Source organism: Lysobacter sp. Root604 (assembly GCF_001427505.1).
Lineage (GTDB): Bacteria > Pseudomonadota > Gammaproteobacteria > Xanthomonadales > Xanthomonadaceae > Lysobacter.
In genome coordinates this window covers 338365-508370 of sequence record NZ_LMGS01000010.1, presented here as the reverse complement: position 1 = coordinate 508370, position 170006 = coordinate 338365, and the positions used below count along the sequence as shown (strand labels likewise).

At 67.4% G+C, this 170006-nt stretch carries 159 protein-coding genes, 1 rRNA gene and 2 pseudogenes (1 of these 162 running past the window's edge); 91 read left to right on the top strand and 71 right to left on the bottom strand.

What is annotated here, in order from left to right:
* Nucleotides 1–109: ribosomal RNA gene (gene rrf / locus ASD69_RS17430) — 5S ribosomal RNA — on the top strand; the annotation flags it as partial.
* Between the two features lie 766 nt (nt 110–875).
* Here the strand turns inward: rrf and ASD69_RS17425 are convergent.
* Complete coding sequence (locus ASD69_RS17425; RefSeq protein ID WP_056181222.1) at nt 876–1622, bottom strand: 2OG-Fe dioxygenase family protein; 747 nt, start codon at nt 1620–1622, stop codon at nt 876–878.
* Nucleotides 1623–1714: 92 nt separating this feature from the next.
* The gene (locus tag ASD69_RS17420; protein WP_056181220.1) at nt 1715–2125 is read right to left on the bottom strand and encodes an MAPEG family protein; all 411 of its coding nucleotides are present in this window, start codon (nt 2123–2125) and stop codon (nt 1715–1717) included.
* A gap of 544 nt (nt 2126–2669) precedes the next feature.
* Between ASD69_RS17420 and ASD69_RS17415 the strand changes: the two genes are divergently transcribed.
* The 4 genes from ASD69_RS17415 to ASD69_RS17400 all read left to right on the top strand — a co-directional run bounded on the left by ASD69_RS17415 (nt 2670) and on the right by ASD69_RS17400 (nt 5838).
* Nucleotides 2670–3248: a sigma-70 family RNA polymerase sigma factor gene (locus tag ASD69_RS17415; RefSeq protein ID WP_056181217.1), complete on the top strand. Its 579-nt coding sequence runs from the start codon at nt 2670–2672 to the stop codon at nt 3246–3248.
* Nucleotides 3245–3994 carry a hypothetical protein gene (locus tag ASD69_RS17410; RefSeq protein ID WP_056181214.1) on the top strand — a complete coding sequence of 250 codons (750 nt, stop codon included), beginning with the start codon at nt 3245–3247 and terminating at the stop codon, nt 3992–3994. Before ASD69_RS17415 ends, ASD69_RS17410 begins: the two co-directional genes overlap by 4 nt.
* Complete coding sequence (locus ASD69_RS17405; protein WP_082576587.1) at nt 3991–5331, top strand: S8 family serine peptidase; 1341 nt, start codon at nt 3991–3993, stop codon at nt 5329–5331. Before ASD69_RS17410 ends, ASD69_RS17405 begins: the two co-directional genes overlap by 4 nt.
* Nucleotides 5332–5403: 72 nt before the next feature.
* Nucleotides 5404–5838: a hypothetical protein gene (locus ASD69_RS17400; protein ID WP_056181207.1), complete on the top strand. Its 435-nt coding sequence runs from the start codon at nt 5404–5406 to the stop codon at nt 5836–5838.
* 656 nt (nt 5839–6494) lie between these two features.
* Here the strand turns inward: ASD69_RS17400 and ASD69_RS17395 are convergent.
* Both ASD69_RS17395 and ASD69_RS17390 read right to left on the bottom strand, forming a co-directional pair.
* On the bottom strand, nt 6495–8267 hold the full coding sequence (locus tag ASD69_RS17395; protein WP_056181204.1) for a M28 family metallopeptidase: 1773 nt from the start codon (nt 8265–8267) through the stop codon (nt 6495–6497).
* Between the two features lie 117 nt (nt 8268–8384).
* On the bottom strand, nt 8385–9056 hold the full coding sequence (locus ASD69_RS17390) for a hypothetical protein (RefSeq protein ID WP_056181201.1): 672 nt from the start codon (nt 9054–9056) through the stop codon (nt 8385–8387).
* 184 nt (nt 9057–9240) lie between these two features.
* Between ASD69_RS17390 and gpmI the strand changes: the two genes are divergently transcribed.
* The 3 genes from gpmI (at nt 9241) to ASD69_RS17375 (ending at nt 13688) form a co-directional block, all read left to right on the top strand.
* The gene (gene gpmI / locus ASD69_RS17385; RefSeq protein WP_056181199.1) at nt 9241–10809 is read left to right on the top strand and encodes a 2,3-bisphosphoglycerate-independent phosphoglycerate mutase; all 1569 of its coding nucleotides are present in this window, start codon (nt 9241–9243) and stop codon (nt 10807–10809) included.
* A complete protein-coding gene (locus ASD69_RS17380) occupies nt 10809–12059 on the top strand; it encodes a peptidoglycan DD-metalloendopeptidase family protein (protein WP_056181196.1) in 1251 nt (416 codons plus the stop codon). The genes gpmI and ASD69_RS17380 overlap by 1 nt, the downstream gene beginning before the upstream one ends.
* 270 nt (nt 12060–12329) lie before the next feature.
* Nucleotides 12330–13688 carry a S41 family peptidase gene (locus ASD69_RS17375; protein ID WP_056181195.1) on the top strand — a complete coding sequence of 453 codons (1359 nt, stop codon included), beginning with the start codon at nt 12330–12332 and terminating at the stop codon, nt 13686–13688.
* 121 nt (nt 13689–13809) lie between these two features.
* On the opposite strand, the gene ASD69_RS17370 is transcribed toward ASD69_RS17375, so the two are convergent.
* The 3 genes from ASD69_RS17370 to ASD69_RS17360 all read right to left on the bottom strand — a co-directional run bounded on the left by ASD69_RS17370 (nt 13810) and on the right by ASD69_RS17360 (nt 15830).
* Nucleotides 13810–14457 (bottom strand): hypothetical protein, encoded by a 648-nt coding sequence (locus tag ASD69_RS17370; RefSeq protein WP_056181192.1) that lies wholly within the window; start codon nt 14455–14457, stop codon nt 13810–13812.
* Nucleotides 14458–14667: 210 nt separating this feature from the next.
* Nucleotides 14668–14988, bottom strand: coding sequence for a DUF1820 family protein (locus ASD69_RS17365; protein WP_055901988.1), 321 nt, complete (start codon nt 14986–14988; stop codon nt 14668–14670).
* Nucleotides 14989–15137: 149 nt separating this feature from the next.
* Complete coding sequence (locus tag ASD69_RS17360; protein WP_056181188.1) at nt 15138–15830, bottom strand: rhomboid family intramembrane serine protease; 693 nt, start codon at nt 15828–15830, stop codon at nt 15138–15140.
* 243 nt (nt 15831–16073) lie between these two features.
* Between ASD69_RS17360 and ASD69_RS17355 the strand changes: the two genes are divergently transcribed.
* From ASD69_RS17355 to ASD69_RS17335, 6 genes are all read left to right on the top strand, one after another.
* A complete protein-coding gene (locus tag ASD69_RS17355; RefSeq protein ID WP_056181185.1) occupies nt 16074–17435 on the top strand; it encodes a porin in 1362 nt (453 codons plus the stop codon).
* A gap of 267 nt (nt 17436–17702) precedes the next feature.
* Entirely contained in the window at nt 17703–19454 is a 1752-nt protein-coding gene (locus tag ASD69_RS17350; protein ID WP_200944025.1) for a SprB repeat-containing protein, read from the top strand.
* A gap of 3 nt (nt 19455–19457) precedes the next feature.
* A complete protein-coding gene (locus ASD69_RS17345; RefSeq protein ID WP_056181180.1) occupies nt 19458–19751 on the top strand; it encodes a hypothetical protein in 294 nt (97 codons plus the stop codon).
* 78 nt (nt 19752–19829) lie between these two features.
* Complete coding sequence (locus tag ASD69_RS17340) at nt 19830–20135, top strand: hypothetical protein (RefSeq protein WP_056181177.1); 306 nt, start codon at nt 19830–19832, stop codon at nt 20133–20135.
* A gap of 164 nt (nt 20136–20299) precedes the next feature.
* On the top strand, nt 20300–20785 hold the full coding sequence (locus ASD69_RS22055; RefSeq protein ID WP_157499277.1) for a hypothetical protein: 486 nt from the start codon (nt 20300–20302) through the stop codon (nt 20783–20785).
* 432 nt (nt 20786–21217) lie between these two features.
* Nucleotides 21218–21631, top strand: a complete 414-nt coding sequence (locus ASD69_RS17335; RefSeq protein ID WP_157499275.1) for a hypothetical protein — start codon at nt 21218–21220, stop codon at nt 21629–21631.
* A 168-nt stretch (nt 21632–21799) separates the two neighbouring features.
* Here the strand turns inward: ASD69_RS17335 and putA are convergent, their stop codons facing one another.
* A complete protein-coding gene (gene putA / locus ASD69_RS17330) occupies nt 21800–25009 on the bottom strand; it encodes a bifunctional proline dehydrogenase/L-glutamate gamma-semialdehyde dehydrogenase PutA (protein WP_056181172.1) in 3210 nt (1069 codons plus the stop codon).
* A 455-nt stretch (nt 25010–25464) separates the two neighbouring features.
* Between putA and coxB the strand changes: the two genes are divergently transcribed.
* From coxB to ASD69_RS17310, 5 genes are all read left to right on the top strand, one after another.
* Entirely contained in the window at nt 25465–26394 is a 930-nt protein-coding gene (gene coxB, locus ASD69_RS17325) for a cytochrome c oxidase subunit II (protein WP_056181169.1), read from the top strand.
* 27 nt (nt 26395–26421) lie between these two features.
* Nucleotides 26422–28041 carry a cytochrome c oxidase subunit I gene (gene ctaD / locus ASD69_RS17320; RefSeq protein WP_056181166.1) on the top strand — a complete coding sequence of 540 codons (1620 nt, stop codon included), beginning with the start codon at nt 26422–26424 and terminating at the stop codon, nt 28039–28041.
* A 150-nt stretch (nt 28042–28191) separates the two neighbouring features.
* Complete coding sequence (locus tag ASD69_RS22510) at nt 28192–28338, top strand: hypothetical protein (RefSeq protein ID WP_200944024.1); 147 nt, start codon at nt 28192–28194, stop codon at nt 28336–28338.
* Complete coding sequence (locus tag ASD69_RS17315) at nt 28335–28940, top strand: cytochrome c oxidase assembly protein (protein ID WP_056181163.1); 606 nt, start codon at nt 28335–28337, stop codon at nt 28938–28940. Before ASD69_RS22510 ends, ASD69_RS17315 begins: the two co-directional genes overlap by 4 nt.
* 56 nt (nt 28941–28996) lie before the next feature.
* On the top strand, nt 28997–29875 hold the full coding sequence (locus ASD69_RS17310; protein WP_056181161.1) for a cytochrome c oxidase subunit 3: 879 nt from the start codon (nt 28997–28999) through the stop codon (nt 29873–29875).
* Nucleotides 29876–30002: 127 nt separating this feature from the next.
* Here ASD69_RS17310 and ASD69_RS17305 read toward each other — a convergent pair whose 3' ends face one another.
* Nucleotides 30003–30227 carry a twin transmembrane helix small protein gene (locus ASD69_RS17305; protein ID WP_056181157.1) on the bottom strand — a complete coding sequence of 75 codons (225 nt, stop codon included), beginning with the start codon at nt 30225–30227 and terminating at the stop codon, nt 30003–30005.
* A gap of 66 nt (nt 30228–30293) precedes the next feature.
* Here ASD69_RS17305 and ASD69_RS17300 point away from each other — a divergent pair, with 66 nt between their 5' ends.
* The 4 genes from ASD69_RS17300 (at nt 30294) to cyoE (ending at nt 33721) form a co-directional block, all read left to right on the top strand.
* The gene (locus tag ASD69_RS17300) at nt 30294–31013 is read left to right on the top strand and encodes an SURF1 family protein (RefSeq protein WP_056181154.1); all 720 of its coding nucleotides are present in this window, start codon (nt 30294–30296) and stop codon (nt 31011–31013) included.
* Complete coding sequence (locus tag ASD69_RS17295) at nt 31010–31579, top strand: hypothetical protein (RefSeq protein ID WP_056181151.1); 570 nt, start codon at nt 31010–31012, stop codon at nt 31577–31579. The genes ASD69_RS17300 and ASD69_RS17295 overlap by 4 nt, the downstream gene beginning before the upstream one ends.
* A gap of 64 nt (nt 31580–31643) precedes the next feature.
* Nucleotides 31644–32792 (top strand): COX15/CtaA family protein, encoded by a 1149-nt coding sequence (locus ASD69_RS17290; protein ID WP_056181148.1) that lies wholly within the window; start codon nt 31644–31646, stop codon nt 32790–32792.
* A 2-nt stretch (nt 32793–32794) separates the two neighbouring features.
* Nucleotides 32795–33721 carry a heme o synthase gene (gene cyoE / locus ASD69_RS17285; protein WP_056181146.1) on the top strand — a complete coding sequence of 309 codons (927 nt, stop codon included), beginning with the start codon at nt 32795–32797 and terminating at the stop codon, nt 33719–33721.
* A gap of 22 nt (nt 33722–33743) precedes the next feature.
* On the opposite strand, the gene ASD69_RS17280 is transcribed toward cyoE, so the two are convergent.
* Nucleotides 33744–34634, bottom strand: coding sequence for a PD40 domain-containing protein (locus ASD69_RS17280; RefSeq protein WP_056181143.1), 891 nt, complete (start codon nt 34632–34634; stop codon nt 33744–33746).
* A 115-nt stretch (nt 34635–34749) separates the two neighbouring features.
* Here ASD69_RS17280 and ASD69_RS17275 point away from each other — a divergent pair, with 115 nt between their 5' ends.
* From ASD69_RS17275 to ASD69_RS17265, 3 genes are all read left to right on the top strand, one after another.
* A complete protein-coding gene (locus ASD69_RS17275) occupies nt 34750–35196 on the top strand; it encodes a RidA family protein (protein WP_200944023.1) in 447 nt (148 codons plus the stop codon).
* A gap of 130 nt (nt 35197–35326) precedes the next feature.
* A complete protein-coding gene (locus tag ASD69_RS17270; RefSeq protein WP_056181139.1) occupies nt 35327–36463 on the top strand; it encodes a membrane dipeptidase in 1137 nt (378 codons plus the stop codon).
* 44 nt (nt 36464–36507) lie between these two features.
* The gene (locus ASD69_RS17265; RefSeq protein WP_056181136.1) at nt 36508–37641 is read left to right on the top strand and encodes a membrane dipeptidase; all 1134 of its coding nucleotides are present in this window, start codon (nt 36508–36510) and stop codon (nt 37639–37641) included.
* Between the two features lie 326 nt (nt 37642–37967).
* Here ASD69_RS17265 and ASD69_RS22915 read toward each other — a convergent pair whose 3' ends face one another.
* The 5 genes and pseudogenes from ASD69_RS22915 to rpsU form a co-directional block, all read right to left on the bottom strand.
* Nucleotides 37968–38522, bottom strand: coding sequence for a hypothetical protein (locus ASD69_RS22915; protein ID WP_255357238.1), 555 nt, complete (start codon nt 38520–38522; stop codon nt 37968–37970).
* Nucleotides 38499–39737, bottom strand: a pseudogene (gene dnaG, locus ASD69_RS17260) (DNA primase); the annotation flags it as partial. The pseudogene dnaG and the gene ASD69_RS22915, both read right to left, overlap by 24 nt.
* A 29-nt stretch (nt 39738–39766) precedes the next feature.
* Entirely contained in the window at nt 39767–40159 is a 393-nt protein-coding gene (locus ASD69_RS17255) for a hypothetical protein (RefSeq protein ID WP_056181130.1), read from the bottom strand.
* Nucleotides 40160–40165: 6 nt separating this feature from the next.
* Nucleotides 40166–40612 (bottom strand): GatB/YqeY domain-containing protein, encoded by a 447-nt coding sequence (locus tag ASD69_RS17250; protein WP_056181127.1) that lies wholly within the window; start codon nt 40610–40612, stop codon nt 40166–40168.
* Between the two features lie 213 nt (nt 40613–40825).
* A complete protein-coding gene (rpsU, locus tag ASD69_RS17245) occupies nt 40826–41041 on the bottom strand; it encodes a 30S ribosomal protein S21 (protein ID WP_056181125.1) in 216 nt (71 codons plus the stop codon).
* A gap of 125 nt (nt 41042–41166) precedes the next feature.
* On the opposite strand from rpsU, the gene tsaD reads away from it, so the two are divergent.
* The 4 genes from tsaD (at nt 41167) to ASD69_RS17225 (ending at nt 44318) form a co-directional block, all read left to right on the top strand.
* Nucleotides 41167–42189 (top strand): tRNA (adenosine(37)-N6)-threonylcarbamoyltransferase complex transferase subunit TsaD, encoded by a 1023-nt coding sequence (gene tsaD / locus ASD69_RS17240; RefSeq protein ID WP_056181122.1) that lies wholly within the window; start codon nt 41167–41169, stop codon nt 42187–42189.
* 231 nt (nt 42190–42420) lie between these two features.
* Nucleotides 42421–42780 carry a dihydroneopterin aldolase gene (gene folB / locus ASD69_RS17235; protein WP_056181119.1) on the top strand — a complete coding sequence of 120 codons (360 nt, stop codon included), beginning with the start codon at nt 42421–42423 and terminating at the stop codon, nt 42778–42780.
* Between the two features lie 58 nt (nt 42781–42838).
* Entirely contained in the window at nt 42839–43327 is a 489-nt protein-coding gene (gene folK / locus ASD69_RS17230) for a 2-amino-4-hydroxy-6-hydroxymethyldihydropteridine diphosphokinase (protein ID WP_056181115.1), read from the top strand.
* Nucleotides 43328–43487: 160 nt separating this feature from the next.
* Nucleotides 43488–44318 (top strand): DUF6159 family protein, encoded by an 831-nt coding sequence (locus ASD69_RS17225; RefSeq protein WP_056181112.1) that lies wholly within the window; start codon nt 43488–43490, stop codon nt 44316–44318.
* 197 nt (nt 44319–44515) lie between these two features.
* On the opposite strand, the gene ASD69_RS17220 is transcribed toward ASD69_RS17225, so the two are convergent.
* Nucleotides 44516–45268 carry a pteridine reductase gene (locus ASD69_RS17220; RefSeq protein ID WP_056181109.1) on the bottom strand — a complete coding sequence of 251 codons (753 nt, stop codon included), beginning with the start codon at nt 45266–45268 and terminating at the stop codon, nt 44516–44518.
* A gap of 131 nt (nt 45269–45399) precedes the next feature.
* Between ASD69_RS17220 and ASD69_RS17215 the strand changes: the two genes are divergently transcribed.
* The 3 genes from ASD69_RS17215 to ASD69_RS17205 all read left to right on the top strand — a co-directional run bounded on the left by ASD69_RS17215 (nt 45400) and on the right by ASD69_RS17205 (nt 49695).
* Entirely contained in the window at nt 45400–46614 is a 1215-nt protein-coding gene (locus ASD69_RS17215; protein WP_056181106.1) for an SAM-dependent methyltransferase, read from the top strand.
* The gene (locus tag ASD69_RS17210; RefSeq protein WP_056181104.1) at nt 46611–47051 is read left to right on the top strand and encodes a hypothetical protein; all 441 of its coding nucleotides are present in this window, start codon (nt 46611–46613) and stop codon (nt 47049–47051) included. The genes ASD69_RS17215 and ASD69_RS17210 overlap by 4 nt, the downstream gene beginning before the upstream one ends.
* Nucleotides 47052–47181: 130 nt before the next feature.
* A complete protein-coding gene (locus ASD69_RS17205) occupies nt 47182–49695 on the top strand; it encodes a TonB-dependent receptor (protein WP_082576584.1) in 2514 nt (837 codons plus the stop codon).
* A gap of 581 nt (nt 49696–50276) precedes the next feature.
* On the opposite strand, the gene ASD69_RS17200 is transcribed toward ASD69_RS17205, so the two are convergent.
* From ASD69_RS17200 to ASD69_RS17185, 4 genes are all read right to left on the bottom strand, one after another.
* Nucleotides 50277–51497: a multifunctional CCA addition/repair protein gene (locus tag ASD69_RS17200; RefSeq protein WP_056181102.1), complete on the bottom strand. Its 1221-nt coding sequence runs from the start codon at nt 51495–51497 to the stop codon at nt 50277–50279.
* Nucleotides 51498–51521: 24 nt separating this feature from the next.
* Nucleotides 51522–51899 (bottom strand): PH domain-containing protein, encoded by a 378-nt coding sequence (locus tag ASD69_RS17195; protein WP_056181099.1) that lies wholly within the window; start codon nt 51897–51899, stop codon nt 51522–51524.
* Nucleotides 51900–52399: 500 nt separating this feature from the next.
* Nucleotides 52400–53320, bottom strand: coding sequence for a complex I NDUFA9 subunit family protein (locus ASD69_RS22260; RefSeq protein ID WP_056181331.1), 921 nt, complete (start codon nt 53318–53320; stop codon nt 52400–52402).
* Complete coding sequence (locus ASD69_RS17185) at nt 53317–55338, bottom strand: lytic transglycosylase domain-containing protein (protein WP_082576583.1); 2022 nt, start codon at nt 55336–55338, stop codon at nt 53317–53319. The genes ASD69_RS22260 and ASD69_RS17185 overlap by 4 nt, the downstream gene beginning before the upstream one ends.
* Nucleotides 55339–55514: 176 nt before the next feature.
* On the opposite strand from ASD69_RS17185, the gene ASD69_RS17180 reads away from it, so the two are divergent.
* Nucleotides 55515–56315: a sulfite exporter TauE/SafE family protein gene (locus ASD69_RS17180; protein WP_235567251.1), complete on the top strand. Its 801-nt coding sequence runs from the start codon at nt 55515–55517 to the stop codon at nt 56313–56315.
* 332 nt (nt 56316–56647) lie between these two features.
* Nucleotides 56648–59545 (top strand): TonB-dependent receptor, encoded by a 2898-nt coding sequence (locus ASD69_RS17175; protein WP_056181093.1) that lies wholly within the window; start codon nt 56648–56650, stop codon nt 59543–59545.
* Nucleotides 59546–59916: 371 nt separating this feature from the next.
* Here ASD69_RS17175 and ASD69_RS17170 read toward each other — a convergent pair whose 3' ends face one another.
* The 8 genes from ASD69_RS17170 to ASD69_RS17135 form a co-directional block, all read right to left on the bottom strand.
* On the bottom strand, nt 59917–60372 hold the full coding sequence (locus ASD69_RS17170) for a cupin domain-containing protein (RefSeq protein ID WP_082576582.1): 456 nt from the start codon (nt 60370–60372) through the stop codon (nt 59917–59919).
* Nucleotides 60373–60393: 21 nt separating this feature from the next.
* Complete coding sequence (kduD, locus tag ASD69_RS17165; protein WP_056181088.1) at nt 60394–61152, bottom strand: 2-dehydro-3-deoxy-D-gluconate 5-dehydrogenase KduD; 759 nt, start codon at nt 61150–61152, stop codon at nt 60394–60396.
* A 10-nt stretch (nt 61153–61162) separates the two neighbouring features.
* Entirely contained in the window at nt 61163–62008 is an 846-nt protein-coding gene (kduI, locus tag ASD69_RS17160) for a 5-dehydro-4-deoxy-D-glucuronate isomerase (RefSeq protein WP_056181085.1), read from the bottom strand.
* 177 nt (nt 62009–62185) lie between these two features.
* A complete protein-coding gene (locus ASD69_RS17155) occupies nt 62186–63214 on the bottom strand; it encodes a LacI family DNA-binding transcriptional regulator (protein ID WP_056181325.1) in 1029 nt (342 codons plus the stop codon).
* A 187-nt stretch (nt 63215–63401) separates the two neighbouring features.
* The gene (locus ASD69_RS17150; protein WP_056181083.1) at nt 63402–64682 is read right to left on the bottom strand and encodes a TRAP transporter large permease; all 1281 of its coding nucleotides are present in this window, start codon (nt 64680–64682) and stop codon (nt 63402–63404) included.
* Nucleotides 64682–65197, bottom strand: coding sequence for a TRAP transporter small permease (locus ASD69_RS17145; protein WP_056181322.1), 516 nt, complete (start codon nt 65195–65197; stop codon nt 64682–64684). The genes ASD69_RS17150 and ASD69_RS17145 overlap by 1 nt, the downstream gene beginning before the upstream one ends.
* 43 nt (nt 65198–65240) lie before the next feature.
* Nucleotides 65241–66233 (bottom strand): TRAP transporter substrate-binding protein, encoded by a 993-nt coding sequence (locus ASD69_RS17140; protein ID WP_056181078.1) that lies wholly within the window; start codon nt 66231–66233, stop codon nt 65241–65243.
* Complete coding sequence (locus ASD69_RS17135; protein WP_056181076.1) at nt 66230–67057, bottom strand: fumarylacetoacetate hydrolase family protein; 828 nt, start codon at nt 67055–67057, stop codon at nt 66230–66232. The genes ASD69_RS17140 and ASD69_RS17135 overlap by 4 nt, the downstream gene beginning before the upstream one ends.
* Nucleotides 67058–67211: 154 nt before the next feature.
* Here ASD69_RS17135 and ASD69_RS17130 point away from each other — a divergent pair, with 154 nt between their 5' ends.
* Nucleotides 67212–68549 carry a hypothetical protein gene (locus tag ASD69_RS17130; protein ID WP_200944022.1) on the top strand — a complete coding sequence of 446 codons (1338 nt, stop codon included), beginning with the start codon at nt 67212–67214 and terminating at the stop codon, nt 68547–68549.
* Between the two features lie 10 nt (nt 68550–68559).
* Here ASD69_RS17130 and ASD69_RS17125 read toward each other — a convergent pair whose 3' ends face one another.
* The 3 genes from ASD69_RS17125 to ASD69_RS17115 all read right to left on the bottom strand — a co-directional run bounded on the left by ASD69_RS17125 (nt 68560) and on the right by ASD69_RS17115 (nt 73369).
* On the bottom strand, nt 68560–69339 hold the full coding sequence (locus tag ASD69_RS17125; RefSeq protein WP_082576581.1) for a rhamnogalacturonan acetylesterase: 780 nt from the start codon (nt 69337–69339) through the stop codon (nt 68560–68562).
* Between the two features lie 8 nt (nt 69340–69347).
* Nucleotides 69348–70451, bottom strand: coding sequence for a pectinesterase family protein (locus tag ASD69_RS17120; protein WP_056181072.1), 1104 nt, complete (start codon nt 70449–70451; stop codon nt 69348–69350).
* Nucleotides 70452–70552: 101 nt separating this feature from the next.
* Nucleotides 70553–73369, bottom strand: a complete 2817-nt coding sequence (locus ASD69_RS17115) for a TonB-dependent receptor (protein ID WP_056181069.1) — start codon at nt 73367–73369, stop codon at nt 70553–70555.
* A 190-nt stretch (nt 73370–73559) separates the two neighbouring features.
* On the opposite strand from ASD69_RS17115, the gene ASD69_RS17110 reads away from it, so the two are divergent.
* A complete protein-coding gene (locus tag ASD69_RS17110; RefSeq protein ID WP_056181066.1) occupies nt 73560–74579 on the top strand; it encodes a sugar kinase in 1020 nt (339 codons plus the stop codon).
* Nucleotides 74580–74594: 15 nt separating this feature from the next.
* Here ASD69_RS17110 and ASD69_RS17105 read toward each other — a convergent pair whose 3' ends face one another.
* From ASD69_RS17105 to ASD69_RS17085, 5 genes are all read right to left on the bottom strand, one after another.
* On the bottom strand, nt 74595–75371 hold the full coding sequence (locus ASD69_RS17105) for an endonuclease/exonuclease/phosphatase family protein (RefSeq protein WP_082576580.1): 777 nt from the start codon (nt 75369–75371) through the stop codon (nt 74595–74597).
* Between the two features lie 7 nt (nt 75372–75378).
* Nucleotides 75379–76248: a thiol:disulfide interchange protein DsbA/DsbL gene (locus ASD69_RS17100; protein WP_082576579.1), complete on the bottom strand. Its 870-nt coding sequence runs from the start codon at nt 76246–76248 to the stop codon at nt 75379–75381.
* Between the two features lie 148 nt (nt 76249–76396).
* Complete coding sequence (locus ASD69_RS17095; RefSeq protein WP_056181060.1) at nt 76397–77083, bottom strand: thiol:disulfide interchange protein DsbA/DsbL; 687 nt, start codon at nt 77081–77083, stop codon at nt 76397–76399.
* A gap of 158 nt (nt 77084–77241) precedes the next feature.
* Nucleotides 77242–78048 carry a thiol:disulfide interchange protein DsbA/DsbL gene (locus tag ASD69_RS17090; protein WP_056181056.1) on the bottom strand — a complete coding sequence of 269 codons (807 nt, stop codon included), beginning with the start codon at nt 78046–78048 and terminating at the stop codon, nt 77242–77244.
* 160 nt (nt 78049–78208) lie between these two features.
* Nucleotides 78209–79081, bottom strand: a complete 873-nt coding sequence (locus ASD69_RS17085; RefSeq protein ID WP_056181054.1) for a c-type cytochrome — start codon at nt 79079–79081, stop codon at nt 78209–78211.
* 186 nt (nt 79082–79267) lie between these two features.
* Between ASD69_RS17085 and yihA the strand changes: the two genes are divergently transcribed.
* Nucleotides 79268–79891: a ribosome biogenesis GTP-binding protein YihA/YsxC gene (yihA, locus tag ASD69_RS17080; RefSeq protein WP_056181050.1), complete on the top strand. Its 624-nt coding sequence runs from the start codon at nt 79268–79270 to the stop codon at nt 79889–79891.
* 637 nt (nt 79892–80528) lie between these two features.
* Here the strand turns inward: yihA and ASD69_RS22795 are convergent.
* From ASD69_RS22795 to ASD69_RS17065, 3 genes and pseudogenes are all read right to left on the bottom strand, one after another.
* Nucleotides 80529–80723: pseudogene (locus tag ASD69_RS22795) on the bottom strand (DUF2007 domain-containing protein); the annotation flags it as partial.
* A 57-nt stretch (nt 80724–80780) separates the two neighbouring features.
* Nucleotides 80781–81698, bottom strand: coding sequence for an ABC transporter permease subunit (locus ASD69_RS17070; protein ID WP_056181047.1), 918 nt, complete (start codon nt 81696–81698; stop codon nt 80781–80783).
* Nucleotides 81695–83287 (bottom strand): peptide ABC transporter substrate-binding protein, encoded by a 1593-nt coding sequence (locus tag ASD69_RS17065; RefSeq protein WP_157499271.1) that lies wholly within the window; start codon nt 83285–83287, stop codon nt 81695–81697. Before ASD69_RS17065 ends, ASD69_RS17070 begins: the two co-directional genes overlap by 4 nt.
* A gap of 212 nt (nt 83288–83499) precedes the next feature.
* On the opposite strand from ASD69_RS17065, the gene ASD69_RS17060 reads away from it, so the two are divergent.
* Nucleotides 83500–84837 (top strand): glutamate--cysteine ligase, encoded by a 1338-nt coding sequence (locus tag ASD69_RS17060; protein WP_157499293.1) that lies wholly within the window; start codon nt 83500–83502, stop codon nt 84835–84837.
* Nucleotides 84838–85145: 308 nt separating this feature from the next.
* Here the strand turns inward: ASD69_RS17060 and ASD69_RS17055 are convergent, their stop codons facing one another.
* Nucleotides 85146–85910 carry a tetratricopeptide repeat protein gene (locus tag ASD69_RS17055; protein ID WP_056181041.1) on the bottom strand — a complete coding sequence of 255 codons (765 nt, stop codon included), beginning with the start codon at nt 85908–85910 and terminating at the stop codon, nt 85146–85148.
* Between the two features lie 174 nt (nt 85911–86084).
* Here ASD69_RS17055 and ppc point away from each other — a divergent pair, with 174 nt between their 5' ends.
* The 4 genes from ppc to fghA all read left to right on the top strand — a co-directional run bounded on the left by ppc (nt 86085) and on the right by fghA (nt 91333).
* Nucleotides 86085–88823: a phosphoenolpyruvate carboxylase gene (ppc, locus tag ASD69_RS17050; RefSeq protein WP_056181308.1), complete on the top strand. Its 2739-nt coding sequence runs from the start codon at nt 86085–86087 to the stop codon at nt 88821–88823.
* A 213-nt stretch (nt 88824–89036) separates the two neighbouring features.
* Nucleotides 89037–89312, top strand: coding sequence for a formaldehyde-responsive transcriptional repressor FrmR (gene frmR / locus ASD69_RS17045; RefSeq protein ID WP_056181038.1), 276 nt, complete (start codon nt 89037–89039; stop codon nt 89310–89312).
* Nucleotides 89313–89391: 79 nt separating this feature from the next.
* A complete protein-coding gene (locus ASD69_RS17040) occupies nt 89392–90501 on the top strand; it encodes an S-(hydroxymethyl)glutathione dehydrogenase/class III alcohol dehydrogenase (protein WP_056181306.1) in 1110 nt (369 codons plus the stop codon).
* Between the two features lies 1 nt (nt 90502).
* Complete coding sequence (gene fghA, locus ASD69_RS17035; RefSeq protein ID WP_056181035.1) at nt 90503–91333, top strand: S-formylglutathione hydrolase; 831 nt, start codon at nt 90503–90505, stop codon at nt 91331–91333.
* A 337-nt stretch (nt 91334–91670) separates the two neighbouring features.
* On the opposite strand, the gene ASD69_RS17030 is transcribed toward fghA, so the two are convergent.
* Both ASD69_RS17030 and ASD69_RS17025 read right to left on the bottom strand, forming a co-directional pair.
* The gene (locus tag ASD69_RS17030; RefSeq protein ID WP_056181303.1) at nt 91671–92015 is read right to left on the bottom strand and encodes a hypothetical protein; all 345 of its coding nucleotides are present in this window, start codon (nt 92013–92015) and stop codon (nt 91671–91673) included.
* A 237-nt stretch (nt 92016–92252) separates the two neighbouring features.
* Nucleotides 92253–95711 (bottom strand): amidohydrolase family protein, encoded by a 3459-nt coding sequence (locus tag ASD69_RS17025; protein WP_082576577.1) that lies wholly within the window; start codon nt 95709–95711, stop codon nt 92253–92255.
* 661 nt (nt 95712–96372) lie between these two features.
* Between ASD69_RS17025 and ASD69_RS17020 the strand changes: the two genes are divergently transcribed.
* Nucleotides 96373–97824, top strand: a complete 1452-nt coding sequence (locus ASD69_RS17020; RefSeq protein ID WP_056181032.1) for an Hsp70 family protein — start codon at nt 96373–96375, stop codon at nt 97822–97824.
* A 225-nt stretch (nt 97825–98049) separates the two neighbouring features.
* On the opposite strand, the gene ASD69_RS17015 is transcribed toward ASD69_RS17020, so the two are convergent.
* The 4 genes from ASD69_RS17015 to ASD69_RS17000 all read right to left on the bottom strand — a co-directional run bounded on the left by ASD69_RS17015 (nt 98050) and on the right by ASD69_RS17000 (nt 100893).
* Entirely contained in the window at nt 98050–98997 is a 948-nt protein-coding gene (locus tag ASD69_RS17015; protein WP_056181030.1) for a DegV family protein, read from the bottom strand.
* Nucleotides 98998–99106: 109 nt separating this feature from the next.
* Nucleotides 99107–99736 carry a 2-hydroxychromene-2-carboxylate isomerase gene (locus tag ASD69_RS17010; RefSeq protein WP_056181028.1) on the bottom strand — a complete coding sequence of 210 codons (630 nt, stop codon included), beginning with the start codon at nt 99734–99736 and terminating at the stop codon, nt 99107–99109.
* Nucleotides 99737–99747: 11 nt separating this feature from the next.
* Nucleotides 99748–100152 (bottom strand): DUF1761 domain-containing protein, encoded by a 405-nt coding sequence (locus tag ASD69_RS17005; RefSeq protein WP_056181025.1) that lies wholly within the window; start codon nt 100150–100152, stop codon nt 99748–99750.
* Between the two features lie 33 nt (nt 100153–100185).
* Nucleotides 100186–100893: a hypothetical protein gene (locus tag ASD69_RS17000; RefSeq protein WP_157499269.1), complete on the bottom strand. Its 708-nt coding sequence runs from the start codon at nt 100891–100893 to the stop codon at nt 100186–100188.
* Between the two features lie 102 nt (nt 100894–100995).
* On the opposite strand from ASD69_RS17000, the gene ASD69_RS16995 reads away from it, so the two are divergent.
* The 7 genes from ASD69_RS16995 to ASD69_RS16965 all read left to right on the top strand — a co-directional run bounded on the left by ASD69_RS16995 (nt 100996) and on the right by ASD69_RS16965 (nt 105366).
* Nucleotides 100996–102645: a diguanylate cyclase gene (locus ASD69_RS16995; RefSeq protein ID WP_082576576.1), complete on the top strand. Its 1650-nt coding sequence runs from the start codon at nt 100996–100998 to the stop codon at nt 102643–102645.
* Nucleotides 102646–102654: 9 nt separating this feature from the next.
* Entirely contained in the window at nt 102655–103029 is a 375-nt protein-coding gene (locus ASD69_RS16990) for a hypothetical protein (protein WP_056181017.1), read from the top strand.
* Between the two features lie 23 nt (nt 103030–103052).
* Nucleotides 103053–103445, top strand: coding sequence for a DUF4279 domain-containing protein (locus ASD69_RS16985; RefSeq protein ID WP_343123762.1), 393 nt, complete (start codon nt 103053–103055; stop codon nt 103443–103445).
* Nucleotides 103446–103579: 134 nt separating this feature from the next.
* Nucleotides 103580–103885: a hypothetical protein gene (locus tag ASD69_RS16980; protein WP_056181010.1), complete on the top strand. Its 306-nt coding sequence runs from the start codon at nt 103580–103582 to the stop codon at nt 103883–103885.
* A gap of 11 nt (nt 103886–103896) precedes the next feature.
* Nucleotides 103897–104274 carry a hypothetical protein gene (locus ASD69_RS16975; RefSeq protein ID WP_056181007.1) on the top strand — a complete coding sequence of 126 codons (378 nt, stop codon included), beginning with the start codon at nt 103897–103899 and terminating at the stop codon, nt 104272–104274.
* A gap of 89 nt (nt 104275–104363) precedes the next feature.
* Nucleotides 104364–104807, top strand: coding sequence for a hypothetical protein (locus tag ASD69_RS16970; RefSeq protein ID WP_056181004.1), 444 nt, complete (start codon nt 104364–104366; stop codon nt 104805–104807).
* 40 nt (nt 104808–104847) lie between these two features.
* Nucleotides 104848–105366 (top strand): hypothetical protein, encoded by a 519-nt coding sequence (locus ASD69_RS16965; protein ID WP_056181001.1) that lies wholly within the window; start codon nt 104848–104850, stop codon nt 105364–105366.
* A gap of 69 nt (nt 105367–105435) precedes the next feature.
* Here the strand turns inward: ASD69_RS16965 and ASD69_RS16960 are convergent, their stop codons facing one another.
* Nucleotides 105436–106884, bottom strand: a complete 1449-nt coding sequence (locus ASD69_RS16960; protein ID WP_056180998.1) for a serine hydrolase domain-containing protein — start codon at nt 106882–106884, stop codon at nt 105436–105438.
* Between the two features lie 1266 nt (nt 106885–108150).
* Between ASD69_RS16960 and ASD69_RS16955 the strand changes: the two genes are divergently transcribed.
* Both ASD69_RS16955 and ASD69_RS16950 read left to right on the top strand, forming a co-directional pair.
* Nucleotides 108151–108714, top strand: a complete 564-nt coding sequence (locus ASD69_RS16955) for a hypothetical protein (protein ID WP_056180995.1) — start codon at nt 108151–108153, stop codon at nt 108712–108714.
* Between the two features lie 99 nt (nt 108715–108813).
* The gene (locus tag ASD69_RS16950) at nt 108814–109251 is read left to right on the top strand and encodes an Hsp70 family protein (RefSeq protein WP_162250668.1); all 438 of its coding nucleotides are present in this window, start codon (nt 108814–108816) and stop codon (nt 109249–109251) included.
* Nucleotides 109252–109257: 6 nt separating this feature from the next.
* On the opposite strand, the gene ASD69_RS16945 is transcribed toward ASD69_RS16950, so the two are convergent.
* The gene (locus ASD69_RS16945; protein ID WP_157499267.1) at nt 109258–109839 is read right to left on the bottom strand and encodes a hypothetical protein; all 582 of its coding nucleotides are present in this window, start codon (nt 109837–109839) and stop codon (nt 109258–109260) included.
* A gap of 278 nt (nt 109840–110117) precedes the next feature.
* On the opposite strand from ASD69_RS16945, the gene ASD69_RS16940 reads away from it, so the two are divergent.
* The 3 genes from ASD69_RS16940 (at nt 110118) to ASD69_RS16930 (ending at nt 111317) form a co-directional block, all read left to right on the top strand.
* Nucleotides 110118–110462, top strand: a complete 345-nt coding sequence (locus ASD69_RS16940) for an antibiotic biosynthesis monooxygenase (protein ID WP_056180986.1) — start codon at nt 110118–110120, stop codon at nt 110460–110462.
* Between the two features lie 63 nt (nt 110463–110525).
* A complete protein-coding gene (locus ASD69_RS16935) occupies nt 110526–111095 on the top strand; it encodes a hypothetical protein (protein WP_056180984.1) in 570 nt (189 codons plus the stop codon).
* Nucleotides 111096–111116: 21 nt separating this feature from the next.
* Nucleotides 111117–111317: a hypothetical protein gene (locus ASD69_RS16930; protein ID WP_056180980.1), complete on the top strand. Its 201-nt coding sequence runs from the start codon at nt 111117–111119 to the stop codon at nt 111315–111317.
* A gap of 72 nt (nt 111318–111389) precedes the next feature.
* Here the strand turns inward: ASD69_RS16930 and ASD69_RS16925 are convergent, their stop codons facing one another.
* Entirely contained in the window at nt 111390–111686 is a 297-nt protein-coding gene (locus ASD69_RS16925) for a hypothetical protein (protein ID WP_056180977.1), read from the bottom strand.
* A gap of 303 nt (nt 111687–111989) precedes the next feature.
* On the opposite strand from ASD69_RS16925, the gene ASD69_RS16920 reads away from it, so the two are divergent.
* The 6 genes from ASD69_RS16920 (at nt 111990) to ASD69_RS16895 (ending at nt 115052) form a co-directional block, all read left to right on the top strand.
* Nucleotides 111990–112445 (top strand): hypothetical protein, encoded by a 456-nt coding sequence (locus ASD69_RS16920; protein ID WP_056180974.1) that lies wholly within the window; start codon nt 111990–111992, stop codon nt 112443–112445.
* 73 nt (nt 112446–112518) lie between these two features.
* Nucleotides 112519–113103, top strand: a complete 585-nt coding sequence (locus ASD69_RS16915) for a hypothetical protein (protein WP_056180970.1) — start codon at nt 112519–112521, stop codon at nt 113101–113103.
* Between the two features lie 118 nt (nt 113104–113221).
* A complete protein-coding gene (locus tag ASD69_RS16910; RefSeq protein ID WP_157499265.1) occupies nt 113222–113602 on the top strand; it encodes a VOC family protein in 381 nt (126 codons plus the stop codon).
* Nucleotides 113603–113624: 22 nt separating this feature from the next.
* Entirely contained in the window at nt 113625–114038 is a 414-nt protein-coding gene (locus tag ASD69_RS16905; RefSeq protein ID WP_343123761.1) for a VOC family protein, read from the top strand.
* Nucleotides 114039–114173: 135 nt separating this feature from the next.
* On the top strand, nt 114174–114605 hold the full coding sequence (locus ASD69_RS16900; protein ID WP_056180961.1) for a hypothetical protein: 432 nt from the start codon (nt 114174–114176) through the stop codon (nt 114603–114605).
* A 96-nt stretch (nt 114606–114701) separates the two neighbouring features.
* Nucleotides 114702–115052: a hypothetical protein gene (locus tag ASD69_RS16895; RefSeq protein ID WP_157499263.1), complete on the top strand. Its 351-nt coding sequence runs from the start codon at nt 114702–114704 to the stop codon at nt 115050–115052.
* A gap of 60 nt (nt 115053–115112) precedes the next feature.
* Here the strand turns inward: ASD69_RS16895 and ASD69_RS16890 are convergent, their stop codons facing one another.
* Both ASD69_RS16890 and ASD69_RS16885 read right to left on the bottom strand, forming a co-directional pair.
* Nucleotides 115113–116402: an amidohydrolase family protein gene (locus ASD69_RS16890; RefSeq protein ID WP_235567257.1), complete on the bottom strand. Its 1290-nt coding sequence runs from the start codon at nt 116400–116402 to the stop codon at nt 115113–115115.
* A 29-nt stretch (nt 116403–116431) separates the two neighbouring features.
* Nucleotides 116432–117889, bottom strand: a complete 1458-nt coding sequence (locus tag ASD69_RS16885; RefSeq protein WP_056180955.1) for an amidohydrolase — start codon at nt 117887–117889, stop codon at nt 116432–116434.
* A gap of 132 nt (nt 117890–118021) precedes the next feature.
* On the opposite strand from ASD69_RS16885, the gene ASD69_RS16880 reads away from it, so the two are divergent.
* From ASD69_RS16880 to ASD69_RS16870, 3 genes are all read left to right on the top strand, one after another.
* Nucleotides 118022–118798, top strand: a complete 777-nt coding sequence (locus ASD69_RS16880; RefSeq protein WP_056180952.1) for an AMP nucleosidase — start codon at nt 118022–118024, stop codon at nt 118796–118798.
* Nucleotides 118799–119309: 511 nt separating this feature from the next.
* Entirely contained in the window at nt 119310–119876 is a 567-nt protein-coding gene (locus tag ASD69_RS16875) for a lysozyme inhibitor LprI family protein (RefSeq protein ID WP_056180948.1), read from the top strand.
* 87 nt (nt 119877–119963) lie between these two features.
* The gene (locus ASD69_RS16870; protein WP_056180946.1) at nt 119964–120524 is read left to right on the top strand and encodes a DUF924 family protein; all 561 of its coding nucleotides are present in this window, start codon (nt 119964–119966) and stop codon (nt 120522–120524) included.
* 501 nt (nt 120525–121025) lie between these two features.
* On the opposite strand, the gene grxD is transcribed toward ASD69_RS16870, so the two are convergent.
* Nucleotides 121026–121952: a Grx4 family monothiol glutaredoxin gene (gene grxD, locus ASD69_RS16865; RefSeq protein WP_056180943.1), complete on the bottom strand. Its 927-nt coding sequence runs from the start codon at nt 121950–121952 to the stop codon at nt 121026–121028.
* 95 nt (nt 121953–122047) lie between these two features.
* Between grxD and ASD69_RS16860 the strand changes: the two genes are divergently transcribed.
* On the top strand, nt 122048–122821 hold the full coding sequence (locus ASD69_RS16860) for a polysaccharide deacetylase family protein (RefSeq protein WP_056181297.1): 774 nt from the start codon (nt 122048–122050) through the stop codon (nt 122819–122821).
* 265 nt (nt 122822–123086) lie between these two features.
* On the opposite strand, the gene ASD69_RS16855 is transcribed toward ASD69_RS16860, so the two are convergent.
* The 3 genes from ASD69_RS16855 to ASD69_RS16845 form a co-directional block, all read right to left on the bottom strand.
* Entirely contained in the window at nt 123087–123761 is a 675-nt protein-coding gene (locus ASD69_RS16855; protein WP_056180939.1) for a methyltransferase domain-containing protein, read from the bottom strand.
* 109 nt (nt 123762–123870) lie between these two features.
* Nucleotides 123871–124506 (bottom strand): SGNH/GDSL hydrolase family protein, encoded by a 636-nt coding sequence (locus ASD69_RS16850; protein WP_235567250.1) that lies wholly within the window; start codon nt 124504–124506, stop codon nt 123871–123873.
* 8 nt (nt 124507–124514) lie between these two features.
* On the bottom strand, nt 124515–125768 hold the full coding sequence (locus ASD69_RS16845; RefSeq protein ID WP_056180937.1) for an aminotransferase class I/II-fold pyridoxal phosphate-dependent enzyme: 1254 nt from the start codon (nt 125766–125768) through the stop codon (nt 124515–124517).
* 195 nt (nt 125769–125963) lie between these two features.
* Between ASD69_RS16845 and rsgA the strand changes: the two genes are divergently transcribed.
* Together rsgA and ASD69_RS16835 are read left to right on the top strand one after the other, a co-directional pair.
* Complete coding sequence (rsgA, locus tag ASD69_RS16840; protein WP_056180933.1) at nt 125964–127085, top strand: ribosome small subunit-dependent GTPase A; 1122 nt, start codon at nt 125964–125966, stop codon at nt 127083–127085.
* A gap of 164 nt (nt 127086–127249) precedes the next feature.
* A complete protein-coding gene (locus ASD69_RS16835; protein WP_056180930.1) occupies nt 127250–128524 on the top strand; it encodes a flavohemoglobin expression-modulating QEGLA motif protein in 1275 nt (424 codons plus the stop codon).
* Between the two features lie 694 nt (nt 128525–129218).
* Here ASD69_RS16835 and ASD69_RS16830 read toward each other — a convergent pair.
* Nucleotides 129219–130565: a hypothetical protein gene (locus tag ASD69_RS16830; protein WP_056180928.1), complete on the bottom strand. Its 1347-nt coding sequence runs from the start codon at nt 130563–130565 to the stop codon at nt 129219–129221.
* Nucleotides 130566–130775: 210 nt separating this feature from the next.
* On the opposite strand from ASD69_RS16830, the gene ASD69_RS16825 reads away from it, so the two are divergent.
* Complete coding sequence (locus ASD69_RS16825; RefSeq protein ID WP_056180925.1) at nt 130776–133061, top strand: NADP-dependent malic enzyme; 2286 nt, start codon at nt 130776–130778, stop codon at nt 133059–133061.
* Nucleotides 133062–133073: 12 nt separating this feature from the next.
* Nucleotides 133074–134087 (top strand): glycosyltransferase, encoded by a 1014-nt coding sequence (locus ASD69_RS16820; RefSeq protein ID WP_082576574.1) that lies wholly within the window; start codon nt 133074–133076, stop codon nt 134085–134087.
* Between the two features lie 214 nt (nt 134088–134301).
* On the opposite strand, the gene ASD69_RS16815 is transcribed toward ASD69_RS16820, so the two are convergent.
* Complete coding sequence (locus ASD69_RS16815; protein ID WP_056180919.1) at nt 134302–135168, bottom strand: LysR family transcriptional regulator; 867 nt, start codon at nt 135166–135168, stop codon at nt 134302–134304.
* A gap of 94 nt (nt 135169–135262) precedes the next feature.
* Between ASD69_RS16815 and ASD69_RS16810 the strand changes: the two genes are divergently transcribed.
* The 5 genes from ASD69_RS16810 (at nt 135263) to ASD69_RS21365 (ending at nt 141097) form a co-directional block, all read left to right on the top strand.
* Nucleotides 135263–135886: a glutathione binding-like protein gene (locus ASD69_RS16810; protein WP_056180916.1), complete on the top strand. Its 624-nt coding sequence runs from the start codon at nt 135263–135265 to the stop codon at nt 135884–135886.
* Between the two features lie 151 nt (nt 135887–136037).
* Nucleotides 136038–136367, top strand: a complete 330-nt coding sequence (locus ASD69_RS16805; protein ID WP_056180913.1) for a multidrug efflux SMR transporter — start codon at nt 136038–136040, stop codon at nt 136365–136367.
* Nucleotides 136368–136635: 268 nt separating this feature from the next.
* Nucleotides 136636–139341, top strand: coding sequence for a pyruvate dehydrogenase (acetyl-transferring), homodimeric type (gene aceE / locus ASD69_RS16800; RefSeq protein ID WP_056180911.1), 2706 nt, complete (start codon nt 136636–136638; stop codon nt 139339–139341).
* 51 nt (nt 139342–139392) lie between these two features.
* Nucleotides 139393–140199 carry a hypothetical protein gene (locus tag ASD69_RS22045; protein ID WP_157499261.1) on the top strand — a complete coding sequence of 269 codons (807 nt, stop codon included), beginning with the start codon at nt 139393–139395 and terminating at the stop codon, nt 140197–140199.
* Nucleotides 140200–140221: 22 nt separating this feature from the next.
* Nucleotides 140222–141097, top strand: a complete 876-nt coding sequence (locus ASD69_RS21365; protein WP_082576572.1) for a thymidylate synthase — start codon at nt 140222–140224, stop codon at nt 141095–141097.
* Between the two features lie 408 nt (nt 141098–141505).
* Here ASD69_RS21365 and ASD69_RS21360 read toward each other — a convergent pair whose 3' ends face one another.
* From ASD69_RS21360 to ASD69_RS22040, 3 genes are all read right to left on the bottom strand, one after another.
* A complete protein-coding gene (locus tag ASD69_RS21360) occupies nt 141506–141976 on the bottom strand; it encodes a very short patch repair endonuclease (protein WP_082576571.1) in 471 nt (156 codons plus the stop codon).
* A gap of 91 nt (nt 141977–142067) precedes the next feature.
* A complete protein-coding gene (locus ASD69_RS21355; RefSeq protein ID WP_082576570.1) occupies nt 142068–143561 on the bottom strand; it encodes a DNA cytosine methyltransferase in 1494 nt (497 codons plus the stop codon).
* Entirely contained in the window at nt 143554–143775 is a 222-nt protein-coding gene (locus tag ASD69_RS22040) for a CopG family transcriptional regulator (protein WP_200944021.1), read from the bottom strand. The genes ASD69_RS21355 and ASD69_RS22040 overlap by 8 nt, the downstream gene beginning before the upstream one ends.
* Before the next feature lie 112 nt (nt 143776–143887).
* On the opposite strand from ASD69_RS22040, the gene ASD69_RS21350 reads away from it, so the two are divergent.
* From ASD69_RS21350 to ASD69_RS16760, 8 genes are all read left to right on the top strand, one after another.
* Nucleotides 143888–145000: a DUF3883 domain-containing protein gene (locus ASD69_RS21350; RefSeq protein ID WP_082576569.1), complete on the top strand. Its 1113-nt coding sequence runs from the start codon at nt 143888–143890 to the stop codon at nt 144998–145000.
* A 157-nt stretch (nt 145001–145157) separates the two neighbouring features.
* Nucleotides 145158–145418 carry a hypothetical protein gene (locus ASD69_RS22035; protein WP_157499259.1) on the top strand — a complete coding sequence of 87 codons (261 nt, stop codon included), beginning with the start codon at nt 145158–145160 and terminating at the stop codon, nt 145416–145418.
* 469 nt (nt 145419–145887) lie between these two features.
* Nucleotides 145888–147045: a LamG domain-containing protein gene (locus ASD69_RS16785; RefSeq protein WP_082576568.1), complete on the top strand. Its 1158-nt coding sequence runs from the start codon at nt 145888–145890 to the stop codon at nt 147043–147045.
* A gap of 32 nt (nt 147046–147077) precedes the next feature.
* Nucleotides 147078–147560 (top strand): hypothetical protein, encoded by a 483-nt coding sequence (locus ASD69_RS16780; RefSeq protein WP_056180901.1) that lies wholly within the window; start codon nt 147078–147080, stop codon nt 147558–147560.
* A gap of 243 nt (nt 147561–147803) precedes the next feature.
* Complete coding sequence (locus tag ASD69_RS16775; protein ID WP_157499257.1) at nt 147804–148211, top strand: hypothetical protein; 408 nt, start codon at nt 147804–147806, stop codon at nt 148209–148211.
* A gap of 43 nt (nt 148212–148254) precedes the next feature.
* Entirely contained in the window at nt 148255–149625 is a 1371-nt protein-coding gene (locus ASD69_RS22030; protein ID WP_157499255.1) for a peptidoglycan-binding domain-containing protein, read from the top strand.
* Between the two features lie 88 nt (nt 149626–149713).
* Nucleotides 149714–150124 carry a hypothetical protein gene (locus tag ASD69_RS16765; protein WP_157499253.1) on the top strand — a complete coding sequence of 137 codons (411 nt, stop codon included), beginning with the start codon at nt 149714–149716 and terminating at the stop codon, nt 150122–150124.
* Between the two features lie 50 nt (nt 150125–150174).
* Entirely contained in the window at nt 150175–151560 is a 1386-nt protein-coding gene (locus tag ASD69_RS16760) for an XVIPCD domain-containing protein (protein WP_157499251.1), read from the top strand.
* 3 nt (nt 151561–151563) lie between these two features.
* On the opposite strand, the gene ASD69_RS16755 is transcribed toward ASD69_RS16760, so the two are convergent.
* Nucleotides 151564–152457 (bottom strand): AraC family transcriptional regulator, encoded by an 894-nt coding sequence (locus tag ASD69_RS16755; protein WP_056180890.1) that lies wholly within the window; start codon nt 152455–152457, stop codon nt 151564–151566.
* Nucleotides 152458–152595: 138 nt separating this feature from the next.
* Here ASD69_RS16755 and ASD69_RS16750 point away from each other — a divergent pair, with 138 nt between their 5' ends.
* Entirely contained in the window at nt 152596–153573 is a 978-nt protein-coding gene (locus tag ASD69_RS16750; protein WP_056180887.1) for an alpha/beta hydrolase, read from the top strand.
* Nucleotides 153574–153854: 281 nt separating this feature from the next.
* Here ASD69_RS16750 and ASD69_RS16745 read toward each other — a convergent pair whose 3' ends face one another.
* The 5 genes from ASD69_RS16745 to ASD69_RS16730 all read right to left on the bottom strand — a co-directional run bounded on the left by ASD69_RS16745 (nt 153855) and on the right by ASD69_RS16730 (nt 159132).
* Entirely contained in the window at nt 153855–154331 is a 477-nt protein-coding gene (locus ASD69_RS16745) for a hypothetical protein (protein ID WP_056180884.1), read from the bottom strand.
* Nucleotides 154332–154388: 57 nt separating this feature from the next.
* Nucleotides 154389–155021 (bottom strand): hypothetical protein, encoded by a 633-nt coding sequence (locus tag ASD69_RS22025; RefSeq protein ID WP_157499249.1) that lies wholly within the window; start codon nt 155019–155021, stop codon nt 154389–154391.
* A gap of 75 nt (nt 155022–155096) precedes the next feature.
* Nucleotides 155097–155558 (bottom strand): hypothetical protein, encoded by a 462-nt coding sequence (locus tag ASD69_RS16740; RefSeq protein WP_157499247.1) that lies wholly within the window; start codon nt 155556–155558, stop codon nt 155097–155099.
* 94 nt (nt 155559–155652) lie between these two features.
* On the bottom strand, nt 155653–158121 hold the full coding sequence (locus ASD69_RS16735; RefSeq protein ID WP_157499245.1) for a hypothetical protein: 2469 nt from the start codon (nt 158119–158121) through the stop codon (nt 155653–155655).
* A 216-nt stretch (nt 158122–158337) separates the two neighbouring features.
* Nucleotides 158338–159132, bottom strand: a complete 795-nt coding sequence (locus tag ASD69_RS16730) for an alpha/beta fold hydrolase (RefSeq protein ID WP_056180876.1) — start codon at nt 159130–159132, stop codon at nt 158338–158340.
* 146 nt (nt 159133–159278) lie between these two features.
* Here ASD69_RS16730 and ASD69_RS16725 point away from each other — a divergent pair, with 146 nt between their 5' ends.
* The 5 genes from ASD69_RS16725 (at nt 159279) to ASD69_RS16705 (ending at nt 163073) form a co-directional block, all read left to right on the top strand.
* A complete protein-coding gene (locus ASD69_RS16725; protein WP_056180874.1) occupies nt 159279–160238 on the top strand; it encodes a LysR family transcriptional regulator in 960 nt (319 codons plus the stop codon).
* A 202-nt stretch (nt 160239–160440) separates the two neighbouring features.
* Entirely contained in the window at nt 160441–160761 is a 321-nt protein-coding gene (locus tag ASD69_RS16720) for a hypothetical protein (protein ID WP_056180869.1), read from the top strand.
* A gap of 59 nt (nt 160762–160820) precedes the next feature.
* Complete coding sequence (locus tag ASD69_RS16715; RefSeq protein WP_056180866.1) at nt 160821–161333, top strand: DUF1697 domain-containing protein; 513 nt, start codon at nt 160821–160823, stop codon at nt 161331–161333.
* A gap of 97 nt (nt 161334–161430) precedes the next feature.
* Nucleotides 161431–162264 carry an arylamine N-acetyltransferase gene (locus ASD69_RS16710; protein ID WP_056180863.1) on the top strand — a complete coding sequence of 278 codons (834 nt, stop codon included), beginning with the start codon at nt 161431–161433 and terminating at the stop codon, nt 162262–162264.
* Nucleotides 162265–162494: 230 nt separating this feature from the next.
* The gene (locus tag ASD69_RS16705; protein ID WP_056180860.1) at nt 162495–163073 is read left to right on the top strand and encodes a dihydrofolate reductase family protein; all 579 of its coding nucleotides are present in this window, start codon (nt 162495–162497) and stop codon (nt 163071–163073) included.
* A 25-nt stretch (nt 163074–163098) separates the two neighbouring features.
* Here the strand turns inward: ASD69_RS16705 and ASD69_RS16700 are convergent, their stop codons facing one another.
* The 4 genes from ASD69_RS16700 to ASD69_RS16685 form a co-directional block, all read right to left on the bottom strand.
* Nucleotides 163099–163983 carry a hypothetical protein gene (locus ASD69_RS16700; RefSeq protein WP_056180858.1) on the bottom strand — a complete coding sequence of 295 codons (885 nt, stop codon included), beginning with the start codon at nt 163981–163983 and terminating at the stop codon, nt 163099–163101.
* 187 nt (nt 163984–164170) lie between these two features.
* Entirely contained in the window at nt 164171–165160 is a 990-nt protein-coding gene (locus ASD69_RS16695; protein ID WP_056180855.1) for a zinc ribbon domain-containing protein, read from the bottom strand.
* A 204-nt stretch (nt 165161–165364) separates the two neighbouring features.
* On the bottom strand, nt 165365–165823 hold the full coding sequence (locus tag ASD69_RS16690; protein WP_056180851.1) for an RcnB family protein: 459 nt from the start codon (nt 165821–165823) through the stop codon (nt 165365–165367).
* Nucleotides 165824–166033: 210 nt separating this feature from the next.
* Entirely contained in the window at nt 166034–166795 is a 762-nt protein-coding gene (locus ASD69_RS16685; RefSeq protein ID WP_056180847.1) for an SDR family oxidoreductase, read from the bottom strand.
* 121 nt (nt 166796–166916) lie between these two features.
* Between ASD69_RS16685 and ASD69_RS16680 the strand changes: the two genes are divergently transcribed.
* Together ASD69_RS16680 and ASD69_RS16675 are read left to right on the top strand one after the other, a co-directional pair.
* Nucleotides 166917–167825, top strand: a complete 909-nt coding sequence (locus ASD69_RS16680) for a LysR family transcriptional regulator (RefSeq protein WP_056180843.1) — start codon at nt 166917–166919, stop codon at nt 167823–167825.
* 130 nt (nt 167826–167955) lie between these two features.
* Nucleotides 167956–168372, top strand: coding sequence for a VOC family protein (locus ASD69_RS16675; protein WP_056180839.1), 417 nt, complete (start codon nt 167956–167958; stop codon nt 168370–168372).
* Nucleotides 168373–168435: 63 nt separating this feature from the next.
* Here ASD69_RS16675 and ASD69_RS16670 read toward each other — a convergent pair whose 3' ends face one another.
* On the bottom strand, nt 168436–170006 hold the 3' portion of the coding sequence (locus ASD69_RS16670) for a beta-propeller domain-containing protein (protein WP_056180836.1). 364 nt of this gene lie beyond the right edge of the window; 1571 of the gene's 1935 nt are visible here — the last part of the coding sequence; its start codon lies off the right edge, out of view; its stop codon occupies nt 168436–168438.

The window sequence follows — 170006 nt, the reverse complement described above, 5'->3', positions numbered from 1 at the left end:
GATAATAGCTGTGTGGAACCACCCGATCCCATCCCGAACTCGGAAGTGAAACGCATATGCGCCGATGGTAGTGTGGCCTAAGCCATGCAAGAGTAGGTCATCGCCAGGGGCTTCATCCGAAGGCCGGTTCCCGCAAGGGGGCCGGCCTTCTTCTTTGCGCGAAACAAAGTTAATGCGCTGGCACGGCGAGTTAATGCGGTCCGAATCCGCGGCGCCGACGAGTTAATCCCGATGCGTTCGTTCGAACACCGGGAGTTAATCCAGCTGCCGTCGACCCGCCCCGCAATCCCAACCGCCCCCTGTAGGAGCGGCGCAAGCCGCGACCGCGGAGCAGGGAGGCTGCGGAGCCACGAGCCGCACGCATCCCACCCTGTGGGAGCGACGTCAGCCGCGATCGCGGCACACCGAACTACGGCGCTGCTCCACTGACATCGCGGCTCACGCCGCTCCCACAGGAGGCTGGCCCCGAACCGACGATGTCGTTCGGAGAGGCAGGCCCCCGAACCGGCGACGTCGCTCGGACTGGCGCGGTCGCGGCTCACGCCGCTCCTACCCCAAAGCCGGGCGAGCGCCGACGCAACTAACCCACCTAAAGCCGCGACCGTGGAGCAGGGAGGCTGCGGAGGCCACGAGCCGCACGCATCCCACCCTGTGGGAGCGGCGTCAGCCGCGATCGCGGCACATCGAACGACGGCGCTGCTCCACTGACATCGCGGCTTACGCCGCTCCCACAGGAGGCTGGCCCCGAAGCGGCGACGTCGCTCGGAGCGAAGCGGTCGTGGCTTGCGCTGCTCCTACCCGAAGGGCCTAGCGCCGTGACAAAAATGCCGGCTTGCGCCGGCATTTTTCGTTTGGAGGCCAGCGACACCAGGCGATCAACGCGCCGCAGAATCCTTGGCGCGCAAGGTCACCACCAGCACGTCGCGGTGCGAGGGCAGGCTGGGGTCCTGGGCGGTCACGGCGGTGACGCCGTGGAATACCCGGCTGTCATCGACCAGGGCCGCATCCAAGGGCGCGGTCAGGGTGAAGCTGCCGAGTTCGCGACCGTCGCCGGCATGGATCGAGGTGGTCCCGCTGAGGATGTTCTGGCGATCGACCAGCAGAACCAGCACATAGTCGACGCCGTCGCGATGCACGCCTTCCGGGGTGGGCTCGCCGGACTGGTCGACACGGGCTTCGATGCGGAACTGATGCACTTCGATATGCCAACCGCTGACCGCCGGTGCCAGCGCGCCGTAGAAGTCGCGGCAGAAGCCGAGGATGCGCAGCAGGCTGTCGCTGTCGCCGACCTCGGGCAGGATCGGTTCGAACCAGCGTTCGATATCGCCCTGCAGGACGTTGTAGTCCAGGCTCTGGTAATGCGGTTGGTGCTTCTCGCGACGCAGCCCGCCCTCCGCGTCGGCGGAGTAGACCGCGTAACGGCGTTTGCGGTCGCGGCCGTGGCGGGCGAGGTAGGTGTCGGGGCCGAGGTCGTTCCAACTGCCGGCGAAGGCGGGCCAGTCGGCGAGCGGGCGGTCGCGCTCGAGCAGGCCGCGCATGGTGTCGGCTTCGAGGAAGCGGAAGCCGTCGTGCTGCAGTCCGGATTCGAGGTCGCGGACGGTATCGGTGACGCCGGAAGTCATTGCCTTGGCCTTGACGAAGCTAGCGTAGCGCTCGGCCGGGTCGTTCGACCCGGTCGAGATGGAAGGCGGCGGATCGGTACCGCCGCAAGAAATTAGATCGGGGCGATCGAGGCTGCCTTCAACGCCGCCATGACCAGCAGCGCGATCGCACAGACGTAGCCCACCAGCCAGACCAGGCTGCGCAGGGTGTGCTTGTCGGCCAGGTAGAGCAGGCCGTGCAGCACGCGCGCGATCACGAACACCAACGCCAGCGCGGCGATCTGCGCGTGCGCGACGCCGGTGAGCTGCGCCATCACCACGCCGGCCGCGAACGGCGCGAAGGCCTCGAAGGCGTTGAGCTGGGCGGCGTTGGCGCGGATCGAACGCGGATTGTCCTGACGCGCCTGCCAACCGCGCGGGTCGCGGTTGTTGTAGCGCTGGCCGCTGGCCTTGGCGATGTACACCCACAGATAGGGCAGCAGCGCAGCGAACAACACGCACCAGTAAGCGAGGGCCAGGGTCATGACGGGTTTCCACGGCGAAGGATGTTGCAGAGCCTAGCGGAAAAGCGGTGGCGGCATGGGGGCCGGGCGCGACGGGCTGGACGCTGGGATTGCAGATGCGTCGCCGTCAGTGGCCAGGACGTACCGGAGCGACCGGCCCGCGCCGGATGCACGCTGGATAGCGATGTCGCCCCAATACCCGAGAGCCAGCCACGGACTCGTGTCGAGTGCTGGGACGGGAACGCAAAGCAAAGCAAAGCTCCCCCCGCCCCCCCCACTTTCTGGGGAGCCTATGGGTTCCCTTCGGAATGAGCCACGTGAACGCGCCAGACCAACCGACAGATTCGGCCCGTTCGTTGCTCTACGCGCGTTCGACAGCCGGCCCTCTCAACCGAGGGCTGTCGAGCCGACGGGCGGCTGATCGGTCTGCGCGGATCGATTCCCCAGCCACACGCCGCATGGTCACATTGAATAAACCGTGGGCGCTCGTCGATTCTGGAGGCGTCCCCGCAATGCTAGTCTTAATCGCGTCGTACCCGGTGCCGCCATTCAAGAGAGACATTGCATGGGGAGTTTGGAGGAGGCCAACGCGCCGGAAGACGGTAGCGATCTCGCGGCGTTGATCGGCGAGATCGCAGGGGGCAGCCAAACTGCTTTCGCCGCTTTGTACACCTTGTTGCAGCCGACGATGGTGCGCTATGCCGCCAGCTTGCTGGCCGCCGACCGCGAAACCGCGGCCGACGCGGTGGACGAGGCATTCTTCGATGTCTGGCGCTCGGCCTCAAACTTTCAGGGGCAAGGCAGCGCCGAGGGGTGGTTGCGACGGATCGTGCGCAACAAAGCTATCGATCTGATTCGCAAGAATCGCGAACGCCTTGCCGTCAGCGATAAGGAAGCGCAATCCTTCGAAGAGCTGCCCGACGAAGCCGACACTCCAGACCGTCTGGCCGAGAAACTATCGGACATCGATGAACTTTGGCGCCGCTTGCAACGACTGAGTCACGAGCACCGGGAAGCCGTCTGGTTGTGTTATTACGAGGAGAAGTCGCTGGCAGAGATCGCCGAGATCGTCGGATGCCCCGAAAACACCGTCAAGACGCGCCTGTTCCATGCGCGGAAATTGCTCCGGGAGCAAGCATCATGAATCACACCGACGATATCCACGAACTTGCCGGGCTATTGCCGTTTTACGCCAACGGCCGTTTGGACGCCGAGCAACGTGCGCGCATCGACGAAGCGCTCGCTACGATGCCCGAGTTACGCGCTGAACTCGCTGAAGTGCAGGAGTTCCAAGCGCAGATCCAGGCATCCGGCCAACGCTCGCTCGGAGCCGAGCCCGCATCGCCGGCCGATCGACTGCGCAAACTGCAGGCGCGAATCGCCGCGGAGACGGCGGACTCGAACCGTCCGGTCCCGCTATTCGACGCCTCGACAGCATCCGCACCGGCGGCCCAAGCAACGGCGCAACCGGCGCGGATCGAAGTCGGCGCGCCGGCAGCGCAGACGTCGTTCGGCTCGCGCCGGCCGCGCTACCGGCCCTGGTTGAGCAAGGCGTTGGCTGCGGGATTGGCCCTCGTTTGCATGGTTCAAGCCGTGATGCTGTATCGACTGCGGAGCTACGGCGAGAGCGCGGAATACGCTTCGCTGTCCGGGCCCACGGATCGCGCGGCCGCGGCCGGCGTGCGCTTTTCCCTGCGCTTGCGCGCGGACGCGCCTTGGTCCGATGTTCAAGCGCTGTGTGAGCAGCTGAATCTGCGCATCGTCGACGGACCGGAAGACGGGATGATCGATGTGGCGCCTACCGACGGACTAGACGCAGCTCAGATTGAAGCGGTCGAAGCCGCACTCAAACGATCGCCGTCGGTAGCGTTCGTGGGACGGCAGGGATGAACTCGTTCGCCATGCCCCCGTCGCGATGGACGCCCGTGAAACGGCCTCGTTTGGCGTCGATCCTCGCGATGCTATTCGCGATACCGTCGCTGTCCATGTGGGCGCCGGCGTATGCGCAAACCGTCGTTGTCGGGCCGAACGGCGTGCCCATAGCGGGCCCTCCCTCCGCTGCACCCAAACGCGGCATTTCTCTGCATGGCTTTTCCATACCGCTCGGTCTACTGAAAAATACCGAGTCGCTGCGCGATCGTGATGTGACTGAGACCTTGCCGGACCAGGTGCTCTTCACCACCGATGCGGACCCGGCCGCAATCGCGGCCCAAGCGGGGCTCGATCTGATCGAAGCCATTCCGTTGCAAAGCCTGGGTACCACGCTAGTCGTCGCGGGCCTGCGCAAGAGGGATTCGCTCGAAGCCGCCCTGCAACGGCTGACGCAATCGGCGGACGTGCACGGCCCACAGCCGAATTTCGTATTCCAAACGATGAGCGACGCCGAGCCGGCTCCCAAGCGCTTTGCGATTCATGGGTTGGGCGCGCCTACGCAGGTGAACGCGAATACGAGTGCGACCGCCCGCACGATCGCGATGATAGACACCTCGGTGGCGCTCGACCACGAGGCGCTGCGCGGCGCGCGTTTGGAGCAGCGCTTGTTCATCGCGGACGCGACACCCAAAGCGCACGGTACCGCCGTCGCAAGCCTGATCGCCGGCTCCGGTTCCGAGGTGCCCGGAGTCGCTCGCGGCGCCAGATTGTTGAGTTTTGCGGCGTTTACCGAACGCAAGGACGGCATCGCGGTCGCCACCACCACGAACTTGGCGAAAGCGCTCGATGCGGCCGCCATCGCGAGGCCCGACGTGCTCAATCTCGCGTTCGGCGGCCGAGAGGATCCGCTACTCGGCCTGATGGTGGATGAAATCGATCGGCGTGGCGTTTGCGTCGTGGCCGCTTCGGGCAACGGCGGCGCGCGGCGACGCGTGCCGTTTCCGGCCAGCCACCCGGCGGTGTTGGCGGTGACTGCGATCGACAACGCGCTCAAGCCTTATGAGCACGCCAGTCGCGGCGACCGCATCGATGTCGCCGCAGTCGGCGTGGATGTGTTCGTTGCCGTTCCCGACGGCACGCGCAGTGCCTACCGCAGGATGTCGGGTACGTCGATGGCCTCCGCGCTGGTCGCGGGCGCCTTGTTGCGGGCGACCGAATGCGAGGGCGCACGCGCGCCCACCGCGATACGCCCGACCGCCCGCGCTGCGGCGCGCGATCTCGGCTCGCCGGGCCACGATCCGATCTTCGGCGCCGGCCTGTTCCTGCTACCGCAAGAAAAGTCGCGATCGCATTGAACCTTCCTCGCGCTCGGCGCGACTGGTGGACGTCCATCGCATTCCGCGACGGAAACGCCAGGAGATACACATATGCTTCGCTCCACCAGAAGCCAGATCATTTGCATCGCGCTCACTTTTTTCACCTTGGTCGGCGGCCATGCCTGGGCGCAAAGCCGGGAAGCGGTGCAGGCCAAGGACGATCCCCGTACGGACATGCCCAGCCTCGCCGAGGCCGCTGTCGTTCTCGAATTCGCTAATGCGCAACCCGAGTTTCACGAGGCGTTGAAGGCGAAGAACACCGAAAAAGTCAGTGACATCCTCCTCAGCTACGGCCTGTCGGAGAAGGTGAAGGTTTACGACGGCCCGATGGAAACCGTCGTCCCCGGCGGCCCGTACTGGGGCTGCTATACCTCGCTGATGCCTGTCTACGCTCCCGCCCCGTTTAGCTGGCCCAACCACCCGCGCATAGTCGTTGTCCTAATCTGCAACAACAGCGCATACGGGCAAACCGGTACCTGGGATTAAGGCCGCAGACCCGACCGGCGAGGCAAACCCTAGGCGGCCTTGCGGTTGAGGGAACGAATCCCTGTGGGGCGAACCGCTCGACGCTCCGCGACGCATCGCGCGGACTGCGCATAGAGTGGGCGAGAAAATCCGCCTTCGCGGATGGATTCCATGCGACGCATGCGATGAAGGCCACGAAACGCCGGCCGCGACAGCGCGGCCGGCGTCTCCAAAGGATGCATGACCGCTCAAGGTTCGAGGAAAATCGACGACTTGAACGCCCCGTCTATCGGAGCGGCGTGAGCCGCGATCGCCATGCGGCGAACTGCGCCATCGCTTCGTTGCTGCGGCGTGGCTTGCTTCGTTCCCACATGGAGGGGGCGCCGTACGCGGGCGCAGCCGAGCTGGCCTGGTCGCGGAGACTGGAGTAGCGGCGCCGTTTCATTGCGGCGGTCGCGGCTCGCGCCGCTCCTGCATCGGGCGGATACGGGATTCGTGGCTCACGATTCGCGGCGGGGAGGGCGACGTTGCGAGGAGGGGGCCGTCGCGGCCTACGCCGCTCCCACAGAAGGCGCGGTCGCTGCAGAGCGCAACGCCCCCGCTCTATTCGATAGCCAAGGCGACCTCTCCCGCTCGCGGCAGCCTAGGCATGCGCGAGCGGGAGAGGCGCCGGGTCGTCACTTGCCGGCCGGCTGCATCAGCTTGTCGTGCGCGGCGCGGAAGGCATTGCCTTCGTACCAGTTCGGCCACTGCTCGTTGCCGGCCAGGGTCTTGCCGACCGCGTACAGCGCGTCGAGGTCCTGCACCACGCCGTCTATCTTCCAGCCCGGATCGAACTGGTCGGCGGGCTTGTGGTAACGATGGTCGCGGTAATCGGTGTTGGCCTTCTGTCCGGCCGCAGTGCCGCCGTCGATCAGGTCGTCGCCGCCCTTGGCGTACAACGCCGGCACGCCGGCCTTGGCGAAGTTGAAGTGATCGGAGCGGAAGTAGAAGCCGTCTTCCGGCGTGGCCTCGGCGTGCAGGGTGCGGCCCTGAGCGCCGGCGACGGTCTTGAGGATGTCCTCGAGCTCCGAGCTGCCGTAGCCGATCACCGTCATATCGCGCGCCTTGCCGATCACCGGCATCGCGTCGAGGTTGATCACCGCGACGGTCTTGTTGAGCGGCACGGTCGGATGGGCGACGTAGTACTTGGAACCGAGCAGGCCGGATTCCTCCAGGGTCACCGCCACGAACAGCAGCGAGCGATCCGGCGGCGGGGTCTGCTTGGTGAAGGCTTCGGCGATCTCGAGAATGCCGGCCACGCCGGTGGCGTTGTCGATCGCGCCGTTGTAGATCGTGTCGGCGGCGGCGGCGGATGCGTCGGCGCCGTGGCCCTCGTGGCCGCCCTTGTCGGCGTGGTCGCCCAGGTGATCCCAATGCGCCATGTAGACGATGGCCTCGTCCGGACGCTTGGCGCCGTCCAGGCGCGCGATCACGTTGCGCGAGGACTTCTCGCTGATCTGGCTCTTGAGATCGATCGAGGCCTTGGCCTGTAGCGGAATCGCCTTGAAGCCGGGCTTGCCCGCGGCCTTGTACAACGCGTCCAGGTCCTGGCCCAGGTCGGCCAGCAGCTTGCGTGCGGCGTCGCCGGTGATCCAGCCCTGCACCGGCAGGCGCGGTTCCGGATCGTCCTTGGCCGGCAGGTCGAACTGCGCGCCCGACCACGAGTTCTTGACCACGTCCCAACCGTAGGACGCGCCCTCGCTATCGTGGATGATCAGCGCCGCCGCGGCGCCCTGGCGCGCGGCTTCCTCGAACTTGTAGGTCCAGCGGCCGTAGTAGGTCATCCGCTTGCCTTCGAACAGCTTGGCGTCCTGGCCGTGGAAGCCCGGGTCGTTGACGAACATGACCACGGTCTTGCCCTTCACGTCGACGCCGGCGTAGTCGTTCCAGTTCTGCTCGGGCGCGTTGACGCCGTAGCCGACGAACACCAGGTCGCTGGCGTCGACCTTCACTTCCGACTTGCCGGTGCGCGTGCCCACCACCATGTCGCTGCCGAACTTGAGCTCGCGCGCCTGTCCCTTGACGTCGAGCTTGAGCGAAGTGGTTTCGTCGGCCGTGGTTTCGACCATCGGCACGGTCTGGAAATAGCTGTCGCCGTTGCCCGGCTTCAGGCCCAGGCGCTTGAACTGCGCTTCCAGGTACTGGACGGTCTTTTCCTCGCCGGCGCTGCCGGGCGCGCGTCCGCCGAACTCGTCGGAGGCCAGGATTTTGACGTGCTCGGCGAAATCGGCGGCGTTGATCGCCGCGTCGAAGGCATGGTTGGAGGCGGCGGCAGGCGCGGCGGCCTGCGGAGCTGCGGCCGTCGGCGCTTCGGCAGGCGGCTTGCTGCAGGCGGTCGCGGCGAGCGCGGCGGCCAGCACCGAGGTGGCGCTCAACCAATGAGTGGGGTGGGACGGTGTGCGGGACATGGCGACTCCGGGACGGCCAACATCGGCGGAATCCCATTCTATGTCCCGAACCGGCCCGCGGACCTGACCGCTATCGTGAATACGCGGTCGGGTCCGGGCCGTTCAGCGTCGCCGCGCTTACTTGCTGGGCGGGGTATCGCTGGAATAGCGCACGGCGGTGGCGCCGGTGACCGGGCCGATCTTCGCGCTGGAGTGCACGTACAGGTCCACTTCGCGCTTGAACACCAGGGCGCCGTCGACCTGCGCGTTCGGTCCGATGATCACGCGCGGATTGCGGCGATTGCTGGAGAACAGCTGGAAATTGGGCTTGTCGTAGGTGATGCCGCCCTTGACGTGCGAGCCGGCGCCGACGGTGAGGTCGCCGTTGACGGTCTTGATGCTCTGCGACACATCGGTGTCGACCAGGCCGATCGAGCCGTTCACGGTCTCGACGCCGCCGCGGATGTTGCCGCCGCGATCGACGAAGATGCTGCCGTTGACGGTCTCCAGGCCATCGTTCATCTGCACGTGGTTGGCGACGCGGATGCTGCCGTTGACGGTCTCCAGGCCGCCGGCCTGGACCTTTTCGGCGACGTTGATGCTGCCGTTGACGGTTTCGGCGTTCTTGACCCGGGCGCCGGCACCGATGCGGATGCTGCCGTTGACGGTTTCGAGGTTGCCGTAGGTCTGCCCGGCTTCGACGTTGATACTGCCGTTGACCTTGTCGATGTTCTGATCGGCGGCGAATACGGGCGCGGCCGCTACGGACAGGGCCAGCGAGAGAGCGAGAGCGAAGCGGTTGCGGGTCATGGGCGGGGTCCTTGGGCGTTCCCGTTGGGTGGGTTCGTAAGATCTGATGCGCTGGGCATGGCACAGGTTTAAGGCATCGACACCGATTTCGGCGCGTGTCCTTCGTAATGCCGTCGCGGCCGGCTCCGCTACAATCCCGGGCAACCGCAACGCCGGCTCCGGCCCCCTCACTAGGAAACGCGACGTGCCATCCCCCTCCGCGCGCCCCCACCCCGTGGTTCTGCTGATTCTGGATGGCTGGGGCCATCGCGAGGAGACGGCCGACAACGCCCTGGCCCAGGCCGAGCTGCCGCAGTGGCACGCGCTGCTGGCCAGCCAGCCGCACACCCTGATCCATACCGAGGGCCGCCACGTCGGCCTGCCGGACGGCCAGATGGGCAATTCCGAGGTCGGCCACATGAACCTCGGCGCCGGCCGCATCGTGTACCAGGATCTGACCCGGGTCGACGCCGCGATCGAGGACGGCAGCTTCTACGCCAACGACGAGCTGCGCGCGGCCTGCGCCGCGGCCAAGGCTTCCGGCGGGCGCCTGCACGTGATGGGCCTGCTCTCGCCCGGCGGCGTGCACAGCCACGAGCAGCACATCTTCGCGATGCTGGAACTGGCGCGTCGCGAAGGCGTGGCCGAGGTCGCCGTGCACGCCTTCCTCGACGGCCGCGACATGCCGCCCAAGTCGGCCGCGCCCAGCCTGGCGCGCCTGCAGGAGGTCTGCGACCGGGTCGGCAATGCCCGCATCGCCTCGGTCAGCGGCCGCTACTACGCCATGGACCGCGACCAGCGCTGGGACCGCCAGCGCCGGGCCTGGGACGCGATCGTCGAAGCCGCCAGCGATCACCACGCCGGCGACGCCCAGACCGCACTGGCGCAGGCTTACGAACGCGGCGAGACCGACGAGTTCGTCGCGCCGACCGTGATCGACGGCGCGCGTCCGATCCAGGACGGCGACGCGGTGGTGTTCATGAACTTCCGCGCCGACCGTGCGCGCCAGCTCACCGCGGCGTTCGTGGATCCGAATTTCTCCGGTTACGAGCTGCGTCAGCCGCGTCTGTCGCGCTTCGTCTGCCTGACCGAGTACGACGCCAAACTGCCGGCACCGGTCGCGTTCGCGCCCGACGACCTGCGCCACACCCTCGGCGAGCTGCTGGCCGAGCACGGCCTCACGCAGCTGCGCATCGCCGAGACCGAGAAGTACGCGCACGTGACCTTTTTCTTCAGCGGCGGCCGCGAGGATCCTTACCCGGGCGAGACCCGCATCCTCGTGCCCAGCCCCAAGGTCGCCACCTACGACCTGCAGCCGGAGATGAGCTGCCCGGAAGTCACCGCCAAGCTGGTCGAAGCGATCCGCTCCGGCGCGATCGACGTCGCCATCTGCAACATCGCCAACCCCGACATGGTCGGCCATACCGGCGACCTGGGCGCCGCGATCCAGGCCGCGCAGGCGGTGGACGTGGCGATCGGCGCGATCGCCCAGGCCGTGCGCGACAGCGGCGGCGCGCTGCTGATCACCGCCGACCACGGCAACCTCGAAATGATGCGCGACCCATCCACCGGCCAGCCGCACACCGCCCATACCGTCGGCCCGGTGCCGCTGGTCTACCTGGGCCCGCGCCGCGCCAGCCTGCGCAGCGGAGGCGCCTTGCGCGATGTCGCGCCGACCATCCTCGACCTGCTCGGCCTGCCGCAGCCGGACGAGATGACCGGCAAGAGCCTGTTGGTTTCGGACGGCGCGATCGAAGGCGGGTCGGTCGCCTGATGCCGGCCTTGCGCGCGTTCGCCGTGGCGCTGCTGCTGTCGCTGCTGGCCTGCGCGCCGGCGGCGGCGCAGAACAGCAGCCGCGATGCCGAACGCAAGCTCGAACGCATCAAGAGCGAACTCAAATCGGTCGCCGACGAGCGCCGCAAACTCGAAGGCCAGCGCGGCGCCGCCTCGCGCGAACTGCGCGAGGTCGACGAAAAGGTCGGGCAATCCAACCGCAGCCTGCGCGAGACCGAGCAGCGCCTGGCGCGCGAGCAATCCTCGTTGGCGCAGCTGCAGCAGCGGCGCGAAACCTTATTGGGGACTCTGGGCGCCAAGCGCGAGGAGCTCGCGCAGCTGCTGCGCGCCGCCTACGCCCAAGGCGGCGATGCGCCGCTGAAGGTGATGCTGGCCCAGGACAAGGTCGCCGACGCCAATCGCATGCTCGCCTACCACGGCTACGTGCAGCGCGACCGCGCGCGCCGGATCGAACAACTGCGCGGCGAACTGGCCGAACTCGACGCGGTCGAGCGCGACATCGCGACGCGCCGGTCCGAACTCGATAGCGCGCGCAAGCAGCAGCGCGCGCAGCTGGGCCAGCTGCAGAACGACCGCCAAAGCCGCGCGGTCGTGGTCGAGCAGATCAACCGCAAATACCAGGACCGCAGCAGCCGCGAACGCGCGCTAGGCCGCGACGCCAAGGGGCTGGAGGATCTGCTGAAGAAACTGCGCCAGGCCGCCGCGCGCGCCGAGGCCCAGCGCAAGGCCGCCGCCGTGGCCAAGGCCGCGCGCGAGGCCCGCGAAGCGCGCGCCGCCCAGAACAGCGGCAAGCCCGCGGGCAGCACGCCCACGCGCAAGCCGGTGGTGGTCGCCAGCGCGGCGCCGCTGCAGGTCGGCGGGCTGGGCTGGCCGGTCTCGGGCGCGCTGCTGGCCGGCTACGGCGGCACCATGCCCGACGGGCGCGGCAGCGAAGGCCTGCTGATCGGCGCCAGCGCCGGCGCCACGGTCAAGGCGGTCGGCGACGGCCAGGTGGTCTACGCCGAATGGATGACCGGCTACGGCCTGCTGCTGATCGTCGACCACGGCAACGGCTACATGAGCCTGTACGCCCACAACGACGCCCTGCTGCGCAACGTCGGCGACCGCGTCAAACGCGGCGACCCGGTCGCCACCGTCGGCAGCTCCGGCGGCAACGGCCGCCCGGCGCTGTACTTCGAGTTGCGCCGCAACGGCCAGCCGGTGAATCCGGCGACCTGGCTGCGGCGCTGAGGGGAAAGGCAAATCCCCCTTAATCCCTCTTTTGAAAAGGGGGAAGACCGGCCGGGCGGCCCTGCTTTCTCCCCCTTTGGAAAAGGGGGATTAAGGGGGATTTGCTTCACCCGTCACCCGCCCCGCCACATGGCGCCTGAATGCGTCCGCCGGGCGTTAACGAAAGCTTCCCGCCGCCCTGCCTAACGTGTTCCTATTCGAACCACACGCCGCGACCGAACCTCGATCGCGCCGCGCGGTCCAACCGGTATCCGTTACGGAGTTCCATGCATGCGCCTGCGTCATCCGCTGTCCTCCCGTCCTGGCCTGACGCGAGCCCTGCTGCTGGGGCTGGCGCTGGCCGGCGCGGCCCTGCCCGCCGCGGCGCAGGAAGCGCCCGCGCCCGCCGAGGCCAAACCGGCCAAGGCAGAGGCCAAGGACGACAAGTCCGAGTCCAAGGTGCCGCTGGACGAGATCCGCCGCTACGTCGCGGTCTACAACGCGGTCAAGCAGGCCTATGTCGAACCGGTCGACGACCGCAAGCTGATGCACTCGGCGATACGCGGCCTGTTGTTCGATCTCGACCCGCACAGCGTCTACCTCGATAAGGTCGCCGCCGACGATTTCGACGAGCAGGCGCGCGGCGCCTACGACGGCATCGGCGTCGAACTGCAGCGCCAGCCCGACGGCACGCTGCGGGTGATTTCGCCGATCGACGACACCCCGGCCGCGCGCGCCGGCATCAAGGCCGGCGACCTGATCATCGCCATCGACGGCAAGCCGTTCAAGGCCGACGAAGGCGACAGCTCCGGGCCGCTGCGCGGCGCGCCCGGCAGCAAGGTCGTGCTGAGCATCGTGCGCGCCGGACGCGACAAGCCCTTCGACGTGACCGTGGCGCGCGAGACCATCCGCGTCGCCAGCGTGCGCAGCCGCATGCTCGAGCCCGGTTACGGCTACGCGCGCATCAGCGCCTTCCAGGCCGACACCGCCGCCGATTTCGAAACCCAGATCGAGAAGCTCAAGACCCAGGCCGGCGGCAAGCTCAGCGGTCTGGTGATCGACCTGCGCAGCAACCCCGGCGGCCTGCTGACCTCGGCGGTGCAGATCGCCGACGACTTGCTGGAGAAGGGCAAAATCGTCAGCACGCGCGGCCGCATCGCGATCAGCGACGCCGAGTTCGGCGCCACCCCGGGCGACCGCATCGACGGCGCGCCGGTGGTGGTGCTGGTGGACGCCGGTTCGGCCAGCGCCTCGGAAGTGCTGGCCGGCGCGCTGCGCGACAACGGCCGCGCGCGCGTGGTCGGCAGCCGCACTTTCGGCAAGGGCTCGGTGCAGACCGTGCTGCCCTTGGACAACGGCGATTCGGTCAAGCTGACCACCGCGCGCTACTACACGCCCAGCGGCAAATCGATCCAGGCCCTGGGCATCGTGCCCGACGTCGCCCTGCATCCGGCCAAGGAAGCGGCCAACGGCGGCCGCACCAGCTACAGCGAAGCCAGCCTGCCGGGCCATCTGCGCGGCGACGTCGACGACGCGCCGGGCACCAACGCCGGCGAAGTGCTGGAAGGCGACGCGCCTATCGCGGCCGCGCTGGCGGAGCTGAAAAAGCCGGTGGTGGCCAAGGCCGACGACGGCGCTACCAAGCGCTGAGCGCGGCGCGCCGGGCTCAGCGATCCGGCGCCAACCCGTCCGCACCAAACCCGACGACGCCCGGCCGCAAGCCGGGCGTCTTCGCATCCGGTCGCATCGTTTCGCGACGCACGCGCGGGTTTCAACCCAGCGGATCGAAGAACACGCGCATCAGCCGGTAGTGCTGGTCGCCGGGATCGTCGCGAAAACGTTTGTGTTCGCGATAGCGCAAGTGCTCGCCGGACAGTCCGCGTCGCGCCATGACCGCGCGGGCGGCGCCTTCGTAGTCGTCGCCGTCGTCGCGATGCCAGTAGCGCACCTCCTGATGCGCGAACGCAATCTCCAGGTCGATCTCGAACGGCATGTCCTCGCCATAGCGTTCGTCCCAGTTGGCCTCGGCCAGGCCGCGCCAGTGCAGGGCGAAGCGCGCGCCGCGGCGCGCACCCAGGCGCAGTTCGCTGCGCGGCAGGCTCAGATGCGAACACAGATACAGGCTAGGCAGGCTGTCGCCTACCGCGTCGTCGCGCTCCAGTTCGAAGCTGTAGGCGAAACCCTCTAGCTGGCGCCAATCGTCGATCCGCGCCGGCATGATCTCGTCGTAGAAATGCGGCTGCAGATCCTGCTGCACCTCGCCTTGGCCGAAGCGCTGCGCACTGCCGTGCACATCGATCGACCAGCGGGCCTCGCCGCTGGCGTCGTCGTACAGCCAGCCGGCGATTTGCGCGCGCTCGACGGCGAAGCTCAGATCCTTGAGCCGTATCGTGCTGCTGGCTGGTTCGTCGTGGCTCATCGTCGCGCGCTGCGTAGGGCCCGGAAAGCAGCCTAGCATCGCAGCGGCGTGTGCCGCCGCGCATCAGCGGCGCCGCGGATGGATAGACGGCGCACTCATGAATGAGTGGATTTCATACGCAGTTGAAGCGCGAAATTGGCATTAAAACGGTGGGCCATGCCGCGCGCCAACGATGTGCGCACGCGCTTACGCTGCGCGTAGGCGCCTGCGTCAGCGCGGTTTCGCCGGCAGCGGGAACGGCGTTACCACCTTCTCGCCGGTCGCCGCGTCGCGGATCGCCGACTGGCCTTTGCGCTCCACTTCCTCGATGCGCACGATGCTGTGCATCGGCAGGTGCAGCATGCGGGTGTTGCCGAACTCGTCGCGCAGGCGCTCCTCGGTCGGATCCACCACCAGGCCTTCGTGCACGTCGAACACCAGTTCGCCGACTTCGGTGAAGCCCCACAGCGCGCCCGAGGCCACGTGCCGCGCGTACAGCTCGTAGACCTTGCCGGCGTTGAGGAAGGTGACTTTGTAGAGCGTCTTGGCCATGGGGCAGGGATTCGGGATTGGGGATTCGGGATTCGCAAAAGCGTGAGCGAGCGCCTGCTTCTAAGCTTGGGGAGCGAGTACCGAAACTCAACTGCGCAGTACCGAACTGCTGTGTCGAATCCCTAATCCCTAATCCCCAATCTCGGCCTTCAGAAGCCGCGGCGGCGCCTCATCCGTCGCGCGATGCCCGCGCGCGCGATCAGCGCGAACGCGCCGCCGAAGGCGAAGCCGGCCAGATGCGCCGACCACGCGACCGCGCCGAAGGCCGGGCCGATGAAGGTGAAGACCACCTGCAGCAGCGCCCAGACGCCGATCAGCAGCGGCGCCGGCACCTTCACGAACTGCAGGAACAGCCCCAGCGGCACCACCACCCCGAGCTTGGCGCCCGGAAATAGCGCCAGGTAGGCGCCGATCAGGGCCGAGACCGCGCCGCTGGCGCCGATGATCAACCGGTCCGGCGTGCCGATCGCGATCACCGCGGCCAGGTTGGCGACCGCGCCGCCGCACAGGAACAGGGCCAGGAACCGCCACGGCCCCATCGTCCGCTCCGCCGGCAGGCCGAAGATCAGCAGGAACACCAGGTTACCCAGCAGGTGGGCCCAGTCGGCGTGCAGGAACAAGGCGCTGAACAGGCGCAGGCCGCTGCCGTCGCGGATCGCGTGCCACCAGGCCTCGGGGGTGGCCAGGCCGCCCGACAGTGCGCCCCATTCCAGCATCAGGCGGCGTTCGTCGGTGTCCGGCAGCAGGGCCGAGCCGATGAAGCACAGCCACAGCACCGCGAACAGCAGGGGGGTGGCCCAGCGCAGGGGTGCCTTTTCGCGGGAGGGGATGGCGATGAACATCGGTTTGGGGCGTCGCGGATTCAGGTCCGGCCGGTACGAACAGGGGGGAACCGGCACGGCATGAGGCCAAAAACGGTAGCGGTGGAACTGGGACCTATTGTTAGCTTTCAGTTAACGGCCGCGCTATAGTGCATACGGCGTCGTACGTCGGGAGGGGCTTTCCGGCGGTGCGAGCTCCAGCCAGATCGGAGCCGCTCGGACGGCCGAGGAATACCAAAAAATACTCCAATGGAGACTACACGCATGCAACACGCACACCGCTATACGCGCCTGACCGCCCTCGCGCTGGGCATCACCGGCGCCCTGGCTTTGGGCCAGGTCCACGCTTCGGGCTTCCAGCTCAAGGAAAACAGCGTCAAGGCCATGGGTCGCGCGTTCGCCGGTTCCGGCGTGGCCGCTGGCGACTCCTCCGTCGTCGCCAACAACCCGGCAGCGATGACCCAGTTCGAAGGCACCACCTTCCAGGCCGACGTCACCGTCATCGACCTCAACGCCAAGTTCAGCGGCGGCGGTTACGACCTGCTCGGCCGTCCGCTCACCGGCGGCGACGGCGGCGAAGCCGGCGACGTCACCCCGGTTCCGGCGATGTCGATCATCCACAAGTTCGATAACGGCCTGGCCGTGGGCGCCATGGTCAGCGCGCCGTTCGGTCTGAAGACCGAGTACAAGCCCGGCTGGGTCGGCCGCTACTACGCCGCCAAGTCCGAGCTCAAGACCGTCGACCTGACCCTGTCGGCCGCGTTCGACCTGGTGCCTGACCACCTGTCGGTCGGCGGCGGCATCATCTGGGAGAAGGCCGAGGCTGAGCTGTCGAAGTCGGTCGATTTCGGCACGATCCTGTTCGGCCAGCTGCCGCCGGCGGCTCGTCCGACCGCGCCGGCGTTCGCGCGTCCGCAGGGCTCGGATGGCTTCGCCAAGGTCGAAGGCGACGACACCGGCCTGGGCTGGGTCATCGGCGTCAACTTCCGCCCGAACGACAAGCTGGCGATCGGCCTGTCGCACCGTTCGGAAATCGATCACGAGCTGAGCGGCACCGTCGACTGGACCGTTCCGGCCGCCGTGGCCGGTGGCCCGCTCGGTGCCACGCCGCTGTTCAAGGACGGCAAGGCCCTGGCCAAGCTGACCACCCCGTCGGTCACCACCGTCAGCGTCGAGTACAAGTTCAACGACCAGTTCTCGCTGCTGGCCGACTACTCCGAGACCGATTGGTCGTCGCTGCAGGAAATCCGCATCGACTTCGCCAACCCGGACGCGGATTCGGTCGAGCACTTCGGCTGGGATACCACGCGCTTCATGTCGCTGGGCGGCGAGTACAAGCTCAACGACGCCTGGACCCTGCGCGCCGGTTACGCCTACGACGAAACCCCGACCACCTACGCCACGCGCACCCCGCGCCTGCCGGATGAAGACCGTCGCTGGTACTCCATCGGCGCCACCTGGAACTTCAGCGAGAACCTCGAGCTGAACTTCTCCTACGTGCGCATCGAGCCGGACACCCCGCAGATCGGCATCGTCACCCCGCCGGCCCAGGGCGGCCAGCGCCTGTTCGGTTCCTACAGCAGCAACGTGAACCTGTTCGGCGTTTCGGCGCAGTACCACTTCTGATCCACGGTACGACGCGTTATTCGAAAAGCCCCGCTTCGGCGGGGCTTTTTTTATGCCTTTTGTGTGCCATTTCGGTGAGGCCGCAGACAGCGCTTCGCGAAACCGATTGACAGCGGGGCACGCGAGTGGACAGATGGACGCGATGCGCGCGACGGCACATAAAGCCCGTCGCGGGGCGCAGGGCCTGCGCGGACCGATGCAGGCAGCCCTTCCGCATCATGAACTCGCCTGCCCCGGCAGGTGCCTTGATGGATTAAGGAGACACCGATGCACCCTGTGAACCGTTCCGCGCCGTCCGCTGCCAAAGCGGGCGGCGCCCTCTCGCCGCGCCTGTCCTTGCGCTGGTGTTCGATCCTGTTGTTGTTCCTTGCCGCCGTGCTCGCCAGCGGCGTCGCGTCCGCGCAGGCCTGGTTGCTGACGCCGGCCGAACGCAAGACCTATCTGCAGCACTACGCGCCGGTGATCATGCAGCGCGCCGAGGAAAGCAGCAGCAAGAAGGGTCGCGACTGGATTTCGAACTACGACTTCGATCGCGACGGCAATTTCGCCAACAACCGCTACACCTGGCCCAACCTGCTGTCGCAGTACATCGCCGCCTCGGCCGCGGGCACCGGCGCCTATTCGAACTGGCGCATCCGCCCGACTCTGTATTCGTCGGTGATCGAGTACATGGACGGCAACAGCAAGGCCCTGGTGCTGCTGTACCACGTCTATCACCCGGTCGATAAGAAGGCCAACGAGATCCACGACTGGGAACGCATCGAAGTCGTGGTGCGCGGCGTGACCGGCACACCGGGCGCGGGCGGCGAGTACGTGGGCCACGTCACCATCACCAGTCACAAAGACCATGTGATGCGCAGCTACGGCAGCTCCGACCTGAATTTCATGCAGGTCGCCGGCGGCAAGCACGTGATGATCTGGCAGGCCGACGAGGACAACACCGAACTCGGCACGCACGGTCACGAACTGCATTTCGTGCAGGACGCCTACAGCACCATCGCCGCGCGTCGCACCGCCAACAACAAGGCCGAAGTCGAAGTCACCAACGACGACGACAAGTCGGTGCACTACGTGTGGGTGCCGGAGACCTCCAACGCCGCGGTCACCGCCTGGGGCGCCAGCAGCATCAACTACGGCAACGCCAACGCGCTGGCCGCCGGCCGCGACGACACGGTGTCGTGGTCGCTGGTGAAGCGGATCACCTACGAACTGCAGGACCTGGCCGACGTGTTCGGCGGGCAGTGGTCGGGGGCCAACTGGTCGATCAACTGGAATTCGGGCCAGACCGCCGACATCCTGCTCGACACGCCGATCACCGACGAGCTGGGCCAGGTCGAAGTGCCGGTCGGTCTGCAACGTTTCTACGTGCTGTCGCGCGACACCTCCAGCTCCAGCCTGACCGACGGCCGCGACGGCGTGCTCGGCAAGGATTGGCTGTGGGGCGCGTACTCGGCCGAGACCAATGCCGACACCATCTCCGGTTCCGACAAGCTCGGCGGCTACAGCGGCGCCGGCCGCGACAGCTACAACCGCAATCGCGCCGACGCCAGCGGCGACTACGCGTCCTTGAACGCCTATTGGCGCCAGCACGATCTGCTGGTGCACTCCGGCGGCATCGACACGCGCGAGAACTACGAAGCCGGCCAGTGGCTGCTCAACGGTTGGGAGCTGCCGCAGAACGGCGGTTATGACGGCCGCTGGGCGCAGCTGTACGACGATCGCGTGGCCTATGAGCCGCTGGGTCCGCTGATCGTGATCATGCCGGCCTCGGCGCGCGGTTGCGGCGACTCGTGGAGCGTCACCGCCACCGTCAACGGCGGCCTGCCGCCGTATACCTACAGCTGGAGCAACGTGATCTGGTACTCGCCCGACGGACGCACCGCCGAAGTCGGCAGCGGCCAGAGCGCGACCCTGGTGGTCGGCAGCGCGGACGGTCAGAGCGCCACGCGCAGCTTCTTCAACATGGCCAGCTGCCCGGGCGGTGGTGGCGGCGGCGGCGGTGGGAATCCGATTCCCTAAGTCTTGCCGCCGCAATGGATCGCGGTGATCGATCACTGCGATTTCACGAGCCCCGCTGACGCGGGGCTCTTTAGTAGATTCGCGCGCGGGTCCCAAGGCATCGGAAGTGAAAGCGCCAGGCTGCGCACCATTTCTCAGACCGTGTTCCTGGCTTGCGTGGCGGCGTTCTCGATCGGCGCGCTGGGCACCCTCCCTTTCGCGAAGCGCCGGCTGGCATCAGGCCGGATCGAGTTGGCGTCGCTTGGCCCGCGGACCGGCATGGGCGCGAACATGCCATTGATGCATCGGTCGGTATGACGCGCACTACCGAAGGCTTTCCGCGCGGAGTACAAAGCAAGCGAGCGGCCTCACTCACTCTATCGCGGGGACGAATCTATGCGTGGCGTTGGATCTGCCCTGGGTGCTTTGCTTATTGGCGCGGTAGTGGGGGCCTATGTGGCGACCGAGCGTGGCAGTTCGCAGGAAGCCATTCTCATGGGGGCCGGCGTAGGAGGAGCCTGTGGCTTGGTGTTCTTCGGCTGTGGCGGAATCCTCGGGTGTGCGCTTTCGGCAATCAAAGTGTTGCGAAAAGACGCATCCATCGACCAGCTGAGGATGTGGCTTGAAGGCTATCTGGCGATGGGGATATCGCTCGCGCTTGGCGTCGTCGCCCTTGCCGCCGTATTCTTTTTCTGGGTGTGAGCACGCTGCTTCGCAGTTCAGGGCTGCGGGTACCGGCAGGCGTTGAGGCCGCCCAGGCTCCTGGTGTACCGGCCGCAGTTCCGGAGGGGCGAATGGCTGAAGATGTCTCGGGACGTATGCGTGGCGCCGTTGCAGGAACTTGATGCCCTCAGGAATGAGTTTCCATGAAGACCTTCATTGTTCTGGTCGTTCTTGCGGGTCTAGGTATGGCGGGTGGGTGCTCAAGAATCTTCGGTTACGAAGAAGTGCTTTCGGAGACGTACGCCACATACTCCGAGGCAGCAACGAAGCGAGCCTTCGAGTCGGGTTGGCTTCCAAAGGAAATGCCGCGGTCTGCCCGGAGCATCGTTGAGGTGCACAATGTCGACACCGGGGAGCTGTGGTTGCGATTCCGATATGGCAGTGGAGATATCGCGGGGCTGCTCGCGAATTGCGCGGCGCGACCGGCGCCGGATCTTCCGGATCGCAGAAGGACACAGCGGAGCACGCCATGGTGGCCGGAGTACTTGGCGAAGGACTCGCAGGGGCCGTCGCCTATGCCGCTCGGCCTCTACTCGTGCCCGAAAATGAGCCATGCGGGCTCCACCTATCCGGCAGGAATAGCGGTCGACCGCGAGACGGAAACCGTTTGGTACTGGATTACCAGGTAATCCTGCCCAGCTGCGTTGCCGTACAGAGGTCTGCGGCGAAGTAGGCCCGGTTGTTTTGACGGGAGATCGAACGATGGCGTGCAAAGCCCGATAGCGGCTTGTTAGCCCCTACAAGAGCAGCCCCGCATTCGCGGGATACGCTGGAGGGGCATGGAGCAACCAAATCTGACTAGGTGGCGAACCCATTGGTCTGCGCCGGGGCGGTCAGCTCTATTTTGTCCATAACGATCATTTGGGGCGGCTGGAGTGGGGCGCCGATGCGGCGCAGGGGTGCCGAGGGCCTTGTTTTCGCGTTCCTCCGTTACCGGTGGCCCCAAGTTGCTCACTATTCCGAAGGCGGGTTGTCTCTCTCCTTCGACGCGAGTAAGTCTGTAGATGCGATGATTTGCGGCGACTTGGATCTCGTCTGGCGGTTTGGGGGGGGGGAAGGCCATGAAACTTGCAGTCTGCGTGTTGGCGTTCTTGCTGGGCACGTGGTTCTCGGCGAGCTTCCTTGGAGCCGAGCACGTCGACATCCGCCTCCCGGCCGAAAGGCTCTGGGTTCTTTGCGGCTACGCATTGGCGACCGCAATGGCCTTCGCGACGCTTGAGGAATTCATCAGGAAGGTAGCGCCAGGCGTTCGTTACGGCTGGCTCACGGCGGTCATTGTTCTTCTGGCTTTCTTCTTTCTTGGGGCGTCGGTTGCTCGGCTGACTTATCTCACCGTTCAAAGCCAGGCTGCCTCCATTGATGCCGTAGCGGTTGGCTTCTTTCTGGGGTCTTTTTTATTGGCCATTGGCGTCGCTCTGCCAAAGATCGTGATGGCGGTGTTTAAGATCCGCAGGGCGCGCAAGAAGGGGGCGTAAGCAATCGGACTGGGTATCCCGCGGATGCATACTGCGAGCGACAACGAGGTGCGAGCGCGCTCGATAGAGGCTGCGATTCACGGAGCGCTCTGCCCCGCGTTGGCTTAACCCCAAAACCGACAGCCCCGCATTCGCGGGGCTGTCGGTTCTGCGGGATGCCGTACGCGATCAGTCGCCCAGCGTCAGCAACGACGCGTTGCCGCCGGCCGCCGTGGTGTTGACGGTGATCGTCTTCTCGGTGGTGAAGCGCGGCAGGTAGTGCGGGCCGCCGGCTTTGGGGCCGGTGCCGGACAGGTTCTGGCCGCCGAAGGGTTGCACGCCGACCACCGCGCCGATCTGGTTGCGGTTGACGTAGCAGTTGCCGACCTTGACCCGTGCGGCGATGCGTTCGATGGTCTCGTCGATGCGCGAGTGGATGCCCAGGGTCAGGCCGTAGCCGGTGGCGTTGATCGCGTCGATCACCGCGTCGAGCTGGTCGCCCTTCCAGCGGATCACGTGCAGGACCGGGCCGAAGACTTCCTTGTGCAGCTGGTCCAGCGACTTCAGCGCGTAGGCGCGCGGGGCGAAGTAGCTGCCGTGGGCGCTGTCGGCGTCGAGCGCGACTTCGGCGATCTTGGTCGCTTCCTGGTCCATGCGCGCGGCATGGTCGTTGAGCATCTTCAGCGCGTCTTCGTCGATCACCGGGCCGACGTCGGTGGAGAGCAGGCCGGGGTCGCCGACCTTCAGCTCGGCCATCGCGCCGGCCAGCATCGAGGTCACCTTGTCGGCGATGTCTTCCTGCACGAACAGCACGCGCGCGGCGGAGCAGCGCTGGCCGGCCGAGGTGAAGGCCGAGCCGATCGCGTCCTTGACCAGCTGTTCCGGCAGCGAGGAGGAGTCGGCGATCAGCGCGTTCTGGCCGCCGGTCTCGGCGATCAGCACGCCGATCGCGGCGTCGCGCGCGGCCAAGGCGCGGTTGATCGCGCGCGCGGTGTCGGTGGAGCCGGTGAAGGCCACGCCGGCCACGCGCGGGTCGCGGGTGAGCGCGGCGCCGACGGTGGCGCCGTCGCCGGGCAGGAACTGCAGCACCGCTTCCGGCACGCCGGCTTCGTGCAGCAGCTTCACCGCGTAGTAGCCGATCAGGTTGGTCTGCTCGGCCGGCTTGGCGATCACGCTGTTGCCGGCGGCCAGCGCGGCCGCGATCTGGCCGGCGAAGATCGCCAGCGGGAAGTTCCAGGGGCTGATGCAGACGAACACGCCGCGGCCGGACAGGTGCAGGGTGTTGGACTCGCCGGTCGGGCCCGGCAGCGCCTCGGGCGCGAACAGCTTGCGCGCCTGCTGGCCGTAGTAGCGCAGGAAATCGACCGCCTCGCGCACCTCGGCGACGCCGTCGGGGATGGTCTTGCCGGCTTCCTTGGTGCACAGCGCGATGTAAGCGGGCATGCGCTGTTCAAGCAGGTCGGCGGCGTGTTCGAGGATCGCGGCGCGGCTGGCGGCCGGCGTCGTATCCCAGGCTTCTTGCGCGGCGACCGCGTTCTTCAGCGCCAGCTCGACGGTGGCGGCATCGGCGGCGCGCCACTGGCCCACGGTCTCGCGACGGTCGGCCGGGTTGGTCACGGCGATGTCGGGGCCGGCGGCGTTGGCGCCCGGCACCAGCGGCGCGGCGCGCCAGTCGCCCACGGCGGCATTGACCTGCTCGGCCAGGGACTGCAGTTGCTGATCGTTGGCGAGGTTGACGCCCATGGAATTGGTCCTCTCGAAACCGTAGCTGCGGTACAGGTCGACCGGCAGCGGAATGCGCGGGTGGGGGATGCTGGCGAACGCGGACACGGTTTCGACCGGGTCGCGGATCAGTTCGTCGATCGCGATGTCTTCGTCGGTGATGCGGTTGACGAAGCTGGAGTTGGCGCCGTTCTCGAGCAGGCGCCGCACCAGGTAGGGCAGCAGGTCCTCGTGCGAGCCGACCGGCGCGTACACGCGGCAGGGCACGTCCAGGCGGTCGGCGGGCACGACTTCGGCGTAGAGGTCGTCGCCCATGCCGTGCAGCTTCTGGAACTCGAACGCGCGCCCGGCGGCCATGCGGTGCACGGTGGCGATGGTCTGGGCGTTGTGGGTGGCGAACATCGGATAGATCGCGTCGCTGGCTTCGAGCATGCGGCGCGCGTTGGCCAGGTAGGACACGTCGGTGTTGGGCTTGCGCGTGAACACCGGATAGCCGAGCTGGCCGTCGACCTGGGCGCGCTTGACCTCGCTGTCCCAGTAGGCGCCCTTGACCAGGCGCACTGGGATGCGGCGGCCGGTGCGGCGGGCCAGGTCGGCCAGGAAGTCGATCACCTCCGGCGCGCGCTTCTGGTAGGCCTGCACGGCCAGGCCGTAGCCCTGCCAGCCGTCCAGCGACTTGTCGGCGTAGGCCGCGGCGATCACGTCCAGCGACATTTCCAGGCGGTCGGCTTCCTCGGCGTCGATGGTGAAGCCGATGCCGTAGCGCTTGGCCAGCTGCGCCAGTTCCAGCACGCGCGGGGTGAGTTCGGCGAACACGCGCTCGCGCTTGGCGTGCTCGTAGCGCGGGTGCAGCGCCGACAGCTTGACCGAGATGCTGGGCGCGGCGAACACGTCGTGCTGCAGGTAGTGGCCGCCGGGCCCGCTCTTGCCGATCGCGTGGATCGCCTGGCGGTAGGCCTCCAGGTAGCGCAGCGCGTCCTTGGTGGTCAGGGCGCCTTCGCCCAGCATGTCGAAGGAATAGCGGTAACTGGCGTTGTCGCCCTTCTTGGAGCGCGACAGCGCCTCGTCGATGGTGCGGCCCATCACGAACTGGTGGCCCATGATGCGCATGGCCTGGCGCACGGCCAGGCGGATCACCGGCTCGCCGACGCGGCCGATCAGGCGCTTGAAGGCGTTATGGACGTCGCGCTTGGTGTGGTCGGCCAGATCGACCAGGTGGCCGGTCAGCATCAGGCCCCAGGTCGAGGCGTTGACCAGGACCGAGTCGGACTGGCCCAGGTGGCGCTTCCAGTCGGCCTCGCCGAGCTTGTCGCGGATCAGCTTGTCGGCGGTGTCCTGGTCCGGGATGCGCAGCAGCGCCTCGGCCACGCACATCAACAGCACGCCCTCCTCGCTGCCCAGGTCGTACTGGCGCATGAAGGCTTCGATCGCGCCCTGGTCCTGGGCGCGGGTGCGGACCCGCGCGACCAGGTCGGCGGCGGTGGCCTGCGCGGCCTGGCGGTCGCTCTCGGGCAGGCGGGCCTGTTCGAGCAGGCGTCCCACGTGTTGGGCCTCGTCGCGGACCCAGGCGGCGGTGATCGCCGCGCGCGGGCCGGCCGGGACCGGGGGGAGTTCGGGGCTGATCAGCGCGCGCGGCGGCGGGCCGTCGGCGGCGTCGGAGGAGGAGTCGATGGTCATTCGGACCGCAGCGCAGCGGAGGGGAGTCGCTTAGTTTAGAGCTTTCGGTCCAATCCGGACTGTCGTAAGCCGGCGTCCGGCGTTGCGGCCCGCGCATCGGAGCGCCGGGCGGCCCCGAATCGGGCCGAATGGAGCCGGTCGCCGCGCTGTCGGCGTCGGCCGGAGCGGCGGTCGGCAGGGCCCGCACAGCCCCCGGCGACGGTCGCTCCGGGCCGTTCGCGCAAGGCCCGCAGCGCGTGCGTGAACGCCTCGCGGGTTGCCGCAGAGCGGGTCGGAGGCTACCATTTCGCGGATTATCCGTAGCGCCGTCACCGGCGTGATGGGCCCTGGACGGGGCTCGCCAGCCACCTCCTTCCGGACGGTCCCCCGCGCCAGCATCTGGCCGGGCCGGTGCCGGGAGGGGCAGCCCGCGGAGCAGACAACGCAACCTTCTACGATTTTCGGGGCTCGAACTGATGAAAGCCGGTCGTTTCAAGCAGTGGGCAGTGGGTGTCGCCGCGATGGCGGTGCCGGTCCTTGCATTTGCTCAGGCGGCCGATCCCAAGCCGTGGCAGTTGAACATGGGCCGTGGCGTCACCGCGCAGTCGGTCAACGCCTACGAAGCGCACATGATGGCGCTGTGGATCTGCGTGGCGATCGGCATCCTGGTGTTCGGCGCGATGGCCGTGGCGATGTTCAAGTTCCGCCACTCCAAGGGCGCGGTGCCGGATAAGGACTTCACCCACAGCACCAAGCTGGAAATCATCTGGACCGTGGTCCCGGTGGTGCTGCTGGTGGCGATGGCGTTCCCGGCGACCAGCAAGCTCATCAAGATGTACGACACCCGCGAGTCGAAGATGACCATCAAGGTCACCGGCTACCAGTGGATGTGGAAGTACGACTACCTGGGCGAGAACGTCTCGTTCACCAGCCGCCTGGACCGCAAGAGCGACGCGCTGCGCCAGAGCAAGAAGACCGTCACCCAGGCCGACCACGAGCATTACCTGCTCGACGTCGACAACGTCCTGGTGCTGCCGACCGATACCAAGATCCGCTTCGTGATCACCGCCGACGACGTCATCCACGCGTGGTGGGTGCCGGCGCTGGGCTGGAAGCAGGACGCGATCCCGGGCATCGTCAACGAAGCCTGGACCGAGATCAAAGAGCCGGGCGTGTACCGCGGCCAGTGCGCCGAACTGTGCGGCAAGGACCACGGCTTCATGCCGATCGTCGTGCGCGCCGTGCCCAAGGCCGAGTACCAGCAGTGGCTCGCCGAGCAGAAGGCCAAGAACGCTCCGGCCGCGGCGCCCGCCGCCCCGGCTGCGCCGGCCGAAGCCGCTCCGGCGCCCGCGACGGCCGGCACCCCGAACTCCGACGCCACGACCGCTCCCGCGGTCGCCGGTTGATCGTCAAAGCATTCCTAGAGGTAGGCCATGGCAGCCACGCACCCCGTCGCCGATCATCACGATGATCATCACGCCCACCAGCAGGGCTTCATCGAACGTTGGTTCTTCTCGACCAACCACAAAGACATCGGCACGCTGTACCTGATCTTCAGCTTCGTGATGTTCATCATCGGCGCGGGCATGTCGGTGATCATCCGCGCCGAACTGGCGACCCCGGGCCTGCAGCTGGTCAGGCCCGAGTTCTTCAACCAGATGACCACCATGCACGCGCTGGTGATGATCTTCGGCGGCGTGATGCCGGCCTTCGTCGGCCTGGCCAACTGGATGATCCCGCTGCAGATCGGCGCGCCGGACATGGCGCTGCCGCGCATGAACAACTGGTCGTTCTGGATCCTGCCGTTCGCCTTCAGCCTGCTGCTGATGACGCTGTTCCTGCCGGGCGGCGCACCGGCCGGCGGCTGGACCCTGTACCCGCCGCTGTCGCTGCAGGGCGGCAACAACGTCGCCTTCACGATCTTCGCCATCCACATGATGGGCATCAGCTCGATCATGGGCGCGATCAACGTGATCGCGACCGTGCTCAACATGCGCGCGCCGGGCATCGACCTGCTGAAGATGCCGATCTTCTGCTGGACCTGGCTGATCACCGCCTTCCTGCTGATCGCGGTGATGCCGGTGCTCGCCGGCGCCGTGACCATGCTGCTGACCGACAAGTTCTTCGCCACCTCGTTCTTCAACGCGGCCGGCGGCGGCGACCCGGTGATGTTCCAGCACATCTTCTGGTTCTTCGGTCACCCCGAGGTCTACATCATGATCCTGCCGGCGTTCGGCGTGGTCTCGGAGATCATCCCGACCTTCAGCCGCAAGCCGCTGTTCGGCTACCAGGCGATGGTGTACGCGACCGCCTCGATCGCCTTCCTCTCGTTCATCGTGTGGGCCCACCACATGTTCACCGTCGGCATGCCGCTGGGTGGCGAGATCTACTTCATGTTCGCGACCATGCTGATCGCGGTGCCGACCGGCGTGAAGGTGTTCAACTGGGTCACCACCATGTGGCGCGGTTCGATCAGCTTCGAATCGCCGATGCTGTGGGCGATCGCGTTCGTGATCCTGTTCACCATCGGCGGCTTCTCGGGCCTGATGCTCGCGATCGTGCCGGCCGACTTCCAGTACCACGACACCTACTTCGTGGTCGCGCACTTCCACTACGTGCTGGTGACCGGCGCGCTGTTCTCGATCATCGCCGCGGTCTACTACTGGTGGCCGAAGTGGACCGGCCGCATGTACAACGAGACCGCCGCCAAGTTCCATTTCTGGTGGACGATCGTGTTCGTCAACCTGCTGTTCTTCCCGCAGCACTTCCTGGGCCTGGCCGGCATGCCGCGCCGCATCCCGGACTACAACGTGGTGTTCGCGGACTGGAACCTGATCAGCTCGATCGGCGCCTTCGGCATGTTCCTGACCCCGTTCATGATGCTGGGCATCCTGTGGCACTCGAAGAAGTACGGCGCCAAGGCCGAAGCGCGTTCGTGGGAAGGCGCCAAGGGCCTGGAGTGGACCCTGTCGAGCCCGCCGCCGCACCACAGCTTCAGCACGCCGCCGGTGATTCGCGATGGCGACCTGGCGCATGGCGACATCACTCATTGAGGCTTACGCCGCAGTAAGAAGCTCGGAGAACATTGCTTCGGATTGATACGGATTGCACGCCACATCCCCGCCTACTCCGCTGCGCGGAGCAGGCCGCCCCCTTTACTAAAGGGGGCTCCAAGGGCTGGCTTTCCGGAGCATAGGAAACGTATGAACAAGACGCCTGACAACTCGGATATCGCAGCGCGCCGCAAGAGCGCGCGGCGCACCGCGTTGTGGGCGGCGGCGATCGCGGTGACGGTGTACGTGTTGTTCATCCTTAGCGGCGTGATGTCGAGCGGTGTGGTCTCGAAATGAGCGCCGGCAGCGACGACCGCGGCAAGAAGAACACCGCCGGGCTGGTGAAGCTGGTGCTGGTGGCGCTGGCCGCGTTCGCCTTCACCTTCACCCTGGTGCCGCTGTACCGCATCGCCTGCGAGAAGGTGTTCGGCATCCGCCTGGAGCGCACCGCCGCCGAAGACGTGGGCCAGGCCCAGGACCAGGCCAAGGGTGCGCGCACCGTCACCGTGCAGTTCGACGGCGGCGTCAATTCCAAGCTGCCGTGGTCGTTCCATCCCAACCAGGTCACCATGCAGGTGCGCCCGGGCGAGCAGTACGAAACCACCTACTACGCGCATAACGACAGCGACCGCACCATCGTCGGCAGCGCCGTGCCCTCGGTCGCGCCCGCGCGCGCCTCGGGCTATTTCAGCAAGACCGAATGCTTCTGCTTCACCGCGCAGACCCTGGCGGCGGGCGAGAAGCGCGACATGCCGGTGCGTTTCATCGTCGACCCCAATCTGCCGGCCGACGTCAACACGATCACGCTGTCGTATACCTTCTTCAAGAACGATGTGCTCACTGCGCGACAGCAGGGCTCGACGGCCAAGACGCCGGCGTCGCCGCTGTCGGCGCCGTGATCCCGGTTTCGCCGCGCACGCCCCTTCATCAGTACCGAACCTAACGGAACGCCGCCATGGCCCAAGCACACACGCCAGACGCCAACACCTACTTCGTGCCGCACAGCAGCCGCTGGCCGTTCCTCGGTTCGATCGCCCTGTTCACCACGATGATCGGCATCGCCAGCTGGCTCAACGAAGTCAGCTGGGGCAAGCCCACCTTCTTCGTCGGCCTGGCCCTGATGTGCGGCGTGCTGTTCGGCTGGTTCGGCGACGTGATCCGCGAATCGGTGCGTGGCCACTACAACCGCCAGGTCGATATCTCGTTCCGCATGGGGATGATGTGGTTCATCTTCTCCGAAGTGATGTTCTTCGCGGCCTTCTTCGGCGCGCTGTTCTACGCCCGCCAGTTCGCGTTGCCGTGGCTCAGCGGCGTCGGCGACGGCGTGATGACCAACAGCCTGCTGTGGAGCGGTTACGCCGCCGGTTGGCCGACCAACGGCCCGGGCGCCGTCGGTGGCGTGTTCGAGACCATCCCGGCCTGGGGCCTGCCGCTGCTCAACACCATGATCCTGCTGACCTCGGGCATCACCGTGACCATCGCGCACCACGCGCTGAAGGCCGGTCACCGCAAGCAGCTGCTGGTGTTCCTGGGCCTGACCGTGGCCCTGGGCTGCCTGTTCCTGTTCTACCAGGCCGAGGAATACATCCACGCCTACAAGGAGCTGAACCTGACCCTGGGTTCGGGCATCTACGGTTCGACCTTCTTCATGCTCACCGGCTTCCACGGCGCGCACGTGACGCTGGGCACCCTGATGCTGGCGATCATCTGGTTCCGCTGCCTGAAGGGCCATTTCGACAAGGACAACCACTTCGCGTTCGAGGCGGTGGCCTGGTACTGGCACTTCGTCGACGTGGTCTGGCTGGGCCTGTTCCTGTTCGTCTACGTGCTTTAACAGCCGGGATTCGGGAGTAGGGATTCGGGATTCGCAAGGGCGAAGCTCGAATTCCTAGGCCAAAGCAAAAAGCGACGGGCCTGCCGTCGCTTTTGCTTTTAGCGAATCCCGAATCCCAAATCTCGAATCACGGATTTCGGCCGACACCGTGCGGCTGGATCCAGCCCATCTTGATCGACAGGATGATGATCAGGATCAGCGCGACGGACAGCGCGATGCGGCGGGTCAGCGCGTTCACCGTGCGCTTGCTCTGCCCCTTGTCCACGAGCATGTAATAGAGGCCGGCGCCCAGGTTCCAGAGAATGACGACCAGGAACGCAATGATCAGCAGGGTCTTGAGCGAGTCGTTCATGGCGGCCTCCGGCGGCGCGCGCGATACCGCGAAAGCCGGATTATCGCAGTCCGGCCGGAGGATGTCGTGAGCCGTCGGCGCAACCTGATCGTGGGCTGGACGCTGGCGCTGCTGACCATCGCGGCGTTCGTCAACCTGGGCCTGTGGCAGTCGCGGCGCGCGGTCGAGAAGCAGGCCATGCTTGACGCCTCGGCGCGCGTGGTGGGCGAACGCCGGCCGGGTTCGTTGGCGCTGGCTGCCGATCCGGCGCGGCGCCGCGACTACGACTGGGCCGCCGGCCGCGGCGCGTTCGACGCGCGCGGCGCCCTGCTGCTGGACAACCAGCAGCGCAACGGCCGCGCCGGCGTGCGCGTCTATCGCGTGTTCGTGCCCGAGCAGGGCGCGCCGCTGCTGGTCGACCTGGGTTGGCTGGCGCTGGACGGCCAGCGCCGTTTCCCCAGCATCCCGCGCCCCGAGGGCGGTCTGGAGCTGCGCGGCCTGCTCGCGCCGCCGCCCTCGACCGGCATCGCGCTGGGGCCGGCGCTGGGCCGCCAAGGCGAGGGCTGGCTGCTGACCCGCGTCGATACCGACGCGATCGGCGCCGGCATCGGCCTGTCGGTGCCGCTGGCGCCGCGCGTGCTGCGCCTGGATCCGGCCTTGAAGCTGGGCTACGAGCGCGACCTGGAATTGCTCGCCAACACCCTGCCGCCGGAACAGCACCGTGGCTATGCGCTGCAGTGGTTCGCGCTGGCCGCGGCGGTGCTGGCCACCGCCTTGATACTCACTTTCCGGAAATCCCGTCGATGAACGTTCCTCCCACCGACGCCAAGCGCAATCGCAATCGCGTGATGCTGCTGGCGATCTTCGCGCTGTTCTTCGGCAGCATGCTGGTCGCCGGCGCCCTGCGTTTCTCCGGTTGGCGCCCGCACGGCATGAAGAACCACGGCGAGCTGCTGCAGCCGCCGGGCGACCTGCGCCAGGTCGTGCCGCGCCTGGCCGACGGCAAGCCCTACCAGTGGCGTCCGGCCGAGCGCCTGTGGCGCATCGCGCTGGCGCCGCCGGCCGAGTGCACCGCCGCTTGCGTCAAGCTCGCGCGCGACCTCGACACCGTCTGGCAGCTGTTCGGCAAGGATGCGGATCAGGTCCACATACTGTGGATCGGCCAGCCGCCCGCGGGCGCTGCGCATCCGGCCGCGTTGCGCATCGTGCAACCCTCGCCGCAACTGCGCACCGGCTTGCCGCGCCTGGACGATCCCAAGGGCGTGCCGGTCTATGTGATCGACCCGAACGGCTTCGTGATTCTGCGCTACGCTCCCGGCTTCGATCCGGCCGACCTGCGCGAAGACCTGTCCCGGCTGCTGAAACTGATGTGACCCGGCCGCGGGTCGCTACAGCGCCCGCGCCCTGTCGCCACCGAGTCAACCGCAAGAGTTCCGCATGAACGTGACGTTCAAACCGACCTGGTACCGCAACTTCCACCGCATCGCCTGGCTGGCGGTCGCGCTCGCGCTGTGCGTGATCGTGTTCGGCGCGTTCGTGCGCCTGTCCAACGCCGGTCTGAGCTGCCCCGATTGGCCGACCTGCTACGGGCGCGCCGCGTGGCCGACGGCCGCGCACGAGGCCAGCGATCATGTCGCCACCGCGATCCGTCCGGTCGAGGTGCACAAGGCCTGGCGCGAACAGTTCCACCGCATGATCGCCGGCCTGCTCGGCGTGCTGACCCTGACCCTGGCGCTGCTGGCCGCGCGCCGGCGTCGTTACGGCGTGGCTCAGGTGATCGTGGCCGCTGTGCTGGTTGCGGTCTCGATTCCGCTGTACATGAAGGGCCAGCACGTCGCCGCGTCGGTGCTGGCCGCATTGGGCGAAGCGATCCTGCTGATCGCCGCGCTGCGCTGGAACAACAGCGACTTGTCGCGCGTGGCCGCGCTGACCCTGGCGGTGATCGTGTTCCAGGCCCTGCTGGGCATGTGGACCGTGACCTGGCTGCTCAAGCCCATCGTGGTCATGGGCCATCTGCTCGGCGGCTTGCTGACTTTCTCGCTGCTGCTGTGGATGGCCTGGCGCGCGACCGATCTGCCGATCCGTCTGGCCGAGGCGGTCACGGTGCGCAAGCTGGTGATCCTGGGCATCGTCCTGCTCGGCGTGCAGATCGCGCTGGGCGGCTGGACCAGCGCCAACTACGCCGCGCTGGCCTGCGGCAACGATTTCCCGACCTGCGTCGGCCAGTGGTGGCCCAAGCACGACGTGCGCGAGGCCTTCGTGCTGTGGCGCGGCATCGGCGTGGACTACGAAGGCGGCATCCTCGACGGCGAGGCGCGCATCGCGATCCAACTCGCCCACCGCGCGATGGCGATGCTGGTGTTCGTGTACCTGCTGGGCCTGGCGGTGAAGCTGCTGCGCACGCCGGGCATGCTCGGCTGGGGCACGCTGCTCGCGCTGCTGACCCTGGCCCAGGTCGGTCTGGGCATCGCCAACGTCAAGCTCGGCCTGCCGCTGACGGTCGCGGTGCTGCACAACGCCGGCGCGGTGCTGTTGCTGTTCGTGCTGGTGTCCCTGCTGGCGCGCCTGCGCGCGCCGGAGCACTGAGCATGGCCGCCGCCCACGCCAGCCTGCGCCAGTACTGGTCGTTGACCAAGCCGCGCGTGGTCGCGCTGATCGTCTTCACCGCCCTGGTCGGGATGCTGCTCGCGGTCGACGGCGTGCCCACCGGCGCGGAGACCTTGCGCGGGCTGCTCGGCTTCCTCGGCATCTGGTTGGCCGCGTCCAGCGCGGCGGCGATCAACCAATTGCTGGACTCGCGCATCGACGCCAAGATGGCGCGCACCTCGTGGCGTCCCATCGTCGCCGGCCAGATCACCCCGAGCCAGGCGCTGGTGTTCGCGCTGATCCTGGCCGCGCTGTCGATGGCGATCCTGATCCTGTGGGTGAACACGCTGACGGCGGTGCTCACCTTCGCTTCGCTGATCGGTTACGCGGTGATCTACACCGTCTTCCTCAAACGCGCGACCCCGCAGAACATCGTGATCGGCGGCATCGCCGGCGCGGCGCCGCCGGCGCTGGGCTGGGCCTCGATCACCGGCACCCTCGACCCGCACGCACTGCTGCTGGTGCTGATCATCTTCGTGTGGACGCCGCCGCACTTCTGGGCGCTGGCGATCTTCCGTCGCGAGGACTACGCGCGCGCGATGGTGCCGATGCTGCCGGTCACCCACGGCGTGCAGTACACGCGCTGGCAGATCCTGTTCTACACCGTGCTGCTGGTGGCGGTGACCGTGCTGCCCTGGGCGACCGGCATGAGCGGTCTGTTCTATCTCGGCGGCGCGCTGGTGCTGGGTGCGGTGTTCCTGGGCTACGCCTGGAAGCTGATGGACCCGCCGGACGAGCTGTACGCGATGAAGGTGTTCAACTACTCCATCGTCTACCTGATGGCGCTGTTCGCGTTCTTGCTGGTCGACCATTGGCTGCTGCCGCTGATGCAGCCGGGGCCGTTGTTCGAATTGCAGCCGGTGGCTTAAAGCCGGCGCGTATAGATCGGCCTCAGCCGCCGCAGCGCGGCGGCCAATTCGTGTCCAGGGTCGGCTGCAGGTCGACCAGGAACAGTTCTCCGGAATCGCGCTCGTTGGCGACCTGGCCGAACAGCACCCGATCGCCCTTGGGCGAGAACAAGGGCCCGACCTGGAACACGTCCTCGCGCGCGGGCACGCGTCCGCGCGCGACCCAGCCTTTGCCTGTGCGCGCGAACCGGTACAGGTGCGAACGCCCGTCGCCGCGCTGCCCGACCAGGATCAACTGGTCCTCGTCGCGCGATACCTCGACTTCGTACTCCTGTTCGGCGGTGCTGATCGGCGGGCCGACCAGGCTCACGTCCCAGCCGCCGTCGTTGCGCAGCCGGCCCTCGTAGATGTCGGTCAGGCCCGGCCCGCCGGGGCGCGAGGACCCGAAGTACAACCGGCCGCTCGCGGTCTCGCGTGGCAGCAGTTCCGATTCGGGCGAGTTCACCGGCGCCGGCAGGCGCTGCGGCGCCGACCACGCGCCGCTGGCATCGCGCCGCACCATCCAGATATCCAAGTCGTCGGCGTTCGCACCCTGGCGCGAGGACACGTAGTACAGGCGCTGGCCGTCGTGGCTGACAAAGGGGTCGGCCTCCTGCGCGTCCGGCGGGCCGGCGAAGGGCGGCGGCAGCGGCGCGCTCCAGCCACCGGGCTCGCAGCGCGACATCAGCAGGCGGTAGCGGCCGAAGGCGCGGTCGCTGCGCATGAAGTAGAGCTCGCGGCCGTCGGGGGTGAACGTGGGCGAGGATTCGTACTGGTCGCTCGCGATCGCGGCGGGCGTCCACGGCCGCGCCTGCGGGTGTGGCTCGCCGGCATGGCAGGACAGCGGGAGCAGAGGAAGCAGGCACCAGCCCAGGCGCGGGAACGCTCGTCGCATCGCGGCATGCTCGGGCGGTTCGGCTGCGCCCCGGTAATCCCAGGCTAGCGCGCCTCTACCGGTAAAACAAGTTTTAACGGTTATGATCGCGACCTATCCGAAACGAGGGCGGGCGATGGACAGGAGAGGCTTCTGCGCGATCGGTCTGGCGCTGCCGCTGACGACGACGCCGGCCGCAGACGGCAAAATGGAGCGGCGCAGCTACGCCGTCGCCGACGGCACCTACGCCCAGGCCGCGGAGATACGCGAGCCGAGGCGGCTGCTGTTCGTGAGCGGGCAGGTGCCGGCCGACGCCGAGGGCGAGGTGCCGGCGGGATTCCGCGATCAATGCGCGCTGGCCTGGCGCAACGTCGGCGCCCAGCTCGAGGCCGCGGGCATGGCCTACGAACACCTGGTCAAGGTCACGGTCTATCTGGCCAGGCGCGAGGATCGCGAGCTCGCGCGCGAGGTCCGTCAGCAGGTGCTGGGCCGTCTAGCGCATCCGCCTGCCTTGACCGTGGTCGTGGTTGAGATCTACGACGGCGCCTGGCTGCTGGAGATCGAGGCGATCGCGGCGGCGTGATCGGCGGTCGCGCCCGGGCAGGCGCCGCCCCGGCGCGGTTCCGTCTCCCGAGCGGACGATGCGTTGAATCGGTCAATCGCGGAGCCGTGGACTGGGCTAGAGTCTGCGCGACGCACCACGGAGGGCAGGCATGATCGATCGACGCACGTTCATCGGCGCCGCGGGACTGGCCGCATTGGCCGCCGCCAGCAATCCCGTATTCGCCGCCGCGGCCGCGCCGCCGCGCTGGAAGCCGTATCGCGACACCCTCGCGATCGACGCGCTAGGCGGCAGCGAGCTGTTCTACATCAAACCCGACGACCCGGCCGTGCCCAATGCCGTGCAGGCGCTGCGCGAATGCGGGCTCAGCGGCATCATGGCCAGCGTCGCGCCGCAGGGCCGCTTCTGGTACACCGACCAGGCTTACGCCGAAACCAAACAGCGCGTCGAGGACTGGAAGGCGGTGATCGCACGCCATCCCGACGTGATGATGCTGGTGCGCGATGCCGCCGATCTCAAGCGCGCCCAGCGCGAGCGCCGGATCGGCATCATCTTCACCTTCCAGGGCACCGAGCCGCTGGGCGAGGACGTCGACCGTATCGCCCAGTTCCGCGAACAGGGCCTGCGCGTGCTGCAACTCACCCACAACCGTCGCAACCTGGTCGGCGACGGCTGCATGGAGCCGGGCAACGCCGGGCTGAGCAATTTCGGCCATCAGGTGGTCGAGCGGCTCAACGCCGAAAAGATCGTGGTCGATCTGGCCCATGGCGCGCCACGTACCATCCGCGAAGGCATCCAGGCCTCGAAGGCGCCGGTGTTGATCGGACACACTGGTTGCCGGGCCCTGTCCGACGTGCCGCGCATGGTCTACGACGCCGAGCTCAAGCTGCTGGCCGACCGCGGCGGCGTCGCCGGCATCATGTTCTGGCCCTACCTGCGCGCGCAGGGCCAGCAGACCTCGGCCGACATCATCCGCCACATCGAGCACGCGCTGAAGGTCTGCGGCGAGGACCATGTCGGCATCGGCACCGATCTCAACCTGACCGCGGTCGACATCACGCCCGAGTACGTGAAAGACAACACCGAGATGATCAAGGGCATGATCGGCGACGGCATCTTCGAAAAGGGACGCGATCCCAACCTGTTCCTGTTCGCGCCCGACCTCAACACCGCCGACCGCTTCGAGACTTTGGCCGGCATGCTGTCGGCGCGCGGGCATTCCGACGCGCGCATCGCCAAGATCCTGGGCGGAAACTTCGCGCGGGTGATGACCGAAGTCTGGGGCTGATCGATCGCGGCGATCGCCGCGATCCCACCAATGGAGAGCACTGCATGGCAAATAGACGCGAGTTCCTGATCGGCGCCGGCGCCCTGGCGTTGGCGAGTTGGGCCAAGGGCGCGCATGCGCTGACGCCGCCGGCGCCGCTGCCGACCTGGGCGCCCTACGCCAGGACCTTCGCGCTGGACGCCTGCGGCACGATCGGGCGCCAGGACCATCAGCCCGACGCCATGCTCAGCGCCGAGGAGCTGGCCGACCTGCGCGAATCCGGACTGAGCGCTCTGCAGATCACGGTGGCGCCGGTGGGCCACTATCTCAACGCCTTCGAAGAGACCATGGGCCAGATCGCGTTCTGGGACGCGGAGCTGGCCGCGCACCCCGAGCAACTGCTGTCGTTGCGCGACGCGGCCGACCTGCAGCGCGCACGCGATGAGAACAAGACCGGCCTGATCTACAACTTCCAGGACACCACGCCCTTCGGCGAGGATCTCGATCGCGTGGGCGTGTTCTATCAGCTTGGCGTGCGCTCGGTGCAGCTGACCTACAACCTGCGCAACCTGGTCGGCGACGGCTGCCTGGAGCCGGCCAATGCCGGCTTGAGCAAGTTCGGTCGTCAGCTGATCGAAGCGCTCAATCAGAAGAAGATGGTGGTCGACCTCGCCCACAGCGGCCAGCGCACCGCGCTGGAGGCGATCGCGGCCTCGAAGTCGCCGGCGGTCATCAGCCACACCGGCTGCGCCGCGTTGGCCGCGTTGCCGCGCAACAAGACCGACGCCGAACTGCGCGCGGTCGCCGAGCGCGGCGGCGTGGTCGGGATCTACTTGATGCCGTTCCTGCGCACCCAGGGCCAGCCGATGGCGGCCGACCTGATCGCGCATCTGGAGCACGCGGTGAACGTCTGCGGCGAGGACCATGTCGGCATCGGCACCGACGGCACCGTGTCGGCGACCCAGCTGACCGCGCAGTACAAGGCCGAGCACCGCAAGTTCATCGCCGAGCGCCGCGCCAAGGGCATCTCGGCGCCGGGCGAGGCGGATGACGTGTATCTGATCCTGCCCGACCTCAACCATCCGCGCCGCTTCGAAACCCTGGGCGCGATGCTGTCGGCGCGCGGGCACTCGGACGCGCGCATCGGCAAGATCCTGGGCGGCAACTTCAAGCGGGTGATGAGCGAAGTCTGGGGTTGAGCCCTGGGCTGCGGCCGAGGACGTCGACGCGATCGAGAGCGTCGACGTAGGGTGCGGTGAGCGCTATCGAACCGCACCGTCGCGCGGGTGCGTGGCATGGCGATGGTGCGGTTGCCACCGCACCCTACGGAGCCGTTGCCGTCATTCCCGCGAAGGCGGACTCCCCCTTACTTCGGCGGGGCGGAACAACCAGTAGGGTGTGGTGAGCGCTAGCGAACCGCACCGTCGCGCGAGTACGAGGCATGGCGATGGTGCGGTTGTCACCGCACCCTACGGATGCTGTGGGCGCATCACGCGCATCATGCGATGCGCCGCACCCGCTCCACTCAGAGCGCCGGCCCCGAATACCCCGCGATCTGCGCGCGCAGCGCGCGCGCGTCCTGCAGCAGGCGCGCGGTTTCGGCGCGCTCGTCCATGCTCAACGCCGAGGGGCCGAGTTCGCGCAACTTGTCGGCGATCTCGGCCTGGCGCTGTTCCACCGCCTGCAACTCGAGCTGGCTCATGGTGCCGAGGAAATAGCGATTGATGACCTGCTCGTCGCCGACGAAGCTGCTGGCGGCGAGCTTCTGCAGCGCCTTGGCTTCCTCGCGTTCGGCGAAGTGTTCGATCAGCGCGCCGGTGTTGATGTCCGGGCGCGCGGCGATCAGTTCGACGATCTCGGTCAGCAGCTCCACGCCATTCTGGCGCAGCGCGGAGAAGCGGTAGGGCGACTGCAGTTCCAGCGCCAGCGCGGGCTGCTGCAACAGCAGTTCTATCGCCGCGCGCACCAGCGAGCGCTTCTGCGTCGGCGCGCCGGCGCGCGCGCGCTGCGCGGGTACGTGGGTCTCGGGCGCGCTCGCGCGCGCGCCGACGCCGGTGAGTTCGGTCAGGCGCTGGCGCATCAGGTCGCCGAAGGCGCCGTCGGGAATCTGCGCCAGCAGCGGCTTGGCGCGCTCGGCCAGGCGGCCCTTGCCTTCCAGCGTGCCCAGGTTGACGTCGGCGGCCAACGAGTCGAACAGGAACTGCGACAGCGGCGTGGCCTCGCGCAGACGCCGGTCGAAGCCCTCCGCGCCTTCCTTGCGCACCAGCGAATCCGGGTCCTCGCCCTCGGGCAGGAACAGGAAGAAGGCCTGGCGGCCGTCCTTCATGCGCGGCAGCACCGATTCCACCGCCTTCCAGGCCGCGCCGCGGCCGGCGCGGTCGCCGTCGAAACAGAAATACACGTCGGCCGCGTTGCGGAACAGCAGCTCGGCGTGGTCGGGCGTGGTCGCGGTACCCAGGGTGGCCACCGCGGTGTCGACGCCGTGTTGGAACAGCGCGACCACGTCCATGTAACCCTCGACCACGATCAGGCGCGGGATCTTGTTGTGGGCCTGGCGGACCTGCCACAGGCCGTAGAGTTCGCGACCCTTGTGGAACAGCTGGGTCTCGGGCGAGTTGAGGTACTTGGGCCCGTCTTCCTTGTCCAGCACGCGCCCGCCGAAGGCGATGGTGCGGCCGCGGCGGTCGTGGATCGGGAACATCACCCGGTCGCGGAACTTGTCGTAGACGCGGCCGCTGTCGTTCTTGGAGAACAGGCCGGCGCGCTCCAGCAGCTTCATGCGGCGCTCGTCGGTGCCCAGCGCGTCGCGCAGTGCGTTGAAGCCGTCGGGCGCATAGCCGATGCCGAAGCGTTCGCGGATGTCGGCGCTGACGCCGCGGCTGTCGAGATAGCCCTGGGCCTTGCCGCTGATGCCGTACTGCTTCTGGAAGAAACGCGAGGCCGCTTCGACCGCGGCGTAGAGATCGCGGCTGTCGGAATCCTCGTTGCGCTGCTGGGTGTCGCGCGGCACTTCCACGCCGACGCGCTTGGCCAGCTCCTCGACCGCGTCGAGGAACTCGAGGCGGTCGTAGTTCATCAGGAAGCTGATCGCGGTGCCGTGCGCGCCGCAGCCGAAGCAGTGATAGAACTGCTTGGTCGGCGAGACCGTGAACGAGGGCGAGCGCTCGTCGTGGAACGGGCACCGTGCCGAGTATTCCTTGCCTTGGCGCTTCAACGGGATGCGCGCGCCTATCAGCTCGACGATGTCGGAGCGGGCGAGGAGGTCGTCGATGAAGGCGTCGGGGATGCGGGCCATCGGAGGGCTAGGATGCCATGAGCCGGGGGCTAGGCGGGCTCGCCGTGGAATGGCTCGGCGACGATCTGTTGCAGGTCTTCGTACACGATGTAGCCGGGGCGATCGGCCATGACCATCTCGACCGAATGGCCCCGCTCCCAGAGCAGCGTCGCGACGGCCCGCATGCGGTCGACGGCCGGCGTGGCTTCGGCTTTCAGCCAGGAAACGCCATGGGTGTTCTTGTGGGACACGTTACGTTTCCGCGCGAAACGATCCGGTACCGGAAGATTCAACTCCAGCCAACGCAGATGTTCGCCGAGCTGCGCATGTTCCCATTCTGTGAGCTCGCCGGAACGGAGTTGCTCGTAGGCGAGCGTCAGCAGGCCAGTCGCTTGCCCGGTGCGCCAGTCGCGCGCCGGGATGACGAACCGCAGGAAAGGCATCGCACCTCAGCCGGCCAAGCGCTTCTTAACCAGCGCCGACACCTGGCCCATATCGGCCTGGCCGGCGAGCTTGGCCTTGAGCGGGCCCATCAGCTTGCCCATGTCGGCCGGGCCGGTGGCGCCGGTCTCGGCGATGGCGGCTTCGATCGCGGCCAGGATCTCGGCCTCGCCCAGCTTGGCCGGCACGTAGCGCTCGATCACCACGATCTCGTCGCGTTCGACCGCGGCCAGGTCCTCGCGCGCGGCGGCTTCGTACTGGCTGACCGAGTCGCGGCGCTGCTTGACCATCTTGTCGAGCACGGCGATCACGGCGGTGTCGTCCAGCTCGATGCGCTCGTCGACTTCCTTTTGCTTGATCGCGGCGTTGATCAGGCGGATCACGCCCAGGCTCTGCTTGTCGCCGCTCTTCATCGCGGCCTTCATGTCGTCGGTGAGTCGTTGCTTGAGGCTCATAAGGGCAGGGATTCGAGATTGGGGATTCGGGATTGGCAAAAGCGCGGATCGAAGGTGCGCAGGGTGGCTTCAGGGGGCTTTTACGAATCCCGAATCCCGAATATCCAATCCCGGCTGCAAACGCAAAAAGCCGGCGGCGCAGGGCGCGGCCGGCTCCTTGGTCATCCTTCGCTGGCCCCGTCCGCGGACGGTGGGGCTGCGCGGGATGCGCGATCAGTACAAGCGCTTGCGCTTGGTGACGTCGCGGCCGACGCGGCGCGCCTGACGCTTCACCGCGGCAGCGGCCTTGCGCTTACGCTCCTGGGTGGGCTTCTCGTAGAACTCGCGCTTGCGGGTTTCGGCCAGAACACCGGCCTTCTCGCAGGTGCGCTTGAAGCGGCGCAGGGCAAACTCAAAGGGCTCGTTTTCGCGGACTTTGACGCTGGGCATACGTAATCTCGGATTCGGGGACCGGCCCGTACAGACCGGGCGAGCCGTGCATTATAGCGGCGGCCCTACGGAAGGTGCAACATAGCCCCCATGAAGGCGAAAGACCCCCAACAGCAGGCCCGCCGATGAAGGTTCTGGGCATCGAAACCAGCTGCGACGAGACCGGTGTGGCGGTGTACGACACCGAAACCGGCCTGCGCGCGCACGCTCTATATAGCCAGATCGCGCTGCATGCGGAGTATGGCGGCGTGGTCCCCGAACTGGCCAGCCGCGACCACGTGCGCAAGCTGCTGCCGCTGATCCGCCAGACCCTGGATGAATCCGGGCTGCAGGTCGCGGACCTGGACGGGGTGGCCTACACCGCCGGCCCCGGCCTGGTCGGGGCCCTGCTGGTCGGGGCCGGGGTGGCGCGCTCGCTGGCCTGGGCCCTGGACCTGCCCGCGGTCGCGGTCCACCACATGGAGGGCCACCTGCTGGCGCCGCTGATGGAGGACGACCCGCTCGGGCGCCCACAGCCGCCGTTCGTGGCCCTGCTGGTGTCCGGCGGCCATACCCAACTGGTCGCGGTCGAGGCCATCGGCCGCTACCGCCTGCTCGGCGAGACTCTGGACGACGCCGCCGGCGAGGCCTTCGACAAGACCGCCAAGCTCATGGGCCTGCCCTACCCGGGCGGGCCGCAGCTGGCCGCTCTGGCCGAGCGCGGCCGGCCCGGCCAGTACAAGTTCTCGCGGCCGATGACCGACCGGCCCGGCCTGGACTTCAGTTTCAGCGGCCTCAAGACCCAGGTCCTGCTGACCTGGCGCGACAGCGACCAGAGCGAGCAGACCATGGCCGACATCGCGCGCGGTTTCGAGGACGCGGTGGTCGAGACCCTGGCGATCAAATGCGAGCGCGCGCTGGACGCGGCCGGCTGCGACACCCTGGTGGTCGCCGGCGGCGTCGGCGCCAACAAGCGCCTGCGCGCGCGGCTGGCGCAGATGGCCGAGCGCCGCGGCGGCCGGGTCGCGTTCCCGCGTCCGGCGTTCTGCACCGACAACGGCGCGATGATCGCCTACGCCGGCGCGTTGCGGCTGATGGCCGGGCAGCGCGAGGATGCCTCGGTGATGGTGACGCCGCGCTGGGATATGGCGCAGTTGCCGGCGGTTTGAGAGCCGGGAATCGGGAATGGAGAATCGGGAGTGGTTAAGGGCGGGTCGCTTGCCTTGTCGGTTCGCCACCATCGGCGCTTGCGCTAAAGTCACTGGATTCCCGTCCGGCCGAAGGCCGACCTGTCCTGAGCTAGCCGTTGGGCGGGGATGACGGTACTGGAGCGGCGAGGCGGTTCATGCTGCGGCGCTCCTCAACGATTCCCTATTTCCTATTCCCTATTCCCGGCGCTTATGGACCATGTCTTCATCGAAGGCCTCGAGATCGAGGCGCTGATCGGCATCTACGACTGGGAGCGGCGCATCCGCCAGCCGCTGGTGTTCGACCTGGAAATGTCGTTCGACAACCGCATCCCGGCCGCGAGCGACGCGATCGAGGACACCTTGAACTACAAGGCGGTCAGCAAACGCATCATCGAGTACGTGTCGCAGTCCGACTTCGGCCTGGTCGAAACCCTGGCCGAGCGTGTGGCGGCCATCGTGATCGAGGAGTTCGGCGTGCGCCGGGTCAGGCTCAAGCTCAGCAAGCCCGGCGCGGTGCGCGGCGCGCGCGCGGTCGGTGTGTCGATCGTGCGCGAGCGCGCCGGCGGCTGAGCCGCGGCGCCACTTCCTCTTTCCGCCCCGCCGCCGGCCGGGCGTACCGGATACAGCGATGGGTAAGGCTTACCTCAGTCTCGGCAGCAACCTCGATGCCGCGACCCACCTGCGCGGCGCGATCGCCGCATTGCGCGAGCGCTTCGGCGAGGTGGTGCTGTCGCCGGTCTACCGCACGCGCGCGGTCGGCTTCGACGGCGCCGATTTTTACAACAGCGCCGCCATCGTCGACAGCGAGCTCGAACCACAAGATCTCAACGACTGGCTGCACGCCCTGGAAGACCGCCACGGCCGCGACCGCAGCGGGCCGCGCTACAGCGACCGCACCCTGGACATCGACCTGGTGCTCTACGACCAGCGCGTGCTCGAAGGCCCGGGCAACCTGCGCATCCCGCGCCCGGAACTCAAGCACGCCTTCGTGCTGCGCCCGCTGGCGGACATCGCGCCGGAGGTAGTGGTGCCGGGCGTCGGCCGCAGCCTGGGCGAGCTGTGGCGCGAGCATCCGGATTACGCGCAGCCGGCGGTGGTGGCCGACATCGGCGACTGAGCGGCGCGCCGAAGCGCGCTCGCCGGCGGTCACATTCTTCGCCTCGCCCGGGTCTGTATCGGGGAGCGAGCGCGCCGCCGGTCGGCGCAGGCTCGCCAGCGCTTGCGATGCGCCGGGTTTGGCCTGAGCATGCGTCCATTCATCCAAGGGGGATCGCACGATGTTCGAAAAGTTTTCGCGTAGCTGGGGCCTGGTCAAGGCGAGCGCGGGCGTGTTGCGCTCGGACAAGGAACTGATGCTGTTCCCGGTCCTGTCCGGCGCGGCCACGCTGTTGGTGCTGGCGACCTTCCTGGTGCCGATGTTCGCGCTGCGCCTGTTCGAGAACGGCGTTGGCGTGGGCGGGATCGTGTTCGGTTTCCTGTTCTATTTTTGCCAATACAGCGTGATCATCTTCTTCAACTGCGCCCTGGTCGGCGCGGCCATGATCCGCCTCGACGGCGGCGACCCGACCCTGCGCGACGGCTTCGACGCGGCCAAGTCGCGCCTGCCCTCGATCCTGGGCTACGCCGCGATCGCCGCGACGGTGGGCCTGATCCTGCAGTCGCTGAAGGACCGCGACAATAACTTCATCGTGCGCATGATCGGCTCCGGCCTGGGCGCGGCCTGGACCCTGGCCACCTTCATGGTGGTGCCGGTGCTGGTGAGCCAGAACGTGGGCCCGATCGACGCGCTCAAGCGCAGCATCGGCCTGCTCAAGCAGACCTGGGGCGAGAACGCGATCGGCAACGTCGGCATCGGCGCGGCGTTCGGCCTGATCACCTTCGCGGTGATCGCGGTGGGCGCGCTGCTGGCCTTCGCGGCGGCGCAGGTCTCGGTCGCTCTGGCGATCGCGGTGGGCGCGGTGTTCCTGATCGCGGTGCTGCTGCTGGGCGTGTACCAGGCCGCGCTGAGCGGCATCTACTCGGCGGCGCTGTACCGCTATGCGACCGAGGGCGAAGCGCCGGAGGCGTTCCGCGCGCTGGAGCTGCAGTCGGCGTTTCAGGCCAAGTAATGAGCCTATAGCCTCTCTCCTGCTGGCGGGAGAGGGGTTGGGGTGAGGGCCGCCGCGGGCGTATAGCTCCAACTCAGTCGCTGCCCTCATCCGCCCTTCGGGCACCTTCTCAGCCTCGCACTCCCTTCGGTCGCCGCAAGCGGGAGAAGGGACTGCGAAGAAGGGCGTGAAGAATGGAGGGTCGAAGGCTTTGCGCCTCACTCCCCCAGCAAGCGCCCGCCATCCACCCGCAGTACCTGCCCGGTGGTATAGCGCGCCTCGCGCAACAGCCAGCGCACCGCTTCGGCGATTTCCTCGGCGCTGCCGGTGCGGCCCAGCGGCGTGCGCGCCAGCATCGCCGCCTTGGCTGCCTCGTCCTTGGCGCCCTCGGCTTCCGGCCACAGGATCGCGCCTGGCGCGACCGCGTTCACTCGCACCTCCGGCGCCAGCTCCAGCGCGAGCGCGCGTGTGGCCATGACCAGTGCGGCCTTGGCCATGCAATACAAGCTGTGATCGCGCAGCGGGCGCTCGGCGTAGATGTCGGCCAGGTTCACGATCGCGCCGCGCGCGGCCTTCAGGTGCGGCGCCGCGGCCTGCGCCAGGAAGAACGGCGCGCGTGCGTTGCTGGCGAACATCGCGTCCCATTGCGCGGGCGTGGCGCTGCCGATCGGCGTGGGCGCGAAGCCCGAGGCGTTGTTGACCAGGGCGTCGAGCCGGCCGTAACGGCCGACGGTGCGCGCGATCAGTTCCGGCAGGCGGTCGAATTCGGCCAGGTCGGCCTGCAGCGTCAGCGTGCTGCCCGGCCGCGCGCCTTCGAGCTCGGCCGCGAGCGCGGCCATGGCCTCGCCCGAGCCGCGGTAGTGCAGGGCCAGGTCGTAGCCGTCGGCATGCAGCGCGCGCGCGATCGCGGCGCCGATGCGCTTGGCGCTGCCGGTGATCAGGGCGACGGGTGCGGCGGGAGTGGCGGGCATGGCGTGTCTAGGGCCTCAGTAACGAGTGCAGAGTAACGAGTAACTGGTGAATAGCGGTGGCTCCACTCGTTACTCGTTACTCTGCACTCGTTCCTTATACTGCAGGCCGCCCGCCGCGCCCCCAGACCGCCATGTCCGACCCCACCCCGAACGATCTCCGCCGCGAAGCCGCGACGCTGCCCGCGCCGGGGCAGGAGGCGCTGGAGCACAGCGCGCGCCTGGAGGCCTTGATCCGCGAGCAGATCGGGGTCAACGAGGGCGCGATCCCGTTTTCGCGTTACATGGAGCTGGCCCTGTACGCGCCTGGCCTGGGCTATTACAGCGCCGGCGCGCGCAAGTTCGGCGACGACGGCGATTTCGTGACCGCGCCCGAGATCGGGCCGGTGTTCGCCGCCTGCGTGGCCGAGGCGGTCGCGCCGGTGCTGCGCCAGATCGGGCCGAGCGCGCGCATGCTCGAGCTGGGCGGCGGTACCGGCGCCTTCGCCGAGGTCGCGCTCAAGCGCCTGCTCGAACTCGACGCGCTGCCTGATCGCTACGCCATCCTCGAACCCAGCGCCGAGCTGCGCCATCGCCAGCGCGAACGCCTGCAGCAACGGCTGACGCCACCGCTGTTCGAGCTGGTCGAGTGGCTGGACGGACCGTTCCCGGAAGACTGGGACGGCGTGCTGTTCGCCAACGAGGTCATCGACGCCCTACCGACGCCGCGCTTCGCGATCCGCAACGGCGAGGTCTATGAGGAAAACATCGTGATCGACGGCGATGGTTTCGCGCGCGAACTGCGCGAGGCCGACGCCTTCCTCGGTAACGCCGTGCGCCAGGTCGAACGCCGGCTAGGGCGCGAGTTCGAAGAGGGCTACCGCTCCGAGCTGCTGCCGCAGCTGCCGTACTGGATCCAGGCGGTGTCCGGCGGCATGCGCGCGGGCGCGATGCTGTTCGTCGATTACGGCTACGCGCGCGCCGAGTACTACGCGCCCGAGCGCAGCGATGGCACCCTGCGCGCGTTCTACCGCCATCGCATGCATCACGATCCGCTGCTGTGGCCGGGCCTGCAGGACATCACCGCCTCGGTGGACTTCACCGCTCTGGCCGAGGCCGGGGTCGCCGCCGGTTTCGACTTCGCCGGCTACTGCTCGCAGGCCAGCTTCCTGCTCGGCAACGGCCTGGCCGGCGTGCTCGAACGCATCGACGCGATCGCCGACGACGCCGAGCGCCAACGTCGCCACAACGAGATCAAGCGCCTGACCCTGCCCAGCGAAATGGGCGAACGTTTCCAGGTCATGGGCTTCGAGAAGGACGTCGAATTCGGCGTGGCGTTCCTGGCCGGCGATCTGAGCCACCGCCTGTGAGGCCGCGCGCGGGCGACGCAGCCAAGGGGCCGTGGCTGCGTCCGTTCCATACCCCGCGGCGCTGGCTGGCCCTGGGCGCGGCGGGCGTGCTGGCGGTGATCGCGGTGTCCTTGCTGCCGGCGGGCGATCTGCCGCCGTCGCCGTTCGCCGGCTCCGACAAGGTCGGTCATTTCCTCACCTACGCCGCGCTGTCGGCCTACGCCGGCATGCTGTTCGCGCGCATGCGCCCGCAGGCATTGAGTGCGGCCGCCCTGATCGTGCTCGGAGTGGCCCTGGAATACGCCCAAGCCGTGCTCACCGACAGCCGCATGGGCGACAGCCGCGATGCCCTCGCCAACGCCCTGGGCGCCTTGGCCGGATTGGCCTCGGCTTCGACCCCGCTTGCGCATGTTTTGCAGCGCATGGACGCACGCCTCGCCAATATTCGTTCGTCATAATGTGACAAGTGCCGCAAAGCCAAAGTCGGCACAGTCACGCGACGTATTGCGCAAAGGTTAAGAACTTGTGAATCTCGGGCCGGACTTCCGGGAAGTCCGTCCCCCGAACCTTATTCGCAAGGAAACGACCATGTCCGCAGTGCACCGCAACCGATTGGCGCTGGCCGTGGCCGCCGCCATGGCCGCCAGCGCCATCGCCCCCGTCTACGCCCAAACCGCAGCGCCGGCTCCCGCTGAGGACACCGCCACCACGCTGGACACCGTCCAGGTCACCGGCTCGCGCGTGCGCGGCCGTACCGCCGAGGACACCGCCGCGCCGGTCGACGTGATCGGCCGCGAAGAAATCAACGCCACCGGCGCGCTCGAGGTCGGCCAGATCCTGCAGATGCTGGAGCCCTCGTTCAACTTCTCGCGCACCTTCGTCAGCGACGGCACCGACATCCTGCGCCCGGCCACGCTGCGCGCGCTGGGTCCGGACCAGGTGCTGGTGCTGGTCAACGGCAAGCGCCGTCATCAGCAGGCGCTGGTCAACGTGCAGCAGACCATCGGCCGCGGCTCGGCCGGTACCGACATCAACGCGATCCCGGTCTCGGCGATCGAGCGCATCGAAGTGCTGCGCGACGGCGCCGCCGCCCAGTACGGTTCGGATGCGATCGCGGGCGTGATCAACATCATCCTCAAGCGCCAGACCGACCACACCGAGCTGTCGATCGAGGGCTCGCAGTACTACGCCGGCGACGGCGAGATGCTGCACGGTTCGGTCAACACCGGCTTCAAGCTCGGCGCCGACGGCTTCATCAACCTCTCGGCCGAAGCGCGCAACCGCAACGAGACCAACCGCGCCGGCCCCGACAGCCTGCGCACCAATCCGCCGCGCGTGACCCAGCGCCTGGGCGACGCCGACGCCAAGGACTACTACCTGTGGCTCAACGCCGGCCTGCCGGTGGGCAAGGGCGAGCTGTACTGGTTCGGCGGCATCTCGCGGCGCGAAGGCGATTCCTCCGGCTTCTTCCGTAGCGCCGGCGACAACCGCACGGTGCCGGCGCTGTATCCCAACGGCTTCCTGCCCAACATCCTGACCACGGTCGACGACGCCTCGCTGGCGGTGGGCTACAAGGCGCCGATCGGCGAGAACTGGGATTGGGATGTCTCGATCAACCACGGCCGCAGCAAGTTCGGCTTCGAAGAGGCCAACTCGGTCAACGTGAGCTGGTGGTACGAACCGCGCGATCCGGCCAATCCGGCCGCCGGCATCTACGCCGCCTCGCCGACCACCGCCAAGACCGGCACGCTCAAGTACGACCAGACCACGTTCAACCTGGATTTCCGCGGCAGCGTCGACGGCTTCAACGACAACCGCCTGTACCTGGCCACCGGTTTCGAATGGCGCCAGGACAACTACGCGATCGAAGCCGGCGACCCGGTCTCGTACATGTACGGCCGCACCAACAACCCGGCCATCGTCATTCGCGGCCAGACCGGCGACATCGCGGCGGGCGGCATCCAGGGCTTCCCCGGCTTCACCCCTGGCACCGAGGTCGACGAAGGCCGCCACAGCATGGCGCTGTACTTCGACGCCGAGACCAACCTGAGCGAGCGCTTCCTGCTTGGCGGCGCGGTGCGCTTCGAGGATTACTCCGACTTCGGCAACACCACCACCGGCAAGCTGTCGGCGCGCTTCAACGCGACCGAAACCTTCGCCGTGCGCGGCACCCTGTCCACCGGCTTCCGCGCGCCGGGCGTGCAGCAGCAGTACTACAACCAGGTCTCGACCAACCTCAACCCCGACGGCACCCTCACCGACACCCTGACCGCGCGTCAGGACAGCGCGGTCACCCGCGCGCTGGGCGTGGCGCCGCTGAAGGAAGAAACCTCGCGCAGCGGCTCGGTGGGCATGGTGTTCAAGCCCAACGAACGCTTCTCGCTGAGCGCCGACCTGTTCCGCATCGACATCGACGACCGCATCATCTTCTCCGGCGTGATCGCGCCCGAGTCGGTCGGCACCGATGGCCAGCCCTGCACGGCCAACAACAGCAACTGCCCGATCGCCGGCGCGCTGGCGCCGTTCCGGGTCGGTCAGGCGCAGTTCTTCACCAACGCCATCGACACCCGCACCACCGGCCTGGACATCGTCGCCAACCACAACACCGAGTTCGCCAGCGGCAGCAACCTGACCCTGACCGCGCTGGTGCACTTCAACAAGACCGAGGTGCGCGAGATCCATTCGAACTCGCCGATCCTGGCCCCGGGCCAGCTGTTCGACGCCGCCCAGATCACCCTGGTCGAGCGCGGCCAGCCGCGCGCGCACCACGTGTTGCAGAGCGTGTACGAAACCGGCCCGTGGACGATCACCGGCCGCGCCAACTACTACGGTTCGGTCACCGGCGAGTTCTTCGCGCCGGAACAGACCTGGGGCGGCAAGACCCTGTTCGACCTGGCGGTGCGCTACTCGTTCACCGACGACCTGCACCTGACCGTCGGCGGCAACAACATCTTCGACCAGTACCCGGACAAGTGGTCGGTCGGCGCCGACAACCCGGGCGTGAACCCGTTCCCGTCGCTGGGCTTCAAGTACGGCTGGGAAACCATGCCGTTCGGCATGAACGGCGGCAGCTACTACGTGCGCCTGGACTATCGCTTCTGATTCGCGACACCGATGGAGTGGTAGGAACGCCGGGCGGCCGCGAGGCCGCCCGGCGTTTCGTTTTTTGGGGCTGGGCTGGCATGGCCGCTCCCGTGGAAAGCGGAGTCGGCAGGGCGCGGTGGAAACGGCGCGAGCCGCGACTCGGTGTTCGGCGTGCGTCGTTGGTTTCGTCGTTGGTGCGGCTGCATCGCGGCTTACGCCGCTCCCACAGAAAACAGAAAGCAGAGTTGGTAGGGGCGGGTAGGAGCGGCGTGAGCCGCGACTCGGGATTCGGCGTGCGTCGTTGGTTTCGTCGTGGGTGCGATTTCGCGGTCGCGGCTTGCGCCGCTCCTACAGGTAGTGATCGGAAGAGACGTGGGTAGGGGCGAGCGATGTTCGGTGTGCGATGCGCCTGCGCTGTGGGAGCGGCGTAAGCCGCGATTGGGCTGCGGCGATGACGCGAGTTGCGCGACGAGTGCGGAGCCTTCATCGCGGCTTACGCCGCTCCCACAGAAAGCAGAAAAGCGGACTCGGCAGGGCCGGGTAGGAGCGGCGGGGGCGGCGTTACCGAGCGGGAGCGCCAGGGCAGGCGGCGAGCCGGCCTACTTGCCGTTTACGGTGGCGATCGCGGCGATACGCGCGCGGCGCAGGGCTTCGCCGACTTCGGGGCCGCTGCGGCCGGCGGCGATGTCGGAGGCGCGCACCGCGAGCGCGGCGTCCAGGGCGTCGCGCAGGCGCTGCCCTTGCGGGTATGCGACCTCGGACAGGCCGGTGCGGCCGCGCTTGTCGGCTTCGCAGACCAGGCTCAAGCGGCGCACGCGCTCGGGTTGGCGGAAGCCGTCGCAGCGCGCGATCAGCTCGTACACCGTGGCCGCGCGCAGTTCGTCGTAGCGATGCACGTTGAGATGCTCGCGGCAGGCGGCTTCGGCGAGCTGGCGATATTCGGTCGGCACCTTCAGGCGCTCGTTGAGCGCGCGCAAGGGCTCCAGCCCCGCACGCTCGTGACCGTGATGCTTGGGCAGCGCCTCGCTCGGCGTCAGCGCCTTGCCCAGATCGTGGGTGAGCGCGGCATAGCCGATCAGATCGTCGCCCGGCGCCAGCCGCGCGGCCATGTCGCAGACCAGCTCGGTATGCAGGCCGCTGTCGACCTCGGGGTGGTACTGCGCGGGCTGCGGCACGCCGTACAACGCGTCCACTTCCGGCAGCACCGCGCCCAGCGCGCCGGCCTCGCGCAGGGTGCGCAGGAAGGCCGAGGGCCGTTCGCTGGCGAGCGCGCGCCGCAGTTCCTGCCACACGCGTTCGGGCACCAGTTCGGCGAGCTCGCCGGACTCGGCCATGTGCCGCATCAGGGCGGTGGTTTCGGGCGCGACACTGAAGCCCAGGGCGGCGAAGCGCGCCATGAAGCGCGCCGCGCGCAGCACCCGCAGCGGATCCTCGACGAAGGCCGGGCCGACGTGGCGCAGCACGCGCGCTTCCAGATCGCGCGCGCCGCCGTAGGGGTCGACCAGCGCGCCGTCCTCGTCCTGGGCGATGGCGTTGATGGTGAAGTCGCGCCGGCCCAGGTCTTCCTCCAGCGACACCGACGGGTCGGCGTCCACGACGAAGCCGCGATAGCCGCGCCCGGATTTGCGTTCGGTGCGCGCGAGTGCGTATTCCTCGCCGGTGTCCGGATGCAGGAACACCGGGAAGTCGCGCCCGACCGGCTTGTAGCCGGCTTCGAGCATCGCCTGCGCAGTGGCGCCGACCACCACGTAGTCGCGATCGCCCGGCGTCCGTCCGAGCAGGCGATCGCGGACCGCGCCGCCGACCAGATAGGTCTTCATCTCATCGCCGCCGAACGCGCGCGTTCAGCGCGGCGAGTTCTGCGCCAGCAGCGCGATGATGTCCTCGGCGCCGCTGCTGCGGCCGAGGTGGCGCACGATCGGCGCCGGCTGGCCCGAGACCCAGACCCGCAGTTCGGATTCGAGATCGAAATGGCCGGCGGTTTCCAGCGAGAACATCACGATGCTGCGATAGGGCAGGCTGAGGAACTCGGTCTTGCGGCCGGTCACGCCCTGCTTGTCGACCAGGATCAGGCGCCGGTCGGTGAACACGATCAGGTCGCGGATCTCGCCGAACGCGCGCTGCACGGTCTCGCCGGGCGCGAGCAGGGGCATGAAGTCTTCGGCGATCTTGTCGACCGGCTTGTCGCCGGCGTGGCCGAGCAGGGTGTCGAGCAGGCCCATGGCGGCGTTCCTGTGTGGGGTGAACACCGATGCTAAGGCTTGTTGGGCGATGGGGCGAGTGGTGCGACGTGGCGGAGGCCATGGTGGCCTTCTCTTTTGCTCGTCATTTCCGCCTGCGCGGGAATGACGAGCAAAGGCGCAGGCGTCGCCGGCCGTAGGATGCGGTAAGCCGCAGGCGCACCGCATCGAACGTCGCTACGGCTACCGCGTCGATGCGGTTGTCACCGCATCCTACAAAGCCCGGACATTCGCTGCGTACCGCGCTTCAGGCCGCGGGATGCGGTAAGCCACGGGTGCACCGCATCGAACGTCGCTACAGCTACCGTGTCGATGCGGTTGTCACCGCATCCTGCAAAGCCCGGACATTCGCTGCGCGCCGCGCTTCAGGGCGCGGGATGCGGTAAGCCGCAGGCGCACCGCATCGAACGTCGCTACAGCTACCGCGTCGATGCGATTGTCACCGCGTCCTGCAGTCCGGCTGTTCGCTGCACAACGCGGCCTCAGTCGGCCGCCGGCTCCAAGCCGAGGATCTCGCGCAGACGCGGTGCCACCGGCGTCGCGGCGATGCCGAGCTTGGGCAGGCCGTTGTCGGCGCTGACCGAGTCGGTCTGCAGCGAACGCCAGTTGTCGCGGCTGATCGGCTTGCCCGGCAGGTGTTCGCCGATGCCGGCCTGCAGGCGGCCCAAGGCCTGCGGCAACGGGATCACCGCGCGCAGGCGGCCGCGCGCGCGCGCGGTCAGGCGCACCAGCTCGGCCAGGGTGTAGACGTCGGGGCCGACCAGGTCGTAGCTGTGGCCGATGCTGCCGCCGTCGGCGAGCGCGCGTGCATAGGCCTGGACCACGTCGCCCACCCAGACCGGTTGGAAGCGCGCCTCGGCGCGGCCGATCGGCAGCGCCGGCGCGAAACGCAGCAACTGGTCGAAGCGGCAGAACAGGCCGTCGCCGGGACCGGCGATGACCGAGGGCCGGAACAGGGTCCAGTCCAGGCCGGACGCGCGCACGCGCTGCTCAGCGCGGCCGCGCGCCTGCAGGTAATGGCTGTCACCGCTGCCGGCACCGAGCGCGCTCATCTGCAGCAGGCGGCGCACGCCCATCTCGCGCATGGCTTCGATCAGGGACTCGAGCTGACCCACGTACACGCGTTCGAAGCCGCTGCCGTCGTCGCCGCGTTCGTTGAGGATGCCGATCAGGTTGACCACGGCGTCGGCGTCGTCGAGCACCGCGCGCAGGAAACCCGCGTCGTGCACGTCGCCTTCGATCAGGCTGGAATCGCGCGGCAGCAGCGCGCGCTTGGCCGGATCGCCGCCGCGGCTGAGCACGGTCAGGCGATGCCCGTCGCGCAACAGGCGCGCGACCAGGCGCCTGCCGACGAAGCCGGTGCCGCCGAGCACGACGACGTGGCGCCGCGCCGCGGTGTTCACGGCGACTTGGCCGCCGGCGCGGCGGCCAGCGGACACACGAAACGCTTGCGCGGCGCGTCGATGCGGCCGCGCATGCGGTCGGTCATGTTCATCGCGTCGCCGTTGAGGCGCCAGTCGTAGATCACGCTGAAGGCCAGCACGCGCGCCACGTACTCGCGCGTTTCCTTGTAGCTGATGGTCTCGATCCAGAAGTCCGCGTCCATGCCCGGGCGCTGCGACTGCCAGCGCGCCAGCGGCGCCGGACCGGCGTTGTAGCCGGCCATGGCGAAGTAGGGCTGGCCGCCGTACTTGTCCAGCAGCTCGCGCAGGTAGGCGGTGCCCAGGATGATGTTGGTGTCGGAGTCGTACAGCGTGGCCGCGCCGCCCCAGGGCAGGCCCAGGCGCTTGGACACGTTGGCGCCGGTGGCCGGCACCACCTGCATCAGGCCCATAGCGTTGGCGCCGGAGCGGGCGTTGGGATCGAACACGCTTTCGGCGCGGATCTCGGCGGCGACCCAGGCCGGGTCGAGGTTGTTCTTGGCCGACTCGCGCCGGATCGTGGCGTCGTGGTGCAGCGGGAAGCGCAGGTTGTACAGGCGCAGCTCTTCGGGATTGCCCTTGCCCAGTGAGAACACCGCGCGGTCGAACCAGCCGTGGCTCTGCGCGACCTCGACCGCGATGCGGCGCTGGTCGTTGTCGAAGCGCGACAGCGCGTCGTCCCACTCGCGCACCGCCCAGGATTTGCGCTCGATCTTGTACAAGCCCATCGCGCGCAGCACCGCCGGATCGCGCGCGATCGTCGCCTTGGCGGCGGCGCTGTCGTTGGGGATCAGCGGGCACAGCGCGTAGGGCTGGCCGATGCGGTCGGCGGCGAGGAAGCCGTGGAACTCGGGCTTGCGCGCGGCCTCGCGGTACAGGCGGTCGGCACCGGCCTTGTCGCCGGCGCGTTCGGTCAGGCGCGCCTCGAAATACTGCCAACGCGAGTCGCCGCGCTGCTTGGCGCCCATCTTGCGGATCGCGGCCAGCGCGCCGGCCCAATCCGAGCGCGCCATCGCCTCGCGCGCGCGCCACTCGTGCAGGCGTTCGTCGTAGGACACGGCAGGCACGGCATTGAGGCGCTGGGCGGACTCGGGCCCGTACGAGGCCACCGTCCACAGCGCGGTCTGGTACAGCACGCGGCCGCGGTCTTCGTCGCTGAAGCCCAGCGCGCTGGCGTACTTGGGCAGTTGCGCTTCGGCCGCGGCCGGTGCCGACTTGCCCAGGCGCGCCAGGCCGTAGGAGGCCATGCGTCGGCTGCGTTCGGTCTTTGGCCAGCTCAGCGCGCGCTCGTTGACGCCATCGATGAAGGCGGCGTAATCGTTGGTCTGGGCCTGTTGATCGGCGGGCAGGCCGCGCGCGGCGCTGCGCATCACCGCCGTCAGCCCTTCCGCGGCGGCGGCGTCGATGCGCTGCCAGCGCAGGGTATCGTCGAGCCCGCCCTGGGCCGCGAGCAGCGCCATCGGCGCGTCGCATTCGTTGGGCAGGGCCTTGCCGCTGGCGCTCCATACCGCCTGCGCGTCGCGCGTCCATTGCGCGTCGGCGCGGCGCAGGGCCTGGCGCGCGCTGAGTTCGGCGCAGCGCAGCGCGGTGTTCTTGACCAGTTCGGGCTTCCAGGCCGCAAGGAAGGCCGGCCAGTCCTCGCGGCGTGCGCTGGCGGCCAGCCAGATCTCGCGGAAGGCGCCGCCGGCGGCCTGGTCGCCGTAGCGGGCGAGGAAGTTTTGCGCCTGCGCGTTCGACAGCGAATCGATATTGCGGCGCAGGCCAGCGTATTCGATCCAGCCGTACAGCGGATGGCGGGCGAGATCGGCGTATTGGGCGGCATCGAAGCTGCCGTTTTCGGCGGCTTCGAGCGCAGCGCGCACGCGCGGCAGCAGCGGATCGGCGATGGGCGCGGGCACGCTGGCGACGGCCGGCGGCGCGGCCGTGGTCTGCGCGCAGGCGGCGGTGGCGAGGGTGGCCGCGAGCGCGGCGAACAACAGGGGGAGAGGGCGTGGGAGCATGAGCCGGACTATAGCCCAGCGACGATGAATCTCCGGCGTGAAGGCGACCCGTCGGGCAGGCGCGCGTCGTAGGATGTGACGAGCGCAACGCGAATCGCGACGCGCATCGCTCGCCTCGCGACGATGCGGTTCGCCGGCGGCTGCCGCATCCTACTCAAGCAACGCAAGGAGACGCCGTGACGATCGCTTGGCTGGTATTTCTGCTACTCGGAGCGGTCGCCGGCGTGCTCGCCGGATTGCTCGGCGTCGGCGGCGGTCTGGTGCTGGTCGCGGCGCTGTCGTGGCTGGCGCCCTGGGTCGGCGTGCCGCAGGAAGCGGCGATGCACACCGCGCTGGCCAGTTCGCTGGCCAGCATCGTATTGACCGCGGCAGCGTCGGCGCGCGCGCATGCCAAGCGCGGCAGCGTGCTTTGGCCGACCGTGGCCTGGATGGTGCCGGGCCTGCTGATCGGCGGCTGGTTCGGCAGCATGGTCGCGGTGCGCATCGACGACGATCTGCTGCGCTACATCGTCGCCGGCTACTGCCTGATCGCCGCCGCGCAGCTGCTGTTCGGCAAGAACCGCGCGGCCGTGGCCGACCACGAGCCGCCGCCGCGCGGGGTGGCCATGAGCGCGGCCGGGGTCGGCATCGGCGCGGTTTCGGCGGTGGTCGGGATCGGTGGCGGCAGCATGACCGTGCCCCTGCTGGTCTGGCGCGGGATCGCGCCGGTGCGCGCGGTCGGCACCTCCTCGGCCTGCGGGGTCGCGATCGGCCTGGCCTCGGCGGTGGGCTACGCCCTGCACGCCCCGCCCGGGGCCCTGCCGCACCACGCGATCGGCTACGTCTACCTGCCGGCCGCGATCGGCGTGGCCATCGCCTCGGTGCTGGCCGCGCCCTATGGCACACGATTGGCACACCGATTGAGCGGCGCGACCCTGAAGCGGGTGTTCGCGGCCTTCCTGGTGGTGGTGGCGGTAAGCCTGCTGCTGGGCGGCTGAGCCGCGATTCGCGGGCCGGGCGGTGGGTGGGCGCGGGGGCCGGCGCCCGTCGGAATAGGCAGGGCCGCGCCCGATGCGGTGGGCCGTGGGAGCGGCCGTGGCGCTCGTCTGATCGCCAGCTGAATATGTAACTAATTGATTTTTATTAAATCGACTGCCTGAACGGGCGGCCTAGCGGTGTCCTGCGTCGCGAAATCGGCAATTCGCGGCGACACAGGGTACTTTGCCGCTTGTGGCGGATTCACGAATTGTTTACAACCTCGTGACGCCAGGGAACAGGGGCCCGGCGCCCAAAACAAAACACAGCCACGTCTTAACTTAGGGAGAGAGAGATGAAGCCGTTGCGCCGCCAGTCCTTGGCGAAAGCCATCCAGTTGTCGTTGCTGATCAGCCTGCCCGGCCTCGCCGCCGCACAGGACGCCGCCCCCGCCCCCTCGGCCACTACCTTGGACACGGTGACGGTCACGGGCACCCGCATCAAACAGACCAACGCGGTCACCGCCCAGCCGGTGTTCGTGCTGGATCGCCAGAAGCTCGAGAAGACCGGCGTGCAGACCGTCGGCGAAGTGCTGCAGCAGCTCACCGCCGGCGGCAAGGCGCTCAACGCCAAGTTCAACTCCTCGGGCAACTTCGGCTATCCGCCGGACGGCGGCGGCATCGGCGCCGGCTCGGCCCAGGTCGACCTGCGCAACCTCGGTTCGCAGCGCGTGCTGGTGCTGGTCGACGGCATCCGCTGGGTCAACGAATCCTCCGCATCGGGCGTCAGCGGCAGCGCCGACGTCAACACCATCCCGCTGGCGATCGTCGAGCGCATCGAAGTGCTGGAAGACGGCGCCTCGGCGATCTACGGCTCCGACGCCATCGCGGGCGTGGTCAACATCATCACCCGTCGCAAGCTGGACGGCGCCGAAGTCCACGCCTATTTCGGCCAGTGGGGCGACGGCGGCGACACCACCGAAGCCAGCATGACCCTGGGCGGCGCCGGCGAGCGCTGGTCGGCCGTGTTCGGCGCCAGCTACTTCGAACAGAAGGCGATCAGCTCCGGCAGCTGGAAGCAGTCGTCCGAGCCGGTACCCGGCGGCGGTCTGGCCGCGGGCAGCTCGGGCATTCCGCAGGGCCGCTTCACCTTCTGCGATCCCAGCCGTCCGGTCACCGGCGTCGGCGGTTGCGACGCGGCGGGCGACAACTGGTACGACATCACCCTCAATAACGGCACCACCGTGCCGGTGTTCGATCCGAACAACCCCAACGGCGGCACCTACCACGGCTTCAGCGGCGCCGACCGCTTCAACTTCGCGCCGTTCAACCTGCTGCTGACCCCGAGCAAGCGCAAGGCGCTGTTCACCAGCCTCAACTACGACCTGACCGAAAACACCCGGTTGCACGTGAAGGCGCTGTACAACAACCGCACCTCGACCAACCAGGCCGCGCCGGAACCGATCTTCGTCGGTCCCTTCGCCGGCACCGGCGGCATCGCCGACACGGTGATCGTGCACGCCAACAATCCGTACAACCCGTTCGGCATCACCCTGGACCCGGCCACCAACTTCGGTTGGGTGACCAAGCGTCCGATCGAAGTCGGCCCGCGCATCTTCGAGCAGGACGTCGATACCACCTACTTCAACATCGGCCTGGACGGCGTGTTCGATATCGGCGAGCGCGGCTTCGGCTGGGACGCCAACTACGTGCACTCGGAGAACAAGGCCGAGCAGACCTTCCGCAACGGCTACAACGTCGCCAAGATCAAGCTCGCCCTGGGCGATCCGGCGGTGTGCGCGGCGGTGCCGGGCTGCGTGCCGCTGGACCTGTTCGGCGGTCAGGCGCGTCCGATGACGCAGGCCATGATCGACTGGATCCGCACCAAGCAGATCGACTCGAGCAAGCAGGTGCTGGACCTGTTCTCGGCCAACATCACCGGCGATCTGTTCGACATCGGCGATCGCGCCGCCGGCTTCGCGGCCGGCGTCGAGCACCGCCGTTACCGCGGCGAGTTCAACCCCGATCCGCTGCGTCAGACCGGCGAATCGCAGGACTCGTTCGCCGCGCCGGTCAACGCCAACTACGACGTCAGCGAAATCTATACCGAGTTCAACTTCCCGGTGTTGTCGACCTTGGACATCACCGCCGCGATCCGCTACTCGGATTACTCGACCTTCGGTGGCGCCACCACCGGCAAGGCCGGTTTCCGCTGGCAGCCGATCGAGGACCTGGTGATCCGCGGTACCTACTCGCAGGGCTTCCGCGCCCCCAACCTGGGCGAGCTGTACGGCCTGACCCAGTTCGGCGCCAGCCTGGTCGACCCCTGCGGTCCGACCGGCGGCGGCGGCCCGGCCCCGCAGTACGTGGCCGGCTGTAACGCGCAGGGCGTGCCGCCCGGCTTCGAGCAGGCCAACACCCAGATCACCACCTTCACCGGCGGTAATCCGAACCTGGATCCGGAAGAGTCCGACAGCTACACCGTCGGCCTGGTCTACAGCCCGAGCTGGGCCGAAGGCCTGTCGTGGTCGAGCAAGCTCGACCTCGAGCTGAACTACTACCACCACAAGATCGACGGCGCGATCCAGGCGCGCGATCTGCAGGCGTTGCTCAACGCGTGCTTGGCCAGCGGCGGTACCACCCCGTCGGTGTGCTCGCCGTTCTCGCGCGCGGCCAGCGGCAACCTCAACCCGCCCAACAACTTCCTCAGCAACCTGGGTAGCGTCAAGACCGACGGCGTCGACATCAAGGTCAACTGGGCCAGCCCGGATTGGAGCTGGGGCCGTCTGACCGCGGGTCTGCAGTCGACCTTCGTCAACGACTACAAGGCGGTGGACATCGACGGCAACGTCTCCCAGCGCAAGGTCGGCGTGGAAGTGGCCGACAGCGCGATTCCCGAGTGGCAGACCAACCTGCAGTTGGGCTGGAACAAGGGCGACTTCGACGCCAGCTGGAACGTGCGCTATATCGCCTCGGTCGACGAAGACTGCGGCAACTCGGTCTACGCCGGTCCCAAGCCGGGCTGCTTGAACCCGCAGAACGTCAACACCCTGGGTTCGGTGACCTATCACGACATCCAGTTCGGCTGGAAGAACGCGTTCACGCTGGAAGGCCTGAAGCTGTCGGCCGGCGCCAACAACGTGTTCGGCAAGGACCCGCCGGTGTGCGTGACCTGCTCGCTCAACGGTTACGACGCGGGCACCTACGACCTGCCGGGCACCTTCTGGTACGTCAGCGCCGATTACCGTTTCTGATTCGCGCTTAGGTGTTTGACGCGACGGCCGGCGATGCGAATCGCCGGCCGTTTCGTTTGTGGGGAGCGCCTCGTACACGTAGTCCCAAGGCTTGCGGGGCTGGGATGCCGGCGCTCTATCGCTGTGGGAGCGGCGTAAGCCGCGATAAGCGCACGGCCATGACGATGCTTACGCCGCGAGCGCGCGGCCGCATCGCGGCTTACGCCGCTCCCACAGAAAGCGGGAGGCCGCCTGCTCCCTGTAGGAGCGGCACACGCCGCGACCCGGAATTCGGCGTGCGCCGTTGGTTTCGTCGTAGTTGCGGCTTCGCGGTCGCGGCGTGTGCCGCTCCTACAGGGACGCGGGGCCAGCTACTTCACGGCATGGGGCGATCAGCACTCGGCGGGTTGGACGCGGCGGTAGACCACCACGATCACCAGATCCTGCTCGCCTAGCTGTTTCAGGCCGTGCGTGCTGCCCTTGCGGGTCAGGATGGCGTCGCCGGGGCCGACTTCGCGGCGGGCTTCGTCCAGCATCAGTTCGCCGCGGCCGCTGAGCACGTAATAGATCTCGTCCTTGTCGTTGCGGTGCTCGCCGATGCTGGCGCCGCGATGCAGCGCGCGCTGGCGGAATACCAGGTCGAAATCCGCTGCCTGCTCGAAGAAGGGATAGGCGGTGGTGCGGCCCTGGCCTTCATGCGGGCCGGGCTGGTCCACGGCCAGATCGCGCGCCTGTTCGACATAGGAGCCGCTGCGTGGCGCGCAGGCCGGCGCTGCGGCCTGCGCGACGCCGGCGCACAAGGCGAGCGCGAGCAGGCAAACGAGTCGCGACCAGCGTTGCTTCCTCATGCCGACACCCTCCACTAACCCTCAGCGCGCGAGCCAGCCGCCGTCCACGGGCAGGATCGCGCCGTGCACGTAGTCGGCCGCGCGACTGGCCAGAAACACCGCGGCGCCGCCGAGATCGGAGGGGTCGCCCCAACGCCCGGCCGGAATGCGCGCCAGGATCTCGCGGTTGCGGCCCTCGTCGGCGCGCAACTGGGCGGTGTTGTCGGTGGCCATGTAGCCCGGCGCGATCGCATTGACGTTGACGCCCTTGCCGGCCCATTCGTTGGCGAGCAGGCGGGTGATGCCGGCCAGGCCGGATTTGCTGGCGGTATACGAGGGCACGCGGATGCCGCCCTGGAACGACAGCATCGAGGCGATGTTGATGATCTTGCCGCCGCCGGCCGCGATCATGCGCCGGCCCACCGCCTGGGCCAGGAAGAACGCGCTCTTGAGATTGACGTCGATCACCGCATCCCAATCGGCCTCGCTGAAATCGACCGCGTCGGCACGCCGGATCAGACCGGCGTTGTTGACCAGGATGTCGACCGAACCGAGTTGCGCGACCGATTCCTCGACGATGCCCGCGATCGGCGCCAGCGTCGACAGATCGGCTTCGATCGCGTGGAAGCGCCGGCCCAGCGCGCGCACGTGCCGGCCGGTGTCGGTGGCCGCGCCGGTGCTGACCGCGACGATGTCGGCGCCGGCCGCGGCCAGCGCCAGGGCCAGCCCTTGGCCGAGGCCGCGATTGCCGCCGGTGACCAGGGCGACGCGACCGCTGAGATCGAACGGCGAAACGCTCATGCGCGCGGCCTCACTTGAGTTGGCACAGATCGAGTTGGTGCATGTCGGTGTAGTCCAGGTTCTCGCCGCCCATCGCCCAGATGAAGCAGTAGTTGCGCGTGCCCGAGCCCATGTGGATCGACCACGGCGGCGACACCACGGCCTCGTCGTTGCGGATCACCAGGTGGCGCATGTCGGCCGGTTCGCCCATGAAGTGCATCACGCTCTGGTCGCCGAGATCGAAATAGAAATAGACCTCGGAGCGACGGTCGTGCAGATGCGGCGGCATGGTGTTCCAGACGCTGCCGGTCTTGAGCACGGTCAGGCCCAGCAGCAGCTGGCAGGACTGGCAGGTGGCCGGCACGATGTACTGGTAGATGGTGCGTTCGTTCGAGGTCTCCAGCGCGCCGCGTTCCAGCGGTACCGCCTTGTCGATCGAGATGTGCACGGTCTCGTAGCGCGCGTGCGCGGGCGTGGAGGCCAGGTAGAACTTGGCCGGCTGGGCGGCGTCGTCGGAGGCGAACTCGACCTGGGCGCTGCCCATCGGCACGTACAGGCCGTCCTTGGGTTGCAGCGCATAGGCCTGGCCGTCGACGGTGACCGTGCCGGCGCCCGCGCCGACGTTGACCACGCCCAGCTCGCGCCGGGCCAGGAAGGGCTGGCCGGCGGCCGAGGCCGGTTCGGCCTGCGCCGGCAGCGCCACCGGCGCGGCCACGGGCGCGGCGCCGCCGATCACGAAGCGCTCGTTGTGCGAGTAGTTGAGACGGACTTCGCCGGGCGCGAACAGCTCGCCGATCAGGTAGCGGTCGCGCAATTGCTCGTTGCTGGCACCGGCCATCATGTCGGGATGGGTGGCGTGGTAGGTCTTGCGGAACATCGGGCCTCCGGAAAGCGCATGCCTGCGTTGCCGCCCGCGGCGGCTGATCCGGGGATCATAACGGGGTTTTGGTAACCGGTGTCAAAATGCCGTGCACGAAGCCGCGGGCATGCGCGGGCGGCCGCGTCGTAGCGCGATTCGGAAGCTGGATTCGGGCTGCCCGCCGGCGGCGGGGGCTCAGGCCGGCGGGCGCTGGCTGGAGTCGCGCACCACCAGGTGCGGGGTGACCGAGACCGGCTCGGCGGGGGCGTCGCCGTCCTCGGGTTCCGGCGCCAACAGCATCTGCGCGGCCTGGCGGCCGAGGTCGCGGATCGGCGAGTGGATGGTGCTCAGGGCCGGCCACAGCTGGGTCGCCAGCGGGCTGTCGTCGTAGCCCACCACCGACAGATCGGCCGGAATCGACAGGCCGCGTCGCATCGCGGCCTTGTACACGCCGGCGGCCATCTCGTCGTTGCAGGCGAAGATGGCGGTGGGGCGCGGCGACTTCGCCAGCAAGTACTCGGCGCCGGCCACGCCGGACTCGAAGGTGTAGCCGCCCTCGAACACATAGTCCTCGGCCAGCTCGATACCGCGCTGGGCCAGGCCGTGGCGGAACCCGCCGCCGCGTTCGATCGAGGAGCGGTAGCGGCGCGGGCCGGTGATCAGGCCGAGCTGCCGATGGCCCAGCGACTGCAGGTAGTTGGCGGCTTCGACGCCGGCCAGGCGGTCCTGGGTGTGCAGCATGTTGGCCGGCTCGTCCAGCGGGATCGAGGCGATGCGCACGTAGCGCACGTCGATTTCGCGCAGGGCCGCGGCCAGCTGGTCGTCCTCGGACACGCGCGGAATCAGGATCACGCCGTGCAGCTTCTGCTGCAGCGCGAAGCGGCGGATGCCGTCGATGTAGTCCTCGCGATGGCTGTCGCAGGGGTGCACGACCAGCTCGTAGCCGGAATCGCGCAGGGCGTCGAGCGCGCCGTACTGCATGTTGACGATGTACTGCGCGGTCGGGTTGTCGTAGACCAGCCCGATCAGGAACGAGCGCCGAAACGCCAGCCCGCGCGCCTGCGGATCGGGCGCGTAGCCCAGCTGTTTCATCAGCGACTGGATCTTCTCGCGCGTGTCCGGGCGCACCAGCGGCGAGTTGTTGATCACCCGCGACACCGTCTTCTTCGACACCGCCGCCAGGCGCGCGATGTCGTTGATGGTGGCCTTGCCCGGTGCCGGCATCCGCGGCGACGCGGCCTCGCCTGCGGCCGCATCGGCGGAACGGGCGCTGCGCGGTCCGCGGCGCGAGCCGCGCGGGGGGGCAGGATTCATGGCGGCTCGGCGAAGGAGAAACGAGCCGGTGCGGGCACCGGGGCTGAGCCGATTCTAGCCGCCTGCGCCGGCGATGTCCCCGGTGGACATCGCGTGCCTACTTCAACAGCGCCGGCAGCCACAGCGACAGCTGCGGCACGAAGGTCACCACCAGCAGCACCGCCAGCGCGGCCAGCCAGAACGGCCAGATCGTGCGCAGGGTCTCGCCTATGCTGATCTTGCCGATCGCCGTGCCCACGAACAGCACCGAGCCCAGCGGCGGCGAGATCAGGCTGATGCCGCCCTTCAGAATCAGGATCACGCCGAAGTGCACCGGGTCGACGCCGATCGCCTTGGCCAGCGGCAGGAAGATCGGCGTGCAGATGATGATCATCGGCGCCAGGTCCATGAAGGTGCCCAGCACCAGCAGGATCAGGATCATCAGCAACAGCAGCAGGTTCTTGTCGGTGGTCAGCGAGGTCAAGGCCTCGACCGCGGCGGTGGGCACCTGCAGATAGGCCAGCAGCCAGCCGAACGAGGCCGCCGAGGCGATCACGAACAGGATCATGCCGGTGGTGCGCGCGGCGCCGGTGACGGTCTCCAGGAAATCGCGCCAGCGCAGATTGCGATAGACCAGCGCGGTCACCAGCAGCGCGTAGACCACGGCGATGGCCGCGCTCTCGACCGCGGTGAAGATGCCGGCGCGGATGCCGACGAAGATCAGGGCCACCAGCAACAAGCCCGGCAGCGCGGCGACGAAACGGCGCAGCACGATGCCGAAGCCGGGGAAGGGCTCGACCGCGTAGCCACGCCGGCGCGCGATCACCCAGCAGGTCGCCATCAGGGTGACCGTCATCAGTAGCGCCGGAACGATACCGGCCGCGAACAGGTCGGCGATGGAGATGCTGCCGCCGGCCGAGGCCGAGTACAAAATCAGGTTATGCGAGGGCGGCACCAGCAGCGCGACCATGGATGCGGTCATGGTCACGTTGACGGCGAAGTCGCGGTCGAAACCGCGCTTGACCATCTGCGGGATCATCGCGCCGCCGATCGCCGAGACGTCGGCGATGGCCGAGCCCGACACGCCGCCGAAGAACAGCGAGGACAGCACGCTGACCTGGCCCAGGCCGCCGCGCAGATGCCCGACCAGGGCCGAGGCCAGGCCGATCAGGCGTTCGGAGATGCCGCCGCGCAGCATGATTTCGCCGGCGAAGATGAAAAGCGGAATCGCGATCAGGGAGGCCGAGCCGGCGCCGGCCGCGGTCTGCTGCACCACCACGATCGGCGGCAGGCCGATGCAGATCAGGGTTGCCAGCGCGGCCGAGGACAGGGCGTAGGCCACCGGCACGCCGACGATCAGCAGCACGGCGAACACGCCAAAAAGTATCGCGACTTCCATCAGGCGCTCCGGTGGGGGTCGGTGAGCGGCGCGGTCAGGGCCGCGACCATGCGTTGCAACGCGAACACCGCCATCAGCGCGCCGCCCAGCGCCATCGGCGCGTACACCGCGCTCTGCGGCAGCGGTGCGCCGGCCATGGGGATATCCAGTCCGTCCAGCAGCAGTTCTCCGCCCCACACCGCCAGTACCGCGCCGATGCTGGCGATCACCAGGTTGGAGAACGCGAGCAGCCAGCGCCGCACGGCCGGGCGCGAGCGGTGGACCAGGATGAAGAAGCCGAAGTGCGAGCCGCGGTGCACGCCGGCGGCGGCGCCGAAACTCATGGCGGTGTTCAGCAGCAGCAGCGCGACCGGCTCGGTCCAGCCCGGCGAATCGTTGAGCACGTAGCGCGCGAACACCTGCAGGGCCTGCACCGCGACCATGCCGACCAGGGCGGCGCCGGCGATGGCGACCGCGATGCCGGCCAGCCGATCCAGCGCGCCGCGCGGCGCGGTCCGGTCCTGCTGGTGTTCGATGTCCGCGTTCGCGGCGAGGGGAGCGTCTGCCACGGAATCTGCCTCAGGCCAGGGAACGGATGCGGCGGTACAGGGATTCGATCGCCGGGTCGCGGTGGTACTCGTCCAGCAGCGGCTGCACCGCGGCGCGGAACGCGGGCAGGTCGCAGTCGTTGATGCGCACGCCGCCAGCGACCACCGCCGCGCGCGCCACCGCTTCGGATTCGTCCCACAAGCTGCGCATCACCGCCACCGAGCGGCGCGCGATGTCCAGCAGCAGGGCGCGGTCGTCGGCGCGCAGCGAATCGAAACTGCGTCGCGACATCAGCAGCACGTCCGGCGCGTAGGAATGCTGGGTCTGCGACCAGTAGCGCGCGGCCTCGAACTGGCGGCTGGAGTGGTAGCTGCGCAGATTGTTTTCGGCGCCGTCGATCAGATGCGTCTGCAGCGCCGAGAACACTTCGCCGTAGGCCAGCGGGGTCGGATTGCCGCCGAGCAGGCGGATCATGCGCATGAAGATGTCCGAGGCCGGCACGCGGAACTTCAGGCCGTGCATGTCGGCCGGGGTGCGGATCGGGCGGCGCACGTTGTAGAAGCAGCGCGCGCCGCAGTCGTAGATCGCCAGGCCGACCAGCTCGCGGCGGTCGAAGTCGCGCAGCACCGCCGCGCCGACTTCGCCGTCCAGCGCGCGGCGCAGGTGCGCGACCGAGTCGAACACGTAGGGCAGCGACAGCGCCTGGGTCAGCGGGAAGGCGTTGTTGAGCGCGCCGCTGTAGACGCGGGTGATGTCGATCGCGCCGAAGCGCGCCATGTCGATCGCCTCGGACTCGCGACCGAGCTGGCCGGAGTGGTACAGACGCAGGCGCAGGCGGCCGTCGGTGGCGCGCTCGAGCTCGCGCCCGATCCATTGCACGGCGGCCACGGTGGGGTAGTCCTTGACGTGCACGTCGGTAGCGGTGAGCAAGCGGCTGCCGTCGCCCGCGCGCAATCCGGCCGAGGTCGCGGCCAGGGCGCAGGCCGCGCCGAGTCCGCCCAAGACTTGGCGACGAGTGGTCATGCCGGCTCCCCGCTGGCGCGCACCGCCTCGCAGTGCAACTGGCCCCAGCGCCCGAACGAGATCATCGCGCTTTGTCCGGCCAGGATGTCGTGGATGCCGGTGGCCGCGCCGGTGGTGACCAGCATGCCGGCCTTGAGCGGATAGCCGCGGCGCGCGCAACGCGACAAGGCGAACGCCAGCGCGGCGAGCAGGCCGCCGGCGATCGAACCCGCGCCGCCGCGTCCGACCGAGGTGTCGTCGATAAAGGTTTCGCAGCGCAGGTCGGCGTCGGCCAGTGCGCGCCAATCCGGAATCTCCGGGCCGACGACCAGGCCTGCGTTGTTGCCGAAGTCCGAGACCACGATAGGCGGGCCCAGGGTGTTGATGTCGGGCAGCGGACTGCCGGCCAGCTCGATCCCGATCAGCAGGGCCTCGACCAGATCCGCGGCCTGCTCGTGGTCGAACTCGGTGCGGCCTGCGGGCGCGTCGCGGCCGAGCCGGAACACGAACTCGGCCTCGACCGCGGCGAAGCCGCCCTCGATCACCTCGAAGCGCGCCGTTTGTCCACCGGTGGCGGTCTGAACCGCGTTGGCGAAGATCGGGCCGACCAGGCGCTCCTCGCCCAGCCGGGTTTCCCAGGCCGGCGGGATGCGCCCGACCTTCCAGCCCGCGATCGGCTGCGGCCACTGGCCGATGGCCCGGTCCTGGATCGCATAGCCCTGATCCAGCGTGGCCGGCAGCGGACCGGGATAGTCGGGCAGCGCACGCGCGCCGCGGCGTGCCGCGACCAGCCGGTGGGCGATCGCGGCGCCTGCGCTGCCGTCGTCGATGGTCGGTGTCTGCATGCCGGATCGGGTCCCCTGCGGCGTTTCCTGTCCGGAACTGTTGTATAGGAAACCGGTGTCATTGACAATCCAAGCTAGACTCCAGGCAGCGGAAGGGGACCGATCGATGATCCAGCGGGCAGGGTGGGACGGCGCGGCGAAGACGGCGCGGAACGTGGGGGGACGCGGGCTGCGCTGGCTGGCCGTCGGCCTGTTCGGCCTGGCCTGCGCCGGCGTGCCGGCCGCCGAAAAGCCGGCCGCCGATGGCGGCGCGCTCGCCTTCCCGGGCGCGCAGGGCTGGGCCGCGCACACGCCCGGCGGCCGTGGCGGCCGCATCATCCGGGTCACCACCCTGGCCGCGAACGGGCCGGGCTCCTTCGCCGAAGCGGTGGCCGCGAGCGGGCCGCGCATCGTGGTGTTCGAGGTCGGCGGCGTGATCGACCTGCAGCGCCAGGAACTGCGCATCGCCGAACCCTATCTCACCGTCGCCGGACAGACCGCGCCGCAACCGGGCGTCACCTTCATCCGCGGCGGTTTGATCATCGCCACCCACGACGTGGTCGTGCGGCATATCCGGGTGCGCCCGGGCGAAGCCGGCGCGGCCAAGATGGCCGGTCCGGATTTCGACGCCATCACCACCGTGCGCGGTGCGCGCGACGTGATCGTCGACCATTGCTCGCTGACCTGGGCCACCGACGAGAATCTGTCGGCCTCCAGCACCCGCTTTCACGGCGAAAGCGAGAAGGACTGGATGGAGAACGCCTCGCGCCGCATCACCTTCAGCAACAACCTGCTCGCCGAGGGCTTGTCCAACGCTACTCACATCAAGGGCGAGCACTCCAAGGGCTCGCTGATCCACGATCACGTCAACGAGGTGCTGATCGTCGGCAACCTCTACGCGCACAACTACGAGCGCAATCCGCTGTTCAAGGGTGGCGCGCGCGGCCAGGTCATCAACAACCTGATCTACGACCCGGGCCAGCGCGCGCTGCACTACAACCTGATCGCCGAGGAATGGCTGGGCCACCCCTATTCGACCGGGCAGATGGTCGCGCGCGGCAACGTGATGCGCGCCGGCCCTTCGACCGAGGAGCTCGCGTTCTTCATGGTCGGCGGCTCCGGCGATGTCGAGTACTACGCCGAGGACAACCTCGCCGTCGACCGCCTCGGCCGTCCCTTGCCCCAGCAGGGGCGCTACACCACCACGCCGCTGCGCGTGATCCAGCCCGCCCAGGCGCCGCCGCTGCCGTTCGGCGTGCGCCTGCTGCCGTCGGCGCAGGTGCAGGACGCGGTGATCGCGCAGGCCGGCGCGCGCCCCTGGGACCGCGACGACATCGACCGGCGCATCCTGGCCGACACCATCGAAGGGCGCGGCAAGATCATCGACAGCGAAAGTCAGGTCGGCGGCTATCCGCGGCACGCGCCGACGCATCAGGCCTTCGTGCCCGAAGACTGGGACCTGGCGACGATGGAGCCGCTCAAACCGCTGCCGCGGCGCGCGCCCTTGAAGTGAGGCGCGCCGCTTACGGCGCCGCGTCGTCGTCCTTGCGTAAGCGCGAGGCCAGCGCCAGGTCGGTTGCGCGCAGCGCGGCGGCGAACTCGAACGCGATGCGGCGCGCGCCCAGCGGCGAGAAGTGGGTGTTGTCCTCGACGCCCTGCGGATAGTTGCGATGGGCGCCGGGCGCGAGCTGCAGGAACAGCCGTCGCGAGCCCTCCACGCCCGCCTCCTGCAGCACGGCCTGACTGCGCCGCTCCATATCGATCAGGGCCACGTGCTCGCGCGCGGCCAGCGCGCGCACCCGGCCCGGGTACTCGCCGTGGCTGTCCTGCACGCGGCCTTCGCTGTCGTAGCGACGGCGCGCCACCGGCGTCAGCAGGATCGGGGTGGCGCCGCGCGCGCGGACCTCGGCGACGAAGCGCGCGAGGTTGCGCTCATAGTCGGGCAAGGGCGTGTAGCGGTCGGGCTTGTCGACCGACTCGTCGTTGTGGCCGAACTGGATCAGCACCCAATCGCCCGCACGCAGGCCGTCCAGTAGCGCCTGCCAACGGCCCTCTTCGATGAAGGTGCGTGTGCTGCGGCCGTTCTTCGCATGATTGACCACGCGCACGCTGCCCGCGCGGAAGCGCGCGGCCAGTGGCTCGCCCCAACCGGTTTCCGGACGCTTCTCCGGCAGTTTCTCGGCCAGGGTCGAGTCGCCGGCGAGGTGGATCGTGGGCACCGGCGAGGATGCAGCCGGCGCGCTCATGGACAGCGCCAGAGCCCAGCCGCACAAGCCCAGCAGCAAGCCAAGGCGCACGCGCATCGGCGCCCTCACAGCGACGGCTCCCAGCCGGCCAGCACGAGCTCGCGACGATGGCGCGCGAGCGCGGTGCGATCGAGCTGGCGCCGGCCCGGCGAGCGCGCCGCGCCCGGGCCGCGGCTGTCGTACTCGTACAAGCGCGCCGCTTCCGGCGCCAGCACCGTGCGCGCGCCATCGCGTGCGGTGTAGCCCATCGCATCCCATCCGCGCGGATCGATGTGTGCATCCATCCAGCACGACAGGTAGACGGCGGCGCCGACCGCGTCGGGGTCGCCGTACTTGCCGTCGGGAAAATTGCGACCCGGACGCCACGCCCGCCCCAGCGCGACGCTGGCGTCGGCCACTTCGGCATCGCGGCTCAGCCGGCAGCGCAGAAAGCTCAGTCCATAAGCCTGCGCGCTGGGCGTGCAGGGCACCGCGACATAGCCCTGGCGCTCCTTGCCGGGCCGGAAGCGCGAATGCAGTACGCAGTCCTCGAACCAGGCGTTGCCGCCGCCGAACACGAAGTCGACGCTGCCGGCGATGCGGCAACGGCGGAACAGGCTGCGCCCGGCATCGACGAACAAGGTGTCCTGGTGCCCATGCAGATCGACCTCGTGCAGCACGCTGCGTTCGGCGCCCGCGTCCAACATCAAGGCCACCGCCTGCGCGCCGTTGGGGCCGATCGGTTCGAACTTCGGCGCGCTCAGATTGCCCACGTAGTCGAAATCGTTGCGGATGCTCAGGCGCTCGGCGCGGAAGTCCGGCGCGCGCACGATCACGCTGGCGCAGCCCCAGGTGCCCCAGGGCTCGCCGTCTGGACGCGCCATGCCGGCGGCGGCGTCGTAGCTCAGCACGCAACCGGCGCGATCCTCGCCGATCAGGTGGATGTTCGGTTTGTCGATCACCAGTTTCTCGCGCCACAGACCGCGATCGATGCGGATGCGGAACGGCCGGCGCCCGTGCGCGGGCGCGGCGGCCACTGCGGCGCCGACACTGGGGTAGACCGGCACGCCGGCGTCCGCGCCCGGCGCGCGCGACACGCGCGCGTCCCAGCCCTCGCCCGCGCGCGCGGGTCCGGCGAGCAAGGCGCCGCCGGCGAGCAGCGAACCGGCAAGGAAGTCGCGACGGTGCATGCGATGCGCTCCAAAAAAAAGCGCCGCGAGGTGCGGAACCGTCGAGGGCGGCGGCTCCGCACCCGCGCGGCGCGGGTGCAACTAGTGCGGCGCTGCGGACCTCACAGCTTGTAGCGGATGCCCAGGAAGTACTGGCGGCCGGTGTGGTGGTAGACCGAGGCGCGGTCGCCGACCGAATCCACCCACTGGTCGTTGTACTCGTCGGTGAGATTCAGGCCTTCAAGCGTCAGCTCGATGCGGTCGTTGAGCTTCCACGACGCCGACATGTCGAGGGTGGTGGTGGCCTTGGTGCCTTCGACGTCGTTGTTGTTGCGGCCCGGCACCGTGGTCAGGTAGTCGTCGCGATAGGACGCCGACACGCGCGCGCCGAAACGCTCGCCTTCGTAGTAGAGCGTGGCGTTGTAGGCGTTCTTGGACAGGCCAACCAGGTCGGTCTTCAGCGACGACGCGCCGGTCGAGGTCACGTACTGGATCTTGGAATCGACGTAGGTGTAGTTGAGCTGCACGCCGAAGTCCTGCCAAAACCCTTCCGGCAGGAAGGTGAAGGGCTGCTGGTAGCTCAGCTCGAAGCCCTGCAGCGTGCCGCCGGGGGTGTTGACCGGGATGTTGAACTGGAAATCGTCGGTGGGCTGCGCGCCGGTGCCCGCGAGCAGGCTGTCGGGCAGGCCCGAGGTGTTGTACGGACGGGTTTCGCGCGAGGTCTGCACGAAGGTGTCGATGTCCTTGTAGAACAGGCCCAGGCCCAGCAGCGCCTCGTCGGCGAAGTACCACTCGAAGCTCAGGTCGTAGGTCTTGGCGCGGAACGGTTCCAGCAGCGGATTGCCGCCGTTGACCGTGCGCGCGCCGCCGCTGACGTTGACGGTGACGCCCGGGGTGAGATTGCCCAGGCCCGGACGCGACATCACCTTGGCCGCGCCGAAGCGGACCAGGAAATCCGGGGTGAGGTCGGCGACCAGATTCAAGGACGGCAGGGTGTCGTCGTAGCTGCGCTGCACCGTGGTCTGCACCGGCACGCCGCCGACGATGGCGTAGCCGGTCGAGGTCTGCTTGGTGTCGACCTGGCGCACGCCGATGTTGCCGCTGATCGGGATCGAGCCGATCTGGGTATTGAAGTCGCCTTGCAGGTAGAAACCCTGGTCGCGCTCGGTGACGCTGCGGTTGTTGCCCAGTACCGCGGCGACCTTGTCGCTGACGCTGAAGATGCCGGTGTTGCTGTACAGGCCGAACACGCGGTTGAAGGCGTCGATGTCCGGGATCAGCCAGACCGAATCGTTGCCCGAGCCGACCCGGGTGTTTTCCAGGCCGATCAGCGAGGTCAGATCGGCCAGGGTGGTGCCGGCCGGCAGCGCCGGCGTGACCAGCTCCGAGGCGCGGCGGAACTCCCGGCTTTGGAAGGTGTACTCCTTGAACTGCGCGCCGCCCTTGAGCTTGAACGAGGGCGCGAGGTTCCAGGCGAAGTCGAGCTGGGCGGTGTCGTAGGTGTTGCTGGCGAACTGCGGACGCAGACGGACCTCGGAAATGCCGTTGACGAACGTCCACTGGCTGGGATCGGTGACGTCGAAACCGTTGTCGATCACCGGCAGGCGATCGTTGCCGCGGTAGTCGTAGCTGTAACCCTGCACGTTCTGGCGATCCAGGGTGATCGTGGTCTGGATCGGGTTGTCGAACTCGGACTTGGCGCGGCCGACTTGGGCGTGCAGTTTGACGTCGTCGGTGAGCTCGTGGTCGGCGTAGAAACTGAACTGGGTGAACTTGGTGCTGAGCTCGTCGTAACGCGCTTCCGAACGCACGTCGACGTTGTTGAAGCGGCCGTAGACCAGGTTGCCGTTGGCGTCGACTTGACCGTCCAGCACCACGGTCTGCGGCTTGCCGGTGCCGGTGCGGCTGAACGACACCGCTTCGATGAAGTTCTCGGTGCGGGTGGCGTCGAACTTGGCGTACAGCAGGTCCAGGCCGACATCGGTGCGGTCGCTGACCTTCCATTGCAGCGCGCCGGTCACGCCCAGGCGCTGCTGGTCGTGTTCGAGCACGCCGTAGCGCGGAATGCGCGGATGGAACACGCCGGCGCCGCGCGCGGCCGCGAACGGCGAGGCCGCGCTGAAGCCGCCGCTGCTGGGGCCGTTGTCCCAGCGCACCGTGCTGTGGCCTTCCTCGACCAGGCGGCGGTCGGTGTAGGCCACCGACAACAGCGCGCCGAAGCGGCCGTCGCCCCAGGTGTTGCTGATCAGCGCCGAAGCGCGCGGATCGGTGTCGCCGGACAGGTCGTTGTAGCCGACCTGGCCGCCGGCGACGAAGGTGAAACCGTCGTAGTCGAACGGGCGCGCGGTCTGCAGATCGACGGTCGCGCCCAGCGAGCCTTCTTCCACTTCGGCCGACGCGGTCTTGCGCACCTTGAGGCTGTTGAACAGCTCCGAGGCGAACACGTTGAAGTCGAAGCCGCGGCCGCGATTGGCGCCGCCGGAACTGTCGGTGCCGCCGGTGGTGGTCAGCGCCTCCATGCCGTTGATGCGCACGCGGGTGAAGTCGGGGCCCAGGCCGCGCACCGAGATCTGCCGGCCTTCGCCGGCGTCGCGCGCGATCGACACGCCCGGAATGCGCTGCAGCGATTCGGCCAGGTTCAGATCGGGAAAGTCGGCGATGTCCTCGGCGACGATGGCGTCGACCACGCCGACTTCGCCGCGCTTGATGTCCAAGGCCCGCTCCAGGCTGCCGCGGAAGCCGGTGACGGTGACCCCTTCCAGGTCCTTGGCCTCGTCGCTGGCGGCTGCGGCGGTGCTGCTGTCTTGCGGCGGCGTGGCCGCGGACGGCGCCGCGGCCTGTTGCGCGAACCCGACCGCCGGCGCCATCTGCAGCGCCAGGGCGATGGCGCCTGCCAGAACGGTAACCGGTGTCTTTTTTGCCGCGCGTTGCGATTGCATCAGGATCCCCTCCCAAAGTGGTCCGACGGCTGTAAAGCGCTTATTGACTAGCTTGTAGCGCTTGCTATGGTGTCCCGGACGGCAAAATGACACCGCTGGTCAAAACCCTAGCAAAAGCTCGGGCCAACATCATGCTGCGGTGCGCAAAAGGCCATACAAGGGGCGGATCGGCCCGGGGCTGGGAGGCGGAATGAGTCAACGCATAGTGTGTTTCGGCGAAGTGCTGCTGCGCCTGGGGGCGCCCGGCCACGAGCGTCTGCTGCAGTCGCCGGGGCTGCAAGTCCACGTCGGCGGCGCGGAAGCCAACGTGGCCGTGGCCCTGGCCCGCTACGGCCACGAGGCGGCGGTGGTCGGCCGGATCGCCGACAACGCCCTGGGCGCCGCGGCCGTCGCCGAGCTGCGCCGCCACGGCGTCGACACCCGCGCGCTGCAAGCCGGGCCCGGACGCATGGGCCTGTACTTCCTGGAAACCGGCGCCGGTCACCGGCCCAGCAGCGTGCTCTACGACCGCGTCGATTCGGCGTTCGCGCGCGCGGATGCGCAGGCCTACGACTGGCCGGCGCTGTTGCAAGGCGCGCACTGGCTGCACCTGTCCGGCGTGACCCCGGCCCTGGGCCAGGCCTGCGCCGATACCGCGATCGCGGCCGCGCGAGCGGCGCGCCGCGCCGGCGTGCGCGTGAGCTTCGACGGCAACTTCCGCGGCAAGTTGTGGCAGGCCTGGAACGGCGACGCCGCCACCCTCCTGCGTGAACTGATGGCGCAGGCCGACTGGATCTTCGCCGACCACCGCGACATCGCCATCGCTTTGGGCGTCGAGCCCGCGAGCGACGATGCCGAGGCGCGCTTCGCCGCCGCCGCGCGCGCGGCCTTCGCCGCCTTCCCGCAACTGCAGCGCGTGGCCAGCACCGTGCGCGTGCAACACAGCGTCGACCGCCAATCGCTGTCGGCCCGGTCGCTGGATCGCGACGGCACCGCCGCGCGCACGCCGGTGTGCGAACTCAGCGCGATCGTCGACCGCATCGGCACCGGCGACGCCTTCGCCGCCGGCGTACTGCATGGCGCGCTGGCCGGCCTGGATGCGCAGGACAGTTTGCTGTTCGGTTGGGGCGCGGCCTGCCTCAAACACTCGGTGCCGGGCGACTTCGCCCTGTTCGACGCCCAGGACGTGCGGGCCTTCGTCGCCCAGGACGGCTACCACGTGCGACGTTGAGGCCGGCGCCGCGCCTCAGCGCAGCGCGTGATCCGGTACTTCCAGTTCCAGCGACAGCGCCAGATGATCGGACTGCGCGGCCGGCACGGCGCGCGCCGACGAACAGCTCAGGCCGTCGCCGATCAGGATGTGGTCGATCGCGCGTTGCGGGCGCCAGCTGGGGAAGGTCGGCAGCGCCGCTTCCGGCGGCTGCAGGCGCGTGCGCTGGAACAGCGTGCGCATTTCCGGCTGGTCGATCGAGCAATTGAAATCGCCCATCAGCACCGCGTGCGGGTGGTCGTGCAGCAGTTCGGCGATGAAGGCCAGCTGCGAGGCGCGCGAGCCCGCGCCCAGCGACAGGTGCGCGACCGCGACGGTGAGCGCGTCGTCGTGATCGCCGAAGTGCGCCATCAGCACGCCGCGGCCCTTGACCCGGCCGGGCAGCGGATGGTCGATGACTTCGCGCGGTTCCAACTTGCTGAGCAGGCCGTTGGCGCTTGAGGCGACGCTGCCGACCCGGCGATTGGGCTGGTGGCTCCAATAGTCGAAGCCGGCGCGCTGGGCCAGGTAGTGGGTCTGGTTGGTGAAGCCCGAACGCAGGCTGCCCGGGTCGCTTTCGTTGAGGCCGACGATGTCGTGCTCGCCGGCCAACTGGGCGATGGTGTCGAGGCTGCCGCGCTTGTTGCCGGCGGGCAGCACGTGCGACCAGCTGCGGGTCGCGTAATCGCTGTAGCGGCGCGTGCTGGACCCGGCCTGGATATTGGCGCTAAGCAGGCGCAGTCGTCGGCGCGTATCCATACCGGCCGGGTCCATGAACGAATTACTGCGCGGCAGCCGCGGCCGGGCCGGTGGTGGCCGGAGCGTTGCCTTCGGCGGCCGGAGCGGCGCCGCCGCCGGCGCGCTTGGCGCGTTCCTGCGCGACCAGGTGGTCGGTGATGCGCAGCATGTCCTCGAAATTCTTGCCGATCACGCGGTACTTGCCGTCGACCACGATGTTGGGCGTGGACTCGACGCCGCTGCGGGTCAGGAAGGTTTCGGCGCGCTTGAGCTTGGCGTCGATCGCGAAGCTGGCGTAGGTGCTTTCGAACTGCTGCTTGTTGGCGCCGAACTTGGCGTAGAACTCGGCGAAGTCGACCGGCTTGACGCCGTTGACCGGCAGGCTGCGATCCAGGTGCACGGCGCGGAACATGGCTTCGTGGCTGCGGCCGACCAGACCCATCGACTCGGCGGTGTAGAAGGCCTTGGCGTAGGGCACCCAGTAGCCGCCGAACGGTGCGGCGACCGGGACAAAGTTGACGTCGGCGGTCTGCTTGCCGCGCCAGGACACGACCAGCGGTTCGAACTCGGCGCAATGCGGGCAGGTGTAACCGAACACTTCGACCACTTCGATCTTGCCGGCGCTGGGCGCGTACGGCGTGCCGCCCGGGATCTCGACGTAGTCGGTGCCCGCGACCGGCGCGGGGCCGCTGGGCGGCGTGGCGACCGCGGCCGGTGCGATCTCGGCGGCGGCCGGCGCGGCTTCGGCGGTCGGCGTCGGCACCGCGTTGGCCGGGGTGGCGGCGGCGCTGGGCGCGGCGGCGGTGTCGGCGGCGGGAGCGGCGGCCTCCTGCTGCTGCGTGCAGGCGGCCAGCGCGAACAGCGCGGCGAACAGGATGGGGTAGCGGTGCGACGGGGCCAGGCGCGGGGTCATGGATCGAATCTCCACAAAACGGTCGGATCGGATTGGCGGCGCGCGCGGCGGAACCGTCGCGACACCGGGGGATGCGTCGGCCGTCAGGATAACGGCCGGCGCGCTGAACGCGGAGTGTAGGCGAGGCGGCGCGGACGGCCGTCGCGCATCAACGCTTGCTCTTGCCGCGGCTGCGTTCCTGCGCGACCAACTGGTCGGTGATGCGCAGCACGTCCTCGAGGCCGTTGCCGCCGGTCACGCGGTACTTGCCGGCGACGATGAAGGTCGGCGTCCCTTCGACGCCGCTGCGGGTCAGGAAGTCGCGCGTGGCCTCGAGCTTGGCCTCGATCGGCTTGCTGTCCATGGTCGCGGCGAACTTGTCGGCGTCGGCGCCGTAGCGCGCATAGAAGCTCGCGATCTCCTGCGAGGACGCATTGCTGATCGGCAGGCTGCGCTCTTCGTGCAGGGCCTTGAACACGGCCTCGTGGGTCTTGGCGACCAGGCCCATGGACTGGGCGGTGTAATAGGCCTTGGCGTAGGGCTGCCAATAGCCGCCGAACGGCGCGGCCACCGGTACGAAGCTCACGTCCTTGGGCAGCTTGGCCTTCCAGGCGTCGATCGCCGGCTGCGCGTGCGCGCAATGCGGGCAGGTGTAGCCGAACACCTCGACCACCTCGATCTTGCCGGGCACCGGCGCGTAGGGGCGGCCGCCTTCGATCAGCTCGTAATCGCGGCCCGCTTCCAGCGCCGGCGCGGCGCTCTTGCCGGCGGCCGACGCGGCCAGCGGCAGCAGCGCGCTCAGGGCCAGGGTGGCGAGGGTCGTGAACAGTCGGGACGGCGTAGTGCGTGGGGTCATCGCAGGGTCTCGCGGCGATCGGGCGGGGGTGGGCCGCGTCAGCGGCGGCGTCCGGACAAAAAAAGACGCCGGCGTTAAGCATAACGGCCGGCGTCTCGAACCAGGAGTATCGGGTGTGACCGGCGTCGCGGGCGGAAGTTCCGGCGCCGTGGCGGGGGTCAACGCGGGCGCGCGGCGCGCTCCTGCGCAACTAAAGTGTCGGTAATGCGCAGCATGTCCTCGAAACTGGTGCCGATCACCCGGTATTTTCCGTTAACGATCAAGGTCGGGGTCTGGCTGACGCCGCTGCGCATCATGAATTGCTTGCCACGGTTGACCTTGGCGATGGTGGCGAAGCTGTTCATGGCCGCCACGAATTGCTGCGGATTGGCGCCGTAGCGGCCGTAAAAGCGGCCGATCGCGGCATCGTCGGGCTTGTCGCCTTCGCCGGGCATGCTCTGCTCGAGGTGGATGGCGCGGATCAGGGCGTCGTGGCTGCGTGCGACCAGGCCCATCGAATCGGCGACGTAGTAGGCGCGGGCGTAAGGGTCCCACTCCGGGCCGAACGGCGCCGGCACATAGGTCAGGTGCACGTCCGCGCCCTGCTTGGCCTTCCAGGCGTTGACCAGGGGCTGGAACTGCGCGCAGGCGGGGCAGACGTAGCCGAACACCTCGACCACTTCGATCTTGCCGGGCACCGGCGCGAACGGCTGGCCGCCCTCGATCAGTTCGTAGTCGGTGCCTTTGACCAAACCGCTCTCGGCGGGCACGGGCGGCGACGGGCTTGCCGGGGTCGGAGTCGCGGCGGCATCGGTGGGCGCAGCGGCCGCGGCTTCGGCCGACACCGCCGGTTCGCCTTCGACCGCGGGTTCGGCGGCGGTTGCGGCGGCCGGCGTCGCGGCGGACTGCGCGGGCGCGGCCTCGGGCTTGCAGGCGCCCAGGCTCAGCAGCGCGATCAGGAGCAGGGCAAGGCGGGTCTGGGGCATGGGTCGGCTCCGGGCCGGATCGTGGCCGGCCCGGGTGGGCCGCATCGGCGCCCACGATAAAAGAAATCGCGGCGGCCGTATGCGGTCGCGCACAAACGAAAACGCCGGCCAGGGGCCGGCGTTTAGGGGCGGGACGCGGCGGCTGCCGCGTGCCCTGGGCTCAGGCGCCAGCGGCCGGCTTGGCCGCGTCGTCCTTGGCCGGCGCCGCCGGAGCGGGCGCGGCCGGCGCCGGTGCTGCGGCGGGCGCCGCGGCGGCCGGAGCGGCCGGCGCATCGGCCGCGGCGAAGTCCTCGGCGCGGTCGTGCAGGCCCTGCAGGTAGCTGGACAGCGCGCCGATTTCCTCGTCGCTGAGGTTCTTGGCCACGCCCGCCATCACGTTGAACAGGTGCGGATCGCGCTGGGTGGTGGTGCCGGCGCGGTACTCCTCCAGACGACGCTGCGAGTACGCGGCCTGCTGACCGGCGATGTGCGGGTAGGCCGGGCCCGGGTTGCCGGCGCCGCCGGGACCGTGGCAGGCCATGCACGCCGGGATGCCGCGCGCCTTGTCGCCGGCCAGGAACAGCTGCTGGCCGACTTCGAAGAACTTCTTGTCCTTGTTCGGACCCGTCGCGATCACGGTGTCGTCGGCCACGCCGGCGCCGGACTTCTGGGTCGCGAAGTAGGCGCCCAGGTCGCGTGCGTCCTGCGCGGTCAGCGCATCGGCGTAGGGCTTCATCGCCGCGGCCATGCCGGTGTTGCGCTCGCCGCTCTTGAACAGCGCGATCTGGTGGGCGATGTAGCGCTCGCTCTGGCCGGCCAGGCGCGGGTACTGCGGATCGGTCGGATTGCCGTCGAGGCCGTGGCAGGCCGCGCAGGTGCCCGCCTTGGTGGCGCCCGCCTTGACGTCGCCCCACGAGGCCGGCTTCTCGACCAGCGGCGCGGCCTGGACCGGCTCCTTGTCGGGGATCGGCGTGATCGTGGGCTGGGCGTAGGCGACGGCGACGGCCGCCAGAACGGTCAGACCGACGATGCCTAGGACGCGGGCTTGGCTCATGTAGCTGGGCTCCGAAACACTGGGATGGCGGGCCGCGATGCGGTCGCCGGAACCTCGGAATTATCGTCGCGGGGGCAGGGCGGGTCAACGCGAATCGGTGCCCGCGAGCCGTTCGGCACGGCCTTTCGGGCCGAAAACACGGCCCGCGACGGGCGTTGGGCACCGTTGCCGTGCGATCCTAGCGGCATGGTCAATCCCCTCGCCCGCGCCCGCTACCTGTTGGCGGCGCACACGCCCAAGCAGCTACCGCCCGACGGCGGCTTCGAAGTCGCCTTCGCCGGCCGCTCCAACGCCGGCAAGTCCAGCGCCCTCAACGCCATGTGCCAGCAGAACGCGCTGGCGCGGGTGTCCAAGACGCCCGGACGCACCCAGCAGCTGGTCTTTTTCGATATTCCGCCCAGCTCCGACCGCTACCTGGTCGACCTGCCCGGCTACGGCTACGCCAAGGTCCCGCAGGACCTGCAGGCGCACTGGCAGGCCTTCATCGACCAGTACTTCCAGACCCGCCAGGCCCTGCGCGGGCTGGTGGTGGTGATGGACATCCGCCATCCGCTCAAGGACTACGACCGTCAGATGCTGGGTTACGCGGTGTCGCGCGGCCTGCCCGCGCACGCGTTGCTGACCAAGGCCGACAAGTTCGGTCGCGGCCAGCAAACCCAGGCCCTGCTGGCGGTGCGCAAGGACCTGTTCTCGTCCTATGGCAATTCGGTCAGCGTGCAGACCTTCTCCGGCGAGTCCAAGCAGGGCGTGGACGAAGCGCGCGCGGTGGTCGGCGGCTGGCTGGGACTGACCGCGCCCGCCACCGCCTGAGTCGGCGTCAGGGCGCGATCGGCGCCGCGCTCACGATTTCCCCGCGCGCGTCGTAGCGGCGCGCGGTATCGAGCTTGCCGTCGCCGTCGCTGTCGAATTCGCCGCGGCTCGGCACGAGGCGTTCGTAGACCACGCGCTTGATCACATCGCCGCGGGCGTTGAGCCATTCTTCGCGCGCGAGCACGGTGTGTTCGGCCTGCACGCGGTAGTCCGGCTTGCCGTCGCCGTCCGTGTCGATGGTCGTGCCGAGCCAACCCCGCGCATCGTAGAGCTGGTTGGTTTCCATGTAGCCATCGAAGTTGTCGTCCAGCTCAAGCCCCGAGAGACGGCCGTTCTTTCCGTAACTGGCGATCTCGTCGTCTTGCCCGTCGTGATTGCGGTCGTTCTCGGTGCGCGCGAGCTGGCCGTCCTCGTAGATCGAACGCTGGTCGGTCGCTCCGTCGCGATTGACATCGTCGGCCAGGACGTCGACGCGGGTACGCATCGCGTTCCAGGTCAGGGCGGCGCCGAACGCGGCGCCGAGCAGGGCCGCGACCAGCACCGGCGCCCAGCTACGCCTTTGCGGCGTGGCCGCGGCGACCTCGGCGGGCGCGTCGCCCTCGTCCTCGTCGTCCGGCGGCACCGGCATGCTTTCCCATTCGCGCACCACTTCCCGCGCCCGCGCTTCGTGTTCGTCGGCCACCGACACCGTCACCAGTCCGCTCATCGGCAACTCGCCGGCGCCGCCTTCCAGCAGGCCGCCGTTGACGAAGGCGGTCATGCCTTCGTGCTCCAGCAGCTGGCGCACCAGGTGGGCGTCGGTGGAATGCGCGGCGCGGTAGACGATTTTCATGAGGATCCTTTGGGCGATACGAGGGCTGCAGGTCGCGGAGCGAGTCTTACGGCGAGGCTAGTTCGTTTCCGCCAAACGCGGGTCCATGGCCGCGCGCAAGGCATCGACCAGGGCGTTGATCGCCACGATCAGCGCGCCCACCACCAGCACCACGCCCAGCACCAGGGTGTAGTCGCGGTTGAGCGCGCCCTGGACGAAGTAGCGGCCCATGCCGGGGATGCCGAACACCTGCTCGACCACGGCCGAGCCGGTGACCACGTTGATCAGCGCCGGCGACAGCCAGGCCGCCACCGGCAGCAGGGCGGGCTTCATCGCATGCGCCAACAGCAGACGGGTTTCGGACAAGCCGCGCGCACGCGCGGCCTTTAGGTAGTCGGCCGACAAGGTCTCCAGCAGCGAGGCGCGGGTGAGGCGCGCGCAGTAGGCGATGTTGGGCAAGGCCAGCGCGATCACCGGCAACACCACGTGGCTCCAGCCGCCCCAGCCGCCGGCCGGCAGCCAGTGCAGGCTTACCGCGAACAGCAGCACCAGCAGCGGCGCGGCGACGAACTTGGGAATCGCCAGCCCAAGGCCGGCTGCGAACATCAGCACGCGGTCGGTCCAGCGCCCGGCACGCAAGGCGGCCCAGGTGCCCAGCGGTATGCCCAGGATCAAGGCGAGCAATAGCGCGAGACCGCCGTTGAGCATCGACACCGGCAGCGCGCTGGCGATCAGTTGGGTCACGCGGTAGTCGGGGTATTGGAACGAAGGCCCGAGGTCGCCGCGTACCACATCGCCCAGCCAGGCCGCGTACTGCGCGGGCAGGGGCCGATCGAGCCGGTACTGCGCCGCGAGCGCGGCCTGCACCTCCGGCGGCGCCGCCTTCTCGGTGTCGAAGGGGCCGCCGGGCGCGGCGCGCAGCAACACGAAGCACAGCGTCGCCAGCAGCCACAGCGTGAGCACGGCTTCGAACAAGCGCGAGGCCCAGCGCTTCATGGCGTCGCCTCCAGGCTCAGCCAACGACTCGCGTGCCGGTCCAACGCATTGGATTCGTAGCCGCGCACGCGCTCGCCGACCAGATGCTTGGACGTGTAGTAGTACAGCGGGATCACCGCGTCGGCGTTCAGCAGCCGGGTCTCGGCCGCGTGCAGCCAGGCATTGCGCGCAGCCTCGCTCTTGGCCGCATCGGCGCGCGCGAGGCGTTCGCGGAAGCCGGCGTCGTCGTAGCCGCTCCAGTTCAGGGGCCCGTCGCTGCCGAACGCGGCCAGGAAGTTGCGCGCATCGGGCACGTCGCCGATCCAGCCGCCGCGAAACACCTGGGTGATCGCGCGCTGGCGGCGGTTCTGCACGAACACCTTCCATTCCTCGTTGCGCAGGCGCACCTGCACGCCCAGGGTCTGGCGCCACATCGCCGCCACCGCCAACGCCAGCCGACGGTGCGGGGTGGAGGTGTTGTAGCGCAGCTCGATCACCAGCGGTTGAGCATCCGAATAGCCGGCCGCGCGGTACAGCGCGCGCGCCTGGGCTTCGCGCTGGGCCTGGCTCAAGCTGGCCCAGGGCGCCGACGCCGGCGTGTAACCCGCGATGCCCGGCGGCACGATGCCGTAGGCCGGCGTCTCGCCCAGGCCGGTGATGTGGCGGGTGAGCTTGTCGCGATCGATCGCCATCGCCAACGCCTGGCGCAATTGCGGGGCGTCGCGCAGCGGCGGCCGGGTCAGGTTCATGCCCAACCAGAACGCGCCCAGGTAGGGCGACAGGCGCAGGCGTTCGCCGAAGCGCGCGCGCAGCGCGGCCAGCGGCTGCGGCGGCACCACCTCGGTGATGTCCAGGTCGCCGGCGGCGAAGCGCTGCAGTTCCGCGGCCGCGTCCTCGGTCACGTGGTAGCGCACCTGCGCGATCGCGACCCGGGCCGCGTCGTGGAAGCGCGGATTGCGCTGCACCAGCAGGTTCGCCTGCGGCGTCCACGCCACGAGCGTGTAGGCGCCGTTCGACACCAGGCGCCCGGGCCGGGTGTGCTGCGCACCGTGGCGTTCGACCGCGGGCAGGTAGACCGGGAACGCGATCGGCAGGGTCAGCAGCGCGGGCAACGACGCGCTGCGCTGCAGGCGGAACACCACCGTGCGCGCGTCCGGCGCCGACACGCCCAGCGCGCTGGGCGGCAGCCGCCCGGCCTGCACCGCCTGCGCGTTCTCCAGGGCGTCGAACAATTCGCCGAACGGCGCCGCGGTCGCCGGTTCGAACGCGCGCCGGAAGCTGGCGACGATCTGCGGCGCGTCCAGGATCTCGCCGTTGCTCCAGCGCAGGTCGGGGCGCAGCGCGAAGGTCCAGGTGCGGCCGTCGGCCGACACCGTCCAGCGCTGCGCCATGCCCGGCACCAGACGGCCGTGCGCATCTTCGGTGACCAGGCCCTCGTAGAGGTCGCGCAGCACGTTGCCGCAGGCCACCTCCTGACAGCGGTGCGCATCCAGCGTGCTCGGCTCGGGGCCGTTGCCGCGCTCCAGGGTCTGGGCAGGCACGGTCAGCGGCATCAGCGCCAGTAGCAGGGCCGAACCATAGCGTTGCAGGACGGACGTTGTTCGGCGCAAGGCGAGGGCTACACTGCCAGGGTCTGGTGATTGTAGGTCAGTGGCCGCATATCCCCGGAAACGGTACGGGCCGGAGCGTCGCAGGACGCCAGGGCCTTCCGCGCGTCGCAACGGCGGCGCGCGAGCAAGGCATCCCGCCTTGCAGCGGGGTGTCGACGAACGAGGTGCGCGTGTCCGGTCCCAGCCAGGTCAAGGATGTCCCGATTCCGCCGATGGCCAGCGGCGGTCGCACCGCGCTGATCGAGTATCTCGCGTCCGGCGTGCGCCACGACGACGACTGGAAGATCGGCACCGAGCACGAGAAGTTCGGTTACCGCACCGACGACCTGCGCCCGCCCACTTTCGACGGCGAGCGCGGCATCGAAGCCCTGCTCAAGGGTCTGACCCAGTTCGGTTGGGCGCCGGTGGAAGAGCATGGCCGGGTGATCGCGCTGACCCGCGACGAAGCCTCGGTATCGCTGGAACCGGCCGGACAGCTGGAGCTGTCCGGCGCGCCGTTGGCGACCCTGCACGACACCTGCTGCGAGGCTGCCCAGCACCTGCGCGAAGTGCGCGCGGTGGCCGAGCCGATGGGCCTGGGCTTCCTCGGCATGGGCTTCCAGCCCAAGTGGCGCCGCGACGAAATGCCGTGGATGCCCAAGGGCCGTTACAAGATCATGCGCGAGTACATGCCCAAGGTCGGCAGCCTGGGCCTGGACATGATGACCCGCACCAGCACGGTGCAGGTCAACCTGGACGTGCGCGACGAAGCCGACATGGTGAAGAAGTTCCGCGTGTCGCTGGCCTTGCAGCCGATCGCGACCGCGCTGTTCGCCGATTCGCCGTTCACCGAGGGCAAGCCCAACGGCTATCTGTCCTACCGCTCGCACATCTGGACCGACACCGACCGCGACCGCACCGGCCTGCTCGATTTCGTGTTCGAGGACGGTTTCGGTTACGAGCGCTACGTCGATTATCTGCTCGACGTGCCGATGTACTTCGTCTACCGCGACGGCCGCTACATCGATGCCGCCGGCCAGTCGTTCCGCGACTACATGGACGCCAAGCTGCCGGCCTATCCCGACCAGCGACCGACCCTGAAGGACTGGGCCGACCACACCACCACCGCTTTCCCGGAAGTGCGTCTGAAGAAGTACCTGGAGATGCGCGGCGCCGACTCCGGCCCCTGGAACCGCATCTGCGCCTTGTCGGCGTTCTGGGTCGGCCTGTTGTACGACGCCAGCGCGCTGGACGCGGCCTGGGACCTGGTGCTGGACTTCACCCCCGAGGAACGCCACGCCCTGCGCGACGGCGTGCCCAAGCACGCGCTGCAGCTGCCGTTCCGCGACGGCAAGGTGCTGGACCTGGCCCGCCGCGCGCTGGAGATTTCCGCGCACGGCCTGCGCCGACGCGGCAAGCTCAACGGCAACGGCGCCGACGAATCGATCTACCTGGACCCGCTGCTGGAGTTCGTCGAACGCGGCCAGACCCCGGCAGAGCGCAAGCTCGAGCTGTTCCATGGCGCCTGGGGCGGCAGCGTGGATCCGGTGTTCAGCGAGTTCGCTTACTGAGTTTGGACTCGATTGCGGTGCGCCTTCGGCTTACCGCATCCTACTTAGGCTGAGGGAGCCGCTCTTTCTAGTCATTGCCGCGCCGTCGTTGCAATGTCTTGGCCGTCTGCTTTGGCTCGTCATTCCCGCGAAGGCGGGAATCCAGTGACTTGATTGAGTTCCGGCGTATCGCGTCGTTGAATCGAAGCCGATTCCTGCATTGGACCTTTGCACAGCGGCGAACCACCGCGCTGAAGGCGCTGGATTCCCGCTTTCGCGGGAATGACGGCAAAGGCAGCAACAGCAACAGCAACAGCAGGCGGCGCGCCTCAGCCCGCCGGCCCGGTCATCAGCTGCTTAGACAACTGCTTAAGCTGATCCAGCGCCGGCTTGTTGATACGCCGCGCGTAAACCGGCAAACGCTTCGCCTTGGCCAACGCACGCTCGCACAGCGCACGCGCGGATTCCTGCTCGCCCCAGCCGACCAGGGCCTGCGCGTAGTAGGCATGTGCGTCGAAACCGCTGCTGTAGCCGACCAGCGCTTCGAACTCCTCGCGCGCCTTGGCGCGATCGCCTTCGGCCGCGACCGCGCGCGCATAGGTGAGGTGACCGTCCAGCGAGCGGAACTCCGGCCGGCGCCTGATCAACTCGTCCAGCATCTCGCGCGCGCGCCGCGCGTGGCCGCATTCCAGCAGCGCCCGCGCCAGCCGTACCTGGATGTCCGGATCGTCGGCATGGATGCCTTTGAGCGCGGACTCGTAATGCGTGGCCGCTTCCGAGGCGCGGCCGCTGGCGAGCAGGGCGTCGGCCAGGCGCAGGCGGCGGTCGGTGGTGGGCGAATCCTCGAACGCGTCCTGGGCCTCGCGCAATTCGCGGGTCGGATCCAGCGCGCGCTTGACCCCGCCGACCAGGGCGCGGCCATGGCGGCTGTAGCGCATCTCCGGCAGCCAGATCGTCAGCGCGTAGATCACGCTGCCCAGCAGCGGAAACATGAAAAGGATGCCCAGCCAATAACGCTCCTGCCCACTGCGCACCGCGTGTACGGCGAAGAACAGCGCCACCAGCACGTGGACGCCCAAACCCAGGAACGGCATACGGTCTCCCCCGACCGGTAATAGAAGAATAGTGTCGGGCGCCGCCGGGCTTCTGGCTAGCGCGGCGCCTGGCGCGAAATGTGTGCCGCAGATCGTTACGAATGCAACCAAATCGATCGCATCGAAATTGCTGCAACGCACAAGTTGCTGATATAGCCTAGCCGCATGAATGTCATGACCGACACCAGCGACGAACCCCTGCGCGCGGTCGATTTCGCGCCCACCGATGCCCTGCTGCGCGAAGACGTCAAAATTCTCGGCGCCCTGGTCGGCGAGATCCTGGCCGAGCAGCGCGGCCCCGGCTTTCTCGACGCGGTCGAGCGCCTGCGCCGCGCCGCGATCCGGCGCCGCGAGTCCGACCGCCCGATCGCCGCGTTGGCCGATGCGCTGGCCGACATCGACCTGGAGCAGGCCTCCGACCTGGTGCGCGCCTTCGCCACCTATTTCCAGGCCGTCAACCTGGCCGAGCGGGTGCACCGCATCCGCCGCCGCCGCGACTACGAGCGCAGCGGCGCGGCCGCGCAGCCCGGCGGCTTGCGCGACGTGCTGCTGGCGCTGTCGCACGAAGGCGTCGGCGCCGCCGAGCTGGCCGAACTGCTGCCGCGCCTGCGCATCGAGCCGGTGTTCACCGCCCACCCCACCGAAGCGGTGCGGCGCGCGCTGCTGGAAAAGGAGCGCCAGATCGTCGGCTGCCTGGTCGCCGACATCGACCGCGGCCGCACCCCGCCGGAGCGCCGCGCCGACCGCGAGCGCATCCGCCTGGCCCTGACCGCCAGCTGGCAGACCGCCGAAGCGCCCGCGGCCAAGCCCAGCGTGGCCGACGAGTTCGAGCACGTCGGCTTCTACCTGTCCGACGTGCTCTATCGGGTGCTGCCGGTCTTCTACGAAATGTTCGAGGAAGCGCTGCGCGAAGCCTATGGCGACACGCCGGCGCTGCCCGACGTGCTCGGCTTCGGCACCTGGGTCGGCGGCGATATGGACGGCAACCCCAACGTCGGCGCCGACACCGTCGCCGCGACCCTGGCCGGGCAGCGCGCGCTGGTGCTGCGCGCGTATCGGCGCGATCTGGATGCGCTGGGCGAACTGCTGAGCCAGTCGGTGACGCGGGTGAAGGTCGACGAAGCCGTGCTCGCGCGGGTCGAGGATTACAGCTACCTGCTGCCCAAGGCCGCCGCCGCGCTCAAGCCGCGCCACGCCGACATGCCGTACCGCAACCTGCTCAGTCTGATGTCGGCGCGCCTGCAGGCCACCGCCGACGAGAGCGTGCACGGCTATCCCGACGTGGGCGCCTTCCTGGCCGACATCGCCGCCATCGAGGACAGTCTCAACGCCAATCAGGGCGGCCACGCCGGCGGCTTCGCGGTGCGCCGTCTGCGCCGCCGCGCCGAATGCTTCGGCTTCCATCTGGCCAGCCTGGATCTGCGTCAGGACTCGGCCACCCACGACGCCGCGCTGGCCGCGCTGCTCGGCGATGCGGACTGGGAAACGCGCGCGCCGGCCGAGCGCGCGCAGCGCCTGCATGCCCTGCTCGACGGCAGCGCGCCGCCGCGCAGCGACGGCAACGGCGCCGCGCGCGCCAGCCTGGACGTGTTCCGCGCGGTCGCGCGTCTGCGCCCACGCTACGGCGAGCGCGCGTTCGGGCCCTACATCGTCAGCATGAGCCGCAGCGCCGCCGACGCCCTGGCCGTACTCGCGCTGGCGCGCACCGCCGGTTGCGTGGACGCGGCCGGACGCGTGCCGCTGGACGTGGCGCCGCTGTTCGAAACCGTCGACGATCTGGACGCCGCCGCCGACACCCTGCGCGCGCTGTTCGCCGACCCGGTCTACCGCGCCCATCTGGATGCGCGCGGCGGCCGCCAGGTGGTGATGCTGGGCTATTCCGACAGCGCCAAGGACGGCGGCATGCTGGCCTCGCGCTGGGCGCTGCAACAGACCCAGGTCGCGCTGACCGCGCTGGCGCACGACAGCGGCGTGCGCATCGCCTTCTTCCATGGCCGCGGCGGCTCGATCAGCCGCGGCGGCGGCAAAACCGAGCGCGCGGTGATCGCCGCGCCGCGCGGTTCGGTCGACGGCTTCCTGCGCCTGACCGAACAGGGCGAGGTGATCCACCGCAAGTACGGCATCCGCGCGATCGCGCTGCGCAATCTGGAACAGACCACCGGCGCGGTGCTGCGCGCGACCCTGCGCCCGCGCCCGCCCGAACCGCGCGAAGCGGGTTGGCGCGCGATCGCCTCCGAGCTGGCCCTGGCCGCGCGTGCGCACTACCGCGCGTTGGTGCACGAAGACGCGTTGTTCCCGGCCTACTTCCGTGCCGCTACGCCGATCGATGTGATCGAACGCCTGCGCATCGGGTCGCGCCCGGCCAAGCGCGCGGGCGCTGGCGATATCGGCTCGCTGCGTGCGATCCCCTGGGTGTTCGCCTGGTCGCAGAACCGCGCCGGCCTGACCGCCTGGTACGGCGTCGGCACCGCGCTGGAGCAGGCGCTCGCGCGCCACGGCCGCGAGACCCTGGCCGAGATGGCGCGCGACTGGCCGTTCTTCACCACCCTGATCGACGATTTGGAAATGGTGCTGGCCAAGTCCGACCCGGCGATCTTCGAGCGCTACTCCCTGCTGGCCGCGGCCCTGCCGGAGGGCGATCTGCATGCGCGCTTTCATCCGGGTATCGCCGCCGAGTTCCAGCGCACGCGCGAGGCGGTGCTGGCGATCAAGGGCAGTCGCGAGCTGCTGGTGGGCGATCACCGCCTGCGCCAGTCGATCCGCCTGCGCAATCCCTACGTCGATCCGATCAGCCTGCTCCAGGTCGATCTGCTGGCGCGCTGGCGCGCTGCCGGTCGCCCCGATGACGCCCTGCAGCAGGCGTTGGTGGCGACCGTCAACGGCATCGCGGCCGGCGTGCAGAACACCGGCTGAGCGCGCCAGTAGCTGCGCGCGCTCTAAAAGCAAATCCCCCCTAGCCCCCCTTTTTCAAAGGGGGGAATCGTGGTGTGTCCGGCGCTAATCGGCGCCCCCTTTGAGAAGGGGGCGAGCGCCCGGCAGAACTTCAGCGCGGGGATCCGTGCCCTTCTGCGCGCGGCCTTTGATACTATCCCCCAGTATCCAGTGCTCGTCGTCCGAGGTCATGCCATGCCCCATTCTCCGGCAGAGAAAAAGCGCGTCCTTACCCGCGTGCGTCGCATCAAGGGCCAGACCGAGGCTCTGGAGCGCGCGCTGGAGCAGGGCAGCGAATGCGCGGCCGTGCTGCAGCAGATCGCCGCGATCCGCGGCGCGATCAACGGCCTGATGTCGGAAGTGCTGGAAAGCCATATCCGCGAGGAGCTCGGCCAGGCCGTGTCCTCGCAAAAAAACCGCAGCGCCAGCATCGACGAAGTCGCCGCGCTGGTGCGCTCGTATCTGAAATGAGTCCGTTCCCACGCAACCCGCGGCGCCGCATCGCGTCGCCGCCCGCAAACGCAGGAGTGTCATCCCCATGAGCCGGGTCATCAAAAGTCGCGCCGCCGTCGCCTTCGCCGCCGGACAGCCCTTGCAGGTCGTCGAGATCGACGTCGAGCCGCCGCGCAAGGGCGAGGTGCTGGTGCGCATCGTCGCCACCGGCGTCTGCCACACCGATGCCTTTACCCTCAGCGGCGACGATCCCGAAGGCCTGTTTCCGGCCGTGCTCGGCCACGAGGGCGGCGGCGTGGTGGTCGAAGTCGGCGAAGGCGTCACCAGCGTCAAGCCCGGCGACCACGTGATCCCGCTGTACACGGCCGAATGCCGGCAGTGCAAATTCTGCCTGTCGGGCAAGACCAATCTTTGCCAGGCCGTGCGCGCCACCCAGGGCCGCGGCGTGATGCCCGACGGCACCTCGCGTTTCAGCTACAACGGCCAGCCCATCCATCACTACATGGGCTGCAGCACCTTCAGCGAATACACCGTGGTGGCGGAGATCTCGCTGGCGGTGGTGAACCCCGAGGCCGCGCTGGAGAAGGTCTGCCTGCTCGGCTGCGGCGTGACCACCGGCATCGGCGCGGTCCACAACACCGCCAAGGTCCAGCCCGGCGACACCGTCGCGGTGTTCGGCCTGGGCGGCATCGGCCTGGCGGTGATCCAGGGCGCGGTGCAGGCCAAGGCCGGCCGCATCATCGGCATCGACACCAATCCCGGCAAGTTCGCGCTGGCCAAGCAGATGGGCGCGACCGATTGCGTGGACCCGACCGAACATGCGCGCCCGATCCAGGAGGTGCTGGTGGAGATGACCGACGGCGGCGTGGATTACAGTTTCGAATGCATCGGCAACGTCCACGTGATGCGTTCGGCGCTGGAGTGCTGCCACAAGGGCTGGGGCGAGTCGGTGATCATCGGCGTCGCCGGCGCGGGCCAGGAAATCAGCACGCGTCCGTTCCAACTGGTGACCGGCCGGGTCTGGCGCGGCTCGGCCTTCGGCGGCGTCAAGGGACGCACGCAGTTGCCGGGCATGGTCGAGCAGGCCATGAAGGGCGAGATCGACCTGGATCCCTTCATCACCCACACCCTGCCGCTGGAACGCATCAACGAAGCCTTCGACCTGATGCACGAGGGCAAGTCGATCCGCACCGTGATCCACTACTGACATGCAGCGCAGCGAAGCCCACGCCAGCCATGGCGGCCGCCAGGAAGTCTGGCAGCACGATTCCAGCGCGCTCGGTTGCAGCATGCGCTATGCGGTCTACCTGCCGCCGCAGGCGCAGCACCAAGCCTGCCCGGTGCTGTACTGGCTGTCGGGCCTGACCTGCAGCGAGCAGAACTTCATCACCAAGGCCGGCGCGCAGCGTTACGCCGCCGAGCATGGTCTGATCCTGGTCGTGCCCGACACCAGCCCGCGCGGCGCCGACGTCGCCGATGCCGACGGCTACGACCTCGGCCAGGGCGCCGGCTTCTACCTCAACGCCACCCGCGAGCCCTGGGCCAAGCACTACCGCATGTACGACTACGTGGTCGAGGAATTGCCGGCGCTGGTCGATGCGCACTTCCCGACCACCAGCGCGCGAGGCATCAGCGGGCATTCGATGGGCGGGCACGGCGCGCTCACCATCGCCCTCAAGAACCCCGGCCGCTATCGCAGCGTGTCGGCGTTCTCGCCGATCGTTGCGCCCTCGCAGGTGCCTTGGGGCGAGAAGGCCTTCGCGGCCTACCTGGGCGAAGACCGCGAAGCCTGGCGCGAATGGGACGCGACCGAGCTGATCGCGCAGGCACGCGAGCGCCTGCCGCTGCTGGTCGATCAGGGCGAGGCCGACGAGTTCCTGGCCACGCAACTGAAACCCGAACGGCTACGCGCGGCCTGCGAGAAGGCGGGCCATCCGTTGCAACTGCGCCTGCGGCCGGGCTACGACCATAGCTACTACTTCATCGCCAGCTTCATCGGCGAGCACATCGCGCATCACGCGGCGGCATTGCGGGGGTAGCGAAGCTGGTAGCGGGGGCGGGATTTGAACCTGCGACGTCCGCGAAGCAAATCCCCCTCAATCCCCCTTTTTCAAAGGGGGAAGACAAGCGGCGGCGCGGTTCGCTCCCGTCAAGGTGCAGTTCCCCTTTCGAGGCGCTGTTCCCCCTTCGATGTGCAGTTCCCCTTTCGAGGCGCTGCTCCCCCTTCGATGTGCAGTTCCCCTTTCGAGGCGCTGCTCCCCCTTCGATGTGCAGTTCCCCTTTCGAGGCGCTGTTTCCCCTTCGATGTACAGTTCCCCCCTTTGAAAAAGGGGGGCTAGGGGGGATTTGCTTTTGAGCCTGCCAAGCCCCAGCCCCTCAAGCCGCCGTCACATCCCGCAGCTCCCACCCCGTGCCCGCCAGCAAACGCATGCGGTGCTTTAGCACAGTGCCGGGAATGGTCGAGGTCAACACCAGATCGATGTGCAGATCGTCCTGTTGGCCGTCGACGGTGGCGCCGGGATCGGTGGCGCCGAGGCTGGCGTCGACCTCGTCCGGATCGGGCTGCAGCGCGCGCCAGCGTTCGAACAGGCGATCGTTCCGCAAGGCATCCTGCAATTGCTCGGCGAAGCCCTCGGCGCTGACCGCGGAGAACGACAACGAGGGCTCGCTGCCGCGTGCGCGCTCGGCGTCGGGAAGGCTGAGGTAATAACGGGTGGCCATCATGGCGTCTCGTGCGGGAACTGGCCCTAGCCTAGGACGGCGAACATGCGTGGTTTGTGAACGGCATGCGTCGAATCCGCGGCGTTGCGACGGCGGTCCGCCTGGGGCGGGTTTAGGCCCGCACCGGCGCCCGCGCGCGGCGGGCCCGGACGATCCCGCCCCGGGGCTCCGGCGCAAGCCTGTTCCCGGCGCGGCGGCCCGACGCCACGGGCGCCGCGCCGCCGCACGGGTCCCGCCTCAGTCCTCGTGCACGTGCGCGCCATGCCCCTTCGGGCAATGGCAGACCGCGGTCGGGCCGAACTCGACGCCGAAGGTCTGGCCGTCGCGATGGCGCTGCCAATAGAAGTTCGGCGCCTTCTCCGCGCGGTTGCCGATCTCGGCCATGTCGGCGTCTACGTCGAACAGGCGGCCGTCGACCATCACATAGCGGGTGTCGGCGGTGGCGCGGATGTTCTGCAGCGGGTTGTCGTTCAGCACCACCAGATCGGCCTGCTTGCCGGTTTCCAGCGAGCCCAGCTGCTTGGACAGGCCGAGCAGATCGGCACCGTCGATGGTCGCCGCGCGCAGCGCCTCGAAGTTGCTGAAGCCGCCCTGGGTCAGCGACCAGATTTCCCAGTTCGGCGACAGGCCCTGCAACTGGCCGTGGCCGCCGATCTGGATCTTGATGCCGGCGTCGCGCATCTTCTTGGCCGACTTGGCGACCTCGATATGCCAGTAGTCCCAGTCCGGCGCGATCTCGCGCCGGATCGAGCGCGCGTCCAGGGTCTCGCGCGGGAAGAAGCGGTTGAGCTTCTTGTCTTCCCAGACGTTATCGCGCGCGTACCACCAGTACTCGCCCGAGGTGCCGCCGTAGCTCACCACCAGGGTCGGGGTGTTGCGCACGTCGGTCTGGCGCCACAGCTCGATCACGTCCTTGTACAGCGGCGCCACCGGCAGGTTGTGTTCGACGCTGGTCACGCCGTCCAGCACCATGGTCATGTTGTGGTGGAAGGTGGAGCCGCCTTCCTCGACCACCAGCATGCCCAGTTCGCGCGCGGCCTGGTCGATCTGCTGGCGCTGCTCGCGGCGCGGCTGGTTGTAGCTCTTGACCGAGAACGCGCCGTTGGCCTTCATCCGGCGCAGGTGGCTGCGCGCGTCCTCCAGCGAATTGACCACGGCTTTGAAGTCGCCGTCGGCGCCGTACAGGATGGTGCCGGTGGAGAACACGCGTGGGCCGACCATGCGCCCGGTCTTGACCAGCTCGGCTTCGGAGAACACGAACTCGGTGGTGGCCGAGGGATCGTGCATGGTGGTCACGCCGAAGGCGAGGTTGGTGTAGTAGGCCCAGTTCTGCTGCGGTACCACGCCCTGGCCGAAGTGCGCGGCGTGCGCGTGCACGTCGACGTAGCCCGGCACGATGGTCTTGCCGCTGGCGTCGATGCTGCGCGCGCCGGCGGGGATGCTCACCGAGGCTGAGGGCCCGACCGCGACGATGATGTCGCCACGGACCACCACGGTGCCGTCCTCGATCACTTCCTGGGTCTTCTCGGCATCGCGCATGGTGACGATGCGTGCATGGGTGAAGGCGACCGTGTCCTTGGGCGCGTCCACGGCCACGCTCAGGCCGACCGCGATGCCGCCCTCATTGCTGGGCTTGGGCAGTTCCTTGGGCGCGCCGGGCAGGAAGGCGAAGCTCTGGCGAAGATCGCGCGAGTAGTAGCGGTCGCCGACCATCCAATGCAGCGATTCGGAATCCGCGCTCCAGTGCAGGTAGCTGCCGACGTCGGCGCTGACCTGGGTGACCGGCATGGCCTTGCTGTCCTTGGACAGCTCCACCGCGGTGCCGGTGGCGACCAGCGGTGCGACGTAGGCGTTGAACAGCTCGGTGAAGGCGATCCAGTTGCCGTCCGGGCTGATGCTGACCGAGTCGACGTACTTCAGGCTGTAGACCTCGCGCGCGTCCTCGCCGTGCAACCCGACCGACATCAGCTTCTTCTTCAGGCCGCCGCCGGTGAGGTAGTACACGCGCGTGCCGTCGGCGCTGAACTGCGGGGACTCGCCGCTCTCGGCCACGCGCACCGCCGCGCCGCCGTCGGCCGCCATCACGTAGACGCCCTGATCGCGCGACCACAGGCTGCCGGTGAGCCCGCCGCCGCCGCTCTTGCTGTAGACGATGCGGCGGCCGTCGGGCGAGAAGCGCGGGCTGTAGTAGAAGCCCGGTTCGCGGCTGAGCTTGCGCGCGCCGCCGCCGCTGGCGTCGGCCACGTAGATCGCGGTCAGGTCCTGATCGGACCAGGTGGTGTACAGCAGCTTGCGGCCGTCGGCGCTGAAGCTGGGCTGGTACTCGTAATGGCTGTCGTCGCGGGTCAGGCGCTCGGGCGTGCCGTCGGGCAGGCGCTTGCGCCACAGATGACCGACGGCGTGGAAGATCAGGGTCTTGCCGTCGGCGCTGGTGGCGACGTCGCGGATCATCTTGGGCGAGAAGCGGCCTTCGTCCAGGGTCTGCTCGAAGCGCAATGGCGCGGTCACGGTCTGATCGACCTGGGCGGTGAAAGGGACGTTGCTGGCCTTGCCGCTGGCCATGTCCACGCGCCACAGCTTGCCCTGGCCCCAGATCACCACCGCGCGCGAGTCCGGCGTCCAGTCGAAGTTCGCGTAGGGGCCGAAGATCGCCCAGGCCTCCTGCTGATCGTGCGAGAGACCGTCCCAGACCGGACGCACTTCGCCGCTGGTCAGGTCCATCACGTGCAGCACGGATTTGTCGCGCACGCGCTTCACGAACGCCAGCGACTTGCCGTCGGGCGAGGGCTGCGGCCGCACCGCGCCGCCGGCGGTGGAGATCAGGGTTTCGCTCTTGCCGGTCTGGCGGTCCAGACGCTTGATCGCGTAGATCGTGTCGTGGACGTTCTTGTTGTACTGGAACGAAGGACCGCCGGTGACGTCCTCGGAGTAATAGACGTAGCGGCCGTCCGGCGAGACCGCCGGTTCGCCCAGGTCCTGCTGGTCGTTCTTCTGCTTGGTCAGCTGCAGGCCGCCGCCGCCGGAGGCGTGGTACAGCCACAGCTCGCCGGCGCCCAGCGAGCGTTCGCCGGTGAAGTGCTTGCGCCCGATCAGATAGCGCCCGTCGGGCGTCCAGGCCGGGTTGTTGAGCAGGCGGAAGTCTTCCTTGCTTACCTGGACCGGATTGCTGCCGTCGGTACGGATGCGCCACAGGTTGTTGCCGCCGCCGCGGTCGGAGGTGAAAGCCAGCTCGCGGCCATCGGGCGAATAGCGCGGCTGCACGTCCCAGGCCGGGCCGCTGGTCACGCGCTGGGCGGCGCCGCCGCCGATCGGCAGGCGATACAGATCGCCCAGCAGCGAGAACGCGAGCTCGCGCCCGTCCGGCGAGACGTCCACGTCCATCCAGGTGCCCTCGTCGGTCTCGAAGCGCACGCTCTTGGTTGGGCCGTGCGCGGCCGACACGTCCCACTTCTTCTCGTCCTTGGCTTCGCCGGGCTTGCTCGCGCCCTTGGCGGTCTGGGCCGATGCGCGCGCCGGATCGTTGCCGGCCGGGTCCAGGGCATCCTGCTCCAATTGATCGCGCGGCTTGTCGGCCTTGTCCTTGTCCTGCGGCGCGGGTTGCGGCGCCGGCTGCGGCGACGGCGGGTTCTGGGCGAGCGCCGGTGTGGCGGCGAGGGCGCTGGCGAGCGCGAGGACGAGCAGGCGGTGGCTGGGCATCGGGTCGGGTTCGGTTGGACGAGGTCCGAGCCTAACCCGCGCGGCGGCGCCGGCCCTGGGTCGAAAGTCGTGTGCGGGGCGTTGCGGGCCGCAAAAGCAAATCCCCCTCGATCCCCCTTTTGCAAAGGGGGAGGCTTAAAGCAAAGGTTCGAAGCCCGCGTCGTTACGAATCGGAAGGCGCACCACTCCCCTTTCAGAGTCGCACCGCTCCCCTTTCAGAAGGCGCACTGCTCCCCCTTAGAGGGCGCACCGTACCCCCTTCAGACGCGCCGCTCCCCCTTCAGAAGGCGCACTGTTCCCCCTTCAGAAGGCGCACTGTTCCCCCTTCAGAAGGCGCACTGTTCCCCCTTTAGAAAGCGCACAGTTCCCCCCTTTGAAAAAGGGGGGCTAGGGGGGATTTGCTTTTCGAACACGCCAGGCTGCATCGCCACGTGATGCCGGCATGACGCGACGCTTTCATCGCCTCACGACCCACCAGGCCGGGCCCAGGGCGCAGCGAGAGGTCCTCCGACACGCGATTTACGCCATCCGACGCCCGCTTGCGCCGCGCAGGCGCCGCGGACGGCGCGGCTCCGCCTAGCGAATCGAGACCCGCGCGATTCAGGCCACGACCGCGCGCAGCGAGTATCCTTGCGCGCCGCAAACCAGTCCCCGTGGCGTTATGAAGATCGGCATCGATTTCGGCACCAGCTACTCCGCCGCCGCGGTGGTGATCGACGGCGCGGTGCGCACCGTCCGCTTCGGCGACGAGCAGCAGTTCCGCACCACGGTGTATTTCCCCGAGGCCGTGCCCGACGCGAATCAGTTCGAGCTGACCGACGCGCTCGAAGGCGAGGTCGATGCCCTGGTGCGCAGCGCCCGCGCGCAGCAGACCCGCGCCGCGAGCGAGGCCGTGGCCGCGCGCCGCGAGCAGGTCGCGCGCTTGCCCGTCGATCAGCGCGAGGCGGCGCTGGCGCTGATTTCCGCGCCCGTGCAGCGCAGCGACACCGACCTGCGCCGCGATGCGATCCGCGCGGTGCGCCGGCACTGGCTGGAACAACAGGTACGCGAAGCGCGCGCCTCGGCGGCATCCTTGCAGAACGCGGTGTACGGCGAAGAGGCGGTCGAGGCCTATCTAGCCGAAGGCTTCGGCAATCTGGTGCAGTCGCCCAAATCGATGCTGGGCTATCAGCTGGCGCCGAATGTGCGTCAGACCATCGTCGGCATCGCCGCCTACATCCTCGAACACATCCGCCTAAGCGCCAGCCAACAGCTAGGCGCCAATGTGCGCTCGGCCGTGCTCGGCCGGCCGGTGCAGTTCCGCAGTTCGATGGGGGCGGCCGGCGGCGACCAGGCGCTGGCGATCCTGACCGAAGCCGCGGCGGGCGCCGGATTCGACGAGGTCAGTTTTCTCGAAGAACCGGTCGCCGCGGCGCTGGGCTACCACGCGCAAAGCGCGCACCGGCATCGCACCCTGGTGGTCGATATCGGCGGCGGCACCACCGACATCACCCTGGCCGAGGTCGGTGGCGCCGAGGAGCCGCTGGTGCTGGGGTCCTGGGGCATCGCGCGCGGGGGCGTCGACGTGGATCTGTCGCTCAGTCTGTCGCGCTTCATGCCGCTGTTCGGCAGAGGCGCCACGCGAGTGCCGGCGCATCACTTCGTCGAAGCCGCGACCGTGCACGACGTGGTGCGCCAACGCGATTTCCAGCGCCGCGACAGCTACCGCGAAGTCGCGGCGCCGTTCGGCCCGCGCCTGATCGCCCTGCAGCAAGGCGGCAACACCACGCGCCTGAGCCGGGCGGTGGAGTCGGCCAAGATCGTCTTGAGCGCGCGCGACGATCACCGCGCCGAACTAGACTACATCGAGCCCGCGCTGGCGCTCGCGACCGGCGCGCAACATCTCGCTCAAGCGGCGGAGCCGTTCCTGGGCTTCTTGTCCGAATTGCTGCGCGAGGTCGGGGAAGAAATCGGCGAGCCGCCCGCGGCGGTGTTCCTGACCGGCGGCATGTCGCGCGCACCGTATGTGCGCGAGGCGGTGCAGCGCTGTTTCCCCAGCGCGCGCCTGGTCGCGGGCGATCCTTCCCTGGGCGTGGTATCGGGCTTGGCGTTCGCGGCGGCTCGGGCGGCTTGATCGGCCAGCCACGACGGTCGCGCGGCGATAGCGGGCGCGGCGTTGTGGGCCGCAAGAAGCAAATCCCCCTCGATCCCCCTTTTCCAAAGGGGGGAGGCTCACAGCAAACGTTCGAAGGCAGCGTCGTTTCGAATCTGACGACCTGCCTTTCCCCCCTTTGAAAAAGGGGGCTAGGGGGGATTTGCTTTTAGCGCAGACAGGCGTCGACGCCCGAGACACCGCGCCTCAATCCTCGAACTTGCTCCCACCCTCGGCCGCAAAACCCGCCGCCACACCGCCCTTGCCGATGTTGACCATGCTGGTCAGGCTCATCACCGCCTCGAACAGCTCGACGTTGTGATCGCGGCAGGTGTCGCGCAGGCGCTCGTAGCCGGGCAGGGTGCGCATCTCCTCGAGCTCGCCGCCATAGCTCAGACACATGGTCGGCGTCATCAGCCCGTCGCGCACGCGCTTGCCGCAGTAGTCGAACAACTTCTGCGTCGCGGCTTCGAAGCCCTTGATCTTGGCCACCGGCCCGGTCTCGCCGCGGTTGCAGTGCAGCACCGGCTTGATGTCCAGCATGGTGCCCAGGGTGGCGCTGAGCAGGCTTACGCTGCGGTCGCCGCGCACCCGGGTACGCGCGCGGATGTAGTTCAAATCGCGCGGAATCAGATAGCCCTGGGTGTGCAGGGCCAGGTTCTCCAGGCGCGCGCGGATCTTCGGCGCGCCCTCGCCGGCGTCGCGCAGGCGCACCGCCTCGACCGGCAGGATGCCCTGGGCGGCGAACAGGTTTTGCGAATCGATCACCCGCAGCGCGAACGGCGTGTTGTTACCGGCGGCCATGCGCACCGGCTTGTAATCGTTGAGGATGGCGAAGCTGGCCTGGTTGGCGTTGTCGTAGATCGGGCTGCGCGTCTTCGTGATCGTCATGCAGAACACGTAGTCGTAGTCGATCGCCAACTGGCTCACGAACAAGTCGCGCACCTGCTGCACCGTGAACGGGGTGGTCTCGGCCTCGAAGCCGCGTTCGGCCAGGTGCGTCTGCAGGAAGTGCAGGGTGGCTTCGGGGTTGCGATGGTCGGTCAGTACCGCCTCGCCGATCCGCACCGTGACCGGCAGCAGATGGATATCGTGCTGCTGCAGGTACTCCAACGGCAGATCGCAAGCCGAATCGACGACGAGTCCGATGCGCATAGTCCCCCCCCGGGTGTTGGGCGCCAAGACATTTCGAATTGTGACCGGCAGCATACCCGGCATGCGACAAGGCCGTGTCTACGGCCCTGAACGGAGGTCCCGGGGTCGTTCAGGCTTGGCGCCGCACCGCCACAGGCAAGGTGCCCACGCGCTGCATTTCGGGGTCGGCGAGCACCGCCGGGTCGCGCAGCGCGGCCAGGGCGAAGTCGTGGGCATCGTTGCCCCAGAACATGCCGCCGTCGAACGCCAGGGTGGGCACGCCGTACACCCCGGCCGCGATCGCGGCCTCGGTGTTGGCGCGCAGCGCGGCCTTGGTGGCCTCGCTGCCGATATCGTCCGGCGCCACACCCAGCGCGGCCGCCAGCGGCGCCAGCGCTTCGACGCTGTCGCCGGCATGGCCTTCGCGCCACAGCCAGTCGAACACCGCGTCGACCGCCTCCGGCGTGCTGCCGGCGGCCACGCACAGGCGCAGCGCGGGCAGCGGATTGAACGGATGCGCGGGCGGAAAACGCAGCGGCACGCCTTCCTGGCGCGACTGCCACAGCACGTGGCGGTAGGTGAACTCGCGTTTGCCCGGAATCTCGGCCGGGCCCTTCTGGCCGCACGCGGCCAGCACCGCGCCGAACACCACCGGCACCGGCCGCAATTTCGCGGTCGCCGGCGGCAGCGCTTTCACCTTCTGCCAGGCCAGATAGGAGAACGGGGAAATGAAATCGAAGTACCAGTCGATGACGGTCATGGGCCTGCTCCTCAGCGCCATGCGCCCAGGATCACCCCGTACAGGATGAACTGGAGGATGTGGTAGCCGCTGTCGATCATCCACAGCTTGAGGCTGCGCTGGGCGAAGGCGTAGTTGATGCCGAAGCTCATCGCCACGAAGAACAAGCCGACCACGAAGCCCACCCCGAAGCCGTCCGCCGCGCCGGCGCCGGTGGGCAGCAGCACGGTGAAGATCAGCGCCGACAGCAGGCTGCACACGAAGGCGATCGCGAAGATCCGCGCCGGGTGCCGCGGCGCCGAATCGGGATCGATCCCGGCCTCGCGGCACCAGGCTTTCTTGAACAAGGGCCCATACCAGATCCCGCCTAGCAGGAATGCGGAAGCGGCCGCGGCGATCACCGCCAGCCAGTTGAAATCGATGGTCGGGAGGGTCATGCCTGGGAACTCCGGAGCAGGGACGAGACGGCTTCAGCAGCCGACGGATTCGTAGGTGGATACCGCGTGCAGCAGCTCGCCGTCCCTGGCGCGCGACGACAGGAACAGCGTCGGTCGCGAAACGTTGTAATGGTCGGTGGTATCGAAGATCAGGTCGAGCTTGCCGTCGCGGTCGAGGTCGCCGGCGAACAGCAGCTGCGGCGTGGCGTCGTCGCCGAGCAGGACGATGTCGACCTCGCGCCGGGCGTCCACCCGCATCAGCGCCTGTTCGACGCCGCCGGCCCCGACCAGCAGCACCGCGCAGCGGGCGACCGGCGGATCGCCGCGCATGGGCGGGCATTGCGTGCGGATGCGATAGTCCCGGCCGGCGAACTCGAGCCGGTAGCTCGGCAGTGCGCCGTCCTGGCTGCGTTCGGGGATGCGCGCCGGGGTCACCTTGCCCGCGGCCAGGCCGTTGCCGCGCAGGTAGGCCAGGACCTGGGCGCCCTCGGCGTCCGGGTCCGGTTCCAGCGCCGACGACACGCGCCGGCCGCTGGTCTGGCCGGGCTCGTCCAGGATGGGGTCTTCGACCGCCCGCACCCGCAGCCGGGTCGAGGTCAGCGAAGCCGCGTCCGTGGAGGCGCGCAGGGCCAGCCAGGTTTCGCCGTCGCGCGCGACCGGCTCGTCGCCATGGAACTGTCCGGGCGGTTGCAGCGCGATCGCGGCGGCCAGCAGCAGCGGCGGCAATGACAACGATGGCATCTGGGGCGTCCTGCGGTCCGGTCGAACGCCGCCAGCATACGTCGCGCGGGGGCTTGTGGCGCGCGGCGACCGGGCCGACACTGGCGCGGACGCGGGGAGCCGATGAAACGAGTCTGGATCGCGGCCTGTCTGGTGCTGTGCAGTGTCTGCGTGCAGGCGTGGGCCGCCGGCATCGTGCGCGTCGAACGCCTGACCCAGCCCCCGCCGGCCTCGTTCGAGGCCCTGCGCGCGCTGCCCGACACGGCCTATGCCGCGCAGTCCGGCCCGCCCCAGCTCACCGGCGCTCAGGACGGCCGCGGCTGGTGGCGCCTGCGCCCGGAGTCCTCGGAAGAGCCGCGCGTACTGCTGGTCTATCACCCCTTCAGCGCCCGCATCACCGTGCTGGCGCCGCCCGACTACCGCGCGCGCAGCGCCACCATCTTCGATCCCGGCACCCAGGTCAGCCATTCGCGGCGCGCGCTGGCGTTTCCGCTGAGCGCGGCCGGCCCGGTCTACGTGCGCGTCGAGGGCGCGCGCTATCCCCTGCAGATCGCGGTGCGTTCCAGCGAGGACTACGCGGTCGAGGACCACCGCCACGTGCGCGTGCTCTGGCTCAGCATGGGCATCCTGGTCGGCGTGTCGCTGGTGGTGCTGCTGTTCTGGACCCAACTGCGCGAGCGCGTGTACCTGCTGTTCTCGGCCAGCATGATGCTGCAGCTGCTGTACGTGCTGTGCGCCTACGGCGACGCCTACACGCTGCCGGTGCTGGCCTGGCTGGGCCGCTTCGGCGTGGCCGGCATCTGGTTCGTCGCCACCTCCTCCACCATCGTCACCGTGCTGTTCCTGATCGAGTTCGCCGACCTGCGCCCGCGCGCGCCGTGGCTGACGCGCGCGCTGCTGGTCGTGGGCGCGTGGCTGCCGCTGGCGCTGCTGATCGGCCTGGTCTCGCCGTGGCCGGTCAGCAAGGCCTGGTTCCCGCCGCTGGGTAACGGCCTGCTCATGCTGGCCAACGTGCTGGCGGTGGTCGCCCTGGCCACGGTCTGGCTGCGCGGCGGCCGCCACGCCGGCTTCGTGCTGATCGCATGGGTCCCCCTGGTCACCGTATCGACCGCGCGCGCGATGCAGCTCAGCGCCGGCGTGCCGCTGACATCGTTGCTGGAATACGGCCTGCCGGTGATGCAGGCCTTCGCTGCCGTGGTCCTGGTATTGGGCCTGGCCGATCGCATGCTCACCTTCCGCCGCGAACGCGACGTCGCCCAGCTGCACGCCGAACACGACGCCCTGACCGGCGTGCTCAACCGCGCCGGCATCATCACCCGCCTCAACCGCGCGGTGGTCGAGGCGCGGCGCAAGCGCCAGCCGCTGTCGGTGCTGTTCCTGGACCTGGACCACTTCAAGGCCATCAACGACACCTACGGCCACCCCATCGGCGACGCCTGCCTGTGCGCGGTCACCGAGAGCATCCATTCCGAAACCATGCCGCTCTACCAGCTAGGCCGCATCGGCGGCGAAGAATTCCTGCTGCTGCTGCCCGGCGTAGGCGACGCGGTCGCGCGCGACACCGCCGAACAGATCCGCCGCAAGGTCGAGCGCCGCTGCCGCGAGGTCAAGGGCGTCCCGGTCGCGCTCACCCTCAGCATCGGCGTGGTCGAGTGCGGCCCGGAAGACAGCGCCGCCACCTTGATCCAGCGCGCCGACGCGGCGATGTACCGCGCCAAGCACGAGGGGCGCAACCGGGTGGTGTTGTTGGATGCGCAGACCAACGCGGTGTAGGGTGCCGCGATGCCCGGATCCGACACCCTCTATCTGCTGTTCGTCCTGCTGGTCCTGCCCGCGGCCTTGCTCGCCCGTCTGGGCTACCGCTACGGCTACGCCCAGCGCGTCACCGCCTACGGCCTGCTCTGGCGCACCGTGCTGTACTGCGCCGCCCTGAGCTGGTCGCTGACCGGCGGCACCTCCCACGACGTGGGCTGGGGCTTGCTGCTGCCCTCGCTGCTGGTCTGGCCGCTGCTCGGCGTCGACGCCGACGCTATGCCGCCGCTGTGGGCCACGCCAGCGCTGCAGATTTTCGTCTACCTGGTCGCCGTGTTCTGGGGCTACCGACGCCGGCAGGCGACCTACATGCCGCTCCCGTCGGTCGATGGCGGGGCCGGCTGAGGATGGGAGCACTCGAACGGTCGGTGGCGACCCTGCGTGTCTCCGGCGAAGACTTGCGACCGGAGGAGATCACGGCCTTGTTGGGCGCGTCGCCTACCTATTCGCACACCAAGGGCGACCTTCGGGTCTCCGCATCCGGCAACGAGCGGAGACTCAAGTTCGGGATATGGAACCTGTCCGCCACGGTCACTGAGCCCGAAGATCTAAACGCCCAAGTCGATGAGTTATTGGCGCAGCTGACGTCCGACCTAGCTGTCTGGCGCGAGCTCTCCGAGCGTTACAGCATCGACTTGTTCTGCGGCTGGTTCATGGCCAATAGCAACGATGGTGTATCGATCGCACCTGGGATCCTTCTGGCACTGGGTGCGCGGGGCATCGAGCTCGACCTGGACATCTATTCGCCCACGGACGACTGAGTACTATTCGTTGGCCAGGAAAGAAAACTCGAATCGGATTTCTGCAACTCGCTCAAGCGGCATAAACCCCTGTGGGAGGCGCTTATGAGCGTGGCCCGGGAAAAAATAGAGCGGTGCAAATAGGGACAGAACGTATGGGATGGGCCACGGGACATATCGCAAAGCTAAAGGGCGGGGAAACGGTGATCTTCCGTCCTCGCGGCGGCTCGATGACGGGAAAGATCGAATCGGGGCAGCTGTGCACCGTCGAGCCGATCGCGGACCTCTCGGCCTTGAACGTGGGAGACATCGTGCTGTGCAAGGTGAACGGAAACGAATACCTCCACCTCGTCAAAGCCATCCAGGGACAGAGGTTTCAGATCGGCAACAACCGTGGCTTCATTAATGGCTGGATCGGGCCCAGCGCGATCTACGGCATTTGCACGAGAGTCGAGGCCTGAGCCCGGCCGCTATGACAGCGCCCGATGAAAGCTCCAACATCTACGCGGCGCCCTCCGCGCGTCCCCTCGAGGACCCGGGAAAGCCGTTCCGATATCGCTTCTGGTTGACGAGCTTGCTTTCCAGCGTGGCGATGCCTGTTGTCTGGTACGTCTTTCTGACATCGTCGCCTTCTGTCTGGGGAGCCGCCCTTCTGCTCCTGGGGTGCTGGCTGATTCCGGTGTTCTGGATCCTGCTCCCGCAGATCCGACAGCCGGACGGATTTGCAGGGATCACCTCCGGGCGATTCATCGGCGTGTCCGCTGCCTATCTGGCGGTCGCGTTCGTCGCAAGCTGCGTGCTACTGATCGGCCTCATGTACCTCGGGGCCCTCCTGTTCGGAGTGGATTAAGCCCGCCCGCAGTCGCCCGCTTCGCTTGTGTTTGTCGTGTGTGAGGACCGACACTGTGGATGCCTTGGACAGGTTTGGGGGTGGGCTGCATGAAGAAGCTCTTGCTGCTCATGACGTTCGCCGCATCCGCGACCGTCGCTCAGGCGCAAGACGCACGACCTGCCGCGACGGCCGAGTATCAGGCATGTCTCGAAGAGTCCGAGCAGGCTCGAAAGGAATGCTCCTTCGGCGGTTGCGGCAACATCCTGGGCGCCTGCTACGAACGGCAGATCGCCGTACTCGAGCAGGACAGCGCACGGGTTGCCGAGCGCGTCCAAGGTGCGGCATGCGCCGAATCCGCCGAAAAAGTTGTCGCGGAGTTCAGTGGGCTTGAGGCTAGCTTGACCAAGCTTCGGCAGTTCGACGGCACCTGGCCGGGGTTCGAGCTTCGCGTCGAACTGGCGGAGGCAAAGAACCAATCGCTGAAACTTCTGGCTTCCGAATGCACAGAGCCTAAGCAGCCCAGCGCGCCGGTACGCGAAGAGGAAAGATGAGTCGTATATCGATGGGGATGGGATGAAGCGATACTGGTCAATGCTGATGCTGCTATGCACGCTCCTGTCGGTGGGCTGCTCGTCGGCGCAAGACGGCTTTGTCCCCAGGGCGCCGCTACGTCACCTTGCGCTGACGTTCGACAAGAGCCAATGGACGACGGCCATCGAAGGCGCCGGTGCGGAAGACTCCACTCGGTTGATGATCCTGGACCGAGCGCGCGGTGTGGTCGTGGGCGTTACCGAGTTCGAAAGCTTCAAACCCACTCGGATGCAATCGGTGCTTGCGCGGCAACTGAGCGATGGGTTGCGCATCGAGTTCAATAGCGTCGTGCCGGCCGATCCTGATTTGCCGGCGCAGGCGCTGGCGCTCCCTGCCGACTGGACCTGCGACCATCACGTCGTCACCAAGCGTCCCGGCTCTGAAACGCGCGCTTACACCAGCTGTGCGCGCTCGACCATGACCTGGTTCGCCAACCTGATCGTCATCACGCCGGTGGATGCCACGGAGGCCGAGATCGAGGCGGCGAATGCAGTGCTGAAGAGCATACGCACGGACTAGTTTCTAGTATCGGATGTTGCGCCGATAGGGGGCGACACCGCTACGTCTTTCCGCGCCCCGGGCGTAGCGCTATCGCGCTTCGCCTGCCTTTGCCCGCCCGGCGAGTCGATGCGCCTTCTCGTACAGCGCCTTCGCCTTGTCCTGGTCGCCCTTGGCGGCATGCGCTTCGGCCAAGCTGTCCCAGGTGTTGGGCGAGTCCGGAAAGAGCACGGTGTTCAGTTCGAACACGCGCAGCGCGGGATCGATACCCAAGTTCTCCCGAACGGAATAGCCCGCTGTGTTGATGGCGCGCTCCAGCTCAGCATCGTTCAGTAGATGCTGGGCGCGGATCGATCCAGCCTGTGCCTGCGCATCGTCTTTGACCGGCGCTTGCAAGGCATAGCGTACCAGCGCCTCCGACAAGGTCTCCGCCGGAAACTGCTTCGGCGCCACCACCGCCATCGCGCTGCCCACCAGCACGCGCGACCAGACGTTGCGCACGCTGCCGTTGGTCAGGTAGGCGAATACGTAAACATCGCCGTCCAGCGACCCCTGAAACAGCACGCGCACCCGCACGCGCGTGCCGCCGTCGTGTCCGACCTGTCGATAGGCGCCGCTCTCGCCGTACTCCCACCCGGCCGCGAACCCGCCGCGTCGCCCGTTGGCCAGCGTGCGCGGCTGCCAGAGCCGGCGCAGCGTGGCTTTGCCCACCAGTTCGCCCGAGGTCACCGCTTTCAAGAACCGGCCAAGATCGTCCAACGTGAGGTACAGCCCGGCGTGGCCGTGGGCATAGTCCGGCCAGTCGATATCCTGCTCCGGTACCAGGCGCCCGTCTTTGCCGACGTAGCTGCGCACCACGCCTTGCTTGGGTAGCGCAGCCGGGCCCAGCCAGGTATGCCCCAGCTGCAGCTTGCGCATGATGCGCTCATCGGCGATCTGCGCGTACGGCTTACCGTAATGGGCCTCCAGCAGCGCGGTCAGCACCAGAAAGTTGCTCTGCGTGTAGCGCGTGTCGGTGCCGGTGGCGAACTGCAGGGGCGTATCGGCCAGCGAGGCGAACACCGCCGGCAAATCTTTGGGAAACGCCATGGCAGTTGAGGCCGCCCCGTCCTGCCGTTGAGCGAAGTACTCCGGTACGCCAGAGGTGTGGTCCAGAAACTCGCGCACGCGAATGGCCTGCCAAGCTTTCGGAAGGCCGGGCACATAGGCGCTGGCGGGTGCGTCCAGATCCACCTGCCCCTGCTCGACCAACTGCATGATCAGGACGCTGGCGAACAACTTGCTCAACGAGTAGGCGGCGAACACGTGATCGGCCGTGACCCGCTCATGGCGCTCCACGTCGGCCTCGCCATCCGCGCCGCAGAACAACACCTCCCCATTGTGCGCGACCAGCAGGGCCTGCCCGGCGATGCCGTAGCGCTGTCGATTGACCTCCATCTGCCGGGTCAGCGCGGCGGACAGCGCCTCGTCCGCGAAGGCCGCGCCCGGTAACAGCAGCGCCAGCGCGAGCAGCATTGTCATGGTGCGTTTAAGGATCATCCTGTCTCCCATGGTGGGCAAGTCTCGGCAGGCGCCTTTGTGCATAGTGAAAGGAGCGTGGCGCAATCGTGTCCATTAGCTTGCCCGATCCCGGGACAGTTTCCTGCCGCTTCGTCGCTTCATACCTAACGGTTTGGCGCATGATCTGCCAGCGAGGCATCATTCGCTTGCCCCGTTGCAAAGAGGCATCCGACAATCGTTCGAATGTCTGACCGAAGCGGCGGGAGCACAATGCGGCAGGGGCGTTCCCTGGACATGTAAAAAAACAGCCCTGGCTGGGCTTCTCAGTTTCGCTGTTCAGTCTCACAGGAGGGCTTGCCGATGAGACATTTGCCGTCGATTTCATTGGTGTTTCTGCTAGGTGTTCTCCTTGCTTGGGACTCTCATGCCCTCTCATTGGACACATTGAGTACGGAAGAAATTTACTCTCAGTCCGAAATGGTCGTCGAGGCAACCGTAGTGGGTGAAGTCCGGCCGCGAGTCGATGGCTCAGAGTGCGAGTCGCTGAGCCGCCTAAGAATCGACCGTCGCTACAAGGGAGGCCTGAAGGTCGGCACAGTCATTACCGCATGGGGAGACTTCAAGAGCGCGCCATCCCAGCGCGTCATCGCTTTCATGCATAAAGGCAGTCCGAAGTACTGGCCAACGCATCCACTGAGCTCACCGGAGTCCCAGTCAGCGGAACCTCGAATGATCGCTTGGAGGCGGTGCAGCGATGCCGTTCCTTACTCCGTGGCCTTCTATGGCATCGCTGTCTTGGCGATGAAACAAACGGAGGATCTTGATGGCGAAGTCGGAGTCCTGTTTCCGGAAAGTTTCATCGTTCCCCCGTCAACGCTGCCTAGGCATCCAAGTTCCGAGCACCGACCGATGCCGGCGACAGGCTACTTTTGGGTTTCATACAAGTTGATCTCGCAGCATCTAAGTGGTCTGGCGCATGAAAGCGATAGGCCCAAGTCCTCAAGCCAGGTATGGTCAAACCACCGTTCTACTGCGGGCAGTGCTGCACGAAACTCTGACGAAGTGGAACAATTCGCAGTCGCCGCGGATCGTTGCGATCAGCAGGACACATGCGTTCTTGCATGCCGTCGTAGCAAGTGCTTCGAAGGCGCCGCGCGAGGTTGTGCCCAATCCTGCTTTCGTAGGCTGTCGACGGATCCGATTGAGCGGGCGGAGTTATGGGCTTCGGGCGCGACCTGTCGACTCCCATCCAATAGACAATCCGGTACGGGGCCTGCTCGCTCCTCACCCCAAACGAGCTGATCGGTGGCCAAGCTCATCGAGTATGCCTTGTCTCTTGCGTGCTTGTCCAGCATCGCAGCCTTCGCGGCCCGGCCGACCGCGTTGAAACAACTACTGGCCATGGGCGCCTTCCTTGCGGCCGGTCTTCTGTTCTTGATCTGTCTGGGATGGGCACTGACGCGCGAGAAGGGTCGACGCCTGAGGGCAGCCATCGTTCCGGCGGCGGTGCTGGCGGTTGTACCGATCGGCATCGAACTCGGGCATGCGATCCGCGACTGGCAGTTCCAGCGCGACCTGCCGCGCTACCAGGCTGCGGCCGCCTGGGCCTCGACTTTGGCGGTGCCTGGCGAGACGGTGACCGTGCTGCCTCCCCCAGCAGCGTATGCGGACCTGACCTACGGGGTGCACATTACTCAGAACGAGACCTGCGGCTTAGTGGTGGACTTCTTCTGGGGCGGCGGCTTTCCGGTCAAACACACGGTCCGTCGCTACATTGCCGACCCTACGTCGATGGAGCGTAAGCCGTGCAGGGAGGGGTGGAGGCGGGGTCGGCAGCGGGCGGAAGGGTGGTTCGAGCTTGCGGATTGATCCGATGCCTAGTGCAATCAGTAAATCCGATCCGTCTAACCGGTCATTCGAGTCGATGCAGCTTCGCGCCTCGGTCAATTCATGTTCCAGGAGGCGATAGTGAAGTACGCGATCGGTCTGCTGGCTTTGTGCCTTTCCGGGTGTCTCCACACCGAGAGTGCGTCGATTCTCGTGGAGCCGGCCTCGGCTATGTTGGTGGAGGGCAAGATCCTCCGAGAGTCCGTGGGCGTCGAGACGCTCGGCGGAGTATTTACGCCGTTGCTGACCAAGGGCTGCGAGATTCCCTGCTCGCGATCCGAAACCTTCAGCACGGCGGAGGATGGCCAGAGCCAGATCCTCGTGCGCCTCTATCGTGGCAATACCCGTATGGTCAAAACAGCTCGATCTTTGGGGGAATTTCAGATTACGGGCTTTGCACCAGCGCGACGTGGAGAGCCTGCAATCGCCGTGAAGTTCGAGGTCGATGCCGCCGGGTTCACGCTCTCGGCAACGGATATCAAGGATAGCTCCCGGTTGTCCATTACTCAGATCGAGTAGGGTCAATCAGTCGTCGAACCCCTTGGGCAGCGCCAACCCCGAGGATCCGGCCACCACCTTGCGCAGGCTGGACACGGCCGCCGACGACAACGAGCGTTCCGCCAGCATCGCCGGGACCTTGCCGCCGAAGTCAGTCAGCGACACGTAAGTCAGGCGCGTCCCCGCGCCCGTGGGCGTCATGACCCACTCGCCATGCGAGCGCAACGCGATGCAGTCGGCCGATGGCTTCTTGCCTACGTAGTCCAGGGATACGAACTTAACCCGGATCTCGCCATTGCCCGGCGCGTGCCGTTCGAAGCGCATGGAGTAGCAGCGCTCGCTGGTGACCGGCGTGCTCAGCACGTCCGACCACACGGTCACGTCCCGCCCACGCTGGACGAAGCTGCGGCGGATGTTCTTGTTCTTCTCATCCAAGTATTTCCCGAACAGGTAGTCCGCGATGGCCTCCGGCGACGCCTTCAACAAGGTGCTGATACGCAGCTCTTCGTAGCGTGCCCCCGGAATACGCCGGCTCTCTATGCGGATGCCATCCTTCTCCTTGCTCAGCTGCCACTGCTGTGCCCGCGCCTCGCCGGCCAACCAGCTCACGGCGGGCAGCAATAGCAGGCACGCAAGGCTCCGGGCCATTCCACGAGGCGCTTTCGGTGCCCGTCGCGCTATTCGAGTGCGGAATGAATCCATGGCGGTCTCGCAGCGCTTGAGCGGTTCCGGCGATTCGATGCCAATCCCATGACAGGGGCAAGACAGTCGATGGCTCCCGCCCGGGCGCGGAGGACAATGACGCCGCCCCCCGTTCCGGCTACCTTTCGCTCATAGGCTTTGGGCAGGCATCCCCTGCCACCGATCAACCGTCGTGGAATCAACCCATGAGCAACGACAACCCCGCCTTCTGCGCCATCTACCGTTGGCGCCTGCACCCCGGGACCGAGCAGACCTTCGTCGAGGCCTGGTCGCGGGTGACCGATTTGCTGTTGCGCGAGCGCGGCTCGCTGGGATCGCGTCTGCACCGCGGGCCGGACGAACTCTGGTACAGCTACACGCAGTGGCCGTCGGCGACGGCCAGGGCCGAGGGGCTCGCGCTTCCGTCTGTGGATGCCGAGGCCTGGGACCGAATGCGCGCGTGCATAGCCGAGGGTCTGCCTGAATTGATCCTGGAGCCGGTGGCGGATTTTCTTGCCCCGCTTCGTCAGGGCGGAGAGCCTGGGAAATGATGCTGATGCTGTTTCATTGTCCAGGACACACAAATCCTTCAAGCCGCGAGAGCTGCCCGAGCGATGAACGACATCGAAGCCGTTAAGGATCGGGCCGAGGAGGCGCTCGCCCTAGGCAGGTACGAAGAGGCTGTTGCTGCTGCTTCTGCGCTCATCGAGGCTGGGGAGCCGTGGTTGCTCGACGGGCTCGTGAGGCGGGCGATGGCGCTCGAGCACTGGACGGACGGGCCGTCCGGCGGGTTGATCAACGCAGCAGACGATTGGCGGGCAATGATTGACATCGCACCAACTGCTGTTTCTTACCAGGGGCTTGCGCGCGTTCTACTCAAACTTGGGGATCGCGACGCCGCGTATAGCAGTTTGTTGAAGGCCGAAAGCAGGGGCGTAACGCCTGGAATTCTTCTCGGATACGCGCAGTACCATCGAACCTCTACTCCCCCGAACCTCGAAATGGCAAAGGCGTATTTCATGCGCGCGGCACTGCGAGGGCGCACCCGCGGGATGCGAGGCTACGCGGAGGTCGCCCAAGAACTTGACCAGCCATACTCCGCCGCGGCCATGGCTCTAATCGGATTGGTCGCCACACCCTGTCTTGCCTTGGTGCTCGGGGAGCGTCGGCACGCAGACTTCTGAGTGGGAAGTCGGAATGCGAGGTTGCAGCTGTCTGCCGACAGCCAGCGCCGTTTTCTGGAGCGCGCGGACGACGAGCTGGCCGCGGCGCTGCGTTGGGGCACCTTGGCGGCCAATGCGCGCTTTTGCCGGGAGCAGCCGGAGTTGGCGCGGCAGTTGGGTGGCGCCGCGGCGGACGGGGCGCGCTCGGGTCGCACGGGCAAACGCCAGCGGGGCGCGGCATAGGGTGCGGCGCGCCGAGGCGATTCCGCCGTCGCTGTTTCGCGACGGCGGAGTGTCGCTAACGAGGGCTTGTGATCAGAGCTCCGGTTCCGGGTCGCCGCCCCAGAACGGACAGCGGATGATCTCGACCGTCACATGGGCCGAGGTCACGCCCCGGTCCAGAAACGGCGGGGATCCGGGCGGGCAGTTTTCGTAAGCCCTGAGGCCCACCACTTCGGTCTTGGCCGCGGTCGAGTAGTAGGTGGCCAACGTGGTGTAGCCGTAGGCCGGGTAGGGCACGGCCCACGCCGCCACCGAGACCAACATACCCAACGTCGCTGCGGCGCCGAGCATCCATAGCCGGCGGTGGCCGGTTCGCTTCTGCGTCTTCATGCGCTCTCTTCTCCTTGAGATGTACGGCTTGGGGAGCCGGCCGTACTTCGGCCGTGCGTGCCTGCCGGGTTCCGGCGCGATCCGCGCTTGGCCAGTATCGGCCGCTTCCGATCCGCTATTCAATTTGCTGCAATGCCTCAGACGAGTGTTGCCTTGCGACCGAAGATAAATAGCGGCGATGCCGTGTGCGAAACGTTAGAGTTGCAGTTGCTGGCCGATGACCTCGGTTGCTGTCACTACTACGGCTGTATCCGGGCACCGCAATGGGCGCTTGACCGGATACCGGCTGCTGGAGTTCAAGGAATGAATGAGCTGATCGCCACGCTAGGGTCGAAGCCGGAGGCACCCGAGACGGCGTTTACCTTGGCGCCCTATTCATTGGCGGCGCATACGCAGGCGCCGTTGGAAGCAGGCATGGCGGCGGTTCGCTATCTGAGCGCGATAGCGCACGGCATTCAGCTGCAGCTGGATGCGCGCGGCACGATTCAAACCATCTTTCTGCACGGTGCCGGCAAGGACGATTTCAGTCAGTACGGCGGCGCGCTCGGGCACGGCCTTTCGTTCGCGTCGTCGCGTGCTGAAGTGGAAGCGGTGCTGGGCGCGCCGGATCGCGGGGCTTCGCCGGGGCGGACTTTGCTGGGCGCGCACGGCGGTTGGTTGCGCTACGACCACCCGACGCATTCCGTACACTTCAGTTTCGATGCGGCGGGTGGGCTGGCGTTGGTGACGATCCTGACGGCGGAGGCGCGGCCGAAATGACGCCGGAGAAGAAAGTTCATCCGTCCAGACGGGTGCAGATGCAAACGCGGTCGGGCTTGGGTGTTCGGCGCTCATGACGACATCTCGTGAGATCGAGTGCAGAGAGTTCGACTGGTTCGCGTTCGATCGCGACGGAAGTTTCGCGCTGTTCGCCACCGCGGGCTGCGGCGTGGTGCCGGATTCGGTGCGCGCCTCGGTGGGATCGCACGATGCGATCAGCGAGGCCGTGGAGGTGACGGGCTGGGGAAGCTCGGCGGTCTGGCAGAGCTATGCCCGGGTCGGCTTGTACGCCTACGACTGGTCGGATGCGGAAGGGCGCTATGTCCGAGTAGCGGAGCCGACCGCGCCGCTGTCTCCGGCGTTGGCGACGCGCCTGGCGGCCTGCCCGGACTTGCTTGAATTGGATTTGCGTTTTGTGCAAGCAGCCGGCATAGAGTGGGTAGAGGGCGGATCGCCCATTGCTCTGGCCGAACTGCCTGCGCCGCGTGTGGGGGGCGAGGGCCATAAGTCGGTCGCGGGCGCGGAGGCGTCCATGAGTCGCCTTACGATCTGGTTCTCGATTGCCCTGGTGGTGCTGGCCGCTGCGCTGGTATACGTGCAGTCGTGGCCCGTCGATCCGATGGGTCTGGTGGGGGCGGCTGGACCGGGGCGCTGCTGATGAGCAACATCCGGTTCCGGCACGCCTTCCTCGGCGTACCGCCTTCTTGGAGCCGTTGCTTGGGTCTGGTTCGTTCTCAACGCCAAGGAAACACGTCCAGGTCTCCGCGAGGCGATCGATGACTCAGCTATCGGCAGCCGCGGTGATGTTCGTGGACAACGTCGACAGGATCTCCGCGTTCTACAGAGGCGTTGCGGCCATGACGGTCGTGCATGCGGACGATGAACACGTGGTCTTGGAGGCGGCGGGCTTCCAGCTGATCGTCCACGCCATTCGGTATTCCGATGCCGGCGAGACGACCACTTATCCGCTCCGCGAAGACGGCTGCATCAAGCTGTGCTTGCCGGTTTCCGACATCGATACCGCACGTTCGGTGGCCGTGGGGCTGGGGGGCGAGCTGTGGCCGCCAGAACGCGAATGGCAGGCGCGCGGCGTGCGGGTGTGCGACGGGCGGGACCCCGAGGGCAATGTGTTCCAGCTGCGGCAGAGCGTGTCCTAGCGTTTCGCTTAAGCACCATCCCATGCGCGGCTCGGTCGCGCCCGAACTAAGGCCGGTCCCAATGCTGCATCACCTATCCATCGCCGTTTCCGACCTGCGTAAGGCTGGCACCTTCTACGACGCCGCACTCGGCGCCTTACGCTATCGGCGCGTGTTCGAGGACGACACCGCCATCGGCTACGGGCTGGTGGATGGCGAGGATCAGCTGTGCCTGAAGCTGCGGCCCGGTTCGGCGGCGCCGGGTCCCGGGTTTCATGTGGCGTTCGCGGCGCCGTCGCGTGCAGCGGTGGATCGGTTTCATGCGCAGGCCTTGGCGGTCGCGGGTACCGATAACGGCAAGCCCGGTCTGCGCCCGGACTATGGGCCTCACTACTACGCGGCGTTTCTGATCGATCCGGACGGGCACGCTATCGAGGCGGTCATCAACCACGCGTAATCGGCACCGATACGCTACCGCGTGAGCCCTGGAAAGCTGCATGAGCGATGCTCATCGCCGCAGAAGACTGGCATGATGGCTGAAACTAGCGCGTGCGCCGTCTAGTGGCGTGCCTTAGCACCTGTAGTCGGTGACATGGTCAATCTCACGACGAACCAGCGCAAGAACTTGGTCATTGCCGCTGCCACTGTGCTGGTTATTGGATTCAGCACCTGGATCAGCTTGGACCCAAAACAGTACTTCTTCTACGGCGATGAAGACAGGGCGCAATGGGAGCATCCGACGGGCCATTTCCTGATCTTTTGCGGCTTCTATTTGCTGGAAGCCCTTTTCTTGGCGAAGGTCATAAAGCTTGGGGCCCGCCTGTGGCCTCGTATCTTGCTCGCGGCGGTGCTGTTCTTGCCTTGGGCTGCGTTCTCGTCGTTTTTCGCCCTACACGCGCCGGGGTACATGATGGTCCATATCCTGTGGACATGGCTGATTTCGGCAGTGCTGGTGCTTATCTTTGTCGGGTCGGCGGTGCGGCACTTGTTCAATAGCTTTCGAGGCAGCCAGGGCGGCGTTTAGCGAAGATGTCCTAGCTAGGTTCTGGTCGAGACTTCTTCAGTACTACAGGGGATCGCAATGCTTGTCAGAGGCTGCTTGCTCGTGGTGCTAGTGGGGATGAACGCTCCATCGGCGATCGCCCGCGGGAAGGCTTTCCCTGCCCTCGACCCTGCCAGTTGGGAAGGGGGTCTCTCCCGCTTTGTCCAGCCCACGCCGGAGTGCAAGGGCGGTACGGTCGAGCAACTCGGAAAGCGTATGGATGTCTCTGAGCCGTACCTGGCGGAGGCGTTCGAAAAGGCGCACGCCACGACGATCCCTTTCAAACGCGAACTCGCGCCTGTGGATCGGATTCATTCCTTCAGTTTTCGATCCGAACAAGCCGGGGCGCCCTATTGGGGCTTCGACGGCTATCTGGTGGCACGTGGCAGATGTGTTATCCACGCCGAGATCACGAACTACGACAACTAAGGTGGAAGCACCTTGGCGCAAGCGCAGCGAGCCGCATCGCGGCCCGCTGCGCCCTATCGCTTATCGCCCCGACGGCGCCGGATACGCACGCGGCAAACCGTTCTCCGGACGCAGGTAGCGGTCGCGCAGTTCGGTCTGGCGGCTGCGCATTTCGATGGCGCGGCCGTTCATCCATACCTGCAGGGCGACGCTGCTGACTTCCAGCGGGTCGCCGCTCCACAGCACCAGGTCGGCGCGGTGGCCGGGGGCGATGCTGCCGAGTTCGGCGGACACGCCCAGGGCTTCGGCCGGTACGCGGGTGAGGCCGGCCAGGCCGTCGGCCCAGGGCAGGCCGGCGGCGACGGCGTTACCGGCGAGTTGGCGGACCTTGCGGGCGTTGTGCGAGGCGTCGCCGCTTTGGCTGAAGCCGACGGCGACACCCGCGGCGCGCAGGCGCGCGGCGTTTTCCATGCTCGCGCCGATCTGGTCGAAGTCGCCGGGCAGATTGGCCAGCGGGTCGACGAACACCGGCACCTTGGCTGCGGCCAGTTGCGGTGCGAGCTTCCACGCCTCGGCGCCGCCAGCGATGGCGATGCGCACGCCGTGGCGCGAGGACCAGCGCAGCAGCTGGCGGATGTCGGCGGCGCGGTCCACGCCCACCATCACCCGGCCGCCGCCGTCGAGGTAGCGCGCCAGGGTGGCGCGCCCGGCCGGCGTGAGCAGGGCGGCGTTGGCGTCGGGACCGATGCGGCCGCGCGCTTCGGCGATCAACTGGTCGAGGATCATCCATTGCGCCGCGCGCGAGTTGCCGCTGAGGCCGGAGGCGTCGCCGCCCAGCTTCACGAACAGCACGCGTGCGCCGGTCGGGTCGGGGCCGCCGTCCAGGCGCATCACGCCGCCTTGGCCGGCCACGATCGAGCCGCCGGTGGCGGTGCCCGCGCCCAGCAGGGTCCAGCCGATGCCTTCGATGCGGGTGACCGGGATCAGCACCGACTCCGGGTTGTAGGCCAGGGTCACGTCGAACTCCGGACGCACCGTCATCTGCTTGGTGTCGGCGCCCAGGGCCAGGGTTTCGTCGACGGTGGATTTCTCGCCGGAGACTTCCTCCAGGCCGATCTCGGTGATGCCGCCGAACAGCGTGGGCGTGAGCGGGCGGCCCTCGGCCTCGATCACCTGCGCGCCGGCCGGCGCCTTCAGGCCCTTGCCGATCGCGCGCACCTGGCCGTTGCCGATCAGCACGTCGGCGCCTTGCAGGCTGCCCTGCGCGGTGGCGGTGTGGACGGTGGCGTTGCGGATCAATACGTCTTGCGCGAACGCGGCGCCGTGCAGGGCGAAGCCGCAGGCGAGGAACAGCGTGGCGCAGCGGCGCAGCAGGCCACGGCGCGGGGAGGTAGCGCGGCTCACGGCGCACCTCCGGCGGCGCGTGCGCCCTGGCCGAGCAGGAAGTCCGAGGTCGGCTGGCGGTTGCGGTCGTTGCGGTCGTAGATGCGCGCGCCGTCCACGTAGACCTGTTCGGCCTTGGCGTAGACGCTGAAGGGGTTGCCGTTCCACACCACCACGTCGGCCATCTTGCCGGTCTCCAGGGTGCCGGTCTTGTCGAGCACGCCCAGCGACTTGGCGGCGTTCTGGGTCAGCCAGCGGATCGCGCGCTCGGGCGGGATGTCGATGCCGGCCAGCTTGGCGTGCGCCATCACCTTGGCCGCTTCCTGGTTCAAGCGCTGGATGCCTTCCTGCGAATCCGAATGCACGATCGCGCAACTGTTCTGCGGGCGGTCGACCAGGGCGATGTTCTCCTGGATGCCGTCGAAGGCTTCCATCTTGAAGCCCCACCAGTCGGCCCAGAGCGCGCCGCACACGCCTTCGGCGGCCAGGCGGTCGGCGATCTTGTAAGCCTCCACGCCATGGTGGAAGGCGCTGACCTTGAAGCCGAACTCCTTGGCCAGGTCCAACATGGTCGCCATCTCGTCGGCGCGGTAGCAATGGATGTGGACCAGGATGTCGCCCTTGATCGCGCCGGCCAGGGTGTCGAGCTTGAGGTCGCGCTTGCCGCCGGCGTCCTTGTCGCTGTCGGCGGCGGCGCCGTTGCCGTTGGACGAGCTCTGCCACCAGCTGCGCTTCTTCTTGGGCTGCTCGGCCTTGGGGGTGTTCTTGCGCACGTACTCGCTGGCGTCGATGAAGGCGGCGCGGTAGCCGGCGACGTTGCCCATGCGCGTGCCCGGCGAGGTGTTGCGGCCGCCGTAGACGCGCTTGGGGTTCTCGCCGCAGGCCATCTTCAGGCCCCAGGGCGCGCCCGGGAATTTCATCGCCTGGTAGGTCGTGGCGGGCACGTTCTTGAGGGTCACGCCGCGGCCGCCGATCAGATTGGCCGAGCCGGGCAGCACCTGCAGGGTGGTGATGCCGCCGGCCATGGCGGCGGCGAAGCCCGGGTCCTGCGGCCAGACCGAGTGCTCGGCCCAGACGTTGGGGGTGACCGGGCTGGTCATCTCGTTGCCGTCGCTGTGGGCGCTGACGCCGGGGCTGGAGTACACGCCCAGGTGCGAGTGCACGTCGATCAGGCCGGGGGTGATCCACTTGCCGGTGGCGTCGACGCGGGTGGCGTCGGCCGGCGCGTCCAGGCCGGTGCCGACCGCGACCACTTTGCCGTCCCGCATCAGCACGTCGGCGTCGTCCAGGCGCTGGCCGGTGCCGGTCAATACGGTCGCATGCTGCAGCAGGACCGGGCCGGAGGCGACCGGGCGGTAGGTGCTGGGATACGGGTCCTGGGTGAAGCGCGAGCCGGCGGCGGGCGCGGGCGGGGCCGCGTGCGCGGCGCCGACCAGCAGGGCCAGGCCGCAGCCTGCCAGCAAAGGTCGAAGCATGGTGGTTTCCCCAAAGTGACGGCAAGGTCAGCCCCGAACCGTAGCGGCCGCCTTGGGCGCCGCCAACCCTGACGATAGTCATGGGCGGTGCGACAATGGGGGTACAACAACTAGAAAAAGAGGCGGGCGACCGTGAAAGACAAAGAACAAATCGTCGAAAACTGGCTGCCGCGCTACACCGGCGTGCCCCTGGATCAGTTCGGCCAGCACGTGCTGCTGACCAACTTCGGCGGCTACCTGCACACCTTCGCCCGCCTGACCGGCGCCGAAGTGGTCGGCCTGGACCGGCCGATGCCCAGCGCCACGGCGGACGGCATCACCATGATCAACTTCGGCATGGGCAGCCCGAACGCGGCGACCATGATGGATCTGCTGTCGGCGATCATGCCGCAGGCGGTGTTGTTCCTGGGCAAGTGCGGCGGCCTCAAGCGCAAGAACGAACTCGGTGATCTGGTGCTGCCGATCGCGGCGATCCGCGGCGAGGGCACGTCCAACGACTACCTGCTGCCGGAGGTGCCGGCGCTGCCGGCGTTCGCGCTGCAGCGCGCGGTCTCGACCATGATTCGCGACCTCGGCCACGACTACTGGACCGGCACGGTCTACACCACCAACCGCCGGGTCTGGGAACACGACCAAGCCTTCAAGGAGCGCCTGCGCGCGATGCGCTGCATGGCGATCGACATGGAAACCGCGACCATCTTCGCTGCCGGCTTCGCCAACCGCATTCCCTGCGGCGCGCTGCTGCTGGTGTCGGACCAGCCGATGATTCCGGAGGGCGTGAAGACCGAGGCCTCGGACGCGAAGGTCAGCGCGGAGTATGTGGACAATCACATCAACGTTGGTATCGAGGCGTTGAAGCTGATCCGTCGCCACGGCAAGTCGGTGCGGCATCTGCGCTTCGACGAGTAGTCGCTAAGCCGACGTCCTCGCGACGCCGCAGGGTGCGGTGAGCTGTAGGCGAACCGCACTGTTGCGATGTGGCGGGCGCTTGCGGGAAAGCAAATCCCCCTCAATCCCCCTTTTTCAAAGGGGGAGGCCGGAGATGTGCGGATGCGGTGGCGGCTGTAGGGTGCGGTGAGCTGTAGGCGAACCGCACCGTTGCGATGTAACGGGCGCTTGCGGGAAAAGCAAATCCCCTCAATCCCCCTTTTTCAAAGGGGGAGGTAAGTGCGTTTGGGGCAGAGGCTTGCGGCTGTGCTCCCTCCTTTAACAAAGGAGGGTTGGGGAGGATTTGCTTTGGCTCGCACGCTCCGGCCATGCCTCCGCGATCCGCCCGCCCGGCCCCAGGGTTTTTCCGCGGCACCACCGCCACCCCTGAGAAATCAGCGTTCAGCAACCTGATCTGCGACCGCAAGCACGCGACATCGCACCCCCTGAGACCCCTGTCGCGCACACTGGCGTCCAGCATCGGGACACCACCATGGAACAGGTCATTTACCTACTTATCGGCGCCGTACTCACCTGGTCGTTTTATTTCGTCCAGCGTCGGGTCGAGCGCCGCAACACCGTCGACGCGATCGAGCGCGGGCAGAAGCTGCTGGCGCTGAAGCAGGGGCTGGACGGTAGCAACACCAGCCTCGACGATCTGCGTCGTTTCGAAACGCGCCTGATCGGCAAGGCCGAGACCGCCGCGCGCCTGGCCGACAACTATTTCAGCAAGGCCGAGGAAGTCGCGCGCCAAAGCGACGACGACGGCGTCAGCCAGGACGACATGAACCGCCAGGCGATCGTCGAGTTCGAGCAGGTCGATGCGCGCCTGCGCGGGCTGGTCGAGCACCTGCGTCGCCAGCTCGATGGCGACGGCCGCGCCACCTTCGAGGAGGCGCATCGCGCCTGGCTGTCGTTTCGCGAGCGCTACGCGCGCTTCATTTCGCAGTCCTACTCGACCGGGCCGATCCGGCCGCTGATCCACGCGGTCACGCTAGAGAGCATCACCACGGCCTGGATCACCGAGCTGGAAACCCAGCTGGGCGACGACAGCCTGTAGGCGCGGAACGCTGCGTTGTGGGGTTTCGTGCGCGGCGTACGCGGGGGCTGCTAACGTGCGCAGCCTGACCTTAATGCGAGATCTTCCGTGACCGAACCCACCGCTCAGGACGTCGTCGATTTCTGGCGTCAAGCCGGCTATCAGCGCTGGTTCGATCGCAGCGATCATTTCGACGCGCAGTGCCGCGCGGGCTTCCTCGAAGCGCATTTCCGCGCCGCCAGCCGCCGGCACGACGATTGGATGCAGCAGGGCGAAGTCGGCGCGCTGGCGCTACTGATCCTGCTCGACCAGATTCCGCGCAACGTGTTCCGCGGCAGCGCGCATGCCTACGCGACCGATCCGCTGGCGCGCATGTACGCGAGCCAGGCAGTGGCGCGCGGCGACGACCGGCGCATCGAGGCCGGACTGCGTGCGTTCTTCTATCTGCCGTTCGAGCATTCCGAGGCTATGGACGATCAGCGGCGCTCGGTCGAGCTGCACTGCGGGCTGCCGGTGACCGAGGACATGCCGGATCCCAGCCAATGGGCGGTGCAGCATCTGCAGATCATCGAGCGCTTCGGCCGCTTCCCGCATCGCAATCAGGCCTTGGGGCGGGAGAGCACGGTGGAAGAGCTGGCCTATCTTGATAACGGCGGGTTCAAAGGCTGAGCGTCGCTGCCGCAGCGATGCCAATCGCCAGCGCTGTCTGTGGCAGCGGCACAAGCCGCGATTTCGTCCTAGTCGGAGCGACGCGATCGCGGCTTACGCCGCTCCCACAGAGAGCAGATCGCGTTTAGTCGAGCCTGGCTTTGGGGTAGGAGCGGCGTAAGCCGCGACCGCAACCTTCGGCCGCCTGCGCAGGTCGCGGCTTGCGCCGCTCCTACCCCAAGGCAGGGCCCCAAGCCTTTTGTGGGAGCGGCGTAAGCCGCGATTGCGTCACTTCGGCCGCCTGCGCAGGTCGCGGCTCACGCCGCTCCTACCCCAAGGCAGGGCCTCAAGCCTTCTGTGGGAGCGGCGTAAGCCGCGATTGCGTCGCTTCGGCCGCCTACGTTGGTCGCGGCTTGCGCTACTCCTGCAAGGCGTCGTGCGCGTTTAGCCTGATCGGGTCGAGCGGCGCAAACGAAAACGGCCGCGGAATCCGCGGCCGTTTTCGTATTCATGCGATACCGATCAGTAACGCGGAATCGTCGCGTCCACGTCGGCCCAGGCCTCGATGCCGCCTTCGACGTTATAGATCTCGCGGAAACCGCGCTGACGGAAATGCTCCGCCGCTTGCGCGCTGCGGCCGCCGTGGTGGCACAGGAACGCCAGCGGCGCATCCTTGGGCAGGCCTTCCAGCGCTTCCACGCCGGCATCGAAACTGTCGTAGGCCACGTTGACCGAGGCCAGCGCGCGCTCGTCGGCCGGGCGCACGTCGATCAGGCGCAGCGCGCCGTCGCGCACGCGCGCCTGAGCGTCGGCGGGCGAGATCGCGCGCACGGTCGGCGGCGCGTTCGGGTTGGTGATCACCAGGCCGCGGCCGCGTTCGTCGTCGGCCCAGTCGATGCTGACGCCGTCGGCGCGACGGGCGTTGACCCAGTCGGTCTGCACGCGCACGCCGTCGGTTTCCACCGCGACCGCGTTGCTGTCGATCGGCGCCAGCTGCAGGCGCACGTTGTGGCGCGCGTCCACTTCCAGCTGCACCGCGTAGCCGTCGCCGGCGTTGGCGACCGCGTCGCGCAGCATCTGCGCGGCGGCCGGGCTGATGCTCAGCTTCGGCGGGCTGCGGTCCGGCGCGGGCAGGCCGAGCACGCCGTGCAGCTCGCCGCTGCCGGCCATCTGCTCGATGATGTCGCTGCCGCCGACCAGCTGGCCGTCGATGTACAGCTGCGGGATCGTCGGCCACTCGCCGTACTGCTTGATGCCTTCGCGGATCTCCGGATCGGACAGCACGTCGACGTGGGTATAGCCCTGCGGCAGCAGCGCGTTGAGCGCGCCGGAGGCCTTGGCCGAGAAGCCGCATTGCGGCGCGTTCGGGGCGCCCTTCATGAACAGCACGACGCGATTGGACTGGAGCAGGGTTTCGATGCGCGTACGCAGCGCGGGGTCGAGGGACATGATGGGACGCCGGACGTGAGGTTCCGGCGACATGGGGGCGGGCGGTCCGTGCCGCAAGGCCCGGGCGGCGCTCCGCTAAGATGCCGCTCATGAGCATGACCGCCCCCCACCGAATCCCGCGCCGGCCCTGGGCCGCGGTCTGGGCGTTCGGCGCGTCGCAGCTGGCGGTGATTGGCGTGTGGTGGGTCTGGGGTTGGCAGGCGGGGTTGGCGGCGATGCTACTCAGCCACGGCCTGATGTTCTGGGCCACGCTGCGCCCGCAGTCGCGCCTGTTCAGCCCGGTGCTGTCGCGGCTGGAGACGGATCGCCGCGAAGTCTGGCTGACCATCGACGACGGCCCTTCGGCCGAGACGCCGGCGATGCTGGATCTGCTGGACGCGCACGGGGCCAAGGCGACGTTTTTCCTGGTCGGACAGCGCGCGCAGGCGCGGCCGGAGTTGGTGGCCGAGATCGCGCGACGCGGGCACGGTATCGGCAATCACAGCCATTCGCATCCGTCTGCCTGGTTCTGGGCGCTGCCGCCACGGCGGATGGCGGCCGAGATCGCCGAGGCGCAGGCCAGTCTGAGCGCGCTGTCGGGGCACCCGCCGCGCTGGTTCCGCGCGGTGGTCGGCATGGCCAATCCCTTCGTCGCTGCGGCCTTGCGCCGTCACGGTCTGGCACGCGTGGCCTGGTCGGCGCGCGGTTTCGATGCGGTGGCCGCGGACCCGCACAGCGTGCTGGCGCGGATCGAACGCGATCTGGCGCCGGGCGCGATCGTGCTGATGCACGAGGGCGCGGGGCACGGGCGCAATATCGAGACCATGCGTCTGTTGCTGGAGCGGCTGCGCGAATTGGACTATCGCTGCACGCTGCCCGAGCCGGTCTAAGGCCTCGCGCTAGCCCTTGTAGGAGCGGCGTGAGCCGCGACCGCGCAGGTGGCCGAGAGACGCGGTTGCGATTTGCGTCGCTCCTGCCCCAAGGCGGTGCGTTTGCTCCTACCCAAGACCATGCGCTGGATTTCTGTGGGAGCGGTGCGAGCCGCGATTTCGATGTGGTCGAAGTTGCGCGATCGCGGCTTACGCCGCTCCCACAGGAAGCCCTGGAAGCCCTGGAAGCGTAGGAAGTACTGGGGCGAACCTAGCCGCCGCCAAGCTACTCCGGCTTCGCCGCCACGATCCGCCAGTTGTTGAACGGTGTCTTGCCGAACAGCGGCGTGAACTCCACCGCCAGGCCGGCGTCGCGCAAGCGCGCGCGCAGCTCGTCGCCGTTGGGGTAATAGCGCGGCATCGCGTTCATCCAGCCGACCACGCGCGAGAACACGTCGGTGATGCGGGTGACGCGGGCGCGGCCGGTGCCGTCGTCCAGGCCGGTGCGGATCACCAGGCGTGCGCCGGGGGTCAGCATCGCGATCATGGCGTCGATCGCGCGCGCTTGCGCGGCGGGCGGGATGAACTGCAGCACGTCCAGCATCACCACGCTGCCGCGATGCTCGGGCACTTCGCGCGCCAGGTCGACGGTGTCGAAGCGCGCCTCGTGCAGGCCCGCGCGCGCGGCGGCGCGGGTGGCGCGACGGATCTTGCCGGCGTCGCTGTCGACGCCGCGGTAGGGCAGCTGGATGCCGTCGGCATACAAGGTGTGGGCGAGCAGTCCGAGCCCGCAGCCCAGGTCCAGCAAGGGCGCGCGGCTGCCGCGCAGGGCCGCGCTCACACCGGGGTAGAGCGGGTCGCTGCCCAGCTTGGCGCGGCTGTAGTAGTAGTCCCAACGGTTGCCGAGCGGATGCTCGGGCAGGAAGGCGCGCGCGATCCGCAGCGCCTGTCCATTGGCCATCGCTTGTGCCGCTTCGTTCATTGCTTCCTGCTGGCTCCGCTGGCGGTGGGTCCGCGGACGCAGTGTGGCATTGCCGTCGGCCGCGATGGAAATCGCGTGTCGCGCAGGCTCAGCGACCGCCGTCCGCCAGCAGGCGCCGCGCCACCGGCAGCGCGCGTTGCGTCCAATGCGTGTACATCGCCGCCGATGGGTGCAGGCCGTCCTCGGCCAGCATCGCCGCCTGCGCGCCGAGCTCGCGCGAGACCGGGGTGATATCGACCCAGGCCACGCCGTGACGCTCGCAGATCGCGCGCGCGGCCTCGTTGTAGGCGTCGATCTCGGCGCCGATGGTGGCGCTGCCGCGCGCGTCGCGCTGGCCGAACGCGGTCACGCCCCAGTCCGGGATCGACATCGCCAGCACGCGCTGCGGGCGATCGCCGGCATAGCGGATCGCGCGTTGCAGCAGGGCGCGGTACTCGCCGACGTAGTCGGCCACGCTGCGCGCGCGGTACTGGTTGTTGACGCCGATCAGCAGGCTGACCAGCTCCCAGCGCCCCAGCGGCTCGGCCGCGTCCAGGGCCGTGCTCAGCTCGTCGGTGGTCCAGCCGGTGGTGGCGATGATGCGCGGCCAGGCCAGGGTTGCGCCTTCGTCGCGCAGGGCGCGCGCCAGCTGCACCGGCCAACGCCCCGCTTCCTCGACCGCTTCGCCGATGGTGTAGCTGTCGCCCAGCGCGAGGTAGGGCTGCAAGGGCAGCGGCACGGCCACGGCGCGACTCAGGCCACGGCGGCGCGGCTGGCCTCGGCCGCGCGCTCGGCGTGGCGGTCGAGCACGCGCTCGATGCGGTGGAAGACTTCGCGCAAATCCTCCGGCTGCGGCAGCAGGGTCACGCGGAAGTGATTGCGGTAGGGCACGTTGAAGCTGGAGCCCGGCACCACCAGCACGTCTTCGGTTTCCAGCAGTTCCAAGGCGAACTTGTGGTCGTCGAAGCCCTGCGCGGCCGGACCGACCACGGACGGGAACGCGTACAGCGCGCCGGCCGGCGCGACCAGCTCCAGGTGCTTGCTGGCGTCCACGGCTTCGATCACCGCGCGGCGCGCTTCGTACAGGCGGCCGCCCGGCGCGCACAACGGCGCGATGGTGTCCTCGCCGTGCAATGCGGCTTCGATCGCGAACTGGCCCGGCACGTTGGCGCACAGGCGCAGCGCGCCCAGCAGGTCCATGGCGTGGTGGAAATCGCCGCTGGCGACCGGGTCGCCGGACAGCACCGCCCAGCCCACGCGCCAGCCGCAGGCGCGGTGGACCTTGGACAGGCCGCCGAAGCTCAGGCAGGGCAGGTCGCCGGCGATCGGCGCGACCGGGGTGAACTGGGCGCCGTCGTACAGGATGGAGTCGTAGATCTCGTCGCACATCAGCAGCAGCTTGTGGCGCGCGGCGATGGCGACGATCTTCTCGATCAGCGCGCGCGGATAGGCGGCGCCGGTCGGGTTGTTGGGGTTGATCAGCACGATCGCGCGGGTGCGGCTGGAGATCAGTTGCTCGATCTCGTCCGGGTCGGGCAGGAAGCCGTTCTCGGGCTGGCAGCGGTAATAGACCGGGCGGCCGTCGTTGAGGATGGTCGCGGCCGACCACAGCGGGTAGTCGGGCGAGGGCAGCAGCACTTCGTCGCCGGGATTGAGCAGCGCGCGCAGGCTGAGGTCGATCAGCTCGCTCACGCCGTTGCCGACGAACACGCGCTCGGGCGAGGCATTGGGCGTGCCGCGCTGCTTATGGAAAGCGGCGATGGCTTCGCGCGCGACCGGCAGGCCTTGCTGATGGGTGTAAGGGTCGGTGTCGGCGATGCGTTCGGCGATCGCGCGTTGCAGGTGCTCCGGGGCGCGGAAACCGAAGGCGCCGGGGTTGCCGATGTTGAGCTTGATCTGCTTGCGGCCCTGGGCCTCGAGTTCGCGTGCGCGCCGGGCGAGCTCGCCGCGGATTTCGTAACGGACTTCGGACAGGCGTTCGCGGGTCTTCAAAGGGGGCAGGGACATTGCGGGGCGGTGTTTTGAGCGGAATACCCGCCAGACTAGCCGAATCGGCGCGCCGAAACAGCCGCCGCCGCACGCCGCCCGGGGCCGCGTTTGTGCGCGGCGTTGCGGTCCGGACACGCGATCGGGCGACCCGCGGTGCGGTGCGCCGCGCCGGCCTATGTAGAATCCGGCCATGCACAGCCTGCCCAACCCGTTTTGACCCCCGAGCTCGCCGCGCTGCTGGCGATCGGTTGGCCCCTGCCAACCGGCGAGACCTTGCCGACCGAACCCAGCTGGCGCGAGGCGCTGGCGGCCCACCCCGAGGCCCGTCCGGTGCGGGTGGTCGAACAGCACCGCAGCGGTTATGTGGTCGCCGATGGGCCGGAAACCGGTTTCCCCGTCGAATCCCTGCCCGAATGGCAGCGTCCGCGCTTCCCGCCCGAGCAGCGCCCCGGCGTCGGCGACTGGGTCCTGATCGAGGGCCCCTCCGGCGGTAACCAGAAGATCGTCGCCCTGCTACCGCGGCGCACCGCGATCAAACGCGGCGCGGCCGGCGAGCACTACAAGCAGCAGCTGATCGCGGCCAACGTAGACACCGTCTTCATCGTCTGCGGCCTGGACGCCGACTTCAATCCGCGCCGGATCGAGCGCTACCTGCTGCTGGTCGGCGGCGGCGCCGAGCCGGTGATCGTGCTGACCAAGTCCGACCTGGCCGATGCCGCCGACCCGGACACCCTGCCCGAGGCGATGGCCACCCTGGTCGAACTGGCCGCGCAGAACATCGCCGTGCGCCCGGTCAACGCCAAGGATCCGGACTCGGTGGCCGCGCTCAATCCCTGGCTGCTGCCGGGCCGCACCGCGGTGCTGGTGGGCTCCTCCGGCGCCGGCAAGTCCACGCTGACCAACACCCTGCTGGGCGTGGAGCGCATGAAGACCGGCGAGGTGCGTGCCAGCGACGACCGCGGCAGGCACACCACAACCCACCGCGCGCTGATCCCCTTGCCCTCGGGCGCATGCCTGATCGACACCCCCGGCATGCGCGAGCTCAAGCCCACCGGCGAGGAAAACGTCGCCGAGAACTTCGCCGACATCGAAGCCCTGACCGAGCAGTGCAAGTTCCGCGACTGCTCGCATGCACGCGAACCGGGTTGCGCGGTGCGCGCGGCGATCGAGGCCGGCAAGCTCGACCCGCAGCGTTTCGCCAATTATCTGAAGCTGCGCGACGAGGTCGCCGGTGCCGCCAACAAGCTCGCCACTCGGCGCGTGCAGAAGTCGCAGGAGAAGGTCCTGGGCAAGGCTTTGAACAAGCGTTTGGACGATAAGTACGGGAAGCATTAGATGGCGTGCGCCGCTCGGCTGTGGAGCAAACCCCCCCAGCCCCCCTTTTCCAAAGGGGGGTATCCGACGCGGGTTGCTCGTGACGTCGTCGACCCGCTTGTCTCCCCCCTTTGGAAAAGGGGGGCTGGGGGGGATTTGCTGTTGCCCTGGCTCCGGCCGACCGCATGAGCGCCCACCCCTTCGAACTGCCGCCCGACATCCAGCACCACGCGCTGCTGGACGCGCGCATGGTCCGGGCCGCGCGCGAGGTTAAGCTGCTGACCCTGGCGAGCTGGCCGGCCGGGCTGGAGACGCAGTTCCTGGCCGACTACGCGCGCGGCACCGCGACCCTGCCGCAGATCGCCTATCCCAAACTCGACTTCAGCGAAGTCCGCCGCGAGCTCGCCGCGGTCGCCGCCGAGGCCGACCCCGACCATCCGCTGGGCCAGTACCTCAGCGAGTCCGCGCACAGCTGGGGCATCGCCGCCGAGCTGCTGGAAGCCTTGGGCAGCCCGCGCGTGACCGCGCTGTCGATCCAACTGTTCGGCAAGCCCGACGAAGCCCTGCCCGGCCACGGTCCCAGCACGCGCGAGGCCGCGCGCCATTTCATCTCCATCGCCGACGAACTCGACCACGAGTTGATGTCGCCGGCCGAGACCGTGAAGATCTCGGCCACCGCCCTGCATCTGCAATTGCAGCGCGATCTGGACGACTACTTCGACGGTCGTGTGATCGAAGTGATGCTGGACCCGGACCTGATCGCCAAGGCCGCCGCCGGCGCCACCCGCATCCGTCTGCGCAGCGGCGCGGCCTTCAGCGATTACGATCGCGACCAGCTGCTGCAGCACGAAGCCTTCGTGCACTCGCTGACTGCGCTCAACGGCCGCGAGCAGCACGTGCTGCCTAGCCTGGCGCTGTCTTCGCCACGCGGCACCGCGACCCAGGAAGGCCTGGCGACTTTCGCCGAGCAGATCACCGGCAGCATCGACATCGGCCGCATGAAGCGGCTGAGCTTGCGCATCGAGGCGGTGGCGATGGCGCTGGACGGCGCCGACTTCATCCAGGTGTTCCGCTATTTCCTGGATGCAGGGCAGTCGCAGGAAGACAGCTTCGCCTCGGCCCAGCGCGTGTTCCGTGGCGTGCCCACGAACGGCGGCGCGGCCTTCACCAAGGACACCGTCTACCTGCGCGGCCTGGTCGGCGTGCACACCTTCTTCCGCTGGGCGCTGCGCAGCCGCAAGCTGCATCTGTGCCGCTGGCTGTTCGCCGGCAAGATGACCCTGGCCGACGTGCAACGCTTCGAGCCGCTGTTCCAGGCCGGCGTGATCAAACCGCCGCGCTGGATGCCGCCGTGGATTCAGCGCGCCAACGGCCTGGCCGGCATGCTCGCGTTCTCGCTGTTCGCCAACCGCATCCGTCTGGACAGCATCGCCGATACGGGTGGGGCGCCGGACGTGTAGCGGTGGCTCCGCGCTTTGTGAGAGCGCCGCCGCACGAGGATTCGTCAAGCCGACGCTCGCTTTCTGTAGCAGCGGCGGTCCGCAGGGATTTCCTCCGCTCACACGCCGCGATTTCGAGGTGGCCGGAGCGACGCGATCGCGGCTCACGCCGCTCCCACAGAAAACGTCTCATTCGTCGTCGCGCTTACGTCCGCGCCTTGCCTTGGGGTAGGAGCGGCGTAAGCCGCGACCACGCAGCTTCGGCCGCCTGCGCGGGTCGCGGCTCGCGCCGCTCCTACAGTCAGTGCTCGTGTCATCCGAGCAACAGGTTAAGACGAGAAGGACGCGCTTGCTTCCTGTGGGAGCGGCGTAAGCCGCGATTTCGTCGTAGCCGGAGGTGCGCCATCGCGGCTTACGCCGCTCCCACAGAATACATCGTGTTCGTCGTCGTGCTTACGTCGCGCCTAGCCTTGGGGTAGGAGCGGCGTAAGCCGCGACCACGCAGCTTCGGCTGCCTGCGCGGGTCGCGGCTCGCGCCGCTTCTACAGGCAGTACTCGGATCATCCGAGTAACAGGTCCAGACGTGAAGAAAGCGCTTGCTTCCTGTGGGAGCGGCTTAAGCCGCGATTTCGTCGTAGCCGGAGCGGCGCGATCGCGGCTTACGCCGCTCCCACAGAAAGCGTCGCGTGACGTAGCGATCGATCGCGGCGAGCGCTCAGCGCAGCGGTTTAAGCGACCCGTCGCGCTGGATCTCGTAATCCGCGGCTTCGTCCGCCGCGACCAGCTTGACCCGGTCGCCTATCTCGACGCCGGCGTAGCTGGGAATGTCGTGCGAGAGCCGCTCGTAAATCCACGCTTGCCCGATATCGGCCAGCTTCAGCCGCACGCCCGCGGCCGGCACCTGCGCCACGGCGCGCGCCAAGGCCGGCGAATACACCGACTGGATGCGCCCGACCTCGTGCATGCGCCGCATCACGTTGACGCCGTGCCACACGCTCAACAACGCCGCGACGATCAGCACCCCCCGACCCCAGCGCCGCATGTGCGGCCAAGCCGCCGCGCACACCGCCGCGGTCGCGGCCGCGTAGCCGTAACCGTACTGATTGGCCGACTCGGCCAGGATCATCACCGGCCCCAGCGCCGCCGTGCCGGCCAACAGCCAACCCAGGCACCAGCGCGCACCGACGCGCCACAAGGCGGCCGCGGTCGCCAGCCACACCAGGATCGCCAACCAGACCCGGCCATCGCCCAGTCCACGCGAAAGTGTGCCGGCGATCGCCATTTTGGTCGCGATCGGCGGATACAGCTGATACTCCACCCAGCGTTCGGGAATGAAGGCCAGGCTCCAACCGTAGTTGGCGGCCTCGCGCGGCGAGAACAGCAGCACGCCGATGCGCAGGGCCAGATAGATCGCCACCGGCAGGCCCGCGACCACGGCCGCGGTCAGCCATTCGCGGCGCCGGCCCAGAAACAGCCAGGCCAGTCCCAGCAGGGCCGGGATCACGATGCCGGCTTCCTTGGCCAGCAGCGCTAGCGAGGTGAGCACGAACACCGCGACCCAGCTTACGAAACCGGGCCGTTCGCGTTGCGCCAGCAGGGCCACCAGCAGGGCGCAGCCGACCCAGATCAGATCGGCCAGGGTGCCGACCCAGCCGTGGGTCAGGGCCGCGAACGGGCCCAGCGCGAACACCAGCGCGCCGGCCCCAGCCGGGCCGGCGGCCACGCCGAAGCGGCGCAGCAGCACCGCCAGCATCGCCGCGTTGAGCCCGCCCAGGCTCACCATCAGGCCGTGGAACAGCATCGGCCGCGCGAACAGGTGCTCGGACAGCCACAGCCACAAGGAGAAGGTCAGCGGCCGGTACTGAAACGACTGCACGTCCGCCCACAGATAGCCGCGGAAGTGCCAACCCGGGTGCTGGCCGGCGAAAGCGGCCCATTGCAGCTCGTCGTGGCTGTAGTAGCCCGGATTGAACACCAGCAACGACTGCGCCAGCAGCACGCCGGCCAACACCAGGATCGGCAAGGTCCAATGCGGCCAGGACCGCGAGGGGGGCGAGTTCATGACGGTTCCGGCCTGGGAGACGCGCATTGTGTGGCCTGCCCGCAGGCAAGGCCATACGCCACCGTCGGCTGCCGCACGCCCGCAGCTCGGGTAGGGGCTAACGCCAAAGTACTAATGAACGGCACCGAAGGCGCGTGCGAATACCGCGTGGCTATCCATTAGACTGCTAGTCCATTCACCTTCCGGCCCCGCCACGGCAGCCCACCCGCGATGTCCGACAACGATCTGAAAAACGCCGCGCTCGACTATCACCGCCTCAGCCCGCCCGGCAAGATCAAGGTCACCGCGACCAAGCCCATGGTCACTCAGCGCGACCTCGCCCTGGCCTACTCGCCGGGTGTGGCCTACGCCTGCGAGGCGATCGTCGAAGACCCCAACGCCGCCAGCGAGCTCACCGCGCGCGGCAACCTGGTCGCCGTGATCAGCAACGGCACCGCCGTGCTCGGCCTGGGCGACATCGGCCCGCTCGCCGGCAAGCCGGTGATGGAAGGCAAGGGCGTGCTGTTCCAGAAGTTCGCCGGCATCGACGTGTTCGACATCGAGATCGACGAACGCGATCCCGACAAGCTGGTCGACATCATCGCGTCCTTGGAGCCGACCTTCGGCGGCATCAACCTCGAAGACATCAAGGCCCCGGAGTGCTTCATCGTCGAGCGCAAGCTGCGCGAGCGCATGAAGATCCCGGTGTTCCACGACGACCAGCACGGCACCGCGATCATCGTCGGCAGCGCCGTGCTCAATGCGCTGGAGATCGTCGGCAAGGACATCGCCGGAGTGAAGCTGGCCACCAGCGGTGCCGGCGCGGCCGGCATCGCCTGCCTGGACATGCTGGTCGCGCTGGGCATGAAGCCGGAGAACATCCTGGCGGTGGACCGCGATGGCGTGCTCTACACCGGCCGCGGCAAGATGGACCCGGACAAGGAGCGCTACGCGCGCGACACCGACAAGCGCACCCTGGCCGACATCGTCGCCGGCGCCGACGTGTTCCTGGGCCTGTCCGCCGGCGGCGTGCTCAAGGCCGAGATGGTCGCCACCATGGCGCCCAAGCCGATCATCCTGGCGCTGGCCAACCCGTATCCGGAAATCCTGCCGGAAGACGCCAAGGCCGTGCGCCCGGACTGCATCATCGCCACCGGCCGTTCGGACTACCCGAACCAGGTCAACAACGCGCTGTGCTTCCCCTACATCTTCCGCGGCGCGCTGGATGTCGGCGCCACGGTCATCAACGAAGAAATGAAGCTGGCCTGCGTGCGCGCGATCGCCGCGCTGGCGCGCATGGAATCGTCCGACCTGGGCGGCGCCTACGGCGGCGAAGTACCGACCTTCGGCTCCGAGTACCTGATCCCGCGTCCGTTCGACCCGCGCCTGCTGGTGATGCTGGCGCCGGCGGTGGCCAAGGCCGCGATGGACTCCGGCGTGGCAGCGCGTCCGATCACGGACATGGGCGCCTACGAGGAAAAGCTCAGCCAGTACATCTACCGCACCGGCCTGCTGATGAAGCCGGTCTACGACCGCGCGCGCGCCGACCGCAAGCGCGTGGTCTACGCCGAGGGCGAAGAAGAGACCGTGCTGCGCGCGGTGCAGACGGTGATCGACGAAGAACTGGCCACGCCGATCCTGATCGGCCGCCCGGACGTGATCCAGACCCGCATCGAACGCCTGGGCCTGCGCATGCGCGAAGGCGTGGATTTCGAGTTGACCAACATCAACGACGACCCGCGCTTCAACGACTATTGGCAGCAGTACCACGCCCTGACCGAGCGCCGAGGCGTCAGCCCGGCCGCGGCCAAGAACCTGCTGCGTTCGCGCCCGACCCTGATCGCGGCGCTGATGGTCGAGCGCGGCGAAGCCGACGCCATGATCTCGGGCCTGGTCGGCCGCTTCCACAAGAAGCTGGGCTACATGCGCAGCATCTTCGACTTCGACCCGGGCGTGCAGGGCACCTCGGCCATGACCGGCGTGATCAACGACCAGGGCGCGTGGTTCTTCCTCGACACCCATGTCCAGGTCGATCCCACCGCCGAGCAGATCGCCGAAGCCACGCTGCAGGCGACCTACCGCCTCAAGCTGTTCGGCATCGAGCCCAAGGTCGCGCTGCTGTCGCACTCCAACTACGGCAGCCACGACAACCCGTCGGCAGCCAAGATGCGCAAGGTCCGCCAGATCATCCGCCAGCGCATGCCCAAGCTGGAGATGGACGGCGAAATGCAGGCCGACACCGCCTGGGACGACCTGCTGCGCAAGCGCATCTTCCCCAACGCCACCTTGCACGGTCGTGCCAACCTGTTCGTGCTGCCCAACCTGGATGCCGCCAACATCACCTACAACATGGTGCGTGTGATGACCGACGGCGTGGCCATCGGTCCGATCCTGATGGGCCTGGACAAGCCGGCGCACATCCTGACCCCGGCCTCGACCCCGCGCCGCGTGGTCAACATGACCGCGATCGCCGCCGTCGACGCGCAGATCCGCGCCGCGCGGACCACCGGTCCATAGCGTAGCCGCCGCATGGGCGAGGGGGGCGCCTGCATCCCAACGCTGACCGCGTCGAGACCCGCGGTCAGCGTGCTGTTGTTGTGCTACCGCGACGCCGCCTACATCCGCGCCGCGCTGGCAGGCGCCTTCGCCCAGACCGTGCCTTGCGAGATCATCGTCTCCAACGATAGTTCGGACGACGGCACTTACGAGATCGCTCGTGAGGTCGTGGCCGCCTATCGCGGCATCCACGACGTCAGCGTGCGCCGCACCCCGCGCAACCTGGGCGTGGCCGCGCATTTCAACGACGCCATGGCGCTGGCGCGCGGCGAGATTGTGGTGATGATGGCCGGCGACGACATCGCCTATCCCGAGCGCGTGGCGACCATCCTGCGCGCGTTCGAGGAAGCGCCCGAGGCTATGGTGCTGGGCAGCGACTTCGACTGCATCGACGCCGACGGCGCGCGCATCGACATCCGCTTCCGTCGCCGTCCCGAGCGTTACCAGATCGATTACTACGTGCGCATCGGCCGCCTGATCGGCCTGCTCGGCGCCACCCTCGCGTTCCGGCGCGAGGTCTACGACCGCTTCGGCCCGCTGCTGGGCCCGATCGAAGACAACGCCCTGAGCCTGCGCGGCGCGCTGCTCGGGCAGTCGCTGTGCCTGCGCCAACCGCTGCTGCAGTACCGCCGCCACCCCGGCAGCGTCAGCGGCTGCGTGTTCGCGCGCGACGAAGCGCCCGAGGTCGCAGTGCGCCGCCGCTACGAGCGCACCGTGCGCTTCTACCGCGGCACCGCCGACGACCTGGAGCACTGCATGGGCCAGATGCCGGAGCTGCGTGGCCGCGCCCTGCGCGACGCCCGCAACGTGCTGGCCATGTACCGCATCGAAGCCGACGCGCGCGAAGCCATCCTGCGAGAAAAGCGCCGCCACTGGTTGGGCCCCGTCCTGCGCGGCCTGCTGCAGCCCGGCCTGCGCCGCAAAAGCGCCGAGCGCGCGCTGAAGCTGCTGATGCCGCGGCGCTGGTTCGGTTTGCATCACGCCTGAAGCGCGCTGCTTTGGGGTAGGAGCGGCGTAAGCCGCGACCGCGCCACCGCAGCTGCCCGCGTGGGCCGATTCGCGCCTTACCTATCCCAAACCCGTCCACCGCTTTCTGTGGGAGCGGCGTAAGCCGCGATCTCGTCGCAGCCGAAGCAGCGCGATCGCGGCTTACGCCGCTCCCACAGGAAGCAGCGCCTCTGCCGTCGCTGTGGCGCGCTGCCTACGCAAATTCCCGCGCCATCCAATCCACCGCGAACTCCCTTAGCAGCCGCACCTTCGCCGAGCGCCGCAAATCCGGATGCGTGGCGAACCACAGTTCCGTGCGCACATCCGGCAGGGCGTCCGACAAGCGCTTCAGTCCCTTGGCCTCGTCGGCGTAGTAACACGGCAGCAGGGCCCGGCCCAGTCCGGCCTGACACGCCGCCAGCGCCGCCGGCAGCGAATTCACCCGCATCGCGATGCGCGCGGCCGGCACCTGCTGCTGCAGCCAGCGCGCCGACGACAGATGCGCCAGCGCCTCGTCGAAACCGACCCAATCGCCGCCCGGGATCGGACTGCGATCGCCCGCGCCGCGCGCCGCGTAGGCCGCGGTCGCGATCGTCGCCACGCGCTTGGCCGATAAGCCTTCCGGCGGCGCCGCGCTCGCGCGCAGGGCCACATCGGCATCGCGCTGCTGCAGGGTGGAAAACGCATTGGCCACGATCAGATCGCAACTCAAGGCCGGATGCGCGCGCCGGAAATCCGCGCACAGCCGTGCCGCGACCGTGGCCAGGGTGTCGGGGATGGTGATACGGATGCGCCCCTCGGCGCGTTCGTCCTGGCCCGCGAGCTGGCGCGCCAGATGCTCGGCGTCCGACAGCATGCGCTGCGCGGCCACGATCACCAGCTCGCCGGCCTCGGTCGGCGTGTAGCCGCGCCGGCTGCGCCGGAACAGCGCCGCGCCCGCGCGCGCCTCGATCGCGGCCAGGCGCCGGAACGCGCTGGAGTGGTCCACCTCCAGCAGCCGCACCGCGCCGCTGAGGCTGCCGCTGGCGCCGATCGCGCGCACCAGTTCCAGGTCCTCCAGGGACAGCCGATCGTGTCGCATCTGCAAGCAATCCTTGTCGTGGCGCCGGTACTCGCGGCGCGGGTCTGCGCGCAGGGTAACGGCTCCCGTTCCCACTTCGCATCGGACCCCCGCCATGAAGCTCTACTACACCCCCGGCACCTGCTCCTTCGCCGCCCATTTGGTCATCCGCGAGCTCGGCCTGCCGGTCGAACTGCAGCGCGTGCGCATCGGCCCCAACCCGATCGTGGTCGGCGATGGTCGCGACTATCGCCAGCTCAGCCCGCTGGGCTACGTGCCGCTGCTGGAGCTCGACGACGGCCGCCTGCTGCGCGAGGGCGTCGCCATCCTCAGCCACCTCGGCAGCCAGGACCCGAGCGGCCGGATCGCGCCCGAGGCGCGCCGCATCGAGCTGCTGAGCTGGCTGACCTACATCGCCACCGAGCTGCACAAGACCTACAGCCCCTGGCTGTTCCACCCCGAGTACGGCGATCAGCCCGGCCAGGTCGCGCGCGAACGCCTGGTGCCGCGCCTGGCCCTGGTCGATCGCCACTTGGCCGATCACCCGTTCCTGCTGGGCGAGGACTTCAGCATCGCCGACGCTTACCTGTTCACCATCGCCGACTGGTCGCGCGCGCTGAAGCTGTCGCTGGACGCCACGCCGCACCTGGCCGCCTACCTGGAACGCATCCGCGCCCGCCCCAGCGTGGCCGAGGCGCTGCAGGCCGAACGCGCGCCGCAGGCGCAGGCGGCCGCGTGAGCGCCCTAGTCGTTCCAGCGGCGCGAGCGCAGGGTCGCGCTCGTCGCGCGTGCGCGCATCGCACCAGCGATGCGAGCGGCGAGTGCGCGCGTTTCGCGCCGGGCCGATTCCACAGCCCGGTCATCTGGGCTGCCGCGCCGGAGCGAATCGCATGAAACCCGCCACCGCCTGGCTGCTGCTGATCGCGGCCGGCCTCATCGACGTCGCCTGGGCGGCGTCGATGAAGCTATCGCAGGGCTACACGCGTCCCGGCTGGACGGTGGTGTCGCTGATCGCCCTGGCCGCCTTCGTCTACCTGCTGGGCCGCGCCCTGACCGCCTTGCCGGTAGGCAGCGCTTACGCCGTCTGGACCGGCATCGGCGCCGCCGGCACCGTGCTGCTGGGCGCCGCCGTGTTCGGCGAAACCCTAAACCCTCTGCGCCTCGGCGGCGTGGCCCTGATCGTCGCCGGCATCGTGTTGCTGCATCGCGCACCGGTGTGAGCGCGCCTGGTGAGGAGCAAATCCCCCTCAATCCCCCTTTTCCAAAGGGGGAGGCCAAACCTACCGCGACTCAGTTCCCCCCTTTGAAAAAGGGGGGCTAGGGGGGATTTGCTCTCCCCGCCACCCGAATACACCCTCACCCTAATCAAAACGTACTATCCCACCCCTTTCACCACCCAAAGCAAGCCGATCCCAGCCCCCCATTTGTTAGACTCGGGACTCTAATCCGCCCCCACTTCCGAGGCGCGGCCACGGGGCCGCGAGATCGATGAACCAGCCGCTTGCCAGCTCCCTGCACGACCTGCTGCAGAACGACCCCGATCCCACCGAAACCCAGGAATGGGTCGAGTCCGTCCAGGCCGTCATCGCCCGCGACGGCGCCGAGCGCGCCCACCAGCTGCTCGAAGGCATGGTCGAAGTCACGCGCCGCGCCGGCGCGCACCTGCCGTTCCAGCCCACCACCGAATACATCAACACCATCCCGCCGCACCTGGAGGCAAAAAGCCCCGGCGACGCCGCGATGGAATGGCGGATCCGCTCGCTGATCCGCTGGAACGCCATGGCCATGGTCGTGCGCGCCAACCGCAAGCCCGGCGACCTCGGCGGCCACATCGCCAGCTTCGCTTCGGCGGCCACCCTGTACGACGTCGGCTTCAACCACTTCTGGCGCGCACCCTCGGCCGACCACCCGGGTGATGTCATCGGCATCCAGGGCCACAGCTCGCCCGGCATCTACGCGCGCTCCTTCCTGGAAGGCCGCCTGAGCGAATCGCACCTGGACAACTTCCGCATGGAAGTCGACGGCCGCGGCATCAGCTCCTACCCGCACCCGTGGCTGATGCCGGATTACTGGCAGGTCCCGACCGTGTCGATGGGCCTGGGCCCGATCAGCGCCATCTACCAGGCGCGCAACTGGAAGTACCTGGAAGGCCGCGGCCTGATGCCCAAGTCCGACCGCAAGGTCTGGGCCTTCCTGGGCGACGGCGAAACCGACGAGCCCGAATCCCTGGGCGCCATCTCCGTCGCCGGCCGCGAAGGCCTCGACAACCTGGTCTTCGTCATCAACTGCAACCTGCAGCGCCTCGACGGCCCGGTGCGCGGCAACGGCAAGATCATCCAGGAGCTGGAAGGCCAGTTCCGCGGCGCCGGCTGGAACGTCATCAAGACCGTCTGGGGCAGCTACTGGGATCCGCTGCTCGCGCGCGACACCACCGGCAAGCTGCGTCAGCTGATGATGGAAACCGTCGACGGCGAGTACCAGAACTGCAAGGCCTTCGGCGGCAAGTACACCCGCGACAATTTCTTCGGCAAGTACCCGGAGACGGCTGCGCTGGTCGCCAACCTGTCCGACGACGACATCTGGCGCCTCAACCGCGGCGGCCACGACCCGCACAAGGTCTACGCCGCCTACCACGAGGCCGTGAACACCAAGGGCATGCCCACCGTGATCCTGGCCAAGACGGTCAAGGGCTACGGCATGGGTGCGTCGGGCGAATCGCTCAACCCGACCCACGGCACCAAGAAGATGGACGACGAAGCCGTCCGTCTGTTCCGCGACCGCTTCAACATCCCGGTCACCGACGAACAGCTCAAAGACGGCGCCGTGCCGTTCTACCACCCTGGCGATAAGTCGCCGGAAATCGAGTACATGCTCGAGCGCCGCAAGGCCCTGGGCGGTTTCCTGCCGCAGCGCCGCCGCAAGGCCAGCACCTCGCTGGAAGTGCCCAAGCTGGAAGCCTTCGACCGCCTGCTCAAGACCACCGGCGAGCGCGAAATCAGCACCACCATGTCCTTCGTGCAGGCCCTCAACATCGCTCTGCGCGACAAGCAGGTCGGCCCGCGCCTGGTGCCCATCGTCGCCGACGAGGCGCGCACCTTCGGCATGGAAGGCCTGTTCCGCCAGCTCGGCATCTACGCTCCGCACGGCCAGAAGTACAAGCCGGTCGATCGCGACCAGCTGATGTACTACCGCGAAGACACCACCGGCCAGGTACTGGAAGAAGGCATCACCGAAGCCGGCGCGTTCTCGTCCTGGCTGGCTGCGGCCACCAGCTACAGCACCAACGACCTGCAGATGCTGCCGCTGTACATCTACTACTCGATGTTCGGCTTCCAGCGCATCGGCGACAGCGCCTGGCAGGCCGCCGACATGCGCGCGCGCGGCTTCCTGCTGGGCGCCACCGCCGGCCGCACCACCCTCAACGGCGAAGGCCTGCAGCACGAAGACGGCCACAGCATGGTCCAGGCCGGCCTGATCCCGAACTGCCGCAGCTACGACCCCACCTTCAGCTACGAAGTCGTGACCCTGCTGCAACACGGCATGCAGCGCATGCTGACCGAGCAGCACGACGAGTACTGGTACCTCACCCTGATGAACGAGAACTACACCCATCCCGACATGCCGGAAGGCAGCGCGGACGGGATCATCAAGGGCATGTACCTGCTGACCGACGCCGGCAAGCCCAAGAAGGGCGAACTGCGCGTGCAGCTGCTGGGCAGCGGCACCATCCTGCGCGAAGCCATCGCCGCGGCCGAGCTGCTGGACAAGGACTTCGGCGTCACCGCCGACATCTGGTCCTGCCCCAGCTTCAACGAACTCGCCCGCGACGCTACGGATGTCGAACGCTGGAACCGCCTCAACCCCGAAGCCAAGACCCCGCGCAAGCCCTACATCACGCAGCTGCTGGAAGGCCGCCAGGGCCCGGCCATCGCCGCCACCGACTACATCCGGATGTACCCGGAACAAGTCCGCGCCTTCGTCCCCATGCGCTACACCGTGCTGGGCACCGACGGCTTCGGCCGCAGCGACACCCGCGCCAACTTGCGCCGCCACTTCGAAGTCGACCGCTACTACATCGCGCATGCCGCGGTCGCGGCGCTGGCGGCGGAGGGCAAGATGACGGGCAAGGATGTGGCCCGGGCGATCAAGCAGTACAAGATTGATGTGGAGAAGCCCAACCCCTTGGGGGTTTGAGCATCTGCGTTAATGCCCTCTGCCATTATGGAAGAATAAGGACAGCCCAAAATGACGCTTGTTCATCCAAAGTTTGATAGTGATAGGGCGAGCTTCCCGGGGCTAGATGATTACGGCTCTTGGAAAGTAGGGCAAATCCTAACAATCGGCGAGATAGTGAATCACAAAGGAGAGTCAGTTGATTCTCTAATGCTGGAGCCCCAGGGCATCGCTCATCTTGTCTCGAAAGAATGTGTTCATCTGCCCCCAGATGTTTGTGGGCTCGCGCATGTATTGACTAGGCTGTGTAATGATGGGCTGCTCACCCTCAATATTGGAGTTGTCGACCCTGGTTGGAAGAATCGGTTGTCTACGCCGATACTTAACTTCAGTTCTGAAAAGCGACTGCTTCAGAAGGGCGATAAGTTTATTCGATTGACGTTTCATCGCATTAATTTCGAGGCCGGGGCCAATCTGCCTGAACAATCAAGCCTGCGGGCAAATGTGTCTGAGGGTGAATACCGTAGAGAAGTTCGCGCGCGGTCTGTGGCGAATTTCGGTAAGAACTTTCTTAATATAAAGCGTTTGGTTGGTCAGGCATCTAAGAAAGAAAATGATCGTCTCAGGGAGACGATGCTTAAATATCTGCCCATTGCTGCATTTTCTTTGGCTTTCTTCGCGCTGCTTGTGACAATCGGCGTAGCCACAGCGGCTAGGTTCGCAGCCGACAGTCGAGATGCCGAAGTGCGAGAAAGGCTTGAAAAGCTTGAAAAAATCCAAAATGGCTATCCTCCCGTGAGATATCAACCGAGCGAGTCTCCTGCCATGAGACAAGAGCCGGCGAAGATAGGTGCTGCGCAGCCGAAACGTGCGCCCTAGTACAGATCACGAGGATCGTGTTATGAGCCCAATTCGAGCTTCTTCTTCAAATGCAATACAAGTGGCGCTTTGCCAGAGCGTCATGACTGCCGGCATGGAAGTTGATCCGAGAGGGATGAAGACGCGCGAGCTCTTAGGCGTGTCGTTTGAGCTGACAAATCCGAGATGTAGATTGACTACGATTCCGGGAAGGAACTGGAGTTCTGCTCTCGCCGTCGCAGAGTTCTTGTGGCACCTAAGAGGCGACACCTCCGTTGCGCCATTGGCGTTCTATACACCTAGGTGGAAGAATTTCGCCGACCCCGACGGAGAGGTTAGAGGTAGTTGCTATGGCGCTCGGATATTCGGTGCAACGAGCGGTCATCGAACGCAATGGCACGCTGTTAAATCTCTCCTTAAGAGAGATATAAACTCTCGCAGAGCTGTGCTGAATCTAAGGAATGAGGTCGATGTTTCTAGCGAAACAAAGGACATGTCCTGTGTCAACTCGCTTCAGTTTATAGTGCGCCAAGGAAAGCTCTGCGCTTTTGCTAACATGAGAAGCAATGATGTTATATGGGGGGTTCCATATGACTTGTTCTTATTTACTTGTTTGCAAGAATTGATGGCTATTGAGCTGGGCTTGGAGCTTGGCAGCTACTATCACTATTCCGCTTCGATGCACGTGTATGAGCGTCATTACCAGCTGGCGGATTTGATCAAGAGTTCGGGTTGCGGCCAGCCCGATGACGGCATGATGCCTCGAATGTCAGGTACTGCCGAAGTGTGTGATCTAGCTGAGCAGGAAGCTGCGATGCGTGAGCACGGCAAGAAGTACACAGGCAGTAACATTGGTTTCGCGGGAGTGTGCGCGAAGTTCTTGAGCGAACATCGGAAGTTGGCTGCAATCGCCGCCTAGGGCCGCTTTATGGAAAACATTCGTTACGCCTATGCGTTGATAGGCGGCATCGCGCTTCTGGTCATAGGCAATGCCTCTCTTAACAAGGCATTGAAACTAGCTCCTCGCCCAATCCAGAAAGAGAGTGGCCGGCTCGTCAGTTACTCTGTTATCTCCGCTGTGATAGTGGGATCTCTGTCTGCGCTATGTGGAATAGGACTTTTATTCTGGGGCTTTTCTTCGCTTTATTGAAAAGACCTCGTAAATGCACTTGGTTCATCTCAAATAGTGAGGCCGGATTCACCTTGCATGGGTCCGGCTTTTTCTATTAGAAGCCTTTAAAGCTAGCCCCCGATGCGGCGTTCTTTGGGGTTCTTTGTGGTCGTCGATAGCTATGGAAAAGCGATTGGAACACTCTTCAATGCTAGCTCAGGCATCTGACGCTGTTGAACGGCCTGAGATTTCAGCGGAGTGAGAATTGCCAACGATGAAGTCTTTGCATGTATTCAAAACGGCTTCCTGAGGCCATCGATTGGGCCCTCTCAAGCTGCACTCCCATATCGTTAGGACTCTCCAGCCAGCGTCCAGTAAAGCCGCATAAGATCTGGCGTCGCGCTCCTGGTTTGCAGCGATCTTGGTTCGCCAGAACTCCGCACGAGTGGCGGGCATCCGGAACATCGGGCACGAATGCCCATGCCAGAAACAGCCGTTGACGAAGATCACCGTGCGATAGCGTGGAAATACCAAGTCGGGACGCCCAGGGAGCGTGCGGTCTTGCAGCCGATAGCGCAGTCCACGAGCGTGGAGGCCGCGGCGAACAATCAGTTCCGGCTTAGTGTTTCGGTCACGGATGCGGCTCATGTTGAGCCGGCGTTGCTTAGGAGTAAGTACGTCCGTAATTCACCCTCTTGGACTTCAATTTTTTACTCTAAACCTCACGCCTCTCTTGCTGAGCGTATGGCTGGCTAAGCGGCTCTGCGCTTAGCACTATTTATGACGCTGCAGCCATCGATAGAGGGATATCTTTGGCTTCGTTTGCTTTCTGGAGCGTATTTATCATCTCTGTAGCGATTGCTCTTGCCAGCAGGGGAGGGACTGCATTGCCAATTTGCTTGAATGCGGGGTTCATCGTTCCGCTGAATTCAAAGCCATCTGGGAAAGATTGCAGTCGAGCAGCTTCACGAACCGATATGGTTCGTGCCTGTTTGCTGTCGTAATGGATGTGGCTATAGCTGTCCTTCCCAAGGTGAGCCATTAGCGTGCGAGCGGGCTGATTACGCCACATCTTCCGCCATTTGTTCGGGAACTTGCTGGCGTCATAAGGAGGGACAATGGAAGCCCACAAAGCCTTGTATTTCGCAGAGCCTTCCAAGAGCTTTTCACCCTTTGTTCGCGCTGCCATCAGGCGCTCCTGGAACATTTCCACAGCGTGAGCATGCGCCTCCGGATACTGGTCTCCGGCGTTCATTCGCGCAAAAAGCTCATAGTCCCGAGGCAAGTAACGAATAACATGATCTTTTGGGCCCTCTTTCGAGGCCTCATGGTTTGGCCATGCTCGCATCAACTCTGCGTAAGCCGAAGGCTGTTTTCGGTTGTATGCCATTGGCGTATCGAAGCGCCGGGCGCCCCGCGTAATCTTGCCGCTGGCCAGGAGATCTCGGGCGTGCATTGCTGGTAGATCACCCAGAGCCTCCTCGGCGGTTACAGCAGGGGGCAGGTTCACGGAAGCAACTGGAGGCTCAATGTATGAGTGCGCTTCGTTGAGGAGGCTACGAAGCGTCTTAAGCGCAACAGAGCGGGAGCCTTCATAACCAGGAGGAAGCACGAGCCAATGGCTGGGTGAGGGGAACGAGACAGGCTGGCCAACTTCCCGGCGATACGCGATTAGGAACATCCTCTCTCGCATCTGGGGTACGCCGTAGAAAGCGGCATTGAGAAGCGTGTAGCCGCAGACGTAGCCTTTGGCCTCCAGAACCTCGCATGTCTCTTCTGCGATGTTCTGGCCGCCATGATTCAAGATGTCAGGTACATTCTCCATTAGAACGGCTAGTGGGCGAAATGCATCTACATACTCTAGATACTTCTTGTAGAGCTGTGCTCTCGGATCGTGAATGAATGCCTCTGGGTGAGCTTCGATCTCACGTAGTTTGGAGCGACCAACCCGTGCAAAAGCTTGGCAAGGAGGGCCGCCGACTATGACGTCGAAAGCATCAGCTACTTTGCCGGTACCCAATCGGGCGCATAGTTCAGTCGGGGATGTTTTTGTAATGTCGATGGGCTGACTGTGGGCTTCAACGCCGCCATGAAAATTCAAGCCATGTGATCTGGCAGCCTCTTGATCGAACTCCACGGCGCCGCGTATGTCAAAGCCAGCGGCCTGGAAGCCTAAGGAAAGCCCGCCGCAACCTGCAAATAGATCCAGAACACGAGGCTTCGCACCGGTTTGCAGACGCGCAAGCTTGCGAGAAATAGTGTCTTCAATCATTGGAGTTGGATCCTTGTCCGATTGACCTCATCAGCGGCAGCTCAAGCTGGCCCTGGTGCTGATCTAAGAAGCGATGAATGGCCATGCGGATGATCCAAGCCGAGGAAACTTGATTGGCGTCGGCTAGAGCTTGGATCTGCAAGTGCGCACCTTCTGGCAACATGACTGAGGTTCTGATGGACTTGCGATCAGGAGCGACAGAGCTACGGTTCATGTGGAGCCATCCGAGATGGAGTGATGCTATTGTGCACCAAGATGCATATGTGTGCGTCACTCTGACGACACGTGCGAACAGGAACCAAGGACTGAGGGGAGAGGGCGTTTAAATGGCGCGCAAGCTTGCACTGAAGAAGCTCACAGCATCTGATCTGACGCTATTCAAATGGCATTTCCAAAATAATCCAGCGGGAAAACAGAAGGCATTCAACCTGGATTCTAGGGTCCTGGTAGACGAGCTTTATCCTCAGCTGCGTGAGCCGGCGGCGGTGCCGCAACCACGTTTTTCTATCGATTTGTATCTGCTTGGCCCGGGAATGGCTCAGAGCTACAACCTTCAGAGAAAGATCCTTAAGCAGCAGAAAAACTGGCGGCTCAATGGGGAATTCATTGACAGTCCAGAGGATGATCCTCAGCGCTATAACATACTGCTGCCTGGTGACTTTGCCTTATTCGAGTTCTCTGGTGACGTTGTCCCGGGTACGGCCAAAATTGTTTTGGTGGCGCAGGCCCTTCCGGTAGATGCTGGTGTTCACCGAGAACTTGATCGGCGTTATCCCGAGGGATCGATGTGGCTGCTCGATGAAGAGGAGATCGAAGCGGTGCTTGCAGTGGAGCCATTGCCTATCGGTCATCCTCTCTTTGAATGGCTTAAGACCGACGATCTCGAAGATGCCGTACTTGGTGGAGTCATTGGTGTTGAGAAAATCAATCGGCGGCGTGAGGGGCGAGGAATAACTCCTGAGGAGTTTGTGTCGTCACGGCAAGTTGCTGAGCAAACAGGTGTTTTGGGCGAAGTATTATTAAATGAGTACTTTGATCGTCAGTTGGAGCGGGGTAATTTTGAGTGGTACGAGTGGACTTCAAGCATCAATGCTGTATCCCCGTATGATTTTCGTATCGGCCCAGTAAATGGCGATGAGCGGCTCGTAGATGCTAAGAGTACGCGAGGAGGTTTTAGCAATCCAATTCATTTATCCTTAAGTGAATTGCGGAGGGCTGTTGAGGGGCGGACGCCGTACGACATTTATCGTCTCTACAACGTTGTGGATGATTGCGCAAAGATGCGCATAGCACACGATGTCGGTCCTGTGCTGCGTTCTTTGCTTGATGTATTCGAGACGCTTCCGGCTGAGGTGTCTGTTGACGCAGTATCTGTTCGCCCTGAGTTTCTAGATTTTGATGAAATGGAATTTATTGTTAGCCTGGGTGACGTGAATTGAAAATAGTTTATGGATAGCCGGCACTAGTTTCTTTTTACGTAATTACGATTATCGTAATTGACGATGGATGATTTAGCCGTAATCCTTCTGTCGCGTCGTTTAGTCTGCTCTCGTATCGAAGAGCTGTCGATGCTGACTTGCGCAGAAGGAGCTGAGTATGAGCAGTGAATTGCACCGGGAAGTTACGATTTTTGGCATCAGCCGGTACGTGCTGGCGGTTCAAGGTGCAAGTTTGTCCGACGCGCAGTGTCATGCTCGAGCTAGAGGTCTTCCGCCTACCTACTTCTATGCTGAGACGCAAATCGTGGCCGAAGCCATCGTGACGTTCTCGCTGCTCAACCAGACCGATCAGCGCAAGGTGCTGGCGGACCTGAAGAGACGGGTGTTCACCGAGCCGAAGAAGCCCGCCAAGGGCTGAGTGGCCATGATTCGGCGAAACCGGCGCCGGCGCCCCGCGGGTGCCGACAGGGGCGCGACAGGCCAAGAATGCAGCCGCGGATATGGCTCAATACGCGCATGAGCGATCCGGATAGCCTCAAATCGGACATACGCAAGCGGCGGTTCCGAGCGTCGGCGCCGCCAGGGGATGCCTCGGTTCGCTACGGCTACCGCTGGTGCCCGCACTGTCGGGGCCGGGGCGAGGTCTGCAACGAGTACTCGGACGAGTCCGGTCGCTGGGCCGCCTTCGAGGGCTGCAATGAATGCGGTGGAGAGGGCTTGCGGGCTGCGGACTAGGGCCGGTGTGCTGCCGCGCGCACAGAGCAGCGGGCCTTGTGTTCCCGCTGAGCCCCGGCACAAGATGCGGCAGGACTACACACATCGGCTCGGGGCAGCCGGTTCCGCAGGCGCGGCCCCGTTCCGTCGTCTGCAATGCATAAGGACATCGCATGAAACCCAGGCTCGTGCTGTGCGCGTTGCTACTCGGCGCCTTGCTCCCCATCGCCTCCAGCCACTCGCAACCCACGCCGATTGTGTCCGGCTGGTCGGTAGCGGGGTGGAACTTCCAGACCATCTCCACCGTGGCCACGGACGTGACCAACAATGGCCACAACGCCACCGCGGTCGGCGCCAACACCACCTCCTGGGGCTGGGCCAATCGGGGCGCCAGCTTGGCCGGGGCCAAGTACTACACCGTGCCGTACTCGCCGGCGCTGAGTTTCGCCAGCGGCGATTTCAGCTTCGGCGCCTATGTGCGCGTGGGCGACACCATCACCACCCGCACCATCCTGGACAACCGCGGCGTCAACGGCGGCTACGTGTTCGGCATTTCAAGCAGTCGGCGGGTGACGCTGCGGTTGAGCGGTTCATCGCGCAAGGCCGCCTACGCGTCCTTGACCGAGATGGCGCTGACGCCCAACCGTTGGCACCACGTCGCGGTGACGGTGGCGCGCAGCACCGGCACGGTGCAGTTCTACATCGACGGCAACGAGGCGGGCACCTGGCCGCTGCAGACCGAGATCCTCAGCAACACCGACGCGCCGCTGTTGATCGGCGCCGCGGTCGACGGCGCCGCGTATTTCAACGATCGCCTGGACGAGGTGCACGTGTACAGCCGCGCGCTGTCCTTCGACGAGATCGCCACGGTGATGGCGCCGGGTTACCCGATGTACGAGCCCAGTTCGTGGAACGGCGGCTCCATGACCATGAACAATTGCTACAACTACGCCAACAACAAGCGCACCAACACTTTCGCGCAGCCGGGCCGCGCGTCGGGGCAGACCGCCATCGGCATGAGCTGCGCCGTGGTCCACGCCGCCGCCGTGCGCGACGGCTTGGAGGCCATCGCCGATCCCTACGATCCCAGCTACAAGACCGCCGTGGCCTTGGTGGTCGCGCCCGGCGAGGATTACCACTGGTACCGCCGTGATGCGTACGGCACCTGGAGCCACAAGCCCGGGCAGACGGCCGCGACCAACCTGGACAACTCCGGCTCGCCGATCAACGACCCGCAGTACGCCGACCGCGGCCCCTACACCGACTTCTGCGGCTACTTCCGCCTGTGGTCGGACAGTGTGCAGGCCGGCGGCCACGAGGAAATCCGATGAACCGCGTTCACTCCTTCCTATCGAGGCGTCCGATGAAAGCCTGGGCCATCTGTGTACTGCTGCTGTCGCTGTTCGGCGGCCCCGCGGCCTGGGCGCAGAATGCCCCCGCCGCGCCCTCCGCGCTGCGTGTGACTTACCTGGTCTATTCGGGGCGGCCCAATCCCACGCTGACGATCACCGACGCCAAGACCATTCGCTCGCTGCAGGCGCAGCTGTCCGGCGCCTTGGCCACTGGCGCGGGTGTGGGCTCGACGGAGCTGCAGCCCGTGCTGGGTTACAACGGCATCCGTGTCGAAGTGGTAGGCGCGGAAGCCGAGCCCGAGTACACCGTGAAGGGCCGCTTCCTGCGCTCCGAGCATCGATTGGGCGCCGCTAAGGCAGGCACTCCCGCCGTCATCGCCCGTTCCTCGACCTCCGCGTCGCAGATCGAGGCGCAGCTGTTGAAGCTGGCCGAGCAGCAAGGCGTGTTGAGTGCGCCGGCGCTGGCGGCTGCGCGCAAGACGCCGGCGAAGTAGGCGCGGCGATAGTTCGGAATCCGCAGGCGCCTTGATACCCGCAAGCTGAACCAGGAAGGCGGCCCCAGGGTCGCCTTTATTTTTTCGTGCCTTCATGCCGCGCTGAAATGATTGGACGGCCGCAACCATCGGTTGCGGGCGATGGTGTGCGATTCATTTGATCATCGGCACAACATATACGCCGTTGACGACCGGCAATTGCTCGGGCGTATCCTAGAGGTGGAGAAGCGCAAGGAGTGCCGCATGGAGTTCAAGGCAGGCAAGGTGTTTGCGATAGCGCTGGCGGGAATAGTCGGTATGGCCTGTTGTGGAGCCGTGGCCAAAGGGAAATCTAGCGCGGTTCACTATCCGGCGGCGCTGAAAGGGATTTGGCTGGGTGAGAACGAGGACTGCAAGAATCCCGACAGTCTCGACAGCGATGCGCGCTTTGAGATCACTCCAGCCAAGCTGGTCGGCTACGAGCATTGGAACAAGCCGCTTCGTATTGTTCAAATCTCGAAAGTTCCGATGGCATGGAAAGTCGTGTCGCGGACGTACTTCGACGGCGCATCGGCCGAGCTGGAAGAGCTCTACGTGCTTAGTGGTCATCAGAACCGCTACCTGACCGTAGTGAACATCGATCAATCCAACACGTACGGCCGTTGCCAGTAATGGCTGCTTGATAGCCAGGGGCGTGTCGAAAGGAGTCGATGCTGTGACCGATGAACAACGATCCGACGTTGAGGGCGCCCCCCAGCCCCAACCGCACTATCGCGTCATACAAAAGGGAATGACGGCGAACATCCCGGTTACGGACTTCGATAGCCTCGTCACGCATCATCCCGCAGCTAGCCGTCGGGCCGAAGTCGTAAATGGTGTGGTCGTAAACGGGGAGCGGCCTCGGCCGCACGCCCTGATCGATTCCGAAATAGAACAGATTGAAGTTTGGACACCGCAGAACCCTCGCGGTTTGGCGCGCGATCAGGTGCTGTTGAAGAAGGATTTCATACTCGAAGATTCACGGCTGGCCAGTGGTGCGAGAGGCGTCCGAGATGTAGACGTGCCATCGCCCCTGGAGGGCTATGTCGGCCGGCGCAGCGACGCCGAGGGCCTTGTCGATATCTATGACCGCGAAGGCGGTGAGGTCATAGCAAGGATCCGCCACATGCGCGACATCGCCGTCAACGAGGGTGACATCATTCAGTACGGGCAGGCGCTGGGTACGCAGAGCAACCAGGCGACTGAAAGGATTCACGTCCACATGGAAGTCGATACCCGCTACCACCAGCAGTACGAGAACTACGTCCAAGACCTGTCGGACGGCCGCCTATCGATCGATCCGACGCGGCGCGGCCAAGGCATCGAAGCGCGTGAAGTCATCGACGACGGCGTGATCCGCATCGGCGAATCGTCCGAGCTGGCGCGCATCGCCCAGCAACGGCTGAATGCCGAGGGCTACCGCGATGCGAACGGGCAGGCGCTGGTAGAGGATGGGGTTTACCGCTTTCCCATGCAGGCGGCGGTGATCAACTATCAGAATGCACAAGGCTTGCCCGTTACCGGCAATCTCGATCAGGTCACCATGCAACGGCTGGCACCATTGATCTTGCCTCCACAAGTGAATCCCACCGACCCCGAACGCGATACGCGGCCGCTTGATCCGCGGGCCGATCGCTACGGCGGCGCTTCCGGCCGGCCCGTCAGCGCCGACCCCTTGTTGCCACAAGCCGAAGCCGCGACCCGCCGTCTCGATGCCAGCCTGGGCCGCGAGTACGACGGCAGCAGCGCCTGCATGGCCGCCAGCGCGGCTTGCCTGGCGCGCAGGCAGGGCCTTACCGGTATCGACCACATTGTCCTGAGCGAAGCCCACGGCAACGTCGCGCGTGGCGAGAACATCATCGTGGTGCAGGGCGAGCTACGCGACCCCGCGCACCACCTGGCCAGCATGAAGACCTCGGATGCGGTGAGCACGCCCGCAGCAAATTCGATTGCCCAGCTCAACCGGCTCTATGAAGCGAGTCAGCCCGCGCAGCCCAGCCCTGACGCCGTCCAGACTGAGGTTCGGCCGTCGATGCGGTTGTCATGAGGACTGGAAGGTGGCTTTCACGAGAGGCCCGTGGAACGGTCCAACGACCCGGCGTATCCTGACACCACCGGAATGCAAGGGACGCTGCATGGAATCCAGAGTGAGCTACGTGATCGCGGCCGCAGCGGCGGGCCTGTTGTGCATCGCCTGCACCGCCTCGCCCGCCAAGGGCAAACCGCCCGCCGCCATCTACCCGGCGGTGCTGCAAGGCACTTGGATGGGCGACAGCCCAGAGGCCTGCAAGGGTCCCGATGCCGCCGACAGCGATTCGCGCTTCCAGATCGCCCCGCGCAAGCTCAGCGCCTACGAGGATTGGCGCGAGCCGGTCAGCGTGGTGCAGATCTCCAAGACGCCACAGGCCTGGAAGATCGTTTCGCAGTTGCATATCAACGAAGACTCGATCCGGCTGGAAGAGGTCCTGCTGCTCAGCGGCGAGGACAACGGCGAGCTGACCGTGGTCAACCATAAGCAATCCAACACCTATTACCGCTGCCGCTGAGCGCGGCATGGCCCATCGCGTTCGTCGCGACCACGAAAGGAATCGCCGCCATGGCCAACGAGAACGAGCAAGACCCGCAAGCCGCCGCTCCGGCCGACCCCAGGCCTTATCGCGTGATCCAGAAGGGCCGCAGCGCCAATATTCCGGTCACCGATTACGAAAGTCTGGTCACCCATCACCCGGGCGGTAATGCGGATGCGCGCGTGGTCAATGGCGTGGTCGCCGGCGGACAGGCCGGGCGCCGGCACGGCGTGATCGATGGCGAGATCCAGGAGATCGAAGTGCGCACCGCGCGCCGCGATTACGGCCTGACCGAGAACCAGGTGCTGGAGAAGCGCGATTTCATTCTCGAAGACCCGCGCCTGGCCACGGGACCGGGCTCGCGCAGCGTCGATGTACCTTCGCCGCTGGCCGGCTACGTGGGCCGGGTCAGTCCGAGCGAAGGCCTGGTCGACATCTACGACCGCGAAGGCGGCGAGGTGATCGCGCGCGTGCGCCACATGAGCAACATCGCGGTGACCGAGGGCGACACCATCCAGTACGGCCAGGCGCTGGGCACGCAGAGCAATGTCGCCACGGTGCCGATCCACGTGCATATGGAAGTGGACACGCGCTACCACCAGCAATTCGACAACTACGTCGACGACCTCGGCAGCGGACGCTTGGCGCTGGATCCGCCGCGGCGCGGGCAGGGCATCGAGGCGCGGCCGGTGGTGGACGACGGCATCATCCGCATCGGCGAAACCGACGATCGCGTGCGCGCCGCGGCGCGCAACCTCAACGCGGCGGGCATCCGCGGCGCCGATGGGCAGCCGTTGGCCGAGGACGGCGTGTACCGGCTGTCCATGCAGGCGGCGGTGATCAACTACCAGAACGCGCAGGGCCTGCCGGCCACCGGCAATCTCGACCCGGCCACGCTGCAGCGGCTGGTGCCGCCCACTCAGAGCCAGGATGCGCCCGCACCCACCGCGCCTGCGCCCGGCACGCAGCCCGCCGCGCCGCAGGGCGCGCAGCCCGCGCCGCCGCCCGGCAACCGCGGTCCTGCGTCCGGTCCATTGGGCAGCAACGATCCGCTGCTGCCGCAGGCCGAGGCCGCCACCCGCCGCCTCGACGCCAGCCTGGGTCGCGAGTACGACGGCAACAGCGCCTGCATGGCAGCCAGCGCGGCGTGCCTGGCGCGCAAGCAGGGCCTGACCGAGATCAATCACATCGTGCTCAGCTCCGCCAACGCAAACGGCGTGGCGGCCGGTCAGAACATGATCGTGGTGCAGGGCGACTTGCAGAACCCCGGTCGTCAATTGGCCAGCATGCGCACCGACGATGCGGTGCGTACGCCGGTCGCGGATTCGCTCGCGCAGCTCAATCGCCTCAATGAAGCCAACCCGTCCGCGCCATCGCCCGACACGCAGGCGCAGTCGCGTGGGCGCAGCGCGTAGGGGCTAGTGCGCGACGCGATCCGCAACGGCCGCATCGCGCATCAATTGCGAAGGGCTGGTTCCCAGTAGGCGTTGTAGGCAGCGGGCCATATGGCTGGCGTGCGAGAAGCCCGTCGCCAACGCGATATCGCCGATGCGTTGCTCGCCTTGCAGCAACAACAGGCGCGCGCGTTCGACCCGGCGCTGCAGCACGTAGCGGTGCACCGGCACGCCCGTGGCCTGTTTGAACAGCGCCTTGAAATGCGAGGCGCTGTAGCCCGCCACCGCGGCCAGTTCCAGCAGCGACAAGGGTTCGTCCAGGTGGGCTTCCACGTAGTCCTGGACCCGCCGCAGGCGCCAGCCCGGTAGGGCGCGGCCTTTGGTGTCGGCGACCGGCGAGCGGCGCGATTGCAAGGTCAGCAACCGCGTCGCCAGCGCCGAGGCCAGGCTGTCGGCGAACAAGCGCCCGCCCGGGTACGCGTCGTGATCTTCGGCCTGCATCATCCAGCCGATGCGTTCGACCTGCGGATCGCGCACGTGGATCGCCGGCGCCAGCAGCGCGCCGCCGCTGCCCAGACCCATCGCTTGCGAGGTGTCGCCCAGCAGCGAGGGTGTGAGGCGCAGCAGCAGCGAGCGCGCCGCCCGCGACACCACCCAGCGCGTGCTCGCGCCGGCCGGCACCACGCAGTACTGCCCGTGCAGGCGCACGCCTTGGCGCTGGTGGCCGTCCATGCGGTAGGACACCGGCACCGGTTCGCCCAGGTGCAGGCACAGCACGTGGCGCCCATCCACCGGCGAGTCGAATACGCCCTGCGGCACTGGCGAAGTCAGCACATCCAGCAGCGGCGCGCGATCAGCAGCGGTGCCCAACGGCGACCGCGACGGCGGCGGGGGATAGCAGGCGGGGCGGTCGCTCATGGCCCGATCCTCGGCCCGCGCGGCGGCGGCCGACAGTGCCGAAAATCATCCCTGCGTGCCCGTCGTCGTCCGTTTGTGCGCGCCCGCGCGCCGCGCGTTCGCCAGCATGGGCCGGTCTCCCCGCACAGGACCGCCTTCATGCATCGCCGCCAATTCATTACCTTCGCCGCCGCCAGCCTGGCCGCCGGCGTCGCCGGCAGTTACCTGCCGCTGGCCTCGGCCCGCCGCCGCGCTGCCCATGCCGGCGCCGAGGCGCCCCTGGACGCCGCCGCTTATCGGGCCACCCGTCGCTACGCCGCGTTGCCGTTCGGTAGGATCGCCTACCTCGAACGCGGGCACGGCCGTGCCGCCTTGTTCCTGCATGGCGCTCCGCTCAACGGGTTCCAATGGCGAGGTGCCATCGATCACCTGTCCCCGTACCGGCGCTGCATCGCGCCCGACTTCATGGGGCTGGGTTACTCGGAGGTGCCGGCCGCTCAATCGCTGGCCGCCGGCGATCAGGCCGCCATGCTGGCCGCGCTGTTGGACTCGTTGCGCGTGGATCAGGTCGACATCGTCGCCAGCGACAGCGGCGGTGCGGTGGCTCAGCTGTTTCTGCTGCGCCATCCCAAGCGCGTGCGCAGCCTGCTGCTGACCAATTGCGACGTGGAACCCGACAGCCCGCCGCCCAAGATCCAACCGGTACTCGACATGGCCCGCGCCGGCACCCTGGCCGACGCCACCGCCGAATGGCTGACCGACAAGCCCAAGGCCCGGGCTACGTTCGGTGCCGCCGTGTTCGCCGACCCCAGCGGTTTCGCCGACGAGACCATCGAGTACTACGTCACCCCGCTGGTCAGCACGCCGCTGCGGCGCGCGCAGTACCACGCCTTCCATCTGGCCCTGACGCCGAATCCGTTGGCGGGCATCGAAGCGCAGCTCAAGCGCAGCCGGGTTCCTGTGCGCATCGTGTGGGGCGCTGCGGACGACATCTTCGATCAGGGCGACGCGGAGTATCTGGACCGCACTTTCTCGAACTCCCAAGGCATCCGCCGCGTTCCGCGCGCGAAGCTGTTCTTTCAGGAGGAGTTTCCGGAGGTGATCGCGGAGGAGTCGCGGAGGTTGTGGGGTGTGTGACGCCTTTCGTAGCATCGCTCCTGGCGCAAATCTCGATCGCCAGACGATAGCTCTCTGTGGGAGCGGCGTAAGCCGCGATGGCGCAACTACGCAGAACTGCGCAGCCCGGCCAGAGCACTGGACTACGGTCGCGGCTCACGCCGCTCCTACCCCACAGCCCGCAAGCACGACTCATCGTTTTGGGGTAGGAGCGACGTAAGTCGCGACCGTCCAGTGTCCGAAGTTGCGCTATCGCGGCTTACGCCGCTCCCACAGGAAGCGTCGCCAACGGGATGACGCGGCTAGCGCGACGCCGAGCAGCGCTCCAGCAGCGGGGCGATCGCGTTCATGGCCTGTATGGAGCCCAGGCTCTGGAAGGAGGTCGCATCGAACAACTTGGTCTGTACCGGAGACCTGATGATAGGCAGAACTTCCTCCAGCTCGGCATCGCTGGCCGGATTTCTCTTGTCGCCCCAGCGACGGTAGATCGCGAGCAGGCGCAAGCCTTCGGGGCTAGCGTAGAAGCGCTCCATCTCGGCCTGCTCGTCTTCGCTTAAGGACTGCGCGATGACTTCCTGCATCGCGTCGGTCACCGCGGTGGCGGGGATGCGTTCGATGCACGCGACTTCGTCGGGATTGGCATCAGGCGTGCTGCGCACCATGTCCTTGAAGTCGTCCACATAGGCCGTGGCCATGGCCTTGGCGGTCGCGGAGACGGGTGGCGGGCTCGCCGCCCATGCGGTGGTGCTTAGCGCGATCGAGAGCAGCAGCGGGACCATGCGTGACATGAAATTTCCTATCAGCGTGCGTATGGTGTGAGGGCGTCATTGCGGGCGCTAGGTTGGCGCTGTCAGGCGGCGTTTGCGCGCCCGCCGCGACGCCCGGTTGATGCGCTTGATCCAGGCATCACCTACTCGAACCGCCACCGTGAGCGTTTCCATGCGAATTAGGCAAGAAAAGGCGACCCAGGCTGCGATGGCAGTGAAGAATCCGTAGATCCATCCAAACGCTGTGCTGGGGCCGTAGTGGGCTGTTACGTAAGCGGTAACCACCGCAGTCAAAGCAAAGCTGAAGTAGCCTATGACTACCAGGGCCAGCGCAAGCTTTCGCCTCCTCAGTGTCGCATGATGTCGATGAAACCAGCGCACCGTTTGCGTATCGCTGTCGTAGTGAAACAGATCCCACAATTCCGACAGGTCAACCAGTGCTTGGCTGCTGTCGGGCCGCGTCAGGCCCAAGCGGATCACTGGGGCAGGCAAATGTGTTCCATACGCGTGGCGTACGGCCACTTGCAGCCATAACGCATCGCGTGGGCGGCCATCCGCCCAAAGCTCCAGAAACTCCCGCCGGTGCTGGCCTCTGCGGCCTTGCAAGCCGTGTAGTCCGCGCACCGCATACAGCCCAATAGCGAACACCACGCCAAAGATGAGAAACGATGTTCCGCCCGCTTTGATGATGTCTTGAAGCATGTGACCTCCTGTCTCGCTCTAGAGCATCTTTTACCGTCATGCGGCCTCAGGCAAGAGCGGTACACGGTGGCGAAATCAATGTGCCGGCGAGGCCAAAGGTTTTGACCTGATGCCAGCAATAGCAAGGCCAGCAGTTGCAGCAAGGAGGCTGCGGCCTAGTCCCCATAGGTCGAACCACTCTTGGATCGAATCCCCGAAGATGAGCACCGAAACCCCGATGTCTATCAACTGCACCAGCAGGAAGACAGCGGCAACGTGAAGCGCGCGCCGACCGGAAATGGCTGCAGCGAACCGCCAATAGAGGCAAGCGCCCACCAAGCCGTAGGCGATGCGACGAACAAGGCGCGCACGCTCAATGGCTTCCTCAATGGTCGCGCCGTAGAGATCCCACCGCCCCATGGTCAATCCACTCAGGAAGCCCACGACCATCGCTGCTGCATAGATCAGAAGAGCCCAGGCGATCGTGCGCCGCCACCTGAATGCGTCTCCAACTGGCGGAGGCGGGGTATGCGCGGGAGGTTGGTATGGATTCGTCATTCGCGCCTACTGCGTTTGGTCTGCGAGCTCACGTTACATGGAGTGGGGATGGGAAGCCGGCTTGACCGGCTTCATAGATGGGCCAAAGTCGCGCTCAAAACACCTTGTCCGGGTCTTTGATATACGTCCCCGAAAACTCCAGACGGATATTCGCGATCGCCGTCTTCAGCTTGCCCAGGTCCAGCGTCTCGGTGTCGCCCGCTTCCACCTTCGGCGAGGACAGGATCCAATCGGTGTATAGCGTCGGTTCGGGATACGAGGTGCGGAATTCCTCGGCGATGGCGGCGCGTACGCGGATGCAGTCGAGGGCGGGATCGGTGGGGACGTTGGCCAGGTCGTAACGGAAGGTCAGGTTGACCGGCGCGCCGTGGAAGTGGAAGTCCTGGACCTGGCCGGCGACCAGCTTGCGGTCGTCGTAGGCGCCGCTGGTACGCACGGTGAATTCGATCTCGCCCTTGCTGGGGCGTTGTCCTTCGACCCATTCCACCCAGACGAAGATTTCACCGACGCGCACGCGGCTGACGCGGCCCCAGGTCGACAGCGGACCGCGGCTGGGGGTGAAGCGCAGTTCCACGCGCTGGCCGCCGAGCAAGGCCTCGCGCGCGCTGGTGGGCAAGGCGTACTTGTTGCGGGTGTAGGGCTGCGGTATTGGGCGGAAGCTGTCCAAGGCGCGCGCCTGCATCTTTTTCAGATCGGCGATGGCGACCAGATCGCCGGCCAGGTCGGCGATGCCGCGGTGGTTGTCGCGCGGCGGCAGGGGATCGCTCAGCGCCCAGTAGCGGTAAGCCGCGTCGAACTGGCCCAAGGCGACCAGCATCGAGCGCTGCACGGCGCGGTAGTTGCCCCACAGCACGATCATGGCCTGGCCGGACAGCACCTCTTCCTTCTTCAGGCCCTCTATCTCGCGGGCAACGGCGTCGTACTGGCGACGCGCGATCTCCGACTGCAGCTTGGCGCGCGCGATTTCCTGCACCAGCGGCGGCAGCGCGGCCTGCGCGGTGGTCAGGGCGCGGCCGTAGATCACCAGGATCTTGAGTTCCTTCAGGTACTCCTCGGCGCCGCCGATGCCTTCCTTGATCGCCGGGGCCAGTTGGGTCTCGACTTCCACCCACAGCTGGTCCCAATAGGCGCCGGCGGACGGTGCGCCCTTGGCGTCGTCGGACAGGGATTCGCGGGTCAGCGCCGACAGGTCGTCAGCGAATTTCTTGGCGTTGTCGATCTTGTCGACCGCGGCGACGATGGCCAGGCACATGGTGACGACCTTCTCGATCGCCTTCCCGACCTTGACCAGGGTCTTCATGATCTCGGCCAGCTTGGCGGCGGTGCTGGCCACGTCGGCGGCTGCCTTGGCGGCGCCGGCCGCGCCGGCGGCGTTGCCGCCGAACATCGAGGCCACGCCGGACACGAACGAGAACACCGCGCCGACGATCGCGAACGCGGCCTCGCGTTCCTTGGCGGCCTTCCAGTCGTCCATGCCGCGCTTGAACTCGGCTTCGGCGCGACGCACGTTGGCGCTTTGCGGTTCGATCGAGTCCTGCGCGCGTTTGACGTTGGCGGTGGCCAGGCGCAGGTTCTCGGCCAACTGCTGGCTCACCAGCTTCTGGAACGAACCGGCATCGTCCTTTTCGCCCAACACCAGTTTGGCCGCTTTCTTGCGCGCGTCCAGGTCGTAGCTGCGATCGCTGAGGCGGGCGAAGGTGCCGGCGTAGGCCTGCAAGGCGGGCACGTGATCCTTGGCAATCTCGCCGTAGAACGATGCGCTCAGATACGGCACCTGTTCGGGATCGAAACGCACCGGGCGCAGCAGCTCCTGGGTGGAGCGACAGCCCAGCGACACGGTGTCCCAGCCGCTCTGGTTCGGCACCAGCGCCATCAGCCCTTCCATCCGCGACAGCAGCTCCAGCGCGAGCTCGCCCTTGCCTTCCATGCCCAGCGCCTGCGCGGCGAACAGCATGCGGTCCAGCATCGCGCTGCAGGCCGGCAGCGGCAGCGCGGTCAGGTTGATCGCTTCTTCGGTGAACGGCAGCGGTTTGGTTTCGTCCAGGGGATAGGTACTGACCACGACCTGCCGGGGCGTGAGCGGACTGGGTAGGTCGCGCTTGCCACGGACCTCGTGCTGGCCCCAGCTGGAGTCGTTCCACTTCATCCAGCGCTCCACGCTGATCTTCTGAGTCGCCGGGCTCAGGCTGCCCACGTAGAAGCCCAGACGGAAGGTGATCTCCCAGCCGCGTTTCTCCAGCAGCAACTGCGCCCCGGCCTCCAGGCGCCGTGCCATCACCACGATGTGCTCGAACTCGCGACACAGGATTGGCGCGTCGGCCGCGTGCTGCGCGGTGATGGTGTCGGCGAAGATCAGCAGACGGTCTTCGTTGTCGCGCTCGCTCTTGACCGCGGCCACGCGATGCAGCGCGTCGTCCAGGCCCAGCCGCATGCCCACCACCAGCCACCAGTTGCCGGCGCGGCTGACCCGCACCAGCGGACCGGCGTGGTAGGGGTTGTCGATGATCGCGTCCCAGTCGGGTTCGTCCGCACCCACGGCGGGGTCGGCTAATAGCGTAGACATGCAGCCTCCAGTGATATCCGCAAGAAACATCCGTGTTGCGGCGGGGGAGGCCAGGCCACGAAGTTCCGAGACGTGGGCCGCAAGTGGGGCGAGTATAAGCGTCGGCGCGGCCGGCGCCAGGGCGGCACCATCCGCACCGGGGACGATTCGAAGGTGTGTTGAGCGTCCGCTTGCCGCGATGGCGCCATGCACCGCGTACGAAAAAGCGCGATAAGCCTAGCGCGCCAGAAACCCCAGCACCGCCGCAACGAACTCGTCGTGAAACTCCACGTTCGACAGATGCACGGCCGGCAGCGTCAGCAGCTTCGCGCCCGGCACCGTCGCGGCGATCAGTTCGCCATGGCTGGCTGCGGTGACTGGGTCGTATTGGCCGGCGATCACCAGGGTGGGGTTGGGGATCACGGCGATCGGGCGACGCAGGTCGGCGTCGCGCACGGCGGCGTAGGCGCCGGCCAGGCCTTCGCGGTCGGTGTTCAACAGCATCGTGCGGAACCGGTCGACGACGGGATCGTTCGCGTCGAGCAGGTGGCGCGGGAACCAGTTGGCCAGGAAGATCTCGGCGGTATCGCGCATGTCCGGTGCCTCCAGCACGGCAGCGATACGCTGGTCCCATTGCGGGGCCGGTCCCAGGTAAGACGAGGTGTTGGCCAGGATCAGCCGGTCGATGCGCTCCGGTGCGTGCACGCCCAGCCATTGGCCGACGTAGCCGCCCAGCGACAAGCCGAGGAAATGCGCGCGTTCGATTGCCAGCGCATCCATCAGTTCCAGCACGTCGCGGCCCAGGCGGTCCAGAGAGTAGGCGCCGACCGGGACGCCGGAACCGCCGTGGCCGCGCAGGTCGTAGCGCAGCACGCGGAAGCGCTGGGACAAGGCAGGCACTTCGGCGTCCCACATGTGCACGGTGGTGCCGATGGAATTGGACAGCACCAGCACGGGCAGGGCGGGATCGCCGTCGTAGCGGTAGGCGATGCGGGCGCCGTCGCCGGCGTCGAGGTATTCGGTGTGGCTCATGGTCTTGCTCTCCGGGTGGTGGCGACGGCGCAGCCGCGAACCGGACGGTTCACGAGGCGGCGGCGCTGGCCTTGGAGAGCAGGCTAGTTGCGTGGGTTTCGTCTTGATATTACAAAGTAAGCACAGTCTTTGTAAGAAAATCAGACATGGCCGAATTCACCCTGCACGACCTGCAATGTTTCGATGCGGTGGTTCGCGCGGGCGGTTTCCAGGCCGCGGCGGCAGAGCTGCATCGCTCGCATCCGGCCGTGTTCGCGGCGGTCGCCAAGCTGGAGCGCCAGTTGGGCCTGAGCCTGCTGGACCGCAGCGGTTATCGCGTGCGCCCGACCGAGGCCGGGCTGTCTTTCCATCGGCGCGCGCAGGCGCTGCTGGGCGAGCTAGACATCCTGCGCACGCACGCGGCGCAGTTGGCCATGGGCGAGGAGAGCGAGCTGCACGTGGTGATCGGCGATCTGTGCCCGCGCCCGCAGGCCTTGGGTCTGCTGGGGCGTTTCTTCGCGCAGTGCCCGACCACGCGCCTGCATCTGCATTTCGAGGCGGTCACCGGCCCTTGGGAACGCCTGTTCGATGGCGAGGCCGATCTGATCCTGCACCGCGTCGACAAGAGCGACCCGCGCCTGGAGTGGCTGGATCTGGGCAAGGTGCCGATGGTGCCGGTGGTCGGCGCCGGGCTGCTGCCCGCGCCGCCCACGCGCGCGCTCACGCCCGAGCGCATGCGCGAGTACACCCAGTGCGTGATGCGCGACACCGCGCGTCATTCGCCTTCGCGCGATTACTTCGTGATCGAGGGCGCGCCGCAGTGCACGGTCGGCGATCAGTTGATGAAGAAGGAGATCATCCTGCAGAACCTGGGCTGGGGGCATATGCCGCGCTTCCTGATCGAGGAAGAACTGCGCGACGGCCGCCTGCTGTCGATCGCCGGCCGGCATTTCCCGGGCCGGGTCGAGGAGTTGGTGGCGGCGCGGCGCCGCGATCGTCCGCAGGGCCCGGTTGCGCAGCGGCTGTGGGCGTATTTGCAGGCGCAGGCGTCGGCGCTGCGCGGTGCGCTCGACGTGGCTGCGTCCAAAACCTCCGCCAAGCGGACGGTGGGGCGGCCTGGTGCCTAATCGCTGGGAGGGCGGCGTGTACACATTTTCTACGCCGATAGACATAGCTCCACCCATCCGCACTACCGTCCGGCAGAGATCGTTCCACATTTGGCGCTCGTGAATTTCAGCGGTGATCGCTAAATTCATGCGCAATACGTTGACGCTCGTTCGAAAGCCCGGAAGACTGCGCACACACTAGCGACTATCCGGAGCGTGTGCGATGGATTGGCAGACGGCGGTAATCGGTGTTCTGGTGCTGATCAATCTGATCGCCACCTTGGCTGCGATGCGCAGCGGGACGCTGTCGGGCGGGCAGCGGTTGGTCCAAGTGGCTTTGATATGGCTGCTGCCCTTGATCGGTGCGGTGATCTGCCTGGCTTTCGTATCGACCGAAACGCGCGCAGTGCGCGATTCGATGTCGTCGCACCAGGCGGACCTGCATGCCGCGGATGGCGGGGCGACGATAACGGGGAGCTACTCGGGCGATTGCTTCGGCGGCGGCGATGCCTGCGGCGGTGGCGACGGAGGAGGCGGCGATTGAGGTTCGGTCCGACGCCGCGCCGGCCTTCCTGCGGGCGATCGTTCCCGTAAGCTTCGCGCATGCCTACCTACATCGCCCTGCTCCGTGCCGTGAACGTCGGCGGCACCGGAAAACTGCCCATGGCCGAGCTGCGCGAGATGTGCGCCGCGGCCGGATTTCAGGACGTGCGCACCTACATCGCCAGCGGCAATGTGGTGTTCCGCGCCGCCAAGCAAGCGGCCCAGGTCAAGCAGGCCTTGGAGGCGCGACTGGCCGAGTACGCGGGCAAGCCGGTCGGGGTGGTGGTGCGCACCGGGGCGGACCTGGCGCGGGTGCTGGCCGGCAATCCGTACGCACACGCGGCACCCAACCGGGTGGTGGCGATCTTCCTCGACGATCCGCCACCGGCCGACGCGCTGGACGCGGTGCGGCACCGTCGCGACGAGCAAATCGCCTTGGGCGAGCGCGAGATCTATGTGCATTACGGCGACGGCATGGCCGATTCCAAGCTGGTGATCCCGGCCGCGCGCATAGGCACGGCGCGCAACATGAACACCGTCGCCAAGTTGATCGACATGGCAGGCGCGGACTGACGCTCGAACGCGGCGTGCCGATTGCGAATTCGTGCACTTGACCTCAAGCAGGGTTGAGGTCGTAGGGTGATCGCCTGACGAGAATCAGGTCCTGCCCATGTCGCAAGCATTGCAATATCTAGACCTTTACCTGCAACGCCTCGGCTACGACGCCCCGCCCGCACCCACGCTGGATACGCTGCGCGAATTGCAGCGTCGCCACACCGCCACGTTCGCGTTCGAGACGCTGGCGACGTTCCTGGGCGAGCCGGTGCCGATCGATCTGGCGTCCCTGCAGCGCAAGGTCCTGCACGAGGGCCGTGGCGGTTACTGCTACGAACTCAATCGCCTGTTCCTGGCCCTGGTGCAAGACCTGGGTTTCGTGGCACGCGGCCTGACCGCACGGGTGGTGATGGGCGGGCCGGAGGAGGCGCCGACGGCGCGCACCCATATGTTCGTGCTGGCGACGCTGGACGGCTTGGAGTACCTGGCCGACGTAGGCTTCGGCGGCATGGTGCCGACGGCGCCGCTGCGCCTGGATACGCAGGCGCCGCAGTCGACCCCGCACGAGGACTACCGCCTGGCGCGGATCGACGGCGGCTACGCGCTGCGGGCGAAGGTGGGCGAGGAGTGGCGCCCGATGTACGTCTTCGACCTGACACCCGCGCAGGAGGTCGACTACGTGGTGGGCAATTGGTACGTGTCCACGCATCCGGAGTCGCCGTTCAAAGGGCGCATGTTCGCCGCGCGCACCGGCGACGGCATCCGCAAGACCTTGAGCGACGGCAGCTACGCGGTCCATCGCCTGGGTCAACCCAGCCAGCGCCGCGAACTGGCGGACGCCGATGAGGTGATGGCGGTGTTGCGGGATGAGTTGGGAATCCGTATCGCCGACGCAGCGACCTTGCGCGCGGCGATCGTGAAGCGCCTGGCGGAGCGGGAGACATCCTGACCTGGAGTAGCGCGTCGTAGCTGAGGCGTCGCGGTCGCGACTTGCGGCGCTCCTACAGGAAGCGCTTGGCTGCACGGTGGGGAGCGGATCCCGCCGCGAGATCGCAATCCATGTACATCGAGCGCGACGCGCCTGACATGGGGCTACCGTTCGTCGGCGTTCGCGCGTGCGGTGTCGATCGCCGGCGCGCGAGTTCGACGCTCGGGTAACACCCCAACGGAGTTCGCATCATGCGCAAGATCATCGCGGCCCTGCAGATGTCGCTGGATGGACGCATCGAAGGCCCACAGGGCGAACTGGATTGGGTGGACGCCTGGGACGACCGCTACGGCCTCACCGACCGCATCGACGCCTGTCTGCTTGGCGGCGGCATGTATCCGGGCTACGAAGGCTATTGGAGCGAGGTCCAGAACGACCCCGCCGGCGTGCTCGCCTTCAGCGGGCGCGCGCCGACACCGAACGAGGTGGAGTACGCTCGCTTCGCCGCGTCCACCGAACACATCGTGCTGTCGCGCACGCTGAGGCAGGCGACGTGGCCGCATACCCGCATCGTTCGCGATATCGCCGATATCCGCGCGCTCAAATCCCGGCCCGGCCGCGATCTTTACGCGGTCGGTGGCGCCAGCTTCGTTTCCAGCCTGATGAACGCCGACCTGATCGATGAGCTGTGCCTAGTCGTAAGCCCGATCGTGCTGGGCCCGGGCAAGCCGCTGTTCGGTGGGGTGAGCGGCCGCCATCGTTTGCGGCTGCTGGAAGCCCAAGCGATCGGCGACGACCTGCTGCGCCTGAGTTATGCGGTGACGTCGTAGCGTCGGCCATCCGATGGCGGCGCCGTCATTCCCCCACGGGCGGACAGATGGCGCAGTTGTAGTCGCTGTCCGCTCCGTCGCGATCCGGCGCCCGGGCGATGGTTCTGCGGATGTAAGCCTGGCGTTCGCGCATCAAGGCATCGCGCGGCGCGCCGTAGTCCACGGCCAGTTCGTACAGGGCGCTCGCATTCTCCAACGGGCCGCCCGCGAGGTTCAGGGTCGCCCAGTCGGACAGCAGGTTGGCGACCACGGCATCCGGTGCGGGCACGAACTGGGTGCGTTCGTGTAGCTGGTAGTTCAGCGCGGTTTCGAGCTCCCAAGGTTTGACCGGTTTGCCGTCGTTGCCGGCGGGCAGGGCGGTCGGAAGCGCAGGCACGGTCTTGGCTTCGAATCGGACACCGGCGATGGAGCGACGGTTGAGGTAGCCCGGCTCGCGCGCCGCGGCGATCTTGGCCTCGAGGATGCGCGCGTGCAGCCATTCGGTGCGCAGGTGCTCGTCGGCGTTGCGCTGGATGCCCAGGCGAATCCAGCGCAACGCGACGCGGTCCTGTCCCGCCAGTTCGAGCGCGGTGCCCAGGTTGGCGGCGGTTTCATGGTGGCCCGGGTAAAGGCGCTCGACGGCGATGAAGTGGCGAATCGCCAAGGGATACTGCCCCTGGTAGATCAACAGCACGCCCAGGTTGGTCAGCGACTGGAAGCTGGGCTGCTTGCGCGCCTCGGCGATGGTCCGCTTCGCACGCTCCAGCGCGTGCTCGCGAACGGAACGCTCGCGCATCGACTGGGTCATGTCGTCGCCCAGGTACCACAGGGCCGCGAAGCGCCGGCCGTCGCGGTCGGTGCCGACTTCGTTGATGCAGGCGTGCGCGCTCGAAGCGAGCAGCAGCAGGGCGGTCGCGAGCAGGACTTTCATCGGCGAGATTCCCCAGGAGCGACGCGCAGGGCCGCGTGTCGGGAGCATAAGGCGGCCAAGCGATCGCAGGTGCCACGGCTATTTTCGTCGCTGGCCCAGACGCACGCCTGCGTCGTCATACGCCGATTCGCGAGGGCATCGACGGGCCAGGGTCGCCATAGCCTGCGCGGGAACTCGAATGCATCGCTTACATCGCCTTGAGCTTGTCCGTACTCGCCAATGCGTCGTCGATCATCTTGCGTTGGCGGCGGCTGATCTCCTCTTCCTGCGCGGCTTCGCGGTCGAAGTCGGCCAGCAGGCGGCGGTAGGTATCCAGGTCGCTCTGGCTGCGGAACAGCAGTTCCTTGCCGTCCAGCGAGATGCGGCCGAGGCGCGCATGTGCGAAAGCGAGCAGGGCCTGGGTCGCGGCGACCGCGCGGCGCTGGTTGGCGATCTGTTCGTCATCCAGGGTCACGCGTTGGCGCTTTGACTGCTCGTAGCCGGCGATGAATTGGGCGTTCCTTGCGACGCCGCCCGCCAGGGCGTAGACGCGGCGGTCGAGTTCGGCGGTGTCGGCCCGGGCGATGGCGTTGGAGGCCTCGACCAGAGTCAGGTAGCGACGCATGGTGGATTGGCCGCTCGCGATGCCTTGAGCGTCGACCAGGTTTTGCGGCGCCAGCACGGCGTCCAATTTCAGGGTGGCGACTTCGGCCTGCAATTGCGCCCGCGTATGCGCGCTGCGCTGCCCCATATCGCTAACGATCCGGTTCATGCCGCGCAGCAGCTCGGCGGTGTTGGTGGCGGGCGCCGGAAGAGCGGTGTCGCTGTTGGCGGCCGGCTGGGGTTGGGAACCGACGCGCGTGCGGCCGGCCTCGATGTCGTCGAGGCGCGCTTTTTCCGCCAGCAGCAGCTCGCGGCCGGTCTTGGCCAAGGCGTCGGCCTCCTGGCGTACGTCCGCGCGCCGGTCGATTTCGCTCAGCAGCGAGCTGCAGCGCCCCAACAGAGTCAGACAACCCAATACGATCACCGCGCTGATCGCCACATTGCGCCAGGTGTGGTCGCCGGAATTGCGCGCGCGCGCGGCCGCCCGGCGTGGGTCCGGCATGAAGTTGGCGAGCATCGGCGCGCCGCAGGCCGGGCAGTTGCGCGCGCCGGCGGCGGTTTCGGTCTTGCAGTTCTCACAGGCGTTGACGGTCATCGTGCCTCCCCCTAAGGCGTGATGAGCGATGCGCGCGTCGGCGCGCCTTTGCGAGCTTAGTAGCATCCGAGCGGATGCGCGTCCATATCCGGTCGAGGCCGGCGGCGGAGACTCGGGTCGACGGATGGGGGCCAAAAACGAAGAATCCCGCCGCAGCGGGATTCCTCGTGGGGCTGGCGAGCGGCGCGGGGCGCCGGTCGGGCCTCAATGATGCAGCAGCACGTCGGCGATGATGCCGGTGGCGACCGCGATCAGGATCATGCGGCCGTCGTCCATGCGCACCCAGCGGTGGCCGCGCGGCGGCGGTGCCAGGTGGTAACGCGGGTAGTCGTCGATGTAGTAGCGCGGCTGCATGTAGACCACGTCGATGCGCTGACCGCGGCGGTAATCCTTGTGCCAACCGTTGTGGCGGCCCGGCGGATGGTTGCGGCCGTCGTAGCTGTAGTAATAGCGGCTGTCGTAACGGTCGTAGCCGCGGCCACCGCGGTCGCGACGGTCGTAGCGATCGTCGTCGTCGCGGTCGTGCCTATCGTGACGGTCGTCGCGATCCTGGTGCTTGTCGTGACCGCGGCCATGGCCGTTGCCCTTGCCGCGGCCGTCGGCCATCGCCGGCGAGGCGAGGACGGCCAGAGTGATCGCGGTGGCCAGCAATATGCGTTTCATGCGGATTCTCCCGGTGTTCGGATGGCGTTCGTTGCCATGCGTTGTAATCGCATTGGGGCGTCGATGCAGCTGCATCATGTGCCAAACGCGACCGGCGTCGAGAGTTGCGCGCATTCGTGTTTAAGGTTCCTTTAACCCTGTCCGGTACGTCGGCGCCTCCTGCGTCGACGTAACCGGTTACAGGGGCGGGATGGCTTAACCGCTCCCTACTTAAAGAAACATGCCGCCGGAGGCTTCGATGCGCTGCGCATTGATCCAGCGGTTGTCCGGCGACAGCAAGGAAGCGAACACGCCGCCGATGTCGTCCGGTTGACCGACCCGGCCCAGCGCGGTCTGCGCGGCGATGTAGGCGTTGATATCGGCGTTGTCGCGCACGGTGCCGCCGCCGAAGTCGGTTTCGATCGCGCCGGGCGCGATCACGTTGACGGCGATGCCGCGCGGGCCGAGTTCCTTGGCCAGGTACTTGGTCAGCACTTCGATCGCGCCCTTCATCGATGCGTAGGCGCCGTAGCCGGGCAGGGCGAAGCGGGTCAGGCCGGTGGAGACGTTGACGATGCGGCCGCCGTCGGCGATCAGCGGCAGCAGCGTCTGGGTGAGGAAGAACACGCCCTTGAAATGGATGTTCATCAGTTCGTCGAACTGCGCCTCGGTGGTTTCGGCCAGCGCGGCATACGTGCCGATGCCGGCGTTGTTGATGAGGTAGTCGAAGCGGTCGCGCTGCCAATGCGTGGCCAGGGCATCGCGGACCTGGGCGGCGAAGGCTTCGAAGCCGCGGCTGTCGCCGACGTCGAGTTGCAGGGCGATGGCGCGGCGGCCTTCGGCGCGGATCGCGGCGACGACGGCGTCGGCCTCGGCGCGGTTGCTGCGGTAGGTCAGGATCACGTCGCTGCCCTGGGCGGCGAGCTTGAGGGCGGCGTTGCGGCCGAGGCCGCGGCTGCCGCCGGTGATCAGGGCGATGGTGGAGGGGGTCATGGCAGGACTCCTGAGGGTGGGATGTGGACGCCACTCTATTGGCGCGACTTATGGCGATAAATCTGCATAATTCGATTTATCTGTTCGTTAAATGCGAACAATTGCGCTGCCCGGAGCCCCGATGAACCAGCTCGACGCCATGCAGGTCTTCGTCCGGGTCGCCGAGCTGGCCAGCTTCACCCGCGCCGCCGACAGCCTGGGCCTGCCCAAAGCCAGCGCCTCCACCGCGGTGCAGCAGCTGGAAAACCTGCTGGGCACGCGCCTGCTGCACCGGACCACGCGCAAGGTCCAGACCACCCAGGACGGGCAGGCTTTCTACGAACGCTGCAAGGACCTGTTGGCCGATGTGGACGAACTGCGGGGCATGTTTCAGCAGGCGCCGCAGGCGCTGCGCGGCCGCCTGCGCGTGGACATGCCCAGCGGCATGGCGCACGCGCTGGTGATCCCACGGTTGCCGGAGTTCCTGGCCCTGCACCCGCAGTTGGAGCTGGAACTGAGCAGCGCCGACCGCCGCGTCGACCTGGTGCGCGAAGGCTTCGACTGCGTGGTCCGGATCGGCACCCTGGCCGACAGCAGTCTGATCGCGCGCCCCCTGGGCCAGTTCCGCGTGGCCAACTGCGCCAGCCCCGCCTACCTGCAGCGCTACGGCACGCCGCGACGCCTGCAGGATCTGGCCGGCCATCGCCTGGTCCACTACGCGGCCAGCCTGGGCGGACGACCCGACGGCTGGGAGTACTGGGACGGCGTGGCCTACCGCAGCCTGCCCATGGCCGGCGTGCTCACCGTCAACAACGTCGAGGCCTACCGCACCGCCTGCCTGGTCGGCTTGGGCCTGATCCAGGCCCCGTTGATCGGGCTGGAGCCCTACCTGGCGCGCGGTGAACTGGTCGAAGTGCTGCCGGAACTGAGCGCCGAGCCCATGCCGGTGTCGCTGCTGTACGCCCACCGGCGCAATCTGCCCTTGCGCGCGCAGGTCTTCATGCAATGGATGGCCGAGCTGCTGCAGCCTTACCTGGACCCGCCGGGCTGACGCCGGGCCAGGCGAAAAATATTTCGCGGGCCGTGTCGATCACGCGCCCCTTGGTTCGTCGTCAAGTAGAGCAGGCCGGATCGATCCCGTACTGGGCCCGCCAACTACCCTCCACCCTCAAGGATTCGTCATGGCTACCAAGATCTTCGTCAACCTCCCCGTCCAGGACCTGGACCGTTCGGTCGCCTTCTACACCCAGCTGGGCTATTCGTTCAACGCCAAGTTCACCGACGAGAACGCCACCTGCATGATCGTCTCCGACGACATCTACGTGATGCTGCTGGTCAAGCCGTTCTTCCAGAGTTTCGTGAGCAAGCCGGTCGGCGACGCCAGCCAGAATGTGCTGGCCATCCTCAGCATCAATGCCGAAGACCGCGCCGGCGTCGACGCGCTGGTCGAAAAGGCGATCGCGGCCGGCGCCAAGTCGCCCGAGGCCAAGGATTACGGCTTCATGTACCAGCGCGGTTACGAAGATCCGGACGGCCACCAGTGGGAAGTGTTCTACATGGATCCGGACGCCGACCCGAGCGCCGCGCAGGCGGGCTGATTCGATCTCTGACTCGTTCGCGAACCTTCCCCGTGCGAGCGGGGGAGGTTCGTGCTCGCGTACTTATTTGGAAATGGCCGCGGCGCGCCCGGGGCCGAAGTCCACGCGGCGGCGTTCTTGGATGCGGTCCGCATCGACGCGGCCTTCGACCAGTTCGTAGCCGAGCAGGGCGAACACGCGCTCGCCGACGAAGATGGGGCGCGCGTTGCCGTACCAATCCACGCAGCTGACCTGGCAATCGTCGTCGGTGGCGGGCGAGGTGCGCGCGTCGAGCTGGCCCATGCGGCTCAGGTGCAGGGAGCGGTTGCGCAGGTAGACGACGCTGGCTTGGCCGGGGGCGCTGTAGTCGCGTTCATCCGCCCGCAAGATCGGCAGACCGGCGATGCCTGCGTCGTCGGCGGTCGGACGATAGAAGAAGCCGTGGGTGCGTTGATCGCCCTCCGCCACGCCGGGGTAGACGAAACGTCCCGCGTGCGCGGCGTTGTCGCCCAGGCGAATCCCGCTGAAATGCAGATCGTTGCCGCTGGATCCGACCAGCAAGGCGTCGCGTCCCAGTGCTTCGATGCGGCTCACCGCGTGCGGCAGGGACAAGGCCTGCACCGGCCTCTGGCTGGCGTAGCGCAGGGCGAGAACGGTGCTCGCCGCACCGCGGTCGTCGTGCTGGTACGGCGCTGCGCCCACCAGCAACCAATCGCCGACATAGCGATTCTGCATGGCGCCGTAGCCGGCGATCAGGGCGGGGAGCGGACGGTAGTGCTCGGCTCGGGTGCTGGCGCTGGCGTCGCCGAATTCGTCCAGCTTGACGCGCAGCAGGGCCAGTTCGCCGGTTTTGGCGTCGTCGCGCCACATCGCATGGCCGTCGTAGTCGCTGCCGACCAGCACGTTGAGATAGCCGTCGCGTTGCAGGAACGACATCTGGTCGATGGGGCTGCCGCTGGTACGCAGCGCCGAGGGCGCGCCGCCATCCAGCGGCATGCGGAACACCGACGAAGACGGCACCCCGGCCTTGCCCTTTTCCGAGCTGATCCAGACATAGACCGCGTCCTGCGCGACATAGAACTCGCGCGAGCGGTCGCCGAGCACGGCGGTGGCGCGGCACTCCAGTTCGGCCCTGCCCAGGTCGCACACGCTCACCGTGTGCAGCACGACGGAGTAGTCGTCGCTGGTTGGGTCCAGCGCGTCGTAGATGCGGCTGGCGGGCAGGATGCGTTTGAAGTCGGCGACCTGGGCGCCGGGTCGCCAGTGGCGCAATGCCGGCAGATGCGACTCGGGCTCGTTCAAGTACACCGGCACGGGCGCGTAGAAGATCAGCTGACGTCCGATCAGGCGGCTGGCGTAGTTGCGTTGCGAATAGTAGTCGCCGCTGCGCAGTTGGTAGGTATCGCGATGACGCAGGCCGCCGTCGTCGCCCAGCGCGAACAGGCCGATCTCGGTGCCGCCGCGTTCGTAGCTGTAGCCGATCACGATCACGTCCCGGCCCGACACCAGCATCTCGTCGTACCAAGTGCCGTTGGGGCTGGAGCCCGGCGCGTAGGCGTCGATGGTGGCGACCGGTTGCAGGCCGTCGCCGCCGACGCGGATGGAGAACAGGCGGCCGCGGCGCAGCACGATCAGGTAGTCGCCGGCGTTCTTGA

Bases quoted from the DNA above. Each gene is read 5' to 3' on its own strand.
- ASD69_RS16785 (WP_082576568.1), top strand. From the start codon at position 145,888: ATGAAACCCAGGCTCGTGCTGTGCGCGTTGCTACTCGGCGCCTTGCTC.
- ASD69_RS21355 (WP_082576570.1), bottom strand. From the start codon at position 143,561: ATGATTGAAGACACTATTTCTCGCAAGCTTGCGCGTCTGCAAACCGGT.
- ASD69_RS17305 (WP_056181157.1), bottom strand. From the start codon at position 30,227: ATGAACGACTCGCTCAAGACCCTGCTGATCATTGCGTTCCTGGTCGTC.
- ASD69_RS16805 (WP_056180913.1), top strand. From the start codon at position 136,038: ATGAAACCCGCCACCGCCTGGCTGCTGCTGATCGCGGCCGGCCTCATC.
- ASD69_RS17060 (WP_157499293.1), top strand. From the start codon at position 83,500: ATGGCCAGCGGCGGTCGCACCGCGCTGATCGAGTATCTCGCGTCCGGC.
- ASD69_RS22915 (WP_255357238.1), bottom strand. From the start codon at position 38,522: ATGCGCCAGCGCCTGACCGAACTCACCGGCGTCGGCGCGCGCGCGAGC.
- ASD69_RS17220 (WP_056181109.1), bottom strand. From the start codon at position 45,268: ATGCCCGCCACTCCCGCCGCACCCGTCGCCCTGATCACCGGCAGCGCC.
- ASD69_RS16885 (WP_056180955.1), bottom strand. From the start codon at position 117,889: ATGCTTCGACCTTTGCTGGCAGGCTGCGGCCTGGCCCTGCTGGTCGGC.
- ASD69_RS16760 (WP_157499251.1), top strand. From the start codon at position 150,175: ATGGCCAACGAGAACGAGCAAGACCCGCAAGCCGCCGCTCCGGCCGAC.
- ASD69_RS17200 (WP_056181102.1), bottom strand. From the start codon at position 51,497: ATGAAGACCTATCTGGTCGGCGGCGCGGTCCGCGATCGCCTGCTCGGA.
- ASD69_RS17100 (WP_082576579.1), bottom strand. From the start codon at position 76,248: ATGACCCCGCGCCTGGCCCCGTCGCACCGCTACCCCATCCTGTTCGCC.
- ASD69_RS17110 (WP_056181066.1), top strand. From the start codon at position 73,560: ATGAGTCAACGCATAGTGTGTTTCGGCGAAGTGCTGCTGCGCCTGGGG.
- ASD69_RS16710 (WP_056180863.1), top strand. From the start codon at position 161,431: ATGTCGCAAGCATTGCAATATCTAGACCTTTACCTGCAACGCCTCGGC.
- ASD69_RS16720 (WP_056180869.1), top strand. From the start codon at position 160,441: ATGGATTGGCAGACGGCGGTAATCGGTGTTCTGGTGCTGATCAATCTG.
- ASD69_RS17425 (WP_056181222.1), bottom strand. From the start codon at position 1,622: ATGACTTCCGGCGTCACCGATACCGTCCGCGACCTCGAATCCGGACTG.
- ASD69_RS17400 (WP_056181207.1), top strand. From the start codon at position 5,404: ATGCTTCGCTCCACCAGAAGCCAGATCATTTGCATCGCGCTCACTTTT.
- ASD69_RS16820 (WP_082576574.1), top strand. From the start codon at position 133,074: ATGGGCGAGGGGGGCGCCTGCATCCCAACGCTGACCGCGTCGAGACCC.
- ASD69_RS17310 (WP_056181161.1), top strand. From the start codon at position 28,997: ATGGCCCAAGCACACACGCCAGACGCCAACACCTACTTCGTGCCGCAC.
- ASD69_RS17150 (WP_056181083.1), bottom strand. From the start codon at position 64,682: ATGGAAGTCGCGATACTTTTTGGCGTGTTCGCCGTGCTGCTGATCGTC.
- ASD69_RS21350 (WP_082576569.1), top strand. From the start codon at position 143,888: ATGGCGCGCAAGCTTGCACTGAAGAAGCTCACAGCATCTGATCTGACG.
- ASD69_RS16975 (WP_056181007.1), top strand. From the start codon at position 103,897: ATGACAGCGCCCGATGAAAGCTCCAACATCTACGCGGCGCCCTCCGCG.
- ASD69_RS17380 (WP_056181196.1), top strand. From the start codon at position 10,809: ATGCCGGCCTTGCGCGCGTTCGCCGTGGCGCTGCTGCTGTCGCTGCTG.
- ASD69_RS16685 (WP_056180847.1), bottom strand. From the start codon at position 166,795: ATGACCCCCTCCACCATCGCCCTGATCACCGGCGGCAGCCGCGGCCTC.
- ASD69_RS22040 (WP_200944021.1), bottom strand. From the start codon at position 143,775: ATGAACCGTAGCTCTGTCGCTCCTGATCGCAAGTCCATCAGAACCTCA.
- ASD69_RS17000 (WP_157499269.1), bottom strand. From the start codon at position 100,893: ATGCCATCGTTGTCATTGCCGCCGCTGCTGCTGGCCGCCGCGATCGCG.
- ASD69_RS16755 (WP_056180890.1), bottom strand. From the start codon at position 152,457: ATGAGCGACCGCCCCGCCTGCTATCCCCCGCCGCCGTCGCGGTCGCCG.
- ASD69_RS17155 (WP_056181325.1), bottom strand. From the start codon at position 63,214: ATGCCGGCACCGGGCAAGGCCACCATCAACGACATCGCGCGCCTGGCG.
- ASD69_RS16740 (WP_157499247.1), bottom strand. From the start codon at position 155,558: ATGACGAATCCATACCAACCTCCCGCGCATACCCCGCCTCCGCCAGTT.
- fghA (WP_056181035.1), top strand. From the start codon at position 90,503: ATGCAGCGCAGCGAAGCCCACGCCAGCCATGGCGGCCGCCAGGAAGTC.
- ASD69_RS17395 (WP_056181204.1), bottom strand. From the start codon at position 8,267: ATGTCCCGCACACCGTCCCACCCCACTCATTGGTTGAGCGCCACCTCG.
- ASD69_RS16970 (WP_056181004.1), top strand. From the start codon at position 104,364: ATGAAGAAGCTCTTGCTGCTCATGACGTTCGCCGCATCCGCGACCGTC.
- ASD69_RS16765 (WP_157499253.1), top strand. From the start codon at position 149,714: ATGGAATCCAGAGTGAGCTACGTGATCGCGGCCGCAGCGGCGGGCCTG.
- ASD69_RS17070 (WP_056181047.1), bottom strand. From the start codon at position 81,698: ATGAAGCGCTGGGCCTCGCGCTTGTTCGAAGCCGTGCTCACGCTGTGG.
- ASD69_RS16895 (WP_157499263.1), top strand. From the start codon at position 114,702: ATGAACGCTCCATCGGCGATCGCCCGCGGGAAGGCTTTCCCTGCCCTC.
- ASD69_RS17025 (WP_082576577.1), bottom strand. From the start codon at position 95,711: ATGCCCAGCCACCGCCTGCTCGTCCTCGCGCTCGCCAGCGCCCTCGCC.
- ASD69_RS16960 (WP_056180998.1), bottom strand. From the start codon at position 106,884: ATGATCCTTAAACGCACCATGACAATGCTGCTCGCGCTGGCGCTGCTG.
- ASD69_RS17370 (WP_056181192.1), bottom strand. From the start codon at position 14,457: ATGAGCCACGACGAACCAGCCAGCAGCACGATACGGCTCAAGGATCTG.
- ASD69_RS16700 (WP_056180858.1), bottom strand. From the start codon at position 163,983: ATGAAAGTCCTGCTCGCGACCGCCCTGCTGCTGCTCGCTTCGAGCGCG.
- ASD69_RS17390 (WP_056181201.1), bottom strand. From the start codon at position 9,056: ATGACCCGCAACCGCTTCGCTCTCGCTCTCTCGCTGGCCCTGTCCGTA.
- ASD69_RS17215 (WP_056181106.1), top strand. From the start codon at position 45,400: ATGTCCGACCCCACCCCGAACGATCTCCGCCGCGAAGCCGCGACGCTG.
- frmR (WP_056181038.1), top strand. From the start codon at position 89,037: ATGCCCCATTCTCCGGCAGAGAAAAAGCGCGTCCTTACCCGCGTGCGT.
- aceE (WP_056180911.1), top strand. From the start codon at position 136,636: ATGAACCAGCCGCTTGCCAGCTCCCTGCACGACCTGCTGCAGAACGAC.
- ASD69_RS16735 (WP_157499245.1), bottom strand. From the start codon at position 158,121: ATGTCTACGCTATTAGCCGACCCCGCCGTGGGTGCGGACGAACCCGAC.
- ASD69_RS16725 (WP_056180874.1), top strand. From the start codon at position 159,279: ATGGCCGAATTCACCCTGCACGACCTGCAATGTTTCGATGCGGTGGTT.
- ASD69_RS16875 (WP_056180948.1), top strand. From the start codon at position 119,310: ATGGAACAGGTCATTTACCTACTTATCGGCGCCGTACTCACCTGGTCG.
- ASD69_RS17140 (WP_056181078.1), bottom strand. From the start codon at position 66,233: ATGACCACTCGTCGCCAAGTCTTGGGCGGACTCGGCGCGGCCTGCGCC.
- ASD69_RS16855 (WP_056180939.1), bottom strand. From the start codon at position 123,761: ATGGCCAATGGACAGGCGCTGCGGATCGCGCGCGCCTTCCTGCCCGAG.
- ASD69_RS17030 (WP_056181303.1), bottom strand. From the start codon at position 92,015: ATGGCCACCCGTTATTACCTCAGCCTTCCCGACGCCGAGCGCGCACGC.
- ASD69_RS22035 (WP_157499259.1), top strand. From the start codon at position 145,158: ATGAGCAGTGAATTGCACCGGGAAGTTACGATTTTTGGCATCAGCCGG.
- ASD69_RS22055 (WP_157499277.1), top strand. From the start codon at position 20,300: ATGAAGACCTTCATTGTTCTGGTCGTTCTTGCGGGTCTAGGTATGGCG.
- putA (WP_056181172.1), bottom strand. From the start codon at position 25,009: ATGACCATCGACTCCTCCTCCGACGCCGCCGACGGCCCGCCGCCGCGC.
- rpsU (WP_056181125.1), bottom strand. From the start codon at position 41,041: ATGCCCAGCGTCAAAGTCCGCGAAAACGAGCCCTTTGAGTTTGCCCTG.
- ASD69_RS17120 (WP_056181072.1), bottom strand. From the start codon at position 70,451: ATGCACCGTCGCGACTTCCTTGCCGGTTCGCTGCTCGCCGGCGGCGCC.
- ASD69_RS17105 (WP_082576580.1), bottom strand. From the start codon at position 75,371: ATGGACCCGGCCGGTATGGATACGCGCCGACGACTGCGCCTGCTTAGC.
- ASD69_RS16775 (WP_157499257.1), top strand. From the start codon at position 147,804: ATGGAGTTCAAGGCAGGCAAGGTGTTTGCGATAGCGCTGGCGGGAATA.
- ASD69_RS21365 (WP_082576572.1), top strand. From the start codon at position 140,222: ATGAGCCCAATTCGAGCTTCTTCTTCAAATGCAATACAAGTGGCGCTT.
- ASD69_RS16830 (WP_056180928.1), bottom strand. From the start codon at position 130,565: ATGAACTCGCCCCCCTCGCGGTCCTGGCCGCATTGGACCTTGCCGATC.
- ASD69_RS17275 (WP_200944023.1), top strand. From the start codon at position 34,750: ATGGACAGGAGAGGCTTCTGCGCGATCGGTCTGGCGCTGCCGCTGACG.
- grxD (WP_056180943.1), bottom strand. From the start codon at position 121,952: ATGTCCCTCGACCCCGCGCTGCGTACGCGCATCGAAACCCTGCTCCAG.
- ASD69_RS16730 (WP_056180876.1), bottom strand. From the start codon at position 159,132: ATGAGCCACACCGAATACCTCGACGCCGGCGACGGCGCCCGCATCGCC.
- ASD69_RS16705 (WP_056180860.1), top strand. From the start codon at position 162,495: ATGCGCAAGATCATCGCGGCCCTGCAGATGTCGCTGGATGGACGCATC.
- kduI (WP_056181085.1), bottom strand. From the start codon at position 62,008: ATGTTCCGCAAGACCTACCACGCCACCCATCCCGACATGATGGCCGGT.
- tsaD (WP_056181122.1), top strand. From the start codon at position 41,167: ATGAAGGTTCTGGGCATCGAAACCAGCTGCGACGAGACCGGTGTGGCG.
- ASD69_RS17125 (WP_082576581.1), bottom strand. From the start codon at position 69,339: ATGCGCGTGCGCCTTGGCTTGCTGCTGGGCTTGTGCGGCTGGGCTCTG.
- ASD69_RS17225 (WP_056181112.1), top strand. From the start codon at position 43,488: ATGTTCGAAAAGTTTTCGCGTAGCTGGGGCCTGGTCAAGGCGAGCGCG.
- ASD69_RS16815 (WP_056180919.1), bottom strand. From the start codon at position 135,168: ATGCGACACGATCGGCTGTCCCTGGAGGACCTGGAACTGGTGCGCGCG.
- ASD69_RS16980 (WP_056181010.1), top strand. From the start codon at position 103,580: ATGGGATGGGCCACGGGACATATCGCAAAGCTAAAGGGCGGGGAAACG.
- ASD69_RS22025 (WP_157499249.1), bottom strand. From the start codon at position 155,021: ATGCTTCAAGACATCATCAAAGCGGGCGGAACATCGTTTCTCATCTTT.
- ASD69_RS17265 (WP_056181136.1), top strand. From the start codon at position 36,508: ATGGCAAATAGACGCGAGTTCCTGATCGGCGCCGGCGCCCTGGCGTTG.
- coxB (WP_056181169.1), top strand. From the start codon at position 25,465: ATGAAAGCCGGTCGTTTCAAGCAGTGGGCAGTGGGTGTCGCCGCGATG.
- ASD69_RS16995 (WP_082576576.1), top strand. From the start codon at position 100,996: ATGAAACGAGTCTGGATCGCGGCCTGTCTGGTGCTGTGCAGTGTCTGC.
- ASD69_RS16680 (WP_056180843.1), top strand. From the start codon at position 166,917: ATGAACCAGCTCGACGCCATGCAGGTCTTCGTCCGGGTCGCCGAGCTG.
- ASD69_RS16690 (WP_056180851.1), bottom strand. From the start codon at position 165,823: ATGAAACGCATATTGCTGGCCACCGCGATCACTCTGGCCGTCCTCGCC.
- ASD69_RS16940 (WP_056180986.1), top strand. From the start codon at position 110,118: ATGAGCAACGACAACCCCGCCTTCTGCGCCATCTACCGTTGGCGCCTG.
- ASD69_RS16845 (WP_056180937.1), bottom strand. From the start codon at position 125,768: ATGTCCCTGCCCCCTTTGAAGACCCGCGAACGCCTGTCCGAAGTCCGT.
- ASD69_RS17170 (WP_082576582.1), bottom strand. From the start codon at position 60,372: ATGAGGAAGCAACGCTGGTCGCGACTCGTTTGCCTGCTCGCGCTCGCC.
- ASD69_RS16825 (WP_056180925.1), top strand. From the start codon at position 130,776: ATGTCCGACAACGATCTGAAAAACGCCGCGCTCGACTATCACCGCCTC.
- ASD69_RS17295 (WP_056181151.1), top strand. From the start codon at position 31,010: ATGAACGTTCCTCCCACCGACGCCAAGCGCAATCGCAATCGCGTGATG.
- ASD69_RS17365 (WP_055901988.1), bottom strand. From the start codon at position 14,988: ATGGCCAAGACGCTCTACAAAGTCACCTTCCTCAACGCCGGCAAGGTC.
- ASD69_RS16905 (WP_343123761.1), top strand. From the start codon at position 113,625: ATGCGCGGCTCGGTCGCGCCCGAACTAAGGCCGGTCCCAATGCTGCAT.
- ASD69_RS16900 (WP_056180961.1), top strand. From the start codon at position 114,174: ATGGTCAATCTCACGACGAACCAGCGCAAGAACTTGGTCATTGCCGCT.
- ASD69_RS16835 (WP_056180930.1), top strand. From the start codon at position 127,250: ATGAGCGCCCACCCCTTCGAACTGCCGCCCGACATCCAGCACCACGCG.
- folB (WP_056181119.1), top strand. From the start codon at position 42,421: ATGGACCATGTCTTCATCGAAGGCCTCGAGATCGAGGCGCTGATCGGC.
- ASD69_RS17270 (WP_056181139.1), top strand. From the start codon at position 35,327: ATGATCGATCGACGCACGTTCATCGGCGCCGCGGGACTGGCCGCATTG.
- ASD69_RS16935 (WP_056180984.1), top strand. From the start codon at position 110,526: ATGAACGACATCGAAGCCGTTAAGGATCGGGCCGAGGAGGCGCTCGCC.
- ASD69_RS17405 (WP_082576587.1), top strand. From the start codon at position 3,991: ATGAACTCGTTCGCCATGCCCCCGTCGCGATGGACGCCCGTGAAACGG.
- ASD69_RS17005 (WP_056181025.1), bottom strand. From the start codon at position 100,152: ATGACCCTCCCGACCATCGATTTCAACTGGCTGGCGGTGATCGCCGCG.
- ASD69_RS17205 (WP_082576584.1), top strand. From the start codon at position 47,182: ATGTCCGCAGTGCACCGCAACCGATTGGCGCTGGCCGTGGCCGCCGCC.
- ASD69_RS17350 (WP_200944025.1), top strand. From the start codon at position 17,703: ATGCACCCTGTGAACCGTTCCGCGCCGTCCGCTGCCAAAGCGGGCGGC.
- ASD69_RS17175 (WP_056181093.1), top strand. From the start codon at position 56,648: ATGAAGCCGTTGCGCCGCCAGTCCTTGGCGAAAGCCATCCAGTTGTCG.
- ASD69_RS16925 (WP_056180977.1), bottom strand. From the start codon at position 111,686: ATGAAGACGCAGAAGCGAACCGGCCACCGCCGGCTATGGATGCTCGGC.
- ASD69_RS17020 (WP_056181032.1), top strand. From the start codon at position 96,373: ATGAAGATCGGCATCGATTTCGGCACCAGCTACTCCGCCGCCGCGGTG.
- ASD69_RS17420 (WP_056181220.1), bottom strand. From the start codon at position 2,125: ATGACCCTGGCCCTCGCTTACTGGTGCGTGTTGTTCGCTGCGCTGCTG.
- ASD69_RS17360 (WP_056181188.1), bottom strand. From the start codon at position 15,830: ATGTTCATCGCCATCCCCTCCCGCGAAAAGGCACCCCTGCGCTGGGCC.
- ASD69_RS16920 (WP_056180974.1), top strand. From the start codon at position 111,990: ATGAATGAGCTGATCGCCACGCTAGGGTCGAAGCCGGAGGCACCCGAG.
- ASD69_RS17415 (WP_056181217.1), top strand. From the start codon at position 2,670: ATGGGGAGTTTGGAGGAGGCCAACGCGCCGGAAGACGGTAGCGATCTC.
- ASD69_RS16810 (WP_056180916.1), top strand. From the start codon at position 135,263: ATGAAGCTCTACTACACCCCCGGCACCTGCTCCTTCGCCGCCCATTTG.
- ASD69_RS17135 (WP_056181076.1), bottom strand. From the start codon at position 67,057: ATGCAGACACCGACCATCGACGACGGCAGCGCAGGCGCCGCGATCGCC.
- ASD69_RS16750 (WP_056180887.1), top strand. From the start codon at position 152,596: ATGCATCGCCGCCAATTCATTACCTTCGCCGCCGCCAGCCTGGCCGCC.
- ASD69_RS17185 (WP_082576583.1), bottom strand. From the start codon at position 55,338: ATGCTCCCACGCCCTCTCCCCCTGTTGTTCGCCGCGCTCGCGGCCACC.
- kduD (WP_056181088.1), bottom strand. From the start codon at position 61,152: ATGAGCGTTTCGCCGTTCGATCTCAGCGGTCGCGTCGCCCTGGTCACC.
- cyoE (WP_056181146.1), top strand. From the start codon at position 32,795: ATGGCCGCCGCCCACGCCAGCCTGCGCCAGTACTGGTCGTTGACCAAG.
- ASD69_RS17255 (WP_056181130.1), bottom strand. From the start codon at position 40,159: ATGCCTTTCCTGCGGTTCGTCATCCCGGCGCGCGACTGGCGCACCGGG.
- ASD69_RS17015 (WP_056181030.1), bottom strand. From the start codon at position 98,997: ATGCGCATCGGACTCGTCGTCGATTCGGCTTGCGATCTGCCGTTGGAG.
- ASD69_RS17055 (WP_056181041.1), bottom strand. From the start codon at position 85,910: ATGCCGTTCCTGGGTTTGGGCGTCCACGTGCTGGTGGCGCTGTTCTTC.
- ASD69_RS17085 (WP_056181054.1), bottom strand. From the start codon at position 79,081: ATGAGCCAAGCCCGCGTCCTAGGCATCGTCGGTCTGACCGTTCTGGCG.
- ASD69_RS16745 (WP_056180884.1), bottom strand. From the start codon at position 154,331: ATGGTCCCGCTGCTGCTCTCGATCGCGCTAAGCACCACCGCATGGGCG.
- ASD69_RS16780 (WP_056180901.1), top strand. From the start codon at position 147,078: ATGAAAGCCTGGGCCATCTGTGTACTGCTGCTGTCGCTGTTCGGCGGC.
- ASD69_RS17115 (WP_056181069.1), bottom strand. From the start codon at position 73,369: ATGCAATCGCAACGCGCGGCAAAAAAGACACCGGTTACCGTTCTGGCA.
- ASD69_RS17355 (WP_056181185.1), top strand. From the start codon at position 16,074: ATGCAACACGCACACCGCTATACGCGCCTGACCGCCCTCGCGCTGGGC.
- ASD69_RS16910 (WP_157499265.1), top strand. From the start codon at position 113,222: ATGACTCAGCTATCGGCAGCCGCGGTGATGTTCGTGGACAACGTCGAC.
- ASD69_RS17410 (WP_056181214.1), top strand. From the start codon at position 3,245: ATGAATCACACCGACGATATCCACGAACTTGCCGGGCTATTGCCGTTT.
- ASD69_RS16965 (WP_056181001.1), top strand. From the start codon at position 104,848: ATGCTGATGCTGCTATGCACGCTCCTGTCGGTGGGCTGCTCGTCGGCG.
- ASD69_RS17335 (WP_157499275.1), top strand. From the start codon at position 21,218: ATGAAACTTGCAGTCTGCGTGTTGGCGTTCTTGCTGGGCACGTGGTTC.
- ASD69_RS17090 (WP_056181056.1), bottom strand. From the start codon at position 78,048: ATGCCCCAGACCCGCCTTGCCCTGCTCCTGATCGCGCTGCTGAGCCTG.
- folK (WP_056181115.1), top strand. From the start codon at position 42,839: ATGGGTAAGGCTTACCTCAGTCTCGGCAGCAACCTCGATGCCGCGACC.
- ASD69_RS16715 (WP_056180866.1), top strand. From the start codon at position 160,821: ATGCCTACCTACATCGCCCTGCTCCGTGCCGTGAACGTCGGCGGCACC.
- ASD69_RS22510 (WP_200944024.1), top strand. From the start codon at position 28,192: ATGAACAAGACGCCTGACAACTCGGATATCGCAGCGCGCCGCAAGAGC.
- ASD69_RS16915 (WP_056180970.1), top strand. From the start codon at position 112,519: ATGACGACATCTCGTGAGATCGAGTGCAGAGAGTTCGACTGGTTCGCG.
- ASD69_RS22045 (WP_157499261.1), top strand. From the start codon at position 139,393: ATGACGCTTGTTCATCCAAAGTTTGATAGTGATAGGGCGAGCTTCCCG.
- ASD69_RS17340 (WP_056181177.1), top strand. From the start codon at position 19,830: ATGCGTGGCGTTGGATCTGCCCTGGGTGCTTTGCTTATTGGCGCGGTA.
- ASD69_RS16695 (WP_056180855.1), bottom strand. From the start codon at position 165,160: ATGACCGTCAACGCCTGTGAGAACTGCAAGACCGAAACCGCCGCCGGC.
- ASD69_RS17010 (WP_056181028.1), bottom strand. From the start codon at position 99,736: ATGACCGTCATCGACTGGTACTTCGATTTCATTTCCCCGTTCTCCTAT.
- ppc (WP_056181308.1), top strand. From the start codon at position 86,085: ATGACCGACACCAGCGACGAACCCCTGCGCGCGGTCGATTTCGCGCCC.
- ASD69_RS17095 (WP_056181060.1), bottom strand. From the start codon at position 77,083: ATGACCCCACGCACTACGCCGTCCCGACTGTTCACGACCCTCGCCACC.
- ASD69_RS17375 (WP_056181195.1), top strand. From the start codon at position 12,330: ATGCGCCTGCGTCATCCGCTGTCCTCCCGTCCTGGCCTGACGCGAGCC.
- ASD69_RS17280 (WP_056181143.1), bottom strand. From the start codon at position 34,634: ATGCGACGAGCGTTCCCGCGCCTGGGCTGGTGCCTGCTTCCTCTGCTC.
- ASD69_RS16860 (WP_056181297.1), top strand. From the start codon at position 122,048: ATGACCGCCCCCCACCGAATCCCGCGCCGGCCCTGGGCCGCGGTCTGG.
- yihA (WP_056181050.1), top strand. From the start codon at position 79,268: ATGGTCAATCCCCTCGCCCGCGCCCGCTACCTGTTGGCGGCGCACACG.
- ctaD (WP_056181166.1), top strand. From the start codon at position 26,422: ATGGCAGCCACGCACCCCGTCGCCGATCATCACGATGATCATCACGCC.
- ASD69_RS17290 (WP_056181148.1), top strand. From the start codon at position 31,644: ATGAACGTGACGTTCAAACCGACCTGGTACCGCAACTTCCACCGCATC.
- ASD69_RS17250 (WP_056181127.1), bottom strand. From the start codon at position 40,612: ATGAGCCTCAAGCAACGACTCACCGACGACATGAAGGCCGCGATGAAG.
- ASD69_RS16990 (WP_056181017.1), top strand. From the start codon at position 102,655: ATGCCCGGATCCGACACCCTCTATCTGCTGTTCGTCCTGCTGGTCCTG.
- ASD69_RS16675 (WP_056180839.1), top strand. From the start codon at position 167,956: ATGGCTACCAAGATCTTCGTCAACCTCCCCGTCCAGGACCTGGACCGT.
- ASD69_RS17195 (WP_056181099.1), bottom strand. From the start codon at position 51,899: ATGGGCCTGCTCGACACCCTGCTCGGCCACGCCGGCGACAAGCCGGTC.
- ASD69_RS17315 (WP_056181163.1), top strand. From the start codon at position 28,335: ATGAGCGCCGGCAGCGACGACCGCGGCAAGAAGAACACCGCCGGGCTG.